The sequence below is a fragment of the Parabacteroides sp. KHUB-01 genome, assembly GCF_056640935.1.
Window position 1 is genome coordinate 2,718,257 of record NZ_CM153256.1, and the last position, 230,686, is coordinate 2,948,942.

186 protein-coding genes, 10 tRNA genes, 6 rRNA genes and 2 pseudogenes (2 of these 204 cut by a window edge) are annotated in these 230,686 nt (G+C 38.7%); 144 read left to right on the top strand and 60 right to left on the bottom strand.

Annotated features, from left to right (window positions below; translation table 11 throughout):
• From ACYIAR_RS11560 to ACYIAR_RS11575, 4 genes and pseudogenes are all read right to left on the bottom strand, one after another.
• A protein-coding gene (locus ACYIAR_RS11560) for a SusC/RagA family TonB-linked outer membrane protein (protein WP_480329712.1) crosses the window boundary here: on the bottom strand, nucleotides 1-294 show its 5' end (the start). The gene continues 2,688 nt to the left of window position 1, outside the view; 294 of the gene's 2,982 nt are visible here — the first part of the coding sequence; it begins with the start codon at nucleotides 292-294; its stop codon lies off the left edge, out of view.
• Between the two features lie 810 nt (nucleotides 295-1,104).
• Nucleotides 1,105-3,069 carry an SUMF1/EgtB/PvdO family nonheme iron enzyme gene (locus ACYIAR_RS11565; RefSeq protein ID WP_480333639.1) on the bottom strand — a complete coding sequence of 655 codons (1,965 nt, stop codon included), beginning with the start codon at nucleotides 3,067-3,069 and terminating at the stop codon, nucleotides 1,105-1,107.
• An 80-nt stretch (nucleotides 3,070-3,149) separates the two neighbouring features.
• Nucleotides 3,150-3,452 (bottom strand): annotated as a pseudogene (locus ACYIAR_RS11570) (tetratricopeptide repeat protein); the annotation flags it as partial.
• Between the two features lie 45 nt (nucleotides 3,453-3,497).
• Nucleotides 3,498-4,397 (bottom strand): DUF4468 domain-containing protein, encoded by a 900-nt coding sequence (locus tag ACYIAR_RS11575; protein ID WP_480329713.1) that lies wholly within the window; start codon nucleotides 4,395-4,397, stop codon nucleotides 3,498-3,500.
• A gap of 574 nt (nucleotides 4,398-4,971) precedes the next feature.
• Between ACYIAR_RS11575 and secDF the strand changes: the two genes are divergently transcribed.
• The 3 genes from secDF (at nucleotide 4,972) to ACYIAR_RS11590 (ending at nucleotide 9,375) form a co-directional block, all read left to right on the top strand.
• Nucleotides 4,972-7,965, top strand: a complete 2,994-nt coding sequence (secDF, locus tag ACYIAR_RS11580; RefSeq protein ID WP_480329714.1) for a protein translocase subunit SecDF — start codon at nucleotides 4,972-4,974, stop codon at nucleotides 7,963-7,965.
• A 124-nt stretch (nucleotides 7,966-8,089) separates the two neighbouring features.
• Nucleotides 8,090-8,872, top strand: a complete 783-nt coding sequence (locus ACYIAR_RS11585) for an aspartate/glutamate racemase family protein (RefSeq protein ID WP_480329715.1) — start codon at nucleotides 8,090-8,092, stop codon at nucleotides 8,870-8,872.
• Nucleotides 8,873-8,928: 56 nt separating this feature from the next.
• Nucleotides 8,929-9,375 (top strand): calycin-like domain-containing protein, encoded by a 447-nt coding sequence (locus ACYIAR_RS11590; RefSeq protein ID WP_480329716.1) that lies wholly within the window; start codon nucleotides 8,929-8,931, stop codon nucleotides 9,373-9,375.
• 119 nt (nucleotides 9,376-9,494) lie between these two features.
• Here the strand turns inward: ACYIAR_RS11590 and ACYIAR_RS11595 are convergent, their stop codons facing one another.
• Complete coding sequence (locus tag ACYIAR_RS11595) at nucleotides 9,495-10,604, bottom strand: Mrp/NBP35 family ATP-binding protein (protein WP_480329717.1); 1,110 nt, start codon at nucleotides 10,602-10,604, stop codon at nucleotides 9,495-9,497.
• A gap of 120 nt (nucleotides 10,605-10,724) precedes the next feature.
• A complete protein-coding gene (gene trmB / locus ACYIAR_RS11600) occupies nucleotides 10,725-11,483 on the bottom strand; it encodes a tRNA (guanosine(46)-N7)-methyltransferase TrmB (RefSeq protein ID WP_480329718.1) in 759 nt (252 codons plus the stop codon).
• A 122-nt stretch (nucleotides 11,484-11,605) separates the two neighbouring features.
• Here trmB and ACYIAR_RS11605 point away from each other — a divergent pair, with 122 nt between their 5' ends.
• The 3 genes from ACYIAR_RS11605 (at nucleotide 11,606) to ACYIAR_RS11615 (ending at nucleotide 14,859) form a co-directional block, all read left to right on the top strand.
• A complete protein-coding gene (locus tag ACYIAR_RS11605; protein ID WP_480329719.1) occupies nucleotides 11,606-12,472 on the top strand; it encodes an Abi family protein in 867 nt (288 codons plus the stop codon).
• Nucleotides 12,473-12,809: 337 nt separating this feature from the next.
• Nucleotides 12,810-13,604: a zinc transporter ZupT gene (gene zupT, locus ACYIAR_RS11610; RefSeq protein WP_480329720.1), complete on the top strand. Its 795-nt coding sequence runs from the start codon at nucleotides 12,810-12,812 to the stop codon at nucleotides 13,602-13,604.
• 175 nt (nucleotides 13,605-13,779) lie between these two features.
• Entirely contained in the window at nucleotides 13,780-14,859 is a 1,080-nt protein-coding gene (locus ACYIAR_RS11615; protein ID WP_480329721.1) for a T9SS type A sorting domain-containing protein, read from the top strand.
• Nucleotides 14,860-15,023: 164 nt separating this feature from the next.
• Here ACYIAR_RS11615 and ACYIAR_RS11620 read toward each other — a convergent pair whose 3' ends face one another.
• The gene (locus ACYIAR_RS11620) at nucleotides 15,024-16,301 is read right to left on the bottom strand and encodes a nucleotide sugar dehydrogenase (RefSeq protein WP_480329722.1); all 1,278 of its coding nucleotides are present in this window, start codon (nucleotides 16,299-16,301) and stop codon (nucleotides 15,024-15,026) included.
• Between the two features lie 963 nt (nucleotides 16,302-17,264).
• On the opposite strand from ACYIAR_RS11620, the gene ACYIAR_RS11625 reads away from it, so the two are divergent.
• The 7 genes from ACYIAR_RS11625 (at nucleotide 17,265) to mutL (ending at nucleotide 28,537) form a co-directional block, all read left to right on the top strand.
• Nucleotides 17,265-20,246: a DUF6383 domain-containing protein gene (locus ACYIAR_RS11625; protein ID WP_480329723.1), complete on the top strand. Its 2,982-nt coding sequence runs from the start codon at nucleotides 17,265-17,267 to the stop codon at nucleotides 20,244-20,246.
• A gap of 691 nt (nucleotides 20,247-20,937) precedes the next feature.
• The gene (locus ACYIAR_RS11630) at nucleotides 20,938-22,512 is read left to right on the top strand and encodes a peptidylprolyl isomerase (RefSeq protein WP_480329724.1); all 1,575 of its coding nucleotides are present in this window, start codon (nucleotides 20,938-20,940) and stop codon (nucleotides 22,510-22,512) included.
• Nucleotides 22,509-23,378 (top strand): peptidyl-prolyl cis-trans isomerase, encoded by an 870-nt coding sequence (locus ACYIAR_RS11635; RefSeq protein WP_480329725.1) that lies wholly within the window; start codon nucleotides 22,509-22,511, stop codon nucleotides 23,376-23,378. Before ACYIAR_RS11630 ends, ACYIAR_RS11635 begins: the two co-directional genes overlap by 4 nt.
• A gap of 22 nt (nucleotides 23,379-23,400) precedes the next feature.
• Nucleotides 23,401-24,762, top strand: a complete 1,362-nt coding sequence (locus ACYIAR_RS11640) for a peptidylprolyl isomerase (protein ID WP_480329726.1) — start codon at nucleotides 23,401-23,403, stop codon at nucleotides 24,760-24,762.
• Nucleotides 24,759-26,330, top strand: a complete 1,572-nt coding sequence (locus ACYIAR_RS11645; protein ID WP_480329727.1) for an OstA-like protein — start codon at nucleotides 24,759-24,761, stop codon at nucleotides 26,328-26,330. Before ACYIAR_RS11640 ends, ACYIAR_RS11645 begins: the two co-directional genes overlap by 4 nt.
• A 48-nt stretch (nucleotides 26,331-26,378) precedes the next feature.
• Complete coding sequence (locus ACYIAR_RS11650; protein WP_480329728.1) at nucleotides 26,379-26,684, top strand: hypothetical protein; 306 nt, start codon at nucleotides 26,379-26,381, stop codon at nucleotides 26,682-26,684.
• Complete coding sequence (mutL, locus tag ACYIAR_RS11655) at nucleotides 26,681-28,537, top strand: DNA mismatch repair endonuclease MutL (RefSeq protein ID WP_480329729.1); 1,857 nt, start codon at nucleotides 26,681-26,683, stop codon at nucleotides 28,535-28,537. The genes ACYIAR_RS11650 and mutL overlap by 4 nt, the downstream gene beginning before the upstream one ends.
• A 170-nt stretch (nucleotides 28,538-28,707) precedes the next feature.
• Here the strand turns inward: mutL and ACYIAR_RS11660 are convergent, their stop codons facing one another.
• Entirely contained in the window at nucleotides 28,708-29,523 is an 816-nt protein-coding gene (locus ACYIAR_RS11660; RefSeq protein ID WP_480329730.1) for an MBL fold metallo-hydrolase, read from the bottom strand.
• Nucleotides 29,524-29,851: 328 nt separating this feature from the next.
• Here ACYIAR_RS11660 and rpsL point away from each other — a divergent pair, with 328 nt between their 5' ends.
• The 33 genes from rpsL (at nucleotide 29,852) to rplQ (ending at nucleotide 47,859) form a co-directional block, all read left to right on the top strand.
• On the top strand, nucleotides 29,852-30,256 hold the full coding sequence (gene rpsL, locus ACYIAR_RS11665) for a 30S ribosomal protein S12 (RefSeq protein ID WP_480329731.1): 405 nt from the start codon (nucleotides 29,852-29,854) through the stop codon (nucleotides 30,254-30,256).
• 157 nt (nucleotides 30,257-30,413) lie between these two features.
• Nucleotides 30,414-30,890 carry a 30S ribosomal protein S7 gene (gene rpsG / locus ACYIAR_RS11670; RefSeq protein ID WP_480329732.1) on the top strand — a complete coding sequence of 159 codons (477 nt, stop codon included), beginning with the start codon at nucleotides 30,414-30,416 and terminating at the stop codon, nucleotides 30,888-30,890.
• 26 nt (nucleotides 30,891-30,916) lie between these two features.
• Nucleotides 30,917-33,046 (top strand): elongation factor G, encoded by a 2,130-nt coding sequence (gene fusA, locus ACYIAR_RS11675; protein WP_480329733.1) that lies wholly within the window; start codon nucleotides 30,917-30,919, stop codon nucleotides 33,044-33,046.
• Between the two features lie 27 nt (nucleotides 33,047-33,073).
• Nucleotides 33,074-33,379, top strand: a complete 306-nt coding sequence (gene rpsJ / locus ACYIAR_RS11680; protein ID WP_005634728.1) for a 30S ribosomal protein S10 — start codon at nucleotides 33,074-33,076, stop codon at nucleotides 33,377-33,379.
• Nucleotides 33,380-33,399: 20 nt separating this feature from the next.
• Entirely contained in the window at nucleotides 33,400-34,017 is a 618-nt protein-coding gene (gene rplC, locus ACYIAR_RS11685; RefSeq protein ID WP_480329734.1) for a 50S ribosomal protein L3, read from the top strand.
• Nucleotides 34,017-34,646 (top strand): 50S ribosomal protein L4, encoded by a 630-nt coding sequence (rplD, locus tag ACYIAR_RS11690; protein ID WP_480329735.1) that lies wholly within the window; start codon nucleotides 34,017-34,019, stop codon nucleotides 34,644-34,646. Before rplC ends, rplD begins: the two co-directional genes overlap by 1 nt.
• An 11-nt stretch (nucleotides 34,647-34,657) precedes the next feature.
• Entirely contained in the window at nucleotides 34,658-34,951 is a 294-nt protein-coding gene (gene rplW, locus ACYIAR_RS11695; protein ID WP_480329736.1) for a 50S ribosomal protein L23, read from the top strand.
• A gap of 8 nt (nucleotides 34,952-34,959) precedes the next feature.
• Nucleotides 34,960-35,784 (top strand): 50S ribosomal protein L2, encoded by an 825-nt coding sequence (gene rplB / locus ACYIAR_RS11700; RefSeq protein WP_480329737.1) that lies wholly within the window; start codon nucleotides 34,960-34,962, stop codon nucleotides 35,782-35,784.
• Between the two features lie 20 nt (nucleotides 35,785-35,804).
• Nucleotides 35,805-36,074: a 30S ribosomal protein S19 gene (gene rpsS / locus ACYIAR_RS11705; RefSeq protein ID WP_005634738.1), complete on the top strand. Its 270-nt coding sequence runs from the start codon at nucleotides 35,805-35,807 to the stop codon at nucleotides 36,072-36,074.
• A gap of 44 nt (nucleotides 36,075-36,118) precedes the next feature.
• Nucleotides 36,119-36,529, top strand: coding sequence for a 50S ribosomal protein L22 (rplV, locus tag ACYIAR_RS11710; protein ID WP_480329738.1), 411 nt, complete (start codon nucleotides 36,119-36,121; stop codon nucleotides 36,527-36,529).
• A gap of 7 nt (nucleotides 36,530-36,536) precedes the next feature.
• Complete coding sequence (gene rpsC / locus ACYIAR_RS11715) at nucleotides 36,537-37,268, top strand: 30S ribosomal protein S3 (protein ID WP_480329739.1); 732 nt, start codon at nucleotides 36,537-36,539, stop codon at nucleotides 37,266-37,268.
• Between the two features lie 20 nt (nucleotides 37,269-37,288).
• Nucleotides 37,289-37,723 carry a 50S ribosomal protein L16 gene (gene rplP / locus ACYIAR_RS11720; RefSeq protein WP_480329740.1) on the top strand — a complete coding sequence of 145 codons (435 nt, stop codon included), beginning with the start codon at nucleotides 37,289-37,291 and terminating at the stop codon, nucleotides 37,721-37,723.
• A 6-nt stretch (nucleotides 37,724-37,729) separates the two neighbouring features.
• A complete protein-coding gene (gene rpmC / locus ACYIAR_RS11725) occupies nucleotides 37,730-37,927 on the top strand; it encodes a 50S ribosomal protein L29 (protein ID WP_480329741.1) in 198 nt (65 codons plus the stop codon).
• A 9-nt stretch (nucleotides 37,928-37,936) separates the two neighbouring features.
• The gene (gene rpsQ, locus ACYIAR_RS11730; RefSeq protein ID WP_480329742.1) at nucleotides 37,937-38,194 is read left to right on the top strand and encodes a 30S ribosomal protein S17; all 258 of its coding nucleotides are present in this window, start codon (nucleotides 37,937-37,939) and stop codon (nucleotides 38,192-38,194) included.
• A gap of 1 nt (nucleotide 38,195) precedes the next feature.
• Nucleotides 38,196-38,561 carry a 50S ribosomal protein L14 gene (gene rplN, locus ACYIAR_RS11735; protein WP_480329743.1) on the top strand — a complete coding sequence of 122 codons (366 nt, stop codon included), beginning with the start codon at nucleotides 38,196-38,198 and terminating at the stop codon, nucleotides 38,559-38,561.
• 22 nt (nucleotides 38,562-38,583) lie between these two features.
• Nucleotides 38,584-38,904 carry a 50S ribosomal protein L24 gene (gene rplX / locus ACYIAR_RS11740; protein WP_480329744.1) on the top strand — a complete coding sequence of 107 codons (321 nt, stop codon included), beginning with the start codon at nucleotides 38,584-38,586 and terminating at the stop codon, nucleotides 38,902-38,904.
• On the top strand, nucleotides 38,904-39,461 hold the full coding sequence (gene rplE / locus ACYIAR_RS11745; protein WP_480329745.1) for a 50S ribosomal protein L5: 558 nt from the start codon (nucleotides 38,904-38,906) through the stop codon (nucleotides 39,459-39,461). The genes rplX and rplE overlap by 1 nt, the downstream gene beginning before the upstream one ends.
• Nucleotides 39,462-39,467: 6 nt before the next feature.
• The gene (rpsN, locus tag ACYIAR_RS11750) at nucleotides 39,468-39,737 is read left to right on the top strand and encodes a 30S ribosomal protein S14 (RefSeq protein ID WP_480329746.1); all 270 of its coding nucleotides are present in this window, start codon (nucleotides 39,468-39,470) and stop codon (nucleotides 39,735-39,737) included.
• 62 nt (nucleotides 39,738-39,799) lie between these two features.
• Nucleotides 39,800-40,195, top strand: a complete 396-nt coding sequence (gene rpsH, locus ACYIAR_RS11755; protein WP_122276571.1) for a 30S ribosomal protein S8 — start codon at nucleotides 39,800-39,802, stop codon at nucleotides 40,193-40,195.
• A gap of 18 nt (nucleotides 40,196-40,213) precedes the next feature.
• Nucleotides 40,214-40,765 (top strand): 50S ribosomal protein L6, encoded by a 552-nt coding sequence (rplF, locus tag ACYIAR_RS11760; RefSeq protein ID WP_480329747.1) that lies wholly within the window; start codon nucleotides 40,214-40,216, stop codon nucleotides 40,763-40,765.
• Between the two features lie 21 nt (nucleotides 40,766-40,786).
• Nucleotides 40,787-41,131, top strand: a complete 345-nt coding sequence (rplR, locus tag ACYIAR_RS11765) for a 50S ribosomal protein L18 (RefSeq protein WP_480329748.1) — start codon at nucleotides 40,787-40,789, stop codon at nucleotides 41,129-41,131.
• 5 nt (nucleotides 41,132-41,136) lie between these two features.
• Entirely contained in the window at nucleotides 41,137-41,655 is a 519-nt protein-coding gene (rpsE, locus tag ACYIAR_RS11770) for a 30S ribosomal protein S5 (protein ID WP_480329749.1), read from the top strand.
• 19 nt (nucleotides 41,656-41,674) lie between these two features.
• Nucleotides 41,675-41,851, top strand: coding sequence for a 50S ribosomal protein L30 (rpmD, locus tag ACYIAR_RS11775; RefSeq protein ID WP_480329750.1), 177 nt, complete (start codon nucleotides 41,675-41,677; stop codon nucleotides 41,849-41,851).
• A gap of 30 nt (nucleotides 41,852-41,881) precedes the next feature.
• Nucleotides 41,882-42,328: a 50S ribosomal protein L15 gene (rplO, locus tag ACYIAR_RS11780; protein ID WP_480329751.1), complete on the top strand. Its 447-nt coding sequence runs from the start codon at nucleotides 41,882-41,884 to the stop codon at nucleotides 42,326-42,328.
• A 3-nt stretch (nucleotides 42,329-42,331) separates the two neighbouring features.
• Nucleotides 42,332-43,669 (top strand): preprotein translocase subunit SecY, encoded by a 1,338-nt coding sequence (gene secY, locus ACYIAR_RS11785; protein WP_480329752.1) that lies wholly within the window; start codon nucleotides 42,332-42,334, stop codon nucleotides 43,667-43,669.
• 9 nt (nucleotides 43,670-43,678) lie between these two features.
• On the top strand, nucleotides 43,679-44,464 hold the full coding sequence (gene map, locus ACYIAR_RS11790) for a type I methionyl aminopeptidase (protein ID WP_480329753.1): 786 nt from the start codon (nucleotides 43,679-43,681) through the stop codon (nucleotides 44,462-44,464).
• Between the two features lie 7 nt (nucleotides 44,465-44,471).
• Nucleotides 44,472-44,690 (top strand): translation initiation factor IF-1, encoded by a 219-nt coding sequence (gene infA / locus ACYIAR_RS11795; RefSeq protein ID WP_009318521.1) that lies wholly within the window; start codon nucleotides 44,472-44,474, stop codon nucleotides 44,688-44,690.
• 12 nt (nucleotides 44,691-44,702) lie between these two features.
• Nucleotides 44,703-44,819 (top strand): type B 50S ribosomal protein L36, encoded by a 117-nt coding sequence (gene ykgO, locus ACYIAR_RS11800; protein WP_005645768.1) that lies wholly within the window; start codon nucleotides 44,703-44,705, stop codon nucleotides 44,817-44,819.
• A gap of 35 nt (nucleotides 44,820-44,854) precedes the next feature.
• Nucleotides 44,855-45,235 carry a 30S ribosomal protein S13 gene (rpsM, locus tag ACYIAR_RS11805; RefSeq protein ID WP_480329754.1) on the top strand — a complete coding sequence of 127 codons (381 nt, stop codon included), beginning with the start codon at nucleotides 44,855-44,857 and terminating at the stop codon, nucleotides 45,233-45,235.
• Between the two features lie 13 nt (nucleotides 45,236-45,248).
• On the top strand, nucleotides 45,249-45,638 hold the full coding sequence (gene rpsK / locus ACYIAR_RS11810) for a 30S ribosomal protein S11 (protein WP_022457112.1): 390 nt from the start codon (nucleotides 45,249-45,251) through the stop codon (nucleotides 45,636-45,638).
• 120 nt (nucleotides 45,639-45,758) lie between these two features.
• Nucleotides 45,759-46,364, top strand: a complete 606-nt coding sequence (gene rpsD, locus ACYIAR_RS11815) for a 30S ribosomal protein S4 (RefSeq protein WP_480329755.1) — start codon at nucleotides 45,759-45,761, stop codon at nucleotides 46,362-46,364.
• Nucleotides 46,365-46,375: 11 nt separating this feature from the next.
• Nucleotides 46,376-47,368, top strand: a complete 993-nt coding sequence (locus ACYIAR_RS11820; protein ID WP_480329756.1) for a DNA-directed RNA polymerase subunit alpha — start codon at nucleotides 46,376-46,378, stop codon at nucleotides 47,366-47,368.
• Between the two features lie 8 nt (nucleotides 47,369-47,376).
• Nucleotides 47,377-47,859 carry a 50S ribosomal protein L17 gene (gene rplQ / locus ACYIAR_RS11825; RefSeq protein WP_480329757.1) on the top strand — a complete coding sequence of 161 codons (483 nt, stop codon included), beginning with the start codon at nucleotides 47,377-47,379 and terminating at the stop codon, nucleotides 47,857-47,859.
• Between the two features lie 175 nt (nucleotides 47,860-48,034).
• Here the strand turns inward: rplQ and rplS are convergent, their stop codons facing one another.
• Entirely contained in the window at nucleotides 48,035-48,382 is a 348-nt protein-coding gene (rplS, locus tag ACYIAR_RS11830; RefSeq protein WP_480329758.1) for a 50S ribosomal protein L19, read from the bottom strand.
• A gap of 198 nt (nucleotides 48,383-48,580) precedes the next feature.
• On the opposite strand from rplS, the gene ACYIAR_RS11835 reads away from it, so the two are divergent.
• Nucleotides 48,581-51,580, top strand: coding sequence for a serine hydrolase domain-containing protein (locus tag ACYIAR_RS11835; RefSeq protein ID WP_480329759.1), 3,000 nt, complete (start codon nucleotides 48,581-48,583; stop codon nucleotides 51,578-51,580).
• Between the two features lie 33 nt (nucleotides 51,581-51,613).
• Complete coding sequence (locus ACYIAR_RS11840; RefSeq protein ID WP_480329760.1) at nucleotides 51,614-52,645, top strand: pyridoxal phosphate-dependent aminotransferase; 1,032 nt, start codon at nucleotides 51,614-51,616, stop codon at nucleotides 52,643-52,645.
• A gap of 81 nt (nucleotides 52,646-52,726) precedes the next feature.
• On the opposite strand, the gene ACYIAR_RS11845 is transcribed toward ACYIAR_RS11840, so the two are convergent.
• Nucleotides 52,727-52,897, bottom strand: a complete 171-nt coding sequence (locus ACYIAR_RS11845; protein WP_480329761.1) for a hypothetical protein — start codon at nucleotides 52,895-52,897, stop codon at nucleotides 52,727-52,729.
• Between the two features lie 222 nt (nucleotides 52,898-53,119).
• Between ACYIAR_RS11845 and ACYIAR_RS11850 the strand changes: the two genes are divergently transcribed.
• From ACYIAR_RS11850 to ACYIAR_RS11875, 6 genes are all read left to right on the top strand, one after another.
• The gene (locus ACYIAR_RS11850; protein ID WP_480329762.1) at nucleotides 53,120-53,857 is read left to right on the top strand and encodes a lysophospholipid acyltransferase family protein; all 738 of its coding nucleotides are present in this window, start codon (nucleotides 53,120-53,122) and stop codon (nucleotides 53,855-53,857) included.
• Nucleotides 53,858-54,125: 268 nt separating this feature from the next.
• Nucleotides 54,126-55,241 (top strand): N-acetylmuramoyl-L-alanine amidase family protein, encoded by a 1,116-nt coding sequence (locus ACYIAR_RS11855; protein ID WP_480329763.1) that lies wholly within the window; start codon nucleotides 54,126-54,128, stop codon nucleotides 55,239-55,241.
• A 25-nt stretch (nucleotides 55,242-55,266) separates the two neighbouring features.
• On the top strand, nucleotides 55,267-56,148 hold the full coding sequence (locus ACYIAR_RS11860; protein WP_480329764.1) for an MlaD family protein: 882 nt from the start codon (nucleotides 55,267-55,269) through the stop codon (nucleotides 56,146-56,148).
• A gap of 179 nt (nucleotides 56,149-56,327) precedes the next feature.
• Nucleotides 56,328-57,725, top strand: a complete 1,398-nt coding sequence (dnaA, locus tag ACYIAR_RS11865) for a chromosomal replication initiator protein DnaA (protein ID WP_480329765.1) — start codon at nucleotides 56,328-56,330, stop codon at nucleotides 57,723-57,725.
• 172 nt (nucleotides 57,726-57,897) lie between these two features.
• A complete protein-coding gene (locus ACYIAR_RS11870) occupies nucleotides 57,898-60,435 on the top strand; it encodes an adenosylcobalamin-dependent ribonucleoside-diphosphate reductase (RefSeq protein ID WP_480329766.1) in 2,538 nt (845 codons plus the stop codon).
• Between the two features lie 176 nt (nucleotides 60,436-60,611).
• Complete coding sequence (locus ACYIAR_RS11875; protein WP_480329767.1) at nucleotides 60,612-63,299, top strand: 4-alpha-glucanotransferase; 2,688 nt, start codon at nucleotides 60,612-60,614, stop codon at nucleotides 63,297-63,299.
• Nucleotides 63,300-63,392: 93 nt separating this feature from the next.
• Here the strand turns inward: ACYIAR_RS11875 and ACYIAR_RS11880 are convergent, their stop codons facing one another.
• A complete protein-coding gene (locus ACYIAR_RS11880) occupies nucleotides 63,393-63,752 on the bottom strand; it encodes a bactofilin family protein (protein WP_480329768.1) in 360 nt (119 codons plus the stop codon).
• Between the two features lie 102 nt (nucleotides 63,753-63,854).
• Here ACYIAR_RS11880 and folB point away from each other — a divergent pair, with 102 nt between their 5' ends.
• Together folB and ACYIAR_RS11890 are read left to right on the top strand one after the other, a co-directional pair.
• Nucleotides 63,855-64,217, top strand: coding sequence for a dihydroneopterin aldolase (gene folB / locus ACYIAR_RS11885; protein ID WP_480329769.1), 363 nt, complete (start codon nucleotides 63,855-63,857; stop codon nucleotides 64,215-64,217).
• A gap of 67 nt (nucleotides 64,218-64,284) precedes the next feature.
• Nucleotides 64,285-65,724, top strand: a complete 1,440-nt coding sequence (locus ACYIAR_RS11890) for a 4Fe-4S dicluster domain-containing protein (RefSeq protein ID WP_480329770.1) — start codon at nucleotides 64,285-64,287, stop codon at nucleotides 65,722-65,724.
• A 110-nt stretch (nucleotides 65,725-65,834) separates the two neighbouring features.
• Here ACYIAR_RS11890 and ACYIAR_RS11895 read toward each other — a convergent pair whose 3' ends face one another.
• From ACYIAR_RS11895 to mtaB, 3 genes are all read right to left on the bottom strand, one after another.
• Complete coding sequence (locus tag ACYIAR_RS11895) at nucleotides 65,835-66,863, bottom strand: glycosyltransferase family 2 protein (RefSeq protein WP_480329771.1); 1,029 nt, start codon at nucleotides 66,861-66,863, stop codon at nucleotides 65,835-65,837.
• A gap of 130 nt (nucleotides 66,864-66,993) precedes the next feature.
• Entirely contained in the window at nucleotides 66,994-67,887 is an 894-nt protein-coding gene (locus ACYIAR_RS11900) for a lysophospholipid acyltransferase family protein (RefSeq protein ID WP_480329772.1), read from the bottom strand.
• A gap of 13 nt (nucleotides 67,888-67,900) precedes the next feature.
• The gene (mtaB, locus tag ACYIAR_RS11905) at nucleotides 67,901-69,226 is read right to left on the bottom strand and encodes a tRNA (N(6)-L-threonylcarbamoyladenosine(37)-C(2))-methylthiotransferase MtaB (protein ID WP_480329773.1); all 1,326 of its coding nucleotides are present in this window, start codon (nucleotides 69,224-69,226) and stop codon (nucleotides 67,901-67,903) included.
• Nucleotides 69,227-69,481: 255 nt separating this feature from the next.
• On the opposite strand from mtaB, the gene ACYIAR_RS11910 reads away from it, so the two are divergent.
• The 5 genes from ACYIAR_RS11910 (at nucleotide 69,482) to ACYIAR_RS11930 (ending at nucleotide 80,270) form a co-directional block, all read left to right on the top strand.
• Nucleotides 69,482-71,140: an AMP-binding protein gene (locus ACYIAR_RS11910; RefSeq protein ID WP_480329774.1), complete on the top strand. Its 1,659-nt coding sequence runs from the start codon at nucleotides 69,482-69,484 to the stop codon at nucleotides 71,138-71,140.
• A 237-nt stretch (nucleotides 71,141-71,377) separates the two neighbouring features.
• A complete protein-coding gene (locus ACYIAR_RS11915; protein ID WP_480329775.1) occupies nucleotides 71,378-71,587 on the top strand; it encodes a hypothetical protein in 210 nt (69 codons plus the stop codon).
• Between the two features lie 133 nt (nucleotides 71,588-71,720).
• Nucleotides 71,721-73,778 (top strand): TonB-dependent receptor domain-containing protein, encoded by a 2,058-nt coding sequence (locus ACYIAR_RS11920; protein ID WP_480329776.1) that lies wholly within the window; start codon nucleotides 71,721-71,723, stop codon nucleotides 73,776-73,778.
• A 240-nt stretch (nucleotides 73,779-74,018) separates the two neighbouring features.
• The gene (locus ACYIAR_RS11925) at nucleotides 74,019-76,433 is read left to right on the top strand and encodes a TonB-dependent receptor domain-containing protein (RefSeq protein WP_480329777.1); all 2,415 of its coding nucleotides are present in this window, start codon (nucleotides 74,019-74,021) and stop codon (nucleotides 76,431-76,433) included.
• Nucleotides 76,434-77,318: 885 nt separating this feature from the next.
• Nucleotides 77,319-80,270 carry a DUF6383 domain-containing protein gene (locus tag ACYIAR_RS11930; protein ID WP_480329778.1) on the top strand — a complete coding sequence of 984 codons (2,952 nt, stop codon included), beginning with the start codon at nucleotides 77,319-77,321 and terminating at the stop codon, nucleotides 80,268-80,270.
• A 442-nt stretch (nucleotides 80,271-80,712) separates the two neighbouring features.
• Here the strand turns inward: ACYIAR_RS11930 and ACYIAR_RS11935 are convergent, their stop codons facing one another.
• Nucleotides 80,713-82,140: a methyltransferase RsmF C-terminal domain-like protein gene (locus ACYIAR_RS11935; RefSeq protein WP_480329779.1), complete on the bottom strand. Its 1,428-nt coding sequence runs from the start codon at nucleotides 82,138-82,140 to the stop codon at nucleotides 80,713-80,715.
• A gap of 197 nt (nucleotides 82,141-82,337) precedes the next feature.
• On the opposite strand from ACYIAR_RS11935, the gene ACYIAR_RS11940 reads away from it, so the two are divergent.
• Nucleotides 82,338-83,042 (top strand): SAM-dependent methyltransferase, encoded by a 705-nt coding sequence (locus tag ACYIAR_RS11940; protein WP_480329780.1) that lies wholly within the window; start codon nucleotides 82,338-82,340, stop codon nucleotides 83,040-83,042.
• 98 nt (nucleotides 83,043-83,140) lie between these two features.
• The gene (locus ACYIAR_RS11945) at nucleotides 83,141-83,752 is read left to right on the top strand and encodes an acyltransferase (RefSeq protein WP_480329781.1); all 612 of its coding nucleotides are present in this window, start codon (nucleotides 83,141-83,143) and stop codon (nucleotides 83,750-83,752) included.
• A 62-nt stretch (nucleotides 83,753-83,814) separates the two neighbouring features.
• Here the strand turns inward: ACYIAR_RS11945 and ACYIAR_RS11950 are convergent, their stop codons facing one another.
• A complete protein-coding gene (locus ACYIAR_RS11950; protein WP_480329782.1) occupies nucleotides 83,815-84,765 on the bottom strand; it encodes a D-2-hydroxyacid dehydrogenase in 951 nt (316 codons plus the stop codon).
• A 149-nt stretch (nucleotides 84,766-84,914) separates the two neighbouring features.
• Nucleotides 84,915-85,388 carry a 23S rRNA (pseudouridine(1915)-N(3))-methyltransferase RlmH gene (gene rlmH, locus ACYIAR_RS11955; protein WP_480329783.1) on the bottom strand — a complete coding sequence of 158 codons (474 nt, stop codon included), beginning with the start codon at nucleotides 85,386-85,388 and terminating at the stop codon, nucleotides 84,915-84,917.
• 88 nt (nucleotides 85,389-85,476) lie between these two features.
• Between rlmH and ACYIAR_RS11960 the strand changes: the two genes are divergently transcribed.
• Both ACYIAR_RS11960 and nadC read left to right on the top strand, forming a co-directional pair.
• Nucleotides 85,477-85,854 carry a DUF4783 domain-containing protein gene (locus ACYIAR_RS11960; RefSeq protein WP_480329784.1) on the top strand — a complete coding sequence of 126 codons (378 nt, stop codon included), beginning with the start codon at nucleotides 85,477-85,479 and terminating at the stop codon, nucleotides 85,852-85,854.
• 139 nt (nucleotides 85,855-85,993) lie between these two features.
• Nucleotides 85,994-86,851 carry a carboxylating nicotinate-nucleotide diphosphorylase gene (gene nadC / locus ACYIAR_RS11965; protein WP_480329785.1) on the top strand — a complete coding sequence of 286 codons (858 nt, stop codon included), beginning with the start codon at nucleotides 85,994-85,996 and terminating at the stop codon, nucleotides 86,849-86,851.
• A gap of 100 nt (nucleotides 86,852-86,951) precedes the next feature.
• Here the strand turns inward: nadC and ACYIAR_RS11970 are convergent, their stop codons facing one another.
• The 4 genes from ACYIAR_RS11970 to ACYIAR_RS11985 form a co-directional block, all read right to left on the bottom strand.
• The gene (locus ACYIAR_RS11970) at nucleotides 86,952-88,349 is read right to left on the bottom strand and encodes a C1 family peptidase (protein ID WP_480329786.1); all 1,398 of its coding nucleotides are present in this window, start codon (nucleotides 88,347-88,349) and stop codon (nucleotides 86,952-86,954) included.
• A 23-nt stretch (nucleotides 88,350-88,372) separates the two neighbouring features.
• Complete coding sequence (locus ACYIAR_RS11975; protein ID WP_480329787.1) at nucleotides 88,373-89,470, bottom strand: carbohydrate-binding family 9-like protein; 1,098 nt, start codon at nucleotides 89,468-89,470, stop codon at nucleotides 88,373-88,375.
• Nucleotides 89,471-89,606: 136 nt separating this feature from the next.
• The gene (locus ACYIAR_RS11980) at nucleotides 89,607-90,128 is read right to left on the bottom strand and encodes a gamma carbonic anhydrase family protein (RefSeq protein WP_480329788.1); all 522 of its coding nucleotides are present in this window, start codon (nucleotides 90,126-90,128) and stop codon (nucleotides 89,607-89,609) included.
• 115 nt (nucleotides 90,129-90,243) lie between these two features.
• Entirely contained in the window at nucleotides 90,244-92,034 is a 1,791-nt protein-coding gene (locus ACYIAR_RS11985; protein ID WP_480329789.1) for an aminopeptidase P family protein, read from the bottom strand.
• Nucleotides 92,035-92,894: 860 nt separating this feature from the next.
• Between ACYIAR_RS11985 and ACYIAR_RS11990 the strand changes: the two genes are divergently transcribed.
• From ACYIAR_RS11990 to ACYIAR_RS12090, 21 genes are all read left to right on the top strand, one after another.
• A complete protein-coding gene (locus tag ACYIAR_RS11990; protein WP_480333641.1) occupies nucleotides 92,895-96,068 on the top strand; it encodes a SusC/RagA family TonB-linked outer membrane protein in 3,174 nt (1,057 codons plus the stop codon).
• A gap of 31 nt (nucleotides 96,069-96,099) precedes the next feature.
• Entirely contained in the window at nucleotides 96,100-97,848 is a 1,749-nt protein-coding gene (locus tag ACYIAR_RS11995) for a RagB/SusD family nutrient uptake outer membrane protein (protein WP_480329790.1), read from the top strand.
• An 89-nt stretch (nucleotides 97,849-97,937) separates the two neighbouring features.
• Complete coding sequence (locus tag ACYIAR_RS12000) at nucleotides 97,938-98,405, top strand: hypothetical protein (protein ID WP_480329791.1); 468 nt, start codon at nucleotides 97,938-97,940, stop codon at nucleotides 98,403-98,405.
• A gap of 404 nt (nucleotides 98,406-98,809) precedes the next feature.
• Nucleotides 98,810-99,001: a 30S ribosomal protein S21 gene (rpsU, locus tag ACYIAR_RS12005; protein ID WP_480329792.1), complete on the top strand. Its 192-nt coding sequence runs from the start codon at nucleotides 98,810-98,812 to the stop codon at nucleotides 98,999-99,001.
• A 73-nt stretch (nucleotides 99,002-99,074) separates the two neighbouring features.
• Complete coding sequence (locus tag ACYIAR_RS12010) at nucleotides 99,075-100,016, top strand: tyrosine-type recombinase/integrase (protein ID WP_480329793.1); 942 nt, start codon at nucleotides 99,075-99,077, stop codon at nucleotides 100,014-100,016.
• Nucleotides 100,006-100,305 carry a ribosome hibernation-promoting factor, HPF/YfiA family gene (hpf, locus tag ACYIAR_RS12015; RefSeq protein WP_480329794.1) on the top strand — a complete coding sequence of 100 codons (300 nt, stop codon included), beginning with the start codon at nucleotides 100,006-100,008 and terminating at the stop codon, nucleotides 100,303-100,305. The genes ACYIAR_RS12010 and hpf overlap by 11 nt, the downstream gene beginning before the upstream one ends.
• A 92-nt stretch (nucleotides 100,306-100,397) precedes the next feature.
• A tRNA-Thr gene (locus ACYIAR_RS12020) sits at nucleotides 100,398-100,471 on the top strand.
• A gap of 89 nt (nucleotides 100,472-100,560) precedes the next feature.
• Nucleotides 100,561-100,643: transfer RNA gene (locus tag ACYIAR_RS12025), tRNA-Tyr, on the top strand.
• A 58-nt stretch (nucleotides 100,644-100,701) separates the two neighbouring features.
• Nucleotides 100,702-100,774 (top strand) — tRNA-Gly (locus ACYIAR_RS12030).
• Between the two features lie 6 nt (nucleotides 100,775-100,780).
• Nucleotides 100,781-100,852: transfer RNA gene (locus ACYIAR_RS12035), tRNA-Thr, on the top strand.
• 49 nt (nucleotides 100,853-100,901) lie between these two features.
• Entirely contained in the window at nucleotides 100,902-102,089 is a 1,188-nt protein-coding gene (gene tuf, locus ACYIAR_RS12040; protein WP_480329795.1) for an elongation factor Tu, read from the top strand.
• Between the two features lie 42 nt (nucleotides 102,090-102,131).
• Nucleotides 102,132-102,204, top strand: a tRNA-Trp gene (locus ACYIAR_RS12045).
• Nucleotides 102,205-102,222: 18 nt separating this feature from the next.
• The gene (gene secE / locus ACYIAR_RS12050) at nucleotides 102,223-102,417 is read left to right on the top strand and encodes a preprotein translocase subunit SecE (protein ID WP_480329796.1); all 195 of its coding nucleotides are present in this window, start codon (nucleotides 102,223-102,225) and stop codon (nucleotides 102,415-102,417) included.
• A 12-nt stretch (nucleotides 102,418-102,429) separates the two neighbouring features.
• Nucleotides 102,430-102,972, top strand: coding sequence for a transcription termination/antitermination protein NusG (gene nusG, locus ACYIAR_RS12055; protein WP_480329797.1), 543 nt, complete (start codon nucleotides 102,430-102,432; stop codon nucleotides 102,970-102,972).
• A gap of 66 nt (nucleotides 102,973-103,038) precedes the next feature.
• Nucleotides 103,039-103,482 carry a 50S ribosomal protein L11 gene (gene rplK, locus ACYIAR_RS12060; protein ID WP_480329798.1) on the top strand — a complete coding sequence of 148 codons (444 nt, stop codon included), beginning with the start codon at nucleotides 103,039-103,041 and terminating at the stop codon, nucleotides 103,480-103,482.
• A gap of 15 nt (nucleotides 103,483-103,497) precedes the next feature.
• Nucleotides 103,498-104,196, top strand: coding sequence for a 50S ribosomal protein L1 (gene rplA, locus ACYIAR_RS12065; protein WP_480329799.1), 699 nt, complete (start codon nucleotides 103,498-103,500; stop codon nucleotides 104,194-104,196).
• 14 nt (nucleotides 104,197-104,210) lie between these two features.
• Entirely contained in the window at nucleotides 104,211-104,732 is a 522-nt protein-coding gene (gene rplJ / locus ACYIAR_RS12070) for a 50S ribosomal protein L10 (RefSeq protein WP_480329800.1), read from the top strand.
• Between the two features lie 43 nt (nucleotides 104,733-104,775).
• Nucleotides 104,776-105,150 (top strand): 50S ribosomal protein L7/L12, encoded by a 375-nt coding sequence (gene rplL / locus ACYIAR_RS12075; protein WP_480329801.1) that lies wholly within the window; start codon nucleotides 104,776-104,778, stop codon nucleotides 105,148-105,150.
• Nucleotides 105,151-105,256: 106 nt separating this feature from the next.
• Nucleotides 105,257-109,069 carry a DNA-directed RNA polymerase subunit beta gene (rpoB, locus tag ACYIAR_RS12080; protein WP_480329802.1) on the top strand — a complete coding sequence of 1,271 codons (3,813 nt, stop codon included), beginning with the start codon at nucleotides 105,257-105,259 and terminating at the stop codon, nucleotides 109,067-109,069.
• Nucleotides 109,070-109,145: 76 nt separating this feature from the next.
• Nucleotides 109,146-113,432, top strand: coding sequence for a DNA-directed RNA polymerase subunit beta' (gene rpoC / locus ACYIAR_RS12085; protein ID WP_480329803.1), 4,287 nt, complete (start codon nucleotides 109,146-109,148; stop codon nucleotides 113,430-113,432).
• 520 nt (nucleotides 113,433-113,952) lie between these two features.
• Nucleotides 113,953-114,267, top strand: a complete 315-nt coding sequence (locus tag ACYIAR_RS12090; RefSeq protein ID WP_480329804.1) for a DUF3467 domain-containing protein — start codon at nucleotides 113,953-113,955, stop codon at nucleotides 114,265-114,267.
• Between the two features lie 109 nt (nucleotides 114,268-114,376).
• Here ACYIAR_RS12090 and ACYIAR_RS12095 read toward each other — a convergent pair whose 3' ends face one another.
• The 4 genes from ACYIAR_RS12095 to ACYIAR_RS12110 all read right to left on the bottom strand — a co-directional run bounded on the left by ACYIAR_RS12095 (nucleotide 114,377) and on the right by ACYIAR_RS12110 (nucleotide 118,727).
• A complete protein-coding gene (locus ACYIAR_RS12095) occupies nucleotides 114,377-115,333 on the bottom strand; it encodes a Rossmann-fold NAD(P)-binding domain-containing protein (RefSeq protein ID WP_480329805.1) in 957 nt (318 codons plus the stop codon).
• 21 nt (nucleotides 115,334-115,354) lie between these two features.
• Entirely contained in the window at nucleotides 115,355-117,010 is a 1,656-nt protein-coding gene (locus tag ACYIAR_RS12100) for an AMP-binding protein (protein WP_480329806.1), read from the bottom strand.
• A gap of 121 nt (nucleotides 117,011-117,131) precedes the next feature.
• Nucleotides 117,132-117,686 carry a helix-turn-helix domain-containing protein gene (locus ACYIAR_RS12105; protein WP_480329807.1) on the bottom strand — a complete coding sequence of 185 codons (555 nt, stop codon included), beginning with the start codon at nucleotides 117,684-117,686 and terminating at the stop codon, nucleotides 117,132-117,134.
• Nucleotides 117,687-117,968: 282 nt separating this feature from the next.
• Nucleotides 117,969-118,727 carry a hypothetical protein gene (locus tag ACYIAR_RS12110; protein ID WP_480329808.1) on the bottom strand — a complete coding sequence of 253 codons (759 nt, stop codon included), beginning with the start codon at nucleotides 118,725-118,727 and terminating at the stop codon, nucleotides 117,969-117,971.
• 377 nt (nucleotides 118,728-119,104) lie between these two features.
• Between ACYIAR_RS12110 and rfbC the strand changes: the two genes are divergently transcribed.
• The 3 genes from rfbC to ACYIAR_RS12125 all read left to right on the top strand — a co-directional run bounded on the left by rfbC (nucleotide 119,105) and on the right by ACYIAR_RS12125 (nucleotide 121,911).
• Nucleotides 119,105-119,650: a dTDP-4-dehydrorhamnose 3,5-epimerase gene (gene rfbC / locus ACYIAR_RS12115; RefSeq protein WP_480329809.1), complete on the top strand. Its 546-nt coding sequence runs from the start codon at nucleotides 119,105-119,107 to the stop codon at nucleotides 119,648-119,650.
• 135 nt (nucleotides 119,651-119,785) lie between these two features.
• Nucleotides 119,786-120,928, top strand: coding sequence for a dTDP-glucose 4,6-dehydratase (gene rfbB / locus ACYIAR_RS12120; RefSeq protein WP_480329810.1), 1,143 nt, complete (start codon nucleotides 119,786-119,788; stop codon nucleotides 120,926-120,928).
• A gap of 95 nt (nucleotides 120,929-121,023) precedes the next feature.
• A complete protein-coding gene (locus ACYIAR_RS12125; protein WP_480329811.1) occupies nucleotides 121,024-121,911 on the top strand; it encodes a LysR substrate-binding domain-containing protein in 888 nt (295 codons plus the stop codon).
• 14 nt (nucleotides 121,912-121,925) lie between these two features.
• On the opposite strand, the gene uraH is transcribed toward ACYIAR_RS12125, so the two are convergent.
• Nucleotides 121,926-122,339, bottom strand: a complete 414-nt coding sequence (gene uraH / locus ACYIAR_RS12130; protein WP_480329812.1) for a hydroxyisourate hydrolase — start codon at nucleotides 122,337-122,339, stop codon at nucleotides 121,926-121,928.
• A 534-nt stretch (nucleotides 122,340-122,873) separates the two neighbouring features.
• On the opposite strand from uraH, the gene ACYIAR_RS12135 reads away from it, so the two are divergent.
• Both ACYIAR_RS12135 and ACYIAR_RS12140 read left to right on the top strand, forming a co-directional pair.
• On the top strand, nucleotides 122,874-123,818 hold the full coding sequence (locus ACYIAR_RS12135) for a YeiH family protein (protein ID WP_480329813.1): 945 nt from the start codon (nucleotides 122,874-122,876) through the stop codon (nucleotides 123,816-123,818).
• Between the two features lie 557 nt (nucleotides 123,819-124,375).
• Nucleotides 124,376-127,417, top strand: a complete 3,042-nt coding sequence (locus tag ACYIAR_RS12140; RefSeq protein WP_480329814.1) for a DUF6383 domain-containing protein — start codon at nucleotides 124,376-124,378, stop codon at nucleotides 127,415-127,417.
• A 568-nt stretch (nucleotides 127,418-127,985) separates the two neighbouring features.
• Here ACYIAR_RS12140 and ACYIAR_RS12145 read toward each other — a convergent pair.
• Nucleotides 127,986-128,882 (bottom strand): AraC family transcriptional regulator, encoded by an 897-nt coding sequence (locus tag ACYIAR_RS12145; protein WP_480329815.1) that lies wholly within the window; start codon nucleotides 128,880-128,882, stop codon nucleotides 127,986-127,988.
• A 270-nt stretch (nucleotides 128,883-129,152) separates the two neighbouring features.
• Between ACYIAR_RS12145 and ACYIAR_RS12150 the strand changes: the two genes are divergently transcribed.
• The 8 genes from ACYIAR_RS12150 (at nucleotide 129,153) to ACYIAR_RS12185 (ending at nucleotide 139,811) form a co-directional block, all read left to right on the top strand.
• Nucleotides 129,153-130,175 (top strand): efflux RND transporter periplasmic adaptor subunit, encoded by a 1,023-nt coding sequence (locus ACYIAR_RS12150; protein WP_480329816.1) that lies wholly within the window; start codon nucleotides 129,153-129,155, stop codon nucleotides 130,173-130,175.
• An 8-nt stretch (nucleotides 130,176-130,183) separates the two neighbouring features.
• Nucleotides 130,184-133,276, top strand: a complete 3,093-nt coding sequence (locus ACYIAR_RS12155) for an efflux RND transporter permease subunit (RefSeq protein ID WP_480329817.1) — start codon at nucleotides 130,184-130,186, stop codon at nucleotides 133,274-133,276.
• A gap of 30 nt (nucleotides 133,277-133,306) precedes the next feature.
• Nucleotides 133,307-134,587, top strand: coding sequence for a TolC family protein (locus tag ACYIAR_RS12160; protein ID WP_480329818.1), 1,281 nt, complete (start codon nucleotides 133,307-133,309; stop codon nucleotides 134,585-134,587).
• 217 nt (nucleotides 134,588-134,804) lie between these two features.
• Complete coding sequence (locus tag ACYIAR_RS12165) at nucleotides 134,805-135,524, top strand: nucleotidyltransferase family protein (protein ID WP_480329819.1); 720 nt, start codon at nucleotides 134,805-134,807, stop codon at nucleotides 135,522-135,524.
• Entirely contained in the window at nucleotides 135,521-136,387 is an 867-nt protein-coding gene (locus ACYIAR_RS12170) for an ATP-grasp domain-containing protein (protein WP_480329820.1), read from the top strand. Before ACYIAR_RS12165 ends, ACYIAR_RS12170 begins: the two co-directional genes overlap by 4 nt.
• A 157-nt stretch (nucleotides 136,388-136,544) precedes the next feature.
• Entirely contained in the window at nucleotides 136,545-137,495 is a 951-nt protein-coding gene (locus tag ACYIAR_RS12175) for a CDP-alcohol phosphatidyltransferase family protein (RefSeq protein ID WP_480329821.1), read from the top strand.
• A gap of 190 nt (nucleotides 137,496-137,685) precedes the next feature.
• Nucleotides 137,686-138,408: an HAD family hydrolase gene (locus ACYIAR_RS12180; RefSeq protein WP_480329822.1), complete on the top strand. Its 723-nt coding sequence runs from the start codon at nucleotides 137,686-137,688 to the stop codon at nucleotides 138,406-138,408.
• Nucleotides 138,409-138,581: 173 nt separating this feature from the next.
• A complete protein-coding gene (locus ACYIAR_RS12185; protein WP_480329823.1) occupies nucleotides 138,582-139,811 on the top strand; it encodes a sugar MFS transporter in 1,230 nt (409 codons plus the stop codon).
• A 78-nt stretch (nucleotides 139,812-139,889) separates the two neighbouring features.
• Here the strand turns inward: ACYIAR_RS12185 and ACYIAR_RS12190 are convergent, their stop codons facing one another.
• Nucleotides 139,890-140,786 (bottom strand): PfkB family carbohydrate kinase, encoded by an 897-nt coding sequence (locus ACYIAR_RS12190; RefSeq protein ID WP_480329824.1) that lies wholly within the window; start codon nucleotides 140,784-140,786, stop codon nucleotides 139,890-139,892.
• 309 nt (nucleotides 140,787-141,095) lie between these two features.
• On the opposite strand from ACYIAR_RS12190, the gene ACYIAR_RS12195 reads away from it, so the two are divergent.
• A complete protein-coding gene (locus ACYIAR_RS12195) occupies nucleotides 141,096-141,308 on the top strand; it encodes a hypothetical protein (RefSeq protein WP_480329825.1) in 213 nt (70 codons plus the stop codon).
• A 4-nt stretch (nucleotides 141,309-141,312) separates the two neighbouring features.
• On the opposite strand, the gene ACYIAR_RS12200 is transcribed toward ACYIAR_RS12195, so the two are convergent.
• The 6 genes from ACYIAR_RS12200 to mltG all read right to left on the bottom strand — a co-directional run bounded on the left by ACYIAR_RS12200 (nucleotide 141,313) and on the right by mltG (nucleotide 148,229).
• Nucleotides 141,313-142,956 carry an RluA family pseudouridine synthase gene (locus tag ACYIAR_RS12200; RefSeq protein WP_480329826.1) on the bottom strand — a complete coding sequence of 548 codons (1,644 nt, stop codon included), beginning with the start codon at nucleotides 142,954-142,956 and terminating at the stop codon, nucleotides 141,313-141,315.
• 99 nt (nucleotides 142,957-143,055) lie between these two features.
• Nucleotides 143,056-143,841 carry a 4Fe-4S binding protein gene (locus ACYIAR_RS12205; RefSeq protein ID WP_480329827.1) on the bottom strand — a complete coding sequence of 262 codons (786 nt, stop codon included), beginning with the start codon at nucleotides 143,839-143,841 and terminating at the stop codon, nucleotides 143,056-143,058.
• 165 nt (nucleotides 143,842-144,006) lie between these two features.
• Nucleotides 144,007-144,519, bottom strand: a complete 513-nt coding sequence (locus ACYIAR_RS12210; protein ID WP_480329828.1) for a TlpA family protein disulfide reductase — start codon at nucleotides 144,517-144,519, stop codon at nucleotides 144,007-144,009.
• Between the two features lie 307 nt (nucleotides 144,520-144,826).
• The gene (locus ACYIAR_RS12215; protein ID WP_480329829.1) at nucleotides 144,827-145,411 is read right to left on the bottom strand and encodes an indolepyruvate oxidoreductase subunit beta; all 585 of its coding nucleotides are present in this window, start codon (nucleotides 145,409-145,411) and stop codon (nucleotides 144,827-144,829) included.
• Nucleotides 145,408-147,006, bottom strand: coding sequence for a thiamine pyrophosphate-dependent enzyme (locus tag ACYIAR_RS12220; protein WP_480329830.1), 1,599 nt, complete (start codon nucleotides 147,004-147,006; stop codon nucleotides 145,408-145,410). Before ACYIAR_RS12220 ends, ACYIAR_RS12215 begins: the two co-directional genes overlap by 4 nt.
• A 182-nt stretch (nucleotides 147,007-147,188) precedes the next feature.
• A complete protein-coding gene (gene mltG, locus ACYIAR_RS12225) occupies nucleotides 147,189-148,229 on the bottom strand; it encodes an endolytic transglycosylase MltG (RefSeq protein ID WP_480329831.1) in 1,041 nt (346 codons plus the stop codon).
• Between the two features lie 135 nt (nucleotides 148,230-148,364).
• Between mltG and ACYIAR_RS12230 the strand changes: the two genes are divergently transcribed.
• Nucleotides 148,365-148,451, top strand: a tRNA-Ser gene (locus tag ACYIAR_RS12230).
• 268 nt (nucleotides 148,452-148,719) lie between these two features.
• On the opposite strand, the gene ACYIAR_RS12235 is transcribed toward ACYIAR_RS12230, so the two are convergent.
• Complete coding sequence (locus ACYIAR_RS12235; protein ID WP_480329832.1) at nucleotides 148,720-149,226, bottom strand: hypothetical protein; 507 nt, start codon at nucleotides 149,224-149,226, stop codon at nucleotides 148,720-148,722.
• A gap of 465 nt (nucleotides 149,227-149,691) precedes the next feature.
• Between ACYIAR_RS12235 and ACYIAR_RS12240 the strand changes: the two genes are divergently transcribed.
• The gene (locus ACYIAR_RS12240; RefSeq protein WP_480329833.1) at nucleotides 149,692-152,925 is read left to right on the top strand and encodes a S41 family peptidase; all 3,234 of its coding nucleotides are present in this window, start codon (nucleotides 149,692-149,694) and stop codon (nucleotides 152,923-152,925) included.
• Between the two features lie 168 nt (nucleotides 152,926-153,093).
• On the opposite strand, the gene ACYIAR_RS12245 is transcribed toward ACYIAR_RS12240, so the two are convergent.
• Together ACYIAR_RS12245 and rbsK are read right to left on the bottom strand one after the other, a co-directional pair.
• Nucleotides 153,094-154,578, bottom strand: a complete 1,485-nt coding sequence (locus ACYIAR_RS12245) for an ADP-ribosylglycohydrolase family protein (protein WP_480333643.1) — start codon at nucleotides 154,576-154,578, stop codon at nucleotides 153,094-153,096.
• Between the two features lie 66 nt (nucleotides 154,579-154,644).
• Nucleotides 154,645-155,574 carry a ribokinase gene (rbsK, locus tag ACYIAR_RS12250; RefSeq protein ID WP_480329834.1) on the bottom strand — a complete coding sequence of 310 codons (930 nt, stop codon included), beginning with the start codon at nucleotides 155,572-155,574 and terminating at the stop codon, nucleotides 154,645-154,647.
• 662 nt (nucleotides 155,575-156,236) lie between these two features.
• Here rbsK and ACYIAR_RS12255 point away from each other — a divergent pair.
• Together ACYIAR_RS12255 and ACYIAR_RS12260 are read left to right on the top strand one after the other, a co-directional pair.
• Nucleotides 156,237-157,271 carry a DUF4373 domain-containing protein gene (locus ACYIAR_RS12255; RefSeq protein ID WP_480329835.1) on the top strand — a complete coding sequence of 345 codons (1,035 nt, stop codon included), beginning with the start codon at nucleotides 156,237-156,239 and terminating at the stop codon, nucleotides 157,269-157,271.
• Between the two features lie 5 nt (nucleotides 157,272-157,276).
• Nucleotides 157,277-158,197 (top strand): PGN_0703 family putative restriction endonuclease, encoded by a 921-nt coding sequence (locus tag ACYIAR_RS12260; protein ID WP_480329836.1) that lies wholly within the window; start codon nucleotides 157,277-157,279, stop codon nucleotides 158,195-158,197.
• Between the two features lie 212 nt (nucleotides 158,198-158,409).
• On the opposite strand, the gene ACYIAR_RS12265 is transcribed toward ACYIAR_RS12260, so the two are convergent.
• The 8 genes from ACYIAR_RS12265 to cbiB form a co-directional block, all read right to left on the bottom strand.
• Nucleotides 158,410-159,186, bottom strand: coding sequence for a hypothetical protein (locus ACYIAR_RS12265; protein WP_480329837.1), 777 nt, complete (start codon nucleotides 159,184-159,186; stop codon nucleotides 158,410-158,412).
• A gap of 32 nt (nucleotides 159,187-159,218) precedes the next feature.
• On the bottom strand, nucleotides 159,219-160,121 hold the full coding sequence (locus ACYIAR_RS12270) for a helix-turn-helix domain-containing protein (protein WP_480329838.1): 903 nt from the start codon (nucleotides 160,119-160,121) through the stop codon (nucleotides 159,219-159,221).
• Nucleotides 160,122-160,129: 8 nt separating this feature from the next.
• Nucleotides 160,130-160,660: an alpha-ribazole phosphatase gene (gene cobC / locus ACYIAR_RS12275; protein WP_480329839.1), complete on the bottom strand. Its 531-nt coding sequence runs from the start codon at nucleotides 160,658-160,660 to the stop codon at nucleotides 160,130-160,132.
• Complete coding sequence (cobS, locus tag ACYIAR_RS12280) at nucleotides 160,657-161,409, bottom strand: adenosylcobinamide-GDP ribazoletransferase (protein WP_480329840.1); 753 nt, start codon at nucleotides 161,407-161,409, stop codon at nucleotides 160,657-160,659. The genes cobC and cobS overlap by 4 nt, the downstream gene beginning before the upstream one ends.
• A gap of 11 nt (nucleotides 161,410-161,420) precedes the next feature.
• Nucleotides 161,421-162,458 (bottom strand): nicotinate-nucleotide--dimethylbenzimidazole phosphoribosyltransferase, encoded by a 1,038-nt coding sequence (cobT, locus tag ACYIAR_RS12285; RefSeq protein WP_480329841.1) that lies wholly within the window; start codon nucleotides 162,456-162,458, stop codon nucleotides 161,421-161,423.
• A 97-nt stretch (nucleotides 162,459-162,555) separates the two neighbouring features.
• Nucleotides 162,556-163,080: a bifunctional adenosylcobinamide kinase/adenosylcobinamide-phosphate guanylyltransferase gene (gene cobU / locus ACYIAR_RS12290; protein WP_480329842.1), complete on the bottom strand. Its 525-nt coding sequence runs from the start codon at nucleotides 163,078-163,080 to the stop codon at nucleotides 162,556-162,558.
• Nucleotides 163,073-163,687: a S4 domain-containing protein gene (locus tag ACYIAR_RS12295; RefSeq protein ID WP_480329843.1), complete on the bottom strand. Its 615-nt coding sequence runs from the start codon at nucleotides 163,685-163,687 to the stop codon at nucleotides 163,073-163,075. Before ACYIAR_RS12295 ends, cobU begins: the two co-directional genes overlap by 8 nt.
• A 117-nt stretch (nucleotides 163,688-163,804) precedes the next feature.
• Nucleotides 163,805-164,740, bottom strand: a complete 936-nt coding sequence (cbiB, locus tag ACYIAR_RS12300) for an adenosylcobinamide-phosphate synthase CbiB (RefSeq protein WP_480329844.1) — start codon at nucleotides 164,738-164,740, stop codon at nucleotides 163,805-163,807.
• A 270-nt stretch (nucleotides 164,741-165,010) separates the two neighbouring features.
• Here cbiB and ACYIAR_RS12305 point away from each other — a divergent pair, with 270 nt between their 5' ends.
• The 23 genes from ACYIAR_RS12305 (at nucleotide 165,011) to ACYIAR_RS12415 (ending at nucleotide 194,894) form a co-directional block, all read left to right on the top strand.
• Nucleotides 165,011-166,030 carry an HU domain-containing protein gene (locus ACYIAR_RS12305; RefSeq protein WP_480329845.1) on the top strand — a complete coding sequence of 340 codons (1,020 nt, stop codon included), beginning with the start codon at nucleotides 165,011-165,013 and terminating at the stop codon, nucleotides 166,028-166,030.
• Between the two features lie 12 nt (nucleotides 166,031-166,042).
• Entirely contained in the window at nucleotides 166,043-168,046 is a 2,004-nt protein-coding gene (locus tag ACYIAR_RS12310) for an AAA family ATPase (protein WP_480329846.1), read from the top strand.
• 662 nt (nucleotides 168,047-168,708) lie between these two features.
• Nucleotides 168,709-170,241, top strand: a 16S ribosomal RNA gene (locus tag ACYIAR_RS12315).
• A 123-nt stretch (nucleotides 170,242-170,364) separates the two neighbouring features.
• Nucleotides 170,365-170,438, top strand: a tRNA-Ile gene (locus ACYIAR_RS12320).
• 88 nt (nucleotides 170,439-170,526) lie between these two features.
• Nucleotides 170,527-170,600: transfer RNA gene (locus tag ACYIAR_RS12325), tRNA-Ala, on the top strand.
• 114 nt (nucleotides 170,601-170,714) lie between these two features.
• Nucleotides 170,715-173,590, top strand: a 23S ribosomal RNA gene (locus ACYIAR_RS12330).
• 155 nt (nucleotides 173,591-173,745) lie between these two features.
• Nucleotides 173,746-173,856, top strand: a 5S ribosomal RNA gene (gene rrf, locus ACYIAR_RS12335).
• Together the 16S, 23S and 5S rRNA genes with 2 tRNA genes alongside form the textbook arrangement of a ribosomal RNA operon.
• A 143-nt stretch (nucleotides 173,857-173,999) precedes the next feature.
• Nucleotides 174,000-174,737, top strand: a complete 738-nt coding sequence (locus ACYIAR_RS12340; protein WP_480329847.1) for a hypothetical protein — start codon at nucleotides 174,000-174,002, stop codon at nucleotides 174,735-174,737.
• A 181-nt stretch (nucleotides 174,738-174,918) separates the two neighbouring features.
• A complete protein-coding gene (locus ACYIAR_RS12345; protein WP_480329848.1) occupies nucleotides 174,919-175,887 on the top strand; it encodes a FecR family protein in 969 nt (322 codons plus the stop codon).
• 29 nt (nucleotides 175,888-175,916) lie between these two features.
• Nucleotides 175,917-179,213 carry a TonB-dependent receptor gene (locus tag ACYIAR_RS12350; protein WP_480329849.1) on the top strand — a complete coding sequence of 1,099 codons (3,297 nt, stop codon included), beginning with the start codon at nucleotides 175,917-175,919 and terminating at the stop codon, nucleotides 179,211-179,213.
• Nucleotides 179,214-179,239: 26 nt separating this feature from the next.
• The gene (locus ACYIAR_RS12355; protein ID WP_480329850.1) at nucleotides 179,240-180,904 is read left to right on the top strand and encodes a RagB/SusD family nutrient uptake outer membrane protein; all 1,665 of its coding nucleotides are present in this window, start codon (nucleotides 179,240-179,242) and stop codon (nucleotides 180,902-180,904) included.
• Between the two features lie 115 nt (nucleotides 180,905-181,019).
• A complete protein-coding gene (locus tag ACYIAR_RS12360; RefSeq protein ID WP_480329851.1) occupies nucleotides 181,020-182,504 on the top strand; it encodes a trehalase family glycosidase in 1,485 nt (494 codons plus the stop codon).
• Between the two features lie 21 nt (nucleotides 182,505-182,525).
• Nucleotides 182,526-184,520 carry a hypothetical protein gene (locus ACYIAR_RS12365; RefSeq protein WP_480329852.1) on the top strand — a complete coding sequence of 665 codons (1,995 nt, stop codon included), beginning with the start codon at nucleotides 182,526-182,528 and terminating at the stop codon, nucleotides 184,518-184,520.
• Nucleotides 184,521-184,540: 20 nt separating this feature from the next.
• Nucleotides 184,541-187,378, top strand: coding sequence for a sugar-binding domain-containing protein (locus tag ACYIAR_RS12370; protein ID WP_480329853.1), 2,838 nt, complete (start codon nucleotides 184,541-184,543; stop codon nucleotides 187,376-187,378).
• A gap of 318 nt (nucleotides 187,379-187,696) precedes the next feature.
• Nucleotides 187,697-188,575 (top strand): cell division protein FtsX, encoded by an 879-nt coding sequence (locus ACYIAR_RS12375; RefSeq protein WP_480329854.1) that lies wholly within the window; start codon nucleotides 187,697-187,699, stop codon nucleotides 188,573-188,575.
• Nucleotides 188,576-188,605: 30 nt separating this feature from the next.
• Nucleotides 188,606-188,845 carry a DUF3098 domain-containing protein gene (locus ACYIAR_RS12380; protein ID WP_480329855.1) on the top strand — a complete coding sequence of 80 codons (240 nt, stop codon included), beginning with the start codon at nucleotides 188,606-188,608 and terminating at the stop codon, nucleotides 188,843-188,845.
• Complete coding sequence (locus tag ACYIAR_RS12385; RefSeq protein ID WP_480329856.1) at nucleotides 188,842-189,642, top strand: undecaprenyl-diphosphate phosphatase; 801 nt, start codon at nucleotides 188,842-188,844, stop codon at nucleotides 189,640-189,642. Before ACYIAR_RS12380 ends, ACYIAR_RS12385 begins: the two co-directional genes overlap by 4 nt.
• A gap of 42 nt (nucleotides 189,643-189,684) precedes the next feature.
• Nucleotides 189,685-190,389, top strand: coding sequence for a tRNA pseudouridine(55) synthase TruB (gene truB / locus ACYIAR_RS12390; protein ID WP_480329857.1), 705 nt, complete (start codon nucleotides 189,685-189,687; stop codon nucleotides 190,387-190,389).
• A gap of 36 nt (nucleotides 190,390-190,425) precedes the next feature.
• The gene (gene queA / locus ACYIAR_RS12395) at nucleotides 190,426-191,475 is read left to right on the top strand and encodes a tRNA preQ1(34) S-adenosylmethionine ribosyltransferase-isomerase QueA (protein WP_480329858.1); all 1,050 of its coding nucleotides are present in this window, start codon (nucleotides 190,426-190,428) and stop codon (nucleotides 191,473-191,475) included.
• A gap of 14 nt (nucleotides 191,476-191,489) precedes the next feature.
• Nucleotides 191,490-191,954 carry a 2-amino-4-hydroxy-6-hydroxymethyldihydropteridine diphosphokinase gene (folK, locus tag ACYIAR_RS12400; RefSeq protein ID WP_480329859.1) on the top strand — a complete coding sequence of 155 codons (465 nt, stop codon included), beginning with the start codon at nucleotides 191,490-191,492 and terminating at the stop codon, nucleotides 191,952-191,954.
• A gap of 55 nt (nucleotides 191,955-192,009) precedes the next feature.
• Nucleotides 192,010-192,198, top strand: coding sequence for a hypothetical protein (locus ACYIAR_RS12405; protein WP_480329860.1), 189 nt, complete (start codon nucleotides 192,010-192,012; stop codon nucleotides 192,196-192,198).
• Nucleotides 192,199-192,367: 169 nt separating this feature from the next.
• On the top strand, nucleotides 192,368-193,657 hold the full coding sequence (gene metK, locus ACYIAR_RS12410) for a methionine adenosyltransferase (RefSeq protein WP_480329861.1): 1,290 nt from the start codon (nucleotides 192,368-192,370) through the stop codon (nucleotides 193,655-193,657).
• A 304-nt stretch (nucleotides 193,658-193,961) separates the two neighbouring features.
• Nucleotides 193,962-194,894: an alkaline phosphatase family protein gene (locus tag ACYIAR_RS12415; protein WP_480329862.1), complete on the top strand. Its 933-nt coding sequence runs from the start codon at nucleotides 193,962-193,964 to the stop codon at nucleotides 194,892-194,894.
• Between the two features lie 72 nt (nucleotides 194,895-194,966).
• On the opposite strand, the gene recQ is transcribed toward ACYIAR_RS12415, so the two are convergent.
• The 4 genes from recQ to tig form a co-directional block, all read right to left on the bottom strand.
• Nucleotides 194,967-197,147: a DNA helicase RecQ gene (gene recQ / locus ACYIAR_RS12420; RefSeq protein WP_480329863.1), complete on the bottom strand. Its 2,181-nt coding sequence runs from the start codon at nucleotides 197,145-197,147 to the stop codon at nucleotides 194,967-194,969.
• Nucleotides 197,148-197,177: 30 nt separating this feature from the next.
• On the bottom strand, nucleotides 197,178-198,410 hold the full coding sequence (clpX, locus tag ACYIAR_RS12425) for an ATP-dependent Clp protease ATP-binding subunit ClpX (RefSeq protein ID WP_480329864.1): 1,233 nt from the start codon (nucleotides 198,408-198,410) through the stop codon (nucleotides 197,178-197,180).
• Nucleotides 198,411-198,418: 8 nt separating this feature from the next.
• Nucleotides 198,419-199,081, bottom strand: a complete 663-nt coding sequence (gene clpP, locus ACYIAR_RS12430; protein ID WP_480329865.1) for an ATP-dependent Clp endopeptidase proteolytic subunit ClpP — start codon at nucleotides 199,079-199,081, stop codon at nucleotides 198,419-198,421.
• Between the two features lie 304 nt (nucleotides 199,082-199,385).
• Nucleotides 199,386-200,741 carry a trigger factor gene (tig, locus tag ACYIAR_RS12435; protein ID WP_480329866.1) on the bottom strand — a complete coding sequence of 452 codons (1,356 nt, stop codon included), beginning with the start codon at nucleotides 200,739-200,741 and terminating at the stop codon, nucleotides 199,386-199,388.
• Nucleotides 200,742-200,887: 146 nt separating this feature from the next.
• Here tig and ACYIAR_RS12440 point away from each other — a divergent pair, with 146 nt between their 5' ends.
• On the top strand, nucleotides 200,888-201,784 hold the full coding sequence (locus tag ACYIAR_RS12440; RefSeq protein ID WP_480329867.1) for a CPBP family intramembrane glutamic endopeptidase: 897 nt from the start codon (nucleotides 200,888-200,890) through the stop codon (nucleotides 201,782-201,784).
• Here the strand turns inward: ACYIAR_RS12440 and lptB are convergent, their stop codons facing one another.
• A complete protein-coding gene (gene lptB / locus ACYIAR_RS12445) occupies nucleotides 201,785-202,531 on the bottom strand; it encodes an LPS export ABC transporter ATP-binding protein (protein ID WP_480333645.1) in 747 nt (248 codons plus the stop codon). It abuts the gene before it with no gap.
• Between the two features lie 262 nt (nucleotides 202,532-202,793).
• On the opposite strand from lptB, the gene ACYIAR_RS12450 reads away from it, so the two are divergent.
• Genes ACYIAR_RS12450 through ACYIAR_RS12460 form a run of 3 tightly spaced genes read left to right on the top strand, consistent with a single transcriptional unit; the run spans nucleotide 202,794 to nucleotide 204,862 of the window.
• A complete protein-coding gene (locus tag ACYIAR_RS12450; RefSeq protein ID WP_480329868.1) occupies nucleotides 202,794-203,540 on the top strand; it encodes an MlaE family ABC transporter permease in 747 nt (248 codons plus the stop codon).
• Nucleotide 203,541: 1 nt separating this feature from the next.
• The gene (locus ACYIAR_RS12455; RefSeq protein ID WP_480329869.1) at nucleotides 203,542-204,324 is read left to right on the top strand and encodes an ABC transporter ATP-binding protein; all 783 of its coding nucleotides are present in this window, start codon (nucleotides 203,542-203,544) and stop codon (nucleotides 204,322-204,324) included.
• The gene (locus ACYIAR_RS12460; RefSeq protein ID WP_480329870.1) at nucleotides 204,305-204,862 is read left to right on the top strand and encodes an RNA polymerase sigma-70 factor; all 558 of its coding nucleotides are present in this window, start codon (nucleotides 204,305-204,307) and stop codon (nucleotides 204,860-204,862) included. The genes ACYIAR_RS12455 and ACYIAR_RS12460 overlap by 20 nt, the downstream gene beginning before the upstream one ends.
• Nucleotides 204,863-204,872: 10 nt before the next feature.
• Here ACYIAR_RS12460 and ACYIAR_RS12465 read toward each other — a convergent pair whose 3' ends face one another.
• Nucleotides 204,873-205,277: a hypothetical protein gene (locus tag ACYIAR_RS12465; protein ID WP_480329871.1), complete on the bottom strand. Its 405-nt coding sequence runs from the start codon at nucleotides 205,275-205,277 to the stop codon at nucleotides 204,873-204,875.
• A 419-nt stretch (nucleotides 205,278-205,696) separates the two neighbouring features.
• Here ACYIAR_RS12465 and miaB point away from each other — a divergent pair, with 419 nt between their 5' ends.
• From miaB to rrf (ACYIAR_RS12500), 7 genes are all read left to right on the top strand, one after another.
• Entirely contained in the window at nucleotides 205,697-207,067 is a 1,371-nt protein-coding gene (miaB, locus tag ACYIAR_RS12470; RefSeq protein WP_480329872.1) for a tRNA (N6-isopentenyl adenosine(37)-C2)-methylthiotransferase MiaB, read from the top strand.
• 197 nt (nucleotides 207,068-207,264) lie between these two features.
• Nucleotides 207,265-208,365 (top strand): alanine dehydrogenase, encoded by a 1,101-nt coding sequence (gene ald / locus ACYIAR_RS12475; RefSeq protein WP_480329873.1) that lies wholly within the window; start codon nucleotides 207,265-207,267, stop codon nucleotides 208,363-208,365.
• 793 nt (nucleotides 208,366-209,158) lie between these two features.
• A 16S ribosomal RNA gene (locus ACYIAR_RS12480) occupies nucleotides 209,159-210,691 on the top strand.
• Between the two features lie 123 nt (nucleotides 210,692-210,814).
• Nucleotides 210,815-210,888, top strand: a tRNA-Ile gene (locus tag ACYIAR_RS12485).
• Nucleotides 210,889-210,977: 89 nt separating this feature from the next.
• Nucleotides 210,978-211,051: transfer RNA gene (locus ACYIAR_RS12490), tRNA-Ala, on the top strand.
• A gap of 114 nt (nucleotides 211,052-211,165) precedes the next feature.
• A 23S ribosomal RNA gene (locus ACYIAR_RS12495) occupies nucleotides 211,166-214,041 on the top strand.
• Between the two features lie 154 nt (nucleotides 214,042-214,195).
• Nucleotides 214,196-214,306, top strand: a 5S ribosomal RNA gene (gene rrf / locus ACYIAR_RS12500).
• A 156-nt stretch (nucleotides 214,307-214,462) separates the two neighbouring features.
• Here rrf (ACYIAR_RS12500) and dgt read toward each other — a convergent pair.
• The gene (gene dgt, locus ACYIAR_RS12505; RefSeq protein ID WP_480329874.1) at nucleotides 214,463-215,788 is read right to left on the bottom strand and encodes a dGTP triphosphohydrolase; all 1,326 of its coding nucleotides are present in this window, start codon (nucleotides 215,786-215,788) and stop codon (nucleotides 214,463-214,465) included.
• 223 nt (nucleotides 215,789-216,011) lie between these two features.
• Here dgt and surE point away from each other — a divergent pair, with 223 nt between their 5' ends.
• From surE to ACYIAR_RS12520, 3 genes are all read left to right on the top strand, one after another.
• Nucleotides 216,012-216,779: a 5'/3'-nucleotidase SurE gene (surE, locus tag ACYIAR_RS12510; RefSeq protein ID WP_480329875.1), complete on the top strand. Its 768-nt coding sequence runs from the start codon at nucleotides 216,012-216,014 to the stop codon at nucleotides 216,777-216,779.
• Nucleotides 216,780-216,786: 7 nt separating this feature from the next.
• Nucleotides 216,787-217,923, top strand: coding sequence for a lipid-A-disaccharide synthase (gene lpxB, locus ACYIAR_RS12515; protein WP_480329876.1), 1,137 nt, complete (start codon nucleotides 216,787-216,789; stop codon nucleotides 217,921-217,923).
• 105 nt (nucleotides 217,924-218,028) lie between these two features.
• A complete protein-coding gene (locus tag ACYIAR_RS12520; protein WP_480329877.1) occupies nucleotides 218,029-218,766 on the top strand; it encodes a NigD-like protein in 738 nt (245 codons plus the stop codon).
• A 111-nt stretch (nucleotides 218,767-218,877) separates the two neighbouring features.
• Here the strand turns inward: ACYIAR_RS12520 and ACYIAR_RS12525 are convergent, their stop codons facing one another.
• Nucleotides 218,878-220,503 carry a BNR-repeat neuraminidase N-terminal domain-containing protein gene (locus ACYIAR_RS12525; protein ID WP_480329878.1) on the bottom strand — a complete coding sequence of 542 codons (1,626 nt, stop codon included), beginning with the start codon at nucleotides 220,501-220,503 and terminating at the stop codon, nucleotides 218,878-218,880.
• 523 nt (nucleotides 220,504-221,026) lie between these two features.
• On the opposite strand from ACYIAR_RS12525, the gene ACYIAR_RS12530 reads away from it, so the two are divergent.
• From ACYIAR_RS12530 to ACYIAR_RS12540, 3 genes are all read left to right on the top strand, one after another.
• Nucleotides 221,027-221,410: a hypothetical protein gene (locus ACYIAR_RS12530; protein ID WP_480329879.1), complete on the top strand. Its 384-nt coding sequence runs from the start codon at nucleotides 221,027-221,029 to the stop codon at nucleotides 221,408-221,410.
• 241 nt (nucleotides 221,411-221,651) lie between these two features.
• Complete coding sequence (locus ACYIAR_RS12535) at nucleotides 221,652-222,851, top strand: pyridoxal phosphate-dependent aminotransferase (RefSeq protein ID WP_480329880.1); 1,200 nt, start codon at nucleotides 221,652-221,654, stop codon at nucleotides 222,849-222,851.
• A gap of 5 nt (nucleotides 222,852-222,856) precedes the next feature.
• A complete protein-coding gene (locus ACYIAR_RS12540) occupies nucleotides 222,857-224,101 on the top strand; it encodes an ABC transporter permease (protein ID WP_480329881.1) in 1,245 nt (414 codons plus the stop codon).
• Nucleotides 224,102-224,123: 22 nt separating this feature from the next.
• Here ACYIAR_RS12540 and ACYIAR_RS12545 read toward each other — a convergent pair whose 3' ends face one another.
• From ACYIAR_RS12545 to hisA, 7 genes and pseudogenes are all read right to left on the bottom strand, one after another.
• Nucleotides 224,124-225,293 (bottom strand): glycosyltransferase, encoded by a 1,170-nt coding sequence (locus ACYIAR_RS12545; RefSeq protein ID WP_480329882.1) that lies wholly within the window; start codon nucleotides 225,291-225,293, stop codon nucleotides 224,124-224,126.
• A 56-nt stretch (nucleotides 225,294-225,349) separates the two neighbouring features.
• On the bottom strand, nucleotides 225,350-226,507 hold the full coding sequence (gene lysA / locus ACYIAR_RS12550) for a diaminopimelate decarboxylase (RefSeq protein ID WP_480329883.1): 1,158 nt from the start codon (nucleotides 226,505-226,507) through the stop codon (nucleotides 225,350-225,352).
• A gap of 155 nt (nucleotides 226,508-226,662) precedes the next feature.
• Nucleotides 226,663-227,979: an aspartate kinase gene (locus ACYIAR_RS12555; protein ID WP_480329884.1), complete on the bottom strand. Its 1,317-nt coding sequence runs from the start codon at nucleotides 227,977-227,979 to the stop codon at nucleotides 226,663-226,665.
• A 107-nt stretch (nucleotides 227,980-228,086) separates the two neighbouring features.
• On the bottom strand, nucleotides 228,087-228,767 hold the full coding sequence (locus ACYIAR_RS12560; protein WP_480329885.1) for a cell division ATP-binding protein FtsE: 681 nt from the start codon (nucleotides 228,765-228,767) through the stop codon (nucleotides 228,087-228,089).
• A 166-nt stretch (nucleotides 228,768-228,933) separates the two neighbouring features.
• A pseudogene (gene hisIE / locus ACYIAR_RS12565) lies at nucleotides 228,934-229,530 on the bottom strand (bifunctional phosphoribosyl-AMP cyclohydrolase/phosphoribosyl-ATP diphosphatase HisIE); the annotation flags it as partial.
• A gap of 10 nt (nucleotides 229,531-229,540) precedes the next feature.
• Nucleotides 229,541-230,296 carry an imidazole glycerol phosphate synthase subunit HisF gene (gene hisF / locus ACYIAR_RS12570; protein ID WP_480329886.1) on the bottom strand — a complete coding sequence of 252 codons (756 nt, stop codon included), beginning with the start codon at nucleotides 230,294-230,296 and terminating at the stop codon, nucleotides 229,541-229,543.
• 89 nt (nucleotides 230,297-230,385) lie between these two features.
• Nucleotides 230,386-230,686, bottom strand: partial view of a 1-(5-phosphoribosyl)-5-[(5-phosphoribosylamino)methylideneamino]imidazole-4-carboxamide isomerase gene (gene hisA / locus ACYIAR_RS12575; RefSeq protein ID WP_480329887.1) — the end only. The gene runs 428 nt beyond the window's last position; the window shows 301 of its 729 coding nt (coding positions 429-729); its start codon lies off the right edge, out of view; it ends in the stop codon at nucleotides 230,386-230,388.

The window sequence follows — 230,686 nt, forward strand, 5'->3', positions numbered from 1 at the left end:
TTTTACTGCTTCTTCAACAGAGTTGTATCCAATGTAAGAAATTTGTAGAACAGCGCCTTTAGCGTTTTCTACTTCCAGTGAGTAATTACCGTTAATGTCAGTAATTGTTCCATTCGTAGAACCTTTTACCAAAATGTTGGCACCGATAATAGGTTCACCATTTTCATCAACAACGTTTCCCTTAATAACTGCTTTCTGTGCAAATACAGCACCAGTCATGCAGAAAGACATCAACATCGAGGCAGCTACCATTCTCGAATGTCTGAATGTGGTTAACATTTTTTTCTGTCGCATAAGTTTTTACATATTATGGGTTAACACTAATAAATTTTATTTTCTCAAAATAGTGTTTCATGGCTTAAAGACTTATTGTGGTTTGTCTTAGTAAGCTCAAACGCCGTAAAGATATAAAAAAAACTAATAAAACAAGTATATGTAAGGATAATTTATGAAAAAAATATATGGCATATATATGCATATAAATAATATAAATAAGATGGATGGTGTGTAAGTTGTTGTATTATGATGTTTAATATTATTGATTCAGTGATTAGTCTTAATATTGCTTTAGTTAAATGTGATTATTATACACATTATATTAAATGGTTTATATCTTAATTGTATTATGAATTGTATATGATTGTGTTACTGTATTTTTGTTTAAATATTATGACTAAAAATCTATGGAATTTGTATTCGAAAGTAATCGAATTTTCTTTCGAACCCAAATCAAATTACTTCCGAACCTAATTGAAATTACTTCCGTACTTATTTTTGTTTTCTTTCGGAAGTAATTTTGCTTATATGCTATTATACCTTATTATTATCCTGTTTTTTAAATTTAGTATGTTTCACAACTTTGTTATATCTCTAATTATAAAAGAGATGATGTGATTTATGGATATTTTTTAACATTATTGTGTCTGAGCGTTATCTTATTAGTTTTATGGTAAAACTTCTAATTCTAATATCCTTGAATCACAGGAAAATCCAGAGTATCAGAGTTATAAGTTTGTTGTGAAACTTCTCTCAGAAAATCTTCTGTTATTTTTCTGGAAACATTTGACATTTCAACAAGAACACTACCATGTTTCTGTTGAAATATTATGGAGTTTCAATCCATTTAAGATTGAAGGAGTAATATATTCTGCTGCTTACCAGATGAATCATATTGTCCGGTGATTGTGTTGCTGCCATATATCCTCTGGGTTCAGCCTGAGTTTTACTCATAAGGAACCATTGAGTCCATGCTCCTCCATTAAGGAATCTTTCTTGTCCGTCAGTAATAAGTTTTTTTACCGGCCATGTTTTGCCATCATCATATGATACGGCAGCGTATAGGCCATAGCCTCTGAATTCTTTACCGTTTTTATCCTTGAAAATCATACCTCGTTTTTCTTCAGGAGTGCGTGTCGGATGGCCTGTAAAAGAAATCAACATCAACGCACCTTCGTTAAGTCGCATCAGTACAAGTCTCTGTCCGCCGTCAATTGGAGGAAACTCAGAAGCATGATATGTCCAGGTTTTTCCTTCATCATCTGATATACTCATAGGCATTCGCAGTTCTCCTTCTTTATTCTTTATGCTGTTTCCTCTGCCCAGAGCCATAAAGTTTCCATTGTTGAGCTGAACTATTCCTGCATGAATTCCTGCAATAGTCGAACCTTTTCCTCCGTCTTTGAAGTCGGGTAGAGGAGCGCCGTCCCATGGGTCGTTCCACGTTTTTCCATTGTCTTTACTTATATGTATAGCAGCTCCGTCGTGACTGCCTGGTCCGGCATCGCAAGCCTGGACAAGCCAACCTTCACGAGTTACGATTGTACCGCTTATTACCTGATGGCGAGTTGTATGTTCCGGAGCAATAATTTGCGGACTGCTCCACGTTGCGCCGTTGTCATTGCTTGTGCGCTGAACCATTATAAGATTTTGCCAGTCGCCTGAAGCTTCAACTCCATTAATATGGTATAAAGTTCCGTTTTTGTCGTTCATTATAGCCGAACCGGTCATATTTCTGTCCGGAACTTTGAAGAATAATGAAGGTTCGTCCCATGTGTCGTTTCCTTGTCTGAGTCTTGAGGTAAGCACAACCATATCTCTTCCGTTTTCCTGATTCGCTGAAAACCATATTGCGAGCAAATCACCATTGTCGCACCATGTAACAGACGGTTGATGATTGTGCGCAAAGAAAGGTGTTTTAGAGTCACATCCCGGTTCTTTGATATAAACCTGAGTCGTTTTGAAGATCGGAGTTTTGCTTTTGTCTTCCCATTTATAATTTTCTTGCGAAACATTCTGTTGGAATAATTCCGGAGCAGGAGCCGGAAGTAAAGTGCCGGAAATTTCTTCTGCCTGAACAATCCTGAATCCTGTTTGTGAATGTTTGTCTTCAGGAATCATAGCCATACGGTTTGTCGTACGGAGATATTTTTCCGGAGTGTTATGGCTTCCGCCACGTGTCACTCGATATATTCCGTTTTCATAGCCTGCCGGGTCTGTCTTTTCTTCAGCTGTGTATGGTCCATACCAATCCAGGCACCATTCTTCAACATTCCCGTGCATATCATAAAGTCCGAATGCATTTGGCGGAGTTTGCTTTACTTTCAGAGATAGCGGTTTCAGGTTTCTGGCTGTTTGTTGGTTCTTATGATATTCTGCTGGCAAACCATCACCTGTTGAAAAAGGGAAATAATTTCCAGCATGACAAGCATATTCCCATTCAGCTTCAGTCGGCAGACGATAGTTTTTACCTTCTTTCTTGCTGAGCCATTTGCAGAAATCAACGGCATCCTGATATGAAACGTAAACGACAGCGTCGTCGTCTTCCGTTGAAAATCCGTTTTTGCCTCTGTGTTTTCTGTGTTCAGGCATGAGTTGTTCAAATTGAGCATTCGTAATTTCAGATTCGCTCATAAGGAATGAACGGCTAATATTTACTTTGTGTACAGGTGCTTCGTCATAATCTTCACCTTCTCCCATTCCACCCATATAGAAACTTCCGGCAGGTATTTCAACCATAGGAATAGCCGATGCTTCGTTTTGTCCATATGATGCCGGAATGCACAAAAGCATTAGTGGTATAATTTGTAAACCTTTCATTATTTATTAATATAGTTATCCCTAGCCAACTCGTCTCTGAAGCCTTGTCAACTTTACTGATTATACATTTCCTTATAATAAAAATCCATTATATCCATCAACATGTCGTGTGCCAGTTTTGCCGGACTTTTAGGATTTATTTCCATAGCATGCAGGTAATTGTTCAGTGCTTGTTGAAAATCCCCTTTTTTTCTGTAAGCATTACCTCTTAAATAGTATGCTTCATCAGAAGATGGATTGTTTTCAATAATGACATCCAGCTCTTGTATTGCTTCGTCGATATTTCCGTTTTGTATTTTTTGTTTTATAATTTCCATAGTATTTATAAGGGAACAAGTTGACAAGGTAACGAGTTGTGGGTGTTGAAACCTTGTTCCCTTGTCAACTTGTCAACTCGTATCTTATTTTACCCAAATATTAATTATTTCTCCAATTGTTACATTCTGTTCGTTTTCTGTAGAACTTCCAGACTTTCTGCATTCGATAATAATCCAAGCCTCATTTTCATTTGCTGTCTTGAAGAATGATAATTTATAGATATCGTCGTCTTTAAGATTGCTTATGTCTGAGTTGTTTGCTGGAGTTGCAAACAAAGCAATATTCTTTCCAAACATTGTACCCATTCCTTTCCATTCAGCTTTACCTGTAGAAATAATAGTTTGTCCGTTACTTTCAACAGAGAATGGACTTGATGATAACAGTGATTTCATGATTTCAGGAAGCTCTGAAACAGCATAAGATTTATATCCAGGTAAATCAGTCGATTTCACAGGGGTTTCTATAATTGTTGCTTGAGCCTTTTCTTCTTCAATTTCAAGAGTATTCAGACCAAGAGCCTTTTTGGCATTGGCAAACAGTTGGTTTGCAAAATCAACTGTTTTGATTCTGAATTTACCACTTATACGGTTTAGTTTACCTTTGTGAATAGCATATTTATCAGTTATCCATTCTTCTGCTGTATATTTTTCAGGTTCACGCTGATATGTTACATCATATTCATATCTGATATTCTTGAATTGCAGCAAACATGATTGTCCTTTACATTCTGCAGTTACTTGATATTGCATTCTTGAACGGTCCAAAGCAAGAACTGTTCTTGAAAATTCAATATATTCTTCACCAACAGCTGCAACTTGTCCTTCTTCAGAATTTTCATATACAACTCGACATCCTTCGCGACTGAAACGTTCATGCATCCATTTGTTTATGGTTTCATATACCATTTCAGGTGACAAAACAGTTGAGGTTAGTTCTGTCTGGAATATAACTTTGCCGTCAACCTCTGGCACTGCACCTTCCATGTATTTAGAATCCTCTTGCGCAAACGCACAAAAAGGTAACAGGAATAAAAATAGCAAAACCTTTTTCATCATGATTAATTTTTAATGTTTTGCCTCAAAGGTATAAAATGTATGGTAAAAAACTCATGATAGCAGAAAATAATTATTTAAGTTTCGCAAGTTGCTCAACTTAAAAGTTAACATGGCTTCAGATACGAGTTGGCAAGGCCTGAATACCTGTAATTTAACGAATTATTATCCAAAAACCTTGTAAACTTGTCTTCTTGTCAACTTGTTATCTGTAAGTTTAGCTAGCGAAACTTGAGTAATAAATATCGGTGAAATAGCTTTTTTCCTTGTCAACTTGTCTCTGAAGCCTTGTCAACTGTAAAATAATTATTATAAATATTATCATTACAGAAAAAAACTCTATATTTGCACCTTGTTAAATTAGTAGTGAACTGTTTAAATGTTTTTATGGCTTTTTTGCTGTGTGTTGGATATTTGACAGAGAAACTATTTGGATGTTTGGAAGCATTAATGCTTGCTCAATAATTCTGAGATATAATAATAATAAAAATAAATAAGTTCAAAAATGCAAAACAAAGGATTTGTAAAGGTCTTTGCAGTGTTGCTGACGCTTGTTTGTTTGTTCTATTTGTCTTTCTCTTTTGTGACAAGACATTACAACAGTAAAGCCGTCGAGTATGCTGCAGGTGACCCTGCGAAAGAGAGTCTGTATTTGGACTCATTATCTACTCAGAAAGTATGGCTTGGCTATACTTTAAAAGAATGCCGTGAGATGGAAATCAGTTTGGGTCTTGACCTGAAGGGCGGTATGAACGTAGTTTTGGAACTTAGTGTTCCTGATGTAGTTCGTTCTTTGTCTGGAAATAATCAGGACGAAAATTTCAACAAGGCATTGGAATTGGCATATGCAAATCAGGCAACAAGCCAGAAAGATTTCATCGATTTGTTTGCCGAAGAGTACAAGAAATTAGATAGTAACGCTCGTTTGGCTTCTATTTTCAGTACATTCGATTTGAAAGATAAAATCACTCCACAGAGCTCAGATGCTGACGTAATCAAAGTGTTGAAAGATGAATTGCAGAGTGCTATCGATAATTCATTCAACGTGTTGCGTACTCGTATCGACCGTTTTGGTGTGGTTTCTCCAAATATCCAAAGACTTGAAACTGCAGGCCGTATCTTGGTTGAACTTCCAGGTGTAAAAGAACCGGAACGTGTTCGTAAACTTTTGCAGGGTAGTGCAAACCTAGAGTTTTGGGAAACATATCAGTTGCCTGAAATTTATCAGAATCTTGTAGGTGCTGATGCTGCTTTGGCTTCTTTACTTGCCGATTCTTCAGAAGAAACTGCTGAAACTGCAGCAACTGATTCAGTAGCTGCTCCAAAAGCTGAAGCTGAAGTGAGCGAAGCAGATTCTTTGCTTGCAAATATTAAGAATGAACAGCCGGAAGTTCAGAACCAGTCAATGGAAGAATTTGCAAAACAGCATCCGTTGTTTGCATTGCTTTCAGTAAATCAGTATAATGGTCAGTTGGTGCCAAGTGCTGTTGTTGGTGTTGCTCAGGCAAAAGATATGGAGAAAATCAATGAGTATCTTAACATGAAGCAGGTTAAAGACGCGCTTCCACGCAACTTGTCTTTGAAATGGGGTGTTAAGGCTATTGATGAAAGAGAAATGTATTATCAGTTGTTCGCTATCAAGGTTTCAAACCGTGATGGTTCACCAGCTCTTGGTGGTGATGTTGTAACTGATGCTAATGCAGACTTCGTTCAGCAGGCTGGTATTTCAGAACAGCAGGTTTCTATGACAATGAACGCTGAAGGTGCAAAAGCTTGGGCACGTTTGACTAAAGAAAATGTTGGCCGTGCTATCGCTATTGTTCTTGACGGTATGGTATATTCTGCTCCTAACGTAAGCGGTGAAATCACTGGTGGCCGTTCTTCAATTACTGGTAATTTCACACCAGAAGAAGCAAAAGACTTGGCAAACGTGTTGAAGTCTGGTAAGATGGCTGCTTCTGTTCATATCGTTCAGGAAGACGTTGTTGGTCCGTCACTTGGTCAGGAAGCAATCACTGCCGGTGTTATTTCATTTGCAATTGCTCTTGTTTTGTTGATGCTTTATATGTGTGCATTCTACGGACTTATTCCAGGTCTTATTGCCGATGCAGCGTTGGTTCTCAACATCTTCTTTACAATGGGTATCCTTGCTTCATTCCAGGCTGTGTTGACATTGCCAGGTATTGCCGGTATGGTGCTTACTTTGGGTATGGCAGTGGATGCAAACGTATTGATTTATGAACGTACAAAAGAAGAGTTGCGTGCAGGTAAATCATTGAGCAAGGCTATTGCTGATGGTTATGGAAATGCATTCTCTGCAATCTTCGACTCAAACTTGACTTCAATCATCACAGGTGTTGTATTGTTCTATTTCGGTACAGGTCCAATCCGTGGTTTTGCTACAACAATGATTATTGGTTTGGTTGCTTCTTTCATCACTGCGGTATTCCTTACTCGTATCGTTTATGAAGCATTGCTTGAAAAGGATAAATTGAAGAACATTACCTTTACAACTTCATTCACTAAAGGTTTGCTTACTAATCCTAAAGTAAACTTCCTTGGTGCGCGTAAGATTGGTTATTTGATTCCTCTTACAATCATTGTTCTTGGTGCAATTTCAATGATGACAATTGGTTTGAACAAAGGTATCGACTTTACTGGTGGTCGTAACTATATTGTTCGTTTCGATAATAATGTTAAGACAGAAGAAGTTCGTAATTTGTTGGATAAACCACTTGATGGTGCTGTTAGCGTAATTACTATCGGTTCACAGGATCAGGTTCGTATTTCAACTAACTATAAGATTGATGAATCAGATGCTTCTGTTGATCAGGAAATAGAATCTAAATTGTATGAAGGTTTGAAACCTCTATTGAAGGAAGGAACAACTTTGGATCAGTTCACAAGTGACTATATCCAGAGCTCACAAAAAGTAGGTCCGTCAATGGCTGATGATATAAAGAATGCAGCATTCCTTGCAGTTATCTTCTCTATGATCTGTATGGCTGCTTATATCTTGCTTCGTTTCCGTGATATCTCTTTTTCTGCCGGAGCGTTTGCATCAGTTGCAACAACAACATTGTGTATTATTTCATTCTATACTCTGTTGTGGAAACTGTTGCCATTCTCAATGGAAGTTGACCAAACATTTATTGCGGCAATCCTGACTATCATTGGTTATTCTATCAACGATACAGTGGTTGTATTTGACCGTATCCGTGAAACAATTTCAATATATCCTAAGCGCGACCGCTATCAGGTAATCAACGATGCATTGAATTCTACATTATGCCGTACATTCAATACATCTTTGACAACTTTGGTCGTTGTATTGTGTATCTTCGTTCTTGGTGGTGCAACAATACGAAGCTTTACATTTGCAATCTTGTTGGGTATCATCATTGGTACTTACTCAACTCTGTTCGTTGCAACTCCAATTGCATACGAATTGCAGAAGAGAAAAATCAACAAGAAAGCTGCTGCTGAAAAAGAAAATTAATAGAGAGTTTCTTGTTTTCATAATTATTAAGAGGGCTGTTCTTCATTTGAGGAACAGCCTAATTTTTTTGTATTAAATTATTGATTAGATTTGCTAAACTTAAATCTGATTTAAAACTTTATTTATGGATAAAATGTTATATTCCAGTAAGTCATTCTGGAGCGCTTTATTATTGGCCTTTGCTTTGCCATTTATTTTCGTAAATAATGTTAGGGCTGAGAATCCTGGGCAGAAAGAGATAAAGCTGGCATTGATTTACACAGTAACTACACCTGAACTCAAAGCAGACGTTGTAAGAGAAATAAAGCACCAAGTTGGAGAAGATGTTAAACTGTTGGTTTATGAGGCTCCAGAAGTCTTTCAGACAATAAAGAGCGAGGGTTATGTTTCCGCTGCTTCTGCTGCAAAGATGATAAAATATTATATGAGTGCAGTTGAAGATGGGGCAGATGTCATATTGAGTATTTGCTCAACGGTTGAAGATATAGCGTATAATTCACAAACTATTGCTAAATATACAGGAATTCCAATTGTTCTTGTTAATGAAGAAATGTGCAGGGAAGCTGTACGTAAAGGTAATAGAATAGCTGTTGTCTCTACTTTTGAAACATCGTTGTCACCAACAAGAAATACATTACGACGTGTAGCCAGAGAGATGGACAGAAATGTTGATATAAAGGAAGTTCTGATTGAAGGTGGTTTTGGACTTGAGTCGGATAAACTAAAATCTCTTATGGTTGAAAAAATCAGTAAAGTTGCCAATGATGTTGATGTTATAATATTTACTCAAGGCTCAATGGCATATTGTGAATCATATATTGAAGAGAAACTGGGAAAAGAAGTTTTGACAAATCCTTATTTCAGTGCTTTGGCCGTCAAACGTGCTCTTTTGGAAAAAGGTTTGTAGATTTTAGTCTTAATGTGATAAATTCTATTTTTTAATTATATATTAAACATTGTATTATGAATAAATTATTTTCTTACTTATTACTTACGCTTAGTGTTGTATTGATGTTTTCATGTGACAAACTTCCTTCTATTAATGATTTGTCTGGTGTTTATAATGGAACAATTGATGTTGAATATAATGATGCTGATATTGCCAAATCTCTTCCTGCAACAGCAACACTGACTGTTCCTTCAGATGATGAGGATAAAGTTATGCTTGAATTAAAGATTCAGGCTTTAGATATTCTTCCTGTTTCTGAGTTTAATGTAAAATGTAATCTTCATAAGTCACAGGATAAAGATGAATATATTCTGAATGGCTCAACAACATTGGATATTCCTGAAATTGGTCAAATTCCCTTTTCTGTTACTGGAGAATTAGATAAAAAAGAATTGGATTTCACAATTACTGCTTTGACCAACTATTTGACAATAGAAGTTGATTTCGAAGGCAGAAAGTAACGGGAGCAGTAAATAAAAAATTAACCGGAAGTTCTACAAATAATATTTGTCTGGACTTCCGGTTTTGTATTTTAATCGAGTTCATTTGACGGTTTGGAATAGTCCTTGACCTTGTCAACTTATTTCTTCGTTACATGTACTCTTTGTGTAGGAGCAAGATTGTCATTTCTGTATTTTACTTGCTCAACCACATTCTCTGCCAATTTTCGGAATGCAATTCCTGTAATTGATTCTGGATTCAATGCTACAGGAGTTCCTGCATCTCCGCCTTCACAAATGCTCTGTACGATTGGAATCTGACCAAGAAGAGGAACATTAAGCTCTTCAGCTAAACGCTTGCAACCTTCTTTACCGAAGATATAATATTTGTTTTCCGGCAATTCTGCAGGAGTGAACCAAGCCATGTTTTCAATAAGACCAAGAACCGGAACATTTACCTTTTCTCCTGTAAACATGCTGATACCTTTACGTGCATCAGCCAAAGCCACTTCCTGAGGTGTGCTGACAACAACAGCTCCTGTGATAGCCAATGTTTGTACAAGTGTAAGATGAATATCGCTTGTTCCCGGTGGCAAGTCAATAAGGAAATAATCCAAATCGCCCCAGTTTGCGTCTCCAATCAGCTGTTTCAATGCATTACTAGCCATTGCTCCACGCCAAAGAACAGCATCTTCCTTGTTCACAAAGAAGCCGATTGACAACATTTTCACACCATAGTTTTCTGCCGGTTCAATCAGTTCTCTGCCGCCAACTTCAACCATATAAGGACGTGCCTCTTCAAGGTTGAACATCTTAGGCTGTGACGGACCGAAAATATCGGCATCCAGCAAACCAACTTTGTATCCGAGTTTAGCCAATGCAACAGCAAGATTTGCTGCAACTGTACTTTTACCAACACCACCTTTACCAGAAGATACAGCAATTATATTCTTTACTTCCGGCAGAAGTTTGTCCGGTTCAGGGCGTGCAAGCTGCTTAGCCTTAACGGTAATATTATTCTTTATATTTACATCCGGACTTACATAAGTCAGGATTGCTGTTTCGGCAGCTTTTACCACCGAACGGATAAACGGATCGTTTGGCTTGTCGAAGATAAGTGAGAATGTAACATTCATACCGTCTATACGAATGTTATCTTCCACCATATCCATTTCGATCAAGTTTTTTCCTGTTCCCGGATAACGCACGTTCTTTAGAGCGTCCAGGATCAATTGTGGATAAAGGGTCATATGTTTGAGTTTATAAGTTTTTGAGTTTATTAGTTTATAAAGTGATGAGTTGATGAGGTGACAAGTGAACAAGATTATTTTTCCTTGTCAACTTGTCAACTCGTTTCTTGTCACCTGTATTTACTTTCCTGCTGCCAACGCACTGCGCTTGCTTCGGTTGAAACTTCTGTATGAATCGTATTCGATTTCAATATCCGGCTCAATAAGCTGTTCGCGTTCTTCACAAACAAACTGAATATATTTGATGTTCAGGCCGCGGTCAAGCCATTGCTGTTCGTAATAAGTTCGGATTGACAGAATATCATCAGCCAGTCCGCAATTATACAAATCGTCAGTGCTGACTTTTACCGGATAATTGTTTGCCTTCGCCATTTCGCATGTGTATGTGTACATGAAATTACTGTCAGTCTTCAGATGAATCAATCCTTCGCCGGATAATATCTCACGATACATCTTCATGAATCTTGTTGAAGTGAGTCGTTTGTTCACTTTCTTCATCTGCGGATCCGGGAATGTTATCCATATTTCCGCAACTTCGCCCGGAGCAAAGAAGTGAGCAATAAGCTCGATGCTAGTTCTGAGGAAAGCAACATTAGTCATTCCTGTTTCCAGCGATTCCTTGGCGCCACTCCACATTCGTGCACCTTTAATATCTACACCGATAAAGTTCTTGTTTGGAAATAATTTCCCCAAACCAACAGTATATTCTCCTTTACCGCAGCCCAGCTCAAGAACAATAGGATTGTCATTCTTGAAGAACTGCTCATTCCAATGCCCGCGCATAGGGAAACCTTCTTCCTTCAATACGCTGAAAGGATATTGGAATACATGCGGATAACCCGCCATATCGTCAAACTTAGCTAATTTATTCTTTCCCATAGTGCAAAGATAGTGAATTATAGAATAGTAAAGCCTGCATAAGATATATTTTATAAATCAATGCAAAAGGAATGTGTTTGTTTCACATAATAAAGTAACTTTGTCTTTTAATTAAGACTAAAATGAAGAAAGCATATACAGTTGAACAGCAAATCTCCATAATGAAATCAAACGGGATGGTGTTTGATAATGAAGAAAAAGCAAAAGAAATTCTCCTTGATGTCGGTTATTATCGGCTTGGATTTTATTCTTTTCCATACGAAATAAAATTCCCATGCCTAGAACACCGAGACCATAAACTGAAACCGGGTACAACATTCAAGAGTGTCTATGATCTTTATGAATTTGATACTAAACTCCGGAGATTGTTGCTTAATGCTCTCGATCGTATCGAAGTCAATATCCGTACAAAACTTATCTATAATATATCGCTTCGTTATATTGATGATCCTTGTTGGTTTGTTAACCGTAAGTATGTAACTTCTAAGTTTGTGAATGACTTTGAAGTACAGGTTTATTCTGCTATGCGTAAAAATTCTATAATACAGCATCATCATGCAAACCACTCGGGAATATATGCTCCTGCATGGAAGACCATTGAGTTTATGACTATCGGTAATATTATAACATTATATGATTCATTGAAAGAACAGGAAGCGAAAGATTTGGTCGCCAACGCCTATGGTTGTTCAAGAGGTGTTTTTTTCAATTATCTTGAAACTATCAGAGTCCTTCGCAACAAGTGTGCGCATGGAGGTTGCATTTACCGTATGGATTTCCCAAAAGGTATTAAACGCTTGCCTGCTGACATTTCTGCAGATTGTAGACACAATATTAAAGGTGGCATAGATGTTGTAAGATATATGCTGGGGTGTATTTCTAAAAAACGAAAAGCTGAATTGGAGAGCGAGATTTATAATCTTGTTAGTTCTGTTCAGACAACTGATGCCAAGAATGTTATAGCACTAACTTCTAAACTCGAATATTGAAGCTATATTATTTTGCTGCATAAAAAATAATATTTACCTTTGTATAAATAAAAGTGCCCGTGCGAGCATAGTCGTCGCATCTGCACTATAAAAAGGAAGTAGAGAAGTCCCAATCGTTGCGATTGGGATTTCTTGTTTTTGATAGTCATGTAATCCGTTTATAAGTTATCTGCTACCTTTGCCACAATTCACGCGACAGTAAATAATATTCTTTAAACCATTACACTCTATTCTCTGTTTTATAATTAATGAATAATAATATGAGTTTATAAGTCTCTTAGTTTTTAAGTTGGTCTAAACTTATAAACTCAAAAACTAACAAACTCAAAAACTCAAAATGGATATAAACAACAACACATTATTACTAGCATTCGGCATGACAATGATTGCCGGGCTTTCAACAGGAATAGGAAGTTTGATAGCATTTGTGGCAAAGCGGACAAACACCAAATTCCTTTCAACTGCATTAGGGCTTTCAGCCGGAGTGATGATTTATGTATCATTTATGGAACTAATGCCGGAATCCGTTCATTTGTTTGAAGAACTTTATCCAGGCAAACAGGCAACAGTCTTTATGCTTTTGGCTTTCTTCGCAGGAATTGCCCTTATAGCATTAATTGACCGCTTGGTTCCTGAAGAAGAAAATCCGCACGAAATACATACAATCAATGATGCAAAGCCTCAGAATCTGAAGCGAACCGGACTGATGATGGCTCTTGCAATCGGTATTCATAATTTCCCTGAAGGTTTGGCAACATTTGCTTCTGCTATGACGAATATAGAGATAGCTTTGCCTATTATGTTCGCTATAGCAATCCATAATATTCCTGAAGGAATAGCCGTTTCCGTTCCGATTTATCATGCCACCGGAAGCCGCCGCAAAGCTTTCTGGTATTCTTTCCTTTCGGGAATGGCTGAGCCGGTTGGAGCATTAGTCGGTTTTCTCTTCCTTATGCCGTTCTGGACTTTGGAAATCAACGCCTCTCTTCTGGCTTTAGTTTCGGGAATTATGGTTTACATCTCGTTCGATGAATTGTTGCCCGGAATGGAAAAATACGGACATCATCATTTGGGTATATTAGGCGTTGTTCTTGGTATGATGGTTATGGCGGTTAGTCTGCTTTTATTATAGTGACAGGTTACGAATTGGCGAAATAACAAGTTGATAAGTATTTAAATCTGGAAAAGAATGTCCTCTTCCTTGTCAACTTATCACAATCACTAATAGGGGTTTTTATTTCTCATGTGTCTTATTGTTGAATAATTTATTAACGACAGGTGTTTTAAATAACTTAAACAATAAGCATATGAGAAATTTTTTACTGACATTGTGTTTTGTTCCGGCTTTTGCCATTGCTTCTTCAGAAAATGGCAATCATATTGAGAAAATGATAAAGATGCAGCCGGAAATAAATCTGTTGAAGAACAGTGAAGCTGTAACTTTGGATTCTGTTTATGTTTATTCGGACGGAATACTTTCTGAAAAGTTGTATTATTCTTATGATACCGAAGGACGCAAAGAATCAGTTGAGAGTAAACAGCTATATTCCATGTCCTCGGAATTCCATCCGGTTTATAAGACGTTGTTCCGCAATTACAAGGAAGACGATAACAACGGAATTTATTGGGAAGAATCTACTTTTAATTACAAGGGAGAAGGGAAATGGATTGAGACTTCACGCTCCAAGAACCACGCTTTGGATAATGGCTTGCAAGATTATTTTGAGGAATACAGCTATATAGACGGAAATTGGGTTAAAACTTGGGTTTGGCAGCCTGTTGAAATAAAAGATAATTATCCTATAGCAGTCGTTGATTCATCATATGAAGGAAATATGTTGACTGTCACAAAAATGACATTGTCTTTCGATGCGGCAAAAAGAGTTGAAAGCAGTGATTATCTTTTATGGGATGAAATTGCAAAAGACTGGATTTTGATGGAGAAAATCAAATTTGAATATAAAGACGCTACCGGAAAGGATTATGTGGTCCGTCATTATGTCCAGGACGATTCCGGTGAATGGAATGACGAATACGGATATATTTATGAATTTGACGAACGTGGAAACCAGATTTTGGAAAAAGCTTATGGCGACTTGGATTCTGAGGATAAGAACCGTAATTTCTATTCCGATTATATTGTGACACATAACGAGAAAATTTCTGCAGACACTCCAGTCCGTTGGCGATTTGACTCATCATCTGATATTCTTGTTGTAGATAATATTTCAGCTTCCAAGCAGAATCTTACATTATATAATATGCAAGGCTTAATAGTTGAATCGCGTTTGTTGCCTGAAGGTAAGTCTGAAATATCTTTCCGGGGTTTGGCGCATGGTATATATATTCTGAGAATCGGAAATGAAGTAAAAAAGATTAGTTATTAGTTTTAGTTTTGATAATAATTAAGTTTACTCAAGTTTAGTAAGCTCAACTTACAGATAACAAGTTGACAAGGAGACAAGTTAACAATGTTCTTAGATAATAAATTGTAAAGTTACAGTTGTTTTTACCTTGTCAACTTGTCTCTGAAACCTTGTCAACTTTCACATCATAATCTGTCTGTTACAATATCCCTATCCAGTTTCCCCTTCACATCAAAGATAATTCCCGGATTCTTAAGTAAAGACAATAGATCAATTTTGTCGAAATATTCGTGGTTCACACACAGGACAACGGCATCATATTTTTTGTTTATGATATCTTGCTTCTGAGTTTCAACCTTGATTCCGTATTCCCGAACAGCTTCATATTGATCAACCCAAGGGTCAAATATTGAAACATTATCAGTGAAATCCCTTAGAGCAGAATATACATCCACAACTTTAGTGTTTCTGATATCCGGACAATTTTCCTTGAAAGTAAAGCCGAGGAGTAGGATTTCAGCATTATTCACCAGAATGCCTTTTGCATTCAGACATTTCACCACTCTGCTTGCCACATAACTTCCCATCGCATCATTCACTCTTCGCGATTCACTCATGATTCGCGGCAGAACTCCGTGGAATTTGGCTTTCTGAATAAGATAATACGGGTCCACACTTATGCAATGTCCGCCAACGAGCCCCGGTTTGAACGGAAGGAAATTCCATTTCGTGCCGGCAGCTTCCAGCACATCCTGAGTGTCGATGTCCATAGCGTGCATCACCATTGCAATTTCATTGATAAAAGCAATATTAACATCACGCTGTGAATTCTCAATTATTTTTGCCGCTTCCGCAACTTTGATAGACGAAGCCTTGAATGTCCCGTTCCTCAGAACAGAATTATAAAGCTCGTCAATTTCCGCAGCAATCTCCGGAGTAGAACCGGAAGTTATTTTCTTTATATTCTCAACTGTATGAATTTTGTCGCCCGGATTGATTCTTTCCGGAGAATAACCCATATAGAAATCCTGGTTAAGCTTCATCCCGGAAATCTTTTCAATAATAGGAGCACAAACATCCTCGGTCATTCCCGGATATACAGTTGACTCATAAATAACTATATCGCCTTTTTTCAGAACCTTTCCCACAGTTTCGCTGGCACCTTTTAGCGGTGTCAGATTCGGCGTGTTCTGATGATTCACCGGAGTAGGAACAGTTACGATATAAACATTACAATCCTTCAGTCTTGTATAATCTGTTGTGCAGCTCAATCCGTTTTTCAAAGCCATGCTTATTTTTTCATCACTGACTTCGCCTGTAGCGTCATGCCCGCTATTCAGATCAGCCACACGATTTAAATTTATATCAAAGCCAATAACTTTATATTTTTGAGAAAACAGGCAGGCTAGGGGAAATCCCACATAACCCAAACCTATTATACCTATGTTATATACTTTCTTCATTTATAGTTCAGCTTTCCTTTTTCTTCGACAAAATTAAAAACAGAATCTTATATGTTCTTATTTATGATGGATAAAATTGATGGAATATATTAATTTATCGGGATAAATGTTAGTAAATACTTTCTTATTATTGTTTGCTGAAGTTGATAATCAGTATTTTAAATTCGATAATTCAGTAATTATTCTTAAAACTAAGTCTAAGTTTGTAAAAACTAAGCTTTAGTTCTTAAAAACTAAGACTGAGTTTATAAAAACTAAAGCTTAGTTTATAGAATATAATTAGTTTTTCAAACTTTGCTTCACTTCTTTTTCAGTTAGCAGGTTAATAAAAAGTCCTGTAGATAATTGATTTCCCCTTCTCCTCTCTTTATAATCCTCTGTGTCTTCGTACCTCTGTGTTTTATCCTCTAAACCCCATATTTCGTCACATAAACCCATTATGTTGAAAAAAAATACCAACTTTCTCTTGCAGATTAATAATTACTACTTAACTTTGCAGCAAATCCTAGACAAATAGCGTTTTGTCGCAACGGGATTACTTATTAGAAAAAATGCAATGCATTTACGGATATTATTCCATGTATTAGAAATCGGCAAAATTTTTAAAGAAGCGGAATGATAGACAATGAATGCTTGCGCTCTGCTGTATTCTTCTTTTTAAGAATATAAGGCTTTGTTGTAGCTTATAGGGAAAAGAACTATACCGTATAGAGCGCGGGCTGTTGTTTTATTATTGCTTCGAGGGCGTTTGCCGATGCCTTAATACATAGTAATAAACGACGGTCAGCGCTTTTTTTATGCTACTATTTATACTGACACTTTAAGGAAAGTGCAGACCGTTGTTTGATAACGAAACAAACGGTCTGCACTTTTTTTGTTTTGCCTTCCTGATGTTTTCTCTCCGTAAATTAATTGTTGAATGAATTTTATTAACTCAATATTAACGATTAAATTTAAGTAATTATGAACAAGAAATTTACTTTTATGGTGGCTGCGCTGTTGGCTGCTGGAAGTTTTTCTTCTAATGTTTTTGCTCAAACTCCTTATGAAAAAGCATTGAAGAATGGAGTAAAGGTTTATTTGGGAAGTAATACAAATCAATTAATGAAAGCTGCAAAAGATCAGGCATTATCTGATGGAACAAAAGTTGCATCATTTCATTATACAGATAGTGATAGTAAAGATATAGCTACTGCTATAAGTGATGCTTCATTATTTGAGATTTCTGATTACGCTTTGTTGGGAACAGAAAAGGCTACATTCAAATTGAAATACGATGGACAGTATGTATATATTAAGAATGATGGAACTTTGAAAGTCGATGGACAGGCAAAAACTGATTTGTTGGGTACATTTCAAATTTCTTTGACTGATGGTAAAGTGACATCTAGTTCTACTATTAATTATTTGAATGCTACTGGTGATGTTCAGAGTACTCAGCTTCAAATTAAATCAACTTCTGATAGCTTTGAGTTTGGAACATCTCAAACTGCAGTTAAAATGTATGTGGCATCTGAAGATGAATTAACTGCTACAGATTTAAATAAGCATTTGGGAAATAATGGTTTTTCTTTAGATTTCCCGTTGGCAGAAGGTGAACCAGCATTTACAGATGGTAATATTTTTGCACAGCCAATGAAGGCATTCTATTTTGCAAATACAGATTATGCACCAGAAGCAGGAACTTATTTTGCAGTAAAATATCCTGCTGATGGTAAAATAGATTCTAAAGCAGATTTTAATGCATCAACTTTCATCGTAGTAGATCCAACAGCAAATTATGAAATTCATGAAGCAGATGCTGAAAACGGTATTGGTTTCAAATTCCGTACATTAACAGGTTTGAATATTGCAGCATCAAGTAGTGCAGATGCTAAAAAAGGACAGGTTCCAGCTGTTAATGCATTGTTTACAGTAACAGAAACAGACCCAACAAATGCAGCAGGAAAAATGGCAGTAACAATGGGTCAAATTAAATATGTAAATGAAGATAAAGATGGATTTGAGACAGCAACAGGCGAAGTCGCAGTTGGTGTAGTTAAAGATCAGAAGAAAAACTACTTGACTACTGTTGAAAAAGCTAATGCTTTAGATGCTGTATTTGCTTCTTCGTCAATTGTTAAAGCTGAAGATTTGTTGAAAGCTGATAAACCAGCTGTGTATAATATTCAGTTTACAAGTAAATTGGCAGATGTTACTATCACTTCAAATTCAGAATATGGTAAATATTTGCAGTCATATAGTGATGGTTCGTCTTGGTCTTTACAAGCTAATGGTACTGCTTTCTTGAAACTAAATAATCCTATTGCTCAATGGACAATTTCAAATGTGGAGGATAATGAATTTACATTCCGTAATCGTCAGAGCGGTGTAGAAATTAAGATGACTCTTAATAAATTGTCTAATGGCGATTATTTGGTTCTTGACGGAACAACTGATGCTGTAACAGTTGGATGGTTAAATAATGGAGAATATGATAATACCACTAAAACTATTGCAACAGGTATTGTTGGTACAACTATTAAGTTGATTGAAACAACTATTAATACAACTGCAGGTTATGCAACAATTGCTGATGAAAATTTGCAGAGTCTTGCAACTTTGAAATTTAACAAACCAGATGATATTACTGCTGATGATTTGTTTGTAACATTAGAAGGTAGTGGCAAGAAAGTAGTAGTAAATAAGGATGATTCAAAAGCTGCACAATTTGAAGTGGTTAAATTTGATGGAGCAACATCTGAAAGTGAAGTAGCAGTAACTGACACCTTGTATACTGTAAATGGTTTTGCTTATTGGAATGCAAAAGATAAGAAAGTAGAAACAAAAGTTGCAGGTGATACTTTGGCTGTAGTTACTTATGCATTTAAACAGTATACTAACGATGGTAAGAACTGGTATTTGAACGCTAATGCTTCTAATGTTGTTGAACTTGTTGCCGGTGAAGCTCCAGCTAAGTTTATCTTGAAGGAAAACTTGAATGGTTCTTATTCATTACTTCAAGCTGATAAATTTACTCATACAGCTGCTAATGCAAATGTATTCTCAGTAAGTGCTAATGGTACATTGGCATATACCAATACGCTTTATGATGCAGTTGCTGATCAGAAAAATATTGTTCGTGACTTCTCAATTGTTACAGAAGCTCCAACACCATCATTGAATCATGTTCCTCAGCATGTTGCTTTGAATAGCACATTAGGATATGTTGCAATGAGTGAAGCTGGTGATGCAATTGTTGCACCTGTATCTTCATTGAAAGCTGAATATACTAAGGATGATTTGACATTCTGGTTGGATACAACAGATTCTAAGGCTTATACACCTTCATTCTATATTTCTAAAGGTGTTAAAGATGCAACAGATCGTATGTTCTTGTATAATGCTGTAGACTCTGCTTATCACTATGATGAGGCAACTGCAAGTATTATTACAGATTATGATTATTTGATGCCGAATAAATCAACTGTTAAGGCTATATTCCAAGCTGCTACATTGAAAGATTCTGAAACTATGGTAGTAAATACTAAAGATATTACTGCTGACAATGGTTTGAATAACTTCAAATTCCAGATTATTCAAAAGACAGAAGATTCTGAAGGCGAATATGTTGTTAAGAGTGTACGTGATAATAATTACCTAATGAATGTAAATGGTAAGTTAGGATTCACACTTAATAAGGAAAACGCTTTAGTTGTAGCAGTTGAAGAAATGGAAGCTCCAACATCTAACGAATCAGTATCTGCTTCTGAAGTTAAAGTTGTTGCTAACGACGGTTCTATCGTAGTTAAGAACGCTGCAGGTAAGAACGTAGTAGTATCTACAATCTTGGGTCAGGTAGTAGCTAACGAAGTATTGACATCAGACAACGCAACAATCAACGTACCTGCTGGTATCGTAGTAGTTGCAGTTGAAGGTGAAAGCTTCAAAGTAAATGTAAAATAAGTTTATAAGTTAATGAGTTTTTGAGTTTGTAAGTTCAATCTTACAACTCAAAGCTCAAAACGAAATAATCTTAAAAACAGGCGGGAGCGGAAAGACTCTCGGGAAAAGATGCCCGCTGAATCTTGCTGCTCCCGTTCTTTTAAAACAATAATCCTTATAACTGACGACTGATGATTAAAAAGAAATTAAGTAACTCGTGAGAGTGAAACCTTTAATTTTTAGTTATTAATAATAATAGTGTAATTAAAAGTTCTAAGCCCGCAAAAAGTAATTCCGTGAGGAATGAAAGGGCGTGTGAATAAAAATTAAATGTCTAAGGAAGGCTGTTTCTCTTCGGAGGAGCAGCCTTTCGTTATTAAATTGAAAATTGAGAATTGAAAATTGAAAATTAAAAAAACACGGAGACACGGAGGAAAAACTGTTCCATCGGATTTGCAATCCGATGGAATATATATTCGGGATTTGTAATCCCGTTAAAAAGTGTATTTCAAATCCACCAACATTATCCAACGGATTGCAAATCCGTTGGAACAGGAAAGCGACTGTTTATTATATTTATGTATGAGTGTAATTGATAAAAAACACTAATTTCCACGCCTAATACACTATAAAGCTCTGTAATGCGTTAGATTAATATTATTTTTGCGTTTTGTATGCATATATGCATAGTATTGATAAAAAATCAGTATAGATGAAAGTTATATCTTGGTTATCCTTATACTTGCTGGCAGGAGGAATGTCAGTAATGGCATCAGAACAGGATTCTGTGGTTATGACAGTGGCAGGAAAGCCTGTCAAAATAGATGAGTTTCTTTTTATGGCTAAGAAGAACGGGGCTGTTAATCTTTCGGATGCGAAAGAGAGAGCTTCGTTCGTTGAATTATATAAGAATTTCAAGCTGAAGGTGGCAGAAGCTGAGGCGGAAGGAGTTGACAAGACTTCGTCATTCAAGGAAGAATTGTCGGAATATCGCAGTCAGCTGATTTCGGAATTCCTTTCGGACGAGGAAGCTGAAGACCGTGTGGTAAGGGCTGAGTTCGACCGCATGAAAGAAATGGTTGAATGTAGCCATATACTTTTCAGATTGCCTGAGCAGACAGTTTCGAATGATACATTGCCTGTATATAATAAGGCAATGGAAGCTTACGAACGTATAAAAGCTGGAGAGGATTTCCAGAAGGTTGCGCAGGAATATGTTGCCGCCGATAAGGAACATGTGGCTTATGAATATGTTTACAGACTTTTGCCAATGCAGACAGTGAAGGCTTTTGAGAATGTAGTTTTCACTATGCCGGTCGGAAGTGTGACTGCTCCAGTTCGTACAAAGATGGGATTCCATATTATAAAGCTTCATTCAAAGCCTGCAAATCCGGGAAAGATTCGAGTTGCTCATATTTTACTTTCTTTCAAGAAGGATGGAAGTGCAGAGGATTCGCTTCAGGTGAAAAAGGATGCAGAGAAAATGTATGAAGAATTGATTGCCGGAGCAGACTTTGCAGAGATGGCAAAGAGCCGTTCGGCTGATGTGCAGTCTGCAAAGAGGGGCGGAGAACTTCCGGCTTTCAATCCAGGAACTATGGTGAGAGAGTTTGAGGAAGCTGCTTATGCCTTGAATAAGGAAGGCGAACTGTCGGAGCCAGTGAAATCGAAATTCGGATATCATATAATCAAACTTATATCTAAGGAAGGTTTGCCTGAGTATGACAAAGAATCAAAGAGACTGAGAAGACTAATGGCGCAGGGCGAAAGAAACTTTGAGCTATATCAGGCTTTTGACGACAGAATGAAGGCTGAGTATGGATATAAGCTGAATGAAAAATCATACGCACAGCTTCAGGCTTTGTGTGATGAGTATTTCCCGACGTCGAAAGAGTTTTATGATAAGGCTAAGGACATGAGCGATGTTTTGTTCGTGATTGACGGTAAGGAGTTTCTTCAGAAAGACTTTGTAAATTATATGCAAAGATGCCCATTCTCGACAAAGACATATTCCGGTGATTTTATGCACGAAGTGTTTGAACTTTATGTAAGGGAAATATTGACTTCAGTTGAAAAGAGTAATCTGAAGAAAAAACATCCGGAATTTGATTTGCTTATGAACGAATATCGTGACGGAATACTTTTGTTTGAGATTAGTAACAGAAAAATCTGGTCGAAACCGGCAGAAGAGCAGAAAGCTCTTGAAGAAGCCTGGATAAAAGAGCTGGAGAAGAAGTATCCTGTTGAGATAAACCAAAAAGTATTAAAAAGAATATCAAAGAAATGATAGTCAGAAATGCATTGATATGGTTGGCGGGTATTTTCTTTCTGCCCTTAATCTCGTGTACTGATAAAGCTCCGAGAAGTAAGGGGGATGCATTGGTGTCGGTAGGACAGCATACTTTGACAGCATTTGAGGTGAAAAAACTCATACCTAAAACTCTTTCGTCGCAGGACAGTCTTATGATGGCTGAAAGTTATGTGAAGAAATGGGTAAAAAATGCTCTTATATATGATTTGGCAAACAAGCATCTGGAAGATGAAAAAGAAGAAATAGACAGGCTTGTCGATGCATACCGGCAGTCGCTGATGAGTCATAAATATGAGGAAAAGCTTGTTGAAGAAAGATTGTCTGCCGAGATATCTGATAAGGAAATTTCCGACTATTATGAAACTAACAAGGAATCATTCCTGCTTGAGGAAGATATTGTGAAAGGTCTGTTTCTGAAAGTGCCTTCGGATGCGCCGGGATTGTCTGATTTAAAGAAATGGTGTAATTCGGGAGGTGACGAATTAATTGAAAAAATAGAGAAATATAGTTTGCAGAATGCGGTTATTTATGACTATTTTTACGACCGATGGATGAGCGGCGAGGAAATTGCTGAAAATATGCCGGTCAAGAAATCAGAATTTAACCGTATGCTGAAAACGGATAAACTCATTGAGGTGTCGGATTCTGCGTATTGCTATCTTCTTAAAGTCAAAGAAGTGGAATTCAAAGGAAACCGTGCGCCTTTTGATTATGCGTCGGCGCAGATAAAGGAAATACTTTTGTCGCAACGTAAATCAGAATTTCTGAGAAGTTTTGAAGAAGAAATATATAATGAGGCAATACGCAAAGGAAATGTGAAATTCCATGGCGAGGACCTCTAAAATAAATGAAAATAAAAATCGGATGAAAAAGTTATTATTTACTTTGCTTTTGGCATGCAGTATAGTGGAAGTAAAAGCTCAGGATAATGTCATTGACGAAGTTGTCTGGGTTGTAGGTGATGATGCGATTTTGCGTTCAGATGTAGAGTCACAGCGATTGTATATGTTGAATTCCGGTGAAAAGTTGGACGGCGACCCTTATTGTGTGATACCGGAACAGATGGCAATACAGAAGCTTTATTTGAATCAGGCTAAAATAGATAGTGTTGAAGTTCCCGAAGCTCAAGTTATCCAGAGTGTTGAGCAATGGATGAACTTCGTAATCAACCAGATTGGTTCAAAGGAAAAGGTTGAAGAATACTTCAATAAGAAGATGCCTCAGATTAAGGAGGAAAGAACTGAAACGATTCGCGAACAGCAGATTGTTCAGGAAATGCAGCGTAAGCTGGTAGGTGAGATTAAGCTAACACCTTCGGAGGTAAGAAAATATTTCAATGAATTACCTCAGGATAGTTTGCCAAATATTCCTTCTACAGTTGAGGTTCAGATAATAACAATGGAACCTAAGATTCCGATGGAAGAAGTTGATGCCATCAAGTCGAGATTACGTGAGTTTACTGAACAGGTTACTTCCGGTGAACGTGAATTCTCAGCCTTGGCGCGTTTGTATTCAGAAGACCCTGAATCTGCAAAAAGAGGTGGTGAACTTGGTTTTACAGGAAAAGCTTTGCTAGCTCCTGAGTTCGCAAATGTAGCTTTCAACCTTAATGATCCAAAACGTGTTTCTCAGATTGTACAGACTGAATTTGGTTATCACATTATTCAGCTTATTGAAAAAAGAGGTGACCGTATCAATTGCCGCCATATTTTGTTGAAACCGAAAGTTTCGGATTCTGAATTAACAAAGACATTGGCAAAAATGGATACATTATATAATGATTTGCAGGCTAACAAATTCTCTTTTGAAGAAGCCGCAACTTTCCTTTCTGCTGATAAAGATACGCGAAACAACAGAGGTTTGATGGTGAACCAGAATTATGAAAGTGCAAACAACGGAACACCAAAATTCGAAATGCAGGAACTTCCGCAGGAAGTAGGTAAAGTGGTTTATGAAATGAAAGTAGGAGAAATTTCCAAACCATTTACTATGATAAATAAAAGTCAGAAAGAAGTTGTAGCTATTGTTAAGCTTAAGGCAAGAACTGAGGCTCATAAGGCTAACCTTGCTGAGGACTATCAGGCTTTGAAGGCAATAGTAGAAAATAAGAAGAAAGAAGAGTTATTAAACGAGTGGATTAAGAAGCAGCAAAAAACAACCTATGTACGAATTAGTGACGGTTGGAAAAACTGCGATTTCCGTTACCCTGGTTGGATTAAGGAATGAGACTTGTTGTAAATTTAATAGTGTGTTTTCTGTGTCTGAGTTCTTATGTTTTTTCTCAGACACAAGATACATTAAAGCAGAAAAAGACTAAAGTTTATCTTGAACACGCAAATACATTGTCGTTCGATAAAGAAGTTATGGCGGATGCACAGGTGCTGAATGGTGATGTGTGCTTTCGCCATGACAGTTCATATATGTATTGCGACAGTGCATATTTCTTTGAGAAGACTAATTCCCTGGAAGCTTTCAGTAATGTGAGAATGGAACAGGGTGATACACTTTTTGTGTATGGTGATTATCTTTTCTATGACGGTAATGCCCAAATTGCATATCTTAGAAATAATGTAAGAATGGAGAACCGACAGGTTACGCTTTTCACCGATAGTCTTAATTATGAGAGAATAGCCAATATCGGTTATTATTTTGATGGCGGTCTTATTGTTGATTCGTTGAATGAGTTGTCTTCATTTTACGGACAATATTCTCCGGCAACTAAACTGGCGATATTCAATGATAGCGTTCGTCTGGAAAATCCGAACTTTACTTTGTATTCTGATACACTACATTATAATACTGACACAAAATTATCTACTATACTTGGCCCTTCTGTTATTGTTTCGGACAGTGGTGTTATACATTCTTCTTTGGGATGGTATAATACAATTGATAATACAGCAATGCTGCTTGACCGTTCGGAGATAACTTCGGGAAACAAGATTCTAATAGGTGATTCTATCGCATACGACCGTGATGCTGGTTTTGGTGAAGTGTTCGGCAGCATGTCAATTGAAGATACGTTGCAGAATGTTATGTTGCGAGGCAATTATGGATATTACAACGAGAAAACAGGTTATGCTTTTGCAACTGACAGTGCATCTTTCCTGGAATATTCGCAAGGAGATACTTTGTATCTGAGAGCTGACACTTTGGAAATGATGACTATTGACTCAACATACCGTGAAGTCAAGGCTTTTTACGGAGTACGCTTCTTCAGAACAGATATTCAGGGAGTGTGCGATTCTATGCAATTCAACTCCAGGGACTCTATATTATATATGTATAATGACCCTGTAATCTGGAATGAGCAATATCAGCTGTATGGTGATACTATACTTTTATATATGAACGATTCCACAATAGATCATGCACATGTGAAGCAATTTGCATTTGCTATACAGGAATTGGATACAGCATACTACAATCAGCTTAAAGGAAATGACCTTAAGGCTTATTTCAACGGACAAGCTGTAAGACAGATTGATGTTGAAGGAAATGCAGAGTCAATCTTTTATCCGATAGAGAATGATGGCTCAATGGTTGGACTTAATGCCACAAAAAGCGGATATCTTACTATTTGGGTAAAAGACAATAAGCTGGAAAAACTTAAAATATGGCCTTCTCCGGTCGGTTCTATGACTCCGATACCGGACTTGAAGCCTTCACAGAAAACCTTGAAAGACTTCATGTGGTTTGACTATCTTAGACCATTGAGTAAAGACGATATTTTTGTCGTTAAGAAAAGAAAAGTGCAAGACAGGCCAAAAAGAAGCAATAAATTCGTACATTAGCAGTGTGAGAGTAAACTCACGAGCAAATAAACTTTAAAACTAACGATTATGGCACTTTTTTCATTTTATAATGTTCGTAAACCTCGTCAGTTCGAGCATAAACCGATTTATTGGGATCCTCACAAGGAAGCCATGGAAGAGCGCATAAGCAAAATAAAGCGTGAGATGGGAATGGAAGAATCGCCTGAGGATTATAAACCTTCTATAAAAGGTACCTTTATCGAAGGTACAACGCATCTGAAGAGAAGCCGTGGAAGGGGAGATGATGCCCGAAGCCGACAGTATAAGAATGTGAAACTGATTGTTGCATTGGCTGTTTTGGCAGTCTTGTTTTGGTATTTATTCTGGCAATGAGTGATATAATACATCTATTGCCGGATAATATAGCCAATCAGATTGCCGCCGGCGAAGTTATACAGCGTCCGGCATCAGTTGTAAAGGAACTTGTTGAGAATGCAATAGATGCTGGAGCAAGTTCAATACAAGTTATAATAAAGGATGCCGGAAAAACATTGATTCAGGTTGTTGATAATGGAAAGGGTATGTCGGAAACGGATGCGAGAATGTCGTTCGAACGTCATGCCACTTCCAAGATTTCGTGTGTTGATGATTTGTTTTCTTTGCATACTATGGGATTCCGAGGTGAGGCTTTGGCTTCAATAGCGGCTGTTGCCCAGGTTGAATTGAGGACAAGGATTAAAGGTGCGGAATTCGGGACTAAATTACACATCTCCGGTTCGAAAGTGGAATTGTCTGAACCTGACGCTTGTGCTGAAGGTTCTGTATTCTCTGTCAAGAATCTTTTCTTCAATGTTCCAGCACGACGAAAGTTCTTGAAATCAAATGAAACAGAATTCAGACATATAATTACTGAGTTTGAACGTGTTGCTTTGGTTAACCCTTCAATTTCCATGTCGTTGTTCCATAATGATACTGAGATATTGAATCTTCCTTCTTCAGGGTTACGTCAAAGGATTGTAAATATAAATGGAAAGGCTTTCAATCAGAAATTGCTGTCGCTTGAGGCTGAAAGTTCTCTGGTTTCGATAACCGGCTTTATTGGTCGTCCGGATACAGCAACTAAACGTGGTGCTTTACAGTATTTCTTTGTTAATGGGAGATTTATGAAGCATCCGTATTTTCATAAAGCTGTAATGCAAGCTTACGACCAGCTTATTCCTCCGGGAGAAATGCCTAGTTATTTCATTTATATGAATCTTGATCCGTCCACAATAGATGTGAATATCCATCCCACAAAGACGGAAATAAAGTTTGAGAATGAACAGCCGATATGGCAAATCCTGTTGGCAGCAACTCGTGAAACTCTTGCAAAGTCCAGTGCAATACCAACTCTTGATTTCAACTCTGCAGATTCTATAGATATACCTTTGTATAATCCAACAAAAGAAACTGAGCAGAGAGAGAGACCGAGAGTTCAGTTGAATTCCGGATATAATCCTTTTAATCCTCCAGCAGCTTCTATTCCTTCATTCGGCGGTGGGGGAGAAAGAGAACATACTTCTTCAAGAAGTGAATTTGACTGGGCACAATTATATGAAAGTTTCGAATCTGATAGAGAAAAGGCAATCAATACAGATTTTGAACAGTCAGAACCTGTGGAGAAGAATATGTTTGAAGAAACATTGATGCCTTGCTATCAGTATAAGAATCATTATATAGTGACTTCGCTTAAATCTGGTTTGGCGCTTATAGATCAGCATAGGGCTCATATTCGTGTGCTTTTCGAGCAATATAAACAAAGTATATCACAGAAAAGAGGATTGTCGCAGCAGATGCTTTTCCCGGCTATTGTAGAATTTACGCCATCTGAGAATGCATACCTTCCTTTGTTGTTGGAGGATCTTTCATTTGCTGGTTTTGACCTTTCTGATTTAGGAGGTGGAAGTTATTCTATCAACGGCATTCCATCAGGAATGGAAGGAACAGACTGTGTGAAATTACTGAAGGAAATAGTTTTGAAAGCAATTGAAACAGGAAGTAAGGTTAATGATGAAGTATCAGATATGGTAGCCTTTTCTTTGGCATCTGCTCAGGCTATACCGATAGGAAAGCCAATGACTGCAAAAGAAATGGATCATTTGCTTGCCTCGCTTTTTGTATGCTCAGACTCAAATCTGACTCCGGATGGAAAAACTATTATGACTATTTTCTCTAATGACGAAATTGATAAAAGATTCGGAAGATAATAAGTAGGAGCTCATAATTAACGTGAGTTCGACGAATTCTGAACTATCTAGCAAGGCTGAAAGCCTTTTTATAGCCCAGGGCTCACGCCCTGGGCTATAAAAAGGCTTTCAGCCTTAATATTATGTCCTTTTTCCGGAATAATCCATTCTTCAAATCTGTTAGTATTTTTTTATAGAGTAATACTCTCCAAGTCATCCGGAACATATACCGGATTCTTGAATTCAAGTTTTGCTTCTTCAGTATATTTAATTTTTCTTTCTGCTATTGTTTTGTCCTCTGTATGATATAGAATGAGGTTCTTTATGCCAAGGGAAGCTGCTGTTCGTGCAGCGTCGATAGCTGTACTGTGATGTTTTTCGTAAGGCTTGAAAATATCCCTGTCTCTATATAAGCAGAAAGCTTCGCTCATCATCCAGTCGGCATTTTCTACATATTCCTTATTGTTTGGATTATATGGTTCGTCTCCCAGGAAAGCTAGTATTTTGTCTTTATCATATTCAATCCTTAATCCATATTGCTTTTCTTTTGTCGATTCAATGTCGAAACAAGTGCATTTTACTCCTGCAGCTTCGAATGAGTCTCCTTTGTCAAGTTTGTTTAGAATAATCCTGTTACCAATGAATGCTACTATTTTTTTAGGAAGAGTAGATTTGCATATCCATTCTGTAACGTTAATCACTTTGTCGTGTCCGTAAACATTAAGATTACCTGAATATGCATTCTTTTGCATTAGCTGTGCGATTGCACGGATAATCCAAACTGCACCGAGCAAATGATCTGTGTGAGCATGAGAAATGAATAATTCATGTATGTCGGTTAGCGAAATATTTGCTTTTTCTAATTGTGATAGTATTCCGTTGCCTCCGCCAGCATCGACTAAGAAAATACCTTTTTCTGTATGCAAACAAAAGCAAGTGTTATAACATTTAGTTACCGCTGCATTACCAGTCCCTAACATTGTAATCTTGGTTTCATATTTTCCCATTTTGTTTCTTACTTTATCTATATTATTAATGTATAGTTTATCTATTAGCAAAGATACATTAGAGTTTTAGTATCGAACCTTTTTTATGATATACAACATATAAATCCCATTGTTAAATAAATATAAAATAGCAAATTTCTATGGTTTGTAGACAAATAAAATATTGCAGAATGAGAACAAATGCGTAACTTTGCAACGTTTTAAGCGAGGGGTATGTAAAAACTATGTTAATCTTATGATTTATGAGTAGATATTACTATCCTTGTGCCTGAAAATAAGAATTGAAAGTTATAATATCACAATCAAAGTTTAATAAAAAAGAAAAGAAATGCCTACAATTCAGCAATTAGTTAGAAAAGGAAGGGAAACTTTGGTGGAAAAAGGTAAATCACCTGCGTTGGATTCATGTCCACAGAGACGTGGCGTTTGCGTACGTGTTTACACAACAACACCTAAGAAACCTAACTCTGCAATGCGTAAAGTAGCGAGAGTACGTTTGACAAATGGTAAAGAAGTAAACTCTTACATCCCAGGAGAAGGACACAACTTGCAGGAACACTCAATCGTTTTGGTTCGTGGTGGTCGTGTTAAGGACCTTCCAGGTGTTCGTTACCACATTGTTCGCGGTACTTTGGATACAGCTGGTGTAAATGGTCGTACACAGCGTCGTTCAAAATACGGTGCTAAGCGTCCTAAACCAGGTCAGGCTCCTGCAGCAAAGGGTAAAAAATAAGAATAACCCATTATTCCTTTCAAACTGAGAATTTAAATTTAGTATTAAAGCTGGTTTGAGTATTTGGATAGGCTAATAGGTTGAGTAAATGGTTCGGCGGAACTGTTGAAGACAAATAAAAGGCAACCAAAGAAAGAAACGAAATTTTTGAAAAGAAATGAGAAAAGCAAAACCAAAGAAAAGACAGGTATTGCCAGATCCTGTTTTCGGTGATGTAAAGGTTACGAAATTCGTTAACCATTTGATGTACGATGGCAAGAAAAATACTGCCTTCGAAATTTTCTATTCTGCTCTTGAAGCAGTTAAGGCTAAATTGCCTAATGAAGAAAAGTCTGCACTTGAAATTTGGAAAGCTGCACTTGACAATATTACCCCTCAAGTTGAAGTTAAATCACGCCGTGTCGGTGGAGCTACATTCCAGGTACCTACTGAGATTCGCCCGGATCGTAAAGAGTCAATCTCTATGAAGAACCTTATCATCTTCGCTCGTAAGCGTGGTGGTAAAACTATGTCTGATAAGTTGTCTGCTGAAATCGTTGATGCATTCAACAATCAGGGTGGTGCGTTTAAGAGAAAAGAAGATATGCACCGTATGGCTGAAGCTAACCGTGCATTCGCTCACTTCAGATTTTAATTTATCAAATTAAGGAGATTTTATACATGGCAACAAAAGCTGACGAACAATTGAAGTATACCAGAAACATCGGTATCATGGCGCACATCGATGCAGGAAAGACTACAACTTCAGAACGTATTCTTTTCTATACTGGTCTGACTCACAAAATTGGTGAAGTTCATGACGGTGCTGCAACTATGGACTGGATGGAGCAGGAACAGGAACGTGGTATCACTATCACATCTGCTGCTACTACAACATTCTGGAAGTATGCTAATGATAAATATAAAATTAACTTGATTGACACTCCGGGACACGTAGACTTTACTGTAGAAGTTGAACGTTCATTGCGTATCTTGGATGGTGCTGTAGCTGCATTCTGTGCTGTTGGTGGTGTAGAACCTCAGTCAGAAACAGTATGGCGTCAGGCTGATAAATATAATGTACCTCGTATCGGTTATGTAAACAAAATGGACCGTTCTGGTGCAAACTTCTTTGAAGTAGTTCGCCAGGTTAAGGATGTTTTGGGTGCTAATCCTTGTCCAATTCAGATTCCAATCGGTGCTGAAGAAACTTTCCGTGGTGTTGTTGACTTGGTTAGAATGAAAGCTATCCTTTGGCACGATGAAACTATGGGAGCTGAATATTCAGTAGAAGATATTCCTGCAGAATTGCAGGCTGAAGCTGAAGAATGGAGAGACAAAATGTTGGAAGTATTGGCTGAATGTGATGATGCTTTGATGGAAAAATACTTTGATGATCCTTCAACAATTACTGAAGATGAAATCAAGGCTGCTATCCGCAAAGGTACATTGTCAATGGCTATCAACCCAATGATTTGTGGTTCTTCATTCAAGAACAAAGGTGTTCAGACATTGCTTGATGCAGTTTGTGCATATTTGCCAAGCCCTGAAGATACTCCTGCAATTGAAGGTACTGATCCAAGAGATCCTGATAAGGTTGTTGTTCGCAAGCCATTGTTTGAAGAACCATTGACAGCATTGGCATTTAAGATTGCTACTGACCCATATGTAGGTCGTTTGTGCTTCTTCCGTGTATATTCAGGTTCTATGAACGCTGGTTCATATGTTTTGAATACTCGTTCTGGTAAGAAAGAACGTATTTCTCGTTTGTTCCAGATGCACTCTAACAAACAGAACCCAATGGAAGTTATCGGTTGTGGTGATATAGGTGCAGGTGTAGGTTTCAAAGATATCCGTACAGGTGATACATTGTGTGACGAAGAACATCCAATCACACTTGAATCAATGGAATTCCCAGAACCAGTTATTGGTATTGCTGTTGAACCTAAGACTCAGAAAGACTTGGATAAATTGGGTATGGGATTGGCTAAGTTGGCTGAAGAAGACCCAACATTCCGTGTTCAGACTAACGAGGAAACAGGTCAGACAGTTATCAGCGGTATGGGTGAGTTGCACTTGGATATCATTATCGACCGTTTGAAACGTGAATTCAAGGTTGAATGTAATCAGGGTAAACCTCAGGTTACTTACAAAGAAGCAATTACTCAGCCAGTTGAATTGCGTGAAGTATATAAGAAACAGTCTGGTGGTCGTGGTAAGTTCGCTGATATCATCGTTCGCATCGAACCAGCTTCAGAAGGTTTCGAAGGCACTTTGGAATTCATCGATGAAGTTAAGGGTGGTAACGTTCCAAAAGAATTCATCCCTTCAGTTCAGAAAGGTTTCGAAAAAGCAATGAAGAATGGTGTTTTGGCTGGATACCCACTTGATAAGTTGAAAGTAACTTTGATCGATGGTTCATATCACCCAGTAGACTCTGACCAGTTGTCATTCGAAATCGCAGCTATCCAGGCATTCAAGAATGCATGTGAAAAAGCTGGTCCTTGTTTGATGGAACCAATCATGCAGATGGAAGTTGTTACTCCTGAAGAAAGCATGGGTGATGTAATCGGTGACTTGAACAAACGTCGTGGTCAGGTTGAAGGTATGGAATCAAGCCGTACAGGTGCTCGTATCGTAAAAGCTAAAGTTCCATTGGCTGAAACATTCGGTTATGTAACAGCTTTGCGTACTATCACTTCAGGTCGTGCAACATCTTCAATGCAGTTCTCTCACTATGCTCAGGTATCTTCTTCTATTGCTAAGCAGGTATTGACAGAAGTTCAGGGACGTGCTGATTTGATCAAATAATGTTTCGAAATTCATAAAATAAAAAATATGAGCCAAAAGATCAGAATTAAATTGAAGTCTTATGATTATTCTTTGGTTGATAAGTCAGCTGAGAAAATCGTAAAGACTGTAAAGGCTACAGGTGCAGTTGTTAGCGGTCCAATTCCTCTTCCAACACACAAACGTATCTTTACTGTGAACCGCTCAACTTTCGTAAACAAGAAATCTCGTGAGCAGTTCGAATTGTCATCTTATAAGAGATTAATCGACATCTACAGTTCAACAGCAAAAACAGTTGACGCATTGATGAAACTGGAATTGCCAAGTGGTGTAGAAGTAGAAATTAAAGTGTAAGTATTTAAATTTTAAGTGAAATGCCAGGATTATTAGGAAAGAAAATCGGAATGACATCCGTTTTCAGTGCCGAGGGAAAAAATCTTCCATGCACTGTTATCGAAGTAGGTCCTTGTGTTGTTACACAGATCAAAACTTTGGAAAATGATGGCTACGAAGCTTTGCAGCTTGGTTTTGTTGACAAAAAAGAAAAGCATACAACAAAACCTGAAATGGGTCACTTCCAGAAAGCAGGTGTAACTCCCAAGAGATACTTGGCCGAGTTCAAAAATTTTGAAGGCGAATACAAACTGGGTGATGTAATCACAGTTGACTTCTTGGAAGATGCAGGCTTCGTTGATGTAGTAGGTACTTCTAAGGGTAAAGGTTTCCAGGGTGTAGTTAAACGTCATGGTTTTGGTGGTGTAGGTCAGACTACTCACGGTCAGCACAACCGTGCTCGTAAGCCGGGTTCTATCGGTGCTTGTTCTTACCCTGCAAAGGTATTCAAGGGCATGCGCATGGGTGGACACATGGGTAACGAACGTGTAACTATCCAGAACTTGCAGGTGATCAAGGTAATGCCGGAACATAATCTTCTTTTGTTGAAGGGTTCTGTTCCAGGAGCAAAAGGTTCAATCTTATTAATTCAAAAGTAATGGAACTGAGCGTATTAAATATTAAAGGTGAAGATACCGGAAGAAAGGTAACTTTGAACGATGCTATCTTCGGCATTGAACCGAATGATCATGCGATCTACTTGGACGTTAAGCAGTTTTTGGCTAATCAGCGTCAGGGAACACATAAGTCAAAAGAAAGAAGTGAAGTATCAGGTAGTACACGTAAATTAATCCGCCAGAAAGGTGGTGGTGGTGCACGCCGTGGTGATATCAATTCTCCTCTTTTGGTAGGTGGTGGCCGTGTTTTCGGTCCTCGTCCACGTACTTATGAGTTCAAATTGAACAAGAAAGTAAAGAGCTTGGCTCGTAAGTCAGCTTTGTCTTACAAAGCACAGAATAATGCAATTGTTGTAGTTGAAGACTTCACTATGGAAGCTCCTAAAACTAAAGAATTTATAACAATTGCTAAAAACCTAAAAGTTGCTGACAAAAAGCTGCTTATGGTTTTACCAGAGAAGAATAATTGTGTATATTTGTCTGCTCGCAATTTGAACAAGGCAAATATTGTAACAGTATCAGATCTTAACACTTATAACGTGCTTGATGCAGCTAATGTTGTTTTGACTGAAAGTTCTGTTGCAGCTATTGAAAAACTGTTTAACGCATAAGGAGTAAAGAAATGGGAATTATCATTAAGCCTATAGTAACTGAGAAGCAGACAGCGATTACAGAAAAGTTCGCTAATCGTTTTGGTTTTCGCGTTTCTCCTAATGCCAACAAATTGGAGATCAAAAAAGCAGTAGAAAGCATGTATAACGTTACAGTAGTTGATGTGAATACCATTAACTACTCTGGTAAGAAAAAAAGCCGTTATACTAAGTCTGGTATCATCAATGGTAAGCAGGCAGCTTTCAAGAAAGCAATCGTAACGTTGAAAGAAGGAGAAACAATTGATTTCTTTAGTAATATCTAAAAAAAGAAATGGGAATACGTAAATTAAAGCCCACAACACCGGGGCAGAGACACAAAGTTATTGGTGCATTTGATAAAATCACTGCAAGTACACCAGAGAAGTCTCTTGTAGTAGGTAAGAAAAGTACAGGTGGTCGTAACAACACTGGTAAAATGACAATGCGTTACATCGGTGGCGGTCACAAACAGAAGTACAGATTTATCGATTTCAAGAGAAACAAAGATGGCATTCCTGCAACAGTTAAATCAATCGAGTACGATCCAAACCGTACATCACGTATTGCACTGTTGTATTACGCTGACGGAGCTAAAAGTTATATCATCGCTCCTAATGGATTGGAAGTTGGCCAGACAGTGGTTTCAGGTAGCGATGCAGCTCCTGAGGTAGGTAATACTTTGCCAATGGCAAATATACCTGTAGGTACAATTATTCACAATATTGAGCTTCGTCCTGGACAGGGTGCTAAATTAGTGCGTTCTGCAGGTGCTTTCGCTCAGCTGACTTCAAAAGAAGGTGCTTATGCAATCATTAAGATGCCTTCTGGTGAAACTAGAAAGATTCTTGCCGCTTGTAAAGCTACAATCGGTGCAGTAGGTAACTCAGACCATGGTCTTGAAAAATCAGGTAAAGCCGGTCGTTCTAGATGGTTAGGTCGTCGTCCACACAACCGTGGTGTTGTAATGAACCCAGTTGATCACCCAATGGGTGGTGGTGAAGGACGTGCTTCAGGAGGTCATCCAAGATCACGCAATGGCTTGTATGCTAAGGGCTTGAAGACAAGAGCTCCGAAGAAACATTCTTCAAAATATATTATTGAAAGAAGAAAGAAATAATCTGATTAATTGAGTAAACTATGAGTCGTTCATTAAAAAAAGGCCCGTATATTAATGTAAAGCTTGAAAAGAAAGTTCTTGCAATGAATGAATCAGGCAAGAAAGCTGTAGTTAAGACATGGGCAAGAGCTTCAATGATTTCGCCTGATTTTGTAGGCCATACTATTGCAGTTCATAATGGAAATAAATTTATTCCTGTTTTTGTAACCGAAAATATGGTTGGTCATAAGTTAGGAGAATTCTCTCCAACTCGTACATTCCGTGGCCATGCCGGTAACAAGAAAAAATAATCGGTAAGCAGGAATCTAACAACTGAAAAAAAAGAATCTAAAAAATGGGTGCTAGAAAAAGAATATCAGCTGAAGCAAGAAAAGAAGCCCAAAAGACCATGTACTTCGCAAAATTGCGCAACGTACCTACTTCTCCTCGCAAAATGCGTTTGGTAGTAGACATGGTTCGTGGAATGGAAGTATTCCGTGCACTTGGTATTTTGAAGTTTTCTAATAAAGAAGCTGCAGCAAGAGTAGAAAAGTTGCTTCGTTCAGCAATTGCCAATTGGGAGCAGAAAAATGAACGTAAAGCAGAAGCAGGTGAGTTGTATATTTCTTCAATCAGTGTTGATTGTGCAACAACTTTGAAGAGAATGCGTCCTGCTCCTCAGGGAAGAGGTTACAGAATTCGCAAACGTTCGAACCATGTAACTCTGTTTGTAGATACACTTAGTAAAAAAGATACTCAAAATTAATTTGTAGATGGGACAAAAAGTTAATCCGGTTAGTAATCGTTTAGGAATCATCCGTGGTTGGGATTCCAATTGGTATGGCGGCAAAAATTACGGAGATACTTTGTTAGAAGATAGCAAAATCCGTAAGTATCTTAATGCCCGTCTTGCAAAAGCAAGTGTATCTCGTATCGTTATCGAACGTACGTTGAAGTTGATAACAATCACAGTTTGTACATCTCGTCCAGGTATCATCATCGGTAAAGGTGGTCAGGAAGTTGACAAGTTGAAAGAAGAGTTGAAGAAGATCACTGATAAGGATGTTCAGATCAATATCTTTGAAGTTAAAAGACCTGAATTGGACGCTGTAATTGTTGCAAACAATATTGCTCGTCAGCTTGAAGGTAAAATTGCATACCGTCGTGCTATCAAAATGGCTATAGCATCTACTATGAGAATGGGTGCAGAAGGTATCAAAATTCAAGTTTCTGGTCGTTTGAATGGAGCAGAAATGGCTCGTTCAGAAATGTATAAGGAAGGTAGAACTCCGTTGCACACATTCAGAGCAGATATCGATTATGCTTTGGCTGAAGCGTTGACAAAGGTTGGTTTGCTGGGTGTTAAGGTTTGGATCTGCCGTGGTGAAGTATATGGTAAGCGTGATCTTGCTCCTTCATTCACTGCTGCAAAAGAATCTGGCCGTAGAAATGAAGCCGGTGGCAACAGAGATAAAAACTTCAAGAGAAAAAAAGCTAATCGTTAAACGTTAGAATTTAAGTAGAGATGTTACAACCTAAGAAAACCAAGTTCAGAAGACAGCAGAAGGGCCGCATGAAGGGTGAAGCTCAGCGCGGTAATCAGCTTGCCTTCGGATCATTTGGAATAAAGTCATTAGAAAATAAATGGATTACCGGTCGTCAGATCGAAGCTGCCCGTATTGCTGTAACACGTTACATGCAGCGTCAGGGTCAGGTTTGGGTTCGTATTTTCCCAGACAAACCAATCACTAAGAAGCCTGCTGAAGTGCGTATGGGTAAAGGTAAAGGTAATCCAGAAGGATTTGTTGCTCCTGTTACTCCAGGTCGTCTTATTTTCGAAATCGAAGGTGTTCCTTTCGATGTTGCTAAAGAAGCTTTGCGTTTAGCAGCTCAGAAGCTTCCTGTAACAACAAAGTTTGTTGTGAGACGTGATTATGATATGCAAAATCAAAATGCGTAATTGGTTATGAAGATTGCAGAAATTAGAGAATTAAGCACAAGCGAGTTGCTTGAAAGAGTAAATGCAGAGGTTGCTGCTTACGAAGCTAAGTTGATTAACCACAGCATTACTCCGAGTGAAAATCCTGCTCAGATTAAACAACAACGCAGGATGATTGCGCGCATGAAAACTGAATTGCGCCAGAGAGAACTTAACAACAAATAATTGAGCCTGATGGAAACTAGAAATTTAAGAAAAGAAAGAACGGGCGTGGTTACTAGCAACAAGATGGAAAAAACTATCACAGTTGCTATTAAATGGAAAGAAAAACATCCCATTTATGGTAAGTTCGTTAATAAGACGAAGAAATATCATGCTCACGACGAAAAGAATGAATGCAACATTGGCGATACCGTAAGAATTATGGAAACTCGTCCTTTGAGCAAAACAAAAAGATGGAGATTAGTTCAAATAATCGAAAGGGCTAAGTAACATGATACAACAAGAATCAAGATTAGTAGTAGCTGATAATAGCGGTGCAAAAGAAGCTTTGTGTATCCGCGTTTTGGGTGGTACTAGAAAGCGTTATGCTACAGTAGGTGATATTATCGTAGTAGCTATTAAGAGCGTTATCCCATCAAGTGATGTAAAGAAGGGTGCCGTTTCTAAAGCTGTTATAGTTCGCACAAAGAAAGAAATCCGCCGTCCGGATGGTTCTTACATCCGTTTTGATGATAATGCATGTGTGTTGTTGAATGCGAGCGGTGATATTCGTGGTAGCCGTATTTTCGGTCCGGTTGCCAGAGAACTTCGTGCAACAAACATGAAAATTGTTTCTCTTGCACCAGAAGTACTTTAATATTTCGTAAAATTAAAGAGTAATGAGCAAATTACATATCAAAAAAGGCGATATAGTTTTTGTTAATACTGGCGAAGACAAAGGTAAAACAGGTCGTGTTTTGCAGGTTCTTGTAAAAGAAAACCGTGCCGTTGTTGAAGGTATTAATATAGTATCAAAGCATACTAAGCCTAATGCAAAGAATCCTCAGGGAGGAATCGAGAAAAAAGAAGCTCCTATTCATATTTCAAACCTGAATGTTATCGATCCTAAGTCAGGTAAACCGACACGCATTGGTCGTAAACTTAATGAAGCAGGTGCTTTAGTGCGTTATTCAAAAAAATCAGGGGAGGAAATTAAGTAATGAGCAATACAGCCAGTCTTAAGAAAGAATATCAGGATAGAATTGTTCCTGCTTTAACTAAGGAGTTTGGATACAAGTCTGTCATGCAGGTTCCTGTTTTGAAAAAGATTGTAATCAATCAGGGACTTGGTATGGCTGTTGCAGATAAAAAAATCATTGATGTTGCTATCAGTGAATTGACTGCAATTACAGGCCAGAAAGCTGTTGCTACAGTTTCTAAGAAGGATATCTCAAACTTCAAGTTGCGTAAAAAGATGCCTATTGGTGTTATGGTAACTCTACGTCGTGAGCAGATGTATGAATTCTTGGAAAGACTAGTTCGCATCGCATTGCCTCGTATCCGTGACTTCAAAGGTATTGAAGGAAAATTGGATGGACGCGGAAATTATACATTAGGTATCCAGGAACAAATCATTTTCCCAGAAATTAATATCGACAATATTACAAAAATATTGGGAATGAATATTACCTTTGTAACCTCAGCAAAAACTGACGAAGAAGGTTACGCTTTGTTGAGAGAATTTGGTTTGCCTTTTAAAAACGCAAAAAAAGACTAAGTAGTTATGGCTAAGGAATCAATGAAGGCCCGTGAGGTTAAAAGAGCAAAGCTAGTTGCAAAATATGCAGCTAAAAGAGCAGAATTGAAAGCTGCTGGTGATTATGAAGCTTTGCAGTCTTTGCCTAAAAATGCTTCTCCTGTTCGTTTGCACAATCGTTGCAAAATCACAGGACGTCCGAAAGGTTATATCCGCCAGTTCGGTATTTCTCGTATTCAGTTGCGTGAAATGGCATCTCAAGGTTTAATTCCGGGTGTTAAGAAAGCAAGTTGGTAAGAGATATTTTTTTAGTTTAAATATTGTCCGGAGTGTCCGGATCAATTTAATTAATTATTTTTATGACAGATCCTATTGCAGATTATTTGACAAGATTGCGTAATGCGATCAAAGCTAAGCACAGAGTCGTTGAAGTGCCAGCGTCAAATTTAAAGAAAGAGATCACAAAGATCCTTTTCGACAAGGGCTACATTCTTAATTTCAAGTTTGTAGAAGATGGTCCTCAAGGTACAATCAAGATTGCCTTGAAGTATGACTTGGTAAATAAAGTTAATGCAATCAAGAAACTTGAGAGAGTTTCTACTCCAGGTTTGCGTAAGTACACTGGCTACAAAGACATGCCGAGAGTATTGAATGGTTTGGGTATTGCCGTTCTTTCAACTTCTAAAGGTGTAATGACTGACAAGGAAGCTCGCGATTTGAAAATTGGTGGCGAAGTATTGTGTTATGTTTATTAATGTTAGGAGGAATTAAGAATGTCAAGAATAGGTAAATTACCAATCCATGTTCCAGCTGGTGTAACAGTTACTATCAAGGATAATGTAGTAGCAGTTAAAGGTCCTAAAGGCGAACTTGAACAGGTTGTAAATCCTGATATCAAAGTAACTTTAGAAAATGGTGTTATCACTTTAACTAGACCTTCTGACGAAAAGAATCATCGTGCATTGCACGGATTGTATCGTGCTTTGATTCACAATATGGTTGTAGGTGTTTCTGAAGGTTACAAAAAGGAACTTGAACTTGTAGGTGTCGGTTACCGTGTTTCTAATACAGGTCAGTTGCTTGATCTTTCTTTGGGTTATACTCATAATATTTACATGCAGTTGCCTAAAGAAGTTAAGGTTGAAACAAAATCAGAGAGAAATAAGAACCCTCTTATTATCCTTGAATCTGCTGACAAGCAGTTAATTGGTCAGATTTGTGCAAAGATTCGTTCATTCCGTATGCCAGAACCTTATAAAGGTAAAGGTATTAAGTTTGTGGGTGAAGAAATTCGCAGAAAGTCTGGTAAATCAGCAGGTAAGTAATCTACGTAAACTGAAATTATCATGACAACGAAGCAAGAAAGACGATTAAAAATAAAAGCAGGTGTTAGAGGTAAAGTTTCAGGTACTGCTGAACGTCCTCGCCTGACTGTGTTTAGAAGCAATAAGCAGATCTATGCACAGGTAATTGATGATACTACAGGTAAGACTTTGGCTTCAGCTTCTTCTTTGAAAATGGAAGTGAAAGCTCCTAAAAAAGAAATTGCAGCTAAGGTTGGTGAATTGATCGCAAAAAATGCTCAGGAAGCTGGCGTTCAGTCTGTAGTTTTTGACCGTAACGGTTACTTGTATCACGGAAGAATTAAAGAATTGGCAGATGCTGCACGTAACGGCGGCCTTAAATTTTAATGAAGATGGCAGGAGTAAATAATAGAGTAAAATCAACCAACGACTTAGAGTTGAAGGACAGATTGGTTGCAATCAACCGCGTAACTAAAGTTACTAAAGGTGGTCGTACATTTAGTTTTGCTGCTATTGTAGTAGTAGGTAACGAAGATGGTATCATCGGTTGGGGCTTAGGTAAAGCAGGTGAAGTTACAACAGCTATCGCTAAAGGTGTAGAAGCTGCAAAGAAGAATTTGATTCGTGTTCCGGTTCATAAAGGTACAATTCCTCACGAACAGCTAGCTAAGTTTGGTGGTGCTAAGGTTTTGATCAAACCTGCATCTCACGGTACTGGTGTTAAAGCCGGTGGTGCTATGCGTGCTGTTTTGGAAAGTGTAGGTATTACTGACGTTTTGGCTAAGTCTAAAGGATCTTCAAACCCTCATAACTTGGTAAAAGCTACTATTGCTGCTTTGAATGAGTTGAGAAGTCCGTTTACTGTAGCTCAGAATCGTGGCGTATCTGTAGAAAAAGTATTTAGAGGTTAATTTAGGGAGGATTTTATTTATGGCAACTATTAAAGTAAAGCAGGTAAAAAGTAGAATTAAGTGCCCTAAAGATCAGAAAAGAACTTTGGATGCGCTAGGTTTGAAAAAAATGAATCAGGTAGTTGAACATGAAGCTAGCCCAGCAATCTTGGGTATGGTTGAAAAAGTTAAACACTTGGTTTCTGTTGAAAAGTAATATTAAAGTAGAAACATTAAATTGTACGATATGAACTTATCAAATTTAAAACCGGCAGAGGGTTCAATAAAGACTCGTAAAAGAATCGGTCGTGGTCCGGGTTCTGGCCTAGGTGGCACTTCTACAAGAGGTCACAAAGGTGCGAAATCTAGATCTGGTTATAAGAACAAGATTGGTTTCGAAGGTGGTCAGATGCCTATCCAGAGACGTTTGCCTAAGTTTGGTTTCAAGAATATTAACCGTGTAGAGTATAAAGCTATTAACATTTCAACTTTGCAGCAGCTAGCTGAAGCTCAGAATTTGACAAAGATTGGAGTTAATGAATTGGTAGAAGCAGGTTTCATCTCAGCTTCACAGTTGGTTAAGATTCTTGGAAATGGTAGCCTAACAGTTAAATTAGATGTTGAAGCTCATGCTTTCTCTAAATCAGCTGAAGCTGCTATCCAGGCTGTTGGTGGAACAGTCGTTAAACTCTAAGATATGAGAGCAATTGAAACAATAAAGAATATCTGGAAGATTGAGGATCTGAGAAATCGGATCCTCACTACTCTATTGTTAGTGATAATTTACCGTTTTGGTACATATGTCGTTCTTCCAGGTATTGATCCTAAAGCTTTAACAGCTTTACAAGAGCAGACAAGAGGTGGTTTGTTGGCCCTCCTCGATATGTTTTCAGGGGGCGCATTTTCCAATGCGTCTATCTTTGCATTAGGGATTATGCCATACATTTCTGCTTCTATTGTTATGCAATTATTAGCTATAGCAGTACCATCTTTTCAGAAGATGCAAAGGGAAGGAGAGAGTGGTCGTAGAAAAATTAATCAATGGACTCGTTATTTAACTGTAGCAATCTTGCTTTTCCAAGGTCCAACCTATTTGGTGAATTTAAGTGTTCAGTTAAAAGCCGTTGGTGCAGCGCTTCCATCAAGTATTTTGTTTACAATTTCTTCTACGATTATTTTGGCTGCTGGAAGTATGTTTATCCTTTGGCTCGGTGAAAGAATTACCGATAAGGGTGTAGGAAATGGTATTTCCTTCATAATCTTAGTTGGTATTATTGCACGTCTTCCTCATTCTCTATTCCAGGAATTTATTTCTAGAACTAGTGAAAAAACTGGAGGTTTGGTAATGTTCTTAGCTGAAATGGTGGTTCTTCTATTGGTTATTGCTGGTGCGATACTTCTAGTGCAGGGAGTTCGAAAAGTTCCAGTGCAATATGCTAAGAGAATTATCGGTAATAAGCAGTATGGTGGAGCAAGACAGTACATTCCTCTAAAAGTTAATGCAGCGAATGTGATGCCTATAATTTTCGCTCAAGCTATAATGTTTATTCCAATTTCAATTGTTGGTTTTTCTAATACGGGTGATCAAACAGGTTTTTGGGCAGCATTTATGGATAACACCGGTTTTTGGTATAACTTTGTTTTTGCAGTTCTAATTATCCTGTTTACTTATTTCTATACAGCTATTACAATCAATCCGACTCAGATGTCTGATGACTTGAAAAGAAATAATGGATTCATTCCGGGGGTTAAGCCAGGTAAGCATACCAAGGACTATTTGGATACCATAATGGATAGAATTACTCTTCCTGGTGCAATTTTCTTGGCAATTGTGGCAATTATGCCAGCTTTTGCAAGGTTAGCAGGAGTGAGTATGGAGTTCTCTCAGTTCTTTGGTGGAACATCTTTGTTGATTCTCGTTGGTGTTGTGTTAGACACATTACAGCAGGTTGAGAGTCATTTGTTAATGCGTCATTATGACGGTTTGTTGAAGTCAGGTAGAATTAAAGGACGTTCAGGCGTTGCTGCTTATTAATATAAAAGAATGATCTTTTTAAAAACAGATGAAGAGATAGAGTTGATGCGAGCTGCTAACCAATTGGTTGGTATGACTCTCGGAGAGCTTGCTAAACATATTAAGCCAGGAATTTCAACTTTAGAACTCGACAAAATTGCAGAAGAATTTATCAGAGATCATGGAGCTGAACCTGCTTTTTTAGGTTATGGCGGATTTCCAAATTCAATTTGTGCGTCAGTTAATGAGAATGTTGTTCATGGAATACCTTCAGCAAAGACAATTCTGAAAGAAGGAGATATAATATCTGTGGATTGTGGAACCAATTTGAATGGTTTTGTTGGTGATTCAGCTTATACATTCTGTGTTGGTGAAGTTGATCCTGCAGTTAGAAAACTTTTGCAAACTACAAAAGAATCTCTTTATATTGGTATTGAACATGCTTTGGAAGGTAAAAGAATAGGTGACATCAGTTCTGCTATTCAGACTTATTGTGAGTCTAAAAATTATTCGGTTGTTCGCGAATTGGTCGGACATGGAATTGGCAGAAAAATGCATGAAGAACCAGAAGTTCCAAACTACGGAAGACGTGGATGTGGCGCTTTGTTGCGTTCTGGTATGTGTATCTGTATTGAGCCTATGATTAATATGGGTAGTAAGAATGTAGTCTTCGAGCGTGATGGATGGACTGTTCGAACAAAAGATAGAAAGCCATCAGCGCACTTTGAGCATTGTATTGCAATTCGTCCGGAAGGACCAGAAATTTTATCTTCTTTTAAGTTTTTGGAAGAAGTTCTTGGTAATAACGCAATTTAAATTTTATATGGCTAAACAAGCGGCAATAGAACAAGATGGAGTAATCGTAGAGGCATTGTCTAATGCAATGTTTCGTGTAGAATTGGAGAATGGACATGAGATTACAGCACATATCTCTGGAAAAATGAGAATGCATTATATTAAGATTCTCCCTGGAGATAAAGTGAGAGTTGAAATGTCCCCTTATGATTTGTCAAAAGGTAGAATTGCTTTTAGATATAAATAAAAAAATTAAGATATGAAAGTAAGAGCATCTTTGAAAAAACGTACCCCTGAATGCAAAATCGTTAGAAGAAAGGGTCGTTTGTACGTAATTAACAAGAAAAATCCTAAGTATAAACAACGTCAAGGATAATTTATTATTTTTGCAAAATAATTGAGTTAAGAAATATGGCTATAAGAATAGTTGGTGTTGACTTGCCACAAAATAAAAGAGGTGAAGTTGCTTTGACTTACATTTATGGTATTGGTCGTAGTGCAGCTAACACTATTTTAGCGAAAGCAGGAATTGATCGCGATATCAAGGTTAAGGATTGGACAGATGAACAAGCTGCTAAAGTTCGTGAAATCATTGGCGCTGAATATAAGGTTGAAGGTGATTTGCGTTCTGAAGTTCAGTTGAACATCAAACGTCTAATGGATATTGGTTGCTACAGAGGTGTTCGTCACCGTATCGGTTTGCCTTTGAGAGGACAGAAAACTAAGAACAACTCTCGTACTCGTAAGGGTAAGAAGAAAACTGTTGCAAATAAGAAAAAAGCTACTAAATAATAAGAGTTGAGATATGGCAAAAAAAACAGTCGCAGCGAAGAAGAGAAACGTAAAAGTTGACGCTTACGGTCAGGCTCACATTCATTCTTCTTTTAATAACATTATCGTATCTCTTGCCAATAGCGAAGGTCAGGTAATTAGTTGGTCTTCTGCAGGTAAGATGGGTTTCAGAAGCTCTAAGAAGAACACTCCTTATGCAGCTCAGATGGCAGCTCAGGATTGTGCTAAGGTAGCTTATGATCTTGGTTTGCGTAAAGTAAAAGTTTATGTAAAAGGACCAGGTAACGGTCGTGAATCAGCTATCAGAACAATTCATGGCGCTGGAATCGAGGTAACAGAAATCATTGATGTTACTCCATTACCACACAATGGTTGTCGTCCTCCTAAAAAGAGAAGAGTATAATTAACTTATTTCTTGAATTTGAATCCGGAATTGTGAATAGATTGCATATTGACCTTATCCTCTCTGTAATCGCGGCTGCACGGTTCCAGATTCATACAGAACATTTAAAACAATAAAAAAATGGCAAGATATACTGGACCAAAAACAAGAATTGCCCGTAAATTTGGTGAGGCTATTTTCGGTGCTGATAAAGTTCTTTCTAAAAAGAATTATCCTCCAGGACAGCACGGTAATGCCAGAAAAAGAAAAACTTCAGAATACGGTATCCAGCTTCGTGAGAAGCAGAAAGCTAAATATACTTATGGTGTATTGGAAAAACAGTTTAGAAACTTGTTTGAAAAAGCTTCTCGTTCAAAAGGTATTACCGGTGAAGTTATTTTGCAGTTGTTAGAAGGTCGTTTGGACAATGTAGTATACCGTTTGGGTATTGCTCCAACTAGAGCTGCTGCTCGTCAGTTGGTTTCACACCGTCATATTACAGTAGATGGTAAGGTTGTAAATATTCCTTCTTATGCTGTTAAAGCTGGTCAGATCATCGGTGTTCGTGAAAAATCTAAATCTTTGGAAGTTATTGCTGATGCTTTGGCTGGTTTCAATCACAGCAAATATCCTTGGATTGAATGGGATCAGACTTCAATGAGCGGTAAACTACTGCACTTACCGGAAAGAGCTGACATCCCTGAAAATATTAAAGAGCAGTTGATCGTAGAATTGTATTCTAAATAATAATTGATTCCATGGCGATATTAGCATTTCAAAAACCCGATAAAGTATTAATGTTGGAAGCGGACAACTTCTTCGGAAAGTTTGAGTTCCGTCCGTTGGAGCCAGGCTATGGTATTACTATTGGTAATGCTCTGCGCCGAATTCTCTTGTCATCACTAGAAGGTTATGCTATTACATCAATTAAAATCGAGGGTGTTGATCATGAATTTGATACAGTGCCTGGTGTTTTGGAGGATGTAACTAACATTATCTTGAACTTGAAACAGGTTCGTTTCAAGCATATTGTTGATGATGTTGAGAATGAAAAAGTAAGTATTACTGTTTCGGGTTCGGAAGTGTTCAACGCCGGTGAAATAGGTAAACAGTTGTCAGGTTTTGAAGTTTTGAATCCTGATTTAACTATTTGTCATTTGGATCCGAATGCAAGTTTCCAGATTGAGTTGACAATTAATAAAGGTCGTGGATATGTTCCAGCTGATGAAAATAGAAAGCCGGATGACGATATCCACACTATTGCAATCGATTCTATTTATACACCGATTCGCAATGTTAAATATGCAATCGAAAACTTCCGTGTTGAACAGAAGACGGACTACGAAAAATTGGTTCTTGAAATAGCCACTGATGGTTCTATTCATCCGAAAGAAGCGTTGAAAGAGGCTGCTAAGATTCTGATACATCATTTCATGTTGTTCTCAGATGAAAAGATTGCAATTGAGACAGTAGATACTGATGGCAATGAAGAATTCGATGAAGAAGTACTTCATATGCGTCAATTGTTGAAGAGCAAGTTGGCAGATATGGATCTTTCTGTTCGTGCTTTGAATTGCTTGAAGGCCGCTGATGTTGAAACGTTGGGTGAACTGGTTAAGTTCAACAAAAATGATTTGTTGAAATTCCGGAACTTCGGTAAGAAGTCGCTCACTGAACTTGATGAACTACTTGAAAGTTTGAACCTTTCATTCGGTATGGATATCACAAAATATAAATTAGATAAAGAGTAAGTATAGCGATGAGACATAACAAAAAAATAAATCATTTGGGTCGTACAAACACTCACCGTGACGCGATGCTTTCGAATATGGCTTGTTCTCTAATCAAACATAAGAGAATCTTTACTACGACAGCTAAAGCTAAAGCACTTCGTAAGTTTGTAGAACCACTTATCACTAAGTCAAAGGAAGATACAACTACTTCAAGACGTGTTGTATTCAGCTATTTGCAGGATAAATATGCTGTAACTGAATTATTCAAAGAAATCTCTCAGAAGATTGCTGATCGTCCAGGTGGTTACACTCGTATTATCAAGACTGGTAATCGTTTGGGTGACAATGCTGCAATGTGCTTCATTGAATTGGTTGATTACAATGAAAACATGGCAAAAGATAATTCAGCTAAGAAAGCAACTAAGACTCGCCGTTCTCGTAAGAAATCAACTGCAGCAGAAGCTCCAGCAGCAGAAGCTCCAGCTGTTGAAGAACAGTCAGCTGAATAATAATTTCCTGTCAAGGGATTATAATATAAAGCGTAGATTTTTATCTACGCTTTTTTTGTTTATTGATTTACCTATATATTTATAGCTTTCATTCAGTATTGTTACGAATAAGACTATAAACAAAAAGCCATCCGAATTTTCGGATGGCTTTTTGTATGGCAATAGAATCTTGAGATTAAACTCTCTTTTCTTTGATTCTAGCTTTCTTACCAGTAAGAGCACGCAAGTAATACAATTTAGCACGACGTACTTTACCAACTTTGTTTACTGTGATGCTTTCGATGAACGGAGATTCAATTGGGAAAATACGTTCAACACCGATGTTTTCAGACATCTTACGTACAGTAAAACGTTTTTTGTCACCGTGACCTGAAATGCGGATAACAACACCTCTGTACTGCTGTACACGTTCTTTGTTACCTTCTTTGATACGGTAAGCTACTGTGATAGTGTCACCACTCTTGAAAGAAGGATGCTCTTTTTTTGTAGCAAATGCTTCTTCTGCAATTTTAATCAAATCCATTTTTATTGGCTTTAAATTGTTTTATAATAACGTAATATATTGAGCTGCTTGTCTCAACAGAGATTACGCAAAGCGAGTGCAAATTTACGAACATTTATTTTATAATCAAATAAACCAGTTGAAAAAGATTTGTATATTAATCTACAATTTGTAGCTATACTTTTCTTTCACTAAATTTGAAGAATAATTTATATAAATATGAGAGCACACATATATATTATCTGTCTTTTATTAGTTTCATTTTTTGATGTATTTTCCCAGTCTTATCCTGATTTGTACAGGAAAGCTAATAATAAGGAAATGAAGCAATGGGTTGATTCAGTTTACTCATCATTGTCTGAAGATGAAAAAATTGGACAGTTATTTATGGTTATAGCAGACTTGTCAACTTCGGCACAGAATCAGCGTTTGCTTCTTCGTTATGTTGAAGAAATGAATATCGGAGGAGTGTTGTTTCATAAAGGAAGTACTTCATCCCAGGCAAAATTAACAAACATGATGCAGAAATCTTCACGAATACCATTGATGGTATCTCTTGATGGTGAATGGGGATTGTCGATGCGACTTAGTGGAACAACTCGTTTCCCCAAAAATATGATGCTTGGTGCAATTGAAGACATGAATTTGCTTGAAGCATATGGCGAGGAAGTAGGACGTCAATGTAGGGAAATGGGAATACATATCAATTTTGCACCGGACTTGGATGTTAATAGTAATGTTGATAATCCTGTAATTGGTTTGCGCTCATTTGCTGAAACACCAGAACAAGTCGCTGATAAAGGTATAGCTTATGCCAAAGGATTAGAAAAAACCGGAATTATCTCGGTCGCAAAGCATTTTCCTGGTCATGGTGATACTTCTGATGACTCTCATAAGACTTTACCTGCTGTTCGTCATTCACGTGAACGATTAGATAGTATTGAGTTGTACCCTTTCAAGAAATATGTTTATGAAGGCTTTGCCGGAATGATGACCGGACATTTGTTTGTTCCTTCTTTGGATAATTCTAAAAAACCAGCATCTTTATCAGCAAAAGTTATTACAGATTTGCTTAAGAATGAGATTGGTTTTAAAGGGTTATGTTTTACGGATGCTCTTGCAATGAAAGGTGCATCATCAAATAATAAAGATAATCCTTGTGTTCAGGCTCTTTTGGCTGGAAATGATGTTCTGCTTGCTCCTGCAAATCCTTTTTCAGATTTTAAGGCTGTTAAGGAAGCTGTTTCTTCAGGTCTGATTTCTTCTGAAATGCTTGAAGAAAAATGTAGGAAGATTTTGGAATATAAATATATAGCAGGACTTAATAATTATAAACCTATTGAAATAAAGAATCTTTCTGCTCGTCTTAACTCTCCTCATGCAGAGTGGTTAGCATCTCGATTGAATGCAGAGGCAATAACATTGCTTAAAAATGAGGATGAAATTATACCTTTGAAAAATCTAGATAAAAAGAAAATTGCTGTTCTTACAATCGGAGAATCTGTAGATTGTGAGTTTCATACAACCATAGATTCATATGCTAAAGTAAAACATTTCAGCATTCTTAGAAGTACACCGGCTGCAACAGTTCAGCGTATATATAATGAATTGAATGATTATGACGTGATTATTTGCGGAGTTCATACTGTCCGTATTCCGGAGAATGCAGCTTTACGTAAGTTAGTTGCGGAGAAAGAACTGATATATACTTTCTTTACTATACCTTATTTCTCTAAGAACTATAAAAGTTCTATTACGAAAGCAAAGTCTTTTGTAATGGCTTACGAAGCTACTCCTTTGGCTCAGAAATATGCAGCGCAGCTTTTATTTGGCGGAATAGCAGCAAAAGGTAAACTCTCAGTTTCCATTCCCGGACTTTATTATTCGGGTTCTGGCCTTTTTACAGAGAAAACGCGTCTTGGTTTCCATGAACCGGAGGAAGTTGGTGTAAATCCTAAAAGACTTTCATTGATTGACAGTGTTGTCAATGAAGGACTGAAAGCTAAAGCTTATCCCGGATGCCAGGTTTTGGTAGCAAAAGATGGAATGGTAATATATAACAAATCATTTGGAAGATATGACTATAAGAATCACAGGTCAGTAAATAATTTTTCTGTTTATGACTTGGCTTCAGCTTCAAAAGCAGCAGGAACACTTCTTGCCGTTATGAAAGCTTATGATGAAAACAAGTTCAATTTGAATAATAAAATATCTCAGTTTGTTTCGGAACTAGATTCTTCTAATAAGAAAAACATAACGGTAAAGCAATTGTTATATCATCAGTCCGGCTTGCCTTCAACTATTAATTTCTATCTATCGGCAATAGATAAGGATAGTTATAAAGGAAGTTTGTATAGTAATCGTAAAACGCAAACTCATTCAGTCAAGTTTGATTCGAAAACTTATGTTCGCAATGATTTTACTTTTTTACCGCAACTTGTCTCTTCTGTTCCCAAGAAAGGATATGATTTGAAAGTTGCCGATGATTTTTATCTTAATTCAACTTTTCAGGATACTATAATTATGAAAATAAAAGATTCACGTCTCACTAAGCCCGGTTCTTACCGTTACGGATGTGTAAACTTTATATTGTTGAAAATTATGGTTGAACGATTATTTTCTCAGCCAATGGATAAATTGTTGGACGAGAATTTCTATTCCCGTCTTGGAGCATATCATACCACATACAACCCGTTGGAGAAAATGGGTAAATCTGATGTAGTTCCTACAGAATATGACGGATTTATCCGTCGCCAGCTGATTCAAGGATATGTACACGACGAAGCTGCCGCTTTTCAGGGTGGAGTTTCCGGAAATGCAGGTCTTTTCTCCAACGCAGAAGATTTGGCAAAAGTTCTTCAATTGTATCTTAATTTAGGTGAGTATGGTGGAGAAAGATATCTGTCTTCTGAGACATGTAAACTTTTCACAATGTCGAAAAGTCCAACTTGTCGTCGCGGTTTAGGTTTCGACAAACCGTCGGCTTCTGCCGGTTCTTCTCCTTGTGGAGCATTGACGCCATTGTCTGTTTATGGACATACAGGTTTTTCCGGGACATGTTTTTGGGTTGATCCGACAAACAATATGATTTATATATTCCTTTCAAACAGAATTAATCCGACAAGAGCAAATTCAAAGTTGAGTAGTCTTGATATCCGAACCCGCATTCAGGATATAATATATAAATCTATGGATCGCAAAACCGGAAAAGAAATGTAACTTTGTCCCCGTTTTTGTTGAAATAAATATATTATGTTGTTCGGACACGGTGATGATTATTTTATTTCCGGAAAGGAAATAACGGCAAATTTCAGTTCAAATGTTTGGTATGGAGCAAATTTGGATTCGCTTAAGGAACACTTGTTTTCTGTTTTTACAAGTCTTTCGCGTTATCCGGAACCGGATGCTGCTTCGTTGAAACATATGCTTGCTGATGTTTATGGAGTAAATAGTAGTAATATATTGGTAACTAATGGTTCCATAACTGCATTCTATATGTTGGCACAAACGTGGAAAGGTGAGAATTCAACTATTCTTATACCTTCTTTTGCCGAATATGAAGATGCTTGTAAATTATACGAACATAACATTACATATGTAGAGAATTCCAAACCCTTGGAATCTCTTGATTTGCATAATCAGAAACTTTGCTGGATTTGTAATCCCAACAATCCGGACGGGCGTTTGTGGAATAAAACTTCAATAGAGAGATTGATAGAATCCAATCCAGAAACACTTTTCGTTCTCGACCAGGCTTATTCGGAATTTGTAAGAGCCGAAATGATTGCTCCATCTGATATCAACAGACATAAGAACCTTATTCTTGTCCGTTCGATATCAAAAGTCCATAAGATACCTGGATTGAGAATCGGATATATTGTGGCTTCGGAAGAAATAATAGATAAAGTCAGCCATTTCATAATTCCTTGGTCGGTGAATAGCATTGCTATCGAGGCTGGCAAATATGTATTGTCAAATCCCGGACTTTTTGAAATGCCTTTGGATTCCTGGAAAAGAGATACTGATATTCTGATGCGTAAACTTTCCGAAATAGAAGATATTGAGGTCATGCCTTCAACTACTACATTTTTCCTTGTGAGGTTGAAAAAAGGAAAATCATCGGATTTGAAGAAATTCTTAGTTGAGAAGTATGGGCTGCTAATCCGTGACGCTTCTAATTTCCGCGGACTTACTGATGCCCATTTCCGCATTTCGGCACAGCAGCCTGAGTATAATGATTTGCTCGTTGTTGCAATTAAAGACTGGCTTGGCCAGATTAGATAATAAAAATCCCGGACTTGCAGAGATGCGAATCCGGGTTTTTTTATTTCCTTTTCAAGAATGTGATAAAATTCACAATACTTTTTATTCAAAACGCTTGTTGATTACGATATGTCCCAAATATCCCAAGATAATCAAGCCAAGACCTGAAAGAAGGATAGTGTTAGACATACCACCTGTAAATGCAGGAACAGCCAAGACAACAACGCCGATAAGAAGTACGATAACTCCTAAATTTTTAATTAACTCGCTCATGGTTATAGATGTTTTTTATAATTCTTTTTCTTTTCTACTGCAAATAAAACAATAATAACCCGATTGCAAAAATATTTTACTATAAAAATGAATGCAAGTCGGAATTTTTAGTGATAAATATAAATCTGGAGCCCTGAATTTATAATTTTGGCAGCTAAACTTTGTAAAATATCTTTTTCTATTTTACCCTTTCACTATCTTTGCTAGATAAATATTTGCATTATGAAACGTTTGTTTTATGTGGTTTATACGTGGCTTATATTTGTGCCACTGTTTCTGGTACTGACTATTATTACTGCTGTTACAGTTATTATCGGATGTCTGCTCGGTGGAGAGCGTTTCTTCTCATATTATCCGGGAATGATATGGTCCAGGCTTACTTGCTATCTGGCTCTTTGTCCGGTAAAGGTTCGTGGAAGGGAGAATATCACACCGGGAAAATCATACGTATTCGTGGCAAACCATCAAGGTGCATTTGATATTTTCCTGATATACGGTTTTCTTGGCGTTCCTATCAAATGGGTGATGAAAGCCGGGATAGGTAAGATACCGTTTGTTGGTGCAGCATGTCGCGCTGCAGGATTTGTCTTTGTTGACGGTTCATCAGCTAAAGCTGCTGCGCGCTCAGTCAAGGAAGCAGAGCGCATACTTCAGTCCGGTGCATCGATTGCAATATTCCCGGAAGGCTCAAGAACATACGACGGGAGAATGATAAGATTCAAAAAAGGAGCTTATCAGATGGCGGTGGATCAGCATTTACCTATAATTCCAATAACAATCAACGGTCCGTTTGACGTTCTGCCAATCGGTTCGCTTAATTTGCATCGTCACCCACTGGAAATGGTAATCCATGAACCTGTATCTACTGACGGTGTTGAATCTACGCATAAATGTCTGCAGCAGATGGCAGATATGACGCAGGAAATAATAGAAAAAGACCTGTGGAATAAATATCGTTGATTCCCAAAAGATTACATTTTCAGACAATTTTTAACTCTTGGAAAAGTTTTTTCATATTATATGGAAATAAAATTTCATATATTGTGAAAAAACTTTTTCATGCCTATGAAAAAAAAGTTCCACTCTATAGCATCTTGCCTGGCAATTTATCCTTTTGGTTATAATCTTGAAAAAATAGGTTGAAAACATAGAAAGAAGTTGAAAAGTTCTAGACTATAGATGAAAAAGTATTACCTTTGTCACCCGAAATTGCAAGTAACGCGTAGCTGTGAAACGTAAGGTAAAACAATATATTATATGGCTCTGCCTGCTGCTAGGTGTCTGTGTTAATCTGATGGCTCAGTCAGACAAGTTCACCGTAGTGATAGATGCAGGACACGGAGGTAAAGACCCCGGTGCAAGAGGGGCAAAAATCAACGAAAAGGAAATAAACCTTAAGGTCGCTTTGAAGCTCGGAGATATGATTGAGCAGAATCATCCCGAAGTAAGAGTGATATACACCCGCTCGACAGACAAATTCATTGAACTTGACGAAAGAGCGAACATCGCAAATCGAAACAAGGCGGATTTGTTTATTTCAATTCACACAAATTCTGTTAAACGCGGGAGCAGTGTACGTGGAACGGAGACTTATGCTTTAGGTTTGGCACGTACGGACGAGAACCTTGAAGTTGCGATGCGCGAGAACTCAGCTATCCTGCTTGAAGATGATTATAAGGCAAAATATGAGGGTTTCGATCCAAACTCTTCAGAGTCGTATATCATATTTGAATTTATGCAAAACAAGCATTTGGAGCAAAGTATTCAATTCGCTTCCGAGGTGCAGGATTGCTTTACGGCTGCCAACCGTGCAGACCGAGGTGTTCGTCAGGCTGGATTCCTCGTGTTGCGTAAAACAAGTATGCCCAGCGTACTTATAGAATTAGGTTTTATATCAAATCCTTCCGAAGAGCAGTTCATGCGTTCTGCTGAAGGACAAACAAAATTGGCATCGGCAATTTCAGAAGCTTTTGACCGTTACAAGAACGCTTTCGACAGAAAGAAATCCGGTCTTCCTGTTTCAACAGCTGTTGCTGTCAGTGAGTCTGATAACAAAACAAGTGAAACTGTTTCAGAAAAAATTCCTGAAGAAGTTAAACCTGAAAAGGGAAAAATTGTTTTTAAAGTGCAGATTCTTACTTCTGACAAAAAACTATCATCTGGCTCCAGATATTTCAAGGGGTATAAGAATGTTGAATATTTCGAGGAGAAAGGTCTGTATAAATATACTTACGGTGAATCTACCAGTTTCAAGGAAATAATGCGAATTCGCCGTCGGATACTAAAAGATTTTAAAGACGCGTTTGTCGTAGCTTTCAAAGACGGTCAGCGTGTGGATTATTGAAAATTAAAGAAATAAAATATTAAAAATGAAGACATTTACGAAAGAGGCAAAAATAGGTTTGGTCTCTATTATCAGTTTGGCATTGCTTTATTTCGGTATCAATTATTTGAAGGGAATAAATCTTTTCAAGCCATCCAACCACTACGAGGTAATGTTCACTAATGTAAAAGGAGTAACAATTTCAAGCCCGGTGTTTATTGACGGTTTCAAAGTCGGTCTTGTGCGTGATATTGTTTATGACTACGACAACAAAGGAAAGATAAAAGTTGACGTAAGCCTTGAAGACAAAATGAAAATCAACAAAGGCAGCTACATTACTATCGTTAACAGTTTCCTTGGCGGTGCAGAGTTGCATATCCATTTGAATAAATATGTTGAAGATTACCTTTCGCCGGGCGATCAGATTGAAGGTCGCATGAGCGAAGAGATGATGCAGTCAATTCAGGAAAATATTCTTCCGTCGGTAGAAGCTCTTCTTCCGAAACTTGATTCAATTCTTGGAGGCATACAGACATTGATTAATCATCCGGCACTTACTCAATCTTTGGACAATATCCAGAAAACAACAGGAAATCTTGAGGTGTCAACTCGTCATCTCAATAAAATGCTTGCAAATGATGTGCCTGCTATAGTTTCAGATTTGAAAGTTATCACAGGTAATTTCTCAACAGTAAGCTCTGAACTTAAAAGCCTTGATTTGGCTACGACTGTCAATAGTATCAATTCTACACTCGACAACTTGAAGCTGACAACAGAAAAGCTTAATTCAAAGGATAATAGCATAGGACTTTTACTTAACGACCGTGCGTTGTACGACAATTTGAACAGCACAACAGAAAACGCATCAAAGCTGTTGCTTGACTTGCGCGAGAATCCGAAACGTTATGTTCAGTTCTCAGTATTTTAATGCTCGAAAAAAAAGTTTGAATATATTTTCAGAGAATTGAAATACTAAACAATTGAAGTTCAATACGTATTTTTTATAAAACAAATTTCCAAATAAAATCTGGTTTTTTTTTTCAGATTTTATTTGTAAACTTTGTAGTCCTAATCGAAAGTAAAAGTTATAGTTTGGAGATATAAAATATGCAGACAGATTGTCAGATTTTGTGGAATAAGTGCCTTGAGGTGATAAAGGATATAGTGCCTGAAGCTGTGTATAATACATGGTTCAAGCCTATAGTACCTTATTCTTACGAAAACAATGTCTTTAAAATAAATGTGCCTAGCCAGTTCTTTGGCGAATACTTGGACGAACACTATCTGCATGTGCTCCAGCCGGTGTTGTCGCGTGTTGTTGGTGAGGGAACCAGACTGACATATCGTATGGCTACTTATGGCGATACGAAGGATGATGAAAGTATGGTTACTTATCCGTCGTCAACACCTAAACCACGCAGACTGCAGAATCAGCAGGTGAATGTGCCGGGTTTGTTCGATTCAAAGGCTCCGCAGGATTGGAATTCTTATCTAAATCCTAAATATAGTTTTGACAACTATTTCGAAGGTGTCAGCAACAAACTTGTGCGTTCGGCTAGTGAGGCAATTGCCCGCAATCCGGGTAAAACAGCTTTCAACCCGATGTTTATATTCGGAGCTTCGGGAGTTGGTAAGACTCACTTGTGTCACGCAATTGGAAACAGAATTCAGGAAGAACAGCCGGACAAGAAAGTGCTTTATGTGTCGGCTCATCTTTTCAGCATACAATTTACGGATGCTGTGCGCCGTAACACAGTGAATGATTTCCTTTATTTCTATCAGGGAGTTGATGTGTTGATTCTTGATGATATACAGGAATTGATTGGAAAGGACAAAACTCAGAATACATTCTTCCATATATTCAATCATCTTCATATGCTCAACAAGCAGCTTATTCTTACTTCAGATAAACCGCCTGTTGATTTGCAGGGAATGGAGGAACGTTTGATTACTCGTCTGAAATGGGGATTGACTGCTGAGTTGAACCGTCCGGATTTGGATTTGCGTAAGAAAATTCTTAAGAACAAGATAAATCATGATGGCATAAAGATGTCGGAAGACGTATTTAACTTTATTGCCGATAATGTTACTGAGAATGTTCGTGACTTGGAGGGAATTCTGGTTTCGTTGATGGCAAATTCAGTTGTCAACAACAAAGAGATAGACTTGCCGCTGACTAAGCGTGTTGTAAGTATGGCTGTCCGTTTGGAAAAGAAACAGATTTCTGTGCAGTCAATACAGGAAGTTGTATGCAAGTATTTCGATTTGGACCAGTCGCTGATTCATTCAAAGTCCCGTAAGAGGGAGATTGTGCAGGCTCGCCAGATAACGATGTTCCTGTCAAAGAAATATACAGACTGTTCGTTGTCACATATAGGAAAGATTGTCGGTAAAAAAGACCATGCCACAGTTCTTCATGCCTGCAAGACAATTAAGGACCAGATGGAAACGGACAAGACATTCCGCTCTTCTGTTGAGGAAATTGAGAACTTGTTGAAAAACTAACTAATTAAACTATACGTACTTGAAGGCACTTCTCATAGTGCCTTTTTTTATGCTATGTTAATAACTGAAAGGCGAAAATCATATGTTTTACGATATATGTTTTTCTCCAAAATAATTTTGCTTAATAGGCAAACAATATGTAAAATTGCAACTCAATTAAAAAGTAAATATCGTGGAGCAGAAAACTTATACATTCGACGAAGCTTACAAGGCTACATTGGATTATTTCTCGGGCGATGAGCTTGCTTCAAAAGTCTGGGTAAACAAATATGCCTTGAAAGATGCTTTCGGCAATATTTATGAAAAGACACCGAGTGATATGCACTGGCGTTTGGCGCGTGAGATTGCTCGCGTGGAAAGTAAGTATCCAAATTCTTTGTCAGAGAAAGAATTGTTTGACTTGTTCGACCATTTCCGTTATATCATTCCTCAGGGAAGTCCAATGACCGGTATTGGAAATAACTATCAGGTTGCATCGTTGTCAAACTGTTTTGTTATAGGTATTGACGGTTCTGCCGATTCTTATGGAGCGATAATTCGTATAGACGAAGAACAGGTGCAGCTTATGAAGCGCCGTGGTGGAGTAGGACATGATTTGTCTCATATCCGTCCGAAAGGTTCGCCGGTTAAGAATTCAGCTCTGACTTCAACAGGACTTGTTCCTTTTATGGAACGATATTCCAACTCAACAAGAGAAGTTGCGCAAGATGGTCGTCGTGGTGCATTGATGCTTAGTGTGTCAATTAAGCATCCGGATTCAGAGTCCTTCATTGATGCGAAGATGACAGAAGGTAAGGTTACTGGAGCTAATGTTTCTGTAAAAATTGATGACAGCTTTATGAATGCTGTTATTAATGGCGAAAAATATCAGCAGCAATATCCGATTGATTCACCAGACCCTAAAGTCGTTAAGCAAATTGATGCAAATTCTCTTTGGAAAAAGATTATACACAATGCCTGGAAATCTGCTGAACCTGGCGTATTGTTCTGGGATACAATTCTGAGAGAGTCTGTGCCTGATTCATATGCAGACTTGGGATTCAAGACAGTGTCAACTAATCCTTGTGGTGAAATTCCTTTGTGCCCTTACGACAGTTGCCGCTTGTTAGCTATTAACCTATATTCATATGTGGTTAATCCTTTTACTCCTGAGGCATATTTCGACTTTGATTTGTTTAGAAAACATGTTGCCCTTGCGCAGCGTATTATGGATGACATTATTGACCTCGAATCTGAAAAGATTGAGTTGATATTGTCAAAGATTAATTCAGATCCGGAATCTGATGAAGTCAAACAGTCTGAACGTTATTTGTGGGAAAAGATCCAGCGTAAGACATTGATGGGACGCCGAACAGGTGTAGGTATCACTGCAGAAGGTGATATGCTTGCTGCTTTGGGTTACCGTTACGGAACAGAAGAAGCTACCGATTTCGCAGAAAGTGTTCATAAAGCTTTGGCTTTGGCAGCATATCGTTCTTCTGTCGAAATGGCAAAAGAACGTGGCGCTTTTGAAATTTATGACTCTGCACGTGAGGTAAACAATCCGTTTATTAACCGTCTGCGCGAAGCTGATCCTTCTTTATATGAAGAAATGGTTCGCTATGGACGAAGAAATATTGCCTGTCTGACAATTGCTCCGACCGGAACAACAAGTTTGATGACACAGACAACTTCTGGTATTGAGCCGGTATTCTTGCCTGTATATAAACGCCGTCGTAAAGTAAATCCGAATGATGTTGACGTTCGTGTTGACTTTGTTGACGAAACAGGCGATGCATTTGAGGAATATATAGTTTTCCATCATAAGTTTGTTACATGGATGGAGGCTAATGGTTATCCTACTGCTAAGAGATATACACCGGAAGAGGTTGATGATATGGTTGCTAAGTCTCCATATTACAAAGCAACATCAAATGATGTTGACTGGTTGCAGAAAGTCCGTATGCAGGGTAGAATCCAGAAGTGGGTTGACCATTCAATTAGTGTGACAATCAATTTGCCGAATGATGTTTCTGAGGATTTGGTAAATCAGCTTTATGTTGAGGCTTGGAAATGTGGATGTAAAGGTTGTACGGTTTATCGTGACGGCTCTCGTTCCGGAGTGCTGATTGCAGCAGATAAGAATAAGAAGAAAGAAACTGCTGTTCCTGAAGGTCCGGTAATTGTATCTGTCCGCCCTAGAGAACTGGAAGCAGATGTAGTAAAATTCCAGAATAAGAAAGAAAAATGGATTGCATTCGTTGGATTGTTGAACGGACGTCCGTACGAAATCTTCACCGGTCTTGCTGATGACGACGAAGGAATCATTCTTCCAAAGAATGTTTCTAAAGGTTCAATAATAAAGAGCTATGACGAGGACGGAAAGAAGCATTACGATTTCCAGTTCAAGAACAAAAAAGGCTATAAGATGACAATCGAAGGCTTGGATGGCAAATTTAATCCGGAATACTGGAACTATGCTAAACTTATTTCCGGAGTGTTGCGTTATGGCATGCCTATCGACCAGGTAATAAAACTTGTTCAGGGAATGGATTTGGACAATGAATCAATTAATACTTGGAAAAACGGCGTTGAAAGAGCCTTGAAGAAATATCTTCCGAACGGAACAGCTGCAAAAGGACAGAAATGCCCTAATTGTGGTAACGAAACTCTTATATATCAGGAAGGTTGCCTGATTTGTACAAGTTGTGGCGCATCACGTTGCGGATAATATTTGACTTAAAATATTTCAAATATGAAAGAGAAGCTTTATATAATTGTAAAGCTTCTCTTTTTTTTATATCTTCGTAATGCATAAAAACCAATACAGTAAGTTGGTCTAGTTTATAGGCTAGGTATTATTACTAACCTAATTAATGAATAATTTAAACAGCTAAATTTGATACGATGAAAGTCACTTTTAACATAAACTTCCACACTGTCTGGGGGCAGAAACTGTGTATTGTAGGTTCAATACCGGAATTGGGAGAATGGGAATCTTCCAAAGCTGTGGATATGCTTTACGTAGGAGATGGAAACTGGCAATTCTCTCTTGACTTAAAAGAAGTTCCTTCTCGCATTGAATATCGCTATTTCTTAAGCGTCAATGACAAACAGGTTTTTGAGGAATGGGATAAAAATCATATTCTTGTTCCGGAACCTAAAGTGGAAAATTATAACTTATATGATTATTGGCAGGTTCGTCCGCAGAATACTGCATTCTTCAAATCCGCATTTACAAAAAGTTTGCTGGCTCATCCGTGTGATAAATACGAACGGGTTGTGCGTAGCAACAGAAAACTTAGAATAAAGATTTCGGCTCCACGTGTGGAAAGAAACCAAAGTATAGCAATAACAGGTAATCAGGCTTGTCTGGGAAATTGGGAACCGGACAAAGCTTTGCTGATGAGTTGCGAAACTTTCCCAGAGTGGCGTATCGACTTGGATGCAAACGAAATCTCTTTCCCTTTGGAGTATAAATTCCTTGTTTGGGATAACGACAAGAATTTCCCGCTTTATTGGGAGAAAGACGAAAACCGTGTGTTGAATGTCACTTCGGTTGAGGAAAATGAAACAATGATAGTTTCCGGATTGTATTTCCGGGATAATCTTCCTTTGTGGCGTTGTGCCGGAACTGTTATTCCTGTCTTTTCACTCCGTTCAGAAGGCAGTTTTGGAGTAGGAGACTTTGGAGATTTGGATAAGTTCGTTGAATGGGTAGCTAAAACAGGACAAAGAGTAATACAGGTGTTGCCAATAAATGACACAACAATGTCGCACTCATGGACAGATTCCTATCCTTATAGCGCCATCTCCATTTATGCTTTGCATCCGATGTATCTTGATATCCGTGAACTTGGCACTTTGAAAAGTAAATCAAGAAATGAATATTTCCGAGCTAAGCAGCAGGAATTGAATTCCAAGGAAACTGTAGATTATGAAAATGTGATGAAATACAAGATGGAATATATCCGTGAGTATTTCAAATTGCATAAATCTGAAATTTTATCTGACAGTTCATATCTGGAATTCCTTGAAGAAAATAATCAGTGGCTTAAGCCTTATGCTGCCTACAGTTATCTCCGTGACAAGTATAAGACTTCTGATTTCCGTGATTGGGGAGAATATTCTGTATATGATAAGGATAAGATAGAAAAACTGTGTGACGGTTCCGGTAAAGCATACAACGAAATTGCTTTGTTCTGTTTCATCCAGTTTAAATTGCATAATCAGCTGAAGAAAGTATATGAATCAGCTCACAAGCGTGGTGTAGTTCTGAAAGGAGATTTGCCTATCGGAGTTAACAGAACAAGTATTGAAGCTTGGACTGAACCAAGATATTTCAATATGACAGGTCAGGCAGGTGCTCCGCCAGATGATTTCTCTGTTAACGGTCAGAACTGGATGTTCCCGACTTATAATTGGGATGAGTTGGAAAAAGATGATTTCGTGTGGTGGAAAAATCGTTTCCATAAGTTAGAGGATTATTTCGACTGTTTCCGTATAGACCATATTCTTGGATTTTTCCGTATTTGGGAAATTCCTCAAGACTACGTTCAAGGATTATGTGGACATTTTAATCCTGCAATGCCTTTCAGCATTGAGGAAATAGAACAATATGGTTTGACTTGGAATGAAGAATTATTTACAACGCCCCATATCAGCCATAAATCTTTGTATGACTTGCTTGGTGATAAGGCTGAAATTATAGAAGGAAAATATCTTATGCCGGGATGTGGAAATAATCTTGTGTTAAAACCATTCTGTAATACTCAGCGTAAGATTGAAAAGCTTTTTGGCTCAATGAATGACGATGAGTCAAGAATGACTAAGGAGGCTTTATTCCATATCGCTAATGAAGTTCTTTTCTTAAGGGACCCGAAAGAAACAGATAAATTTCATCCTCGTATTTCTGCATATCAGTCATATGTTTATAAAGAACTTTCTGATGCGGACCGTTATTCATTCGACCAATTGTATTGGCACTTCTTCTATCATCGTCACAATGACTTCTGGAAAGAAGTGGCATTGCGTCGTCTAACACCTCTTGTTTCATCAACTAACATGGTTGTTTGTGGTGAGGATTTGGGAATGATTCCGGATTCAGTTCCTGACGTAATGAACAAACTGCAGATATTAAGCCTTGAAATAGAGAGAATGCCCAAGACTTCTCATGTGGAATTCTCCAAATTGTCAAGTCTGCCTTATATGTCTGTTTGTACTACATCAACACATGATATGTCTCCTTTGAGAAGTTGGTGGAAAGAAGACAGAGAAAAAACTCAGAGATATTTTAATAATGTATTGCATTGTCAGGGTGAAGCTCCGGCTGAATGTACATCTGCTATAGTGGAGCAAATATTGGTTAATCATTTGGCTGCACCATCAATGTTTACTCTCATTCCTCTTCAGGACTGGTTAGGAATGGATGATTCGCTGAAACGTAAGGATGCAGAAGCAGAACGTATTAATGTTCCTTCTGAACCATTGCATTATTGGTGTTACAGGATGCATATAACTTTGGAATCTCTTTTAGCTGCTGATAATTTTAATTCACGAATCCGCCAGATGATTCTGGAGTCAAAAAGAAGGTGAGGAGTTTGCATTTTGATGTTTATATACTGAAAAAGGAAATGGGCTATTTTATATTTGCCCATTTCCTTTTTGTATGATTATGTATTTTTTAAATTATTCTTTTACAGTCATTGAACAATTACCATTGAATCTTGCATTAGGCTCAATTTCAAGTAATGAAGTGACAATATCACCGGTAATTAAACCAGTTGATTTCAATATAAGTTTCTCTGATATTTTTACTGACCCAATAATTTCTCCGTGAATTTCGGCATTTACGGAAATGATATTACCCTTTACAACTCCTTTTTGCCCGATTACAATTTTTCCGTTACATGTAACATCTCCTTCAACATATCCATCAAGTCTGAAATCAGATTCCACAAAAACATTTCCATTTATTTTTGTGCCGGTAGCCAAGGCGTTGTGTAATCCTCCGCTGTGATTTTCTTCTTTTTGTCTGAGATTAACCATAATATTCGTTCATTAATGCGCAAAGATAGGGTAATTTTTGGAAGGATTTTCGTGTTTGTTTACTTTTACATAATATTTTTAGAAACAAAAGGGTATATTAATATGATAACGAAGATTGAACTCAAGGATATGACATTTTATGCATATCATGGTGCTTTCCCTCAAGAAAGGAAAGTCGGAAACGTATTTGTTGTAAACCTTGAAATTACAGCACCGCTTTCAAAAGCAGTTGAAAGTGATGACTTGTGTGATACAATAAATTATGCTGAAGTATATGACATAATAAAGAAAGAAATGAATGTCCCTTCCAATTTGTTAGAGCATCTTGCCGGCCGTATCATGAATTCTTTGAAAGTTTCATATCCTGATATAGAGCATATTGTGGTGAAGCTCTCAAAACAAAATCCACCTTTTGGCGGAGATATTAAGTATGCTTCTGTTATTTTAGAGGAAAATTATAAGTAGCATTAACTTAAAATAGCTAACTTTGCAAACTCAAACGCAAAAATCATCTATTTTATATACTGTAGCTATGGCATTTACTAATAATGTTATGATTGTTCGTCATGGATTGTTGGCGAAGCTTGTAAAACTATGGAAAGAAGGTCTGCTTATAGAGAAAATAGACCGCTTACCGCTGGAACTAAGTCCGAGAAGAGAAAAAGCCAAAGGACGTTGCTGTATTCACAAGGAACGTGCTGTATGGAAGTATAAAACATTGCCTCTTTTGGGATTTGATATGTCCGACGAGGAAGATGAATTGACTCCTTTGTCTGAATATGCGAGAAAGGCATTACATCGCGATGAGTTGACAAAGGAAAATATCATGTGCGTTGTCGATGAGGCTTGCTCTTCATGTGTTTCTGTTAATTATGAGATTACAAACCTTTGTCGTGGATGTGTGGCACGCAGTTGTTATATGAACTGTCCGAAAGATGCCATCAATTTCAAGAAAAACGGTCAGGCAGAAATAGATCATGACAAATGTATAAGTTGTGGAAAGTGCCACCAGAGTTGTCCTTATCACGCAATTGTATATATACCTATTCCTTGTGAAGAGGTTTGTCCGGTGAAAGCTATCAGCAAGGACGAATATGGAGTTGAGCATATCGACGAGTCAAAATGTATATATTGTGGTAAGTGTGTCAACGCTTGTCCTTTCGGTGCGATATTTGAAATATCTCAGGTATTTGATATCCTGTGTGCAATCAAGCGTAAAGAACAAATTATTGCAATTGTTGCTCCTTCAATCTTAGCTCAATTTGGAACTACAATAGAGCACGTGTATGGTGCCTTGAAACAAATCGGTTTTTCAGATGTTGTTGAGGTTGCACAAGGTGCAATGCAGACAACAAGCCACGAGGCTGAGGAATTGAAAGAAAAACTTGTAGAAGGTCAGTCTTTCATGACTACAAGCTGTTGTCCTTCATATACTCAGCTAGTAAAGAAACATATTCCTGATTTGCAGAAGTATGTTTCAACAACGGGTTCGCCTATGTACTATACAGCTCGTATTGTAAAGGAAAAATATCCTGATGCAAAAATCGTTTTTGTTGGCCCGTGTGTTGCTAAGAGAAAAGAAGTTAAGGACGACCCTTGTGTAGATTATACTTTGACATTCGAAGAAATAGCATCAATCTTTACTGGTCTTGATATAGAATTAGAAAAAGTACAACCATATTCTGTTGCATTTAATTCTTCTCGTGAGGCTCATGGCTTTGCTCAGGCAGGTGGTGTTGTAAACGCTGTCAAGGTTTATCTCAAAGATGATAAAGTTAATGCTATTCAAGTATCTAATCTTAACAAGAAAAACGTTGCATTGTTGAGAGCATACGCTAAAACAGGTAAAGCTCCAGCCCAGTTTATCGAAGTTATGGCTTGTGAGGGTGGATGTGTCACTGGACCATGTGTTTATGGAGACAAAGCTTCAGGTCAGAAACAACTTTTGAAAGAGTTGAGCAAATTCAAATAATGACTTTTTGAATAAAAGAAAACAGAGTTATTAACAGGTTGCCTGTTGATAACTCTGTTAATAACCCTGTGGAAAACCTTGTTTATATCATCTAAAGTCAATAGACCTGTTCAAAATTTCCCTTCAATCTTATCAAATGTTTTAATCCCTTTCAGGTAGAAATTCAATAGCAATGAGCTGCCAAGTAATTCTTTAGGTCGTCTGACAGTTCTTTTGCTCAAATTCTCTTTTCTTTTCTCCCAAAAATTATCTGATATTTTCTTGAATTCTTTTCTAGCGTCAATCACTGCTTTTGCATTTGCCGGATGTCCGCTAACCAGGAATTTCAGCGCTGCTATATAATCCAGAAAACATCTTATACGCATCACATGTTTCATGTCTTCTGCAAGCAGATTTTTGTATAGCATCAGCAGATTGTTTCTGAAATTAAGGAATGTCTTTCTTGGGCTTTCTACGTTTAATGTAGCACCTCCAACATGATAAACCACTGATTCCGGAACACATAGTATTTGGTATCCTCTGCTTTTCAGTCTCCAGCAAAGGTCAATTTCCTCCTGGTGGGCGAAAAATTCACCATCTAGTCCGCCTACATTCTTGTATATCTCAGTTTTGATAAACATACATGCTCCTGAAGCCCAGAAAATAGATTGAGGTTTGTCATATTGTTTATTGTCTTTTTCCACAACGTCAAATATTCTTCCACGGCAGAAAGGGTAACCGTATTTGTCAATGAATCCTCCGGCAGCTCCAGCATATTCAAAAGTGTCTTTATTGTTGTATGCCAAAATCTTTGGCTGAACAGCGGCAACTTCTGATTTAGTTTCCAAAATCTCCAGCGGAGCTTGGAGCCATCTTTCGGTCACTTCCACATCGCTGTTTAGCAAAACAGTATACGGACTTTCTATTTCGTTGATAGCTTTGTTATATCCCTCTGCAAATCCGTAGTTTTTGTTGAACTCAATCAAACGGACACTAGGAAATTTTTTACGCAGCATATCCAGTGAACCATCTGTTGAACCATTATCGGCAACAACTATTTCAGCAATGTTTTCCGGTGAATATTCAATTACGGATGGAAGAAACTTTTCCATCAGTTCCTTTCCGTTCCAATTCAAAATGACGACTGATATTTTTTTCATTTTTAGTCTGTCTGAGAGCTATTTAAATTCTGTCAAAAAAGTGTAGTAATATTTTGAGGAAAACACTGCAATGTTTCTGTAAAAACACTGCAGTGTTTTTTCTGAAATGTCAAATGTTTTTTTGAAAACATCAGGAGTTTTTATCGCTTTCGTTATATTTCCATCTTTTGTGAGTCCACAACCAGTATGCGGGATTTCGCATTATACATTTTTCCATAATGCGCGTATATTCTTCCGTCAGCCAATATTCCGGAGTTTCCTTTGGAGTTTCAGTTATCAGCTTTATCTCCAGTGAATAATATCCCCTTTTAACTTTTTGAACATCCAGGAAAATTACCGGCAAATTAAGTTTCCGGGCAATTCTTTCAGCTCCTGTAAGCATAAATGAGCCTTGGTTTAGAAACGAAGTCCAATATTGCAGATTCCCCCTGCTTGGTGTCTGGTCTGCAATGAAAATAACTAGCGTATGCACTTTGTTTTGTTTGAGGCGCACAATATCTCTGAAAGCATCATTCTTCTTTATTCCGAAAGAGCCGAATCGTGTTCTGAGATATACAAACAGCTTATCAACAGCCTTATTGCTGAGAGGTCTGTATATCTGATGTATGTGGCAATCCTTGAATCTTGATGTCGAACCTGTGTACCATTCCCAATTCCCGTAATGTCCCATATAGGCAATGAAGGTTGAATATCCTTTGTCTATAAGGTCGTCTATAAGTTCAGGATTCTTCACATAAGCTCTCTTTTGAATTTCCTTTTCCGAAATATGAGCCAGTTTTATTGTTTCAATAATATAGTCGGCGAAATGATGGTAAAACTCTTTTTCAAGAGCCAGCAATTCCTTCTCGCTTTTTTCAGGAAATGAGGCTTTCATGTTTCTACGCACCACTTTAACCCTATATCTTATTACTTTGTATATCAGAAAATACAGAAAGTCCGAAATAAGATATAATACTCTGAAAGGCAACAAGGCATTAGCTTTTGCCCATCCTAAAAGCAATATGTAAGTAATCTTTTCGAACATAAATAAGCAGAATTTATTGTTCAGATTGTTTTATCAAAAGAGCTGTCTTGTCTTCGTTCCATCCTGACAGTATAACATCTACAGTTTCATTGACCCATTCCTTTTTGAATGGAGCTTCCACTTTGATGTAGTTTTCGGTGAAACCATGCATCATACCGCCTTTTTCCGTATGTTCGAAAAGAACTTTTGCAGCGCATCCAATATGAGCTTCATAGAAAGAATGCAATTTCTTGTCCGAAATGTCAAGCAAAGCCTGGCTTCGTGCATGTTTTGTCTTTGGGTCAACTATATAATCTATTTTCAGAGCCTGAGTTCCCGGTCTTTCCGAATAACTGAAAACATGCAATTGGGTAATATCCAGACTCTCTATGAATTGGCGGGCATTTTCAAAGAATTCGTCTGTTTCTCCTCGTGTTCCCACTATAACGTCAACACCAATAAAAGCGTGAGGCATCACTTCCTTAATCTTTTCTATTTTATGACGGAAAAGAGCCGTGTCGTAACGTCTGCGCATAAGTTTCAGCACATCGTCACTTCCGCTCTGCAGAGGAATATGGAAATGAGGCGCGAATCTTTTGCTTTTTGCCACGAAATCAATAGCTTCGTCTGTTATCAGGTTGGGCTCTATTGAGGAAATTCTGTATCTTTCAATACCTTCCACTTCGTCGAGAGCTTTAATCAGGTCAATGAAAGTTTCCCCTGTAGTTTTACCGAAGTCTCCGATATTCACACCAGTCAGAACAATTTCCTTGCCACCGTCTTTCGCTACATTCGCAGCCTGCTCCACAAGGCTTTGTATGCTTCCGTTACGGCTTCTTCCGCGTGCAAACGGGATTGTGCAGTATGAACAGAAATAGTCGCATCCGTCCTGCACTTTAAGGAAATGTCTTGTTCTGTCGTCTGCCGAACAAGATGGAGTAAATGTGCGTATATCTTTAGTCGCAGAAGTAACAATGGTTCCTCCGTTCTCTTTTTTCTGCAAGTTGTCGATATATTTCAGTATATCCAGTTTCTGGTTTGCTCCGAGCACAAGGTCAACGCCTTCAATATGGGCAACCTCTTCTGGTTTCAGTTGCGCATAGCATCCTGTCACAACAATAAATGCACCCGGATGTTGCTTGCTTATCCTTCTGATTGCCTGGCGGCATTTCTTGTCGGCAAGCTCAGTTACCGAGCATGTGTTTACTACGCAGATATCTGCTTTTTCACCTCTTCTTGCTTTTCTTACACCTTGCTCTGCCAACATTTTTCCTATAGTTGATGTCTCGGCAAAATTAAGTTTGCAGCCTAACGTATAGTAGGCTGCAATTTTATTTTCAAATACTGAATTGTCTATCATGCAATAAGCTTTTTGTCTATATCAGACAAAGGTACGAAAAGTCGGAAGTATAATAAATAAGGTTGCTTGATTTTTTGTGTTAACCTTGTTAACTTGTCTCTGAAGACTTGCCAACTTTTAAGTTGAGCAACTTGCGAAACTTAAATTTATTAGTATTCTTTATGGTATAGTAAAGCCTTATAACTAGTACACTACTTGTTTATCCGGCGCCAAATACCTATCTTTGCTACTTAAATATATTAATAACAATAATTTATGATAAAGGAGAACTTTATTAAACTTTATGAAGACAGTTTTCGTGCAAATTGGGATTTGCCTTCGGTAACAGATTATGATACTGGAAAATCCTTTACATTTGGAGATGTAGCTACTGAGATAGCACGCCTTCATATAGTTTTTGAAGAAAGTCATGTTCGCCCTGGCGATAAAATTGCATTGGTAGGGAAGGACTGTGCAAGATGGTGCATAGCATATATGGCTGTAGTGACTTATGGAGCCATCATTGTGCCTATTCTTCAGGACTTCAATCCTAATGACATACATCATATTATAAATCATTCCGGTTCTGTAATGTTGTTTGTCGCTGACCGTCATTGGGAACTTTTGGAAGAAGAAAAGATGACTCATATCCGTGCAGCTTTCACTCTTACCGATTTTTCTTGTATCTATGAAAAAGGAGATACTGTTAAGAAAATAGTAGCTGCTTTAGATAACAAGATGAAAGAAAAATATCCTCAGGGATTTACTGCGGATTGCATCAAATATGCTGATAAAGGAAATGATGAGGTTGTTTTGCTTAATTATACTTCAGGAACAACTGGTTTCAGCAAAGGTGTGATGCTTACCGGTAATAATCTTGCCGGTAACGTAACATACGCTATGACTTTGGATTTGATGTATCGTGGCGACAATGAACTTTGTTTTCTTCCTTTGGCTCATGCTTATAGCTGTGCTTTCAACTTCCTTGTGCCTATGGCTGTTGGTGCACATGTATATTTGCTTGGCAAAGCACCGACGCCGAAGATATTGCTTAAAGCATTTCAGGATGTCAAGCCTAATCTGATTATTACAGTTCCTCTTATTCTGGAAAAAATATATAAGAAAATGATACTTCCTCAGATTAGCAAACCTTCCATGAAGTTGGCTCTTCGTGTTCCTCTGCTTAATCGTCAGATTTATTCTAAGATTCGTCGCAAATTGATTGACGCATTTGGTGGTAAGTTCTGCGAAGTTATTGTAGGTGGAGCAGCTATGAATCAGGAAGTGACAGATTTTTTGTGTAAAATCAATTTTCCGTTCACAATCGGCTATGGAATGACTGAATGCGGCCCGCTTATCAGTTATGACAATCATAAAGATTATGTTCCAGGTTCATGTGGACAGATTCTGAAAGGAATAATGAAAGTCCGTATCGATTCTGACGATCCATATAATAAGGTAGGAGAAATTCAGGTTTATGGTGAAAACGTTATGAAAGGATATTATAAGAATGAAGAGGCAACTCAAAATGTTTTCACTGAAGATGGATGGCTCAAAACCGGTGATTTAGGAACAATCGACAGTGATAATCATATTTTTATCCGCGGACGCAGTAAAACAATGATTCTAAGCTCAAACGGTCAGAATATATATCCTGAGGAAATAGAATCTAAGTTGAATAACCTGCCTTTCGTTATGGAAAGTGTTGTGATAGAGAAGGGCGGAAAACTTATTGCTCTTGTCTATCCGGATTATGATGCTGTGGATAGTGCGGAACTTTCGCATGACGACTTACCGGCATTGATGGATCAGAACCGCAAGGAACTGAACAAACAGCTTGCTTATTATGAAGCAATTGCTGAAATCCGTCTTTATCCTACGGAATTTGAGAAAACTCCTAAGAAAAGTATCAAGCGTTATTTGTATAGTAATTGACAGACACGTCAATAAGGTTTTTACGAACCTTGTTGACGTGTTCCTTTTTTATATCAGACAGCAGCTATTAATCTAAATATTACTTGTTTTATCTTTTATCTCGAATTTGTATCTTTTAAATAATTTAGAAAAATAAAAAATAATTCGATTATGTTGTACAACATATAAAAATTATTGTATATCTTTGCCGCGTCTTTAAGACAAAAGGTTTATTATTTAGGTTTAAAGAGGTAGAAAATGAAAAAGTTAGTTGTTTTTGCTGCTGTTGCTGCAGCAATGTCTTTGGCATCTTGTGGTAATAAGTCAGAACAGGCAAACAATGCTGAAGTTGTTGAAAATGAAGCTCAAGTAACTGAAGCTGCTCCTGCAGCTGTTGATTCTGCAGCTGTTGCTGCTGAAGTTGCTCCTGCTGATTCTGCTGCAGTTGAAGCTGCTCCTGCTGAATAATTTTTCAGTTGGAAAAGTAAGGATGGTCTGTATGCTATACATACAGACTTTTTTTTTGCCCTTATTTTTCTTTATTGCTCAAAATGTGAAAGTTTGATGATGTTTTTAAAAAACAGTTTATAAAAATTGGAATATGATTCGTGATTTATTGATAATTTCTTCATTTTTCTGCATTTCTTCAACTAGCCTTTTGGCACAGACACCTACTGATACAACTCTAACAGTTCAGGATATTGAAATTCGAGGAAAGCGTTTTTCTGGTTTAAGCAATGGACCGGTAAAACTTCTTACAGTTTCCGATAATATTAGTTCTTCATCTGTTACAGCATCCGAAGCTGTCCGCCAGATTCCATCAGTCGTGACAGATATTGAAGGAGGAGTGACGTTCAGAGGTTCCAACCGTCCGGCAATGTTGATAAACGGTATTCCTTACGGATTGATGGAAGAATACAGTGGTGATATGCTCATTCAGCTTCCTGCAATGTTTTTCAACAGAATAGCTGTTTCGTCATTTACTCCTGCTGATATGATTCCCGACGGCGATGCCGGTATTCTGAATTTTGCTTCTACATATTATAATAAGGAAGAATCTCCGCTTACAGTTTCTCTCGGTGGTGGTTTGCACAACAGATATAATGCAGGTGCAGCAGTCAATCTGCATCCCGGGAAGTTCCATATATCTGCAAAATATAACTATCGCCGAGAATATCGTTCCCGTAAATTCGACAAGACAACAATCACTCCGGCAAACAAAACCGTTATGAACAACAATGCTGATGCCCGTCCGGACATTCACCTGGCAGATTTATTTGTCGGTTATGACTTGTCGTCAAATGATATTGTTTCTGTTTATGGTATGTATTATCTTATGGATTACAGTCGTTACGGAGGAATAAACAATTCTGTGTTTTCGCCTGCGGGGGAGAAAATGAAAGATATACTCCGTCACCGTTATAACGACCAGCGTCAGGAAGCAGCATCTGCCGAAGCCCGCTGGAAACATTCATTCTCGGATAAAGTATCGCTCAACGTCGTTTTCAATTACAACAATTTTACCTACGACGAAGATAACGACTATAAGAACGAAAACAAGGCAAACGGAAAAATAGCAGCAGAAGATAATCTTTTCATCCTTCAGAAGAAAAACAATTTTTATTGGTCTGCCGGATATGAGAATCATTTTTCTGATGACTTTTCCATGAAGTTCGGCTATATCGGACGTGCTAAACTGGAAAATTATGACACTCAGGCAAACAACAAGAACGGTGACTCATGGATAGAAAATGCTCAGAAAACATATAACTATGATGCTGACCGTTTTCTTAACCTTATTTATCTTGGTGTGGAAAAGGAGTGGAACAATCTTTCTGTTGAGGCAGCTTTACAGGGCGAGTTCAGCAAGCTCAAGGTTCAGGATAATACTAACAACTCTTTTCATCTTTTCCCGAGCGCAAAGATTGGATATTCATTCAATGACAATAATGAACTGATGCTCCGCTATCAGGAAAGAGTGATTCGTCCGTATGGCTCATCATTGCACAGCTTTATTGATTATAGTGATGCGACTCATCTTCTACAGGGAAATCCTGATTTGAAAGATGAAAATATACATTCTTTGGAATTATCTTATCAGATTAACGGGACAGATTTCCGTGTTGTTCCAGCTGTTTATTTCCGCCATCGCAACAACCGTATAATGGAAGTTGCCACACAAATCGAGGAAGAAACAGTCTGGCGTAAGGAGAATATAGGCAACACACAGACTCTAGGTTTTGAACTCGCCGGAAACTGGAGTCCGTTCCGCTTTATGACAATTGGCGCTTCCGGAAATGTTTATCGTGATGAGATTGACGGAAGAAACGTTGGTTTTGGCGAAACCAAATCTCTCTGGTGCTGGGATGCAAAAGGAAACGTCAACTTTAAGATAACACCAACTACAGAATTACAGATTGACGGATTCTATATTTCTGACCAGCTTACAGCTCAGGGCGAGATAAAAAGTCATTACAGCGTTAATGCCGGTTTGTCGCAATATTTCCTGAACCGTCATCTTCGCGCCACTCTTTCTGTGAATAACATATTCGACAGTTTGGAGGAAACAACAGTTATCAACACTGAAGCGATGAATATGGTTCAGATAAGAAATCGTGATGCACGTGTTGCATGGCTTACTCTTTCATATTCCTTATAAAATGTTTTTTTCATTTGTCAAGCTCTCTTGATTCATTAACTTTGTGCATTTGTAATTAATAAACTAAATTTCGCAAGTGCCTTAACTTAAAAGTCAACAAGGCTTCAGAGACAAGTTTACAAGGTCAAAACACCTCTAACTTTACAATTTATCATCTAAAAATCTTGTTAACTTGTTTTCTTGTCAACTTGTTATCTGAAAGTTGAGCTTGCGAAACTTGAATAATAAAGAGAGAGGAAAATGAAAAAACTTTTATGGCTGTTAGCCTTAAATCTCTACAGCATATGCTGTTGGTGCCAGTCAGGTGTTTCACTTACCGGCCGTATAACAGATGCAAATACAGGTTCTGTTATTGATTTTGCAGATGTATTGTTGTTTAAATCCGGAGACAGCAAACTGTTTATGCAAACTCTTCCCGACGAGAATGGTAATTTCAGCTTTTCTTCTGTTGAAGAAGGAAATTACTCTTTGATTGTACGCCTTGTCGGATATGATATTTTCACCGTAAAATCTTTGGAAGTCAAGGATAATTCCTGTATCAATCTTGGCAATGTACAGCTCCGTCCGCTAGAGGTTGGTCTTGCCGAAGTTGAGATTCTTGCAGATAAACGCCAGCTTGTATATAAACTCGACAAGAAAGTAGTTGAGGCTTCATCGAATATTATGGGCGCCGGTGGTTCGGCTGTTGATGTTTTGGAAAATACACCTTCAGTTCGTGTCGATGCCAATGGCGATATAACATTCCGCGGAAGTTCCGGTTTTCTTGTATATGTCGATGGCAAGCCAAGTGTTTTCTCCGGAACTCAAGCCCTAGAACAGGTCCCTGCGGCTCAGATAGAAAATATAGAGATTATAACAACACCTTCGGCAAAACACGATACCGAAGGCGAAGTCGGTATAATTAATATCATAACAAAGAAACATTTCCTGAAAGGTCTTAGTGGAATGGTTAATCTTTCCGGAAGCACATGGTTGACACGTCGTGGCGATTTCCTTCTTAATCAGCAGAACAATAAATCCCGCTGGTTTGTCGGCGGACAATGGTCGGACAAGCTTAGCCGCAGTAATCACGAATTGCTTCAGTCCAACAATTCTGTCGATGGCAAAGTCTTTTCTCTAGATGCTTCCGGACCACAGAAAGGAAACCGTTTCAATTATTCACTGAAAGGCGGATGGAGCATTGATTTGCCTAAAACATCTTTTGAGGTTAATGTCGAGGGCGGACACGGAGGACGAACTCACAACGGTGACATGCTCTACAAGGAAACTCACACCGTGAACGGGCAGAATGTTTTCTCTGCTGTATATAACAATAATAATGATTTCGAGAACTCTGAAGATTTCGGACAGGGAAATCTTGCCCTCACTCATCGTTTCAATGACAAAGGCCACAAGATTTCCGCTTCGTTCTATTATAAATATGGAGGAAATTCTCTGGAATATTCTTACAACGAACTTCTGGACATGCAGGGCAGGAGACAGGACGGAATGTGCTACTACGAAGCTGAATTCCGCAAAACCATGAGAGCCAATGCTGATTATGTCCTTCCTCTGTCGGACAAGGCAAAGCTCGAAGCCGGATACCAATATTATTCTTATCTCGAGGATGGTGATTTTGAAATGGAATGGTGGAATCCTTCTACCGGAGTTTTCGACAAACAGCCCGAAGCATACAATACTTTTTATTTCCGTGAAGAAATTCATTCTACTTATGCCATACTTTCCGGAACATTCAACAAGCTCGACGCTCAGCTCGGTTTGCGTGGTGAGCATACGCACACACAACTGCTTTCATCCATTCCTGACGCAAGCCGCATAAACAAGCGTTTCGAAGTTTTCCCTTCATTGCATCTGGGTTACACTTTACCGCGTGAGCAGAAACTATTGTTGTCTTATTCCTATCGAACCACACGCCCGCAGCTGTGGTTTATGGAACCATATATTACATATAATGATTTCTACTCTGCTGTTATTGGAAATCCTGATATCCGTCCGGAATATATTCATTCATTCGAAATGAATTACAGCAAGTCTTTTGGTGAAAACTCTGTTTCGGCAACAGCTTTCCATCGTTTCCGCAAAGATAAGGTGGAGCGTCTGCGTGTTCCTTTCGAAGGAGCTGTTTCTTTGGATTCAATGGCAAATGTCGGTCGTGACTATTCAACCGGCTTGGAACTTGGCATAAATCTTCACCCTACGCGCTGGTGGAACACAACGCTCAATGGAAACGTATATCATTATAAAGTCGTGAACGAACTTTCGGCAGGAGGAAAACACGAGTCCAGCACAAATTATGATATAATGTGGAACAACCTTTTCACTCTTGGCAAATACACTCGTCTGCAGCTCGACGGCAGTTTTGTCGGTCCATCCGTAACCACACAGGGAAGGAGCGATTCTTATTGGTATGCTAATCTTGCCATCCGTCAGCAACTCTTCAACCGCCGTCTCACGGCAACTCTTGCCTTCAAGGATATTTTCCGTTCTGCATGTTATATTAATGATATAAACACTCCGGACCTGAAGATTTATACCAAAATCCGTCCGAAATACCCGCAGATTATGCTTACTCTGAGCTATACATTCAATAGTTTCAAGGCAAAAGCAACTCAGGAAAAAGAAGACAGGAATGAGTTGTTTGAGGGAATAAAGTGAGGACAGAGACAAGTTGACAAGATACAAGTTGACGAGGCTTCATGGAGAAGTAATTATACGCTTCTCCATGAGGCCTTGTTTCTTTATATTAACGTGAGTTTGACGAATTCTGAACTATCTATCAAGGCTGAAAGCCTTGTCAAATCAGGCATTTGCCTGATTTGTATAGCCCAGGGCGTGAGCCCTGGGTAAATGTAACCCCCATCTGTTCTAAGCTCTGAAAGAGCGACTCTCTATTAACGACGAAACCATAACAGAACATTGTGTCGCTCCTTCAGAGCTTTGTTTTATTATGTATCTGTAACCCAGGGCTCACGCCCTGGGCTATAAAAAGGCTTTCAGCCTTAATATTATGTCTTTTTCCCTGGAATAGTCCATTCTCCAAGTATGTTAGCATTTAGATTAATAATTACTACTTAACTTTGCAGCAAATCCTAGACAAATAGCGTTTTGTTGCAACGGGATTACTTATTAGAATAATGCAATGCATTTACGGATATTATTCTTGTTCTAAAAATCGGCAAAATTTTTAACAAGTCAGAATAATAGACAATAAATGCTTGCGCTCTGCTGTATTCTTCTTTTTAAGAATATAAGGCTTTGTTGTAGCTTATAGGGAAAAGAACTATACCGTATAGAGCGCGGGCTGTTGTTTTATTGACTTGAGGGCGTTTGCCGATGCCTTAGAACAAATAATAAACAACGGTCAGCACTTTTTTTATGCTACTATTTATACTGACACTTTAAAGAAAGTGCAGACCGCTGTTTAATAATGAAACAAACGGTCTGCACTTTTTTTGTTTTGCCATCCTGATGTTTTTCTCCGTAAATTAATTGTTGAATGAATTTTATAACTCAATATTAACAATTAAATTATTATTAATTATGAACAAGAAAGTTTCTACACTTTTGACAGTGGCACTTACTTTGGGTGGTTCGCTGTTGAGTAGTTCTGCTTTTGCACAGACTTTTGTAAAAGAAATGCCGAAAGATGGAACTTCTGCTTTGTATCATGTTTATGTGAATGCAAGCGGTAAAGCGACAACTTCTAACGCCCTTTTGTCACCAGATTCTAAGGAAGGTTTTGCTGTTGCTTCAACAGAAGCTAATAAAGCAAATAAAAAGTATCAATGGTATATTACTCGTGAAACAACAAATGGATCAACTGTTTATAAATTAAAGAATGCAGAAGGAACAGAATTCCCTATTGTTGAATATAATGGAACAAAATATTCGGCTTTTGTTCAAGAAACATCTGAAGGATATGAAGATGAATTAGCTTTTGTTGATTACGGAAAGAATCAACTTACTTATGTAGGCTTTGCCAGAACAGGTGAGAGTAGTGCTGAATTTAAAGCTGTTGGTGTTGCTTCTCATAATGACTCTTGGAATTATTTATTGCAGGAAGTTGCAGATGAAACAATCACAGCATCAGATTTGAATGATGTAAACCGTGGTTCTTTCTCTTTGAACTATCAGTTTGATAAGGATCATAAGGCTACTGTAAATCCATTTAACAAAGAAATTAAGGCATTTACTAAAAATAATGGTACAGAAATTTATTTGGCAACATCTTGGCCATCATCTGTAACTGGTAGTAATTTGAGTAATGATGAATTTAATAAATCAACATTCATTATTATTAATCCAAGTGAAGTAGAAGAAGAAACTTGGAATATTGAAGGTCATACAGCATTTGGTGAATCTGCTAAATTTATAGAAGTAAAAGGTGATCGTTTGTTGGCAGAATCAAGCCTAGATGTTGCAGCTTGGAAACAAGGAAAATATGCTATCGAAAATGCACAGTATACTGTAGTTCGTTTGGCAGGTACAAGTGAATATGTATTCCAGATGGCTGGAACAGTTTATGGTCTTAACGAAGATAAAGATGATGTTTTGGAATCAACAGCATCTCCTTTGAGAATAGCTTTGATTAATGACCAGACTTCAAGAATTGTAACAACAACAAGTAAGGCAGAAGCTACTGGTAAAGTTGAATATAGTGCAACTATCATAAACAACCGTACTGTTACTGCTAAGAATTTCTTGTCAACAGATAAGGCTTCAGTATTCAATATCAAGTTTGTAAGTAAAGAAAAAGCTGTAGCAAATGAAACTGATCCTAATACAAAATCTGAATATAATAAATATCTATCAATTGATGGAACTCAGATATTAGCACATGGTTCAGACTTTACAAATTTGAATGCACCAGAAAACCAGTGGATTGTTACAGAAGTTAATGGAAATGAATATACATTCCAGAATAGAGAAGATTCTGATATTAAATTTGCTGTAGAACTTGTTTCAACAGATAAAGAAAATGTATATGAATTGCGTGGAGCAGAAACATTAGGATTTGAATATGCTTATGTTGATAAAACAACTAAGGAATATACAACAAAATCAGAAACAGGTTTGAGTGGATTGACTGCTGAATTTACTGCTTTAACTCCTGATGCTGAAGCAGGTTATGCATCAACAGAATTGGATAATGCTGGTTTGGTAAGATTAATGTTTAAATCTCGAGCAAACAACTTGTTGGCTTCTGAATTGTTCGTTACTGCTGAACAGAATAAAACAGGAAACAACGGAACAGTAGAAGTATCTAAAGAAGAATTGGATGCTGCTCAGTTCTCGGTAGTTAAATTCGATGCAGCATCTACAGCTACTGCTTTGTCTGATACAATCTATACAGTTAATAACTATGTCGTTTTGAAGGAAGCTGGAAAAGATGATACTAAGACAATTGTTGATGGAGATTCAATTGCTGTAGTATCTTACGCATTCAAACAGTTGCGTGCTGATGGCGAAAACTATTATTTGTCAGCTGATATGTCAACAGTAGTAAAACAGAATGATGAATCTAAAGCTCCACGTTTCTTGGTTAAGATTAACAAGAATGGTTCTTATTCATTGATTTCTGTTGGTACAAATGATGAGTTGCGTGATGTATTGAATGATGTAAATGAGAAGACATTTGATCTTGACGGAACTTCTTCAGCTGTTATTGAAGCTGCTGGTACTTCAGTTTATTATGACTATAGTATTGATCACAAATATGACTTCAATATCTTAAAAGAAACTCCAGGTACAAGCTTCAACCACGTTCCTCAGCACGTAACAATGGAAGCTGTTAATGGTGGTTATGTAGCTATGAATGCCGAAAACAAAGAAGGTATAGTTGCTCCTGTATCAACTTTGAAGGCTGAATATACGAAGGAAGATTTGACATTCTGGTTGGATACAACAGATTCAGAAGCTGTAACTCCATCATTCATGATTTCTAAGGCAGGCAACTATATGTACAATGCAACAGACTCGTTGGATGCTTACAATGATGGTACTGCAAGTGCAGAAAGAGTTGAAGACTTTGCTTTGAATGTAAATGGTGATAATTTGCCAAAAGTAATCTTCCAGTCTGCAGATTTGACTAAGGTTGAAGATATCGAAAACTACAAGTTCCAGATTGTTCAGTCTCCAGAATCTGAAGATGAATATATCATCAAATCTTTGAATGGTTATACTTATGTAGCAGCTCACAACCAGAAGTTATATATCTCAACTCAGGCAGATGCTGCATTGAGATTGACAGTTACTCCAGCTGAAGCTCCAACATCTAACGAAGGTGTATCTGCATCTGAAGTAGCAGTAGTTGCTCAGAACGGTTCAGTAGTAGTTAAGAACGCTGCAGGTAAGAACGTAGTAGTATCTACAATCTTAGGTCAGGTAGTAGCTAACGAAGTATTGACATCAGACAACGCAACAATCAACGTACCAGCAGGTATCGTAGTAGTTGCTGTTGAAGGTGAAAGCTTCAAAGTAAATGTAAAATAAGTTTATAAGTTAATGAGTTTTTGAGTTTGTAAGTTCAATCTTACAACTCAAAGCTCAAAACGAAATAATCTTAAAAACAGGCGGGGGCGGAAAGACTCTCGGGAAAAGATGCCCGCTGAATCTTGCTGCTCCCGTTCTTTTAAAATATAATCCTTATAACTGACGACTGATGATTAAAAAAGAATTTAAGTAACTCGTGAGAGTGAAACCTTTAATTTTTAGTTATTAATAATAGTAGTGTAATTTAAAAGTTCTAAGCCCGATGAAGTAATTCCGTGAGGAATGAAAGGGCGTGTGAATAAAAATTAAATGTCTAAGGAAGGCTGTTTCTCTTCGGGGAAATGGCCTTTCGTTTGTTAAACACTGAGGCACTGAGACACAGAGGAAATATTAGAAGATAAAATGAAAACTCTGTGTCTCAACGTCTCTGTGTTTAAATATTTTACCCAATAATCCTACCAACACAAACCTCCTTCTCCGGACTATATCCGCTTCTTATCCTCCATTCCTGTGGATAAAGATTATTTGAGCGGTTGCCGAGATTTTTCACAAAGCCAAGAGGAATGTTTCCGTAGGTGAGGAGAACAAAACCTTTTTCTGTCCCTTCGGGAAGGGTGATGGCTTCTTTGCGGAGATATTGTATTGCTGTTTCCCACGAAACTTCAGCGCAAGGAAAAGCATCACGGTTGAGTGCATAGCTTAAAGCAAGAGATTGTGATGGGATAAGGTCTTTACCTTTCACCTCGCCAAGTTCGATACCGGCAGAAAGAACACGGAGTTTGTTGATGAACAAATCCGAGAGGCGGGAAACATTTTCGGATTGCATTCTGATAATGCTCTGTGAGGCATCTGCCCATTGAGGTTTGTAATTGTCAGGAGCAATAAGAAATTTATCCAGACTTTTAGGGAAAGCTGCGACTTGCTTGCTGCCTTTCTGTTTCTTGTCCTTACCTTTCTTGTCCTTACCTTTCTTGCCCATACGAATCTCCTCGATTTCACCATCAGCTTTTCTGAGAGCAGCAAGGAAGAAACCTTCACCTTTTGTTTTGTGAGGGAAGAAATGGTAAACCGGATTGCTGTGTTTCAGTGCACCGGTGATATTCCATTCGGCAGGGACCGGAATTTCCAGAGCTTCGGCTCCAAGTTCCTCTATTATATAATGTATATTATCTTCGTTCTCCTCAGTGTTGTAAGTACAAGTGCTATAGATTAGCAATCCACCCGGTTTGAGAGCATTCCAAATATCGTGAATGATACGGCGCTGGCGGGAAGCGCATAGATTTACGTTTGCCACGCTCCATTCGCCGGTGCTGTCGGTATCTTTGCGGAACATACCTTCGCCGGAGCAAGGAACGTCAGTGACAATAACGTCGAAAAGATGTGTAAACTCGCCAATCTCTGCCGGGTCGTTATTGATAACAATACTTTCGGGATTTCCCCATTTGGCAATATTTTCGGCAAGAATATTGCTTCGTGTCTTTATAACTTCGTTGCTCACCAGAACACTGCCTTCCGGAAGAAGACTGAGTAGGTGAGTTGATTTTCCTCCTGGAGCAGCACAGAGGTCGAGGCAAGTCACAGGTGAATCTACAAAAGCCTTGATCGCCTGTTCGAGAAACATAGAAGAAGCTTCCTGAACATAATATGCTCCGGCATGAAAAAGAGGGTCGAAGGTGAAAGGAATACGTTCCGGAAGATAATATCCGGTGTTGCACCAGGCAACAGATTCGTAACCCGGTTTGCATGAACCTTTACGCCCGTTAATTCTGATACTAACCGGTGCGTCACTCTGCAATGCTTTTTCCAAAGCATCATATTCGTTGCCAATCAAGGCGCGTGTGCGTATGATAAAATCTTCAGGAAGTGCCATTCTGTTATTATTTCTTTTTGCAAAAATAGTAACTTTGCAGGAAAAAACACGGAGTTTGAGGAGTCAAGGAGTTAAGTAGTCAAGAAGTCAAGAAGAAAAAACTTGTTTCCTGTAGTCTTGTCAACTTGTTCCCTTGTCAACTTAAAAACTCATAAACTTAAAAACTCATAAACTTAAAAACTCATAAACTCAAAAATATGCTTGCTTCATTATACCTAATCCCCGTCACCCTCGGTGACACCGAACATCGTCGTGTTTTGCCGGAATACAACCGTGAAGTGATTTTGCAGATAAAGCATTTCATAGTTGAGAATGTGCGCACAGCACGCCGTTTCCTGAAGAAAACAGAACCGTCAATAGTTATTGACGATTTGACATTTTATGAATTAAACAAGCATACTTCGCCGGAGCAGGTTGCCGGTTATCTTGCGCCTCTGGCAAAAGGAGAGTCTGTCGGTGTTATTTCCGAGGCAGGTTGTCCGGCTGTTGCCGATCCGGGAGCCGATGTTGTGGCAATAGCTCAGAGAAAGAATTATCCAGTAGTTCCGCTGGTTGGCCCTTCTTCGATATTGATGTCCGTTATGGGTTCCGGATTCAACGGTCAGAGTTTTGCTTTTCATGGTTATCTGCCCATTGATGCATCGGAAAGAACAAATATGATTAAGAAACTGGAAGGACGAATTTATTCGGAAAACCAGACTCAGTTATTTATCGAAACTCCATACCGCAATATGAAGTTGGCAGAGGAACTTATCAGGACTTGCCGTCCGTCAACAAAGCTTTGTATTGCATCGAATATCACTTGTGATGATGAATATATCAAGACTAAGCCTGTGAAAGAATGGGCAGGTAAACTTCCGGATTTGAATAAGAAGCCGACGATATTTTTGATTTATAAATAAGGGAACGAGTTGACGAGTTGACGAGTTGACAAGGGGGCGAGTTGTTACCTTGTCTCTGTAGCCTTGTCACCTTAAAAGTTTAATTAAATCTCTCTAACATGATTTACCCTGATTGTCAAATACACGAAACCGCAGTAGTCGACGAAGGTTGCAACATTGGAAATGGAACGCGGATATGGCATTTCTCTCATATTATGAGTGGCTGCATAATCGGCGAACGCTGCAATATCGGTCAGAATGTAGTTATTTCGCCTGAAGTGGTTTTAGGAAATAATGTCAAGATTCAGAATAATGTTTCTGTTTATACCGGAGTTACGTGTGAGGATGATGTTTTTCTCGGACCAAGTTGTGTGTTTACAAATGTGATTAATCCTCGCAGTGCAATAGTCCGTAAGAATCAGTATATGAAAACTGTTGTGCGGAAAGGTGCGAGCATCGGAGCAAATGCAACAATTGTTTGCGGTCATGAAATAGGTAAATATGCTATGATTGGAGCAGGAGCTGTAGTTACAAAAGATGTTGCGGACTATGCTCTGGTCGTAGGCAATCCATCAAAACAAATCGGATGGGTGAGTGAATACGGACATCGTCTGGAGTTTGACGCTGATGGTGTTGCGGTTTGTCCGGAGAGCGGACAGAAATATAGGTTGACGGATGGGAATGTCGTTGAGGAGCTGACAAGGGAACGAGTTGACAAGGGAACGAGTTGACAAGGGAAATATAAGTTTTATTATATATGTATTTCCCTTGTCAACTTGTCTCTGAAGCCTTGTCAATTTACCCTATTAACAACATTTCCTTCCAAAAATCCTTTCACATTATTTACTGCAATATCCATAAGTCTTGCTCGAGCCTCATGAGTTGCCCAGGCAATGTGAGGAGTTATATAGCAATTACGTGCCGATAGCAGAGGATTGTCAGCTTTTGGAGGTTCAGAAGAAAGAACATCCACACCAGCTGCTGCAATTCTGTTATTGTTTAAAGCGTCAGCCAAGGCGGTTTCGTCGATTAGCGGACCTCTGCCGGTGTTAATAACTATTGCCGAAGATTTCATCAGAGATAAAGTTTCAGCATTTACAAAGTGCCTTGTGCTTTGAGTAAGTGGACAATGTAATGAAAGAATATCACTCTCTCTGAAAAGTGTTTCCTTGTCAACTGGAGTTATTCCTTCAGGAAGAGCAGATGCCTGTTTTGATGTAAGAGCAATAACCTTCATTCCAAAAGCCAAAGCTACTTTTGCTACTGACATGCCAATGTTTCCAAGACCTACCAATCCTAATGTTTTACCGGCAAGTTCGAATAAAGGAGTATTCCAGTATGTAAAGTCTTTGCTGTTACTCCAGGCTCCGGCAGAAATCTCTTGCGTATAATGTTCAACTCTGTTTGATATGGCAAGGATATGAGCGAAAACCATTTGTGTTACGGAATCTGTGCTGTATGCAGGAATATTTGTGACAACAATACCTTTTTCCTTAGCAAAATCTGTGTCGATAATATTATATCCGGTTGCCAACACTCCGATGTAGCGAAGTTTTGGCAACTGTTCAATAGTTTCACGACTGAAAGGAACTTTGTTGGTAAGAACCATTTCTGCGTTTTTGCAGCGTTCTACTATAAGCTCTTTTGGAGTTCTGTCGTAGAATTCGCAATCAGTAATTTCCTTTAATTTTTCCCAGGATAAATCACCAGGGTTTAAGCTGTATGAATCGAGTATTACTAGCATTTTGAGTTTATGAGTTTTTAAGTTTATTAGTTTTTGAGTTTATTGGTTGACAAGGGAATAAGTTGACGAGTTGACAAGTTGACAAGGCTACAGAAAAAAGTTTTATCTTCTTGACTTCTTAACTACTTGATTCCTTGACTTCTCAACTCCTACTCATGATGATAAGGCTCATTATTAAGAATCGTCATTGCACGATAAATCTGTTCTATAAAGATAAGACGTATCATCTGGTGCGAGAATGTCATTTTGCTTAGAGATATTTTCTCTTTTGCTGCATTATAGACTGCATCGCTGAATCCGTATGGACCGCCGACAACGAAAACAAGTCTTTTGGGAACGGAGTGCATTTTCTTCTCTATATATGCTGAGAATTGCATGGATGTGAAATCTTTGCCTTTTTCGTCCAGAAGAACAAGATAATCTCCCGGCTGAATGGATTTCAGGATAAGTTCGCCTTCCTTTTCCTTTTGCTGAGATTCGGAAAGGTTCTTAACATTCTTGATATCCGGAATAACTTCCATTTCAAAAGGAATGTAGTGTGAAAGGCGGTTCTTGTATTCGTTGATAGCTTCCACAAAATATCCGGCATCTGTTTTGCCTATAACAACTAATGCAATTTTCATCTGCTTACATTTAATAAGTTTCAGTCAGCTAAGTTACAAGAAAAATACATACCTTTGTGTCATTATATTCAGTAAAAAGAAGAATGGTATGAAACGGTTCATGTTATCAGTAGCACTTTCGTGCCTTTACCTGGCAAATATCAATGCCGCGGACATAAAGGCAATCTCAGGTGCTTTCAGTAAAGGAAATGCAGCCGCTTTGTCTTCTCTTATGGATAAAGAAGTGGATATGGCATTGCAAGGTGGAACATCAAAAGTACGTTCAGGAAGTGATGCCGTGAAAGACCTGGAAAGTTTTTTCAAAACCGGCAATATTTCTGGTTTTCAGGTTATACATCATGCAGACAAGAAAGACCGCGGATTTATCGTTGGTAAAATTAATGCCAATGGTAAGGAATATCGTGTGAATATTACTTATCGCACAGAAAATGATAAGGCGATAATTCAGTCGATAAGGATTGAATGATAGGAAACAAGGGGACGAGTTGACAAGGGAACAAGGAGGATTGATAAAGTAGTCAAGAAGAAAAATCTTATTTTCTGTAGCCTCGTCAACTTGTCAACTAATAAACTCAAAAACTCAGAAACTTAAAAACTCACAACATATGAATTTACAGGAAACAAAAGAACAGTTGATATCTGAACTAATCAGATTGGCATTTGCTGAAGATATTGGTGATGGCGACCACACAACATTGTGCTGTATTCCGGCTACAGAAATGGGAAAGAGCCATCTTATTGTTAAGGAAGATGGTGTACTTGCTGGTGTGGAAATGGCAAAACGTATTTTCGACGCATTTGATCCTGAATTGAAAATGACAGTATTTATCCAGGATGGAGCTGAGGTGAAGAAAGGAGATATCGCTTTCGAAGTTGAAGGAAAAGTACAGTCATTGTTGCAGACAGAGCGTTTGATGCTTAATGTTATGCAGCGAATGAGCGGTATTGCTACTACAACACGTAAATACGTAAAAGCTTTGGAAGGAACAAAGACAAGAGTTTTGGATACTCGTAAGACAACTCCAGGTTTGCGTATGATTGAGAAAGAAGCTGTTCGTATCGGTGGTGGCGTTAATCACCGTATCGGTTTGTTTGATATGATTCTTCTTAAGGACAATCATGTTGACTTTGCCGGCGGTATCGAGGCTGCAATCACTCGTTGCCATCAGTATCTGAAAGAAAAGAACAAAGATTTGAAGATTGAAATTGAGGTTCGTAATTTCGACGAAATACAGCAGGTTTTGAATATCGGAGGTGTTGACAGAATTATGTTGGATAACTTTACTCCGGAAAACACTCGCAAGGCTGTTGAAATGATTGGCGGAAGATTTGAAATCGAGTCTTCTGGTGGAATTACATTTGCAACGCTCAGAGACTATGCTGAATGTGGAGTTGACTTTATCTCAGTTGGAGCGTTGACTCACTCAGTGAAAGGTTTGGATATGAGTTTCAAAGCTTGCTGATTTTTATACAATAAAATAATAAAGACACAGAGAACACAGAGCTATTTTATTCTGTGTTTTCTGTGTCTTTGTTTTTGCCTATGTATTGGGCTTATTGTGATTATTCTTCACCGGCAAACATTGGATCCCATGCCGGAAGCTGGATAGGTTTCTGATTCAATGCTTTCATCACTTTTTCAGTAACATATTTCTTCTCTACCACTAGACGGAATGTATATTCGTCGAACCATTTGTCTGTAAGAATAAGATGACCGTTGTTTGCACCGTCGCCCCAACTATTTTCAACCATCCATTTCTTTGGCTTTCCGTTTTCGTCGAGGTCAACAGCCATAAGAGTCATGGCGTGTGCCGAACCACTTGAGAAAGTCTGTATTCTTTCTTTCTTGTCCATTCCGAAAGTTGTGTTGAACAGTGAACCATAGTCATAAATGTTCATATCCATAATACCACGCTTTGAATCCAATTGTGTGATATCACATGAATAATACAACATAGTGCTGTCTTTCAGAGATGCAATAGCCATTTCCTTGAGGTCTTCAATAGGAATATTCACATATTTCCAGTTATGACCGTCATATTTATGTCTGTCATACTGAATTTCGTAACATTTGTAATATTCACGTGAAGGATCGTTCATAACCATCACATAATTGTTGAGCAGATTTGCATCTCCATATTTTTCGAGGAACGACATTGGTGTGTGATGTTCAGTTGCTACAACATTTCCCTTTTCATCTTTTCTTACGAAATCAAATTCTGTTGGAGGAACGCCAAGATTCAGTACAAGCATTCTGTAAACAGTAGAAAGCATCTCTTCTTTCTTGCTTTCGAATTCAGAAGCTTTTGCTCCTTTAGCCTTCATCTCTCTGAGCTCCAAAGCAAACTCTTTAAGTTTCAGAGAAATCAGAGATGACATCATACTTGTATGCTCGCTGCTGTAAGTTTCAGGCATTGCTTCTTTTGGAACAAGTCCGTATTTGCTCACGATGTCGGCAACACCGGTGAAAGTACCGCCGTCGCTAAGCGGATGTTTCAGAAGCCACTCTACAGTTTTATCATCCAGAGGTTTGTCTCCGGTATCAATTATTGCCTGAAGGAAAAGGTTTGACTTTTCAAGCTGATCCCAGAAAAAAGAATAATTCTGAGAGAATTCAAATTTAGGAAGATTATATTTTGCAATAGCTTTTGAGCGCATTACGTTCAATCCGGTAAACAACCAGCATCTTCCGGAAGACTGTTGGTCTGTGATACCTTTTGACTCAACTTTTACTGAGAAATTTGTGTCGATAGCCTTTTGATTGTCCAGATTGACAGTCAGTTTTCGGATGTCGTTGGTACTGATTGCATTGCGTATTGCTTTGTCAGAAGGAGTATTCTGATACGATTGTTTGATTTGTTCAAGCATTTTTTCAGAAATGCCACCTTTTCCTTCCTGAGCTAAAGCTGATGAGGAAACGCCCAATGCCAAGGCAATTAACAATAGATTCGAATGTTTCATGATGATAAGATTTATTTGATAAATTACCATACAAGTCCGTCCTGGTTGATATGCCATAATTTACCGTTTGTGTCCGGCAAAGTAATTTCATATAACGACGGAGTTGTGTAAATGTTTAGATTTTTAAGTTCTTCAGCTGAGCAAATATCTTCTGCTTTCAATGATGCTGCATTGCCGGCAAAAGAGTTTTCCTTTTCGTGATGTATTCTCTGGCGATAATAAAGCTGTCTTAAAGCCCATTTCGTCTTTTCTTCTGCCTTTGCAGTGAATTCTACATTATCAGTTCCTGCCTTAACGCCTGCAAACTGAACATATCCCCAATATTCCGGCATATGAATGTTTATTACACCTGTTGGAGCCCAAACCCAGTTGTATTCACGGATTTTGTCTTCGCCCTTGATAGGAATTTTGACGTATTTTCCGTCTTTGACTTCTGTTGTCCATTGCACGCGTGAGAAGTTCACACGGAATTGGTCTCCGGCTTCCGGCATACCTTTCTTGTTCATCACCTGATTTAAAGAATTCCATGGAATGAATACTTCAACGGACCATGATTTGTCAGTATCGTTCGGGTTGTTCACTGTTCCATCCACATGAACGGCAGAAAGCATACCGTTGAATTCCCATCCGTTAAGAACAGCAGGACGGTCGCGATAAGGCTGACTCAAATATAAATCCCAAAGCGTTCCTAAAGCATTTACTTCATATTCCAGATAATTGTGAGTATCTCCGGTTGGGTCGAGAAATATCTCAAAGTCATTTTCATTGAAAATCACGCAGTCGTGCTCGGTCTGATAGCTCCACACATGAGGTTCTTCCAATAGAGCTGCAAAATACATACCTTTTTCATCATAAGCCATTTTTGCGTTAGTTTTGAAATGAGGTGCAGGTCTTTTGTCTCCTTCAATATCAGTGAAGTCGCTGCTCCATGGAATTGCATCCCACTCGTCGAGCTTGCCGTCAACTTTTATATCTTTGTCTGCCTGATAGCAAACATAAGTAGGCGGGTTGAACGGAGCAATTTCCGGATAACTGATTTCTGTTGTTTTCTCTGCTGATTTCTCTGAACAAGAGAATAATGTGGCAGTAAGTGCTGCCAAAGGTAAAATGCTTTTTTTCACGTTTTGTCGTTTATTTATTATTTAGTTTAGTTATGCTAACTGTTCGATTTAAAGTAGACGAGTCTTTAGAGATAAGTTGACAAGATTTTCTGATATTTAAACCTATTAATCTTGTCAACTCGTCATCTCTAACTCATTATTCGTTTTCTTTATACCATGAAGAATACATATGATAATTCTTGGCAATTTTCTGGTTGATTTCCTTTGCCTGTTCCGGATCCACTTTCTTTACAAATTTAGCAGGAACACCGGCATATATACTTCCCGGTTCAACGATTGTTTTGCTTAGGACAACAGAACCTGCTGCAACAATTGCTCCTTCACCGATAACTGCATGGTCAAGGATTACAGAACCCATTCCAACCAAAGCTCCGTTGCATATTTTAGCTCCGTGGATTGTTACGTTGTGACCAATTGAAACATCGTCACCGATTTCTATAGTTGACTTTTCATATAATGTATGCAACACAGAACCATCCTGAATATTTACACCATTGCCGATTCTGATTGAGTTTACGTCGCCTCTAAGAATTGCGCCGAACCAGATACTGCAACCTTCACCTATTTCAACATCTCCGATAATAGTCGCATTGTCTGCGAGAAATGTGTTTTCTCCAATTTTAGGAGTAAAACCTCTTACTGATTTTATTAAAGCCATTTTGAGTTTATGAGTTTTTTAGTTTTTAAGTTGATAAGTTTACTAGTTGACAAGGCTACAGAAATTATGCTTTTTCTCCTTGTCCCCTTGTAAACTTGTCCCCTTGTATCTAATATTATATTTCTGCCGTCTTTTCCTTCAACCAAGCTTTTTCTTCTTCGTTCAAATACGGACTGAGTTCTTCGTAAACCTGCTGATGATATTTGTTTATCCATGCATGTTCTCGTGCCGATAACATTGAAACTACAATCAGACGAGTGTCTATATAGCAAAGTGTCAGAGTTTCGAATCCAAGGAATGTGCCGTATTCTGTTTCACTATCCTTATGGATAAGAACCATATTCTCAGTTCTGATTCCGTATTCGCCGGTTCTGTACATTGCAGGCTCGTCGCTCATAACCATTCCCGGTTCAAGGATTACAGGATTTTCTTCCATCCTGATGCTCTGCGGACCTTCGTGAACATTCAGGCAATGACCAATACCGTGGCATGTTCCGTGCAGATAATTGATACCTGCATCCCAAAGAGCTTTGCGGGCAAATGCATCGATGAGGCAACCACGTATTCCGGCAGGGAACTTACATTTTGCAATGCCTATAGTTCCTTTCAGAGTGCGTGTGAAATCCTTTTTCATCTGCTCTGTAGGTTCTTTGCAAAGAGCGACTGTTCTGGTAATATCTGTTGTTCCGTCAAGATATTGAGCACCACTGTCGAGAAGATACAGACTGTCCGGTTTCAACTCTGTGTCAGTTTCAGGAGTAGGAGAGTAGTGAACTACGGCTCCATGAGCTCCATAGCTCGAAATAGGAGCAAAGCTGTCCATAACATACAGAGCTTGTTCGGAGCGGAATTCCGAAACCTTATGAGCAGCACTCAACTCTGTAACTTTTTCTCCGGCTTCCATCTGTTTTTCCAACCAATAGAAGAATTTAGTCATGGCAACACCATCTTTAACAACAGCACTGCGGAAACCTTTTATCTCAGTTTCGTTTTTGATACTCTTCAGATGGTTTGCTGGAGAAATACCGTCAATTATTATTGCGCTCTTTGGCAAAGCATTATAAATAGCTACATTTGTTCTGCCTCTGTCGATGAACACTCTGCAATTTTCAGGAAGTTTTGCCAGATAATCGAACAATTTACCATAGTCGGCAAGAATCCATCCTTCTTTCTTAAGATTATCAGCAATTTCTGCCGGAACCTTTTTCGGATTGATGAATAATACGTTCTCATTATTTGAAATGAATGCATAGCTGATGGCAACCGGATTGTATGAAACATCTGTTCCGCGGATATTGCAAGTCCATGCAACTTCGTCCAAAGCTGAAAGAATTGTGCAGTCAGCTCCAGCCTGATGCAACATATTGTTTATTTCCAAAAGCTTGTCTTCTGAAGACTTTCCGCTAAGTTCGATTGGCATTTCGAATATCGGTGAGTCAGGAATGCAAGGTCTGTCTTTCCAGATAGGGTCAATCAAAGAAAGATTACAATTAAGGTTGATACCTTTCTTCTTTAATGAAGACTCAAGATTCTGAGCATCTGCAACACTGTAAGTAAGACCGTTTAATGCGACAGTATCACCTTCCTTAAGTTCCATAGAAAGAAATTGAGCAATGGATGGTGTGCCTTGCAACATTAATTTATATAAGTCGATTCCTGTTCCTTCAAGTTGTGCTTCTGCTTGAAGGAAATATCTGGAGTCTGTCCATAACCCGGCTTTCTTGTCTGTGATGACAATTGTTCCGGCTGAGCCAGTAAAACCTGAAATCCATTCCCTGTATTTCCAGCAAGCTGCCGGATATTCACTCATATGAGGATCGGATGTCGGTATTATATATGCTTTTACGTTTTCTTCTTTCATCGCACTTCTGAGAGCTGCGATGCGTTCACAAATTTCTGTTCTCATCGTATCAAAAATTTATAGTCAACATACTATGCAAACTTACATAAAAAATTTCAACTACTAACTTTAAATATTAGCTTATTAAAGTTTACTAGCTTAACTTCCGGTTAACGAGTTGGCAAAGGAAACAAGTGAACAAGAGATTTGGAACAATTAAGCGTGAGGAGACGTGGATTTGGTCTTGTAAACCTGTCTCTGAAATATTATCTGCTGTATTAAATGACTATTTAAACTTATCCAGGTAACTATTTAATCTTAAAACTAAGCTTTAGTTTGTAAAAACTGAATCTTAGTTTATAAAAACTAAAGCTTGATTTATAAAAACTGAGACTTAGTTTTAAGATTATATAAGCAATTGTTAGGTTTGAGGGTTTGAATCACAGATTGTTATTGATTATATTTTGTAATTTATAGAATACTTTTGGGGTATAATAAAGTAATATGTGTTAAAAAGTAAATGTTAAATTTTTAAGAGCGTTATGAAAATGTATGGAATTAACATTCGAAACATTTGCTTATTGTAAAATAATGTTTACATTTGCGTTCGTGATGATTGATTTTGATGATGATTAACCTTAAAAATTAAAAGAATAGAAACATTAGGGAAAATATATAAACACACTGTAATGAAAATAATTAAGTTGAACAAGCCTATATAAGTTACACTATGATTTTTATAGACAATAGAGAGATCGGAAGAGTATAAGATTTAGAACTTGTGAAACTTGGATTATTTAGTTTGTATTATTGTAACCTTAAAATAATAACTTAATTTTATTTTTATGCGAAAGACCTTTAAATCTATTGGAAAGCAAAGGAGAGTGGCTCTTCTTTCTTCAGCCTTATTGTTATGCTCCACATGCATGATAGGCCAGAATGTATCGATAAAAGGTAAGGTTCTGGACATTTCAGGCGAGCCCTTGTTAGGCGTTAACGTTCTTGTAAAAGGAACAACAAATGGTACAATTACTGACTTGGACGGTAATTTCGTTCTCGAAGCTGACGCTAAATCCACATTGGTAATTTCTTATATCGGTTATGTGCCTCAGGAAGTAAAACCTTCTGCAACAATGACTGTTACATTGAAGGAAGATACTCAGAATCTGAGTGAAATTGTTGTAACAGGTTATAGCACTCAGCAGAAAAAGGATATTACAGGTTCTGTAGCAGTAGTTGATACAAAGGAATTGCTTGCTTCTTCAGGATCTTCTGCGACTCAACAGTTGCAAGGTAAGGCAGCCGGTGTATATATCGGTCAGTCTGGTTCTCCTGGTTCTCCAGCAATGGTTCGTATCCGTGGTATCAATACCGTAAATGATAACGGTCCGTTGTATGTAATCGATGGAGTTTCTACACGAAATCAGGACTTGAGCTCATTGAACCCGAATGATATCGAAAGTATGCAGGTATTGAAGGATGCTTCTTCTGCAGCTATCTATGGTGCTCAGGCAGCAAATGGTGTAATTTTGATTACTACAAAGAAAGGTACTAAGTCCGGACAGCCAAAAGTAACTTATGACGGTTATGTTGGTATGCAGAAAACTATGAAGGACTATGATGTTCTTAATTCACAGGAACGTTTGGACGTTGAATGGCAGGCTCAGATGAACAATGCAATGCTTACTGGCTCTGGAGCAAGACCTTCACACGTGCAGTTTGGAACTGGTGAAAACGGTTTCATTATTCCTAATTTAATGACTCAGGCAGGTGCTGGTGGCCGTCAGGATATTGACCCTAACAGTTATAGTTATCCTGATAATACATTGGCTCCATTCTCTAACACAAACTGGTGGGATGAAATTGACCGTATTGGTATTATGCAGAATCATCAGATTTCTGTTTCCGGTGGTACTGAAAAAGGTCAATACAATTTGAGTGCCAACTATTTCAAACAGGATGGTACAGTTATTGAGTCTTACTACAAACGTTATCAGGTTCGTGCCAATACTTCTTTCAACATCCGTGACTGGTTGCGTGTTGGTGAGAATTTGACTTATGCATTTACTAAAGATAATGGTTTGAGCCCTAACGGTGCTGAATCAAGCCCGTATTCATGGTCATATCGTGCTTCTCCATGGGTTCCAGTATATGATATTCAGGGAAATTTTGCCGGTTCTAAATTCTCAGGAACAGGTAACTTCCAGAGCCCGGTAGCAAATCAGATACGTAATAAGGACAACTATTATTCTAATAGCCGTATTTTCGGTAACTTGTGGGCTGAGGCTGATATTTGGGATGGTTTGACATTCCGTACAAATTTCGGTTTGGATTATACAAACCAGTATTATTACAGAATGAACAAACTTAATCCTGAGTTCTCTGAAACAACAGGTCAGAACGACTTGGAGGAAAAGTCTGGATATAATTTCCGTTGGGTTTGGACAAATACATTGACTTATAACAAAACATTCAATGATGTTCATAAACTTACAGTATTGTTAGGTACTGAGGCTATCCGTGACGGAATGGGTAGAGAGTTGCTTGGTAAACGTTATAATTATTTGTTCGAAGATAATGAGAATACTTGGGTATTGAACATGGGTGCTAATGACAACCAGCGTCTTGCCGAATCTTCATATAAAGGAGAGTTTGCATTGTTCGGTTTGTTTGGCCGTGTTGACTATTCATTTGCTGACAAATACTTGGTAACAGGTATTATCCGTCGAGATGGTGTGTCTCGTTTCTCTAAGTCAAATCGTTATGGTGTATTCCCATCTGTATCTTTAGGTTGGCGTATCTCTGAAGAAGCATTTATGGAGAATACTCGTGATTGGTTGGACGATTTGAAACTTCGTGTAGGTTATGGTCAGACTGGTAACTCTGAAGTGCCACGTGCAACAAACTTCGCTTACGAATATGTTACAAATTCAAAACGTACTGACTATGATATAACAGGTGCGAACACTTCAACACAGGTTGGTTTCCGTTTGGATAAATATGGTAACGAAGATACTAAGTGGGAAGCAACAGAAATGTTCAACGTCGGTTTGGATGCTACATTCTTGAATGGTAAATTCAGTATTGGTGCAGAATGGTATCATAAGAAAACAACTGATATGTTGATTTCTGCTGCATATTCTGCATTTGCAGGTGAAGCTGGAAAACCATACGTTAACTTTGGTGATATGAAGAATACCGGTGTTGACTTCAATTTCAACTATCGTGATCAGAAGGGAGACTGGAGCTGGGATATCAACTTGAACCTTTCACACTACAAGAATGAAGTTCTTCGTTTGTCAGAACAAGAAGACTATTCATTGTGGGGATATGGTACTCGTTTGAGTGGTCCGGTTACAAGAACAACAGCAGGTCAGCCTATTTCTATGTTCTACGGATATAAAGTTGACGGATTCTATGAAAGTGTTCAGGAAGTTATGGCATTACCGCCTCTTGGAATGTCCTCAATTACTGAAGATGAAGCAAAGGCTTATGTAGGTAAGTTCAAGTTTGCTGATGAAACAAAGGATGGTAAATTGTCAGAAGCAGACCGTACTTATATTGGTAACCCTCACCCAGATTTGATTGCAGGTTTGAATGCAACTGTAACTTGGAAAAACTGGGACTTCACAATGTTCTGGTATTCAACTTTAGGTAATGATTTGTTCAACAATACTAAGTTCTTCACTGACTTCTGGGGATTCGATGGTAATCGTTCAAGAAGAATGTTGGAACAGTCATGGACACCTGGTGCTGACAACAGTAACGCTATATTGCCAATTTTGGATAACAAGGATAACTACAGTGGTGCGAACTCAAGTTCATACTATGTAGAAGATGCTTCATTCCTTCGTTTGAAGAATATGGTATTAGGTTATACATTGCCAAAAGACTGGTTGAAGAAAGCTAATATTTCAAATTTGCGTTTGTATGTACAGGCTGAAAACTTGTTGACTATTACTGGTTATTCAGGTCTTGACCCAGAATTTACAAATGCATCAGTAGGTGATGGTAATGGTGCCGATTTGAGAAGAGGTTTGGATATGGGTGGATGGCCAACTACATTGCGTTTGCTGTTCGGTGTGAACTTCTCATTTTAATGATTAATTGTTAAACTTAAATGATTAGATTATGAAAAAAAGATATATAACCGTATTAAGTTTGAGTGCTTTGCTTTTCTTAGGCTCTTGCGGTGAAGATTTCTTGTATAAAAGTCCTCAGGGTAGCTTGGACTCAGACGCTTTGACAAATGCTACCGGGGTTGAAATGTTGACAATCAATGCTTATGCAGCTTTGGCTGCTCCTGTTGATGGTTATGACCCATATCAGGCATCTCCTTTCAACTGGGTGTTTGGTGGTATGTATGGTGGTGATGCCAATAAAGGATCAAACACTGGTGACCAGGCAACATTGAACGAAGTTGAGATTTACAAGACATTGAGTACAAATGACTATTTGCGCCAGAAATGGGGTTGGGTTTATTCTTCTTCTAAAAGAGTAAATACAGCTTTGCAGATTTTGGCAAAAGTAGAAGATATGAATGAAGATATCAAGAAAACTCGCGAAGGAGAATTGAAGTTCTTGCGTGGCTTGATTTATTTCGAAGGCACAAGAGTTTTTGGTAAATTCATTCCTTACTTTGATGAATCATTTACAGATAATGATCCAAAGGCACATAACGATAAAGATATTTCTTCAAATGTGTTGGCTGATATAGATGCAGCAATAGCAGCATTGCCTAATACACAGCAGGATGTGGGTAGAGCTAATGTATGGGCTGCAAAAGCTTTAAAAGCAAAAGCCTTGATGTATTATGGAAAGGTAGCAGAAGCTCAGCCAGTATTGAAAGAATTGCTTGAGAGTGGTGTAACTTCAAATGGCTTACCATATGGATTGGAAGATGATTTGAATGCGAACTGGGATGCAACAATGGAAAATGGTAAAGAATCTATCTTTGCTGTTCAGTATTCTAACTCAGCTCAAGATATGGGTAATGCAGCCTTCTGTTTGAACTATCCTCATAATACAGGTCCTGGTGGATGTTGCGGTTTCTATCAGCCTTCACAGGAATTGGCTAATTCATTCCAGGTAGATGCAAACGGACTTCCTTATTTGAATGGAGAATATAGAAATATGCCAACTGTGACAGAACCTACAGGTGACGGTAATGTTAGTAAAAATAATGCATCTATAGCTGTAGACCCACGTTTGGACTTTACTGTAGGTCGTTTGGGAATACCTTATAAAGATTGGGGTATGCCTGAAACTGGTTGGATCCGAGACCCGTCAAATGGTGGTGTATTTATGCCTAAGAAACATGTTTACAGCAAACATGAAGCTGATGCTAAGTTGACTAACTTATATGGTGGTTGGGCTCCTGGTTCAGCAATGAATATGCAGTATTTGAGCGTCAGAGATATGGTATTGCTTTATGCAGAATGTTTGGCTAACGCTGGAGATTTGAAAGGTGCAATGGAACAGGTCAATAAGATTCGCCGCCGTGCTGCTTTGCCTGTAAACATTATCAAATTAGAAGATGGTACACCTGCTGCTAATTACAAGATATCAGAATATCCTTCAACTCATGCTGCATTCTCAAATAAGGATGTCTGCATCAAGGCTATCAGAATGGAACGTAAACTTGAATTGGCAATGGAAGGTGAACGCTGGTTTGACTTGGTTCGTTATGGTGGTGATGTGATGTCTGCTGAATTGAAAGCATATGTTGATTATGAAAGAAAATATTTGTCAAAATATGCAGCTGCAGCAGTGTTAAGTCCTGCAAAAACAATGTTCCCTATACCTGATGAACAGATTCAGACTGTAGGTAATGATGAAAATGGTCAACCATATTTGGTTCAGCCAGAAGCTTGGAGATAATATAAAAGTATTATTAGTATAACATTGAAAATACAGAGCCATAAGACTGTAAGAAGCCTTTGGCTCTGTATTATATAATAATGTAGGGTATGAAACGATGGTGTTTGTTAATAGGTGGAATAGTGCTGGTGATACTAATCGTCTATTTTTCTTATCCCAGATCTTTTAAAGAATATGAATTCTCATACACTGTGGAGAATTTATCTCAGTTTAAACTTGTTTTTGCCTTTGACAGTGATGGAAATTATAAGATTGAAAAATGTAATTTCTACATGGATAATGCTCAGGGAAAAATCAGGCCTGTTATGAAAAGTGGAAAGTTTACGGATGAGGAGTTTGAACGTTTTGATAAACTTTTGAAGAATGCGGATATATTTGATATGGAAGATATGTACGGATATGATGAAGCTTCGAAAGATGAGGACGGATTCTTTTCTCAGATTGCATTGTCGGCAGACGGAAAGCAAAAATATGTTACTATAAGAAATATTACAGAACAAAAATTTCCACAGCCTTTCTTGGATTTTATTAAAGAAGTAATGTTGTTCATGAAATAATTATATTATCTGTATTTTATGCCTTGAAGTGAGAGTGATCTTGTTTCAAGGCTTTTTTTGTATATTCTATTTGTGATATAAAACTTTTAAAATTAAATATTTATTTGTACCTTTGCACCGCATTATAAAAATGGATATGTGATTTATTATGCATTTTATAAGGAACTCAAAAATGTTTAATTCTAAGTCAGACCGGGAAAGGAGGTTGTTGATTAACAATTAATAAAAACATAAGATTTTAAGTCAGAAATTTGGCTAATAACGAAACTATCGGTACCTTTGCTGCCCGATTGTGGTTTTTGTTTTTTCTATAAATTACCATCAGGTAATATCTTTATAGAAGAGGCGGAAATCTATTGAATAAAATAGGATATAGTATTAAATAATAAAATAAAAATTAAATTATGATCGTAGTTCCATTGAAAGAAGGCGAAAACATTGAAAAAGCGCTTAAGAAATTCAAAAGAAAATTTGAAAAAACAGGTGTTGTTAAAGAGTTGAGAAATCGTCAGGCATTTGAAAAGCCGTCTGTAACTAAAAGAAAACAGACAATGCGTGCGATTTATGTTCAGCATTTGCAGCAGACTGAAGAATAAAAATATTCCGCAAGGCTTGTTTTATTGAATTCTTATTTTTATATTCGTTGCATAAAACAAAAAGACATGCAGCGTGAGATGTTTGGTTGATAAGTTTTTGGAATACTTGAAGTATGAGCGTAATTATTCAGATTATACCATACTTGCTTACAAAACAGATTTAGCACAGTTTATTTCATTTTTGGAGAGATTACCTTTAAATGATGAGTTGACTGTTAATAATGGCAACCAGGCGTTGAATCCGGAGTTGATAGATTTAGACGTTGTTCGAAATTGGATGGTCTTTTTGCTTGAAAATGGAGACAAAACCACATCTGTTAACCGGAAATTAAGTTCTTTGAAATCTTTTTTTAAGTTCCTTAAACGGCAAGGAATAGTGAGCAAAAATCCATTGCGTCTTTTGAATGGTCCAAAGGTTAAAAAGCCTTTGCCTTATTTTATCAAAGATTCGGAAATGGAATATTTGCTATGCGAGGAATTGCCTAAGGATGACTTTGAAGGTATAAGGAATAGGCTTATTGTAGAAATGTTTTATGATACCGGTATCCGTGAATCTGAGTTGATAAATCTTCGTGAAGATGATGTCGATTTTGGTATGCAACAGATAAAGGTTTTAGGAAAACGTAATAAGCAGAGAATTATTCCTTTTGCTGACAGTCTTAAAGACTTAATGCATGTTTATCTGGATGTTAAATATCGTGAAGTTGGACATACGGTAAGTTTTTTTGTTCGTAAAAATGGTGAACAATTATATCCTAAGCTTGTTTATAATATAGTAAAGGATTACTTGTCGGTTCTTCCAAATTTAGGAAAGAAGAGTCCACACGTGCTGAGACATTCCTTTGCAACGAGTATGTTGAATAATGGTGCTGAGTTAAATGCTGTGAAAGAAATTCTTGGTCATAGCAGTTTAGCTTCAACCAGTGTTTACACACATACAACCTTTGAAGAATTAAAAAAAGTTTATCATGCTCACCCTAGAGCAAAAAAAGAAGGAGGTATTTATGGAAATTAGAATTCAAGCTATCCATTTTGATGCATCTAACCAATTGGAAGCATTTATTCAGAAGAAAGTTTCAAAACTAGAACAATATTTTGACGGCATACTATCAGCAGAAGTAACTTTGAAGGTCGTAAAACCTGAAACAGCAAACAACAAACAGGTTGGAATAATGCTGAAAGTTAGGAATGGTGAATGTTTTGCAGATAAGATAGATGATACTTTTGAAGGCGCTGTTGATGAATGTGTTTCTGCATTAGAGAAACAATTGGTTAAATTCAAAGAAAAAATTAGAGCCAAGTAAAAAAAACGGTGGATAAATTTGGTATATAAGAAATAATGCTTAAATTTGCAGCCGTTTCGGTGTGGTATCGAAATAGCTGCAAATTAGCATATGCCTCTTTAGCTCAGTTGGCCAGAGCACGTGATTTGTAATCTCGGGGTCGTTGGTTCGAATCCGACAAGAGGCTCAAAGGTTTTAAGTTTATAAGTTTGTAAGTTTTTTAGTTTGCTAAAAACTTAATAACTCAAAAGCTTAGGAACTCAAAAACTTAAATCAGGGCAGTTACCAGAGTGGCCAAATGGGGCTGACTGTAACTCAGCTGGCTTACGCCTTCGGTGGTTCGAATCCATCACTGCCCACTGAAACAAAAAGGGTGTAATAAAGCTGAATAGCTATAGGCTAAGTTACAGATAAATTGCGGAAGTAGCTCAGTTGATAGAGCACTAGCCTTCCAAGCTGGGGGTCGCGGGTTTGAGCCCCGTCTTCCGCTCTCAATGCCTAAATAGCTCAGCGGTAGAGCACTTCCTTGGTAAGGAAGAGGTCCCGAGTTCAAGTCTCGGTTTAGGCTCTTTTTAGTTTAGAATATGATCATTAATCAAATAAAGAACATTTAAGTTATGGCAAAAGAGAAATTTGACAGATCGAAACCACATGTGAACATTGGTACGATTGGTCACGTTGACCACGGTAAAACAACTTTGACAGCTGCTATCACAACAGTATTGGCAAAGAAAGGTCTTTCAGAATTGCGTTCATTCGATTCTATCGATAATGCTCCTGAAGAAAAAGAAAGAGGTATTACTATCAACACTTCTCACGTAGAGTATCAGACAGCTAATCGTCACTATGCTCACGTAGACTGTCCGGGTCACGCCGACTACGTTAAGAACATGGTTACTGGTGCTGCTCAGATGGACGGTGCTATCATTGTAGTTGCTGCAACTGATGGTCCTATGCCTCAGACTCGTGAACATATCTTGTTGGCTCGTCAGGTAAACGTTCCAAGATTGGTTGTTTTCATGAACAAATGTGACATGGTAGACGACGAAGAAATGTTGGAATTGGTTGAAATGGAAATGCGCGAATTGTTGTCTTTCTATAACTTCGACGGTGACAATACTCCAATCATTCGTGGTTCTGCTCTTGGTGCTTTGAATGGTGATCCTCAGTGGGAAGAAAAAGTAATGGAATTGATGGATGCTTGTGATACATGGATTCCTCTTCCTCCGCGTGAAGTTGATAAACCTTTCTTGATGCCTGTTGAAGACGTATTCTCAATCACTGGTCGTGGTACAGTTGCTACAGGTCGTATCGAAACTGGTGTTGTTAAAGTTGGTGACGAAGTTCAGATCATCGGTTTGGGCGCTGACGGTAAGAAGTCAGTTGTAACTGGTGTTGAAATGTTCCGCAAATTGTTGGATCAGGGTGAAGCTGGTGATAACGTAGGTTTGTTGCTTCGTGGTATCGATAAGAACGAAGTTAAACGTGGTATGGTAATCTGCCACCCGGGTCAGATCAAACCTCACTCAAAATTCAAAGCAGAGGTTTATATCTTGAAGAAAGAAGAAGGTGGTCGTCACACTCCATTCCACAACCACTATCGTCCTCAGTTCTATATCCGTACATTGGACGTAACTGGTGAAATCACATTGCCAGAAGGAACTGAAATGGTTATGCCGGGTGATAACGTAACTATCGAAGTTGAATTGATCTACCCAGTTGCTTGTAACGTAGGTTTGCGTTTCGCTATCCGTGAAGGTGGACGTACAGTAGGTGCTGGTCAGATTACTGAATTGGAAAACTAATTTCCTGAAATATAATGCCAGCCTTTTATAGGCTGGCTATTTACGGAACTAGCTCAGTTGGTAGAGCACTGGTCTCCAAAACCAGGTGTCGGGAGTTCGAGCCTCTCGTTCCGTGCTAAAATCTATAGATTCAATGAAGAAGTTAATTGAATATATTAAAGAATCTTATAACGAACTTGTATATAAGGTTTCTTGGCCTACGAAAACAGAGCTTTCCAATAGTGCTGTGGTTGTTATGTTTGCTTCCCTTATAATTGCAGCATTTATCTTTGTTGTTGACTTTGGCTTCGAAGGTGTGATGCGATTCTTCTATGAGAAAATCTTTTAATCAGTTTTAGGTATGTCTGACGTTCAAAAGAAATTTTATGTTCTTCGTGCCATAAGTGGTAAAGAGAACAAAGCGAAGGAGTATTTGGAAGCTGAGATTAAGAATACTGATTTAGGAGAATATGTTTCACAGGTTTTAATTCCTACTGAAAAAACTTATTCAGTGCGTAATGGTAAAAAAGTTGTAAAAGAAAGAGCTTATTTGCCAGGTTATGTATTGGTCGAAGCCGCTTTGGTAGGTGAAGTCGCTCATCGCTTGAGGAATATTCCTAATATTATTGGATTTTTGGGCGGGTCTGATAACCCAGTTCCTTTGCGTCCGTCAGAAGTCAGCCGAATCTTAGGAACGGTTGATGAAATGCAGGAGCAGCCGAACGAGCTTGATGTTCAATATTTGGTTGGTGAGACTGTTAAAATCACTTTCGGTCCGTTCAATGGTTTTAGTGGAATCATTGAAGAAGTCAATGCTGAGAAAAAGAAACTTAAAGTGATGGTTAAAGTTTTCGGACGTAAAACACCACTTGAGTTGGCTTATACACAAGTTGAGAAAGAGTAAGTACTCTTGTTACGAAAAGTACTGATCTTTCTGTTATTGATGTTATATATCTAAATTTTTAGAAAAATGGCTAAAGAAGTTGCTGGACAAATCAAATTGCAGATTAAAGGAGGAGCAGCAAACCCTTCTCCCCCAGTTGGACCTGCTCTAGGTTCTAAGGGTATTAACATTATGGAGTTTTGCAAGCAATTTAATGCCAAGACCCAAGACAAAGCTGGTAAAGTATTGCCTGTTGTAATTACTTACTATGCTGATAAGTCTTTCGACTTTGTCGTTAAAACCCCTCCAGTAGCTATTCAGTTGTTGGAAGCTACAAAACAAAAGAGTGGTTCTGCAGAACCTAATCGTAAGAAAATTGCTGAAATTACTTGGGATCAGGTTAAAGCTATTGCAGAAGACAAATTGGTAGATTTGAACTGCTTTACTGTAGAATCAGCCATGAAAATGGTTGCTGGTACAGCTAGAAGTATGGGTATCACTGTTAAAGGGACATTCCCGGGTAATAACTAATAAACTTCAATTGAGATGAGTAAACTTACAAAAAATCAAAAGTTGGCATTGGGTAAAATTGAAGCTGGGAAGGCATATTCACTTAAGGAAGCTGCTGAGTTGGTAAAGGAAATCACAACAACTAAGTTCGATGCTTCTGTAGATGTGGATGTTCGTTTAGGTGTTGATCCCCGTAAAGCCAATCAGATGGTAAGAGGCGTTGTTTCATTGCCTCATGGAACAGGTAAGCAGGTTAGGGTTCTTGCATTGTGTACTCCAGATAAGGAAGCAGAAGCTACTGCAGCTGGTGCTGACTATGTTGGACTAGAAGAATATATTGAAAAGATTAAAGGTGGTTGGACTGATGTTGACGTAATCATTACTATGCCTTCAATCATGGGTAAAATTGGTGCTCTAGGTCGTGTATTGGGTCCTCGTGGTTTGATGCCGAATCCAAAGAGTGGTACTGTTACCAATGAAATTGGAAGCGCAGTAAAAGAAGTTAAACAGGGTAAAATCGACTTTAAAGTTGATAAAGCTGGTATCGTTCACACTTCAATCGGTAAAGTTTCTTTCAATGCGGAACAAATCCGTGATAATGCTAAGGAATTTATTTCAACTTTGATTAAGTTGAAACCGTCTGCTGCTAAAGGTACATATATAAAGAGCATTTATCTTTCAAGTACTATGAGTGCGGGTATTAAAATTGACCCAAAATCAGTTGAAGAAAACTAAAAAACAATTGAACAATGAGAAAGGAAGATAAAGGTGTTATTATAGAGCAATTGACTGCTACTTTGAAGGAATATCCTAACTTCTATTTGACAGATATCGAAGCAATTGATGCTGAGAAAACTAGCAAATTAAGAAGAGAATGTTTCAAAAACGAAGTTAAGCTAGTCGTTGTTAAAAACAATTTGCTTAAAAAAGCATTAGAAAATGTTGAAGGTGATTTCTCACCTCTACATTCTGCTCTTAAGGGTAATACAGCAGTGATGTTCTCACATGTTGCTAATGCCCCAGCTCGTTTGATCAAAGAATTTACTAAGGATTCTAAAGGTGAAGGTAAACCTCAGCTTAAAGGTGCTTATGTACAGGAAGGTTTCTTCGGTGCAGACAGCTTGGAAGAATTGGTAAATATCAAGAGCAAAAACGAACTTATCGCAGACGTTATCGCATTGTTGGAATCTCCAGCGAAGAACGTTATCTCTGCTTTACAGTCATCAGGACAAACTATCCATGGCTTGTTGAAGACATTGGAAGAAAGATAATTTATAATTAAACAAGTAAAATAATCATTTAAAATATACAAAAATGGCAGATTTGAAAGCTTTTGCAGAACAATTAGTAAACCTGACAGTAAAAGAAGTTAGCGAATTGGCTACAATCTTGAAAGAAGAATATGGTATCGAACCTGCTGCTGCAGCTGTTGCTGTTGCAGGTCCTGCTGCTGCTGGCGCTGCTGCTGCAGAAGAAAAAACATCTTTCGATGTAGTATTGAAATCAGCTGGTGCTAACAAGTTGGCTATCGTTAAGTTGGTTAAAGAATTGACTGGTCTTGGTTTGAAAGAAGCTAAGGATTTGGTTGACGGTGCTCCTAGCAACTTGAAAGAAGGTATCGACAAAGCAGATGCTGAAGCTTTGAAGAAGAGCTTGGAAGAAGCTGGTGCTGAAGTTGAGCTTAAATAAGATTAAAACCTGTTAAACAGGTGAGTTGGTTAAGAATCTTCTGTAAGGAAGATTCTTAACCTTTTTGTGTCTATAATTTCATTTAGTTCAATAAAATCCTTACCAGATGTCTTCAACAACTGTAAATCAAAGAGTTAGTTTTGCTTCGATTAAGAATTCTCTTCCATATCCAGACTTTCTCGAAGTACAATTGAAGTCTTTCCAAGACTTCCTTCAACTCGACACGCCTCCTGAAAAGAGAAAGAAGGAGGGTTTGTATAAGGTATTTGCAGAGAATTTCCCTATAGCAGATACTAGAAACAACTTTGTGTTGGAGTTCTTAGACTACTATATCGATCCGCCACGTTATAGCATTGATGAATGTATCTCACGTGGTCTTACTTATAGTGTTCCTTTAAAGGCTAAGTTAAAATTATATTGTACTGACCCGGATCATGAGGATTTTGATACTGTAATTCAGGATGTATATTTGGGTCCGATACCTTATATGACAGAACGTGGTACTTTTGTCATCAATGGTGCTGAACGTGTTGTAGTTTCTCAGCTGCATCGTTCACCAGGTGTGTTCTTTGGACAGAGTACACATGCCAATGGTACTAAATTGTATTCTGCTCGTATCATTCCTTTTAAAGGTTCATGGATTGAATTTGCAACTGACATCAATAATGTCATGTATGCATATATCGATCGTAAAAAGAAATTACCTGTAACAACTTTGTTGAGAGCAATAGGTTTTGAAAGTGATAAGGATATCCTTGAAATTTTCAACCTTGCAGAAGAAGTTAAGGTTACAAAAGCTAATCTGAAGAAATATGTGGGCCGTAAATTGGCTGCACGTGTTTTGAAAACTTGGGTAGAGGATTTCGTTGACGAAGACACAGGTGAGGTTGTTTCAATAGAACGTAATGATGTCATTATCGATCGTGAATCAGTGTTGGATAATGATAATATTGATGCTATTCTCGAGTCTGGTACTCAGAATATTCTTTTACACCGAGAAGATCAGAATCTTACAGACTATGCTATAATATATAATACTCTGCAGAAAGACCCAAGTAACTCTGAAAAAGAGGCTGTTTTGTATATCTACAGACAGTTGCGTAATGCAGAGCCTGCAGATGAAGCAAGTGCTCGTGAAGTTATCACAAACTTGTTCTTCTCTGAAAAACGATATGATTTGGGCGAAGTAGGTCGCTATCGTATCAATAAAAAGTTGAACCTTCAGACTAGCGAAGAAATAAAGGTTTTAACTAAGGAAGATATTATTGAAATCATCAAATATTTGATAGAGTTGATTAACTCTAAGGCAATAGTTGATGATATTGACCATTTGAGTAACCGTCGTGTACGTACTGTTGGTGAACAGTTGTATAATCAGTTCGGTATTGGTTTGGCAAGAATGTCACGTACAGTTCGTGAAAGAATGAACGTACGCGATAACGAAGTCTTTACTCCAATTGATTTGATTAACGCTAAGACTATTTCTTCAGTTGTTAATTCATTCTTTGGAACGAATGCTTTGTCACAGTTTATGGACCAGACTAACCCTCTTGCAGAAATTACTCACAAACGTCGTTTGTCTGCATTAGGACCTGGTGGTTTGTCTCGTGATCGTGCAGGTTTCGAGGTTCGAGACGTTCACTATACTCACTATGGTCGTTTGTGTCCTATTGAAACTCCTGAAGGACCAAACATTGGTTTGATTTCATCTCTTTGTGTATATGCTAAGATTAATGACCTTGGATTTATCGCAACTCCATACCGCAAGGTAGAAAATGGTGTTGTTGATTTGTCTCCAGAAGGTTTGCAATATTACACAGCAGAAGAAGAAGAAAATATGATTATCGCTCAAGGTAATGCTCCATTGGATGAAAATGGTCGTTTCGTGAGGGATAAAGTTAAATCAAGACAGGAGGCTGATTTCCCTGTTGTTGCTCCATCTGAAGTTAACTTGATGGACGTTTCTCCAACTCAGATTGCATCTATTGCTGCTTCTTTGATTCCTTTCTTGGAACACGATGATGCTAACCGTGCGTTGATGGGTTCAAACATGATGCGCCAGGCAGTTCCTTTGTTGCGTACTGATGCTCCTATTGTAGGTACTGGTATAGAAGCTCAGGTTGCTCGTGATTCAAGAACTCAGATTGTTGCTGAGCGCGAAGGTGAAATCGTATTTGTTGATGCAACTTGCATTAAGATTAAATATGACCGTACAGAGGATGAAGAATTTGTTTCATTTGAGGATGCGGTTGTTACATATAATATTCCGAAGTGGCGTAAGACTAACCAGTCAACGACTGTTGACTTGCGTCCTATCTGCCGCAGAGGTCAGAGAGTTAAACCGGGTGATATTTTGACAGAAGGTTACTCTACACAGAATGGAGAGTTGGCTTTGGGTCGAAATGTTAAGGTTGCATACATGCCTTGGAAGGGTTACAACTACGAGGATGCTATTGTTTTGAACGAACGTATGGTTCGTGAGGACTTCTTTACTTCTGTTCACGTTGATGAATATATATTGGAAGTTCGTGAAACAAAACGTGGTATGGAAGAACTTACTTCTGATATTCCAAACGTAAGCGAAGATGCTACTAAGGATTTGGATGAAAGAGGTATTGTTCGTGTTGGAGCTCGTATTGAACCGGGAGATATTTTGATTGGTAAGATTACTCCTAAGGGTGAGTCTGATCCTTCTCCTGAAGAAAAATTGTTACGCGCTATCTTTGGTGACAAAGCTGGTGATGTTAAGGACGCATCATTGAAGGCAACACCTTCATTGCGTGGTGTTGTAATTGACACTAAATTGTTCTCTAAGGCTATTAAGAAGCGTAAATCTAAATTGAGCGACAAAGCTATTCTTCCGAAATTAGATGAAGAATATGAAGTTAAGTTGGCTGAATTGAAGAATATCCTTATCAATAAATTGATGACTTTGACATCTAATTTGGTGTCACAGGGTGTCAAGGATTATTTGAACACTGAAATCATTGCCAAAGGTGCTAAGTTCACAAGAATGGCATTGGAGGATTTGGATTACAATTCAATTCAGGTAAGTAACTGGACTGAAGATGAGCACAAGAATGAGTTGATTAAACAAGTAATTGTTAATTATCTTAAGAAATACAAGGAGCTCGATTCAGAACTTCGTCGTAAGAAATTTGACCTAACTATCGGTGATGAACTTCCAACTGGTATTGTTCAGATGGCAAAAGTTTATATTGCTAAGAAGAGAAAGATTCAGGTTGGTGATAAGATGGCCGGTCGTCACGGTAATAAGGGTATTGTATCAAAGATTGTTCGTCAGGAAGATATGCCGTTCTTGGAAGATGGAACGCCAGTTGATATTTGTTTGAATCCGCTTGGTGTGCCTTCTCGTATGAACTTGGGACAGATTTTTGAAGCAGTTCTTGGATGGGCAGGTCGTAGCTTGAATGTGAAGTTTGCTACTCCTATTTTCGACGGTGCAACTCTTGATGATTTGAATGAATGGACTGATAAGGCTGGAATTCCTCGTTATGGTAAGTCTTATTTGTATGATGGTGGTACTGGTGAACGTTTTGACCAGCCTGCAACAGTAGGTGTGACTTACTTCTTGAAATTGGGTCACATGGTTGACGACAAGATGCATGCTCGTTCTATTGGTCCGTACTCATTGATTACTCAGCAGCCATTAGGTGGTAAGGCTCAGTTTGGTGGTCAGCGTTTCGGAGAGATGGAGGTTTGGGCACTTGAAGCTTTTGGTGCTGCACACGTATTGCAGGAAATTCTTACTATCAAGTCTGATGACGTTGTAGGTCGTTCTAAAGCTTATGAAGCTATTGTGAAGGGTGATCCTATGCCACAGCCAGGTATACCTGAATCATTGAACGTTTTGTTGCATGAGTTGAGAGGTCTTGGCTTGAGCTTTACATTAGACTAATTCAAATTATACATATAAGTAGGCAAGAGAAAACTTGCCTACTTTAACTGTTGATAACTCTTTATAAATATACAATATGGCCTTTAGAAAAGAAAACAAGATAAAGAGTAACTTTTCAAAAATAACAATTGGCTTGGCTTCTCCTGAGGAGATTTTGGAAAATTCAAGTGGTGAAGTTCTTAAGCCTGAAACTATCAACTATCGTACATACAAACCAGAACGCGACGGTTTGTTCTGCGAACGTATCTTCGGTCCTATCAAGGATTACGAATGTCATTGCGGAAAATACAAACGTATTCGTTATAAAGGTATTGTTTGTGATAGATGTGGTGTGGAAGTTACCGAGAAAAAAGTTCGTCGTGAACGTATGGGACATATCCATTTGGTTGTTCCTATTGCACATATCTGGTACTTCCGTTCTTTACCTAACAAGATTGGTTATTTGTTAGGTTTGCCAACAAAGAAGCTTGATGCTATTATTTATTACGAACGTTATGTTGTTATCCAGCCGGGTTGCGTTGAAGAAGTAGCTCCATTGGATTTGTTGTCTGAGGAAGAATACTTGCAGATTTTGGATAACCTTCCAAAGGAAAATCAGATGTTAGAGGATTCAGATCCTAACAAGTTCATCGCTAAGATTGGTGCTGAAGCTGTTTACGACCTTTTGGCTCGTTTGGACTTGGATTCATTGTCTTATGAATTGAGACATCGTGCTAGTACTGACAGTTCTCAGCAGAGAAAGAACGAAGCTTTGAAACGTTTGCAGGTTGTAGAATCGTTCAGAGCATCAAAAGGTAGAAACAATCCGGAATGGATGATTATGAAGGTTATTCCGGTTATTCCACCGGAATTGCGTCCGTTGGTTCCTCTTGATGGTGGTCGTTTTGCTACTTCAGACTTGAATGACTTGTATCGTCGAGTTATTATCAGAAATAACCGTTTGAAACGCTTGATTGATATCAAAGCTCCGGAAGTAATCTTGAGAAATGAAAAGCGTATGCTTCAGGAAGCTGTTGATTCTTTGTTCGATAACTCTCGTAAGTCAAGTGCGGTTAAGACTGATGCTAACAGACCTTTGAAATCATTGTCTGATAGCTTGAAAGGTAAGCAAGGTCGTTTCCGTCAGAATTTGTTGGGTAAACGTGTTGACTACTCTGCTCGTTCTGTAATCGTTGTAGGTCCAGAATTGAAGATGCATGAGTGCGGTTTGCCAAAGAATATGGCGGCTGAATTATATAAGCCTTTCGTTATCCGTAAATTGATCGAACGTGGTATAGTTAAGACTGTTAAATCTGCGAAGAAAATAGTAGACCGCAAAGAACCAGTTGTTTGGGATATTTTGGAATATGTAATGAAAGGTCACCCAGTATTGTTGAACCGTGCCCCTACATTGCACCGATTGGGTATTCAGGCTTTCCAGCCAAAATTGATCGAAGGTAAAGCAATACAGTTGCATCCTCTTGCATGTACGGCGTTCAATGCTGACTTCGATGGTGACCAGATGGCGGTTCACTTGCCTCTTGGTAACGAAGCAATTCTGGAAGCTCAGATGTTGATGTTGGCTTCTCATAATATTTTGAACCCTGCAAACGGTGCTCCTATTACTGTGCCTTCACAGGATATGGTGTTAGGTTTGTATTATATTACTAAACTTCGCAAGGGTACTCAAGGTGAAGGTTTGATTTTCTACGGACCGGAAGAAGCAACAATTGCGTATAACGAAAAGAAATTGGCAATTCATGCACCAATCAAAGTATATGTTGACGACTTGGATGAAAACGGTAATCTTGTCAAGAAGATGGTCGAAACTTCTGTAGGTCGTTTGATGGTAAATGAATTTGTGCCGAAAGAAGTTGGTTATTTGAATGAAGTTTTAGGTAAGAAAGCTTTGCGTGACATCATTGGTAAAGTTATTAAAGCTTGTGGTGTTGCTCGTACAGCTCAATTCCTTGACGATATTAAGAACCTTGGTTATTACATGGCCTTCAAAGGTGGTTTGTCTTTCAACTTGGCAGACGTTTTGATTCCTGCTGAAAAAGATGAATTGGTTAAAGAAGGTTATGAAGAAGTTGAGCAGATTATGGCCAACTATAACATGGGTTTCATTACAAACAACGAACGTTACAACCAGATTATCGATACTTGGACACATGTCAACAGCAAGTTGTCTAATATTTTGATTAAACAATTGACTGCTGATAACGACGGTTTCAACTCAATCTTCATGATGATGGATTCTGGAGCCCGTGGTTCTAAGGAGCAGATTCGTCAGTTGTCTGGTATGCGTGGTTTGATGGCTAAGCCTCAGAAGAGTGGTGCTGAAGGTGGTCAGATTATCGAGAACCCTATCCTTTCTAACTTTAAGGAAGGTTTGTCAGTGTTGGAGTACTTTATTTCAACTCACGGTGCTCGTAAAGGTTTGGCCGATACAGCCTTGAAGACTGCCGATGCCGGATATTTGACTCGTCGTTTGGTTGACGTTTCTCACGATGTTATCATCAATGAAGAAGATTGTGGTACATTGCGTGGTTTGGTTTGTACAGAATTGAAGAACAACGAAGAAGTTATTGCTTCTTTGTATGAAAGAATTTTGGGTCGTGTTTCTGTTCATGATGTAATTCATCCGTTGACTGGTGAAGTGCTTGTTAATGCAGGAGAAGAAATTCGTGAAGATGCAGCTAAGAAGATTCAGGATTCTCCAATCGAAAGTGTTGAAATCCGTTCTGTGTTGACTTGTGAATCTAAGAAAGGTGTTTGTGCTAAATGTTACGGACGTAACCTTGCTACAAACCGTATGGTTCAGAAGGGTGAAGTTGTTGGTGTTATCGCTGCTCAGTCAATCGGTGAGCCGGGTACTCAGTTGACACTTCGTACATTCCACGTCGGTGGTATTGCTTCTAACGTTGCTACAGAAAACAGCTTGTCTTGTAAGTATGATCAGGCTATTTTGGAAATAGAGGAACTTAGAGCTGTAGATACAGAAGAAAACGGTAAGAAATTCCAGGTTGTAGTTAGCCGTTTGGCTGAAATGCGCTTGGTTGATCCTAATACAAATATTGTGTTGATGACACAGAACATCCCTTACGGTTCAAAACTATTCTTTAGTAATGGTGATTTGTTGAAGAAAGGTGATGTAATTATTGAATGGGACCCATTCAACGCCGTAATCGTTTCTGAAGTTTCTGGTAAACTTGAATTCGAAAGTGTTATTGAAAACGTTACTTACAAAGTTGAAAGTGACGAAACAACAGGTTTGAAAGAAAAGATTATCATCGAATCTAAGGATAAAACAAAAGCTCCTGCAGCTCACATCGTTGACGAAAATGGTAATTATTTGAAGAATTATTCATTGCCATTGGGTGCTCACGTAGTGAAAGAAGAAGGTGACTCTGTAAGAGCTGGTGAAGTATTGGTTAAGATCCCACGTGCCGTAAGTAAGGCGGGTGATATCACCGGTGGTTTGCCTCGTGTAACTGAATTGTTCGAGGCTCGTAACCCTTCTAACCCAGCTATCGTTGCTGAAATTGACGGTGAAGTTGGCTTTGGTAAAATCAAACGTGGTAACCGTGAAATTACTGTAACTTCTAAGTTAGGTGAAGTTAAGAAATACATGGTTCCTCTGTCAAAGCAGTTGCTTGTTCAGGAAAACGACTATATTCGTGCCGGTATGCCATTGTCTGATGGTGCAATTACTCCATCTGATATCTTGGCAATTATGGGTCCGACAGCAGTTCAGGAATATATTGTTAATGAAATCCAGGATGTATACCGTCTGCAGGGTGTAAAGATTAACGACAAACACTTTGAAGTTATCGTTCGCCAGATGATGCGTAAGGTAGAAGTCCTTGATCCGGGTGATACAAGATTCTTGGAACAGCAGGTTGTTGACAAGTTGGAAGTAATGGATGAGAACGATAGAATCTGGGGTAAGAAAGTTGTTACTGATCCGGGAGATTCTCAGACATTGAAGGCTGGTCAGATTGTAACAGCTCGCAAGTTGCGTGATGAAAACAGTATGTTGAAACGTCGTGATTTGCGTTTGGTTGAAACAAGAGATGCAATTCCTGCAACAGCAAACCAGATTCTTCAGGGTATCACTAGAGCTGCATTGCAGACAACAAGCTTTATGTCTGCTGCATCATTCCAGGAAACAACTAAAGTCTTGAATGAAGCTGCAATCAACGGTAAAGTAGATAAACTTGAAGGTTTGAAGGAAAATGTTATCTGTGGTCACCTAATTCCTGCCGGAACAGGTCAGCGTGAGTTTGATCGTTTGGTAGTTGGTGCTAAAGATGAGTTCGAACGTATAATGGCTAATCGCAAAAACGTTGTTGATTTCAACGCAATGGATAAAGAAGATTAATCATTTATAGATATTTTTCGGGGCTGTATCGATTAAATTCGATTCAGCCCTTTTTTATTTAGAATTATTTCTTTTTGTAATTTAATAGCTGAAAAAATCTCCATATAATAGACTATTCCTATTGTTTTAGAGCTAAGTGTGAAATAATATCTTAGGTATATATTTACATCAACATATATACAACTGATATTTTGATACAAAACAATTGATTAATATCAATAAAGAATGTGAAAAAATTACATTTTGCCAATTTTAATTTTGGTATTTAATTCTAGAAACATTACATTTGCAACATAAATATTGGTTAGCACAAATATTACAAAACCTTGGCTTAGATTTCAAAACTTTTTAATCAATAGCACAAAAGGTATTTTTACATTGGTCTAAAGAATTGAGATAAAAAAACACAATCACTTAAAGCGGTTGCCTGTGAAGGTAGCCGCTTTTATTTTATTTCTTGTTTATTAAAAAAAATACTGTATATTTGTGTCATTAATAATTTTACTAATACTTATAAACAATGGAAGAAAACAAACCTACAAACAATGAAATTCAGATTGAATTGTCTGAAGAAGTAGCTCAGGGTACTTATGCTAATTTGGCTATTATATCTCATTCTGCTTCAGAATTTATTATGGACTTTATCCGTGTAGTTCCAGGTGCTCCTAAAGCTCAGGTTAAGAGCCGTATCATCTTGACTCCGGACAATGCTCAGCGTTTGTATTTTGCTTTGCAGGATAACTTGAAAAAGTTTGGCGAACAATTGCAGGCTGCTAACAATAATAATTCTAAGACTGCCAATTTTGAAGATTTCGCTCCTAAAGGCGAAGCTTAATTTTCCGGATAAAGTATTTTAATAACTATATTAGGAAAATAAACGGGGTTGACTTATCAAAGCCAACCCCGTTTTCATTTCTGTTCGTATTCTTTTATTGATTGGAGAATCATTTCAAACCTTCAAGAATTTTCTTCAATACAGTCTGAGCTGAAATTTCTCTGTTTGCTGCTTCAGGAATAACGATGCTCTGCGGACTTTCAATCACATCATCAGTAACAATCATATTTCTTCTTACTGGCAAGCAGTGCATGAAATAAGCATTATTAGTAAGAGCCATTTTCTCAGAATCAACAGTCCAGCTGCGGTCTGTATTTATAACTTTACCATAATTTGGATCTGCATAAGCCGACCAGTTCTTTGCGTAGATGAAATCAGCGCCTTCGAAAGCCTTTTTCTGGTCATATTCTACTTTTGCTCTGCCTACAAATTCCGGAGCAAGTTCGTAGCCTTCCGGATGAGTGATTACAAATTCATAATCTGTAGCATTCATCCATTCAGCGAAACTGTTAGGTACAGCCTGAGGCAAAGCTTTTGGATGAGGTGCCCAAGTCATAACAACTTTAGGACGTTCTGTTTTCTTGTATTCCTCTATAGTAATCAAGTCTGCAAAACTCTGCAACGGATGGCGAGTAGCAGCTTCCATACTGAAAACAGGTTTTCCTGAATATTTGATGAACTGGCTCAATATTTTTTCTGTATAATCATCTTCTTTGCTCTCGAAACGTGCGAATGAGCGAACACCGATAACATCGCAATAGCATCCCATAACCGGAATAGCTTCCAGCAAATGTTCAGGTTTGTCACCGTCCATAATCACACCTCTTTCTGTTTCCAGTTTCCATGCACCTTGGTTAACATCAAGAACAATAGTGTTCATACCAAGATTCATTGCAGCTTTCTGTGTTGACAGACGTGTTCTAAGGCTTGAGTTGAAGAAAATCATCAACAGAGTTTTGTTTTTTCCAAGTTCAGAGAATTGGAATCTGTCTTTCTTTATCTCGAAAGCCTCGTTGAGCGCCTGTTTCAAGTCGCCCAAGTCATTTACACAAGTGAAATTTCTCATACTTAGTTTTTTGTATTTAGTTTATTTATTGTCTTTATCTCTGATTTCTACGCGTCTGATTTTGCCGCTGATAGTTTTGGGCAATTCATCAACAAATTCCACAACACGCGGATATTTATACGGAGCAGTTACTCTCTTGACATGATCCTGCAATTCCTTTACTAGCTCATCGCCGGCTTTAGGCTTATATTCTTTTGAAAGAACAATTGTAGCTTTTACAACCTGTCCTCTGATTTCGTCAGGAACACCCGTGATAGCACATTCCACCACAGCCGGGTGAGTCATCAGCGCACTTTCAACTTCGAACGGGCCGATTCTGTAACCGGAACTCTTTATCACATCATCAGCTCTGCCCACGAACCAGAAATATCCGTCCTCGTCACGCCAAGCAACGTCGCCAGTGTAGTAAAGTCCGTCATGCCAAGCTTCGTGAGTTCTTTCCGCATCACGATAATATTCCTTGAACAAGCCCAAAGGTTTGCCATTGCTAGTATGGATAACAATTTGTCCCTGCTCTCCATCTTCAGCCTTAGTTCCGTCAGGGCGGAGAAGGTCAACATCATACTGAGGATTTGGAACACCCATTGAACCTGGCTTCGGTTCCATCCACGGGAAAGTAGCGACAGTAAGAGTAGTTTCTGTCTGTCCGAAACCTTCCATCAATTTGATTCCGGTAAGTTTATAGAATGTTTCGTAAACAGCAGGATTAAGAGCTTCGCCAGCAATAGTGCAATACTGCAATGACGACAAATCATATTTAGTCAAATCCTCACGGATAAGGAATCTGAAAATAGTTGGAGGCGCGCACAGAGAAGTAATCTTGTAGTCCTGAATCATCTTCAGCATATCTGCCGGAGTGAATTTCTCATGGTCATATACGAACACAGTTGCACCGGCAATCCACTGTCCGTAAAGTTTTCCCCAAACAGCTTTTCCCCATCCGGTATCGGCAATCGTTAGATGAAGGCTGTCCTTATGAAGATTATGCCAGAAACTTCCAGTAACGATATGTCCCAAAGGATATGTGAAATCGTGTGCCACCATCTTTGGGTTTCCTGTTGTTCCCGAAGTGAAATAAAGCAGCGAAATATCATCATTGTTGTTCGGATTAGCAGGACGGACAAATTTCGGAGCATTCTTTATGCCTTCCTGGAAATCCAGAAAACCTTCCGGAACAAGCGGACCAACCGAAATCACATTCTCAACAGTCGGAGATTCCGGAAGCGCATCCTTGATATGTTTTGTTATTTCTTCCTCACCGGCGCAAACAATCATCTTTATGTCTGCTGCGTTAGCACGATATACGATGTCTTTCTTGGTCAGAAGGTGAGTGGCAGGAATAACCACAGCACCAAGTTTGTGCAAAGCTATGATTGAAAACCAGAACTCATATCTTCTTTTCAATATAAGTATAACCATATCACCACGTCCTATTCCCAGTGACTGGAAATAAGAAGCCGTCATGTCCGTATAGCGTTTCATGTCAGCAAAGCTGAAGTCGATGTGCTTACCTTTGTCGTTAGTCCAGCACATGGCTCTTTTGTCAGGTTCTTCTTCGGCCCATGCGTCAACCACATCATATCCGAAATTGAATTTTTCCGGAACCTTTATCTTGAAATTCTCAATGAAATCTGCTTGCGAATCAAAGTTCGTTTTATCTAAAAATCTTTCTAACATATTCTACTGTCCTATTTTTGTTCAAGTTTTTACAGTTGACAAATTGACGACTTAACAAGTAGACAAGAAAGTAATCCACCATTTTCTTGTAAACTTGTCTCTGAAACCTTGTCCCCTATAACTACATAATCATTGCCAAAAAACAAACCTTTTCGCCATCGAGAGCCTTCATCCCGTGCGGAAGTTCGGAATTGAAATAAATACTGTCTCCTTCTTCAAGGATAAGCTCCTTGCCGTTTATACTCAGCAGAAGGCGTCCGCTCAGAACCATATTGAATTCCTGTCCCGGATGAGAATTAAGGAACATCGGTTCGTCTTCTTCCTTCGGATGAACAGTCACCAGGAACGGATCAGCCTTTCTTTTGCTGAATCCTGCTGCAAGAGACTGATATTTATAAGCTTTCACTCTTTCGACTGTTATGCCTTTTCCCTTACGGGTAACAAAATAGCTGTTCATTTTAGGTTCGTCGCCAAACATCAGAGTTGTCAGCTCGATGTTGAAATGATGTGCAATCTGATATAGAACACTTACTGAAATATCAACTGTTCCGCTTTCAAGCAGAAGATATTCTTCAGTAGTCAGATTACATATTTTTGCCATTTCTTCCGGCGTAATCTCCAATGCGTCGCGCAAACCGATTAGGCGTGTCGCTATTTGTTTTATTTCTTCATTCATAGATATTGCTACTTAAGATTAAAACTTTGTATTTTGTAAGCTCTTTGTGTAGGTAACAAGTTAACGAGATAACGAGCTGATAAGGAAAAAGAAAATATTTCAGCCTTGTCAACTTGTCTCTGAAGCCTCGTCGCTTGTCAAACTGAGCTTATTGCGAAACTTTAAAAAACCATTATCCCAAAGGTAAGAAAAAACTACAGATTTACTTAATATTTAGGTGTTATTTTTACAAAATAACTGTTTTTACTCATTAGCTGTGTCACTAAGTAATCCTATGTCATTCTAAACTAATAAATAAGTAAGCTCAGCCAGTATTCTCTGATACGGCGTGATACTTTCCGGGCGGAGCAGCGAACCATCATCGTGATGCATATCACCTTTCACCGGCAGACAGACGCTAAGGCAAGGAGTTGCCGGGAAAATATTTTCAACTCCTTTACTGTAATCCCATGTTTCGTCCGGCTCTGCATCATGAACGAACACGCAAGGCAAATCACTTTCCTGAATTTTGCTGATAATGCGGAAACCACTCAGAATGTCAAATCCTTTGTCATTCTCAATCGTAAAAGCAGCTTCGTCGTCCCAGCCCTCGTTAGTCGTGTCCGTAACAATCACGCTTACCGGAGCAATATTGTTTTCTCCACACCAATGCATCACTTCCACAGCGCCGCCGGAGTTTTTCTCCTCGTCGCCCGTAAAGGCAATTATCGTATTTGCCGGAAATTTCTCATTTATCATAAGGTCGATAACGGCTGCATTTGTAGCACTGTTGTCCCACGTTCCCAGCCACATTCCGTTTTCCTCTTTCGAGAAACATTTTGAATGGACGCAGTCGATATGCGATGAAACCAAAAGTACATCTTCTTCTCTGTCGAAATCCCGATGAGCGAATATCAGCGAAAGATTTCCTTCATATATAATATGGTAAGGTGATTCAGCAAGCAATTCTTTTATGGCGTTTACTCTGTCAGCACAGATGAAATGTTCACCATTGTCCTTGCAGTCGCATGTCACTTTTTTCAGTAATTCCCAGAAAAACATATTATTATATATTCGTTTAAACTAATGTCAATTCATAAACTTTAAACACGAAGTTATGCAATTTTTCCGTTTAAAATACGTTTTATATAAAGAGCTGTAAAATAAAGATTTACATTTTCATCGTATTTCTATGCGTTGGAAAACTTTTTTCATAATATATGAAACAAAATTTTCATCGTGATGAAAAATAATTTTCATAATATATGGAAAAAGTTTTTCATAATATATGGAACATTTGTTTCACGTGCATGAATTCCCCGGATATGCCTGAGTAATTGGTATTTTTACAATACTCGCATAAAAATCGGATAGTTTTATGTAAATTTGAACCCAACTATCCGGTATAACTCCGGGTATCAAATAAAAACATTACAATAATGAATTTCATACAGACAGAAATAGAAGGCGTTTGGATTATCGAACCTCGTGTTTTTAGCGACGCAAGGGGATATTTCATGGAAGCATACAAACAGAGCGAATTTGAGGAACATATCGGAAAGGTTGACTTTATTCAGGACAACGAATCTTGTTCCAGCGCAGGCGTGTTGCGTGGTTTGCATTATCAGCTTGCCCCATATGCGCAGGCAAAGTTGGTGAGAGTCATAAAAGGATGCGTGGTTGATGTTGCTGTAGATATCCGTAAAGGCTCGCCGACATTCGGCAAATATGTAGCTGTTGAACTTTCTGAAACCAACAAGCGCCAGCTTTTCATCCCTCGCGGCTTTGCCCACGGTTTTATGGTGAAAAGCGATGAGGCAATATTCACATATAAGGTGGATAATGTTTATATGCCGTCTCACGAACGTTCAATCCGTTTCGACGATCCGGAAATCGGTATCGACCTCGGCGTAATAAACTTTGCAGAAGCAAATCTGTCGGAAAAAGATAAGAAGGCTCCGTTTCTTAGGGAGGCAGAGATTTAAAGGGATTAAGAAGTTAAGGAGTTAAGTAGTTAAGTAGTCAAGTAGGAATTTCCGATTTTCTGTAACCTTGTCAACTTGTTAACTTGTCAACTCGTTTCCTCATCAACTCAAAAACTTAAAAACTCATAAACTCAAATGAATACCTACTTAGTAACCGGTGCCGCCGGCTTTATCGGAGCGAATTTCATAAAATATATGCTTTCGCGATATGAAAATATTAAAATTGTGGTATTGGATTTGCTGACTTATGCCGGCAACTATGCTACAATCGAAAGTGATGTGGACAACAAACGCTGCTTTTTCGAGCATGGCGATATTGTGGACCGCGCATTTGTGGAATCTCTGTTCGAAAAATATCAGTTTGATTGCGTTGTGAATTTCGCAGCCGAAAGTCATGTGGACCGAAGCATCGAGAATCCGCAATTGTTTCTTCAGACAAATATCCTCGGTACTCAGAATCTTTTGGACGTGGCTCGCAAATTCTGGGTTACAGGAAAAGATGAAACTGGATATCCGCTGTGGAAGGAGAATGTCCGTTTCCATCAGGTTTCAACAGATGAAGTCTATGGAAGTCTCGGCGCAGAAGGTTTTTTCACTGAGAAAACTCCTCTGAATCCTCATAGTCCTTACAGTGCGTCAAAGACAAGTGCCGACCTTTTCGTCCAGGCATATTTCGACACATATCACATGCCGGTGACAATCACCCGCTGCTCAAACAACTATGGTCCGTATCATTTCCCGGAAAAACTTATCCCTCTTATTATCAAGAATATTCTTGAAGGAAAATCTCTTCCTGTATATGGCGACGGAACTAACGTTCGCGACTGGCTTTATGTGGAAGACCATTGCAAGGCTATTGATATGGTGTTGCAAAAGGGCAGAACCGGCGAAGTATATAATGTTGGCGGACACAACGAGAAACAGAATATCGAAATCGTAAAACTTACGATTGCCACAATCCGCAACCTGATGACTGAGAATCCTGAATATCGCCAGGTCCTGAAGAAAAAGGAAATAGGTGAGGACGGACAGATTTCTATCGACTGGATTAACGACAGTCTGATTACTTTCGTCAAGGACCGTCTTGGTCATGACCAACGTTATGCCATCGACCCGACTAAGATTTCTACCGAACTTGGCTGGACTCCGGAAACTTCCTTCGAAGTTGGCATTGTAAAAACTATCCGTTGGTATCTGGAAAACCAGTCTTGGGTTGAAGGTATTACCGGTGGGGAATATATGGTTTATTATGAGAGGATGTATGGGGGAAGAAGTTAAGGAGTCAAGGAGTTAAGTAGATAATACTTGTTTCCTGTAGCCTTGTCAACTCGTCAACTAAAAAACTCATAAACTAAAAAACTCAAAAACTAACAATGGATTTCCGTCTCAAAGTATTCCACTGCGTAGCAAAGAACTTGAGCTTTACAAAAGCATCGAGGGAATTGTTTATCAGCCAGCCGGCGATAAGCAAACATATTCACGAGCTGGAGGTGCTTTATAACACTCAGCTTTTCGAGAGAACCGGAGGACGCATACGTCTTACGGCTGGAGGCGAATTGCTTCTTTCGCACGCTCAGAATATATTGTCGGCATATCGTCAGATGGAATTTGAGATGAATCTCCTTACAAATAATTTCACCGGCGAATTGAAGATAGGCGCCAGCACAACAATTGCTCAGTATGTGCTGCCGCCTGTCCTTTCGTCGTTCGTGAAGAAATTCCCGAATATCAAGGTCTCGCTGATGAACGGAAACAGCCGTGAGATTGAGCAAGCCTTGCAGAATGGAAATATAACTTTGGGATTTGTTGAGGGAAATGCTCGCCAAAGTTCGCTCCATTACAGACCTTTCCTCAAGGACGAACTCGTTGCCATAACCAGTATAAACAGCAAATATGCAGCCTACGACGAGATTGATGTTTCCCAACTCCAGTCTTTCCCTTTGGTGTTGAGAGAAAATGGTTCGGGAACTCTCGATGTCTTTGAAGCAGCATTGGCAGAGCATAATATAAAATTATCGTCGCTCAATGTCCTTATGCAGCTAGGCAGCACCGAGAGCATAAAACTTTTCCTTGAGAGCAGTGACGCTTTGGGCGTTGTTTCAGTCCGTGCCGTTTCACGCGAGCTTATGGCCGGCAGACTTAAAATCATAGACGTTGAAGGACTGAAAGCCGAGCGAATGTTCTCAATCGTCCTTCCTCAGGGAGCGCATGGCGGATTGGAAGAAAGCTTTATCCGTTTTGCGGAGAATGCAGTGGGGTAAAAATTACCCCATCATTAACTTCCCCTGTAAGTCGAATATCCGAAAGGAGAGAGAGTTATAGGTACATGATAATGATTATCATCCTTTATCTCGAACACTACATCAATATAAGGATAGAAAGTTTCCTGCGACTTTGATTCGAAATATGGAGCCACATTATAAGTAAGCTTGTATATTCCTTTATTATTGTTATTTTCTTCTAGAAAATCCTTAACACGTCCGTTTTCGTCCGTAAATCTTTCTTCTACCACATTCCATGTGTTGTTCCCTTTGTCGAATTTTGACAAAATAATCTTAACGCCCGCAGCCGGCTTTCCTGAATTTATATCAAGAATATGGCTTGATAGCTGATAGTTTTTTGTCTGTGCAAATGCATTTGCAGAAAACAGTAACGCGGCAAAAGCCATTGATAATAATTTTTTGTTCATCTTTAGTTTATTTTAAGTTGTTTGTAAATAAGGTCTTAGGCAATATAGTGATATTGTTTGAGGAAAGCAAGTTTAGGGAACGAGGGAACAAGGGAACAAGTTGACAAGATGGATAATCATTTTGCCTGAAAGCCTTACATTATATATAGTAGTGCATCTCTTTATGTTTAGATATATACATTATTGATCAGCACCTTCTGAGCTAACTTATTCCGCTTTTTGGCTGAAGGCCTTTAATTTTACAGCGTAGGGCAACGCCCTACGTTTTTGACCGTCACATACTTAAGCGCCCTGGAAGGGCATAACTTCCCTCAGTTCCGCCCCTTCAGGGCTTATTATAGGGTATAACCCTTGAAACACAGGGCGTTGCCCTGTGCTATATAATTTAAGGCTTTCAGCCAAATCTTAACTCCTCAACTTCTCCTCTATAACCTCCAGTTATACCCTATCCCCATTTATTATAAAAAACCATGCTATAAAACATATATCTTTGCACTCGGAAAAGAAAAAAGAAATAATTAAAACGATACAAAGATGAACGCGATTGAAACATTTTTGCACAATTACAACAAACCATTATTTGTGGTTCTCTTCTTGGCATGTCTGTTACCTTTTGTTTCTCCGGCAGTAGCATTGTTCACCGGATTGGCATTTGCATTGTTCGCAGGACAGCCATTTCCCAAATTCAGTAAGAAAACATCAAAATATTTGCTTCAGTTCTCAGTCGTAGGTCTGGGATTCGGAATGAACCTTCACGAATCATTGAAAACAGGAAAAGACGGAATGATATTCACCATCGTATCAGTTATCTCAGTTCTGATAATAGGAATGTATTTGGGAAAGAAACTGATGATGGACCGCAAGACAGCATATCTTATCTCAGCCGGAACAGCAATCTGCGGAGGAAGCGCCATTGCAGCCGTTGCACCGGTGTTGAAAGCCAACGACAATGAAATGTCAATGTCACTTGGCACAATCTTTATCCTTAACGCAATTGCCCTTTTCGTTTTCCCTCCAATCGGTCATTTATTGGGAATGACACAGGAGCAGTTCGGTATGTGGGCAGCAATTGCCATTCACGACACAAGTTCAGTTGTAGGTGCCGGAGCAGCATTCGGCGAGAAAGCATTGGAAATCGCAACAATGGTCAAGCTCACCCGCGCTCTTTGGATTATCCCGATGACAATTGCCACAATGTTTATATTCAAGCAGAAAGATGCCAAAATCAATATTCCTTGGTTTATTTTCTACTTTGTGTTGGCAATGATAGCAAACACATATCTTCCAATCCCTGAAATAGCATCAACATCTCTGGTTTGGCTAGCCAAGAAAGGATTGACAGTGACATTGTTCCTTATCGGTGCAGGTTTGTCCCGCCAGGTTATCAAGCAGGTTGGTATTCGTCCGATGATTCAGGGAGTAGTTCTTTGGATATTCATTGGGTTGATAAGTCTTGGGGTTGTGATGTTGGTTGAATAACCCCACACCTTCATACAACAAACCTCAGTTTTTGTCTATTAATCTGCATATATTGGAAAAAAATGTTGCTTTTCCCTTGCAGATTAATATTTACTCCTTAACTTTGCAGCAATTCCATTAGGCAGATAGCGTTCTGCACTTGAGGAAGTACATATTTATGTAAGCATTTTATGGTGATTATTCCTGGATAGAAATCTGGAAAATTTTTAGAGAACGGAATGATAGACAACATGAAATGCTTGCGCTTGACGGATTATATGACTTTTGTCGTATCTGTTCGTGTATATATTCATATACAATAGCTCCATAATATTATGGGGGAAGTGTATATAGTATATGCATTTCTACGGGTGCAATATATAACCGAATAAGCGCAGGCTGTTGTTTTATATTATTGTTCTCACGGCTTTCCAGAGCCTCTATTCAAATAATATATACAACGTCTGCGCTTTTTTTATGTTCATACGTAATCAGAGTTTAAGATGCTGAACCATCAATGCTTCATTTTACTAATAGACATGAACTAATTTTTATTCACATTTTAAATTTTAATTATTATGAACAAGAAATTTACTTTTATGGTGGCTGCGTTGTTGGCTGCTGGTGGATTTTCTGTAAATGCTGCAAATTTGCTTAACAAATCAACTGCAGCTACTGAAGTGACTTCAGGAAAATCTTATTATGTGGTGTTTGATGATAATGGAAAGTTGGATGCTTCTGCTTTTGCATTAGGTTTTGCAAATTCTAGCACTGATGGTAATGTTGATGTATTGGTTAGAGAATATAATTCTGGATTTGCTGCAGGAACTGCAACTGATGCTAATTATCTTTGGAAAGTAACATCTAAAGTTGAAAATAATCAAACTTATTATTCTTTCTATAATGAGGAAACTGAGTGTTATTTAGCTTTTGCTACAGGAACAATTAATTCACCTGTTTTAGTTAAAGCTGATGCTGTTGATGCAAAAAGTAATATTTGGTTTACTTGGGATGTTGCTAAAACAGGTGATGTTCTTGCTGGTACTTATAATGGTGGAGATAATTCATTGAAGCAAGGTAGTAATGTTCTAAAATTATCTGCAGAAAAAAAAGCTGAATTAGCTATTGATGCTTCATCTACAGATGATAATATTTATTTGTTTGAAGTAGCGGAACAACCTGCTAGTGCTGCAACTTTGAACTTAACAATGGCTGGTGATGGCTTCTCATTTGCTCCGGTAAATGACAAAACTCCGGTTGATGATGAAAATAATATTTTCTCTAAACCTGTAAAGGCATTCCAAGTTACAAAAACTGAAGCTGATGAACAGACAATACCTGCAGGTATGTATTTTGCTACAGAATGGCCTGAGGAATTGAATGGACTAGATGCTTTTGGTGGTGGTTCAAAAGATTCAGAAGATGCAAGAGAAGCTTTATCTTTGTTCGAACAGTGTACTTTTATCGCTGTAGCTCCAAATCAGTCATATGAAACATCTTCAGTTTCTGCAAATGGTTTGAAACTTATAGAAGTTGCTGGTAGTGAATTGGTAAAATACGATCAGTCTGAAAAAGAATATGCAACAAAGGGTGATGCTGTATATGTAGGTAATGCATCATTTACAGCTACTGTGCAGAATCCAGAAGCTGAAAAAGCTGCAGACTATCAATATACATTGAAAGTTTCAGATATTCGTTATGAGAAAGAAGCAGGAAAGGAACATGCTAAAACTGGAGTTGCTATTGCTGTAACTAAAATTGCTGGTACATATTATGTAACTACAGATTCTCAGGCAACTGCATTCAAGACAGTTGATTCAACAGTAGCTGATCCATTATCTTTTGTTGCTGATGAAAAGATGCCTTCTATTTACAATATTCAGTTTGTAAGTGGTGAAGATAAAGATGCTGCAACTTCAGAATATGGTAAATATTTAGGTGTAGGTATAAAAAATACAAACTTTGAATTTGTAGCACAGGGTGAAGCTCTTGTTGATTTGGACGCTCCTCAATATCGTTTTGTAGTTTCTGCAGTTAATACAAGCGACAAATCTTTGACTTTGACAAACTGGGAAACAGGTAAAGCTTTGTCTGTGAAGTTGTATGAAGTTAAAGATGGTGTTTATCGCATTAAAGGCACTACTGAGAAAGTACAGATTGCAAATGAAGATGTTGTTGATGCATCTAAATATACTCAGAGTGACTTGAAAGATATGGAAATCACTTTGACTCGTGTTGATGCGGCTCCGACAGCAGGTTTCTTGGTGAAAGAAAAAGATAATAATGAACCATTTAAGATTTCTTTTGCAACAACAGAAACTTCTGATGAACGAGTTTATGTAGCTGAAAATTTGAAAACAACAACTGATGAGACTGATTTGACTTTATCAGATGACGCTGGTGATGCTATTCAAGTTGTTTTTGAACCTCAGTTAAATCCTGGTGGTAAATTTGAAAATAATATTACAACATCTAAGACTTCATATATTTATAAAGATGAGGATGGTCGAAAATTGACTGCTTCAGCATATATGGGTACTTATTATAAGTATAAATTGCGTGTAGTTGGTACAGAAAATAAATATATTGAAGAGTCTGGAGATACTTGGAAAATAGGAGCAACAGGAACTACTTATATTGCAAAAACAAATGCTGAAGGTTCAGTTTCATTAATGGAGAAAGTAGGTAGTACTGCAGAATCTGAAAAAGAAGTAACTGTTGCAAATAATAAAATAAATACCAATATTAAATTGGGTTATTTGGTTCCTAATAGCGACAATGGTACAATTAGTAAAGCTGTAAGCTTGTTCTTAGAAGCTGAAGAATTAGGCTTAAGTTTAGCTGCAGAACCAGTTCATGTTTCATTGGAAAATGAAAGAGGTGGTTTTATGAATGTTAATGAATCTAATGAAGGTGTAATTGCAATTCGTACAGAAGCAGCTGAAGATTTGACATTCTGGTTGGATACTACAGATTCTAAAGCATTGATACCTTCATTCTATATTTCTAAAGGTGGTAAGTTTATGTATAACTCTGCCGATTCTGCTAAGATTGGTGTACCTAATAAAGAAAATGCTAAATACATCGTATCTGTAAATAGCAAGGATGCAGCAAAAGCAATCTTTAAAGCAGGTGAGTTGGTTGATTCTGAAACATTGAAGACTACCGTAGATAAGAAAGAAACTACAGTTAAGGTTAAAGCTGATCAGAACAAGGGTATCTTGGGTGGTTTGAAGAACTTCCAGTACAATATCGTTAAACCAAATGATACAGAAGATAACTATGTTATCCGTTCTGCAAATGATAATAGATATTTGACAAGTGTTAATAATGTATTAGCATTCATTTCTGATAAAGACAACGCAATGCGCGTAATCGTTGAAACTCAGTCAGCTCCAACTTCAAACGAAGGTGTATCTGCTACAGAAGTTAAAGTTGTTGCTAACGAAGGTTCAGTAGTAGTTAAGAACGCCGCTGGTAAGAACGTAGTAGTATCTACAATCTTAGGTCAGGTAGTAGCTAACGAAGTATTGACATCAGATAACGCAACAATCAACGTTCCTGCTGGTATCGTAGTAGTTGCTGTTGAAGGTGAAAGCTTCAAAGTAAATGTAAAATAATTCAGGTAACAAGTTGACGAGTTGACAAGTTAACAAGGTTTAGACTAGTTACAAGTCAATAAGTCAAAAGCTTGAAGCTTGAAAAGAACAATAGGCGGGAGCGGAAAGACTCTCGGGAAAAATAGGCCCGCTGAATCTTACTGCTCCCGTTCTTTTTAAAACAATAATCCTTGGCGGTTGTAGCTGATGAAAGAATAAAAGATATTAAGTAGCCCGTGATGGGTGAACACTTTTAATTTTTAGTTATTAATAATAATAGTGTAATTTAAAAGTTCTAATATCTATTCGCTGAAGTAGTTTCGTGAGAAGTGAAAGAATGGATTAAAAAATTAAATGTCAAAAGAAAGGCTGTTTCTCTTATGAGGAGCAGCCTTTTGTATTAAACACGGAGACGCTGAGGCACAGAGGAAATATTAAGAGAAAAATATAAAAACTCTGTGTCTTGGTGTCTCCGTGTTTATGTTAAAATATTGGTCCGAACCTACGTCAAATTGGGGCAATATATATTCCGCCGTGGGGCCGTATATATTTCTCCGTAGGTCCGGACCTGTTTAAACCATATTATTCATCACTCTTTCCTCGCATACTTCTCCCTATAAGCTTTGGGCGACATACCGAGATTAGCTTTCACATATTTGCCGAAGAAAGAAAGGTCGGGGAATTTCAGTTCGTTGGAAATTTCCTTGATACTTTTGTCCGGTCTCTTGAGTAAAAATTCGATATCTTTCACAATGCATCTGTTTATAAGTTTGGATGCCGTTTCACCACACTGGTTTTTGCAGATGAAGGACAGGTATTTGGGAGTAATACAAAGCTTTTCTGCATAGGAAGAAACTTTCCTTTCTCTTGGATATGAATTAGCTAGAAGTTCAAGGAAATTATTGAACATATTCTCAGCTGAGTTATACGACTGATATTTGAAATTTTTAATCTTTTCGATTACCAGTAAAAACTCCAGGGTGAAAGCATTAAGCAGACTGCCATTGATTTCTTTCTTGAACTTTGTCTGCTTCTTTAGATTATCCCTGAACAGTTTGAAGTATAAAAGGAACTTTTCGATGTCTTCTTCTTCCAGAGAAATAACAGGATTCTTATCAAGGAAAACTTTTAAGTCCCAGCTTTGAGGAGAAATGATATTGACCTGTTTTACGTAATCGCTGCTGATTATGAATCCGGAGCATTTGAAATCTATGCTCAGAAGGGCCTCTTCAAGTATAACATTAGGATGAGAAATGAATAAATCGTTTTTATGCAGATTTATTGTATTGTCATTTATATGTATTGAAGCCTTACCGTTCAGGCAAACTGCAATTATGTAAGAATCGTTTTTGATACCTTTATCGGGGAACGATCTGTGATTAAGCTCTTCAATTACCAGAATCTTATTTTCGGCATATTCCGCATTGTCTTTTAGGAAGTCGCTTAAATTATTTTTGTTGAAATTTTCGTTGTTTTCGTTTTCCATAAAATGTCAATGATTTTGTTGCGAAGTAAACTATTTTCTTCCTATAAGAAATGTGTGTTAGGTATTAAAAACTGTCCGATATTTCTTATATGAAATTTGTAAGGAAAAATCAACCAGTCTTTCGGAAAAATAGATTTCGATACAACCACGGATAGATAGTTTTTTTGCACTCGGTTTTTAAAGTAGTTTTTAGTTAATGTTTCGCATTTCCCCTTTATATCATGCGGCTTTTGCCAAAGGAAAGTTGCGGAACTTCAATAAGAAGAAGTTATGAAAACAAATCTTTATGGTATTTTATTGTTATCGGTTGTCTTTTCCGGTTGTAGTGGTGAAAAATCAGAAGTGGTAAATATTTCTGAACCGGTAAATGTGAAAGTAAGAAAAGTGGTGACGGATAATCTGGCGAAAAGCTATAGTTATTCCGGAACTGTTGAGGCGAAAAATGTAACTTCTTTGAGTTTTCCCGTGATGGGAACAATAGAGAAAATGCTGGTTGAGCCCGGAATGCGTGTGAGCAAAGGTCAATTGCTGGCTACCGTAAATTCAGCTTCGATGGGAAGCAGCTACAAGGCAGCCAAATCTGCGCTTGAACAGGCTGAAGATGCTTATGCCAGAATGAAAGAACTGTATGACAAGGGAAGTCTTGCCGAAGTGAAATGGGTTGATGTAAAGACAAAACTCCAGCAGGCTCGAGCTATGGAAGAAATGGCAAAAAAAAATCTGGAAGATTGCTGTCTGTTTGCTCCTTTCAATGGTATAATATCAGAGAAAATTGCCGAAAGCGGACAGAACACTGCTCCTGGTGTTCCGGTTGTGAAGATTATTTCGGGCAATGAAGTGAATGTGAAGATAGCAGTTCCCGAAACAAATATATCAAACGTAGCATTGCGACAGAAAGCAATGATTTCTGTTCCGGCAATCGGAAAAGATTTCGAAGGTACAGTGGTGGAAAAAGGTGTTCAGGCGAATCCTTTCAGCCGTTCGTATGACGTTAAAATATCTATTGCCAACAACGGCGGAGAATTGATGGCTGGAATGATTACGGATGTTGTCCTGCTGTCGGGCGATACAGTAACATGCCATAAGTTGCCTGTGCAATCTTTGCTGATTGACGAGAACAACAACCATTTCGTATGGATTAGCAATAACGGAAAGGCTGAAAAGAGACTGGTGGAATGCAGCGAATTTGTTTCGGATGGTGTTATTGTCAGTTCCGGACTGAAGAATGGCGATGAGGTGATAGTTGAAGGACAGAATAAAGTGTGTGAAGGAACTTCGGTTTCAATAAAATAAGAAATTCTATGGACAAGAAACGTAATATGGTTGAATGGGCAATGCATTATCGCCAGATTGTCATTCTGATAATGTGCTGCCTTATTGCATTCGGTATATATAGTCTGCCGGAAATGCAAAAGAATGAATTCCCGGATTTTACTATACGTCAGGGAATGGTTATAGCCGTAGCTCCGGGAAACACTGTTGACGAAATGGTTGCGCAAGTAACCAAGCCTCTGGAAGATTATATTTTCTCATATAAGGAAGTGAAGAAAGAGAAAACTTTCTCCACAACAAGAGACGGAATCACTTTCATCCAGGTTGAGCTAAACGACGAATTGAACAATAAAGATGAATTCTGGAGCAAATTCAAGCACGGAGTAAGCGTGTTTAAATCGCAATTGCCGTCGAATGTACTTGCTATCCAGGTGATGGATGATTTCGGAGACACTTCTGCCTTGCTTATAACAATGGAAAGCGAAGATAAAACTTATCGCGAACTGCATTCATATATGGACAAGCTCAAGGAACGTCTTCGCAAGATAAACAGCGTTGGCAGAATGACAGTGAGCGGCGAGCGCCAGGAGCAGATATCCATATATCTGGAGCCGGCAAAGCTCTCCAAATATGGACTTAATGAGCAGATGATAGCAGCAAATCTGTTTACCAAAGGATTTGTGACAACCGGCGGAAGAATACAGACTCCGCAGTATATTCTGCCAATCCATGTTGAGCCTTCATTCAACACTTTGTATGACGTGCAGCAACAGATAGTTTACAGTGATCATCTTGGCAATAATATAAGACTGAAAGATGTGGCACGAGTGGTTAAGGAATATCCTCATGCCGACAGCTTTATCAAGAACAATGACACCAAATGTATACTGCTGAGTCTGGAAATGAAGAAAGGTAAGAACATTGTGAAAATGGGCGAGGATGTCAACAATGTTCTGGAAGAATTCAAGAAGGAATTGCCGGAGGATGTAAATATGTATCGTATTACAGACCAGGCAAAGGTCGTTGGCGAGAGTGTAAACTCTTTCCTGAAAGAGTTGCTTATTGCCATCGTGGCTGTAGTCATTGTTGTGGTGATGCTGATGCCTCTGAAAGTGGCACTTGTTGCAGCTTCGACAATTCCTATAACAATATTCATATCGCTGGGAATATTCTATGCGCTGGGAATAGAGCTTAACACAGTAACCTTAGCTGCATTGATTGTAACGCTTGGAATGATTGTGGACAATTCAATAGTAATTATCGACAATTATCTGGAAAAGATAGGCGAGGGAGTTTCGCGCTGGCACGCCTCAATTCAGAGTGCCACACATTTCTTCAAGTCTATATTCTCGGCAACAATGGCAATCAGTATAACATTTTTCCCATTCCTTATTGTTATGAAGGGAATGATACATGATTTCCTTCTGAGTTTCCCTTGGGCAATTACAATAATATTGGGAATATCACTGATGGTGGCAACATTGCTTGTCCCGTTTATGCAGTACTGGTTCATCCGCAAGCCGATAGATAACTCCAGAAAGAGTTTTTCTGTCCTTGATTTGTTGCAGAAATATTATAACAAACTTCTTGAAATATGCTTCACTTATCCGCGCACGACAATTGCCGGAGGTGTGCTTTCCGTAGTGCTTGGTGTTGTGCTTATGGGTAAACTACCTCAAAAGCTGATGCCTACGGCAGACCGTGACCAGTTTGCTGTTGAGATATATTTGCCGACAGGAACAGCGGTTGAGAAAACAGAAGTTCTGGCTGACAGTATTGCCGATATTCTGAGAAAGGATAACAGGATTCTCTCTGTTTCGTCTTTCATAGGAACTTCTTCTCCTCGATTCCACACTGCCTACGCTCCGCAATTGGGTGGAACTAATTATGCGCAGCTGATTGTGAACACAACGGGAAATGCTGAGACTGTTGAAATCCTGGACGAATACACTCCGCTCTATACAAATGCTTTTCCCGAAGCAAGGGTAAGATTCAAGCAAATAGGCTTCAGTCAGGCTGTATATCCGATTGAGCTCAGACTAAGCGGCGAGAATCTGGATTCATTGAAATATGCAGCAGATAAATATTTGTCTTTGCTCAGAAGTTTCCCGGAAACATTGCTTGCCCAGACTAATTATAGCGAACCGCAGACTGCTGCTCGCATAGTCTTGAAAGAAGATGAGGCTTCGCGACTTGGCGTGAACAATATGCAGCTCGAAACAACTTTGGCAATGCGCTATGGCAATGGAGTTTCGCTGACAAATGTTTGGGAAGGTGATTATGATATTCCTGTTGTTCTGAAAAGTGAAAAGGCAGACAAGTCTGATTATAATGAACTGGACGACGAGCTTATCCCGGTTTCCGGCGGCCTGGCTTCCGTTCCTCTTTCACAGATAGCCGAAATCAAGCCTGTTACTAAAGACGGACAGATTGTGCGCCGCAACGGAATATACACAATAACAGTTATGTCCGACCTGAGACGTGATGTGAATTCAACAGCATTCATAAAAACAGTCCAGCAGAAACTGAAGGAAATTCCTCTGCCCGAAGGAGTGACCTTAAACTATGGCGGTGATTTGGAACAGGACACAGAAAACCAGCCTCCAATTATGGCGGCTCTTTCAATAGCAGCATTCATAATATTCTTTATCCTGCTTGCTCATTTCCGCAGAATAAGCATTGCGCTGCTGATTTTCGTCAGTATGTCGCTGTGTATTTTCGGAACAGCAGCCGGAGTTCTGATTCAAGGTGTGGATTTTGGTATGACAAGCACTCTTGGTATAATCAGCTTGATGGGAATTGTTGTCCGCAACGGAATTATTATGATTGACTATGCTGAAGAATTGAGAGAAAAAGAGAAAATGTGCGTCAGGGATGCAATCTATCATTCTGCCCAGCGACGAATGAGACCGATATTCCTTACATCAATGGCTGCCTCAATGGGCGTCATACCAATGATTCTTGGAAAGAGCGGATTGTGGATGCCGATGGGAACAGTTATTTGTTATGGTACAATAATAACAATGTTCTTCCTTCTTACAGTTCTTCCTGTCAGCTATATGATGATTTTCCGGGGAACAACAAAGAAGAGAATTGCTTATGAGGCATTGGAAAGAGAATGACATGAGTGTATGAGTTAAAAACAAGTAGTTATGAAAACAAACAAGTATATTATCTATTTTTCATTGTGTCTTGCTTTCGTGCTTCCTGTTCAGGCACAGAAAGCATACACATTGGAAGAATGTATCCGCGAGGCTTTGAGCAATAACACGAAAATGAAGAACTCAAGGAATGATATCGACATGGCAGAACATGACAAGAAGGAAGCTTTCACAAAGTATTTCCCTCAGATTAGTGCTGCCGGAAGCGGATTCATAGCCAATGAAAGCCTTGTGCAAATGGAAATGGCTCCCGGACAAAAGATGTCGATGCTGAAAGACGGACTTATGGGCGGTGTGACTGCTGCTTTGCCTTTGTTCACCGGCGGACAGATTGTCAACGGAAACAAACTTGCCGACGTTGGTGTTGAAGTGAAAAAACTGCAGCACAAGATGACCGACAATGAAGTGGCTCTTACAACGGAAAACTATTTCTGGCGTATTGTTATGCTGAAGGAGAAAATAAAGACAGTGGAAGCTGTGCATAATCAGCTGGAAAAACTGTTGCAGGACGTTCAGGCTTCAGTTGATGCCGGACTGACAACCAGAAACGACTTGTTGCAAGTGCAACTCCGCATGAATGAAATAGAAAGTTCACGTATTCAGTTGGATAATAATCTGGATTTGTCGCTTAAGCTTCTGGCTCAGTATATCGGTCATGATGACGAGGATTTGGATGTGAGTTTCTCAATCGGCGACAATCTTCCGGAAAAACCTGACAGTTTGTTTTGCAATCACAACACTGCGCTTTATTCTACAAGCGAATATGCCTTGCTGAATCAGAATGTTAAAGCTTCCAGGCTACAGTATAAAATGGAAATAGGAAAGAATCTGCCTACGATTGCTATTGGCGGCGGACTGGTGTATGACAATTTGCTCGGATATGACCAGACTTTCCTTGCCGGATTTGCCACTGTCACTGTTCCTATCACTGCGTGGTGGGGCGGCTCGCATTCCATAAAGAAGCAGAAACTTCAGATTGCAAATGCCGAAAACCAGTTGCAGGATCAGAGCCGTATGCTTATAATACGTATGCAGCAGACATGGGATGATTTGGTGGATGCATATAAGCAAATCGAGATAGCTCATTTGTCAATCGAGCAGGCAACGGAAAATCTGAAACTGAACAAAGATTTCTATTCTGCCGGAACTTGCCCGATGAGTGATTTGCTGGAAGCTCAGACTCTTTTCTCACAAAGCCGCGATAAATATGTTGAGGCTTATACAATGTATGAGATAAAGAAACATGAGTATTTGAATGTGACAGGACGGTAAAAGTAGATATATTGAGGCTATAAGGTGTTAATTTGTCTTTTTTAAATGTTTGTTTCTTAAAAAAGCATGATATTTGCAGTTCTAAAGCTGAAGGACATTCTTATAATGAATGTTAGAGTATGTGTTGTATTTAATAAATTATAATTGATAAATAAGGCCGGTTGGCAAAATTGGATCAGTTCTGATTCAATTTTGCCAACGGATTTTTTTTGTAAATATGGAATTTGCTATTATTTCTGCAGGTGAAGGATCCAGATTATCTCAGGAAGGAGTACAATTGCCTAAGCCATTGGTCCGTATAAATGGAAAGGCTATGATTGACAGATTGATTGATATTTTCATTAATAATGGTGCCGATCATATTGTTGTAATTATAAATAACGAGGTTCAGCAGACAAAAGAACATTTGATGGCTTTGAAGGAAAGAGTGTCTGTACCGATGGACGTAGTTGTAAAAACCACTCCAAGTTCGATGCACAGCTTTTATGAATTGAGCAAGTATCTGAAAGGAGACAAATTCTGTTTGACAACAGTTGATACTATTTTCAGGGAAGATGAGTTTGCCCGTTATATTGATGCATTCAGTAATTCGGATAAGGACGGACTTATGGCTGTAACTGACTATATAGATGATGAAAAGCCTCTATATATATCAACTGACGATAATAAAAAGATAACAGGATTTCACGATTCTAATGAAGGAGGCTGTAAATATATTTCAGGCGGAATATATTGCCTTTCGTCAAAGTCGGTCGGTATATTGGAGAATTGCATCGAAAAAGGAATGTCAAGAATGAGAAATTATCAGAGAGAACTAGTTGCCGGAGGACTTAATCTGGAAGCTTATCCGTTTTCAAAGATTCTTGATGTTGACCATGCAAGTGATATAGTTAAAGCAGAGGAATTTTTAAGTTCAGAAATTGAAAATAAATTATGATTTTGAAAGGTGATAAACTCCGGGTTGTGGGTGTCAGCCGTGGCAATGAGTATTCTCCTAATCATATAGGAAATGATGCGGCTATTTTTACTTTAGTGGCTGATGAGCTTACAAAAAAGGGCTGTGAAGTTTCAATATACCCGGAAAAGGAATTTGTGGCAAAGAATATCGATGCTGATTATGTATTTGATATGGCTAGAGACAGAGCCACAATAAGCCGTCTGAAGGAGATGGAAGATAATGGAACTGTTGTTGTTAATTCTGCTTATGGAATCGACAATTGTGTGCGAAAGCCTATGACAGAAATTCTGCTGGCAAATGGAATACCTCATCCGAAGAGTTTCATACTGAATACTAATGAATATGTTTTCCCTGAAATTTTCCCTTGCTGGATAAAAAGAGGCGATTTGCATGCAATGGTAAAGGAAGACGTCGTTTATGTGGAATGTATGGAAGAGGCAGAGCTGGTAATGGCAGATTTCAGGAAAAGAAATATACCGACGGCTGTCGTAAACGAACATCTTATCGGTGATTTGATAAAATTTTATGGCGTTGCCGGAACAGACTTTTTCTATACTTTTTATCCAACAGAGCAATCGCATAGTAAGTTCGGTCTTGAAGCTATAAACGGAGAAAACAGAGGATATCCGTTTGATAAGGATAAATTGAGAATTATGGCAAATAGCGCAGCTGCTATTCTTAATGTTCCTATTTATGGTGGCGACTGTGTTGTGTCGTCAACAGGAGAAATCAGAATTATTGATTTCAATGACTGGCCAAGTTTTGCAAGATGCCGTGATGAGGCAGCACCTTATATAGCGGAATGTATATATGAGGAGTTAAGGAGTCAAGGAGTTAAGTAGTTAAGAATTTAAGGAGTCAAGTAGTTGAGGAGTTAAGAAGTTTGAAGTTAATAGATTTAATTTTCAATTTTCAATTTTCAACTTTCAATTTACTTGTTTCCTGAAGCCTTGTCAACTTGTCAACTCGTCAACTTTCAATTTACAATTTACAAAAACAATGAATAAAGAAAATAAAGGACTGAAATCCTCTTTCAAGTCTATGGACACGGAGGAATTTCTTGATATTTATTTCAATCGTCCTATAGGATATGCTTGGGCATTGTTCTTCAATAAGTTTAATGTTCATCCTAATGTAGTGACTATTTTTTCCATAATACTTGGTGTTGTGGCAGGTGTAATGTTCTATTATCCTGATATGAAACACACGTTAATTGGTATTTTCCTTTTGATGTGGGCAAATCATTATGACAGCTGCGATGGTCAGCTGGCAAGAATGACGGGGAAGAAGACACGATGGGGAAGAATCCTGGACGGATTTGCAGGCGACTTGTGGTTTATAGTTATTTATGCAGCCATTTGTCTTCGCCTTACGAACGAGCCGTTGCCTTTCAATTTAGGTGGTGCTGATGCCAAATGGGGAATATTCATCTGGATACTTGCTTTTATCTCCGGCGTGTTGTGTCATAGCAAACAATGTACGATAGCAGACTATTACAGAAATATTCATCTTTTCTTCCTAAAAGGCAAATCGGGAAGTGAATTGGATAATTTCCGTCAGCAGCGTGAACTTTTCAACTCTCTTCCTTGGAAAGGTAATTTCTGGTGGAAGGTTTTCCTTTATTTCTATGGTAATTACACAAAGAAGCAGGAGAAAACAACACCAGAATTCCAAAAGTTCTATGCTTTTGTGCAGGAAAAATATGGAGATAATATTCCTCAGGATTTAAGAGACGAATTTAGAGCTATGAGCTTGCCGCTAATGAAATACACCAATATTCTTACATTTAATACTAGAGCCATAGCATTATATATTAGTTTATTGTGTGGTGAGCCTTGGGCTTATTTCATATTTGAAATAACAGTTCTTACGGCTCTTTATATTTATATGGTTTATCGTCATGAATCTATGTGTGCCTTTTTGCTTAAAAAGTATGGCGGGCAGGCATAATTATTTAACTTAAGTTTCGCAAGTTGCTCAACTTAAAAGTTGACAAGGCTTCAGAGACAAGTTAACAAGGCTGAAACACCAGTAACTTTACAATTTATTATCTAAAAACTCTTGTCAACTTGTTTTCTTGTCAACTTGTATCTGTAAATAAAGCTTGCAAATTTGAATAAAAATTTATAATATAATCGTAATGGAAAAGACAGCAATCAAGGGTGTTATATTTGATTATGGTGGAACAATAGATACAAACAGCCGCCACTGGGCAGAAGTTTTATGGGAAAAATATTGTGAAAATGAAGTTCCTGTAGAGAAAAGTGACTTCAGAGAAGCTTATGTATTTGGCGAAAGAAGCCTGGCAAAATTCCCTTATATCAAGCCTGAGCATAATTTCAGGGATGTATTGCATATAAAGGTTGATATTCAGATATCAAATCTTATTGAAAACGGGAAACTGGACAAGGCATTAGCTGAAGAACATGACTATGCTAATAAAATTGCAGATGCATGTTATGACTATGTTCTCAGAACTCTTGACAGAACGCGTCCGGTTGTGAAACAGTTGTCCGAGAAATATAAATTGGTTTTGGTTTCTAATTTTTATGGCAATATAGAAACTATATTGAGAGATTTTTCTCTTTATGATTATTTTAGCGACATTGTTGAGTCAAGTGTTGTCGGTGTCAGAAAACCGGACCCTGCCATTTACAGACTGGGAGTTGAGGCGATGGGATTGCCTGCAGACGAAGTGCTTGTTGTGGGTGATTCTTTCTCCAAAGATGTTGTCCCGGCAAAAACGGTAGGTTGTAAAGTTGCCTGGCTGAAAGGTGAAGGTTGGGGCAATGAGGAAATAGACGAGAGCGTTCCGGATTTGATAATCGAGGATTTGCCTCAGCTTTTGGATTATATATATTAAGTACTGAAGTTTTGGAAGCTCAATGTTTAGTTGACGAGTTGACAAGGGAACAAGTTGACAAGATTCCTTTGATAACGAAGCGGCAAAGTAATATTTGCTTATCCTTGTCAACTTGTATCTTAAGCCTTGTCAACTTTTAACCCGAGCTTGCGAAACTTAAATATCATGTTTTTATGAAGAAAAATAGTGTTGCGTTAGTTGACAGGAAATACCTTCTGCCTTTTGTCATTGTTTCAACTTTATTTTTCCTTTGGGGATTTGCTCACGCCATACTTGACGTGCTTAACAAACATTTCCAGGAACTGCTTGACATAACAAAAGCTCATTCGGCTTTTATTCAGGCAATGATGTATATGGGATATTTTGTAATGGCAATTCCTGCGGGATTGTTTATCTCTAAGTTCGGATATCGCAGAGGTGTTGTTCTTGGACTTATACTATATGGCATCGGCTCACTGATGTTCATTCCGGGACAGTGGTTGATGTCATTCAATTTCTTTCTTGTTTCTCTTTTCGTTATTGGCTGTGGTCTGACTTTCCTTGAAACGGCAGCTAATCCTTATGTCACAGAACTGGGAGCAAGGGAAACGGCGGCAAGCCGACTGAATTTCGCACAATCCTTCAATGGCTTGGGATGTATCTGTGCTCCTATATTGACAGGTGTATTGCTATTCTCGGAAAACGGTGATGCTTCCGGAAACGGAAATGTGGCTCTTCCTTATACAATAATGGGAATTGTTGTTCTCCTTGTTGCTGTGGTTTTCTCAAGAGTGGAATTGCCTGAAATAAAGCATGAGAATGACAATGTAGCTGAGGAAGGAAAATCTACCGGACTTTGGTCTCACAAGTTCTTTGTTTATGGTCTGATAGCATTGTTCGCCTACGAAATAAGTGAAATTTCCATCAACAGTTTCTTTATCAATTATGTGGTGGAACAAGATTGGATGAGTGCGAGAGATGCGTCATTTGTTCTGTCGTTCGGCGGCCTTACATTATTCTTGCTTGGACGATTTATAGGAAGTTATATAATGTGTAAAATCCCGGCAGAAAGACTTCTGCTGATTTGCGCCATAGGTTGTGTTACGGCAATGGTGGTAGTTTTGTCAGACCTTGGAAAAGTTTCTTTGGCAGCTCTGTTGCTATGCTATGCTTTTGAATCTATAATGTTCCCTACAATTTTTGCCTTATCTTTAAGAGATTTGGGTGAGCATACAAAGAAGGCATCTTCATATCTTATGATGTCGCCTATTGGTGGAGTTGTAGGTCCTGTCTTGATGGGACATATTGCAGACTGTTATAATATGTCAATATCATTCATTGTTCCTTGTGTAGGATATGTTATGGTTTTGGCTTATGCTTATAAATATAACTCAAGTTTAGCAAATCGCTCTGTTTTGAGTTGATGCGGTGTCAGATACAAGTTGACAAGGAGAAGTAAAGAAAAGCCTTGTCAACTTGTTCCCTTGTCAACTTGTATCTGCTTATATAATTTCCGGCTTCAACTCACTTTTATTCATAATATCCCAGACCTCATCTTCTGTTCCGCTGAAAGGTCCGTGATTCTGTAGCTTGGCTGTTGAAATAGCAGCAGCAAAACATCCGGCTTCCTGGAATGATGCACCCTGATTCCTCATATAAAGATATCCGGTCATATATGTATCTCCGCAACCTGTTGCGTCAACAACTTCTTTTGGCGGATATGCTGGAATCTTGTAATATACATTATCAGCATAAATAATTGAACCAAGACTTCCAAGTGTGAGCAGAACTTCTTTTACGCCCCAATCAGCAAGTTGTTTGGCTGCTTTTTTGTAATCAGAATATCCTGTAATTATTTCTGCCTCATATTCGTTCACCTTCAATATGTCGATATATTTAAGAGCTTCAATTTTGTTTTCCCAATCAACGGCAATAACTTTTTCGTCTTTTATTTCTCTAAGATATCCTTGAGCATCAACAGAAAGAATTCCTTTTTTTGAAAGCATCTTTATTACGTCCAGTGAGAAATCTTCAGAAGTGAGAGTTCCTAAGTGAAAGAATTTGGCATCTTCTTCTTTAAGATTATCTACGTTGAAAGGGTCAGCTTTTGCCAATACTTTCTGCTTTCTTTCATTAGGATTTTCTCCATAGATATTTTCGAAAAACAATGTTTTCTTACTTGGAAAGACTTGAACGTCTATTCCTTCAGCACGTAAATCTTCAACTGATTTATATTCAGTTTTTGCCAATGATGTTACTAATTTATAGTTACTAGAGTTTTTTAAATTCTTAATGGCATGACTGAAATAAAAAGACGTGCCTCCAGGCATATAAACTGTTTGCTTTGGAGTTACATTTTTATCCAAAGTAATATGCCCTATACAACAAATATCTTTCATAAAATTGTTGACGGAATTAAAATAATAACGACTTGTATTTTTTAATGTTTGATATTCTAATAGCTTAATAGCTTAGAACTGTGATTGCTTTTGTGATTTTACTCAATCGCAAGAACGTGCAAAATTCGTGAATTTTATTGATTCTGACAAGTCTTTTTTTCTCATAAGTTGGTCTTTATGTTAACTGTATGGTAAATTTGACTGGGGTTGGGGAGTTAAGAAGTCAAGGAGCCAACTCGTCAACTAAAACCAAATCTTGCAAAAACTAAGTATTTTATTCTTATATTCGCCTCCACAAACATTTAGCTTATGAGAAAAAAACTATGCCCTCAATGTAAAATCGCATCTATGTATGTGAAGAATGCGGAAGGTGAGCGTCTTCTTGTTTATGTGATGACAGACGGAAGTGTTGTTCCCAAGAATCCGGACGCAGATACTGCCGGTTTTGATATGACTGAGGTTTATTGCCTTGGCTGCTCCTGGCATGGCTCTCCGGCAAGGATGCTTGGCAAGGAGTACTGATTTGTCAGAAATCAGGCTTGCAGGTTATTGATATGAGTTTGTTTGTCGCAGGATGAACAAACTCTATACTTTCTGCATGAAGATATAATCTTTCTGCTTTTTTCCCATATAGTTCGTCGCCAAGTATAGGAGTGTTCAAACCTTTTTCGTGTGCTGAATGAACACGCAACTGGTGAGTTCTGCCCGTATGCGGATAAAAGGCTATTCGGGTAATTTTTCTTTCGGCATCTGTATTTATCACTTCGAATGATGTGAGAGCCGGTTTCCCGTATTCGAAATTTACAGTCTGTCTTGGGCGGTCGTCTGGATTTGGGCAAATAGGGAGATTTATTTCTCCTTTGTCTCCGTCAATCAGTCCGTCCAGCAGGGCAATATATTTTTTCTTTATATTTCTGTTCTTGAACTGAGCTTGCAAATGCTGGTGCACTTCCTTTGTTTTTGCAATCAGAAGTATTCCGGATGTTGCCATATCCAGACGGTGAACAATCATCGGTCCTGTAGCATCGGGATATTGCTTTTGTGCCCATGTCTGCACAGATTCGTTTCCGGATTTTCCCGGAACAGAAAGGACTCCTTCCGGCTTGTTTACAGCCACAATCCATTCGTCCTCAAATAGAATCTCAGGTTTGAAATCTTCCGATATATTACGTTCCACAGGATTATCCTCAACATCCAATCCCTGAAGCATATGTCCCAATATAGGTTCACATTTATGCTTGCACGAAGGATAAAAATAACCATGTCTGCGGATTTCGTTTTTTGGAGAATTTCCCCACCAGAATTCTGCCATTGCTATTGGTGCGAGTCCGTTGGCAAAAGCATACTGAAGCATCTTTGGAGCAGCACATTCGCCGGCTCCGGCAGGAGGGACAAGCTGCGGTGTTGAGGCAAAAATCTCACATAAATCTTTCACCTCGCCTTTGGCATTGAGCATACGGAAAGAAGAAAAAAGCTTTTTCTGCAACACAGCAGAGCGGCGTTTCCTCTCTTCTTTCCATTTGCTTATTTGCGAATCTAATATTTCTTTCTTTTCTGTAAGAGCAGATATTTTCTGTTTCCAGTCTTTTTCCACCCTTTTATATTCTGCTTTCTGAAACTGGCTTTCTCTGATAAGCTGTTTTTCTTCCTCGTCTGTCAGAGAGCTTTTCCTCATCTCGTCTCTCTTCTCTTTCGATTCTTTCATCTGCTGCTTGAGGTTGCTGAGCTGAATTTCTGCTTCAGTTCTGCAAGTCTCGATACTTTTGCATATTTCCTTATATTCCTCACCTTCCAGTGTGTTGGATATATTATGGTTAATTGCAGTAATTTCAGCTTCTTCGGAAACAAAATATCCGTCCGGAGAAAGAAGGTCATAAACAGGAGGAACAAAATATTCCCATTTGTTATAGCCACAAATGTTTCCTGAATAGGCAGAAACAAAACCGATATTTCCTGATGAATCTTCCACAATCAGAACTCCGAACATCTTGCCCTTATCAAGCTCTTCTTTCCAACTGGAATCAGAGTTCACTTTTTCCTTCAAATAAATTTGCACCTGCTCAGACGCTTTGATGCAAAGCGGGTGAGGAGTGTAGTTGAACGGGAAAGTGAATTTCTCGGGCAAAATGCTTTTATCAGGTATGTTCAGTTTGTGAAGATGTTCAGTCATTGAAATTGAAAATTGAAAGTTGAAAGTTGACGAGTTGACAAGGCTACAGGAAACAAGTATTATCTACTTAACTACTTGACTCCTCAACTTCTCAATTCCTCAAATAAAAACCTCCGGTTCCTTTCTCGCACTAAAATTCTCAAACAGCATCTTCGTGTATGGAGTGTCGAATGTAAGAGCTTCAACTGGACATTCCTTTACACAAGCGCAGCATTTTGTACATTTGTCAGCATCGCTGTATATCATCATTCCATGCAGAGACATTGCACCTGTAGGACAAACTTTTATACAGTGGCCACACTTGATGCAAACAGACTGGTTTGTGACCGGTGCCTGAGGTGTTGACGGACGCAACTCCTTATACGGACGATTTCCACGAACTTCCAGCGGTTCGATATCTTCTACAGTTTCAATATCGTGAAGTTTGCTCAATGCTTTTTCTCCAAATTTCATGGCAATTTCGTGGTCTTTGTCGTCAGGACGACCTTCTGCAATAGGGAAGCCAGGTCGGCTGAACGAATGTTCGCCGATAAATGCTCCGGCAGCAATTGGCAAGAAGCCTTGTTCTTTCATCAAGTCACACAGTTCAAGAAGAGCATCTTCATAATCTCTGTTGCCATATAGGACAACCGGAATAACCGGACAGCCTGTTCCTTTGAACATCTTAAGTCTGTCAATTGCAATTTTAGGCAATCTGCCACCATATACCGGTGCTGCAACAATTACAAGTTCGTCTTCAATTACTTCTTCTTTTTCCGGCATTTTGCAGGTAATATCTGTTTCGTGATATACCTGAGCTTTCATTCCTTCCACAATAGCATGAGCAATGCGTGCTGAAGTGTGGGTTGGGGAATAGTATATTACGTGGATGTTTTTGTAATGCATATGTTTTGAGTTTGTTAGTTTATTAGTTTATTAGTTGACGAGTTAACAAGTTGACAAGACTACAGAAAACAAGTTAAATTGAAAATTGAAAGTAGAAGAGTTAACAAGGCAACAGGATTTCAGAAATTCCTTCTTGACTACTTAACTCCTTGACTTCTTAACTTCTTATTCCCCCAACGCCTTATCAATCGCCTTCACCAGCTCCTTATAATCCTCTTCCTTAAACCCTTTTCCGGCATACACCACCTTTCCTGATTTGTCAATCAGATAGCAGCGAGGAATAAGATTCTCGGCAAAAGAGTTATAAATCATACGGTTCTTGTCAGGATAAAGAGGGAAAGTAAATCCTTTCTTCTGATTATATTTCTGTAAGTCAGCCGAGCTGTGCTCTCTGCCAATCACCACAAGGGCAAAATCTTTGTTGTCCTTATATTTTGGCCATAAATCCTTCTGATATTCGGCAAGTTCTTTCTGGCATGGCGGACACCATGTGGCGAAGAATGTAATCAGTGTTACTTTGCCCTTATACTTATCCGACGATATTTTTGTGCCGTTATCTTCTGTGATAGTGAAAGAAGGAACATTGTCGCCAACATTCACTTTGTCACCTTTTTCGGCATACGTCAGGTTGCTTATTGAAAACAAGGCGATAAGGGCCATAATCAGTTTCTTTCTCATATTGATGATATTAAAGTTATGATACAAATATAGTGAAAGGCGAGTGCAGAGCAAAATAAAAAACTTGTTTTTGATTTTGATATGCCGAGCCGCATCCTATATTATCTGAATTCAATCATTAATTAAAGTTTCGCAAGCCGGATTTCAATTTAACAAGTTGACAACAGAAAAAAATAAACACAGAGGCACAAAGTTACAGAGGTAATAAATTGATTATAAATTTAATAAAAGTCTCTGTATTCTACGTGTCTCTGTGTTTCTGTATTCGTGTCAGAAAATATTTTCTAACGCATTGCCGAAACAGTATTTACTGTTTTTTGTTCTGTGCCATCTCATATCCGGCTTTCAGAGCCTTAAGATTGAGATTTACAACTTCTTCACCTTTGCGTGCAAAAATACTCTTAACACCTTCTGCTATTTTGTCAAATTCAATTCCGATAAAAGGAGCGGCAGCGCCAAGCATCACAATGTTTGAAGCTCTTGCAGAACCCGCATCTTTGGCAATAGCCTCAACGTCGAGTACAACCTTGTTAGGAAGTGCATCCAAGGCTTCATTCACTTTTTCAATTTCCGGATAATTAGGAATGTTAATGAACGGCTGTGAATTTGTAACCAACCATCCGTCTTTCTTCAGATAAGGAAGATATCTTAGACTTTCCATAGGTTCGAGCGAGATAATAAGGTCTGCCTGTCCCAGTGGAATCAAGTCAGAAGCAATAGGCTTGTCCGAAAGGCGCAGATTTGACTGCACGTCACCACCGCGCTGGCTCATTCCGTGAACTTCAGCCTGTTTCATATATAGTCCTTCTTCAAGGGCAGCCTGTCCGATAACAGCTGCTATGGAAAGGATTCCCTGTCCTCCAACACCTGATAATATTATGTCTGTTTTCATTTCTTACTAGCTCTTTTCTTTCTGGTTAACGTTTGAATACATTCGCGGCGCGGGATAATCACAGAAACACCATGATAATTGATTTCCTCGCGTATGATTTGCTTCATCTCCTCGTAGTTCTTCTTTAGAGGAATCATCACTCTGATATGTTCAGGAGCCACACCTATTCCGGCACAAATAGCTTCCAGTCTTCCTGTTCCGGCAGAATCCTGTCCTCCGGTCATTGCTGTAGTTTCGTTGTCGGAGATGATGATTGTGATATTAGTGTTTTCGTTCACACAGTCAAGCAATCCTGTCATTCCGGAATGAGTGAAAGTTGAGTCGCCAATCACTGATACAGCCGGATAAACTCCTGCATCCGAAGCACCTTTAGCCATAGTGATAGAAGCACCCATATCAATACATGAGTCAATTGCACGGAATGGAGGCAAAGCACCCAAAGTGTAACAGCCGATATCGCCAAACACTTTCGGATCTTCATATTCGGCAAGCACATCGTTCAGAGCCTGATAAACATCTCGGTGACCGCAACCCTGGCACAATGCAGGCGGACGCTGCTCAACAACTTCCGGAGTTGCATAATATTGTGTGATTTCTTTTCCCAAAGCCTTGCCTACTGCATCCGGAGTCAGCTCGCCGTCGCGCTGCAAAGTTCCGTCAAGTCTGCCGTGGATTGTTTTTCCACCGTTGAGGATTCCTTTCAGCTGAGCTTCCAATACTGGATAACCTTCTTCAAGCACAAGGATTTCGTCGCATTCATCAAAAAGTTTCTGTATTTTATTGACTGGCGCAGGATATTGTGTGATTTTCAACACAGGATATTCAAAGCCATCAGGATAATTTTCAGACAAATAGTTGAAAGCAATACCAGTTGTTATGATACCCATTTTCTTGTTAGGAGCATCAAAATACTGATTGAAGCGAGAATTTTCAGATTCATTCTCAAACACTTCCTGAGCAGCAATCAATGCTTTGTAGCGTTTACGAGCCAAAGCAGGCAAAAGGATGAAACGCTGTCTTGCATCAGGCAGACAGTTAGTCTTGTTTTCCGGTTTCGGTTCCTTAGTCTGAACTCCGGCACGTGAGTGAGCCATACGAGTAGTGATACGGATAAGAATAGGATAACCCAGTTTCTCTGACAATTCAAAACCCTCATAAACCATATCGTATGCTTCCTGCTGGCTTGATGGTTCAAGCACCGGAATCATGGCAAAATTACCATACATACGGTTGTCCTGCTCGTTTTGTGAAGAGTGCATCGACGGGTCGTCGGCAGTGATTATAATCATACCTCCGTTAACTCCGCTCATGGCAGCATTCATGAAACAGTCAGCAGCAACATTCATGCCGACATGCTTCATACAGCAAAGAGATCTCTTTCCGGCAAAACTCATACCCAAGGCAGCTTCCATAGCTGTCTTTTCGTTGGCACACCAGCGTGAGTGAATACCTTTTTCTTTTGCCACAGGCGAATTCTGGATGTATTCGGTTATTTCCGTAGATGGTGTTCCCGGATAAGCATATACACCGGAAAGTCCGGCATCAATTGCAGCTTGTGCAATAGCTTCGTCTCCGAGAAAAAGATGTTTTTCCATAAGTAATAATATCTTAATGTTAATAGAATTTGTTACTGAAATTTCTAATATGATGAGTTGACAAGTTAACAAGTTGACGAGGAGTATTCTTCTATCTTCTTGTCAACTTGTATCTGTAGCCTTGTTAACTATTACATTAGAATTTTCAAATGTACACTTTTTCTCGGAAAAAAGAAACGATTTTATTTAATCTTTCTTCTGTTTAGTTCAGCTTGATATTTTTTTGCGTTGCGGCTGTGTTCGGCAAGTGTCTTTGCGAAGTTGTGTCTTCCGGATAAATCTTCCTTTGCGCACATATATAAATAGGAATGTTTCTGATAGTTCAGAACAGCATCAAGACCTTTGATTGAAGGGATTCTCAGTGGTCCCGGTGGCAATCCCGTATGCTTGTATGTATTATATGGCGAATCAATTTCCAAATGCGAGAACAGAATCCTTTGCAGAGTGAAATCGCCCCATGCGAATTTCACGGTCGGATCTGCCTGCAGTGGAATATTTCTTTTAAGGCGGTTGATGTAAAGGCCGGCAACAACCGGATATTCATCGTAAGCGGCAGTTTCCTCTTCCACTATGGATGCAAGAATAGCCACTTCCACCGGAGACATACCAATTTCTTTTGCCTTTGCTTTTCTGCTGTCGTTCCAGAATCTGTCATATTCCTTTTTCATGCGGTTCATGAAATTCTTTGCCGAAGTATTCCAATATACCTCATAAGTATTAGGTATGAACATAGTCGATATTGTTTCAGTGTTGAAACCCATAGATGCGCACCACACCGAATCGTTCAGGAAACCCTCAAGTTCGCCGGCAGTCAGCATCAGCCTTTTGTCCAAAGCCTCTATCAGATTATCCTTAGTCCTGATATTATTGAACGTAACAGTTATTGCGTGCTGATGTCCGCTCCTTAAATCCCTTACTAGGGAAAGATTATCAACAGAAGGCTCAATAGCATAACAACCGGTTTTCATATTGTCCGGATATTTCAGGAGAGAAGCCACACGGCGGAATGATGCCACAGATTCGCAATTTGCCGAATCAGCTAATTGGCGGCATAATCCGTCGAAAGTCATTTCTTTATCAATATATATATATACTGTTTTATTGTTATTGAAATTAGGTGAATATGCGATATGATAGAAATAGCAACATATGGCAATAAGGGCAAAAAGGCATAAAGCAGATGCCGAAAGAATTATTCTTGTTGATTTTTTTAATTTTTGCATAAATATAAACGGTTGATTATCAGAAACCGCTGCAAAAATACTATCTTTTTTTGAAAGAAAAGTCACAAAAAGGTTTGTTTATTAAAAAATAACGTCTATCTTTGCATCGCAATTCAGAAGGATAGCCCATAATAAGGAAGTTTGGGTGAGTGGCTGAAACCAGCAGTTTGCTAAACTGCCGAACGGGTAACCGTTCCGGGGGTTCGAATCCCCCAGCTTCCGCACGAGACTAAAAGAAGGTATTCAATTAAACCTTCACTCAAAGAGTCAAAGCACCGTATAACAATCGATTACGGTGCTTTTTTCGTATATTTTTGTTTCAAAATGAAGACCATCCAGCATCGGTTGGCAGTCATATCTTGGTCAATTTCTGCTACAAATATTTTACTTACTTATTTTCAGTTTCAAAACTGAAATCGTTGCAGTCTGCAGAGTTATTCGCGCTGGCATCGCAAGAGCCGTTGCAGCTTGCACGGAATATTTTTGCATACTATTCTTTGGGAAGAAAACGCATGGGCATAAATAATTGAATATAACAATCGCTACCTGCAAAATTCGGATTAGAAAAAGTATCTATATAGGGAGAGAGGTCAAAACCGACAAATTCTTCTCCGAAATGATATATTGCAGCTTCGTATTTGAGGATTATCGGCTCCACTTTTTTATCAAAATGTACTCGGAATTCATATATTTTGCCATCTTTATCGAATAGGAAAACATATTGCACGGGTTTCAATAAAGTCATCTCTTCATCTGTCAGTCCAACAAAATATTTTTGAAATACAGCAGCCAATTGTTTCATCAATTCATTCTTCTTCACAATCTCATATTGAGTATCTTTATAATAAGTCTTTTCATTCAGCCGAAGAGAACGAACAGATGATTTCTGTTCCAAGTAAACACGACTCCCTGTATCTTTGGCCTCGAATTGCTGATAACTTTGGGCAAACAACGAGGTAGATACGAATAAACTGAGAAATAAAATAAAGGTTTTCATATCTATTTATTTTAGGTTTTTTGAGGTTTTATAGGCTTATCAAAAAACTTACGAAGAAGCTGTGGTGTGAAAGTGGTAAGGACTTTACCATCTATAGCAGGCCAATAAGAACAGAATTTAATTCTTGCCGTGTTTCGGTGATAAGCTACCTTCACATTTGTCTTTTTAATGTTGTGATATTCTAATAAATAACTGTTTGAAGATATTATTAGCGTTTGTAAAATTACAATTATTATCTTATTTCGCGAAACGTTAATAATTATATTCTTATCGTCTTTCCTTTTGATGTGCAAGTACGTTTTTTGCACTCCTTAATTTTCTAAGTTTCTGACTTGTCTTTTTCATATAATGTAAATTTAGGTACACCTGCAATTGGTTATCTTATATATTAAGAGGCTTGCACCCTTACAATTTTAAACATAAATGCATAATTTTGCTTGTATTAAAAGAGTAAATTTTGGAGTTATGAGAAAGGTATTTTGTTTTATGACATTTGTAGCAGGACTGAGTGCTTTTGTCCATGCGGATGAAGCACGGTTACTTCGTTTCCCTTCTACAAATGGAACAGATGTAGTGTTCACTTATGCAGGTGATTTGTATCGTGCTCCTTTGTCGGGTGGAGAGGCACAGCGTCTGACTTCTCACGTAGGATATGAAATTTTCCCTCACTATTCTCCTGACGGCAAATCTATTGCTTTTACAGGGCAGTATGATGGTAACACAGAGGTTTATCTGATTCCTTCCGGTGGTGGAGAACCGCAACGTCTGACTTATACCTCTACAAACAGTCGGGATGATTTGGGTGATCGTATGGGACCAAACAATATTGTCATGGCTTGGTCGCCCGACGGTAAAGAGATTGTTTACCGCAACCGCATAGGCGACGGATTTCAAGGAAAGCTTTGGCATGTAGGAAAGGATGGTGGAATGCCCGAAGCACTTCCATTGCCTGAAGGTGGTTTCTGTTCTTATTCCCCGGACGGGAAGAAGTTGGCATATAACCGTGTGTTCCGTGAATTCCGAAGCTGGAAATATTACCGTGGAGGAATGGCAGATGATATATGGATTTATGATACCGAAGCCAAGAAGGTGATAAATGTCACAAATAACGTGGCTCAGGATATTTTCCCGATGTGGATTGGAGATGAGATTTTCTTTGCGTCGGACCGCGACATGACGATGAATCTGTTTGTCTATAATACCAAGACCGGACAGACAGAAAAAGTTACGGATTATACGGATTACGACGTGAAGTTCCCTAGCTCAGACGGAAATACCATTGTATATGAACACGGCGGTTATATCTATCGTTTAGATCCAAAGACCCGCAAGTCGGAACAGATACATATCACCCTAAATGGCGAGAATGTGTATGCACGCACAGAGCAGAAACATGTTGCCGATGACTTGACGGCCATAAGTTTGTCTCCAAACGGAAAACGTCTGGCTGTCACTGCCCGTGGGGAAGTTTTCGACGTACCGGTTGCAAAAGGTGTCACACGCAATATCACACATACTCCTGGAGCTCATGAAAGAGATGCCGAATGGTCGGCAGACGGTAAATACATCGCTTACATTTCCGACCGTACCGGCGAAACCGAAATCTGGCTCGAGCCGGCAGAAGGAGGAGAGCCTGTCCAGCTGACCAAAGACAATGATACTTATATCCGTCAGTTGGAATGGAGTCCTGATAGCAAGACAATCTTATATACTGATCGTAAGAATCGTGTCGTCGTGGTAGATGTGTCTTCCAAAACAAAGAAAGTGTTGATGCAGAATCCTGAAGCTGAATTCAGGAATGTGTCTTTTTCTGCCGACAGCCAGTGGATTACATACACAAAACCTGCTTCGAATGATATGTCGGTAGTTTATATCTATAATTTAAAGTCGGGCAAGGAATATCCGGTAACTGAAAAATGGTATAACTCTTCCGGACCGGTATTCAGTTCTGATGGAAAATACTTGATATTCAGTTCTGATAGAGATTTCAATCCTGTTTACGGACGCTTGGAATGGAATCATGTCTATACTCGTATGGGAGGCATTTATCTGGTTCCTCTGGCTTTATCCACTCCGTCCCCATTCCTCTCAGAGGATGCTCTTGGATCAGATTCAAAGGATAATATCGCTGCCGACGCATCCGGCAAGAAGAAAGACGACAAAAAGGAAAATGCCGCGATGAAGATTGATACCGATGATATATATGCCCGGATTATCAAGCTTCCGTTAGAGGCGGATAACTATTATAATTTTTATTCGGACGGAAAGGCAGTCTGGTATCAAAGTAAAGGAGATATACATGCATTTAATCTGGACACCCAGAAGGATGAAGTAGTTGCGGAAAATGCAATACTGTCAGGAAATCCCACTTCGGACAATAATGTAATATGCTTACAGAACAACAAATGGTATGTGTCCAAACTCACAATGGGTAAACTTTCCTTTAATGACCCTGTGAACTTGTCCGATATGGTTGCCACCATAGATTACAGCCAGGAATGGGCACAGATTTTCGATGAGGCTTGGAGAGCCTATCGTGACGGATTCTATTTGGAGAATATGCACGGGATAGACTGGAAGGCAGTCAAAGCCAAATATCAGGTGCTGGTGCCGCATGCCAAAACACGTTTTGACCTGAATTATATTATCAGTGAAATGATTAGCGAATTGGCTTGTGGACATGCATATGTAAATCCAGGCGAATGTAAGCGCGCCGAACGTATTCCGATGGGATTGTTGGGAGCAGAGTTGAGTCGTGACAAGAGCGGATATTACCGCATCGACAAAATAATCCAGGGAGCACCATATAGCAAAAGTCTGCGCTCGCCTTTGACGGAAGTCGGCTTGAATATTCATGAAGGAGATTATATTACTGCTATCGACGGAGTTTCGGTTACAACAGTTGATAATATCTACAAGCTGCTGGTTGGAAAAGCAAATGTCCTGACCGAACTTACCATCAATACACAGGCAGCTAAAGGAGGACGTAAAGTGGTCGTTACCCCTACCGATAATGAATATCCGTTATACCATTACAATTGGGTGCAGAAAAATCTGAAACGTGTGGAAGAAGCAACGCAAGGCCGTGTGGGATATATCTATATTCCGGACATGGGACCTGAAGGTCTGAATGAATTTGCCCGTTACTTCTATCCTCAACTTGACAAGGAAGCATTGATTATTGACGACCGTGCCAACGGTGGTGGCAATGTCTCGCCGATGATAATCGAGCGTTTGCTCCGTAAGCCGTACCGTATGACCATGTATCGTAATTCGAGCAAAAACGGAACAATTCCCGATGCCACTCAATATGGCCCTAAGGTTCTGTTGATTAATAAATATTCTGCATCCGATGGCGACCTGTTCCCATGGAGTTTTAAGGCAAATAATCTTGGTACGGTCATTGGTACCCGTACTTGGGGTGGAATTGTAGGTATTAGCGGTTCGCTGCCTTATATGGACGGCACAGATATCCGTGTTCCTTTCTTTACCAATTATGATGCCAAGACCGGTCAGTGGATTGTCGAAAATCATGGAGTAGATCCGGATATCCTTATAGACAACGATCCGGTCAAGGAACAGATGGGTGAGGATGAACAACTGGAAAAAGCCATTCAAGTTGTTCTAGAACAGCTGAAAGACCGTAAGCCTCTTCCTAAGACTCCTGTTCCACGTACGTTCAAGGATTTAGGCTTATAATTTAATTTGCATTATAATTGAATATCATCGTGATTCAATGATATAGGATTAGAGGATATGTCGAAATTGGCATATCCTCTTACTATTACTGCAAGAAAAACTTGCAGCAATAGTAAATACATAAATGAATATATAACTTAACGAACGTGTCATTTCTTTTTGTAATAATCAACGTTCCCCATAAACCACCATCTCGCTCAAATTTATTGAAGCTCCCTTTTGTGGATTAAGCCATTTGAATGTCGCAGTATGTTTGCCTTCTGGCAACAAATATTTCCAGAACAACTCATGACGCCGTTTGGCGAATGACGCAGGAAGTTTTGCCTTCTCAGTTAATTCTCCGTCAATATACATCTCAACCTCTGCTACATAATTCTCGTCAGAAGAAGCAACACCTCCTTTGAACACAACACCGTTTCCTTCGAAAGACAATTCTCCGGCATCCTGAATCCCTTTATTTACAACTTGCTTTCCGGTTGGATACATTCCTTCAAATGATTTTTCGAATCTTACGGGAACAGGCTTCTGGTATTTTATCGTAACTTCGTTTTCTCCTATTTCCCCGCCATTTCTCTCAATCATTTGCAAAGCCTGGTTATAACTCATCTGATAAGTCTTGTTCAATGATATATCTGTATAGGCAAAATTCATATCCTCAACTTCTCTCAGATTCTTTTTCCAATACTCCGGAATGCTGTCATATCCAATAATCGTACCTAAAATACCAGCAGCAGATGCAGGATTGCAGTCGGAATCCTGTCCGCAGCGCGTGGAAATATCCATAGTCTTTTGGAAATCACCGTTGCCATACAGCAGTCCTATCAGGATATAAGCACTGTTGATAGTTGCGTCAATATTGAAAGGCACAAACACACCGTCCGGGCAACCAATGTCCGAACTCCACTTTTTCTCGCATTCAAACCAAGCCTGCTTCCAGTCCTCAGGATACTCTTTATGCCAGCGTATGACGTCGCTCATACATTTGTAATAGTTGCTTTCCTTAGGAATAGTTTTCAAAGCTTCGTTAACAATAAACTCAATATTATCGGAAACGAAAGCCAGAGAATACATTGCCCCTATATAAACTCCACCATACCAACCATCACCATAGTTCATTATATGTCCTATTTTATCCGACACCTCAGAGGCAGAATTAGGCATTCCCGGCGACATCAGACCGGCATAATCAGCCTCAATCTGATAATCCAAGTCGTCAGCATGAGGATTGTTCATCCAATTTCCGGACTCAGGAGGCATAATCCCGTTCAATATATTGTATCGTGCAGCCTGGTTGGCATGCCAAAGTGGATATCCGGCAGTTGCAAAAGCCACAGCAAAAGAATCTGTCGGGGCATCAAGTCCCAAGCGGTCGAACACATCAACGAAAGTCAGGTCCATATACACATCATCATATAAACCGGGAGAATTTTCATACCACCATTTGATATATCCGTCCGGCCACACGATAGGAACATATTCCTGAATCATTGTGCCGTTATATTTGAATTCCGTAGGTCCTCCAAACGTGCAGCCGATGGTCTGTCCAGCCCATCCACCTTTGATTTTGTCAAGAAGAGCTTCTTTTGAAATAGAATATTTCTCAGGAACAGGCTTGGAGTCTGCCTCCTTTTGTGCACACGACGGTATCAACATAGATGTCGTAAATAATAAAGTGTATTTCAAAAAATGTTTCATGGTATGATTTATGTTTTTAATAGTTCAACTTAAAATATCAACTTCACCCCGATAAGGCACTGACGACTGTGCGCCCTCACGGCAAACAGAAATAGCCGAAGCCTTGCAGCCGAATCTCACAGCATCCTCAAGTTGCCAACCTTCCGAAAGAGCAACAGCCAGAGCTCCGTTGAACACATCTCCGGCAGCCGTTGTGTCAACAGCCTTAACCTTATAAGCCGGTATAATTTTTTGTATCGTTTCGGAATATATAAGCGCCCCTTTCGAACCCAAAGTAATGATAACACAAGGAACACCCGATTTTGAAATAACCTTAGCAGCTTCAAAAGCAGAATCCTCGTCGGTGATTTTAACGCCGGAAATTATCTCAGCCTCAGTTTCGTTTGGAGTTATCATATATAAATTCTTGAGCAGGGCAGGAGAAAGGGCAGAAGCCGGAGCCGGATTCAGTATAACTTTCTTTCCCATCTCAGAAGCCTTGTGCGCTACATATTCAACAGTTTCCATAGGAATTTCCAATTGCATCAGAACAATGTCAGCCCGTTCAAAAGCCTCTTTAACCTTGTCGATATCCTCAGTTCTCAGATTACCGTTGGCACCCGAAGCCACTGCTATGCAATTTTCAGCATTTTCATCAACGGTAATAAGCGCCACACCCGAAGGATTTTCAGAGTCCGAAAACATATATGAAGAATCAATACCTTCCTTTTCGAATAATTCGCGCGACTGCTTTCCAAACATATCATTCCCGGTCTTGCAAATGAAAGAAACCTCTCCGCCAAGCCGTGCCACCGCAACTGCCTGATTCGCTCCTTTTCCTCCAGGATTCATAAGAAATGTTCCTCCCAGTATGGTCTCTCCCGGACGAGGCAATTTCTTCGTCTTTATTACCATATCTGTATTTGTGCTGCCAACTACTAAAATTTGTTGTTTTTTCGGGTTGTTATGATTCATGATTGAGTAAAATTGTTTTTTACAAAAATAGTGTTTTTCGGGAGATTTCGAAATTATATGATTGTGGCGTTTAATAAAAAATAACAGCTCCATGGCTGAAATACATCCGGAAGAAATTGTTTTTCTTCCGTAAGTAAACCAAATTGCTTTCGGAAGAAAATCTTGTCGGATTCGGAAGGAATTTTATATTCTTTATGAATACGTTTTATTCAGTAATTTAATCTGATAAAGATAATATATAAATGTTTCTATATCCAAATCAATCAAAAATATATATAGTCGTATGATGAAATATATACGGCCCCGTGATGAAATATATATTGCCCCATTTTATCGTGTAACTAGTCCTATTTCAGAAAATTTTTATTGATATTATTCTCATGCTTTCAACCTCTGTTTTGTTGTGGAATATGTTTGGAATAGTATTGTTTTTTATAATGAATTATTTGTAAAAGTATAATAAATTTATTATATTTGTGATAATAAAAACTTGATTTAATTTTAACTATATGAATGATTAGATGACTTTTTAAATATCATCAGCTTGTTTCGCAAGTGCAACTTGCTATCAGAAAGTTGAATTTGTGAAGCAGTAGTGATTTATAATAGAAAAATAAATGAAGTTAACCGTTGTATATTGTAATCTTAAAACATTAAATATTATGGCACGACCAATAAAAAAAGGACTGGATTATTTCCCTATGGATATTAATATCCTGCACAATGTAAAAATACGCCGAGCCTTAAGAAAATATGGTGAAAAAGGATTTATGGCATATATACATTTGCTGTGCGAAATCTATAACAATTCATATTTCCTGGAAATAGGAGATAATGAATTGTTCGAATTTGCCGACGTCTTTAATTTGAAAGATGAAGAAGCTGAACCGATGATTGATTACTTGGTAAAGATTAAACTCTTTGATGCTGAAATCTGGGAAAAATATCATGTACTGACGTCTCAAGAAATACAGAACCGCTATTTTTCTGCAAAATCAAAAAGCAATATCGACCTATCATCCTTACCTTATTTGCTTAATGCAGGAGTTATTTCGGAAGAAACCCAGGTTAATTCGGAAAAAATGCCACAAAGTAAAGGAAAGGAAAATAAAGTAAAGGAAAGAAAAGCAGAGGAAAAAAAAGAAAATAAAAATTTAATTGAGAGAGAGTGTGCGCGCGCGCACGAGGAAAATTCTTCTGAAAATTCTTCAAATAATGAAAATCCGGCAAGCGAAGTGTCTCTGCAACCGATTGACAAGCTCAATGCCATTGAAGCAAAGATGTACGGAAAGAGCAAGTATGAGAATTGGCGCCAGGAAATGCTGAAAGACAACGACTGGTTGAGCCATGTATGCCGTAGTAGCGGAAAAGGCACACGTGCGGTGGACAAACTGGAGCTTGTGATGAATATGTTCGAATCTCACATCATATCCGTCGGCGAAGAGCATACGCTGGAGAAAATCAACGATTACAAACGGCGTTTCATTTACTGGTGGCGAAGCGAGAAATTTGCACCGTATGAATCATTGGTTAACCGTTCGTCTGAGAATACAGGGAAATCCGGCAGAAAAGGCAAACTCGAATATAACGAGGAAACTATTGCGAGACTCAAACAAAGAAATCGTGAAATACAAAGAGAGAGAGAAGAACAGGAAAGAAGAAAACGTGAAAGAGAACAGAATTATATTTTACAGTGAATAAAATGGAAAAATACGGAAATCAATGTAAGAGTGACAACTCATTTACTAAAAAAGCAAGATTGCTTCAATCAATATATAGAGTCGAGATTGGAGAAAAAGAAGGTGTCGGACCAACAAAAAATTCCAAAAGGCTATATGGAAATATGATTACCGGAGGAGAAGTTTCCGGGAAAAATTTCCTGATGCAGGAGACTTTTGAATATGCCAGGAAAAGAGTGGAAAACAGAAAAGAATCTGAAACAATTGATGAGTTTCGTTTGTTTAACAACCTTCTGTCCAGTATGCCAATGGCTTTCAATCTGTTTCACCCTTTGATGCTTCTATTGGACGAAGAGCCGGAAAAAGTTTCATCCGCAATAAAGTCGGTGTTTAAGAATATTCCTATTAGCAATGTTATTGAAATAGGTCTGGAATTTATACCGACCCCAATAGATAAATACACAAAAGATAAGTCTGCAATGGACGCATTCATCAAATTTGTTGACGATAATGGTTGTGAGCAAATTATAGCCATTGAAACAAAATATACAGATGTGCTTGGAGTTAATGAAGCTCGTAATTCGCAGGAACAAAAACAAATGTTGCTCGAAACTGGCTTGTTCTGCTCGGAATTTGAAGAGTTGTTGAGCGAAAGAAAAGTAAAACTGACGCAGATTTACAGAAATATATTACTTACCGAAAAGTATAGAATTGTTGAAGGTCTGAAAGATTCTTATTCCGTAGTGATTGCACCAAAAGATCATCCGTCAACAGCTGAAGAAATAAAGTCAGTGTCGGATTATCTGAAACCGGAATATGCCTATAAACTAACTTCCATCACTCTTGAGGATTTTGTAAATGTGATGGTTCAAAACCTTCCAAAGCGTTACAGTCAGGTATATGAGAGGTTTTGGGATAGGTATTTGGGGTTTGGGAAGGTTTGATAATTTATTCCTTTTAATGTTTAATAAGGGTTGGAGTTATTATTAAATTCAGAAAACTTACAATTTGAAACTTATTGATTAATTTCAAATTGTAAGTTTTCTAAATTCAATATTTATTTTTGCAAAACCTTCCTGTAAAGTTAAAGGTCTTCAGCCAAAATTATGTTTGTTTTTTTATTAAAAAAGAGATAAGAACTTAGCTGTCTGATTTATTATGATATTGTAGGAATCTCATAACCAATCATAAATAAAGCAGCTTCAATTTCTCTCAAATTTTTAAACAATGAACTTTTATTTAATATTTCTTTTAGTAGCCAGTTTGCTTTAATATTAGTAATAATATATTGATACTTATGGCTTACGCTGCAATATGTAAATTTGAAAGTATTAGTATTGGGGTTACGATTTGATTTTGATTTTCCTGAAGTATAAGCAAATTTTAAATTTTCAGGAATAAAATCTAGTTTTTTTTCAATACAGAACTCCCTTACTAAATGGCATATGGCAGCTCCTACACGGCTATCATATATTATGAAATCAGGGATGTAGAGAGAATAAATTTTAGATAACCCTGTACTCATAAGAATATTATTATAATAGTTATGGCTATGAATCTCATCTTTACTAAGTTTTATTTTTGCTTCCTTTAATATTCCAATTAAGTCAGGTGTTTCAGTTATAATTTTTGTTTTATTTATTCCACCCCATTTAAGTATGTTTCTGCATATATTTTTACATTCAGTTTCGTTATTATTTTCTATACTTTTGGTTAATAAGTCACTCCATTGTTTTAATTCTTTATTGTTCTCATCAAGGTTTTTACCATTCCATTCATATTTTTCATAAGCCTCATATATGGATTTGAAGTTATATTCTTTTTTTGGTTTCTTTGTATTATAACTGTGGCTAAATCCACTAGTTAATTTCTCAATAAACCATTTAATGAAGCACTTAATATATTTATCTTCTAAGAATTCTTCTTTAGTCATGCTATTTAATATTTCAATTTAGATTAAAGATCTTATCCCACCAAAAATCTCTCCTTAAACTCTCCAGGAGTGCAGCCTTCGATTTTCTTGAACAGTCTGATGAAATGCTGAGGATATTGGAAACCAAGGGAATATGCGATTTCGCTGATATTCTGTTTTCCGTTGATAAGTTCGGTTTTGGACAGACTGATTATTTTGTGCTGGATATATTCTTGGGCTGTTTTACCTGTCTCTTTTTTTATCAGGTCGCCGAAATAGCCGGTGGAAAGACAGATTTCGTTGGCAAAATATTTTACTGACGGGAGACCGTTTATTTTGTCTTTGTTTCTGAAATATTCATTCAGAAGATTCTCGAATTTGGTGAGAACATCGCTGTTCGCTTTTTTTCGTGTGCAGAACTGGCGGTCGTAGAAACGCATGCAATAGTCCAGGATAAGTTCGATATGAGTTGTGAGGATGTCACGTGAATGTTTATCAACGGGATAATCCAGCTCATGGTCGATTTTTTTCAGACAGTCGATGATTGTACTTCTTTCCAGGGCGGAGAGATGCAGGGCTTCGTTTTGCGCATAGTCGAAAAATGTGTATTGCTTGATTTTCTCGCCAAGATTGGTTCCGTAAATCAGGTCCGGATGAAACAGTATGCCATATACTTCGGGACGGATTTCTTCGTCTTTCATTTCAACTTCTACAATTTGTCCGGGGGCAAAACTTACGATTGTTCCTTCCTGATAGTCGTAGTATTGCCTGCCATATTTCAGCGTACAATTGATTCCGTTTTTCAGATATAGCGCATATACGCCATAGTTCATTCTGACGTGATTGACTGAGCCGGTTGACTTTGTAAGGTCGACAACTGTGACTAACGGGTGCTTTGTGGGAAGTCCGTAAAGCTTGTTGTATGTGTCAATGCTGTTTAAGTGTATTATATCCATACTGCCTGCTATATTTCAATTTTTATCACTTCTCCGTATTGGGGGATGCTTTTGAATGCGTCTTCTATTGGATATTCCTTAGCGAATACTCTTGCACATGTGAGTACACCTCCGTGAGCAAAGATGCAAATTTTATTGTAGTGTTGTGCTTTTTTCTCGGAAAGAAAATCTGCTACTCGCTGATATTGGTCTCTGAGTGATTCGCCGTTCGGAGTGCGTGTGTCTGTCCAGTTTCTGAACCATTCTTTTGAGAGCGGGTCGGCATATATTTCGTCCCACGATTTCATTTCCCAGTCTCCGAAATTCATTTCCTTCAGGCGATTGTCGATAATTGGATTTTTGAATCCGCAATAATCGGCAAGTCTGCGGCATCGGGTGAGCGGGCTGCAGAATACTTCGTCGAAACTGATGTTTTCGAGTTCAGCCTTGGTTTTTGCGGCTTCTTCCTCGAATGTGTTGTTCAGTTCAACATCGGAAAATCCGTAGGTTATTCCTTTGGGAACATTTACGGATGTATGTCTGACAAGATATACTATCATAGGAATGTTGTTTTAATAGCCAGAATTGCAAGATAGAAACTCAGCTCGGTCAGCAGGAATGTGGCTCCGCAGCAGTCGCCGGTATATCCGTCGATTTTCTTTTTCATAAATGATGTGAGAGAATACCATACGATAACCGGGATAATTATTGCAAACAAATAATATGCATCCGGAAGCCACAGCAATGGAATGGCTGCTGTGGCTATGCATATTATATATTCGTTTGTTGTCATCCTGCTATATACTGTTTTGTTTTTGGCTTCCTGCTCGTTGCGGGCATAGGGAAGGCGGTTTATTATCATTCCGGAAATGCCTTTGCACAGAGGGTCGCCGGTCAGTATGGCTGCGGCTGCCAGTTGCAATGGCATTGATGAAAGGGTGAGATACAGAAGCAGAAAATACATAATCAGGCCAATCACTCCATAGCTGCCTATGTGTGAATCCTTCATTATTGATAGTATTCTCTCGCGGCTTGTTCCACCACCGAAACCGTCGAAGAAATCGGCAAGCCCGTCTTCGTGAAGGCACCCCGTAACAAGCAGTCTGCTTATTATGGCAAACAAAACGGAAACTTCAGCGGGGAAGAATTGTGATGCCAGTAACAGGACAAACACGCTGATTCCGGAAGTGAGCCATCCTGCCAAAGGCCACATGCTGACTATGTTCTTGAAATATGTTGCCGGAACTTCGGCAAGTTTCCAGAACGGCAGGCGGGTGAAGAATATGAGTGCTGCTAGGATGCGTAACATTTTTTGTCTCCTTAAAAATACTTCGTTATCGCCTCCTGCTCAAACGTATGCATTTCATTAATCATACGAACGGCAGAATCTACAATAGGATATGCACAAATAGCTCCGGAACCTTCGCCAAGGCGCAAACCAAGGTCGAGGAGAGGTTTTGCGTTGAGGCTGTCGAGCACACGGCGGTGTCCGGCTTCGTCGCCACAATGACCGAAGATACAATAGTGGAGCATATCAGGATATAGGCGTGAAGCAGCAAGCACGCAGTTTGTCATAATGAATCCGTCAACAAGGATAATCATTTTCAATTCTGCAGCTTTAAGCATTCCGCCCACGGCCATCACCATTTCATAGCCGCCGAAATATCGCATGACATCGAGTGTTGAGCCATCGCCCTTATAGTTTTCAAGAGATTTCTTCAGTACATTATATTTATGGTTCACACCGTTTTTGTCGAGTCCACTGCCGGCGCCCACGCATTTGTCCAAAGGAATTCCAGTGAGGCAAGTCATCCACATGCTTGATGCTGAAGTGTTGCCTATACCCATTTCGCCGAAGCTGATGATGTTGCAGCCTTCGTTGAAGCATTGTTCAACAATTTCTGCTCCATATTCAAGCGCCTTTTCCATTTCCTCGTATGTCATAGCAGCTTCGTAAAGGAAATTACGTGTTCCTTTTCTAATCTTTCTGTTGATGATTCTAGGATTTTCTGGGAAATCATAGTCAACGCCACCGTCAACGATTTTTATTTCGAATCCGTGTTGTCTTGCCAGATAGCATACTCCGGCGCCACCGTTAAGGAAGTTATATATAACCTGTCTGGTCACTTCTTTTGGAGACAGGCTGACTCCTTCGTCGGCAATGCCGTGGTCTGAGGCATATATTACGTTGACCGGGTGTGAAAGTTTAGGAGATAAAGTCTGTTGAATCAGACCAATTTGGCGGGCAAGTTCTTCGAGTCTGCCCAATGAACCTTTGGGTTTTGTAAGATTGTTGATTTTGTCAATCAGTTTGTCACTGATATTTTCATCTGGTCGTTCTATGTTGAATTTGATCATGATATTATTAAGTTTATTTTAGTTGACAAGTTGATGAGGTGACGAGTTGAAAAGGGAGATGAAATATATTTCTTGTATCTGAAGCCTTGTTTCCTTGTCACCTATTCTTCACTTCCATCGGTATTCCGCTAACCATCAGAAACACCTCGTCTGCATTCGACGCTATGAACTGATTCATCCATCCTTGCAAGTCGGTGAATTTCCTTTGAACCGGGTCGATAGGCACACCTCCCATTCCAATTTCATTGGTTACGAATATGAAATGTGCGTTTTGAGATGTAAAACGGGTGAATTCCTGTTTTGCCATTTCGAGGATTTCGTCGATTGACTTTTCCTTTTCGTTGTCGAAGAAGAAATTTGTAAGCCATAGAGTAACGCAGTCGATGATTACAACTCTGCCTTCAACATTGTGTTTGCTGAGTTCTTTTTCCTCCTCGATATTTGTCCATTCCGGACCACGGTCTGCCTGATGGCGCAGGACTCTTAGACGAAACTCCTCGTCCCATATTCTGGATGTTGCCAGATAAACAGGATGAGGAGTTTCACTTAAAGCCATTTTTTGTGCGAATCCGCTCTTGCCGGAGCGTTCTCCACCGGTGACTAATGTTATTTTTTTATTCATTGTCATTTTGTCTTTTTCTTTCTGCCGCACGTTTGGCTTTGTTCACCGGATTGTTGCGGCTTGTTTTTCTGAGAGCAGCCGACTTTGGAGATGCTGCTACACGTTGAGCAACTGCTGAGCGTCCGAGTGATTTGCCGAACTTTGGCTGTAATGCTTCACGGAAAGCCTGTTCGCGGTCGATAGTTGGTTTTCCGGAACCGTTATTTTTTTCTTCTCTTTCCTTGGCAGCACGGCGGGCAGCAGCATATTTGTTGTATTTTCCGTAGTGCTCGCGTCTTTCGCCTGATGAGGCAGAAGATGATGACGGTTTGTATCCGCTGAATGATTTTGACTTTGACGGGCTTCGTCTGATCTGTTTGTTTACGGGCTCACCCATAATGAGATTCTTTGATTTGCCCGGAGCCGCTTTGATTGTACCGGCAACTGAGTGTTTGCCGAAACGAACTTGCTCGCCGTCAACAAGGACGATGTCTGTTTCGGTTACTTTCTGTCCGATACTGGGAAGTTGGCCGTTCACGGTGACACGTCCCATCTCAATAAATATGTCTGCTTCGCGACGAGAACATAATCCCGAGTCACTTAAAAGTTTGTTTAGTCTTACTTCCATTTTTTATATTATTGTTTTGTTTTCTTTCTGTTGTTTAAAGGAAAAGATACAAGTGATGAGTTGACAAAATTGTATCTTTTGGAAATTATCGGCAAAGTTACTGAAAAAGCTTTGTTTCTATAAGAAAGAAAGCAGACAAATAATTATTCCCATGAACAATTCTGTCCTTTCGTTCACTCTCACGGCAACTATCATGTCGATTGTGCTGAATTCACGTTCGTGTGTTCCGATATATGGCTTATACACCGGTTTGCCGAAATAGTCGTGAGTTCCTCCAAAGCGGCAGTTCAGAATTGCGGCAAGTGCAGCTTCGGGATATCCGGAATTGGGACTGGCATGAGCCGGACCAAATTCTTTGACGAATTTCCATTTGCTGATATTTCCGGAAACAAGGAGCATGAAAATTGCGGTGATGCGTGCCGGTATGTAGTTGGCAACGTCGTCAATCAGGGCTGCTGCTGTTCCGAATTTTATGTATCTTTCGTTTTTATATCCTATCATTGAGTCGAGAGTGTTCACCATTTTATATGCCATCATTCCCGGAAGTCCGAAAATAAGGAACCAGAACATTGGGGCAATCACTCCGTCGCTTAGATTCTCGGCTAAGGTTTCAAGTGCTGCTGCCCTTATTTCCTGTGGTGAAAGATTTGCTGTGTCGCGACCGACAATTCTGCCAACTTGAATTCGTCCTTCTTCGGTACTTCTGTCAACAGCTTCGAAAACCATCCGCACTTCATTGATAAGGGTTTTTCCTGCGAGGCAGAAAAATACACCAATGGCGGTTATTATATATGCCAGGACATAACTGAACATATTAGCTATATATAAGATTGCTAATGTCAGTCCGAATGTGGCAAGAATTAACGTAATGGCAAGAAATGCTCCTTTTTCCCTGCGATTATCACCTTTGTTCAGGATTTTTTCCCCGGCTGATATGGCTTTGCCGAAATATATCACAGGGTGAGGCAATGAAACTGGGTCTCCGAAAATTCTGTCGGCAAGCCATCCGGTAAGGAATGGAAGGAAACGAGGATTGTATAGCAAATTAAGCATTTTATTAAATTTGTAAACGGCTTTTGTTATTAAGTTTCGCAAGATCAACATTCAGTTGACGAGGTGACGAGTTGACTAGGTGACAAGGTATTCAGATAATAATTCGAGAAATTACAGGTGTTCTGACCTTGTCAACTTGTCTCTGAAGCCTTGTCAACTTTTGAGTCGAGCAGCTTTCGAAACTTAAAAGTTATTATTTTTCCTTTGCAAAAATAGTAGAAAAAAAGAATACTCTTTTGCTTTCTGACGAAAGATATTTACCTTTGTGGTATGCTTAGACTAACTATACATATCGAAAGACTGTTATTGACACAGGATTGTGTCATAGTTCCGGGTTTTGGCGGCTTTGTAATTCAGGCGGTGAATGCTTCATACAATGCCGAGAAATCCATGTTTGTTCCTATGAGCAAGGAAGTGATGTTTAATACTACTTTGCAGCATAATGACGGTCTGTTGTGTGAGTCGTATATGCAGGCTTATCATACAGATTATGATAAAGCGCAGCAGATGCTGATTCAGGATATTGAAGAGTTGAAATCTGAGTTGCATTCTGCCGGTGAAGTTTCGTTGGGCTTTATCGGTTGTTTCCGTATGGGGGATGAAGGCCAGGTGGTGTTTGTGCCTAAAACAACGGATATTATGTCGGTCTATTCTTATGGACTTACTTCTTTCAGCATTCCTACATTGGCTGAACTTGAAGCCGCTGAAAGAACTGCAGTGACAGAGGAAAGAAAATCTGCAAAAGCGCACGAGGATGTGCTGTATATCCCTGTGAGCCGTCGTTTTATCAGAACTGTGGCTGCATCGGTGGCTGCTGTTTCTTTGTTCCTGGTGGTGTCTACTCCGGTGCGCGATGTGAACCATGCTGCATATAAGGCTAGCTTTGTCCCGACAGAGATGGTAAATTATACTGGCGTATATAATAATGAAACGGCTGTTGAAAATGAAGTTCCAGAACTGACAGTTTCTCCTGTTATTGATGAACCGAAGCCGGAACCAAAGCCTGTTGTAGCTGAAAAAACAGTTGTGGCTGAAGAAAAGAAAGCTCCGCTTCCGCAGCAGAAAATGTTTCATATCGTTATTGCTAGTTTCCCGGACAAAGACCAGGCAGATAAGTTCCTGGCTAAGGTGGACAGAAAACAATTTCCTTATACAGATATGATTGAGCGCGGAGGAAAGTTCCGTGTTTATTCAAAGAAATTTGATAATAGGGCAGAAGCAGAGTCTTATTTGGAGAATTTCAGAAACAACTCTCCTTATAAGGATGCATGGCTTTTTATCAGCCGCTAAGAGTTTATTCCGGTGGATTTTGTTATAGATACAGATAACAGGGAGTTTCAGGATGCATTGCAGCTGATAACTCATACTCGGCAATCTGTTTTCCTTACCGGGAAAGCCGGAACCGGTAAATCTACTTTCCTTAAATATATATGTGAGAATACTCGGAAAAAACATATAGTTTTGGCTCCGACGGGAATTGCTGCAATCAATGCCCGAGGAGTTACTCTCCATTCTTTCTTTAAACTTCCTTTCAGGCCTATTTTGCCGGAAGATCCGGATCTCAGCTTGAGAAACGGGCGTATTTTCGAATTTTTCAAATATACAAAAGAGCGTAGGAAAATAATATCGGAGGTGGAACTCGTGATTATCGACGAGATTTCGATGGTGCGTGCTGATATTATTGATTGTGTGGACCGTATTTTGCGTGTGTTTTCAGGAAATATGCGTCTTCCTTTCGGTGGAAAACAGATGCTTTTTGTCGGTGATGTTTTCCAGCTCGAGCCTGTTGTGCCTTCTGATCAGAAAGATATTCTTTCACGCTTTTATCCCAGTGCTTTTTTCTTTTCGGCAAGAGTTTTCAAGGAAATAAATCTTGTGCCGATTGAATTGCAGAAAGTTTACAGGCAGAAAGATGTTGATTTTGTTTCAGTGCTGGATAAAATCAGAAGCAATTCTGCCAGAAATCAGGATTTGGAAAAGCTGAACTCAAGATATATTCCTTCTTTTGAACCTGACGATAAGGATATGTATATCACCTTGGCAACAAGGCGCGACCAGGTGGATTTTATCAATGATAAAAAGTTGGCGTCGCTCGAGGGCGAGGAGTTTGTTTCCGTCGGAAGAATATCCGGTGATTTTCCGGAGTCTTCTTTGCCTACTCAGCTTAAATTGTCGATAAAGAAAAATGCTCAGATTATTTTTATTGAAAACGACAGGGAAAGGAGATGGGTGAACGGGACAATTGGAATGATTTCGGGCATTGATGACGAAGGGCATGTATTTGTGCTTCTTGAAAATGGAAGTGAGTATTTGATTGAGCCTACTGTATGGAATAATTATAAGTATAAATATAACGAAGAGAAAAAGCAGATTGAGGAAGAAATTATCGGCTCGTTTGAACAGTTGCCGATTCGCCTTGCCTGGGCGATAACTGTGCATAAAAGTCAGGGATTGACTTTCAGCCGTGTGGTTGTTGACCTGACAGGCGGAGTTTTTGCCGGAGGTCAGACCTATGTGGCATTGAGCAGATGCACATCAATAGATGGTTTGGTTTTGAGAAGAAGGATTTCTCAATCTGATATTTTTATAAAGAAAGAAATAGTTGCGTTCAGTAAACAATTCAATGATTCCCGTCTTATCGAGGAAAGTTTGAGGGAAAGCGAAGCAGAACTTTTATATTCAAACGCTTCACGAAGTTTCGACAAAAATAATTTTTCTGAAGCAGTTGATATGTTTGCCAAAGCTTTAAGTAAGAAAAATGTAATGGATAAGCCTGAAGTCCGACGTTTGATAAGTCGGAAATTGCAGCGTATCAACTCTCAGCGTGAGCAAATAAAGGCTTTGAAGGAGGAAATTCATTCGATGCGCGAAGTACAGAAGGAATATGCTCGTGAATATTATCTCATGGGGAATGAGTGTGTAACTCAGGCTCATGATTTAAAAGCTGCACTTCGTTGTTTTGAAAAAGCTCTGAAACTTTATCCGCAATACTTGGATGCTTGGGTAAGAAAAGGTGTGACATTGCTTGAAATCGGTGATGAATATGATGCCCAGTCGGCTTTTAATATAGCAGTTTCTTTGGATTCAAAATCATTCAAGGCAAGATATAACCGTGGAAAATGCCGTTTGAGATTGAAATATTATGAAGAAGCCTTGTCTGATTTTAATATTGCTGTTGGTCTGAAACCAGAACATATTGCTACTCATGTATATTTATCAGAAGTTTATACTTGCCTGGGGGATGAAGAGATGGCATTGAAGCATGAGGAAATAGCTGAGGCACTAAGGAGAAAAAAGAATAAATGAACTAATTGATAGTTATAATCCAACTAAATTATATATTGAATTTATTGTAATAAAAATATCGATCCACCTAGGTGAGCCGATTAACTCACCTAGGTGAGTCAATAAATCTAATATGATGAATAGGGGTTATTATAATTATGAATCGTAGAATTTATTATGAAGAAGTTCATAAATGATTTTGTAATGTTTTTCTCCATCATCTTGTAATCTCGTTCCCTCGTCAACTTATCTTCTAAAAAAACTTCCATTTCTATTCCTCTGATACTCAGCCAAATTTAAAAATAATTCAAAAAAACTTCCCAAAATATTTTGCAGATTCAAAAATCCGTTCTACTTTTGCACCCGCAATCGAGAGAGATGCGGTAGTCAACATGATGAAGAGGTGAAGGAAAGAGGTTCTGTCAGAGATAGGTGAGGTTGGTAAATCCAAGCAAAATTCCGAAAGCTGAAGAAAAATAAAAAAAACTTCCGAAAAAATTTGGAAGATTAAAATAAAAGTTCTTACCTTTGCAACCGCAATCAAAAATAACGATAGCGACTAAGTTCTTTGAAAATATTACATATATCAACAAGTAGTACAAGTATTTTGAGAATAAATACCGTCAATACTTGATAAATCGAGAAGTAACGGAATCTTGAGCATAAGACATAAACAATTTATAACAACGAAGAGTTTGATCCTGGCTCAGGATGAACGCTAGCGACAGGCTTAACACATGCAAGTCGAGGGGCAGCGGGATAGTTGGCTTGCCAACTATTGCCGGCGACCGGCGTACGGGTGAGTAACGCGTATGCAACTTACCTATCAGAGGGGGATAGCTCATCGAAAGATGAATTAATACCGCATAAAACAGGGGTCCCGCATGGGAATATTTGTTAAAGATTCATCGCTGATAGATAGGCATGCGTTCCATTAGGCAGTTGGCGGGGTAACGGCCCACCAAACCGACGATGGATAGGGGTTCTGAGAGGAAGGTCCCCCACACTGGTACTGAGACACGGACCAGACTCCTACGGGAGGCAGCAGTGAGGAATATTGGTCAATGGACGGAAGTCTGAACCAGCCAAGTCGCGTGAAGGATGAAGGTTCTATGGATTGTAAACTTCTTTTATAGGGGAATAAAAAATTCCACGTGTGGGATCTTGTATGTACCCTATGAATAAGCATCGGCTAACTCCGTGCCAGCAGCCGCGGTAATACGGAGGATGCGAGCGTTATCCGGATTTATTGGGTTTAAAGGGTGCGTAGGTGGTCTTTTAAGTCAGCGGTGAAAGTTTGTGGCTTAACCATAAAATTGCCATTGATACTGGGAGACTTGAGTGTGTTTGAGGTAGGCGGAATGCGTAGTGTAGCGGTGAAATGCATAGATATTACGCAGAACTCCGATTGCGAAGGCAGCTTACTAAACCATAACTGACACTGAAGCACGAAAGCGTGGGTATCGAACAGGATTAGATACCCTGGTAGTCCACGCAGTAAACGATGATTACTAGGAGTTTGCGATATAATGTAAGCTCTACAGCGAAAGCGTTAAGTAATCCACCTGGGGAGTACGCCGGCAACGGTGAAACTCAAAGGAATTGACGGGGGCCCGCACAAGCGGAGGAACATGTGGTTTAATTCGATGATACGCGAGGAACCTTACCCGGGTTTGAACGCAGGGGGACCGGTCAGGAAACTGACTTTCTAGCAATAGCCGCTTGCGAGGTGCTGCATGGTTGTCGTCAGCTCGTGCCGTGAGGTGTCGGCTTAAGTGCCATAACGAGCGCAACCCTTGCCGTTAGTTACTAACAAGTAAAGTTGAGGACTCTAGCGGGACTGCCAGCGTAAGCTGTGAGGAAGGCGGGGATGACGTCAAATCAGCACGGCCCTTACATCCGGGGCGACACACGTGTTACAATGGCGTGGACAAAGAGTTGCGACCTGGCGACAGGGAGCTAATCTCTAAACCACGTCTCAGTTCGGATCGGAGTCTGCAACTCGACTCCGTGAAGCTGGATTCGCTAGTAATCGCGCATCAGCCATGGCGCGGTGAATACGTTCCCGGGCCTTGTACACACCGCCCGTCAAGCCATGGGAGCTGGGAGTACCTGAAGTCTGTAACCGCAAGGAACGGCCTAGGGTAAAACTGGTGACTGGGGCTAAGTCGTAACAAGGTAGCCGTACCGGAAGGTGCGGCTGGAACACCTCCTTTCTGGAGCGAGAGTTTCCGTGAAGATTAATCAAGTGGTATTGAATCTCCACTTGTACTACGGTTAGATATATGAAAAAAAGATAAAAAAGAGAAAGATGAAGCTGGGAAACCGGCAAAGTTGACAGTCCTATAGCTCAGTTGGTTAGAGCGCTACACTGATAATGTAGAGGTCGGCAGTTCAACTCTGCCTGGGACTACTCCGGAAAGAAACGATGAAAAATTTCTTTCCTTTTTATTTGCGGAAAAGAAAAAAGTTTCATACCTTTGCAGCCGCAAATGAAAAACGGGGGATTAGCTCAGCTGGCTAGAGCATCTGCCTTGCACGCAGAGGGTCAACGGTTCGAATCCGTTATTCTCCACATAGCCTTGAAAAAGGTAAAAGATCTTTGACATGTTGGACGATAAAGAGAAAGTTTTTAAAAAGTAGAGCAAGCTTAAGATATATCAATCCGGTACGTTGATGTACCAGATAAGGAAAAGTAAGCAAGGGCAGACGGTGGATGCCTTGGCTCTCGGAGGCGAAGAAGGACGTGATAAGCTGCGAAAAGCCCGGGGGAGATGCAAATAATCCCTGATCCCGGGATCTCCGAATGGGGCAACCCGGCAGGTTGAAGACCTGCCATCTCGTTAGAGAAGCGAACGCGGGGAACTGAAACATCTAAGTACCCGTAGGAAGAGAAAACAAAAGTGATTCCGCAAGTAGTGGCGAGCGAACGCGGAACAGCCCAAACCGATGTTGTCTAGGCAATATCGGGGTAGTAGGACCACGCTGTGGCAAGAAATTATCGAAGTAGAACGTTTTGGAAAGAACGGCCAAAGACGGTGACAGCCCGGTATACGAATCGATAACGAAGCCTAGTGGAATCCTGAGTAGCGCGGGACACGAGAAATCCTGTGTGAATCAGCGGGGCCCATCCCGTAAGGCTAAATACTCCCGAGAGACCGATAGCGAACCAGTACTGTGAAGGAAAGGTGAAAAGAACCTCGAACAGAGGAGTGAAATAGACCCTGAACCCGTCTGCCTACAAGCGGTCGGAGCAGCTTCGTGCTGTGACGGCGTGCCTTTTGCATAATGAACCTACGAGTTACTTTCAGTGGCAAGGTTAAGTAATTAAGTTACGGAGCCGAAGCGAAAGCGAGTCTTAATAGGGCGTTATAGTCACTGGGAGTAGACGCGAAACCAAGTGATCTACCCTTGGCCAGGATGAAGGTTGGGTAACACCAACTGGAGGTCCGAATGGGTATACGTTGAAAAGTGTTCCAATGAGCTGAGGGTAGGGGTGAAAGGCTAATCAAACTTGGAGATAGCTCGTACTCCCCGAAATGCATTTAGGTGCAGCCTGTGGTTAGTATAACATGAGGTAGAGCGACTGATTGGATGCGAGGGCTTCACCGCCTATCAAGTCCAGATAAACTCCGAATGCGTGTTATATATTGCCATGGAGTGAGGGCATGGGTGCTAAGGTCCATGTCCGAGAGGAGAAGAATCCAGACCACCTGCTAAGGTCCCCAAATAATAGTTAAGTTGAACTAACGAAGTCAGATTGCAGAGACAGCTAGGATGTTGGCTTGGAAGCAGCCATTCATTTAAAGAGTGCGTAACAGCTCACTAGTCGAGGAGTTTGGCGTGGATAATAATCGGGCATAAAACTATTTACCGAAGCAGTGGATCTCGTAAGAGATGGTAGGGGAGCATTCCGGCGGCGCTGAAGATAGAGGATGACCTTTGTTGGAGCTTCCGGAAAAGCAAATGTAGGTATAAGTAACGATAAAGGAGGTGAGAAACCTCCTCGCCGAAAGACTAAGGTTTCCTGATCAACGTTAATCGGATCAGGGTAAGTCGGGACCTAAGGATAAGCCGAACGGCGAAGCCGATGGAAGAAACGGTTAATATTCCGTTACTACTTTATGGAGTGACGTGGAGACGGAGAAGTGACAGTCCTGCCGGCTGACGGAATAGCCGGTTGAAGGGTGTAGATTAAGATTTCTGTAGGCAAATCCGCAGAGAGAGTCGAACCTGACAGTATGCCGCGTACTTGTACAAGGCAAAATGGATGTAACCATGCTCCCTAGAAAATCCGCTAAACATATTCATGAAGTACCCGTACCACAAACGGACACACGTAGTTGGGTTGAAAATACTGAGGCGCTCGAGTGAGTCACGGTTAAGGAACTAGGCAAAATGGTCCTGTAACTTCGGGATAAAGGACGCCTGCTTCGGCAGGCCGCAGAGAATAGGCCCAGGCGACTGTTTAACAAAAACACATGGCTGTGCGAAATAGTTAACATGAAGTATACAGCCTGACACCTGCCCGGTGCTGGAAGGTTAAGAGGAGATGTCATCGCAAGAGAAGCATTGAATTGAAGCCCCAGTAAACGGCGGCCGTAACTATAACGGTCCTAAGGTAGCGAAATTCCTTGTCGGGTAAGTTCCGACCTGCACGAATGGTGTAACGATCTGGGCACTGTCTCAACCGTGAGCTCGGTGAAATTGTAGTATCGGTGAAGATGCCGATTACCCGCGATGGGACGAAAAGACCCCGTGAACCTTTACTATAGCTTTACATTGAATTTGGGCACTTGATGTGTAGGATAGGTCGGAGGCTAAGAAGCAGGTACGCCAGTATTTGTGGAGCCGTCGTTGAAATACGACCCTTTGATTGTTTGAATTCTAACCCGCAGAAGCGGGGACACTGTATGGTGGGTAGTTTGACTGGGGTGGTCGCCTCCAAAAGCGTAACGGAGGCTTCTAAAGGTACCCTCAGACCGATTGGTAACCGGTCGCAGAGTGTAATGGCATAAGGGTGCTTGACTGGGAGACATACAAGTCGATCAGGTAGGAAACTAGAGCATAGTGATCCGGTGGTTCCGTATGGAAGGGCCATCGCTCAAAGGATAAAAGGTACTCCGGGGATAACAGGCTGATCATTCCCAAGAGCTCATATCGACGGAATGGTTTGGCACCTCGATGTCGGCTCGTCACATCCTGGGGCTGGAGAAGGTCCCAAGGGTTGGGCTGTTCGCCCATTAAAGTGGCACGCGAGCTGGGTTCAGAACGTCGTGAGACAGTTCGGTCTCTATCTATCGTGGGCGTAGGATATTTGAGGGGCTCTGACACTAGTACGAGAGGACCGTGTTGGACGAACCGCTGGTTTACCGGTTGTACCGCCAGGTGCACCGCCGGGTATCTAAGTTCGGATTGGATAAGTGCTGAAAGCATCTAAGTACGAAGCCAGCCTCAAGATAAGATATCCCTGAGGGTCGTTGTAGACTACGACGTTGATAGGCTACAGGTGTAAAGACAGTGATGTCAAAGCCGAGTAGTACTAATTGCCCGAGACTTTTCCTTATTGGAAGGATTGATAGATTTTAAGGCACTGGAAGTTCAGTGTTAGTTCTACTCAAAAAGAACTCTCTTTATTGTCAGGACATGTAACTTTTAAGTTAAAGAGTAAGAAACTTAAAAACTCAAAAACTTAAAAACAAAGAAACTTAAAACGATATTAAGGTGGTTATAGCATTGGGGTTCCACCTCTTCCCATTCCGAACAGAGAAGTTAAGCCCAATCACGCCGATGGTACTGCGTAAAAGTGGGAGAGTAGGTAGCCGCCGTTTTAGAAAGCGAAGAGACTCGGTTCCGAAAGGAATCGGGTCTTTTTTTGTTTATATATTTTCTCTCAAATCAAAAATTCCAGAAAAGTAATGTTTATACATATTATAATATGTAATTTTGTTAATTATTATAAATCAGATAAAATATGAAAAAGTTTTTATTGTCAATTCTTTCAGCCTTCCTGTTATTCTCAGGAAATGAGTTGTGTGCACAGGAAGATTATGGTTATTTCAATTCACTAGGAGTGGGAGTTAACGTAGGTTTGTCAGGTGTAGGAGTTAACCTTGCAACACCTATCGGTAATTATCTTGCGTTGCGTGCAGGAGTGGTGATGATGCCGAATTTCAAGCTTAGTACAGATGTGGATGTTGAAATGTCTGTAGCAAATAATGATATAGCTTCTACATTGGAAGTCGGTGGAGAGATGGGAAGAGTTTCCGGAGAGTTGCTTCTTAATTTCTATCCTATTAAAACAGCTAACTTTTTCATTGCCGGTGGTGCATATTTTGGCGGAGATAAGTTGGTTAAAGTTTCTGGACATAGTGATGAAATAGGTGAGTATGTTTCTCAAGGTAATGAAGTAGGTATAGCAATAGGTGATTGCATATTACCTATTGATAAGAACGGAAATGTATCTGGAGGTTTGAAAGTCTCAGCATTCCGTCCGTATTTAGGATTGGGATTTGGACGACCTGTTCCTCGTAAACGCCTTGGAGTTATGTTCGAAGCAGGAGTTCAGTTCCATGGAACACCAGAAGTTTATTCGGATTTAGGAACAACAACTTCAACAACAGTTGAAACAGATGATACTTTCTCTGATATTATTGAGAAAGTTAAAGTATATCCGGTGATTAAACTTACATTGTCTGGAAGAATATTTTAAATAGATAAGAGTGCCTTATTAAGCATACTTACAAGTGTTTAGATACAAGTCGATACGGTTTAAAACTGTCGGCTTGTATTTTTTTTGTGTTAAAACGAAAAAAACTCGAAAAAAATAACTTTTTAAGGTTGGGTAAAATCCATTTCAGTTGTTTTATCATTAGAAAGCATTAGAAATATACATGAAGAACACAAGAATACATAGTATTGCTGTCAAATATTTTGAAGGAAATATTTCTTTTGAAGAAGAAGTTGAGTTATATGATTTCGTAAAAGCTTCGAAAGAAAATGATTTGCTTTTCAGAAAATGGGAAGATGAATGGTTTGAAGATTTGGAATCAGGCAAGAATATTGTTTGTAAACAAAATATCAGTAGTAAATCTGTTGGTAAATCCATATCCCTTATACCATTTAAAAGGATTATTGAATATGCGGCTGCAGCTATTATCTCTTTTGCCGTTTTTGAAGGCATCCACTATTTTACAAAGCCTGAAGAGAAGGCTGAAGAATTCTTTATTGTGGAAACTTCAAATGGAGAACGTAGTAAAGTCGTTTTAGCTGATGGAACTTCTGTTTGGCTGAATGCTGGTTCTACATTAAAATATGGAAGTCAGTTTAATTCTAAAAATAGGGAAGTAGAACTTTATGGTGAAGCTTATTTTGAGGTTACCAAACAGCCTGGGGAGATACCATTTACTGTTAAAACACAGAACTATGATGTTGTAGTTAAAGGTACAAAATTTAATGTGACATCATATTCTGATGATGATGAAACAACTACAACTCTTCTGGAAGGAAAAATCAATGTCAGATATGGTAATAAAGATATTGCAGTGTTGCCAGGTGAAGAAGTTCTTTTGGATAAAACATCAGGAAAAATAAGTCATTACAATACTGATGTGTCTCAGAGTAATTCATGGATAGACGGAAGCTTGAGATTTGACAGTATAAGTTTGAAGGAACTGTCGAAACGGTTGTCAAGGAAATATGATGTAGATATTATTCTTGATGATAATCTTGATGGAAAAACTGAATTCAGAATAACATTACAAAGTCAGGAAACTGTAGATAATGTTTTGAATGCCTTGAGTCAGATTATTCCTATAAAATATAAAAGAGAGAATGATAGAATATCGATATTCAAAAAATAATTTTTTTTAAACTTTACTTATACTTGATTATGAATAGAAAGTATGGAAAATCATTACTGTTAGCCTTATTGTTAACCGGAAGTGTTAATAGTTATGCTGTGCTACAAACCAACATCACAAAACAATTTAATAATGTGACGTTGAAGGAAGTGTTAACCGAAGTGGAAAACGAATTACATTATTCTGTTATCTACAAAAAAGGTGAAGTAAATGAGCAGAAAGTAATTAACAGAAGCTTTGAGAATGCAACTCTGGAAGAAGTCTTATCTACGGTTCTTGGTGAGGGATTGGACTTCAAAGTAAAAGGAAAAATGATCATTATTTCCAGAGCTAAAGGAGGATCTGCTTCTCATTCATCAGCTCCACAGCAAGCTAAAAAGCAAGTGACTGGTGTTGTAAAAGATGATATGGGAGTGCCTGTGATTGGTGCCAACGTATTGGTTAAGGGAACTTCAAATGGTACCATAACAGATATGGATGGTAAATATTCTTTGCAGGTAGATGAAAATTCTGTATTACAGATTTCATATATAGGTTATTCAACTAAAGAAATAGCAGTTGCAGGAAAGAATGTCGTTGACGTTGTATTGTCTGAAGATTCAGAAAAGCTTAGTGAAGTCGTTGTTGTAGGTTATGGTGTTCAGAGAAAAGTTACAACATCTGGAGCTGTAACAAAACTAGAAGGCGAAGAAATCAATAAAATGACTGTGGTAAATGCAACAAAAGCTTTACAGGGTTTAAGTTCTGGTATTACAGTAATGGACCGTGGTGGTGCACCAGGTAGTGATGATCCGGAAATATATCTTCGTGGTGTTGGTACTACAGGAAATGCTAAACCTTTAATATTAGTTGATGGTATAGAAATGTCACTAAGTCAGATACCAGCTTCTGATATTGAGAATATATCTGTGTTGAAAGATGCTGCTTCTGCTTCTATTTATGGTTCACGTGCTGCTCATGGTGTTATTCTTGTTACGACGAAACGAGGAAAAGAAGGTAAAATGACTGTGTCATATAATGGAACAATTGGTTTCCAGGATAGGGCCGTAAAGGCTAAAGCTGTTACTGCACGTGAATATATGTCAATGGTTAATGAAGCTTTGATTAATGCAGGTGGTCAGTCAAAATATACAGAAGAAGATATATTGGCTACTGAAAATGGTACAGATCCGTATCATCATGCCTATAATGACTGGCAAGGAGAAGTATATAAACCTACTTATATTACTCAACATACTCTTAATTTGAATGGTGGTACAGAAACTGGACGATATATGTTGTCTTTTGATTATTTAGATCAGCCAGGTATTACAGAAAACACAGAGTTTAAGCGTTATAATTATCGTATCAATACAGATTTAAAAGTAGGTAAGATGATTAAGGTGAGCAGTGACTTGACTTATCGCCATATTGACCGTTTGTGGCCGGAAGGATTGGGTAGTGCTCAGGCTGATGTTTGGAGTATGCAACCAACAAGTCCAATACGTTATGAAAATGGAGATTATGTATTGGATAAGCAAAATAGAAATGCTGTTTCTTTAACAGATTTGGATGTTGTAGGTGAAGACCAATATAATAAAGACGAATTGTATGGCCAGGTAAAAGTAGATTTTGAACCAATAAAAGATTTAGTGTTTACAGGAATGGCTTCATTGAACGGAATCTGGGATAGAAGAAAAGTTCACTACAAAAATCATAAATATTATAATGAAGCGGGAGAGCTGGTTACTCAGAGAAATAACCCAAACAGTGTAGCAGATACGAGAAACAATTCTTATCAGATGACATTGCGTTTCCTTGCCAATTATAAAAAGAAATTCAATGAAGTTCATGATTTTTCTGTTCTTTATGGTATGGAGCAGATATCATATCGTAACTATTATTCATTTGCTCAGCGTAAGGATTTGATATCAGACGAGTTACCAGATGTTTCATTGGGCTCGGCTAGTAGTCAGTTTGCTTCTGGATATCCGACTATGTGGGGTATAAATTCATTCTTTGGACGTATCAATTATGGTTTCAAGGATAAATATTTATTTGAGGCAAATGTACGTGCAGATGGCTCTTCTCGTTTTGCTAAAGGTCATAAGTGGGGTATTTTCCCTTCTTTCTCTGCTGCTTGGCGATTATCTGAAGAGGATTTTATTAAGAATTTGAATTTCTTTGATAATTTGAAGTTGAGAGCATCTTGGGGACAAACCGGTAATGAACGTATTAGTGAATTTATGTATTTGCCACAGTTTGGAACTGAAAATGTCATAATGAATAATGCTTTGGTCACAGCTGTTCGTCAATCAAAAATGGCTAATCCAAATGTTACATGGGAAACTGTTGAACAGACAAATGTAGGTTTGGACTTCAGCTTCTTGAACAATAGTATTTATGGTGAATTGGATTGGTATTCAAAAGATACTAAAGACATTTTGCTTGCTTTAGGTATTCCTCACTTTATTGGTCTGGATGCTCCTGAACAGAATGCTGGTGTAGTAAGAAACTCTGGTTTTGAAGCAATGTTAGGATTCCGAAAGAAACTGGGTGAAGTTAATTTCTCTACTTCTGTTAATTTTTCTTATAACAAGAATCAGTGGATAGATCGTGGAGGTGACGATGAAAACATTAGTGGTTGGACAATTCAGACACTTAACTCACCTCTAAATGCTTTTTATATTTATGAAGCAGATGGATTAATTGCTAATGACAAAGAATTAGCAGAATATAAAGCTGCATATAAGTCTGATCCTAGAGGAATGTCTGTTCTGAAAGCTGGTGATGTTAAGCTTGTTGATAGAAATGGAGATGGAACAATTGATCCAGATGACAGAAAGATTTTTAATTCTAATATTCCTAAATTTACTTATGGTATAAATGTTAGTGCCGATTGGAGAGGTATAGATATAAGTTTATTATTCCAGGGAGCAAGTGGAGCAAATCGCTTTATAGATGGTGAATTTGTTGAAGGTCCAAGTTATGAGGCTTTCACAGGGCAACATTTTCTTGATCGATGGACAGAAGATAATCAAGATCCAAATGCTACAATGCCTAGATTGGAAGCTGCAAATAATAGGAATACAACAGGAGCATATAACTCATTCTTTTTGTTGAATTCTTCATATTTACGTTTAAAGAATGCTCAAATTGGTTATACATTTGATAAATCTTTAACTGATAAACTTAAAATTCAGAAACTGAGATTGTATGTTTCTGGATCAAACCTTTTGACATTCAGTAGCTTATTCCAAGGACTTGATCCGGAAATGAAAGCTGGTCGTATATACGACTTTCCTCCTTTGAAGATTGTTAATTTTGGTGTGAACATTGTATTCTAATCTTAATCTTTAAAAAGATATATATTATGAAATTATATAAAAGAACATTATTATATAGTGCTTTTGCATTGACTTTATGTGCAAATAGTGGATGTAATAGCAATATTGATCTTGAACCAGAAGGTATTATTACAGCTGAAAGTTTTTTTAAATCAGCTGCAGATTTTGATAAAGCTTTGAACTCCGTTTATGATAGACTTAATTTAGGAAGTTATGATTTGTGGATGGATGCTGTTACAGATAATGGACTTGTAACACATAGCTGGAATAGAGGTTATGACCTTGGTAGAGGAATTGGAAATACATCTTCCTCATTCCCTCTAAACAAATGGGATGGATATTATGTCTCTGTCCAAAGAGCCAATACTATTATCAACAATATTGATAACTTTGAATGGCCTGGTGGAGAAACGGATGCTGACAGATTGCGTATATTAGGTGAAGCTAAAACAATGCGCGCTTATTTTTATTTGGATTTGGTATCTACATTTGGAAGAATAATGTTTTATACAGAAAATCCTACATCTGTTGAAGAGGCTCGCGAAGTAAAGCAAATTGAAGATCCCAAGGAGGTTTTTGACTTTATTTTAAAAGACTTGGAAGACGCTATTCCTGGATTACCTGATAATGCAGAAAATAATTCTAAGGTTGGCAAGCCTGCTGCTCGTTTGATAAGAGCTCGTGCAGCTGCTTATGCAGCAGGTTATTTGAACGACAAATCATATTTCCAAATTACATTGAGTGAAACGGAAGAACTACTCAAAAATGCTCCAGTTCTCGGAAATTTTGGTGATTTGTTTAAAAATGGTTGTGAGAATTTAGATGAGGTAATATTGGCAAAGACTTATTCATTAGATGAACTCAATTCTTGGGGTAACTGGTACAACCAGTCTATCGGCGGATATTGCGTCACAACTCCTGTCAAGGCACTTGCTGACGCATACGAATATATCGCTCCTAGAAACGATAAAATGCCATATTTGAATAAAGACCCTCGTTTCTATGAAACAATCTATGCTCCGGGAATGGAGTTGCGCGGAAAGTATTACAACACTATTCCTAACAACGTGGTCGAAAAAGACGGTAAGTATTATTTTGACCCGACTAAAGATTACGGCTCTTTGCAGGACAAGGAAGTATGGCAGGGTGATGTTCTGGCTGAAGGCGGTGGCGGTGAATGGAACAAAACTCCAACTGGCTTATCTTGGAAGAAATATAATACAGAGGAAGAAACATGGACTACCTACAATTCATTTATTGTTCTTCGATATGCTGAAGCATATCTTCTTAGAGCTGAAGCTTTGGTTGAAACTGGTGGAAGTACAGATGAAGCCAAATCATTGGTTAAAGTAATCCGTGACAGAGCCGGAAATACAAATGATATTGATGAGGCTATAAATAAGTTCTATAGTGGCAGTTTGCTTGAGCTTATCAGAAATGAGAGAAGAGTTGAGTTTGCTCAGGAAGGATTGCGTTTCTTTGATATTCGCCGTTGGGGCATATTGCTTGATGTAATGAATAAGCCTATCGGTGGTATTGAATATTATGATTATTCATCTGGAACACCAACTCATACTGTTTATGAACCAGCAGTGAGAGAAGATTATACCGACAGAGATTTCTGGTGGCCAATACCTCAGGCTGAAATAGACTTGAATGTTGGTTATATGACTCAGAATGAAGGTTGGTAATTATATAAAATAAAAGGGAGTTGAAATAGAGGGAGCTCTCTGTATTCTTCTGTTGAAGAATAACAGAAGAGTTCCCTTTATTAATTAATATTATAACTTAAGATATACTTGCATTATGCAAAAACTGAATATTATAAAAGGAATAACTTCTTCATTTATGTTCCTTTGTGTTTTTTCTGCCTGTACTTCAAATAAGACAGATTTTCCAAATATTGCAGATAGTAAATATGATGACTTACGTATATCATCCAATGATACATCATTAGTCAAAATATTTGATTGGGCAGTAAATACTTCAGATTCATATGTTGGAGATGCAATAGATCCGGTTGGTCCATGGTATGAGGCTGCTTTGCCACAACGCGAGGCTTTTTGTATGCGTGATGTTTCACATCAGTGTATCGGTGAAGAAATAAACGGTCATAATAAGGAAAATCTTAATATGTTCACAAAGTTTGTGGAAAACATATCTGAGGAAAAAGATTATTGTTCATATTGGGAGATAAACCGTCATAATCTGCCTGCTCCGGTGGATTATGAGAATGACCAGGATTTCTGGTATAATCTCAATGCCAATTTTGATGTTATGAATGCGGCATATCGTCTTTACGAATGGACTGGAAATGAAACATACATCAAGGATAAGAGATTTCTGGATTTCTATGCTTTAACGGCAAATGAATATATCGAACGCTGGCAACTTGGGGTTGATGACATTATGAACCGTAAAGCTATAATGAATGAGAGAAACACATCAGAGAAAAAGAGATTTAAAGGTGTAAGAGGTCTTCCTTCATATGAGGAATCTGTTCCTAATCTTAAAGTTACAGGAGATTTGCTGGCTACAATTTATAGAGGTTTGAAATCTTATTCCGAAATATTGCGTTTGAATGGAGATTCAGACAAATCAAAATCTGTATCTTTAATGGCTGATAAGTATCAGAAATTGTATGATACTTTGTGGTGGAACAGCGGTAGCTCACAATATTATTCTTATTGCCTTACAGATGAGACATTCAAAGAAGGTGGAACAAATATGTTCACTGTCTGGTTTGATTTTTCTATGAATCCTGAAAGGGTAAACAATATCCTTGATTTGATGGAGAAGAAAGAAACAAATGTTGAGTCGATGTCATATTATCCGTCTATTTTCTATAAATATGGTAGAAATGAATCGGCTTATCATTTTCTGAAAGAATTGTTTGTTAACGACAGACGTGACTATCCTGAAGTCTCAAGTGGTGTAATTGAAGGAGTTGTTTCTGGTCTTGCAGGTGTCCGTGTTAAATCTTCGGAGAATATGGTGGAAACTTGTCCTAATTTGACAAAAGAAACAAATTGGGTTGCTGTTGAGAATATACCGGTGATGGAGGGCAAAATATCAGTCTTGCATTATAACAAATCGAAGAGTGAACTGGTGAATAAATCTGCTGAATCATTCACTTGGCGTGCCGTTTTCCCGGGGAAATATAATAAAGCAGAAAAGGATGGCGAAGTTTTGCCTATGAAACAGTTTGAAGACTTGCTTGGAAATGTTTATAGCTATGTAGATGTAGAATCAGCTCCGGGAAAGTCTGTTTGTGTGAAGTTAACTGAATAATAAATATTAAAATCATAAACGATGAAGAAAATCACATTGATAGTGCTTAGCCTGTGTGCCGTAGTGTCGCAGCTCTTCGCACAGCAAAGATGGGAATTGAATGACAAAGGAGGAATCACATGGAATGTAAAGGCTGGTGATAATCCACATAAAGACCATATAGAAATGAGTGGTCTGAAAGTTTCTACCGTTGTTCGTTATGGTGTTGCAGAGGATGGCAGTTTCCTTCTGAATAGAGGAATGGTATGGCCTATGTTGAGAACAGTTCCTAACGACACCCACGCCAGTTTGATGAGAAAAATGGGATGGAATCCGTTGGAAAATGTTTTCTTGGGTGGATATGCTATTAAGGAGAAGGTACAAAGTATTACTCTTGACGGAGTTATGACTGTGAAAAGTCTTTGTCCAGTTAGACGTGGAAATGTGGAACTGACTCGCGTACTGTTCCCATCAACAACAAAACCGGCTTTCATAGAAAAATATACCTTGAAGAATCTTGCAGAGAATCCTGTCAAAGTGGAGGTAAACAAGGTAAGAAATAAGGTTAAGACTCCTAAAGAAAGAGGAACTAAAGGAAAATACACAATCATTCAGGATTTGAAGTCAAACATATTCAAAGAGTTGAAACCTCAGGAAGAAATCACTTTCTACGTTACTACAACCGGATATGAAGAAGGTGAAAAGGAGTTTGATTTCAATTATGAGGCTGAGTTGCAGGCTCGCCGTAATCTGGTAAATGAATTGTGGGACAATCTAGTTCTGAAAACTCCGGACCCTGTGATTAACACAATGTTCGCCTTTGCCAAAATAAGAGGCTCTGAAAGTATATACGATACAGCCGGTGGCTTGCTTCACGGTCCAGGTGGAGAATCATATTATGCAGCAATTTGGGCTAACGACCAGGCTGAATATATCAATCCTTTCTTCCCATTCCTTGGATATGACAAAGGAAATGAATCAGCTCTTAATGCCTACAATCATTTTGCTCGTTTCATGAATGATGAATACAAGCCATTGCCAAGTTCAATAATTGCGGAAGGTACTGATGTATGGGGCGGTGCTGGCGACAGAGGTGATGCTGCAATGATTGCATACGGTGCAAGCCGTTATGCTTTAGCAAGAGGAGACAAGGCTGAAGCCGAACATTTATGGCCGTTGATTGAATGGTGCCTTGAATTTTGTAATAAAAAAATAAATGAAGGAGGTGTTGTCGCTTCCGATTCTGATGAACTTGAAGGACGATTCCCTGCCGGAGATGCCAATCTTTGTACATCATCATTGTATTATGATGCTTTGAATTCGGCAGTTTATTTAGGCAAAGAATTGAAGAAACCATCTTCACAACTTAAGAAATATGCAAAACAGGCTAAGGTTTTGAAAGAAAATATTGAAAAATACTTCGGCGCTAAAGTTGAGGGATTTGATACTTACCAATATTATAAAGGTAATGATGTGCTTCGTTCATGGATTTGCATACCTTTGACAGTTGATATCTTTGACAGAAAAGAAGGAACAATCAACGCTTTGTTTTCTCCAAGATTATGGACAGACAACGGTTTGCTGACTCAGGCAGGAAGTGAAACTTTCTGGGACCGCTCAACTTTGTATGCTTTGCGCGGAGTTTATGCTGCCGGAGAAACAGAAAAGGCAACAGAATATCTTAAGTTCTATTCAAACCAAAGACTTCTAGGCGACCATGTGCCTTATGCAATCGAAGCGTGGCCGGAAGGAAACCAACGCCATTTGTCGGCAGAAAGTGGTTTGTATTGCCGAATCATAACAGAAGGTCTTTTCGGTATCAGACCATCAGGATTTGATTCTTTTGTTCTTACTCCTCATATGCCGGATGAATGGAATGAAATATCATTAAGCAATATCCGTGCTTTCGGAAACGACTTTGATATATCTGTGGTAAGGACTGAAAAAGGAAAACTTAATATTTCTATTACTCCAAAAGACGGAAAAACAAAAGTCTATAATATTAAGGAAGGTGATTCTTTGAAGGTCAATTTATAAGCGAATAAATCAGAAACATTATGAAGAAAACATTTTTTTCAGCATTCTGTCTGCTTCTTTTGATGAATTCATGTATGAACAATACAGACAAATATATTCGTCCAAGAATTGATTTGTCCGGAAAGTGGGCTTTCCGCATGGATTCTGTATCTGCTTATTCCGATTCTTTGCTTTTGCCGGGAACAACTGATACAAACAAGAAAGGAATAAAGAATGAAAAAATGGACGAAACAACTTATTTGTCCCGAACTTATTCATATTCCGGCAAGGTTTGGTATCAGAAAACTGTTACAGTTCCTGAAAATTGGAATGATAAGAATATCTGCCTTTTTATGGAACGAACCAAACCAACACAAGTTTGGGTGGATAATAAGCTGGTGGGAAGTAACACTGATATTTCTGTTCCTCAGACTTATGATTTGAGTGGAGCTCTTTCGCCTGGTGAACATACTATAACTATAATGGTTGATAACGGAGCTTCCGTTCCTAAACAGGTGATAACAAGTTCTCATGCTTATACTGAATCAACACAGACAAACTGGAACGGAGTTATCGGAAAATTATATATTGAAGCTGTTGATAAGTGCCATATTAAAAATGTACAGGTTTATCCTGATTATGACGCTAAGAAAGCTTTGGTAAAAGTTGAATTTTCAGGTATTGACAATGCTGAAGCTCCAGTCATAATAAAATGTGAAGCAGAAACATGGAATACGGATAAGAAACAGAACATAAAGATTGAGCAGAAGCTGGAAAAAATATCTTCAAATGTCTGTGATTTAATGCTTGACTTGGGAGAGAATGCTGCTACATGGAGTGAGTTCGATCCGGCTCTCTATCGTGTCAATGTTTCTTTGAGTTGCGGAAATATGTCCGATTCCAAAAGTGTGAACTTTGGATTGAGGAAATTCGAGACTAAAGGCACGCAGTTTAGCATAAACGATATGACAACATTCCTCAGAGGAAAACATGATGCTTGTGTTTTTCCTTTGACTGCTCATGTGGCAATGGATGTGGATTCGTGGAGACATTATTTCCGTGTTGCCAAAGAATATGGAATCAATCACTATCGTTTCCATTCATGGTGTCCGCCTGAGGCTTGTTTTGAAGCTGCTGATATTGAAGGAATATATTTGCAGCCAGAACTTCCTTTCTGGGGAGGACTGAATTCTAAAGATTCAGTGTTGATTTCTTTCTTGCGAAAAGAAGGTGTTGCCATTCAGAATGAGTACAGCAATCATGCTTCATTTGTTATGTTTGCCTTGGGAAATGAAATAGGTGGTGAAGATGCAGTGCTCAGAGATTTGATAGGCACTTTCCGTAAAATTGAAGACAGGCATATGTATGCTTATGGTTCAAACAATAGTCTTGGATTCAAAGGTCAGCAGGAAGGTGAGGATTTTCTTGTTACTTGCCGTGTCGGTCAGGAAAATGATACATCGTTTGTCACTCATGCACGTGCTTCTTTCTCATTTGCCGATGCTTATGATGGTGGATATATGAATCATACATATCCAAATACACGAATGGACTTTTCGGGAGCCGTAAGTCGCAGCACTGTTCCGGTTATAGGACATGAAACAGGACAATATCAGGTATATCCTAATTATAAGGAAATGGAGAAATATACCGGAGTTTTGGAACCTCGTAATTTTGCTGTATTCAAGAAAAGACTTGAAGATGCCGGAATGGGCGGACAGGCTGAAGATTTCTTCAAAGCATCCGGACGTTGGGCAGCTGAACTTTACCGTGCTGATATCGAGATGAATCTCAGAACAGAAGGTATGGGCGGTTTCCAGTTGCTCGATTTACAGGATTATCCGGGACAAGGTTCTGCATTTGTCGGAATCCTTGATGCATTTATGGATAGTAAAGGTCTGATTGAACCGGAGGAATGGCGTCAGTCTTGCAATGAGGTTGTGCCGCTGATTAAGATGTCTTCATATACTTATTCATCCGATAAACCTTTTGAAGGGGAAATCTATATTGCAAATTACTCAAATGCTTCTTTAGGCGGATATTTGGAATGGAAATTTTCCGGAGCAGATGGAAGAACTTTGGCTTCCGGCAATGAAAAGATAGATATAGCGCAGGGAAAATTAGGCTTTGTGAAGAAACTGTCTGTAGATTTGTCCTCTATTTCAAAAGCCGAAAAATGTATGCTTTCACTTAAAGTAGGCAATACAGAATATGCAAACAGTTATCCGGTGTGGGTTTATCCTGCAAAACAGGATTTATCTCATTCGGAAGACATCGTGGTGACTGATAAACTTGATGCATCTTTGAAACAGCAGTTGAAGGAAGGAAAGAAAGTTCTTTATTTCCCGAATTTGAAGAAATATGAGAAATCAACTGTTGGAGGTTTGTTCCAGACAGATTATTGGAACTACAGAATGTTCCGTACGATATGTGAGAATATCAAGAAACCAGTTTCTCCGGGAACAATGGGCTTGTTGATGAATCCGGAACACAGTTTGTTCACAGAATTCCCGACAGAATATCATACCAATTGGCAATGGTTCCCTATTATAAAGAGCAGCCGTCCGCTTATTTTGGATAATATGCCTTCTGAATATAAACCGATAATTCAGGTTATCGATAATATTGAACGAAATCATAAACTCGGCTTGTTATTTGAATTCAAGGTTGGTGAAGGAAAACTTCTGGTATGTATGTCTGATATTCTTTCTGTTCAGGATAAGCCGGAAGCTCGTCAGTTCTATTACGCATTGTTGAAATATATGGATTCGGATTCATTCAATCCTTCATATTCAATGGATGAAAAAGAACTGGACAAGCTGTTTGATTATGGTGGAGAAAAGTTGCAGATAAAATCTTTGCACAATATTTCTTATTGAAGTCAATGATTTCTTGTATATGAGGTTGGGTAGAAGTTTTCTTGATTCTACTCAGCCTCATATTTTTTGTATTTTCTTTCGGAAGAAACACCCAAATACATACGGAAGAAAAGTTCATTACATACGGAAGAAAAATGATTTTCTTTCGGAAGTAAATCTTGTTGCTTTCGGAAGGAATTTTGAGAGCTTTTGGCCGGACTTAAATATTCTTAAAACCTATAAGTCTGCCGGATTTATTTCTATTTTTGCACAAAATTTGGGTGAATAGTCTTTAGACGTTTCCTCCTATCGTAAAGAATACTAATTAGAATAATCCAGATGTCTGAAAATAATAAAGTTAGATCTGTTACATTCTTTCATTCCCGACTGACTTCAGTTATAAGCATAGCATTGGTGCTTTTTTTGTTGGGTTTGATATGTCTGATGGGATTGTTGGGAAACAAGCTTTCCGACTATGTGAAAGAAAACATAACATTCTCTCTCGTTTTGAAAGATAACCAGAAAGAGGCTGATATAAAGAAGATGCAAAAGCAATTGGACCATCTTCCTTTTATTAAATCCACTGAATATATTTCGAAAGAACAAGCTGTAAAGGAACTGGAAATGGAACTTGGCGAGAATCCGGAGACGTTCCTTGGGTTCAATCCATTGAAGGCTTCAATTGAGGTGAAACTCAAATCGGAATATGCAAATCCGGACAGTTTGCCTAAGATTGAAAGATATATCAAGCAATATACCTCTGTGTCTGATTTGCTTTATCGTAAGGATATGATGGAGATGGTGCACAATAATATGCAGAGAATAAGCATTATACTTCTGGCACTTGCCGCGATGCTTATGGCTATTTCGTTTGTGCTCATCAGCAATACAATTCGTCTGCTTATTTATTCAAAGAGATTCCTGATACATACAATGAAGCTTGTTGGTGCAACTCCTGGTTTCATTCGCCGTCCGTTTATTTATTATAACATGGTGAGCGGAATTATTGCGGCATTTCTTGCAATAGGCATGCTTTCTGGATTTCTGTATTATATACAGTCCGAAATGACAGGTTTTATTCATATACTTGATATGAAGATGCTGATGATTGTATATGCAGTGGTGCTGCTTCTTGGTATCTTGCTTACAATCATAGCAACAATAGTATCAGTGAATAAATATCTCAGAATGAACGTGAACCGTTTGTATTATATTTGAAAAGAAGCATAAACAAAACATTAAAACGAAATGAATAACAGAGATTTTGCATTTGGAAAAGACAATTTTATCCTTATTGGAGTTTCTATAGTTCTGATAATAATAGGATTTGTGTTGATGAGTGGCGGAGGCTCAACAGATGGAGTGACTTTTAATCCTGAGATATTCAGTGCGCGACGCATTGTTGTTGCTCCGGTAATAACCGTAATAGGTTTTTTGTTGATGATATTTGCGATTTTGAAAAAGAATAAAGACAAGTCTGAGGAATGAACAGTTTAGAAGCATTGGTGTTGGGCCTTTTGCAAGGCTTGACAGAGTATTTGCCTGTGAGTAGTAGTGGTCATTTGACTATCGGTTCAACTATTTTTGGAATGACAGGCGAGGAGAGTCTGAGTTTTACAATTCTTGTGCATGTGGCAACAGTGCTAAGTACACTGGTCATTTTATGGAAAGAGATAGTTTGGCTGCTCAAAGGTTTGTTTCAGTTCCGTTGGAATAATGAGACAAAATATGTGGTTAATATTCTTATTTCCATGATTCCTGTAGGAATTGTAGGTTTGTTCTTCAAAGATACTGTTGAGGAAATATTTGGTTCAGGGCTTTTGATTGTCGGAATTATGCTGTTGGTGACAGCTAGCCTTCTTGCATTTGCTTATTATGCAAAGCCCCGACAGAAAGAAACTATTTCTAAAAAGGATGCTTTCATAATTGGTCTTGCTCAGGCATGTGCAGTTATGCCTGGACTTTCACGTTCTGGAAGCACAATTGCCACAGGTTTGATTTTGGGAAATAAGAAAGAAAATTTGGCTCAATTTTCATTCCTTATGGTAATACCTCCAATATTGGGTGAAGCTTTGCTTGAAACATTGAAACTTATGAGCGGAACAGAGGTCGCATCTTCTGACATACCAACTAGTTCTTTGGTGATAGGATTTTTTGCGGCATTTATTTCCGGATGTATCGCTTGTAAGTGGATGATTAATATAGTGAAGAAAGGAAAATTGGTTTATTTTGCCATATATTGTGCGATTGTAGGAGCTATAACGGTTGTTTGTTCGTTGATATAAAGACTGAATCAATAAACGGATAAACATAAAAACACAAAATAAATGAAAGATTTTATTGCTGGGGAAGTATTATTCTTCAACAAACCGCTTAAATGGACATCATTTGATTTGGTCAATAAGTTCCGCTATAAGCTATCGCGTAAGTTGAAGGTAAAGAAAATAAAGGTAGGACATGCAGGAACTCTCGACCCTTTGGCTACGGGTGTTATGATTGTATGTACAGGTAAGGCTACGAAAAGAATAGATGAATTCCAGTATCAGACCAAGGAATATATAGCAACATTGAAACTTGGTGAGACAACACCTTCGTTCGACCTAGAGAAAGAAGTTGATGCTGTATATCCAACAGAGCATATAACCAGAGAGCTGGTTGAGGAAGTGTTGAAAACATTTGTAGGCGTTATCCAACAGGTTCCACCTGTGTTTTCAGCATGTAAGGTGGATGGCAAACGTGCTTATGAACTTGCCAGAAAAGGTGAGGAGGTTGAGTTGAAATCCAAAACTCTTATTATTGATGAATTGGAGCTGTTGAAATGTGAGTTACCTGTTATTAAGATAAGAGTTGTTTGCAGCAAGGGAACTTATATAAGAGCTTTGGCTCGCGATATTGGAACTGCATTGAATTCAGGAGCACATCTGATAGCATTGGAACGAACTCGTATTGGAGACGTAACGCTTGATATGTGTATGAATCCTGAGGATATTGATAAATTCCTGGATGAGGAAATAGTTGTGACTAATGAGTAGTCTTTTATAAAGCTGAAAAATTAAAAATATCAAAATATGAAACTGTCGAAATTTAAATTTGATTTACAGGCTGAACAAATTGCTTTGTATCCTGCAAAGAACCGTGACGAATCACGTTTGATGGTTGTTAACCGTAAAACAGGTGAAATTGAACATAGAGTGTTCAAGGAAATCATCGAATATTTTGGTGAAGATGATGTTTTCATTTTTAACAACACTAAAGTGTTCCCGGCACGTTTGTATGGAAACAAGGAAAAGACAGGTGCAAGAATTGAAGTTTTCTTGCTGCGTGAATTGAATGAGGAACTACGCTTGTGGGATGTTTTGGTTGATCCTGCCCGCAAGATACGTATTGGCAACAAGTTGTATTTTGGTGAAGATGATTCAATGGTGGCTGAGGTTATTGACAATACAACATCTCGCGGACGTACGTTGAGATTCCTTTATGATGGCGACCACGATGAATTCAAGAAAGCTTTGTATGCTTTGGGCGAAACTCCGCTTCCAAAGTATATTGACCGTCCTGTTGAGAAAGATGATGAAGAACGCTATCAGAATATTTTCGCAACTGAGGAAGGTGCTGTTGTTGCGCCGGCTGCCGGTTTGCATTTCAGCCGTGAGTTGATGAAACGTCTGGAAATCCGTGACTGTCGTTTTGCATTCCTTACTCTTCATTCAGGATTGGGTAATTTCCGTGAAATAGATGTTGAGGACCTTACAAAACACAAGATGGATTCAGAGCAGATGGTTGTAAATGCTGACGCGGTAAGTGTGGTTAATAAGGCAAAAGATAACAATAAGCAGGTTTGTGCTGTTGGTACTTCTGTGATGCGTGCAATCGAAACTGCTGTTGGAACAGACGGACATTTGAAAGAATTTGAAGGCTGGACTAACAAGTTTATTTTCCCTCCTTATGATTTCAGTGTGGCAACAAGTATGATAACAAATTTCCATCTTCCGTTGTCAACATTGTTGATGATGACCGCTTCATTTGGTGGTTATGATCTTACAATGGAAGCTTATGATGTGGCATTGAGGGAAGGTTACAAATTTGGTGCCTACGGAGATGCGATGTTGATTCTGTAATCATAGGTGAATAGATGGCTAAAGCTTATATTGGCTTAGGAACAAATATAGGAAACAAGCGGCGGAATCTTATTACCGCCGCTGCTTTACTTGCCGAGAGGGCAGGAGATGTGTTGTCCATTTCTTCTTTTTATGAGACAGAACCTTGGGGATTTGAGTCTGACAACACGTTTCTGAACGCGGCACTTCTGTTGGAAACAGAACTGGAACCGTTGCAGCTTCTGTCTCTTACTCAGGAAATAGAGAAGGAGATGGGAAGAACGCAGAAGAGTGACGGTGCGTATCACGACAGAATTATTGATTTGGATATACTTCTCTATGATTTGTGTGTTATAAATGAAGCAGCTCTGGTTGTTCCGCATCCGCTTATGCATAAGAGGCAATTCGTAATGGAACCGTTAGCTGAGATTGCTCCAATGCTTGTGCATCCGATTCTTAATAAAACTATGTTGGAATTGGCAGAGGAAATAGATACATAAATCTAAACACACAACAGAAAACTCAAAAACTTATAAACTCAAGAATTCAAATATAATGAACGAACTGGAAAGAATAATAACCGGTGGCGGAATGGTCTTCAAAAAAGCTAAGCAAAAGAACACCGGTGAGAAGAAAATAAAATTCTCAGACTTCTTGCGTGGAACTCATGGTTCGGATTCTGCAAAGAAGAAAGCTGAATTTAAATATAAGAAAGCACTAAGGAATACTCAAAAGAAAAAATAATTTTCGTACCTTTGTGCCCGAAAAAGACGTGGACAGATTTGTATTGCTTGCAACCACAGGAAAAAATGCTAAAAAACAAAGTCCTTTTTCTGCTGCCGCCCGGCAAACAGATTTCTTCACTCGTCGAAATATAAACTCAAAAACATTTAAACTCAAAAACAAAAAAACGATGAGTTATTTATTTACCTCCGAATCGGTGTCAGAAGGACACCCCGATAAAGTAGCCGATCAGATATCGGATGCTTTGCTTGATGAGTTTCTTGCATACGACAAAAACTCAAAAGTAGCTTGCGAAACGCTTGTAACAACCGGACAGGTTGTCTTGGCTGGAGAAGTTAAGTCTCAGGCTTATGTAGATGTGCAGGATGTTGCACGCAGTGTGATTGAGAAAATCGGTTACACAAAGAGCGAATATCAGTTTGAAGCCAAATCTTGTGGCGTTTTCTCTGCAATTCATGAACAGAGTGGAGATATCAACCGCGGTGTTGAAAGAGAAGACCCATATAATCAGGGAGCAGGCGACCAGGGTATGATGTTCGGATATGCAACGAACGAAACAGAAAACTATATGCCTCTTGCTTTGGATTTGTCGCATAGCTTGTTGCTCGAGCTTGCTTCAATCCGTAAGAACGAACCGGATTTGATGCCTTATTTGCGTCCAGATGCAAAGAGTCAGGTAACAATTGAATATGATGACAATGGTAAGCCTTTGCGTATCGATACAATCGTAGTGTCAACTCAGCACGATGAGTTCATCGGTCCTAAGGGAATTACACAGAAAGAAGCAGACAAAGCTATGCAGGATAAGATTACTGCAGATGTTAAGTCTATTCTAGTTCCTCGTGTCAAAGCAAAATATCCTGAGCATGTTCAGGCTTTGTTCAACGATGATATTATTTATCATGTGAATCCTACTGGTAAATTCGTTATCGGTGGTCCTCATGGTGACACAGGTCTTACAGGACGTAAGATTATTGTTGATACTTATGGTGGAAAAGGTGCTCATGGTGGTGGAGCATTCTCTGGAAAAGACCCTTCAAAAGTGGACCGTTCAGCTGCATATGCTGCCCGCCACATTGCAAAGAACCTTGTAGCTGCTGGTGTTGCTGATGAGGTGTTGGTTCAGGTGTCATATGCTATCGGTGTTGCAAAACCTATGAATATTTTTATCAACACTTACGGACGTTCAAATGTGAACATGACAGACGGCGAAATTGCTGAAAAAGTTTGGGAACTGTTCGATATGCGTCCTAAAGCAATTGAGGAAAGATTGAAACTTCGTAATCCGATTTATTTCGAAACAGCTTCATACGGACATATGGGACGTAATCCTGAAGTGAAGACAAAAGTGTTCAACTCTCGCTACAATCCGGAACCTGTTGTTTGCGAAGTAGAACTGTTCACTTGGGAAAAACTTGATTATGTAGATAAAGTTAAGAAAGCATTTGGTATTGCTTGATAACGTCTGAAGCGGCAATAAAAAGCCTAACTTCTACTAAATATATTTATTAAAAGACACAAAATGCACATGAGTATTATTTCTGTGTTTTTGTGTCTTTATTTTTTTGTTGAAAATGCAGATATTGGTACGTATTTCTATAAATTAGTATCTGTTTTTGAAATGACTAAATATTAGGAAAAAACACTGCGGTGTTTTTTCTGAAACATTTGACATTTCGACGAAAACATAAGGAGTTTTTTCCTGAAATCTTATATCTCTGTAATGTGTAGATTTAATGTTAAACTTATTTGATAAATTTATTATGAAAAAGATTACTGTATTTGTTTTCATCTTGCTGGCAATTGTTTTGTCTGCATCATGCTCAAAAGGTGGTGAAAATACTGCAACAAAAGGGATGAATAATCCTCCAAAGCATGTGGTTCTTATCGGTTTTGATGGTCTGAGTTCTTATTGTCTGAATAATGGAGCGGATATGCCTAATTTCCGAAAGATGATGTCTGAGGGAGCAGTAACGCTTGAGAACCGTTCAGTTTTGCCGTCTTCTAGCGCAGTGAATTGGGCTTCTATGTTTATGGGAGCTGGTCCGGAACTTCACGGATATACAGAATGGGGAAGTTCTAAGCCTGATTTGCCTTCTCGTGTGCTCACTGAAAATGGTATATTCCCGGATATTTATGGAATATTAAATAAAGCTTATCCTGAAGCTGAGCTTGGATATGTATATGAATGGGATGGAATGAGGAATTTGGTGGATACTCTTTCTATTGATTATCTTAAACCTGCTAAATTGTCTGACACAGATACTAAGCAGGCAATAGGTGATGTTGTAGGTTATATTAAAGAAAAGAAACCGATGTTTTGTTCTGTTATTTTTGGTGAGCCAGATGGCGCCGGTCACAGTAAAGGTTGGGAATCTCCAGAATATTTCAGTATGGTTAGTCATTTGGATAAAGCTTTGGGTGAGATAGTCAAAGCTGTTGATGAGGCAGGAATGACGGAAGAAACGATATTTATACTTTCAGCCGACCATGGTGGAATTGATACTGGTCACGGAGGGAAAACAATGAAAGAAATGCAAACTCCCATAGTTTTCTGTGGTAAAGGAGTCAAGAAAGGGTATAATATAGAGGAAAGCACTATGGTATATGATATAGCTGGAACTGTAGCATATATTTTTGGAGTTGAACAACCTCAAGTTTGGTTGGCTCGACCTATTGTTTCAGCATTTGAGTAAATAAAAAACCGAGTGTCGGTATTAATTCGATACTCGGTTTTTTATCTTCAAAATAATTTACTGAATTTTCAATCAATTAGCCATTTCAGACAAGAATTTGATACGTACAAGACGTATTTCTTCTTCTGTGTAATCTCCACCCAATTCTTCTATAGCATCTTCCAAATCGTCTGTTTCAGATTCTTTGAAATATTCATAGATATCTTCGATATGATCTTCGTCGATTACATCATTCAAGAAATAGTCGATATTGATACGTGTTCCTGAATATACGATAGCTTCAATTTCATCAAGCAATTCAGAGAACTCAAGACCTTTAGTCATTGCAATGTCATCGAGAGCAACTTTACGGTCAATACTCTGTACGATCCAAACCTTAAGTTTTGATTTATTTGCAACAGTGCGAACTCTCAAATCTTCCGGACGTTCAATTTCGTTTTCTTCGACATGACGCTTGATAAGAGCTACGAATTCTTCTCCGTATCGTTTTGCTTTTCCAGCTCCCACACCAGGGATATTTTGCAACTCTTCGATTGTGACAGGGTAAGTAGTAGCCATAGCTTCCAATGAAGGATCCTGGAAAATAACGAAAGGAGGCACTTCAAGACGCTTTGACAGCTTCTTGCGCAAGTCTTTCATCATAGAATACAATACAGGATCGACAGCGCATGAAGCTCCGCCTTTAATAGGAACTTCTTCAACCTCTTCTTCAAATTCGTTGTCTTCGGTTATCTTGAATGAAACAGGCTTTTTCATGAACTCTTTACCCTTAGGTGTTATTTTGAGCAAGCCATAGTTTTCAATGTCTTTAGTAAGATAGCCGGCAATCAGAGCCTGACGGATAACGGCATTCCATGTTTTGTCATCTTCATCCTGTCCTGAACCGAATATTTCCAACTCATTATGTTTGTATGATTGGATTTCAGAAGTTTCATTTCCAACCAACATATTTACAATGTAGTCTGCCTTAAATTTTTCCTTCAAAGTGCTGACTACTTCCAACACTGCACTCAATAATTCTTTTGCTTCCACTTGTTTCTTAGGATTCAAACAGTTATCACAACTACCACAATTATCTTCCAAATATTCTTCACCAAAGTAGTGAAGTAAGACTTTTCTACGGCATACAGAAGTTTCTGCATATGCTGCAGTTTCCATCAGCAATTGTTTGCCGATTTCCTGTTCAGCTACAGGTTTGCCCTGCATGAACTTTTCCAGTTTCTGCAAATCTTTGTAAGCGTAGAAAGCTAAACAATGTCCTTCTCCTCCGTCACGCCCTGCACGTCCTGTTTCCTGATAATATCCTTCAAGGCTTTTAGGAATGTCATAATGAATTACATATCTGACATCTGGTTTGTCAATACCCATACCAAAAGCTATAGTTGCAACTATAACATCAACCTGTTCCATAAGGAAAGCATCCTGGTTTGCTGAACGGACTTGAGAGTCCATACCTGCGTGATAAGGCAAAGCCTTTATTCCATTCGCTTTCAGGATATCCGCAAATTCCTCAACTTTTTTTCTGCTAAGGCAATATACTATACCGGATTTTCCTTCATGAGACTTGATGAATTTTATGATATCACGGTCAACATTAGCCGTTTTCGGACGAACTTCATAATACAAATTAGTGCGATTGAACGACGATTTGAACACTGTAGCTTCAGTCATTCCAAGGTTTTTCTGAATGTCATGCTGAACTTTAGGTGTTGCCGTAGCAGTCAATGCTATCAACGGACGCTTACCTATTTCGTTGATTATAGGTCTTATCTTTCTATATTCCGGGCGGAAATCATGTCCCCATTCAGAAATACAGTGAGCTTCGTCAACAGCATAGAAAGATATTTTTACCTGACGCAGGAAATCCACATTATCCTCTTTTGTAAGTGACTCCGGAGCCACATATAATAATTTAGTTTTTCCTGCCAGAATATCTTCCTTGACTTGGTCTATCGCAGATTTATTCAATGAGGAATTGATGAAATGAGCCACACCATCTTCTTCACTGAAGTTTCGCATGGCATCAACCTGATTTTTCATCAGAGCTATCAGAGGTGATATAACAATGGCTGTTCCTTCCATCAGCAAAGACGGAAGCTGGTAGCACAAAGATTTACCACCACCTGTAGGCATCAGAACGAATGTATCATTCCCTGCCAACACGTTTTCTATTATAGCCTTTTGATTTCCTTTGAAAGTATCAAAACCAAAATGTTTTTTAAGCTCCTCTGTCAAATTATCTTTTTTTGCCATACTAGTATTAATTTAGAGAATAGGTTTACATTATGAAACTTGCAGACGGTTGACATCTGCTTTTTCAAATTGTTCTTTAGCAAAATCCAATGTTACTGCCAGTTCCTTTTCTCCGGTTGATGGCATTTTAAACATTGGTTCCATCATTATAGCTTCTACGATAGAACGTAGACCTCTGGCTCCCAACTTAAACTCTAATGCTTTATCAACGATGAAATCCAAAGCTTCTTCTGTGAAAGATAGCTTGATATCGTCCATTTCAAAGAGTTTAATATATTGTTTGATAATTGAATTCTTAGGCTCAGTTAGAATACGGCGTAATGCATCTCTGTCCAAAGGATTCAAATGTGTAAGAATCGGCAAACGTCCGATTATTTCTGGAATAAGACCGAAAGATTTCAAATCTGTCGGTGTTATATACTTGAGGAAATTTTCTTTGTCAACCTGAGCTGTTTTGCTTGCAGATGCATAACCTACAACTCTGGTATTCAATCTTTGAGCAATTTTCTTCTCAATACCGTCGAAAGCTCCTCCACAAATAAACAGGATATTCTTTGTGTTTACCGGAATCATCTTCTGCTCAGGATGTTTACGTCCACCCTGTGGCGGAACATTAACAACTGTTCCTTCAAGAAGTTTTAGTAATCCCTGCTGTACGCCTTCACCGCTTACGTCACGTGTGATTGACGGGTTGTCACCTTTACGTGCAATCTTATCTATTTCGTCAATAAATACAATACCTCGTTCAGCAGCAGCTACATCGTAATCGGCAGCCTGGAGCAGACGTGTCAGAATACTTTCAATATCTTCACCCACATATCCTGCCTGAGTAAGCACTGTTGCGTCAGCTATAGCAAAAGGAACATGAAGCATTTTAGCAATAGTACGAGCCATCAATGTCTTTCCTGTACCAGTTGTTCCTACCATGATGATATTTGACTTTTCGATTTCAACATCATCATCTGTAACCTTCTGTATTAATCTTTTATAGTGATTATATACAGAAACAGACATATATCTCTTTGCTTCGTCCTGTCCTATGATATATTGGTCAAGAAATGCTTTTATATCTTCCGGCTTCGGTAAATCTTCTTTATTAAGATTAAAGTCGTCGTTTTTCATATTTCCCAGCTGTTCCTGTACGATGTGATATGCCTGGCTGGCACATTCTTCGCAAATACAGCCGTTCAATCCGTTTATCAAGAGTTTTACGTCTCTCTTGCTACGACCACAGAAAGTACAATTATCGCCCATTTTGGCCATAGTCAAAATTATTTACGTATCAAAATATCATCAATCATACCATATTCCTTAGCTTCCGCTGCAGTCATCCAGAAGTCGCGGTCGCTGTCGCGTTCAACATCCTCGAAAGGTTTCCCTGAATGATTAGATATGATAGTGTACAATTCTTTCTTAACTCTCAAAATTTCACGGGCAGTAATTTCAATATCTGATGCCTGTCCCTGCACTCCACCAAGAGGCTGGTGTATCATAACTCTTGAGTGTTGTAGTGCAAAACGTTTGCCTTTTGCTCCGGCAACAAGCAATACTGATGCCATTGAGGCTGCAATACCTGTACAGATAGTAGAAACATCTGAACCAATGAACTGCATAGTGTCATAAATACCATAACCGGCATATACTGAACCACCAGGTGAATTGATGTATATGGAAATATCTTTTCCTGGATCTGATGAATCAAGATAAAGTAACTGTGCCTGGATGACGTTTGCTGTATAATCATCAATCTGAGTTCCCAAGAAGATTATACGATCCATCATCAGACGAGAGAAGACATCCATCTGAGCAACATTAAGCTGGCGCTCTTCAATGATAGTCGGAGAAATATAACTGCTTGTTATATTCATATAACTGTCAAGCGCTGTTCCGCTCATGCCCAAATGTTTTGTAGCATATTTTCTAAAATCGTTCATATATATGTATTATAGTTTATCTCGTTTTATCACAAAGGTAACACTAAGTTTCGCCGGATAATTTTTGCTTGTTGATGCCTCCGGCAGGTTTCGGAATATCAGGAATATATTTTCCCGTGATTTCTTTTTTTTCGTTGGTTTTGTATATAAAAACAGAAAGAAGGGACTTCTCTCTTGTCTGCCCAACGGATAAACAAAGTTATAAATAAATTTTTAAATGATACAACTTATTTTCTATCCGTCAAGAGATTTTTTTCGAGAGAAATCCCTTCCTATTCAGATATGAAGTCAATACAAATTTGTATTATGCTTCAAAAAGTTTTGCGAATTCTTCTGCGCTAACTTCCTTAACTTCCAAGTTAACCTGTTCTTTCAACCAACCTGCAAGTTTTTCTTCGATAGCACGGTCGATAACGTTCTGCAATGTCTGCTTGTTTTTCAACATGTCTTTAGCATAGTTGTCAAGAACATCTTCTGGAACTGACAACATTCCATACTGTGCAAACTGAGCTTTAGCAACACGTTTAGCGAAGCCTTCCAAGTCAGCATCTTCAACTTTCAAACCATTGTTCTTAACCAATGTTTCTTTGATCAGGTGGTAAGTAAGGTCTTTGATGATTGTTGGATAATCTTCATCGATCTTTTCTTTAGTGTTCTTTTCGTTAGCTGCAAGCAACCAGCGTTTCAAGATGTCTTCAGCAAACTGCAATTCGCCAGCTTTCTGAACCAAAATATCACGAGCGTCAGTCAAGAACTTGAAGTCGCTCTGTGGAGTGAACTGTTCAGCCAAAGCTTCACGGATTTTGTCTTTGAATTCTTCTTCGCTAGTTACGATATTTTCACCGAACACTTTGTCATACAATTCCTGATTCAATTCAGCATTCTTATGACGAGTGATGTCTGTGATTTCGAAGCTGAAATCAGCTGTTGTTTCAGCAACTTTTGATTTTTCGATTTTCAACAAAGAAGCAATTTCAGCTTCAGCTCCTTCGAATGCTTTGTTTACGTTGAATACAACAACTGCATTCTTCTTAGCACCGATGAATTTAGCTTTTTCTTCTTCGTTCTTGATATATAATGGCATCAACACTGCGTTTTCAACAACGATACCACCTTCTTTTGGCTGACCGTTTTCCAATTCAGCGATTGTACCTTTAACCAAGTCTTTTTCTTCAACTTCTTCAACGCTATCATATGAACCGAAGTTAGCTGTATAAGCTTCAATCTGCTTGTTCAGCATATCTTCGTCGATTTTAACCTGATAGTAAGTCAACTTGTCTTCTTTTGTCATTTCAACGTTGATAACCGGAGCAAATGCTACGTCAAAGTTGAATACGAATTCTTCCTGAGTGTCGAAGTTGATTTCAGACTGCTCAGTTTCGTTTGGCATTGGTTCACCCAAGATGTTCAAGTTGTTTTCACGGATATATTTGAACAAGTTTTCAGAAATAAGTTTGTTTACTTCTTCAACAAGTACATGCTTACCGTACATTTTTTTAACCATGCCCATAGGAACCATACCTTTACGGAAACCAGGCATATTAGCTTTCTGACGCAAATTACGCAAGCTCTTTTCTACATTAGCTTCGTAGTCAGCTTTCACTATTTCTAACTTCACGATACCACGAACAGCATCGTTGTTAATAAGAGAAACGTTCATTCTGAATGATTTATTTAATTAATGATTTGTATCCAATTTTAGGTTGCAAAATTAGAGTTAATCTTTCAATCTAGCAAATTGTTTGCTTAAATTGTTGCCTTAAGGAAGTATTTATACTTATATTTGCCAATAAAAAATGTTATAATATGTATATGAAAGGTATGTTTGCCGGGCTGTCTGCTGTCAGACAGATAGGAGTTCTTTTGTTGTTAGTATTGTTTGGCAGTATTATTTCTTCAATCATAAGTTTGGGGTTGTTTTGGCTTATTTGGGGGTTCGATGCTAGTATATATCAAACGCCTGATGGAATGAGGCTTGTGCAGTTCTTCTCTGCTGTCGGCACGTTTCTTTTCCCGGCGATTGCATTCTCATACCTTTGTACTGATAATTGGAAATCTTCTCTTTCTATATCTAAAGCGCCAGGTGTTGAAGTTTCAATACTTGTCATCATCAGTATGTTTCTGTTGTCGCCTGTAATAAATCTGACAGCAATGTTGAACCAGAGCCTCGAATTGCCCGAATGGATGTCGGAGATTGAAAACTGGATGATTACACAAGAAGAAAACGCAAAACAGATTACAGACATTCTTTTAGGCACTAAAGGTATAGTCCCTTTTATTTCTAACATTATAGTAATAGCTCTTACTGCAGCTGTAACAGAAGAAATGATGTTCCGAGGAGCTTTGTCAGACGCATTGGCAAAATTCAGTATAAGTCACCATGCAGTTATATGGATGTCTGCAATATTATTCAGCGCATTTCATCTGCAATTCTATGGTTTCATTCCACGAATGCTTCTTGGGGCATATTTCGGATATCTGTTGTTATGGAGTAAAAATATGTGGCTGCCGATAATAGCTCATTTTACAAATAATGCTACAGCTGTAATAGGAATGTCTTGCGATAGCTTGAAAAACAACGAATATATAACAGGAGAGATTTCTGATCAGCATCTTACCGGCTACATAGTAACCGGTATTGCTTTTCTTTTTCTGTTCTATATGATATGCATAAGGATAAAAAGCAGTACTTCTAAAGACTGATTACAAATCTTTCTTACGCAATATAAAGTCTTTACCCAAATATTTCTCACGAACAATTTCGTTTTCGGCAAGCTGTTCTGCAGTTCCCTGGAAAAGAACCTTTCCTTCGAAAAGCAGATAAGCTCTGTCGCAGATACTCAATGTTTCATACACGTTGTGGTCTGTGATAAGGATTCCGATATTCCTGTGTTTCAGTTTAGCCACGATACTCTGAATATCCTGAACAGCAATTGGGTCCACACCGGCAAAAGGTTCGTCAAGCATGATAAACTTTGGGTTGATAGCCAGACAGCGGGCAATTTCTGCACGTCGGCGTTCACCTCCGGAAAGCTGGTCTCCTAAATTCTTGCGAACTTTGTGCAAACCAAATTCTGTTAACAGACTTTCCAGTTTCTCGGCTTGGTATTCTTTTGTTGTGTCAGTCATTTCCAATACAGAGCGAATATTGTCTTCAACTGTCATTTTTCTGAAAATGGAAGCTTCCTGAGCCAAATAACCGATACCGTTTCTGGCACGCATATAAACCGGATATTTGGTTATTTCCTTGTCATTAAGGAATATTTTTCCGGCATTGGGAGTGACAAGCCCAACTGTCATATAGAAAGTGGTTGTTTTTCCGGCTCCATTAGGACCAAGCAATCCAACAATCTCACCTTGTTTCACATTGATTGAAACGTGATTGACAACTGTACGGGTTCTATATTTTTTTACCAAATCCTCCGTGCGGAGTATCATTTGTTCTTCCATAGATCTTTCATTATTCATGTTTGCAAAGAAACGGAAATAAATATGTTTGTGCAAATCAAATCTTAAAAATCGGCAATTATCTAATTTATTTGATTTAATGTCTTAACTTTGCCAATTGAAATGAAAAGAAAAATCAATACTTATATTGATTTGCAATTTTAGAAAATATGTAGTTAAAGTGTTGAGTCGTTTGGAATTTTCTTCTCAACACGAAAACTAAAAACTCAAAAGAATCTTTCAGAACAAAGAAACGAATATAACAATGAACAAAGCTTTACACAGAATGGGTGAATATGTGCTTTTGATGAAAAAGTGCATCACCATACCGGATAGATGGAGCATGTTTTTCAAGCAGCTCATAAAGGAAATTTACAAACTTGGAGTAGATTCACTTTGGATAGTCGTCATTATTTCAGTTTTTATCGGAACAGTAATTGCTATTCAGATTTCTTTGAATATCAGTTCTCCTCTTATTCCTAAGTTTACCATAGGTTATACAACCCGTGAAATTATCTTGCTGGAATTTTCTTCTTCAATTATGTGTCTTATTCTTGCTGGTAAGGTTGGTAGTAATATTGCATCTGAAATTGGAACAATGCGAGTAACCGAGCAGATTGATGCAATGGAAATAATGGGAGTAAACTCTGCAAATTTCCTGATTTTGCCTAAAATGGCTGGTATGATGATTTTTATCCCGGTGTTGGTAATATTCAGTATGTTTACTGGTATTCTTGGAGGTATTGCAGCAAGTTATTCTACTGGCACAGGTATGACTCCAGCTTCTTTCGAATACGGATTGCAATTCTATTTCAATCAGTTCTATATTTGGTATTCCATTATAAAATCTGTGGTTTATGCCTTTATAATATCTTCAATAGCATCATATTTCGGATATTATGTAAAAGGAGGAGCTCTTGAAGTCGGTAAGGCAAGTACGAATGCCGTGGTTATGAGTAGTATAATGATTTTGCTTGCCGACGTTGTTTTGACACACTTAATGCTGACATAAAATGATTGAAGTAAAAAATATTATAAAGTCTTTTGAGGGAAGAACCGTCTTGAAGAATATAAGCACGGTTTTTGAAGACGGAAAAACCAATCTTATTATCGGACGAAGTGGTTCCGGAAAAACTGTAATGATTAAAAATATCATTGGATTGATGATGCCGGATTCAGGAGAAATCCTTTATGACGGACGCAATCTTACAGGAATGGGTAAAAAGGAGCTTAAGAGTTTGCGCCGTGAAATGGGTATGCTTTTTCAGGGCTCTGCCTTATTCGACAGTATGACTGTTTTGGAAAACGTAATGTTCCCTTTGGATATGTTTTCTAATGATTCAGCAGCCGAGAGGTTGAAACGTGCGGAGTTTTGCCTTGACAGAGTTAATCTGTCTGAAGCGGGACATCTGTATCCGTCTGAAATCAGTGGTGGTATGATGAAACGTGCAGCCATTGCTCGTGCCATTGCTCTGAATCCTAAATATCTTTTCTGTGATGAGCCAAACTCCGGTCTTGACCCTAAAACCTCATTGGTAATAGATGATTTGATTCATGATATTACTGTCGAATATAATATGACGACCATTATTAACACCCACGATATGAACTCCGTAATGAATATCGGAGATAATATAGTATTTATAAAGGAAGGTGTCAAAGAATGGCAAGGAACAAAAGAAGATGTTATCACATCAAACAACCAGGCTCTTAATGATTTTATTTTTGCATCAGACTTGTTCAGGAAAGTCAAGGAGGTTGAAGAGAAAGAACTGAATGATGAAAAGCGAAAATGAACTGATTGAACTTGTAAATAACGGAGATAAAACTGCTTTTGATTATATTTATAAACGATACGCTCCTCGATTAAAACGATATGCGTATCGTTTTACACAAGATACATCTGCGTCAGAAGACATAATCCAGGAATGTTTCACTGCATTTTGGGAAAGGAGAGAGGAAATAAAATCTGTCGCTCTCACATCTTTGCTATTCACCATAGTAAGGAATACATGTATTAATTATCTGAAGCACAAAGAACTGTTGACAACAGAAAACCTTGAATATCTGAAAAATCTTGAAGGCGAGGAAAGGTTGTATAATCACGATTTCGAATTCAATCCAGAATCTTCCATTGTGTATAATGAATTGTTGTCGCAAGTAAATTCCATAATACCCCAATTACCCGAAAGATGCCGCGAAGTCTTTATATTAAGCAGGATGAAAGGTTTGAAAAACAGAGAAATTGCAGATAAGCTTAATATATCCACTACAGCTGTAGAAAAACATATATCCAAAGCAATACAATTTTTTAAGAGCAAGCTTGAACGTTAAGTGCTTCAAATTAATATTTGCGATTCAGAATCTCCGAATATATTACTGCCTTTTTTAGTTCATCACTGTCCAAAGCAAAATCGTTGTCTGAAATGTTTGATTCGGGAAAATCTTCAAAAGGCTTGCTCTTTACATTATTATATGTATTATTTTCGTAATTATATGTTTCCTGTAAAGTTGTATTAGGTTTTTGCTCCACAGTTTTGCGCGTGTTTTTACGTTTTCTTTGTGGAAAATCCTGGCTCGTTTCATTTTGCGGCAATTCATTCTCGTTATTTTCTGTGTCGAAAACATCTGTTTCAACATCAGGAAACTCTGACTTTTTTACTGATTTCTGCATTTTTGATGTCATATAGCTGCCCACGGCAAATATGATCAAAAATATAATGAACATTAAATCGCCTATGTAATCCATAACTTTGATTAATTTTGTAGCAAAATATAGTAAAAGGCGAGTTCATGGCAAAATAAAAACTTGTTTTTGTTTTTGATATGCCGAGTTTCACCCTGTATCGTACAAATATAGTGAAAGGCGAGTGGAGAGCAAAATAAAAAACTAGTTTTTGATTTTGCTATTCCGAACTGCATTCTATATTATCCCAATATAACAGATATTATTTACATTAAATATATGAAAAAGAAGATTTATTGTGAGAATATATATAAAATGAAAAAGGAGTAACTTCACAGCCACCCCTTTCTCTATTAACCAAAACCTTAACTATGAAAAAATTTACGTTTTTCTGATGCAAATATGATGTAATTTTTTTTATTCACCAAATATTTGAAAAGAAAAAATTGATATAAATCATTATTTAACTTTTATTTACTAAAATGATGGATGAATTAAAGGATGTAGACTTAAAATCTACTACCAATCAGACAAGAAAATTGTTTATTGAGACTTATGGTTGTCAGATGAATGTTGCTGACAGTGAGGTCGTTGCTTCAGTAATGCAAATGGCAGGTTATGAGATGACAGAGAACATTGAAGATGCCGATGCAATTTTTGTAAATACTTGCTCTGTTCGTGACAATGCTGAGCAAAAAATTTACGGACGCCTTCAGTATTTTCATTCTTTGAGAAAAAAGAAGAAAGATTTGATTGTCGGCGTTCTTGGTTGTATGGCTGAAAGAGTAAAAGAAAAACTTTTGGAAGAATACAATGTAAATTTGGTTGTCGGTCCTGATTCTTACATGGACTTGCCTAATTTGATTGGTGCAGCTGAGCGTGGTGAGAAAGCTATCAATGTAGAATTGTCAACACAGGAAACATACAAGGATGTGCTTCCATTGAAGCTTCCGGGACTTCATATCTCCGGTTTCGTATCTATAATGAGAGGTTGCAATAATTTCTGTACATATTGTATCGTTCCTTATACTCGAGGAAGAGAACGTAGCCGTGACGTGGATAGCATTCTTAATGAAATAAGAGATATGCGTGAGAAAGGTTTCCGTGAAGTGACGCTTCTCGGACAGAATGTCAACTCTTATTCTTTCGAAAAAGATGGTGTAACTGTGAATTTCCCGATGCTTCTTGAAAAAGTGGCAAACGAAGCTCCTAATATGCGAATAAGATTTGTTACTTCGCATCCTAAGGATATGAGCGACGAAACTCTGAGGGTTATTGCTGCACATAATAATATATGTAAGTATATTCATCTTCCTGCTCAGTCTGGTAGCTCTAAGATATTGAAAGTGATGAACCGAAAATACACGCGTGAATGGTATCTTGACCGTATTGCGGCTATCAGGAGAATTGTTCCTGATTGTGCAATCTCTACAGATTTGTTCTGTGGTTTCCATTCCGAAACAGAAGAAGACTATCAGGAGACACTTTCTCTTATGCGTGAAGTAGGCTATGATAGTGCATATCTCTTCAAATATTCAGAACGTCCGGGAACGTATGCGGCAAAACATCTCGAAGACAATGTCCCGGAAGATGTGAAAGTAAGACGCCTTCAGGGTATGATAGATTTGCAAAACAAACTCTCCGAAGAAAGTAACAAAAGAGATATAGGTAAAACTTTCGAAGTGCTTGTCGAAGGTTTCTCCAAACGTTCACGCGAGCAATTGTTTGGCAGAACAAGTCAGAACAAAGTAGTTATTTTCGACAAAGGAGATTATAAGGTAGGTCAATTTGTAAATGTCAGAGTTACGGGTGCAACTTCTGCAACTTTGTTTGGCGAACCAATAAGCGAATAATATAAAAATCTTCGACGGGAAATTCTATAAGGGAATTTCCCGTTTTTTATATGAATATCCTTAAAACACTTTTTTTCTTTATAAAAATCAAAAAGTTTTCTCTAATACTATTTAATCTTAAAAATAAATATCGACTTCTTTCTTTTTGCTCTTTATTACTATATTTAGGCAATTGTAGAACCATTAAATCTGTCATTATGATAATAGGAGTTCCAAAAGAAATCAAGAACAATGAGAATCGAGTTGCTCTGACTCCTTCAGGAGTAAAAGAGCTGGTTAAAAGAGGTCACACTGTATATGTGCAACACACAGCCGGTGAAAACAGTGGATTCCCTGATGGCGACTATTTGTCTGCCGGTGCTCAGATTCTCCCTTCCATTGAAGATGTATATGCAATTGCTGAAATGATTGTGAAAGTGAAAGAACCAATCAGCAGTGAATACAATCTGGTTCGTAAAGGACAAATATTATTCACCTATTTCCATTTTGCTTCAGAAAAAGCGTTGACTCTGGCTATGATGGAGAGTGGTGCTACGTGTATAGCTTATGAAACTGTTGAGGCTCCCGACCACAGTCTTCCTCTTCTTGTTCCTATGAGCGAAGTTGCCGGACGAATGTCTGTTCAGGAAGGTGCTCGCTTCTTGGAAAAACCTCAAGGCGGAAATGGTTTGTTGTTAGGTGGAGTTCCTGGTGTAAAGCCAGGAAAAGTATTGGTTCTTGGTGGAGGTGTGGTTGGTCATAATGCTGCTCTTATGGCAGCAGGATTGGGAGCCGATGTTACTATAGCAGATATTTCTTTGCCGCGTCTTCGCTATCTTGCCGATACAATGCCTAAGAACGTCAAAACAATGTATTCGTCAACATATAATATAGAGCAGGAATTACCGACTACCGACCTTGTTATTGGTGCCGTTCTTATCCCCGGAGCAAAAGCTCCTCATTTGGTAAATCGTGAAATGCTTAAGCTGATGCGTCCGGGAAGTGTCCTTGTTGATGTGGCTATCGACCAGGGCGGATGTTTTGAAACTTCACATCCAACAACTCACGCCGAGCCGGTTTTTGTCGAAGAAAATATTTTGCATTATTGTGTCGCAAATATTCCTGGAGCTGTTCCCCGTACATCTACATTGGCTTTGACAAATGCAACTCTTCCTTATGTACTGAAACTTGCTGATATGGGTTGGGAAAAAGCTCTTGAATCTGACCCGGGTTTCAAGCTGGGGCTTAACATCGTTGATGGCAAGATTGTTTATCCGGCTGTGGCTGAGGCTTTCGGGTTGGAATGTTGCAGTATTTGATATATTATTTTGTTTATTAGAGTCTGGTTAGAGTTTTAAAATAGACTTATCTAATTAATAATTCTAGGTTTAGCAAAGTAATATGTTTGTTTAATATATATTCAAATATCGGCTCACCTAGGTGGTTCAATTGATTCACCTAGGTGAGCTAATCAATCCACCTAGGTGAGCTGATTGAATCACCTAGGTGAGCTGATATTTTTTATTAATATGATTGTACTAGTTTATGTTAAGAAACAAAGAACTTAATGTTATAATGAGACTATGTAGTCAAGTATTAGAGAAACTTTTCTCTTTTACTAAGATATCTTTATAAAATCTATAATACTTATTTTATCGTTTCCCTCGTAAACTTATCCCCTAAAAAAACTTTCATTTCTATTCCTCTGATAATCAGTAAAACTTAAAAATAATTTAAAAATTCTTCCCAAAATATTTTGCAGATTCAAAAATCCGTTCTACTTTTGCACCCGCAATCGAGAGAGATGCGGTAGTCAACATGATGAAGAGGTAAAGGAAAGTGATTCTGTCAGAGATAGGTGAGGTTGGTGAATCCAAGCGAAATTCCGAAAGCTGAAGAAAAAAAATAAAAAAAACTTCCGAAAAAATTTGGAAGATTAAAATAAAAGTTCTTACCTTTGCAACCGCAATCAAAAATAACGATAGCGACTAAGTTCTTTGAAAATATTACATATATCAACAAGTAGTACAAGTATTTTGAGAATAAATACCGTCAATACTTGATAAATCGAGAAGTAACGGAATCTTGAGCATAAGACATAAACAATTTATAACAACGAAGAGTTTGATCCTGGCTCAGGATGAACGCTAGCGACAGGCTTAACACATGCAAGTCGAGGGGCAGCGGGATAGTTGGCTTGCCAACTATTGCCGGCGACCGGCGCACGGGTGAGTAACGCGTATGCAACTTACCTATCAGAGGGGGATAGCTCATCGAAAGATGAATTAATACCGCATAAAACAGGGGTCCCGCATGGGAATATTTGTTAAAGATTCATCGCTGATAGATAGGCATGCGTTCCATTAGGCAGTTGGCGGGGTAACGGCCCACCAAACCGACGATGGATAGGGGTTCTGAGAGGAAGGTCCCCCACACTGGTACTGAGACACGGACCAGACTCCTACGGGAGGCAGCAGTGAGGAATATTGGTCAATGGACGGAAGTCTGAACCAGCCAAGTCGCGTGAAGGATGAAGGTTCTATGGATTGTAAACTTCTTTTATAGGGGAATAAAAAATTCCACGTGTGGGATCTTGTATGTACCCTATGAATAAGCATCGGCTAACTCCGTGCCAGCAGCCGCGGTAATACGGAGGATGCGAGCGTTATCCGGATTTATTGGGTTTAAAGGGTGCGTAGGTGGTCTTTTAAGTCAGCGGTGAAAGTTTGTGGCTTAACCATAAAATTGCCATTGATACTGGGAGACTTGAGTGTGTTTGAGGTAGGCGGAATGCGTAGTGTAGCGGTGAAATGCATAGATATTACGCAGAACTCCGATTGCGAAGGCAGCTTACTAAACCATAACTGACACTGAAGCACGAAAGCGTGGGTATCGAACAGGATTAGATACCCTGGTAGTCCACGCAGTAAACGATGATTACTAGGAGTTTGCGATATAATGTAAGCTCTACAGCGAAAGCGTTAAGTAATCCACCTGGGGAGTACGCCGGCAACGGTGAAACTCAAAGGAATTGACGGGGGCCCGCACAAGCGGAGGAACATGTGGTTTAATTCGATGATACGCGAGGAACCTTACCCGGGTTTGAACGCAGGGGGACCGGTCAGGAAACTGACTTTCTAGCAATAGCCGCTTGCGAGGTGCTGCATGGTTGTCGTCAGCTCGTGCCGTGAGGTGTCGGCTTAAGTGCCATAACGAGCGCAACCCTTGCCGTTAGTTACTAACAAGTAAAGTTGAGGACTCTAGCGGGACTGCCAGCGTAAGCTGTGAGGAAGGCGGGGATGACGTCAAATCAGCACGGCCCTTACATCCGGGGCGACACACGTGTTACAATGGCGTGGACAAAGAGTTGCGACCTGGCGACAGGGAGCTAATCTCGAAACCACGTCTCAGTTCGGATCGGAGTCTGCAACTCGACTCCGTGAAGCTGGATTCGCTAGTAATCGCGCATCAGCCATGGCGCGGTGAATACGTTCCCGGGCCTTGTACACACCGCCCGTCAAGCCATGGGAGCCGGGAGTACCTGAAGTCTGTAACCGCAAGGAACGGCCTAGGGTAAAACTGGTGACTGGGGCTAAGTCGTAACAAGGTAGCCGTACCGGAAGGTGCGGCTGGAACACCTCCTTTCTGGAGCGAGAGTTTCCGTGAAGATTATCAAGTGGTATTGAATCTCCACTTGTACTACGGTTGGATATATGAAAAAAAGATAGAAAAAGAGAAAGATGAAGCTGGGAAACCGGCAAAGTTGACAGTCCTATAGCTCAGTTGGTTAGAGCGCTACACTGATAATGTAGAGGTCGGCAGTTCAACTCTGCCTGGGACTACTCCGGAAAGAAACGATGAAAAATTTCTTTCCTTTTTATTTGCGGAAAAGAAAAAAGTTTCATACCTTTGCAGCCGCAAATGAAAAAACGGGGGATTAGCTCAGCTGGCTAGAGCATCTGCCTTGCACGCAGAGGGTCAACGGTTCGAATCCGTTATTCTCCACATAGCCTTGAAAAAGGTATAAGATCTTTGACATGTTGGACGATAAAGAGAAAGTTTTTAAAAAGTAGAGCAAGCTTAAGATATATCAATCCGGTACGTTGATGTACCAGATAAGGAAAAGTAAGCAAGGGCAGACGGTGGATGCCTTGGCTCTCGGAGGCGAAGAAGGACGTGATAAGCTGCGAAAAGCCCGGGGGAGATGCAAATAATCCCTGATCCCGGGATCTCCGAATGGGGCAACCCGGCAGGTTGAAGACCTGCCATCTCGTTAGAGAAGCGAACGCGGGGAACTGAAACATCTAAGTACCCGTAGGAAGAGAAAACAAAAGTGATTCCGCAAGTAGTGGCGAGCGAACGCGGAACAGCCCAAACCGATGTTGTCTAGGCAATATCGGGGTAGTAGGACCACGCTGTGGCAAGAAATTATCGAAGTAGAACGTTTTGGAAAGAACGGCCAAAGACGGTGACAGCCCGGTATACGAATCGATAACGAAGCCTAGTGGAATCCTGAGTAGCGCGGGACACGAGAAATCCTGTGTGAATCAGCGGGGCCCATCCCGTAAGGCTAAATACTCCCGAGAGACCGATAGCGAACCAGTACTGTGAAGGAAAGGTGAAAAGAACCTCGAACAGAGGAGTGAAATAGACCCTGAACCCGTCTGCCTACAAGCGGTCGGAGCAGCTTCGTGCTGTGACGGCGTGCCTTTTGCATAATGAACCTACGAGTTACTTTCAGTGGCAAGGTTAAGTAATTAAGTTACGGAGCCGAAGCGAAAGCGAGTCTTAATAGGGCGTTATAGTCACTGGGAGTAGACGCGAAACCAAGTGATCTACCCTTGGCCAGGATGAAGGTTGGGTAACACCAACTGGAGGTCCGAATGGGTATACGTTGAAAAGTGTTCCAATGAGCTGAGGGTAGGGGTGAAAGGCTAATCAAACTTGGAGATAGCTCGTACTCCCCGAAATGCATTTAGGTGCAGCCTGTGGTTAGTATAACATGAGGTAGAGCGACTGATTGGATGCGAGGGCTTCACCGCCTATCAAGTCCAGATAAACTCCGAATGCGTGTTATATATTGCCATGGAGTGAGGGCATGGGTGCTAAGGTCCATGTCCGAGAGGAGAAGAATCCAGACCACCTGCTAAGGTCCCCAAATAATAGTTAAGTTGAACTAACGAAGTCAGATTGCAGAGACAGCTAGGATGTTGGCTTGGAAGCAGCCATTCATTTAAAGAGTGCGTAACAGCTCACTAGTCGAGGAGTTTGGCGTGGATAATAATCGGGCATAAAACTATTTACCGAAGCAGTGGATCTCGTAAGAGATGGTAGGGGAGCATTCCGGCGGCGCTGAAGATAGAGGATGACCTTTGTTGGAGCTTCCGGAAAAGCAAATGTAGGTATAAGTAACGATAAAGGAGGTGAGAAACCTCCTCGCCGAAAGACTAAGGTTTCCTGATCAACGTTAATCGGATCAGGGTAAGTCGGGACCTAAGGATAAGCCGAACGGCGAAGCCGATGGAAGAAACGGTTAATATTCCGTTACTACTTTATGGAGTGACGTGGAGACGGAGAAGTGACAGTCCTGCCGGCTGACGGAATAGCCGGTTGAAGGGTGTAGATTAAGATTTCTGTAGGCAAATCCGCAGAGAGAGTCGAACCTGACAGTATGCCGCGTACTTGTACAAGGCAAAATGGATGTAACCATGCTCCCTAGAAAATCCGCTAAACATATTCATGAAGTACCCGTACCACAAACGGACACACGTAGTTGGGTTGAAAATACTGAGGCGCTCGAGTGAGTCACGGTTAAGGAACTAGGCAAAATGGTCCTGTAACTTCGGGATAAAGGACGCCTGCTTCGGCAGGCCGCAGAGAATAGGCCCAGGCGACTGTTTAACAAAAACACATGGCTGTGCGAAATAGTTAACATGAAGTATACAGCCTGACACCTGCCCGGTGCTGGAAGGTTAAGAGGAGATGTCATCGCAAGAGAAGCATTGAATTGAAGCCCCAGTAAACGGCGGCCGTAACTATAACGGTCCTAAGGTAGCGAAATTCCTTGTCGGGTAAGTTCCGACCTGCACGAATGGTGTAACGATCTGGGCACTGTCTCAACCGTGAGCTCGGTGAAATTGTAGTATCGGTGAAGATGCCGATTACCCGCGATGGGACGAAAAGACCCCGTGAACCTTTACTATAGCTTTACATTGAATTTGGGCACTTGATGTGTAGGATAGGTCGGAGGCTAAGAAGCAGGTACGCCAGTATTTGTGGAGCCGTCGTTGAAATACGACCCTTTGATTGTTTGAATTCTAACCCGCAGAAGCGGGGACACTGTATGGTGGGTAGTTTGACTGGGGTGGTCGCCTCCAAAAGCGTAACGGAGGCTTCTAAAGGTACCCTCAGACCGATTGGTAACCGGTCGCAGAGTGTAATGGCATAAGGGTGCTTGACTGGGAGACATACAAGTCGATCAGGTAGGAAACTAGAGCATAGTGATCCGGTGGTTCCGTATGGAAGGGCCATCGCTCAAAGGATAAAAGGTACTCCGGGGATAACAGGCTGATCATTCCCAAGAGCTCATATCGACGGAATGGTTTGGCACCTCGATGTCGGCTCGTCACATCCTGGGGCTGGAGAAGGTCCCAAGGGTTGGGCTGTTCGCCCATTAAAGTGGCACGCGAGCTGGGTTCAGAACGTCGTGAGACAGTTCGGTCTCTATCTATCGTGGGCGTAGGATATTTGAGGGGCTCTGACACTAGTACGAGAGGACCGTGTTGGACGAACCGCTGGTTTACCGGTTGTACCGCCAGGTGCACCGCCGGGTATCTAAGTTCGGATTGGATAAGTGCTGAAAGCATCTAAGTACGAAGCCAGCCTCAAGATAAGATATCCCTGAGGGTCGTTGTAGACTACGACGTTGATAGGCTACAGGTGTAAAGACAGTGATGTCAAAGCCGAGTAGTACTAATTGCCCGAGACTTTTCCTTATTGGAAGGATTGATAGATTTTAAGGCACTGGAAGTTCAGTGTTAGTTCTACGAAAAGAACTCTCTTTATTGTCACAGACATGTAACTTTTAAGTTAAAGAGTAAGAAACTTAAAAACTCAAAAACTTAAAAACAAAGAAACTTAAAACGATATTAAGGTGGTTATAGCATTGGGGTTCCACCTCTTCCCATTCCGAACAGAGAAGTTAAGCCCAATCACGCCGATGGTACTGCGTAAAAGTGGGAGAGTAGGTAGCCGCCGTTTTAGAAAGCGAAGAGACTCGGTTCCGAAAGGAATCGGGTCTTTTTTTGTTTATAAACTTAGTGTAGTTATCGTAAAAACACTGCGAAGAAATTTTAGAAACACTGCAATGTTTAATTTGGAACACTGCAGTGTTTCTGATATTATATAATGAAGTATTTATACAGCCGGCAGATTCATTCCTGTGATTTTTCGATATAAGTCTAATGCATATACATCAGTCATACCGGAGATATAGTCAAGTACGCACTGAATTTTTCCATAATTAGTTTTTGCATTTACATTATATTGTTCCGGAATCCTTTTTAGTAAAAGTTTGCTGTATGCATGGTTTGGTCGCATAACTGCATCAGTAAGGCAATCTATAAGGTGACTGAAAATTCTGTAACCGGCAAGTTCCACATCAAGAACTTCCTTGGATTTATATATTTTTGATTGTGCAGTCTTTGAGCAGTTATTATATGCTGTCTTTGCAGTTGTTTCTATATTATCAATAAGAGGTGTATTGTATGTCCCGTTCAACAACTCTTCCTCATGTTCGATAAATACTTTGGAGCATTCATCAACCAGAAGACCGATAATACATGATCTTAAATATGCAATTTGTTCATTGGTGTCATCAACCATGTTCATGACTTTATTTATATGCTGTAGTTTATCTCCGGTGAAAAATCCGGTCAATAATTCGATAGCTTCTTCCTTACTTAATATATGCAGTTTGTATGCATCCTCAATATCCATTATCTGATAACAAATATCATCAGCTGCTTCAACAAGATAAACTAATGGATATCTTGAGTATTTTTTATCATTATTCGGATTTTTGCATATACCAAGTTCTTCTGAAATCTTTAAATATGAATCTTCCTCAGTCTGGAAGAATCCAAATTTGTTTTTACCGCCAGCTTCAGTTGATGCATAAGGATATTTTATTATCGAGGCAAGTGTGCTGTATGTAAGAGCAAATCCACCTTTTCTTCTTCCTATGAACTGATGAGTCAGTAATCTGAAAGCATTGGCATTACCTTCGAAATGTATGAAATCTTCCCATCTACCACCTTCACTTTCTATAGTTGATTTCAGAGAAGTCCCGTTGCCTTCAGAAAAATATGCAGAGATAGCTCTTTCTCCAGAATGTCCGAAAGGAGGATTTCCCATGTCATGAGCAAGACAAGCTGCTGAAACTATTGCTCCAATTTCCGGGAAATTAATTGAGCCTTCTGGATATTTCTTGATTAGAGCTTTAGAAATATTGTTCCCCAAAGAACGTCCTACGCATGAAACCTCAAGACTATGAGTAAGTCGGTTGTGGACAAAAATACTTCCCGGTAGAGGAAAAACCTGAGTTTTATTCTGCATTCTTCTAAAAGGAGAGGAGAATATAAGACGGTCGTAGTCTCTTTGGAAATCAGTTCTCTCATGTTTCCTTTCGTGATATTCTTCCATACCGAATCTTCTTCCGGATAACAATTGTTGCCAATTCATATATTATATGTATTTAGTCCTTATTATTAATATGTGATTATCTAGTTTGTTGCACTGTGAAATAAAAACAGTTTTTACGAAAGTAAAAATAATGAATTTTGTTTTTATTATTTATATGGAGGAATCTCTATATAAAAAATCAAGTGACCTTATTTTTTATACATTCTACTTTTAGTATCTTTGAGCATAAATATATTATTGGCTATTATTAAAACAATATAATATGACAGACAAAATCAAACCATTAATACTTGTAACCAATGATGACGGTTATCAGGCTAAAGGAATAAATGAATTGATAAAATCTCTCAGAGGCTTGGGTGAGATTGTTGTGTTTGCACCGGACGGACCAAGATCGGGAATGTCAAGTGCAATAACTTCATTGTTGCCTTTGAAATATCGCCTGATAAAAAAAGAAGATGACCTTACTGTATATAGTTGTACAGGTACTCCGGTTGATTGTGTAAAACTTGCAATTAATGAGATATTGGAGCGTGAGCCGGATTTGTTAGTTTCTGGAATCAATCATGGAGGAAATATGGCAATATGTGTGAACTATTCCGGAACAATGGGTGCTGCTGCCGAAGGTTGTATATTTGGTATTCCTTCGCTTGGAGTTTCTTCGTTGGATCATAGTGCCGATGCTGACTTCAATGAATGCTGCAGATTAGGAAGAGAAGTTGCAGAATATATTTTGAAGAACGGTTTGCCACATGGAACATATCTCAACCTTAATGTCCCAATTATGGAAAAGGTGAAAGGAATGAAAGTTTGTGTTCAGGCAGACGGAAGATGGATAAAGGAATTTAAGCGTTCGGAAGATGCTCAAGGAAAACCTGTTTTTTGGCTGACTGGTGAGTTCCGCAATGACGATGAAAGAGAAAACAATGATATGCTTTTGTTGGATCAGGGTTATGCATCTCTTGTTCCATGCAAAATAGATGTAACTGATTATACGTTCTTGAATAAATTAGAAGCTGACTTCAGCTAATGAAAATATGAAATACTATCTGATTGCCGGTGAAGCTTCCGGAGACTTGCATGCTTCGAATCTTATGCATGAACTTAAGAAATGCGACAAAAACGCAGAGTTCAGATTTTTTGGTGGAGATTTGATGAAAGCACAGGGTGGAACATTAGTCAAGCATTACAAAGAAATGGCTTTTATGGGTTTTATTCCTGTGTTGTTAAATGCTCGCACTATTTTGAATAATATGAAGAAATGCAAGGAAGACATTGCTCTGTTTTCTCCGGATGTGGTAATATTGATAGATTATCCTGGCTTCAATCTGAAAATCGCTGAGTATGTCAAGACGCAATTGAATATTCCTGTTCATTATTATATCTCACCTAAGATTTGGGCTTGGAAGCAATACAGAATAAAAAGCTTTCGCCGATATGTTGACAAGATGTATTGTATTCTTCCTTTTGAAACGGATTTTTTTGACAAATTGAATTACAAGGTTGACTATGTTGGAAATCCATCTGTTGACTCTGTATATTCTTTTAAGAATACATATAATAAGACAAAAGAAGAGTTTGACAGAGAAAACAAACTCAGCGGTAAACCAATATTGGCAATTCTGGCAGGAAGCCGCCGTCAGGAAATAAAGGATAATTTGCCGATGATGCTTAAAATAGCATCCCGATACGAAGAATACCAGTTGGTTGTGGCAGGAGCTCCGGGAATTGAGGCAGAATATTATAATGAATATATCGGAGGACAAAATGTTACTGTTTTGTTCGGAAAAACTTATGAAATATTGCAACATAGTTATTCAGCTTTGGTAACGTCGGGAACAGCAACGTTGGAAACGGCATTGTTTCGTGTTCCGCAGGCTGTATGTTATTATACTCCATTGGGAAAAATTTCCAGTTTCGTGTTCCGTCATTTTTTCCATATTCAATATATATCATTGGTTAATCTGGTGTCGCAGCAAAAAGTTGTGAAAGAATTATTCGGTGAAGATTTTACAGAGAATAAGATTAGAGCTGAACTTGAGCTTCTTTTGTTTGATGAGAATTACAGATGCAAAATGTTGTCTGACTACGACAGAATGATTTCTATATTGGGAAATCCTGGAGCTTCAGAAAGAACGGCAAAACTAATTTTCAATGAAATTTCCTGTAAATGAATTTTAACTCTTTATTATGCAGCATTTAGTGTAGCATGTGCGTCTTTAGTTTAAAAGAAGTTTGAGAAAAGAATAAATTGATAATTAAGGATGAAGTTGAGAAGTATGTTAAAATTATTTTGTGGAATATTATCCATTATGACAGGAATGTTATTGTTTCAGTCATGTTCGGATGATGACGGATATTCATTGGATAAATTTGCAATCGAAGTTATGACTGCAAAACCTCTTGGCGGAGGTTCATATTATCTGGTGAGAGATAATGGAGAAACATTGTGGCCGTTTGCAACAAATGATTATAGATTTAATCCTAACTCAAAACAAAGAGTACAGGTAAACTATACAATGCTTTCGGATTCAACACAAGGTTTTAGCCATGGTATCAAAATCAACTGGATAGATGAGATTCTGACAAAGGCTATAGCGTCAAATAAGGGTGAAGAGAATGATGAAATCTATGGAACTGACCCGGTAGAACTTATTGCTATAGAAACCGGAGGTGGTTATTTGGACATTATGTTTGGCGCATACTATGGTGACTCTGGAGAGAAACATTTTGTCAATCTGATACCATCTTCCTTAAATGATTCAACATCATATGAACTGGAGTTCCGCCACAATGCATATAATGATTCACAGAAATATGGAGTCAAAGGTTTGGTATCATTTGATTTGTCATCATTACCTGATACGAAAGGCGAAACAGTAACATTGAAGATAAAGTTCAACACTTTTGATGGTGAAGTTATCAAAGAAATACCATATAACAGTTCTAAATATACTTATTCCGGAAGTATATTGACTTCTTCAATAAGCGATAAAGATTCTGGAAATATGTTTTGATAAAGTCTTGCAAATCTATTAATGCTGCTTTGGTAAATATCTAAATAAAACCGGAAACATTAAATGCAAATTTCAATGTTTCCGGTTTATTCTTTTTATATATGAATCCTTTTATTCGGTAATCAGGTCTTTAATTTTAATGGATTGGAAAGTCATATGTGCCACACTTGATTCATATAAGATACCGATAGTTTCTTTGTCTATCAATGTGAGGCATGAATATCCCCAACCTTCATCTTCATCAAGCATTATCTGATATTTTTCATTCCAAGATTTTCCATTGTCCAAGCTTGCCTTAATTGTAATATGATTTCTTCCTTTTGTTGTATTAGGATTTGAGAAAAGAAGGATTTCCTTATTCAGACAGTTTTCGTCAGCTTCGATTTTCAGCAAGCTAGCCATACAAACCGGTTCTTGAAGAAGTTTTCGACTGGAAGGATGTTCTGTCCATGTTTTTCCCAAATCTTTTGTTATTGAAACAGCACGGCTTCCGCCTCTGTTGTCTCTCATATTAAGCATAAGAACTCCGGGTTCAATTTCTGCGACTTGCGCTTCAGTGGTATTGCTTCTGGCTGGATTATGCAGATTCCAGTTTTTCCCGCCATCACGGCTATACATTATTCCGGCATTAGGAATTCTTGTGGAATCAATAAATTGGATAGGAAAAACCAAGGTTCCATCGTGCATTGTAATTCCTCTTCCCGGACCTTGAAGCAGAAAATACCAAGAGTCTTTTTTTACCTGTTTGGTAATATTAACAGGTTTGCTCCAGGTTTTACCATCGTCGTCACTTTGTGAAATCATCAGTTGGGCAGTTTGTTCCTTTTCCATGCCCGGCATAGAATTCCACCAAGCTCTGTCGTTACCCATACCGTGAGTCCATGCTGCAACTACGAAAAGCTTGTTGTTTTTTGTATCGAACAATATTGATGGATCACCAATTCCATTTTGTGCATGAGGCAATCCTCCTTCTTCGCCCATTGTCATAGCAATGCGCATAGGTTCCCAAGTCTGTCCTTTATCTGTACTTCTGCTAATGCCAATATCAATCATTTCCTGCAAATCAACACTGCTGTTGTATCGGACGTCATATGTTCCAACCAATGTTCCTTGATTTGTGGTTACAAGTCCTGGTATTCTAAATGCTGCTACTCCGTCGTCACCCGCATGGCGAACACCTATTCCTAAACGTCTTTCCGTATTGGTGTCTCCAACAAGAACCAAAGTTTTGCCGTTGGATGTAGCAGACGTGATGTTTACTTTCACCTTATTAGTCAGGCAAGCATTCTTGTTCATTTCAATACTTATCCAAAAGAAGTTTTTACCTTTCATCAGTTTTTGTTTTGCATTCAGTGTCATTACTGATGAAATATTTGTGACCTCTTCCTTTTTTATAGAATAAGAAGGATTTGCTTTTCTAGTGAATTTAGGATTGTGACTGGATAAATAATTTACAGGTCTGTAGTTATTACCTTTTTTTGAGACAGCTTCAACTCCGGAGTAATAAAGTTTTATGCTTTGTATTTCATCTGGATTAGTTTCTTTGCCTAATTCTATACATATATTATCTAATGTATCATCATTATCGGCATTAATATACATTTCAAACAAAGAATTGTCATTCCTGTCAATCAGAATAGGAACTTGTGGCGCATCTATCGACAATGTGTCAACAGAAGCCTGGCAAGCCAGGCTTGCTAATAATAGTCCGGCAATTAGATAGAGTTTTTTGTACATATTTTGTGTTTTTGTAATTGAATCTGTAATTATAGCATTGTTGTTGTAAATATAAGATTATTTATCCATATGAGATTAATATTTTATTTGTTTAGTTGAAGGTCTGTTTGACTCGAAAATATATCCGAACCCACGGAAACGTAGGTCCGACCCTATTTTTTCATGGGTTCGAACCTACAACTCAGTTGGTTCGGTCCAATTTTTCGATATTTGGCTTTTTGTCAGTAAAAACACTGGGATTTTGGGGAAATGTAATAACTTTGTAATGACAATTTAATGTTAAAATAAGGGTATAGTAGATATTTTGTTTTAAGCATTCTAAACTAAATAAACAATTTGAAAGTTGAAATCCTTGATATAAATCAAAAGAATAGTCTATTTTACATATTTTAAACCTGTTGTATATCGATGTTGTAAAACATGTGTATATCTTTGTATCGGCAAAAAGATAGAAGAGATGCTTTAAGGCACCTCTGTTTAGGTTAACAAATTAATTGTTTAGGTTTAAAAAGATTTTAGAATTATGAAACGTTTAGGTTTATTTGTTGTAGCAGTATTGATGAGTGCTAATGTATTTGCAAAGAATGATGGATCAGCTAAAGAACCATTTTCTGCAAGTTTGTATCAATTGTCATCTTACTTGAATTTGACAGCTGCTCAGATTGATGAAGTAGAAGCTATCAACACTTATTTCATCGAAAAACAGAAAGAAAGCTTGCGTGCTCTTCCTAGCGTACAGGAACAGAAAATGCAGGAAGCTATCTATGGCAACTTGAAATTGATGAAGAAAGTTTTGACAAACGATCAGTACCGCAAATATGTTATGTTGGTAAACATTACAAACAACAACAATCGTTTGATGGGTATTTCTTCTGTAAACGATGTTTACTTGGCAGAAAACAACTAATTAAAGTTGTTTTCTCTTAATTGAGAAGTAAGTCGTGTCTTCTTATTGGAAGGTACGGCTTTTTGTTTTTTATATACCTTTATTCCTCTCTTGCCCGTTTTTACTAACCATAACTTTAGGGAAGTTGAGTTTATGAAACTTCTTTTTCCAATAAATACTTTTACAAATCCAATCATAATAATAATGTTAAGCAAAATAAAATCCATATATTTGTACGATTAAATAATAAAAAGAAAGAATAATGCCCAATATATCAGAGCGAGGAGTTGAAATGCCAGCTTCTCCTATCAGAAAGCTTGTTCCGTTGGCAAACAAAGCCAAGGCAAAAGGAGTTAAAGTGTATCATTTGAATATCGGTCAGCCAGACCTTCCAACTCCAGATGTCGCGATGGATGCTTTGCAACATATTGACAGAAAAGTGTTGGAATATTCACCTAGTGAGGGAATAAGAAGTTTCAGAGAAAAGCTGGTTAAATATTATGCTAAGTTCAATATTATTGTTGATGCTGATGATATAATAATTACAACCGGAGGTTCGGAAGCTGTATTTTTCTCATTTATGGCTTGTCTTGACCCTGGTGATGAAATAATTGTTCCGGAACCAGCATATGCCAACTATATGGCATTTGCTATTTCTTGTGGTGCGGTAATCAAAACCATACCTTCAACAATCGAAGAAGGTTTTGCTCTTCCCTCTGTTGAAAAATTCGAGGAACTAATAACTCCACGCACCAAAGCGATACTAATCTGTAATCCTAACAATCCGACAGGTTATCTTTATACTCAGAAAGAGATGAACCAGATTCGTGATATTGTTAAGAAGTATGATTTGTTCCTTTTCTCTGATGAGGTTTATCGTGAATTCTGCTACACCGGCGCTCCATATATTTCTGCTTTCCATCTTAAGGGAATAGAAAACAATGTGGTGCTTGTGGATTCAGTTTCAAAGAGATATAGTGAATGTGGAATACGTATCGGAGCTTTGATAACAAAGAATCAGGCAGTAAAAGATAATGTCATGAAATGGTGTCAGGCTCGTTTGAGTCCTCCATTGATTGGTCAGATAATAGCTGAGGCTTCACTTGACACTCCAGATGATTATATGCTGGATGTTTATAATGAATATGTTGAGAGAAGAAAGTTCCTTATTGATGGTTTGAATAGAATACCTGGTTGTTATTCTCCTATACCAATGGGCGCATTCTACACTGTGGTAAAACTTCCTGTTGATGATGCAGATAAGTTCTGTGCATGGTGTTTGAGTGAGTTTGAATATGAAGGCCAGACTGTGATGATGGCTCCGGCATCAGGCTTTTACACAACGCCTGGACTTGGAAAGAATGAAGTCCGTATGGCATATGTACTAAAGAAAGAAGATTTGGCAAAAGCTCTTGTCGTTCTTCAGAAAGCATTGGAAGCATATCCCGGAAGAGTTTTGTGATATTTATGAATTTTGAATTATTCATAGCTAGAAAAATACATTTCAGCAAGGATGGCGGCAGGAAGACAACTTCTCCTGCCGTTAGAATTGCTATGTTAGGCATATCGTTAGGTCTGGCAGTTATGATTCTTTCTGTAGCCATAGTTATAGGTTTCAAGAAAGAAGTGAGAAACAAAGTGATAGGCTTTGGTTCGCATGTACAGATAACCAACCTCGACTCAAATTCCTCATATGAATCAACACCGATTGCTGTTGGCGATTCTTTGCGTAATGTCCTGTCTGCTTATCCAGGCATAAAACATATGGAAGTTTTTGCTACAAAGCCAGGCATATTGAAAACAGAGCAGGATTTTCAGGGTATAATTCTTAAAGGTGTTGATTCCGATTATGACTGGTCCTTTTTCAAATCCAATCTTAAAGAAGGAGAAGTTTTGCAGATTTCAGCAGACAAACGTTCGAATGATGTTGTCGTTTCGAAATATTTGTGTGATTTGCTGGGGCTGAAACTTGGAGATACTTTTCTCACTTATTTTGTTCAGGAAGATGTACGTGCAAGAAAATTCACGATAAAAGGAATTTATGAAACTGGATTTCAGGACTATGACAAATTGTTTGTCATGGCCGATATCAAACAGGTACGCCGTTTGAATGGATGGGACGATGATCAGGTGAGTGGGGTAGAATTGTTGGTCAATGACTATGATAAGCTCGATGAAATATCTGAAAATCTGTATTTTGATTTGGCTGAAGCAACTGACAGAAATGGTAATTCCTTATATGTCCGTTCAATAAAGGAACTGAATCCTATGATATTCAGCTGGCTTGACGTTCTGGATTTGAATGTGGTTGTAATCCTTGTGTTGATGATGGCAGTTGCTGGTTTTACCATGATTTCCGGCTTGTTGATAATTATATTGGAACGTACCAATATGATTGGAATATTGAAGGCTTTGGGAGAAAATAATGCCAGTATCAGGAAAGTATTTCTATATGTCGCATTCTTTTTGGTTGGAAAGGGAATGTTATGGGGAAATGTAATTGGAATAGCTCTTTGCCTGCTGCAATCATATACACATATTATAGCTCTCGACCCATCGGTTTATTATTTGGATGCTGTACCTATCGATTTGAACGTTACATCCTTAATATTGCTGAATATCGGAACACTTTGTGCTTCGATGCTGATGCTTCTCGGACCATCATACATGATTTCCAGAATAGAACCGGCAAAGAGCATAAAATTTGAATAACATATAGAATAGACAAATATCCTTAATCTTTTATTACGCAAGTATAACTTTTCTTTCTGTTGAATATGAGGATAAATTTGTCTTTTATGAAATCATATAATCTTATTATATCAAGAATCGGAAGCCATTTTGCAATGTCAGTGACATTAAGGATGGCTTCTGCTTTTTTATACAGAATATATTTAAATGAGTATAATTCAATAAAAGAAACTGCGCCAAATAATGCCAATATCCAGTTATGAGATATAACTCCTTTTACAATACAGACAATTACGCATAAAATAAAAAGAGTATAAAACAGATATTCCAAATTAGCATTAAACATACCAATACCTTTGTAATAATGAAGAATAGTATTTTTTTCGAAACGCTTTTTTATCCATTCCTTACGGCTGAAAGGTTCGATATATGTTGTCATACTGTTTTGGGAAAGGCACACGTTTGTGTTTTTGCTAGTAGCATTTTCGTGTATAAATAAATCATTTTCTCCACATCTTAAGTTCAAATGATTCTTATACCCTTGTTTTGCCATGAACAAATCTTTCTTGTACGAAATATATTCACCATATCCACGTATAAATGAACCGGACATAGCTTGTGAAAGATATAACAGGCTGTCCGTCATAATTTCGTAAGCAATGATTTTTTGCGACAAACCTTTACTGAAAGGATAAATTGCACTGCCTAGTAGAATGGTTGAGTCATCATTCTTATATTTTGATATTTCGTTAAGCCATTCATCAGTGCTTGGTTGGCAATTCGGCTCTATAAATAGAACTCTATCATATTGTGCAGCCTTTATTCCCATAGTGAAAGCAAGTTTACGTTTACTCAGATACCTTGCTTCTTGAGGAATGTATGTATAATAAAGGTGATTGTATTTTAATGATAGCCTTTTCAGTACATCTTCTGTGTCATTATTCTTACCATAGTTTATGGCTATAACTTCATATTTGTCATAGTTTTGAGTCAACAGAGCAGTGAGCGCTTTTTCTAATATTTCAGCACTGCTTGAAACATAAAGAATTACTGATATAGGTTCTTTATTAGGAAGAGGCTCCAATAAAGGAGCCTCTTTGTATCTTATCGGTTTCATGTACCTGTAGCGATAAGCCATCAGAATAAAGAATAAAACTATTGTAATTCCTGCCAATATAAAATCGGACTGATAGGATACAAATATTTCTCCCATTTCATTTTGTGTTTTTCGTAAACCGGAAGTTGCGTTCACACTTCCGGTCTCTTTTCTTATAATTTATCAGAGAAATAAGCTTTAGGCAATTTTCTGCAGTTATATTGCGAAGCCATAACTTCGCCATAAGCTCCGGCAGAACGTAAAGCTATGAAATCTCCACGTTTCACGGAATTAAGTTCAACATCTTTTCCGAAAACATCTGAAGATTCACAAATCGGACCAACAACGTCATAGATATCTGTTGCGTCATCACTTGAGATATTTTCCATTCTATGATATGAATCGTACATAGCAGGACGAATCAACTCTGTGAAACCTGCGTCAAGAATAGCAAATTTCTTTACTTCGCCTTCTTTCACATACAGTACTCTTGAAATTAGTGTTCCACATTGAGCGACGATTGAACGTCCCGGTTCGAAATGTACCTGCTGTCCCGGACGAAGCTTCAATAATTTGTTGAATACAGCGAAATAATTGTCGAAAGCAGGAATTGAAAGGTGATTTGGATGATAATAATCTATACCTAATCCACCGCCGAAATTAAGATTTTCAACGAAGATGCCTTTTTGTTCCAATTCTTCCTGTATTTCGTTTATGCGGATAGCAAGATTACGGAATGCGGACATGTCTGTAATTTGCGAACCGATGTGACTGTGAATACCTATAAGCTTCACATTGCTCATTTTCTGCAGTTCGTCAATAACACCACCAAGCAAACTCAGGTTGATACCGAATTTGTTTTCTTTCATACCTGTTGTAATTTTGGCATGAGTGTGAGCGTCTACTTCCGGATTGATTCTCAATGCTACAGATGCAATTTTATTTTTTGCTTGTGCCAATTCGTTGATTACTCGAAGTTCGGCAAGTGATTCTACATTGAAGCAGAAAATATTGTTGTCCAAGCCAAGATTGATTTCCCAATCAGCTTTACCAACTCCTGCAAAAACAATCTTGTCTGCAGGGAAACCAGCGTCCAATGCAGCCTGAACTTCACCACCGCTGACGCAGTCTGCTCCCAAACCATTCTTTGCAATCAAAGATAAAATTTGGGGATTTGCATTAGCCTTAATAGCATAATGAACATGATAACCGTATTTTCCGGATTCACTTTTTACAACGTCCAATGTCTCTTGTAAAAGAGCCATGTTGTAATAATAAAAAGGAGTTTGTAAACTATTGAATTTATCTATAGGAAATTTACCTTTCAGCATAAAGTTTATTGTTTTTGGGTTATAGAGAAGAAAATTTTAGGTTGGTATTCAAACTGTCAAACTATAAATAAGGTAGTCAAGAAATGATGATATATAAAACAATGTCATTATTCTTGACTACCTTAATATTTGAACAGTTTGTGTTTACTTATATTTTATTTTTCGTTGAACAAATGTTCACTCAAAGCCTGCAATGCTCGTTTCTTATCATCAGCTTTAACAAGTAGAGAAACATTGTAGTTGCTACCACCGTATGAAATCATACGTACCGGAACATCTTTCAATGCATGAACAATACGAGCTTCAAAACCTACATTGTCCCATTCCAAATCACCAACAACACATACGATAACCATATCAGAATCTACAGAAACAGTTCCGTATTTCTTCAAGTCGTTAACGATTTCGTCCAAGTGCTTGCGATTGTCGATTGTAACAGAAACGCCAACTTCAGAAGTTGTAACCATATCGATTGGAGTTTGGTAGTTTTCGAAAATTTCGAATACTTTGCGCAAGAAGCCTGTAGCCAACAGCATACGGCCGCTCTTGATTTTAATCGATGTGATATTATCTTTTGCTGCTACAGCTTTGATTTTACCTTTTTCAGTTTCGTTTGAAATCAATGTACCAGGAGCATCTGGCTGCATTGTGTTAAGCAAACGAACAGGAATGTTGTTAATCTTAGCAGGCAAGATACAAGTTGGGTGAAGAATTTTTGCACCGAAATAAGCCAGTTCTGCAGCTTCCTCAAAATGCAGATGTCTTACTGGTGAAGTATGTTCAACTACACGAGGGTCATTGTTGTGCATTCCGTCGATATCTGTCCAAATCTGGATTTCCTCAGCTTTAACAGCTGCACCAACCAAAGATGCAGAATAGTCGCTACCTCCACGCTGCAAGTTGTCGATTTCGCCATATGCGTTTCGGCAGATATAACCTTGTGTAATGAAGATTTCAGCATCTTTGTTTTCTTCCAGCAACTTAGTCAGTTTCTCACGGATATAAACAGGATCCGGTTCTGCGTTTTTGTCTGTACGCATATAATCCAAAGCAGGAAGAAGAACAGAATTGACACCTTGTTCATGCAAATAAAGGTTCATCATTCCTGTTGACATCAATTCGCCCTGAGCCAAAACAACTTTTTCCTCAAACAAAGTGAACAAGTCCTTGGTGAAAGAACGAATTTTGTCAAAGTGAGCGTTAACCAGTTCTTTGGCCTTCTGCTTATATTCTTCTGAAGTATATAGTTCATCAATATGGCCATAGTATTTTCGTGCCAAATTATTGATGATTTCGTTAGCACCATCCGGATTCTTTTTGTAAAGATAATCGGATATTTCAACCAAAGAGTTAGTTGTGCCCGACATGGCAGACAGAACAACGATGTTACGGCTGCCTGTAATCAGTTTTGCTACATCTTTTATTCTCTGTGCAGATCCCACAGAAGTACCGCCAAACTTTAAAACTTTCATTTTTCGTTCTTAATGTATTAAAGGCAGGACAATTTTATTTCCCTGCATGTTTCTAAATTATTCGTTTTTAAACATAACGATTCCGACTGCAAAGATATGAATAAAATTCAATCTTCAATATCATTTAGACAACCATTCTCGCATTTAACTATCCTTGCTGGAAAGTTTTTAACAATATTATAGTTATGTGTTGTCATTATAACAGCCGTTCCTTGTTGACAAATGTCATGCAGAAGTTTTACAATCTGCGAACTTGTTTCCGGGTCCAGATTTCCTGTCGGCTCATCTGCCAGAATCAGTGCCGGTTTGTTAAGCAAAGCACGGGCAATGGCTATACGCTGCTGCTCACCGCCGGAGAGCTCGTGAGGCATTTTATAACCTTTTGTTTCCATGCCTACGTTCGCAAGAACTTCGTTGATTCTGTTTTCAATTTCAGATTTCTTTTTCCATCCTGTTGCTTTAAGCACAAATTCCAGATTATGAAATACCGAACGGTCTGTCAGGAGCTGGAAATCCTGGAACACGATTCCCAATCTTCGTCTCAGATAAGGAATATCTTTACGTTTGATTCTCCTAAGGTCGAAATCCAGCAATCTGGCTTCTCCCTGTTTAATCTCTATTTCGCAGTATAAAGACTTCAACAAGCTACTCTTACCTGTTCCTACTTTTCCGATTACATAGACAAACTCACCGTTATGAAGGGAGAAGCATGTCTTATGTAAAATAGTATTTTCTTCTCTGCATATATCTACATCTTTCAAGCAGAGCAGTTCTGTATTATCTTCCATACTGTTTGTAGTTTAAATAATTTAATTCAAGTTTCGCTGGACTCAACTTTCAGTTAACTGGTTTGCAGGAAAACAAGTTGACAAGAGTATTTTGATAATAAATTGCGAAGTAATAGCTGTTTTACCTCGTCAACTTGTCTCTGAAACCTTGTCAACCAGTCACATTTTATTTATGTCTTTTTTCAAGTTCTCTTGCCAAATCCTCAATGCGAAGACCTTTGCTTGTCAACAGCACAATCAGGTGATACATCAAGTCTGATGCTTCATAGATAAAACCTTCTTCTGTACCGTTTGTTGCTTCGATAACTGTTTCAACAGCTTCTTCACCAACTTTCTGAGCCATTCTGTTCACACCTTTAGTAAACAAAGATGTTGTATATGAACCTTCAGGCATTTCCTGGCGGCGAAGTTCAATGAAATTCTGCAAATATTTCAAGAACATAATGTCTTCTTTGTTTCTTTCACCAAAGCAAGTATCGGCGCCTGTGTGGCAAACCGGACCTGTAGGATTTACTTTAATAAGCAAAGTGTCGTAGTCACAGTCTGCGTTGATAGTTACAACATTCAGATAATTGCCGCTAGTTTCACCTTTTGTCCATAGTCTGTTTTTCGAACGGCTAAAGAATGTCACTTTTTGTGTTTCAACAGTTTTGTTATAAGCTTCTTCGTTCATGAAGCCAAGCATAAGCACTTTGTTAGTGTAGTTGTCCTGAATAATTGCTGGGATTAATCCTCCCATTTTTTCAAAATCCAATTTCATCTTTTTATTGTTTTTATATTCTAACGATTACTCCTTCATTCAACAGATACTTTTTCAGTTCATCTATTTTTATTTCTCCAAAATGAAAAACACTTGCTGCTAATGCCGCGTCTGCTTTTCCTTTTATGAAAGCATCTCTGAAATGCTCCATTTTTCCTGCGCCGCCGGATGCAATGATTGGAATGTGCAACTCTTCGGCAAGGCGCGCCAAAGCTTCGTTGGGATAGCCTTCTTTCACACCGTCGTGAGTCATACTGGTGAAAAGAATTTCTCCGGCACCACGTTCTTCAGCTTCTTTTGCCCATTCGAAAAGGCGCTTGGATGTCGGTATTCTGCCTCCGTTAAGATAACAAATCCATTCTCCGTTTTCGTAATTGGCATCAATTGCTACTACGCATACCTGATTACCGAAATTCTTGGCTATCTCGTTAATCAGTTCTGGATTTCGTATTGCTGCAGAGTTGATCGAAACCTTGTCGGCTCCAGCTTCAAGCAGTCTTGCAACGTCTTTCAACTCATTTATGCCTCCGCCAACTGTGAACGGGATACTGATGTTTGCCGCCACCTTTCCTATAAGCTCGGTAAAAGTTTTTCGTCCTTCGTGCGATGCTGTTATATCAAGATAAACAAGCTCGTCGGCTCCGGCATCGCTATATGCTTTTCCTAGTTCAACCGGATCTCCGGCATCACGGAAATTTACGAAGTTTATTCCTTTTACGGTTTTTCCGTCTTTGATATCCAAACAAGGTACTATTCTTTTTGCAAGCATAATGTTTTTCTTTAATTTTTTATCAGATACAAGGCAACGAGACTTCAGAGAGAGAATCTTCTTGTCAACTTGTTTCCTTGTCAACTAATCTATTTGCCAATAACGAAGCTTTCCAGGTCTTTCAGGCTGATTCGTCCTTCATATATAGCTTTACCGAAAATAACACCTGGAACTCCAGCTTCATTTAGCTTTACTATATCGTCCAGTGAGCTTACGCCGCCGCTGGCAATAAGAAACAGCTCAGGTATTTCCTGCAACATTTCGGAATACAAATCCGTTGCTGGTCCTTGCAGCATTCCGTCTCGCTTTATGTCTGTGCAAATAACTTTTCTTATTCCTTTTTTGAAATATGAAGTCACGAATTCAAGAAGCTCATGCGAAGTTTCTTTT

Excerpts from the sequence above, each read along its gene's own strand:
- ACYIAR_RS11565 (WP_480333639.1), bottom strand. The coding sequence starts at position 3,069 with ATGCTTTTGTGCATTCCGGCATCATATGGACAAAACGAAGCATCGGCT.
- ACYIAR_RS11575 (WP_480329713.1), bottom strand. The coding sequence starts at position 4,397 with ATGGAAGGTGCAGTGCCAGAGGTTGACGGCAAAGTTATATTCCAGACA.
- secDF (WP_480329714.1), top strand. The coding sequence starts at position 4,972 with ATGCAAAACAAAGGATTTGTAAAGGTCTTTGCAGTGTTGCTGACGCTT.
- ACYIAR_RS11585 (WP_480329715.1), top strand. The coding sequence starts at position 8,090 with ATGGATAAAATGTTATATTCCAGTAAGTCATTCTGGAGCGCTTTATTA.
- ACYIAR_RS11590 (WP_480329716.1), top strand. The coding sequence starts at position 8,929 with ATGAATAAATTATTTTCTTACTTATTACTTACGCTTAGTGTTGTATTG.
- ACYIAR_RS11595 (WP_480329717.1), bottom strand. The coding sequence starts at position 10,604 with ATGACCCTTTATCCACAATTGATCCTGGACGCTCTAAAGAACGTGCGT.
- trmB (WP_480329718.1), bottom strand. The coding sequence starts at position 11,483 with ATGGGAAAGAATAAATTAGCTAAGTTTGACGATATGGCGGGTTATCCG.
- ACYIAR_RS11605 (WP_480329719.1), top strand. The coding sequence starts at position 11,606 with ATGAAGAAAGCATATACAGTTGAACAGCAAATCTCCATAATGAAATCA.
- zupT (WP_480329720.1), top strand. The coding sequence starts at position 12,810 with ATGGATATAAACAACAACACATTATTACTAGCATTCGGCATGACAATG.
- ACYIAR_RS11615 (WP_480329721.1), top strand. The coding sequence starts at position 13,780 with ATGAGAAATTTTTTACTGACATTGTGTTTTGTTCCGGCTTTTGCCATT.
- ACYIAR_RS11620 (WP_480329722.1), bottom strand. The coding sequence starts at position 16,301 with ATGAAGAAAGTATATAACATAGGTATAATAGGTTTGGGTTATGTGGGA.
- ACYIAR_RS11625 (WP_480329723.1), top strand. The coding sequence starts at position 17,265 with ATGAACAAGAAATTTACTTTTATGGTGGCTGCGCTGTTGGCTGCTGGA.
- ACYIAR_RS11630 (WP_480329724.1), top strand. The coding sequence starts at position 20,938 with ATGAAAGTTATATCTTGGTTATCCTTATACTTGCTGGCAGGAGGAATG.
- ACYIAR_RS11635 (WP_480329725.1), top strand. The coding sequence starts at position 22,509 with ATGATAGTCAGAAATGCATTGATATGGTTGGCGGGTATTTTCTTTCTG.
- ACYIAR_RS11640 (WP_480329726.1), top strand. The coding sequence starts at position 23,401 with ATGAAAAAGTTATTATTTACTTTGCTTTTGGCATGCAGTATAGTGGAA.
- ACYIAR_RS11645 (WP_480329727.1), top strand. The coding sequence starts at position 24,759 with ATGAGACTTGTTGTAAATTTAATAGTGTGTTTTCTGTGTCTGAGTTCT.
- ACYIAR_RS11650 (WP_480329728.1), top strand. The coding sequence starts at position 26,379 with ATGGCACTTTTTTCATTTTATAATGTTCGTAAACCTCGTCAGTTCGAG.
- mutL (WP_480329729.1), top strand. The coding sequence starts at position 26,681 with ATGAGTGATATAATACATCTATTGCCGGATAATATAGCCAATCAGATT.
- ACYIAR_RS11660 (WP_480329730.1), bottom strand. The coding sequence starts at position 29,523 with ATGGGAAAATATGAAACCAAGATTACAATGTTAGGGACTGGTAATGCA.
- rpsL (WP_480329731.1), top strand. The coding sequence starts at position 29,852 with ATGCCTACAATTCAGCAATTAGTTAGAAAAGGAAGGGAAACTTTGGTG.
- rpsG (WP_480329732.1), top strand. The coding sequence starts at position 30,414 with ATGAGAAAAGCAAAACCAAAGAAAAGACAGGTATTGCCAGATCCTGTT.
- fusA (WP_480329733.1), top strand. The coding sequence starts at position 30,917 with ATGGCAACAAAAGCTGACGAACAATTGAAGTATACCAGAAACATCGGT.
- rpsJ (WP_005634728.1), top strand. The coding sequence starts at position 33,074 with ATGAGCCAAAAGATCAGAATTAAATTGAAGTCTTATGATTATTCTTTG.
- rplC (WP_480329734.1), top strand. The coding sequence starts at position 33,400 with ATGCCAGGATTATTAGGAAAGAAAATCGGAATGACATCCGTTTTCAGT.
- rplD (WP_480329735.1), top strand. The coding sequence starts at position 34,017 with ATGGAACTGAGCGTATTAAATATTAAAGGTGAAGATACCGGAAGAAAG.
- rplW (WP_480329736.1), top strand. The coding sequence starts at position 34,658 with ATGGGAATTATCATTAAGCCTATAGTAACTGAGAAGCAGACAGCGATT.
- rplB (WP_480329737.1), top strand. The coding sequence starts at position 34,960 with ATGGGAATACGTAAATTAAAGCCCACAACACCGGGGCAGAGACACAAA.
- rpsS (WP_005634738.1), top strand. The coding sequence starts at position 35,805 with ATGAGTCGTTCATTAAAAAAAGGCCCGTATATTAATGTAAAGCTTGAA.
- rplV (WP_480329738.1), top strand. The coding sequence starts at position 36,119 with ATGGGTGCTAGAAAAAGAATATCAGCTGAAGCAAGAAAAGAAGCCCAA.
- rpsC (WP_480329739.1), top strand. The coding sequence starts at position 36,537 with ATGGGACAAAAAGTTAATCCGGTTAGTAATCGTTTAGGAATCATCCGT.
- rplP (WP_480329740.1), top strand. The coding sequence starts at position 37,289 with ATGTTACAACCTAAGAAAACCAAGTTCAGAAGACAGCAGAAGGGCCGC.
- rpmC (WP_480329741.1), top strand. The coding sequence starts at position 37,730 with ATGAAGATTGCAGAAATTAGAGAATTAAGCACAAGCGAGTTGCTTGAA.
- rpsQ (WP_480329742.1), top strand. The coding sequence starts at position 37,937 with ATGGAAACTAGAAATTTAAGAAAAGAAAGAACGGGCGTGGTTACTAGC.
- rplN (WP_480329743.1), top strand. The coding sequence starts at position 38,196 with ATGATACAACAAGAATCAAGATTAGTAGTAGCTGATAATAGCGGTGCA.
- rplX (WP_480329744.1), top strand. The coding sequence starts at position 38,584 with ATGAGCAAATTACATATCAAAAAAGGCGATATAGTTTTTGTTAATACT.
- rplE (WP_480329745.1), top strand. The coding sequence starts at position 38,904 with ATGAGCAATACAGCCAGTCTTAAGAAAGAATATCAGGATAGAATTGTT.
- rpsN (WP_480329746.1), top strand. The coding sequence starts at position 39,468 with ATGGCTAAGGAATCAATGAAGGCCCGTGAGGTTAAAAGAGCAAAGCTA.
- rpsH (WP_122276571.1), top strand. The coding sequence starts at position 39,800 with ATGACAGATCCTATTGCAGATTATTTGACAAGATTGCGTAATGCGATC.
- rplF (WP_480329747.1), top strand. The coding sequence starts at position 40,214 with ATGTCAAGAATAGGTAAATTACCAATCCATGTTCCAGCTGGTGTAACA.
- rplR (WP_480329748.1), top strand. The coding sequence starts at position 40,787 with ATGACAACGAAGCAAGAAAGACGATTAAAAATAAAAGCAGGTGTTAGA.
- rpsE (WP_480329749.1), top strand. The coding sequence starts at position 41,137 with ATGGCAGGAGTAAATAATAGAGTAAAATCAACCAACGACTTAGAGTTG.
- rpmD (WP_480329750.1), top strand. The coding sequence starts at position 41,675 with ATGGCAACTATTAAAGTAAAGCAGGTAAAAAGTAGAATTAAGTGCCCT.
- rplO (WP_480329751.1), top strand. The coding sequence starts at position 41,882 with ATGAACTTATCAAATTTAAAACCGGCAGAGGGTTCAATAAAGACTCGT.
- secY (WP_480329752.1), top strand. The coding sequence starts at position 42,332 with ATGAGAGCAATTGAAACAATAAAGAATATCTGGAAGATTGAGGATCTG.
- map (WP_480329753.1), top strand. The coding sequence starts at position 43,679 with ATGATCTTTTTAAAAACAGATGAAGAGATAGAGTTGATGCGAGCTGCT.
- infA (WP_009318521.1), top strand. The coding sequence starts at position 44,472 with ATGGCTAAACAAGCGGCAATAGAACAAGATGGAGTAATCGTAGAGGCA.
- ykgO (WP_005645768.1), top strand. The coding sequence starts at position 44,703 with ATGAAAGTAAGAGCATCTTTGAAAAAACGTACCCCTGAATGCAAAATC.
- rpsM (WP_480329754.1), top strand. The coding sequence starts at position 44,855 with ATGGCTATAAGAATAGTTGGTGTTGACTTGCCACAAAATAAAAGAGGT.
- rpsK (WP_022457112.1), top strand. The coding sequence starts at position 45,249 with ATGGCAAAAAAAACAGTCGCAGCGAAGAAGAGAAACGTAAAAGTTGAC.
- rpsD (WP_480329755.1), top strand. The coding sequence starts at position 45,759 with ATGGCAAGATATACTGGACCAAAAACAAGAATTGCCCGTAAATTTGGT.
- ACYIAR_RS11820 (WP_480329756.1), top strand. The coding sequence starts at position 46,376 with ATGGCGATATTAGCATTTCAAAAACCCGATAAAGTATTAATGTTGGAA.
- rplQ (WP_480329757.1), top strand. The coding sequence starts at position 47,377 with ATGAGACATAACAAAAAAATAAATCATTTGGGTCGTACAAACACTCAC.
- rplS (WP_480329758.1), bottom strand. The coding sequence starts at position 48,382 with ATGGATTTGATTAAAATTGCAGAAGAAGCATTTGCTACAAAAAAAGAG.
- ACYIAR_RS11835 (WP_480329759.1), top strand. The coding sequence starts at position 48,581 with ATGAGAGCACACATATATATTATCTGTCTTTTATTAGTTTCATTTTTT.
- ACYIAR_RS11840 (WP_480329760.1), top strand. The coding sequence starts at position 51,614 with ATGTTGTTCGGACACGGTGATGATTATTTTATTTCCGGAAAGGAAATA.
- ACYIAR_RS11845 (WP_480329761.1), bottom strand. The coding sequence starts at position 52,897 with ATGAGCGAGTTAATTAAAAATTTAGGAGTTATCGTACTTCTTATCGGC.
- ACYIAR_RS11850 (WP_480329762.1), top strand. The coding sequence starts at position 53,120 with ATGAAACGTTTGTTTTATGTGGTTTATACGTGGCTTATATTTGTGCCA.
- ACYIAR_RS11860 (WP_480329764.1), top strand. The coding sequence starts at position 55,267 with ATGAAGACATTTACGAAAGAGGCAAAAATAGGTTTGGTCTCTATTATC.
- dnaA (WP_480329765.1), top strand. The coding sequence starts at position 56,328 with ATGCAGACAGATTGTCAGATTTTGTGGAATAAGTGCCTTGAGGTGATA.
- ACYIAR_RS11875 (WP_480329767.1), top strand. The coding sequence starts at position 60,612 with ATGAAAGTCACTTTTAACATAAACTTCCACACTGTCTGGGGGCAGAAA.
- ACYIAR_RS11880 (WP_480329768.1), bottom strand. The coding sequence starts at position 63,752 with ATGGTTAATCTCAGACAAAAAGAAGAAAATCACAGCGGAGGATTACAC.
- folB (WP_480329769.1), top strand. The coding sequence starts at position 63,855 with ATGATAACGAAGATTGAACTCAAGGATATGACATTTTATGCATATCAT.
- ACYIAR_RS11890 (WP_480329770.1), top strand. The coding sequence starts at position 64,285 with ATGGCATTTACTAATAATGTTATGATTGTTCGTCATGGATTGTTGGCG.
- ACYIAR_RS11895 (WP_480329771.1), bottom strand. The coding sequence starts at position 66,863 with ATGAAAAAAATATCAGTCGTCATTTTGAATTGGAACGGAAAGGAACTG.
- ACYIAR_RS11900 (WP_480329772.1), bottom strand. The coding sequence starts at position 67,887 with ATGTTCGAAAAGATTACTTACATATTGCTTTTAGGATGGGCAAAAGCT.
- mtaB (WP_480329773.1), bottom strand. The coding sequence starts at position 69,226 with ATGATAGACAATTCAGTATTTGAAAATAAAATTGCAGCCTACTATACG.
- ACYIAR_RS11910 (WP_480329774.1), top strand. The coding sequence starts at position 69,482 with ATGATAAAGGAGAACTTTATTAAACTTTATGAAGACAGTTTTCGTGCA.
- ACYIAR_RS11915 (WP_480329775.1), top strand. The coding sequence starts at position 71,378 with ATGAAAAAGTTAGTTGTTTTTGCTGCTGTTGCTGCAGCAATGTCTTTG.
- ACYIAR_RS11920 (WP_480329776.1), top strand. The coding sequence starts at position 71,721 with ATGATTCGTGATTTATTGATAATTTCTTCATTTTTCTGCATTTCTTCA.
- ACYIAR_RS11925 (WP_480329777.1), top strand. The coding sequence starts at position 74,019 with ATGAAAAAACTTTTATGGCTGTTAGCCTTAAATCTCTACAGCATATGC.
- ACYIAR_RS11930 (WP_480329778.1), top strand. The coding sequence starts at position 77,319 with ATGAACAAGAAAGTTTCTACACTTTTGACAGTGGCACTTACTTTGGGT.
- ACYIAR_RS11935 (WP_480329779.1), bottom strand. The coding sequence starts at position 82,140 with ATGGCACTTCCTGAAGATTTTATCATACGCACACGCGCCTTGATTGGC.
- ACYIAR_RS11940 (WP_480329780.1), top strand. The coding sequence starts at position 82,338 with ATGCTTGCTTCATTATACCTAATCCCCGTCACCCTCGGTGACACCGAA.
- ACYIAR_RS11945 (WP_480329781.1), top strand. The coding sequence starts at position 83,141 with ATGATTTACCCTGATTGTCAAATACACGAAACCGCAGTAGTCGACGAA.
- ACYIAR_RS11950 (WP_480329782.1), bottom strand. The coding sequence starts at position 84,765 with ATGCTAGTAATACTCGATTCATACAGCTTAAACCCTGGTGATTTATCC.
- rlmH (WP_480329783.1), bottom strand. The coding sequence starts at position 85,388 with ATGAAAATTGCATTAGTTGTTATAGGCAAAACAGATGCCGGATATTTT.
- ACYIAR_RS11960 (WP_480329784.1), top strand. The coding sequence starts at position 85,477 with ATGAAACGGTTCATGTTATCAGTAGCACTTTCGTGCCTTTACCTGGCA.
- nadC (WP_480329785.1), top strand. The coding sequence starts at position 85,994 with ATGAATTTACAGGAAACAAAAGAACAGTTGATATCTGAACTAATCAGA.
- ACYIAR_RS11970 (WP_480329786.1), bottom strand. The coding sequence starts at position 88,349 with ATGAAACATTCGAATCTATTGTTAATTGCCTTGGCATTGGGCGTTTCC.
- ACYIAR_RS11980 (WP_480329788.1), bottom strand. The coding sequence starts at position 90,128 with ATGGCTTTAATAAAATCAGTAAGAGGTTTTACTCCTAAAATTGGAGAA.
- ACYIAR_RS11985 (WP_480329789.1), bottom strand. The coding sequence starts at position 92,034 with ATGAGAACAGAAATTTGTGAACGCATCGCAGCTCTCAGAAGTGCGATG.
- ACYIAR_RS11990 (WP_480333641.1), top strand. The coding sequence starts at position 92,895 with ATGATAGGCCAGAATGTATCGATAAAAGGTAAGGTTCTGGACATTTCA.
- ACYIAR_RS11995 (WP_480329790.1), top strand. The coding sequence starts at position 96,100 with ATGAAAAAAAGATATATAACCGTATTAAGTTTGAGTGCTTTGCTTTTC.
- ACYIAR_RS12000 (WP_480329791.1), top strand. The coding sequence starts at position 97,938 with ATGAAACGATGGTGTTTGTTAATAGGTGGAATAGTGCTGGTGATACTA.
- rpsU (WP_480329792.1), top strand. The coding sequence starts at position 98,810 with ATGATCGTAGTTCCATTGAAAGAAGGCGAAAACATTGAAAAAGCGCTT.
- hpf (WP_480329794.1), top strand. The coding sequence starts at position 100,006 with ATGGAAATTAGAATTCAAGCTATCCATTTTGATGCATCTAACCAATTG.
- tuf (WP_480329795.1), top strand. The coding sequence starts at position 100,902 with ATGGCAAAAGAGAAATTTGACAGATCGAAACCACATGTGAACATTGGT.
- secE (WP_480329796.1), top strand. The coding sequence starts at position 102,223 with ATGAAGAAGTTAATTGAATATATTAAAGAATCTTATAACGAACTTGTA.
- nusG (WP_480329797.1), top strand. The coding sequence starts at position 102,430 with ATGTCTGACGTTCAAAAGAAATTTTATGTTCTTCGTGCCATAAGTGGT.
- rplK (WP_480329798.1), top strand. The coding sequence starts at position 103,039 with ATGGCTAAAGAAGTTGCTGGACAAATCAAATTGCAGATTAAAGGAGGA.
- rplA (WP_480329799.1), top strand. The coding sequence starts at position 103,498 with ATGAGTAAACTTACAAAAAATCAAAAGTTGGCATTGGGTAAAATTGAA.
- rplJ (WP_480329800.1), top strand. The coding sequence starts at position 104,211 with ATGAGAAAGGAAGATAAAGGTGTTATTATAGAGCAATTGACTGCTACT.
- rplL (WP_480329801.1), top strand. The coding sequence starts at position 104,776 with ATGGCAGATTTGAAAGCTTTTGCAGAACAATTAGTAAACCTGACAGTA.
- rpoB (WP_480329802.1), top strand. The coding sequence starts at position 105,257 with ATGTCTTCAACAACTGTAAATCAAAGAGTTAGTTTTGCTTCGATTAAG.
- rpoC (WP_480329803.1), top strand. The coding sequence starts at position 109,146 with ATGGCCTTTAGAAAAGAAAACAAGATAAAGAGTAACTTTTCAAAAATA.
- ACYIAR_RS12090 (WP_480329804.1), top strand. The coding sequence starts at position 113,953 with ATGGAAGAAAACAAACCTACAAACAATGAAATTCAGATTGAATTGTCT.
- ACYIAR_RS12095 (WP_480329805.1), bottom strand. The coding sequence starts at position 115,333 with ATGAGAAATTTCACTTGTGTAAATGACTTGGGCGACTTGAAACAGGCG.
- ACYIAR_RS12100 (WP_480329806.1), bottom strand. The coding sequence starts at position 117,010 with ATGTTAGAAAGATTTTTAGATAAAACGAACTTTGATTCGCAAGCAGAT.
- ACYIAR_RS12105 (WP_480329807.1), bottom strand. The coding sequence starts at position 117,686 with ATGAATGAAGAAATAAAACAAATAGCGACACGCCTAATCGGTTTGCGC.
- ACYIAR_RS12110 (WP_480329808.1), bottom strand. The coding sequence starts at position 118,727 with ATGTTTTTCTGGGAATTACTGAAAAAAGTGACATGCGACTGCAAGGAC.
- rfbC (WP_480329809.1), top strand. The coding sequence starts at position 119,105 with ATGAATTTCATACAGACAGAAATAGAAGGCGTTTGGATTATCGAACCT.
- rfbB (WP_480329810.1), top strand. The coding sequence starts at position 119,786 with ATGAATACCTACTTAGTAACCGGTGCCGCCGGCTTTATCGGAGCGAAT.
- ACYIAR_RS12125 (WP_480329811.1), top strand. The coding sequence starts at position 121,024 with ATGGATTTCCGTCTCAAAGTATTCCACTGCGTAGCAAAGAACTTGAGC.
- uraH (WP_480329812.1), bottom strand. The coding sequence starts at position 122,339 with ATGAACAAAAAATTATTATCAATGGCTTTTGCCGCGTTACTGTTTTCT.
- ACYIAR_RS12135 (WP_480329813.1), top strand. The coding sequence starts at position 122,874 with ATGAACGCGATTGAAACATTTTTGCACAATTACAACAAACCATTATTT.
- ACYIAR_RS12140 (WP_480329814.1), top strand. The coding sequence starts at position 124,376 with ATGAACAAGAAATTTACTTTTATGGTGGCTGCGTTGTTGGCTGCTGGT.
- ACYIAR_RS12145 (WP_480329815.1), bottom strand. The coding sequence starts at position 128,882 with ATGGAAAACGAAAACAACGAAAATTTCAACAAAAATAATTTAAGCGAC.
- ACYIAR_RS12150 (WP_480329816.1), top strand. The coding sequence starts at position 129,153 with ATGAAAACAAATCTTTATGGTATTTTATTGTTATCGGTTGTCTTTTCC.
- ACYIAR_RS12155 (WP_480329817.1), top strand. The coding sequence starts at position 130,184 with ATGGACAAGAAACGTAATATGGTTGAATGGGCAATGCATTATCGCCAG.
- ACYIAR_RS12160 (WP_480329818.1), top strand. The coding sequence starts at position 133,307 with ATGAAAACAAACAAGTATATTATCTATTTTTCATTGTGTCTTGCTTTC.
- ACYIAR_RS12165 (WP_480329819.1), top strand. The coding sequence starts at position 134,805 with ATGGAATTTGCTATTATTTCTGCAGGTGAAGGATCCAGATTATCTCAG.
- ACYIAR_RS12170 (WP_480329820.1), top strand. The coding sequence starts at position 135,521 with ATGATTTTGAAAGGTGATAAACTCCGGGTTGTGGGTGTCAGCCGTGGC.
- ACYIAR_RS12175 (WP_480329821.1), top strand. The coding sequence starts at position 136,545 with ATGAATAAAGAAAATAAAGGACTGAAATCCTCTTTCAAGTCTATGGAC.
- ACYIAR_RS12180 (WP_480329822.1), top strand. The coding sequence starts at position 137,686 with ATGGAAAAGACAGCAATCAAGGGTGTTATATTTGATTATGGTGGAACA.
- ACYIAR_RS12185 (WP_480329823.1), top strand. The coding sequence starts at position 138,582 with ATGAAGAAAAATAGTGTTGCGTTAGTTGACAGGAAATACCTTCTGCCT.
- ACYIAR_RS12190 (WP_480329824.1), bottom strand. The coding sequence starts at position 140,786 with ATGAAAGATATTTGTTGTATAGGGCATATTACTTTGGATAAAAATGTA.
- ACYIAR_RS12195 (WP_480329825.1), top strand. The coding sequence starts at position 141,096 with ATGAGAAAAAAACTATGCCCTCAATGTAAAATCGCATCTATGTATGTG.
- ACYIAR_RS12200 (WP_480329826.1), bottom strand. The coding sequence starts at position 142,956 with ATGACTGAACATCTTCACAAACTGAACATACCTGATAAAAGCATTTTG.
- ACYIAR_RS12205 (WP_480329827.1), bottom strand. The coding sequence starts at position 143,841 with ATGCATTACAAAAACATCCACGTAATATACTATTCCCCAACCCACACT.
- ACYIAR_RS12210 (WP_480329828.1), bottom strand. The coding sequence starts at position 144,519 with ATGAGAAAGAAACTGATTATGGCCCTTATCGCCTTGTTTTCAATAAGC.
- ACYIAR_RS12215 (WP_480329829.1), bottom strand. The coding sequence starts at position 145,411 with ATGAAAACAGACATAATATTATCAGGTGTTGGAGGACAGGGAATCCTT.
- ACYIAR_RS12220 (WP_480329830.1), bottom strand. The coding sequence starts at position 147,006 with ATGGAAAAACATCTTTTTCTCGGAGACGAAGCTATTGCACAAGCTGCA.
- mltG (WP_480329831.1), bottom strand. The coding sequence starts at position 148,229 with ATGCAAAAATTAAAAAAATCAACAAGAATAATTCTTTCGGCATCTGCT.
- ACYIAR_RS12235 (WP_480329832.1), bottom strand. The coding sequence starts at position 149,226 with ATGAAAACCTTTATTTTATTTCTCAGTTTATTCGTATCTACCTCGTTG.
- ACYIAR_RS12240 (WP_480329833.1), top strand. The coding sequence starts at position 149,692 with ATGAGAAAGGTATTTTGTTTTATGACATTTGTAGCAGGACTGAGTGCT.
- ACYIAR_RS12245 (WP_480333643.1), bottom strand. The coding sequence starts at position 154,578 with ATGTTGATACCGTCGTGTGCACAAAAGGAGGCAGACTCCAAGCCTGTT.
- rbsK (WP_480329834.1), bottom strand. The coding sequence starts at position 155,574 with ATGAATCATAACAACCCGAAAAAACAACAAATTTTAGTAGTTGGCAGC.
- ACYIAR_RS12255 (WP_480329835.1), top strand. The coding sequence starts at position 156,237 with ATGGCACGACCAATAAAAAAAGGACTGGATTATTTCCCTATGGATATT.
- ACYIAR_RS12260 (WP_480329836.1), top strand. The coding sequence starts at position 157,277 with ATGGAAAAATACGGAAATCAATGTAAGAGTGACAACTCATTTACTAAA.
- ACYIAR_RS12265 (WP_480329837.1), bottom strand. The coding sequence starts at position 159,186 with ATGACTAAAGAAGAATTCTTAGAAGATAAATATATTAAGTGCTTCATT.
- ACYIAR_RS12270 (WP_480329838.1), bottom strand. The coding sequence starts at position 160,121 with ATGGATATAATACACTTAAACAGCATTGACACATACAACAAGCTTTAC.
- cobC (WP_480329839.1), bottom strand. The coding sequence starts at position 160,660 with ATGATAGTATATCTTGTCAGACATACATCCGTAAATGTTCCCAAAGGA.
- cobS (WP_480329840.1), bottom strand. The coding sequence starts at position 161,409 with ATGTTACGCATCCTAGCAGCACTCATATTCTTCACCCGCCTGCCGTTC.
- cobT (WP_480329841.1), bottom strand. The coding sequence starts at position 162,458 with ATGATCAAATTCAACATAGAACGACCAGATGAAAATATCAGTGACAAA.
- cobU (WP_480329842.1), bottom strand. The coding sequence starts at position 163,080 with ATGAATAAAAAAATAACATTAGTCACCGGTGGAGAACGCTCCGGCAAG.
- ACYIAR_RS12295 (WP_480329843.1), bottom strand. The coding sequence starts at position 163,687 with ATGGAAGTAAGACTAAACAAACTTTTAAGTGACTCGGGATTATGTTCT.
- cbiB (WP_480329844.1), bottom strand. The coding sequence starts at position 164,740 with ATGCTTAATTTGCTATACAATCCTCGTTTCCTTCCATTCCTTACCGGA.
- ACYIAR_RS12305 (WP_480329845.1), top strand. The coding sequence starts at position 165,011 with ATGCTTAGACTAACTATACATATCGAAAGACTGTTATTGACACAGGAT.
- ACYIAR_RS12340 (WP_480329847.1), top strand. The coding sequence starts at position 174,000 with ATGAAAAAGTTTTTATTGTCAATTCTTTCAGCCTTCCTGTTATTCTCA.
- ACYIAR_RS12345 (WP_480329848.1), top strand. The coding sequence starts at position 174,919 with ATGAAGAACACAAGAATACATAGTATTGCTGTCAAATATTTTGAAGGA.
- ACYIAR_RS12350 (WP_480329849.1), top strand. The coding sequence starts at position 175,917 with ATGAATAGAAAGTATGGAAAATCATTACTGTTAGCCTTATTGTTAACC.
- ACYIAR_RS12355 (WP_480329850.1), top strand. The coding sequence starts at position 179,240 with ATGAAATTATATAAAAGAACATTATTATATAGTGCTTTTGCATTGACT.
- ACYIAR_RS12360 (WP_480329851.1), top strand. The coding sequence starts at position 181,020 with ATGCAAAAACTGAATATTATAAAAGGAATAACTTCTTCATTTATGTTC.
- ACYIAR_RS12365 (WP_480329852.1), top strand. The coding sequence starts at position 182,526 with ATGAAGAAAATCACATTGATAGTGCTTAGCCTGTGTGCCGTAGTGTCG.
- ACYIAR_RS12370 (WP_480329853.1), top strand. The coding sequence starts at position 184,541 with ATGAAGAAAACATTTTTTTCAGCATTCTGTCTGCTTCTTTTGATGAAT.
- ACYIAR_RS12375 (WP_480329854.1), top strand. The coding sequence starts at position 187,697 with ATGTCTGAAAATAATAAAGTTAGATCTGTTACATTCTTTCATTCCCGA.
- ACYIAR_RS12380 (WP_480329855.1), top strand. The coding sequence starts at position 188,606 with ATGAATAACAGAGATTTTGCATTTGGAAAAGACAATTTTATCCTTATT.
- ACYIAR_RS12385 (WP_480329856.1), top strand. The coding sequence starts at position 188,842 with ATGAACAGTTTAGAAGCATTGGTGTTGGGCCTTTTGCAAGGCTTGACA.
- truB (WP_480329857.1), top strand. The coding sequence starts at position 189,685 with ATGAAAGATTTTATTGCTGGGGAAGTATTATTCTTCAACAAACCGCTT.
- queA (WP_480329858.1), top strand. The coding sequence starts at position 190,426 with ATGAAACTGTCGAAATTTAAATTTGATTTACAGGCTGAACAAATTGCT.
- folK (WP_480329859.1), top strand. The coding sequence starts at position 191,490 with ATGGCTAAAGCTTATATTGGCTTAGGAACAAATATAGGAAACAAGCGG.
- ACYIAR_RS12405 (WP_480329860.1), top strand. The coding sequence starts at position 192,010 with ATGAACGAACTGGAAAGAATAATAACCGGTGGCGGAATGGTCTTCAAA.
- metK (WP_480329861.1), top strand. The coding sequence starts at position 192,368 with ATGAGTTATTTATTTACCTCCGAATCGGTGTCAGAAGGACACCCCGAT.
- ACYIAR_RS12415 (WP_480329862.1), top strand. The coding sequence starts at position 193,962 with ATGAAAAAGATTACTGTATTTGTTTTCATCTTGCTGGCAATTGTTTTG.
- recQ (WP_480329863.1), bottom strand. The coding sequence starts at position 197,147 with ATGGCAAAAAAAGATAATTTGACAGAGGAGCTTAAAAAACATTTTGGT.
- clpX (WP_480329864.1), bottom strand. The coding sequence starts at position 198,410 with ATGGCCAAAATGGGCGATAATTGTACTTTCTGTGGTCGTAGCAAGAGA.
- clpP (WP_480329865.1), bottom strand. The coding sequence starts at position 199,081 with ATGAACGATTTTAGAAAATATGCTACAAAACATTTGGGCATGAGCGGA.
- tig (WP_480329866.1), bottom strand. The coding sequence starts at position 200,741 with ATGAACGTTTCTCTTATTAACAACGATGCTGTTCGTGGTATCGTGAAG.
- ACYIAR_RS12440 (WP_480329867.1), top strand. The coding sequence starts at position 200,888 with ATGTATATGAAAGGTATGTTTGCCGGGCTGTCTGCTGTCAGACAGATA.
- lptB (WP_480333645.1), bottom strand. The coding sequence starts at position 202,531 with ATGGAAGAACAAATGATACTCCGCACGGAGGATTTGGTAAAAAAATAT.
- ACYIAR_RS12450 (WP_480329868.1), top strand. The coding sequence starts at position 202,794 with ATGAACAAAGCTTTACACAGAATGGGTGAATATGTGCTTTTGATGAAA.
- ACYIAR_RS12455 (WP_480329869.1), top strand. The coding sequence starts at position 203,542 with ATGATTGAAGTAAAAAATATTATAAAGTCTTTTGAGGGAAGAACCGTC.
- ACYIAR_RS12460 (WP_480329870.1), top strand. The coding sequence starts at position 204,305 with ATGATGAAAAGCGAAAATGAACTGATTGAACTTGTAAATAACGGAGAT.
- ACYIAR_RS12465 (WP_480329871.1), bottom strand. The coding sequence starts at position 205,277 with ATGGATTACATAGGCGATTTAATGTTCATTATATTTTTGATCATATTT.
- miaB (WP_480329872.1), top strand. The coding sequence starts at position 205,697 with ATGATGGATGAATTAAAGGATGTAGACTTAAAATCTACTACCAATCAG.
- ald (WP_480329873.1), top strand. The coding sequence starts at position 207,265 with ATGATAATAGGAGTTCCAAAAGAAATCAAGAACAATGAGAATCGAGTT.
- dgt (WP_480329874.1), bottom strand. The coding sequence starts at position 215,788 with ATGAATTGGCAACAATTGTTATCCGGAAGAAGATTCGGTATGGAAGAA.
- surE (WP_480329875.1), top strand. The coding sequence starts at position 216,012 with ATGACAGACAAAATCAAACCATTAATACTTGTAACCAATGATGACGGT.
- lpxB (WP_480329876.1), top strand. The coding sequence starts at position 216,787 with ATGAAATACTATCTGATTGCCGGTGAAGCTTCCGGAGACTTGCATGCT.
- ACYIAR_RS12520 (WP_480329877.1), top strand. The coding sequence starts at position 218,029 with ATGTTAAAATTATTTTGTGGAATATTATCCATTATGACAGGAATGTTA.
- ACYIAR_RS12525 (WP_480329878.1), bottom strand. The coding sequence starts at position 220,503 with ATGTACAAAAAACTCTATCTAATTGCCGGACTATTATTAGCAAGCCTG.
- ACYIAR_RS12530 (WP_480329879.1), top strand. The coding sequence starts at position 221,027 with ATGAAACGTTTAGGTTTATTTGTTGTAGCAGTATTGATGAGTGCTAAT.
- ACYIAR_RS12535 (WP_480329880.1), top strand. The coding sequence starts at position 221,652 with ATGCCCAATATATCAGAGCGAGGAGTTGAAATGCCAGCTTCTCCTATC.
- ACYIAR_RS12540 (WP_480329881.1), top strand. The coding sequence starts at position 222,857 with ATGAATTTTGAATTATTCATAGCTAGAAAAATACATTTCAGCAAGGAT.
- ACYIAR_RS12545 (WP_480329882.1), bottom strand. The coding sequence starts at position 225,293 with ATGGGAGAAATATTTGTATCCTATCAGTCCGATTTTATATTGGCAGGA.
- lysA (WP_480329883.1), bottom strand. The coding sequence starts at position 226,507 with ATGCTGAAAGGTAAATTTCCTATAGATAAATTCAATAGTTTACAAACT.
- ACYIAR_RS12555 (WP_480329884.1), bottom strand. The coding sequence starts at position 227,979 with ATGAAAGTTTTAAAGTTTGGCGGTACTTCTGTGGGATCTGCACAGAGA.
- ACYIAR_RS12560 (WP_480329885.1), bottom strand. The coding sequence starts at position 228,767 with ATGGAAGATAATACAGAACTGCTCTGCTTGAAAGATGTAGATATATGC.
- hisF (WP_480329886.1), bottom strand. The coding sequence starts at position 230,296 with ATGCTTGCAAAAAGAATAGTACCTTGTTTGGATATCAAAGACGGAAAA.